This is a genomic window from Ideonella sp., from assembly GCF_041287625.1.
In the GTDB taxonomy this organism is placed as follows: Bacteria; Pseudomonadota; Gammaproteobacteria; order Burkholderiales; family Burkholderiaceae_C; genus Ideonella.
Window position 1 is genome coordinate 57,449 of sequence record NZ_JBGGNH010000073.1, and the last position, 227,859, is coordinate 285,307.

190 protein-coding genes, 3 tRNA genes, 3 pseudogenes and 1 riboswitch (2 of these 197 only partly in view) are annotated in these 227,859 nt (G+C 67.2%); of the genes and pseudogenes, 91 read left to right on the forward strand and 105 right to left on the reverse strand.

Annotation, left to right across the window (positions count from 1 at the left end; all coding sequences use genetic code 11):
* The 5 genes from ACAH41_RS27280 to ACAH41_RS27300 form a co-directional block, all read right to left on the reverse strand.
* A protein-coding gene (locus ACAH41_RS27280) for an aspartate aminotransferase family protein (protein ID WP_325655321.1) crosses the window boundary here: on the reverse strand, positions 1-663 show its 5' portion. The gene continues 750 nt to the left of window position 1, outside the view; only the first 663 of its 1,413 coding nucleotides appear in the window; it begins with the start codon at positions 661-663; its stop codon lies off the left edge, out of view.
* Positions 664-727: 64 nt separating this feature from the next.
* Complete coding sequence (locus tag ACAH41_RS27285) at positions 728-2,095, reverse strand: glutamine synthetase family protein (protein ID WP_141285500.1); 1,368 nt, start codon at positions 2,093-2,095, stop codon at positions 728-730.
* 97 nt (positions 2,096-2,192) lie between these two features.
* On the reverse strand, positions 2,193-3,023 hold the full coding sequence (locus tag ACAH41_RS27290) for a gamma-glutamyl-gamma-aminobutyrate hydrolase family protein (RefSeq protein ID WP_370538734.1): 831 nt from the start codon (positions 3,021-3,023) through the stop codon (positions 2,193-2,195).
* Positions 3,024-3,069: 46 nt separating this feature from the next.
* The gene (locus ACAH41_RS27295; RefSeq protein WP_325655320.1) at positions 3,070-4,374 is read right to left on the reverse strand and encodes an FAD-binding oxidoreductase; all 1,305 of its coding nucleotides are present in this window, start codon (positions 4,372-4,374) and stop codon (positions 3,070-3,072) included.
* A 70-nt stretch (positions 4,375-4,444) separates the two neighbouring features.
* Positions 4,445-5,752, reverse strand: a complete 1,308-nt coding sequence (locus ACAH41_RS27300) for an aspartate aminotransferase family protein (protein WP_325655319.1) — start codon at positions 5,750-5,752, stop codon at positions 4,445-4,447.
* A gap of 238 nt (positions 5,753-5,990) precedes the next feature.
* Here ACAH41_RS27300 and ACAH41_RS27305 point away from each other — a divergent pair, with 238 nt between their 5' ends.
* Positions 5,991-6,449, forward strand: a complete 459-nt coding sequence (locus ACAH41_RS27305) for an Lrp/AsnC family transcriptional regulator (RefSeq protein ID WP_325655364.1) — start codon at positions 5,991-5,993, stop codon at positions 6,447-6,449.
* Positions 6,450-6,453: 4 nt separating this feature from the next.
* Here the strand turns inward: ACAH41_RS27305 and speB are convergent, their stop codons facing one another.
* A complete protein-coding gene (speB, locus tag ACAH41_RS27310) occupies positions 6,454-7,380 on the reverse strand; it encodes an agmatinase (protein ID WP_325655318.1) in 927 nt (308 codons plus the stop codon).
* A 414-nt stretch (positions 7,381-7,794) separates the two neighbouring features.
* On the opposite strand from speB, the gene aceA reads away from it, so the two are divergent.
* Positions 7,795-9,111 (forward strand): isocitrate lyase, encoded by a 1,317-nt coding sequence (gene aceA / locus ACAH41_RS27315; RefSeq protein ID WP_325655317.1) that lies wholly within the window; start codon positions 7,795-7,797, stop codon positions 9,109-9,111.
* Positions 9,112-9,287: 176 nt separating this feature from the next.
* Here aceA and ACAH41_RS27320 read toward each other — a convergent pair whose 3' ends face one another.
* The 3 genes from ACAH41_RS27320 to ACAH41_RS27330 form a co-directional block, all read right to left on the reverse strand.
* Positions 9,288-9,629: a hypothetical protein gene (locus ACAH41_RS27320; protein ID WP_325655316.1), complete on the reverse strand. Its 342-nt coding sequence runs from the start codon at positions 9,627-9,629 to the stop codon at positions 9,288-9,290.
* Between the two features lie 73 nt (positions 9,630-9,702).
* Complete coding sequence (locus ACAH41_RS27325; RefSeq protein WP_370538691.1) at positions 9,703-11,139, reverse strand: ammonium transporter; 1,437 nt, start codon at positions 11,137-11,139, stop codon at positions 9,703-9,705.
* A 79-nt stretch (positions 11,140-11,218) separates the two neighbouring features.
* Positions 11,219-12,367, reverse strand: a complete 1,149-nt coding sequence (locus ACAH41_RS27330; protein ID WP_370538692.1) for an iron-containing alcohol dehydrogenase — start codon at positions 12,365-12,367, stop codon at positions 11,219-11,221.
* 92 nt (positions 12,368-12,459) lie between these two features.
* Here ACAH41_RS27330 and ACAH41_RS27335 point away from each other — a divergent pair, with 92 nt between their 5' ends.
* Both ACAH41_RS27335 and ACAH41_RS27340 read left to right on the forward strand, forming a co-directional pair.
* Positions 12,460-13,410: an alpha/beta hydrolase gene (locus ACAH41_RS27335; protein WP_325655314.1), complete on the forward strand. Its 951-nt coding sequence runs from the start codon at positions 12,460-12,462 to the stop codon at positions 13,408-13,410.
* Entirely contained in the window at positions 13,407-14,282 is an 876-nt protein-coding gene (locus ACAH41_RS27340) for a YbgC/FadM family acyl-CoA thioesterase (protein ID WP_325655313.1), read from the forward strand. Before ACAH41_RS27335 ends, ACAH41_RS27340 begins: the two co-directional genes overlap by 4 nt.
* Here ACAH41_RS27340 and ACAH41_RS27345 read toward each other — a convergent pair whose 3' ends face one another.
* Genes ACAH41_RS27345 through ACAH41_RS27355 form a run of 3 tightly spaced genes read right to left on the reverse strand, consistent with a single transcriptional unit; the run spans position 14,283 to position 16,445 of the window.
* Positions 14,283-15,128 (reverse strand): NRDE family protein, encoded by an 846-nt coding sequence (locus ACAH41_RS27345; protein ID WP_325655312.1) that lies wholly within the window; start codon positions 15,126-15,128, stop codon positions 14,283-14,285.
* The gene (locus ACAH41_RS27350) at positions 15,119-15,448 is read right to left on the reverse strand and encodes a DUF4936 family protein (protein WP_325655311.1); all 330 of its coding nucleotides are present in this window, start codon (positions 15,446-15,448) and stop codon (positions 15,119-15,121) included. Before ACAH41_RS27350 ends, ACAH41_RS27345 begins: the two co-directional genes overlap by 10 nt.
* The gene (locus ACAH41_RS27355) at positions 15,438-16,445 is read right to left on the reverse strand and encodes a folate-binding protein (protein ID WP_325655310.1); all 1,008 of its coding nucleotides are present in this window, start codon (positions 16,443-16,445) and stop codon (positions 15,438-15,440) included. Before ACAH41_RS27355 ends, ACAH41_RS27350 begins: the two co-directional genes overlap by 11 nt.
* A 58-nt stretch (positions 16,446-16,503) precedes the next feature.
* Here ACAH41_RS27355 and mltG point away from each other — a divergent pair, with 58 nt between their 5' ends.
* The 7 genes from mltG to ACAH41_RS27390 all read left to right on the forward strand — a co-directional run bounded on the left by mltG (position 16,504) and on the right by ACAH41_RS27390 (position 21,564).
* Positions 16,504-17,505 carry an endolytic transglycosylase MltG gene (mltG, locus tag ACAH41_RS27360; protein ID WP_325655309.1) on the forward strand — a complete coding sequence of 334 codons (1,002 nt, stop codon included), beginning with the start codon at positions 16,504-16,506 and terminating at the stop codon, positions 17,503-17,505.
* The gene (gene tmk / locus ACAH41_RS27365; protein WP_325655308.1) at positions 17,502-18,122 is read left to right on the forward strand and encodes a dTMP kinase; all 621 of its coding nucleotides are present in this window, start codon (positions 17,502-17,504) and stop codon (positions 18,120-18,122) included. The genes mltG and tmk overlap by 4 nt, the downstream gene beginning before the upstream one ends.
* A gap of 3 nt (positions 18,123-18,125) precedes the next feature.
* A complete protein-coding gene (locus tag ACAH41_RS27370) occupies positions 18,126-19,145 on the forward strand; it encodes a DNA polymerase III subunit delta' (RefSeq protein ID WP_325655307.1) in 1,020 nt (339 codons plus the stop codon).
* Positions 19,146-19,220: 75 nt separating this feature from the next.
* A complete protein-coding gene (locus tag ACAH41_RS27375) occupies positions 19,221-19,652 on the forward strand; it encodes a PilZ domain-containing protein (protein WP_325655306.1) in 432 nt (143 codons plus the stop codon).
* A gap of 20 nt (positions 19,653-19,672) precedes the next feature.
* Positions 19,673-20,497, forward strand: coding sequence for a TatD family hydrolase (locus ACAH41_RS27380; RefSeq protein ID WP_325655305.1), 825 nt, complete (start codon positions 19,673-19,675; stop codon positions 20,495-20,497).
* Positions 20,494-21,156 (forward strand): ankyrin repeat domain-containing protein, encoded by a 663-nt coding sequence (locus ACAH41_RS27385; RefSeq protein WP_325655304.1) that lies wholly within the window; start codon positions 20,494-20,496, stop codon positions 21,154-21,156. The genes ACAH41_RS27380 and ACAH41_RS27385 overlap by 4 nt, the downstream gene beginning before the upstream one ends.
* Positions 21,157-21,339: 183 nt before the next feature.
* Positions 21,340-21,564 carry a hypothetical protein gene (locus ACAH41_RS27390; RefSeq protein ID WP_325655303.1) on the forward strand — a complete coding sequence of 75 codons (225 nt, stop codon included), beginning with the start codon at positions 21,340-21,342 and terminating at the stop codon, positions 21,562-21,564.
* Between the two features lie 476 nt (positions 21,565-22,040).
* Here the strand turns inward: ACAH41_RS27390 and ACAH41_RS27395 are convergent, their stop codons facing one another.
* Complete coding sequence (locus ACAH41_RS27395) at positions 22,041-22,784, reverse strand: SDR family oxidoreductase (RefSeq protein WP_325655302.1); 744 nt, start codon at positions 22,782-22,784, stop codon at positions 22,041-22,043.
* A gap of 97 nt (positions 22,785-22,881) precedes the next feature.
* Between ACAH41_RS27395 and ACAH41_RS27400 the strand changes: the two genes are divergently transcribed.
* Entirely contained in the window at positions 22,882-23,778 is an 897-nt protein-coding gene (locus ACAH41_RS27400) for an AraC family transcriptional regulator (RefSeq protein WP_325655301.1), read from the forward strand.
* 37 nt (positions 23,779-23,815) lie between these two features.
* On the opposite strand, the gene ACAH41_RS27405 is transcribed toward ACAH41_RS27400, so the two are convergent.
* Positions 23,816-24,583, reverse strand: a complete 768-nt coding sequence (locus ACAH41_RS27405) for an arylamine N-acetyltransferase (protein WP_325655300.1) — start codon at positions 24,581-24,583, stop codon at positions 23,816-23,818.
* A 146-nt stretch (positions 24,584-24,729) separates the two neighbouring features.
* Positions 24,730-25,479 (reverse strand): SDR family oxidoreductase, encoded by a 750-nt coding sequence (locus ACAH41_RS27410; protein ID WP_325655299.1) that lies wholly within the window; start codon positions 25,477-25,479, stop codon positions 24,730-24,732.
* A gap of 112 nt (positions 25,480-25,591) precedes the next feature.
* Between ACAH41_RS27410 and ACAH41_RS27415 the strand changes: the two genes are divergently transcribed.
* The 4 genes from ACAH41_RS27415 (at position 25,592) to ACAH41_RS27430 (ending at position 29,110) form a co-directional block, all read left to right on the forward strand.
* Positions 25,592-26,512 carry a LysR family transcriptional regulator gene (locus ACAH41_RS27415; protein ID WP_325655298.1) on the forward strand — a complete coding sequence of 307 codons (921 nt, stop codon included), beginning with the start codon at positions 25,592-25,594 and terminating at the stop codon, positions 26,510-26,512.
* A gap of 61 nt (positions 26,513-26,573) precedes the next feature.
* Positions 26,574-27,542, forward strand: coding sequence for a DedA family protein/thiosulfate sulfurtransferase GlpE (locus tag ACAH41_RS27420; protein ID WP_325655297.1), 969 nt, complete (start codon positions 26,574-26,576; stop codon positions 27,540-27,542).
* 72 nt (positions 27,543-27,614) lie between these two features.
* On the forward strand, positions 27,615-28,121 hold the full coding sequence (locus ACAH41_RS27425; RefSeq protein ID WP_325655296.1) for an LEA type 2 family protein: 507 nt from the start codon (positions 27,615-27,617) through the stop codon (positions 28,119-28,121).
* 71 nt (positions 28,122-28,192) lie between these two features.
* Positions 28,193-29,110: a pirin family protein gene (locus ACAH41_RS27430; RefSeq protein WP_325655295.1), complete on the forward strand. Its 918-nt coding sequence runs from the start codon at positions 28,193-28,195 to the stop codon at positions 29,108-29,110.
* Between the two features lie 28 nt (positions 29,111-29,138).
* Here the strand turns inward: ACAH41_RS27430 and acnA are convergent, their stop codons facing one another.
* Positions 29,139-31,877, reverse strand: coding sequence for an aconitate hydratase AcnA (acnA, locus tag ACAH41_RS27435; RefSeq protein WP_325655294.1), 2,739 nt, complete (start codon positions 31,875-31,877; stop codon positions 29,139-29,141).
* A gap of 486 nt (positions 31,878-32,363) precedes the next feature.
* Between acnA and ACAH41_RS27440 the strand changes: the two genes are divergently transcribed.
* Positions 32,364-34,832: a membrane-bound PQQ-dependent dehydrogenase, glucose/quinate/shikimate family gene (locus ACAH41_RS27440; RefSeq protein WP_325655293.1), complete on the forward strand. Its 2,469-nt coding sequence runs from the start codon at positions 32,364-32,366 to the stop codon at positions 34,830-34,832.
* Positions 34,833-34,866: 34 nt separating this feature from the next.
* On the opposite strand, the gene glgX is transcribed toward ACAH41_RS27440, so the two are convergent.
* On the reverse strand, positions 34,867-37,062 hold the full coding sequence (glgX, locus tag ACAH41_RS27445) for a glycogen debranching protein GlgX (RefSeq protein ID WP_325655292.1): 2,196 nt from the start codon (positions 37,060-37,062) through the stop codon (positions 34,867-34,869).
* Positions 37,063-37,352: 290 nt separating this feature from the next.
* On the opposite strand from glgX, the gene ACAH41_RS27450 reads away from it, so the two are divergent.
* Entirely contained in the window at positions 37,353-37,583 is a 231-nt protein-coding gene (locus ACAH41_RS27450; RefSeq protein ID WP_325655291.1) for a DUF3606 domain-containing protein, read from the forward strand.
* A gap of 43 nt (positions 37,584-37,626) precedes the next feature.
* On the opposite strand, the gene ACAH41_RS27455 is transcribed toward ACAH41_RS27450, so the two are convergent.
* From ACAH41_RS27455 to cysS, 8 genes are all read right to left on the reverse strand, one after another.
* Positions 37,627-38,289 carry a dienelactone hydrolase family protein gene (locus ACAH41_RS27455; protein ID WP_325655290.1) on the reverse strand — a complete coding sequence of 221 codons (663 nt, stop codon included), beginning with the start codon at positions 38,287-38,289 and terminating at the stop codon, positions 37,627-37,629.
* A 39-nt stretch (positions 38,290-38,328) separates the two neighbouring features.
* Positions 38,329-38,880: a glutathione peroxidase gene (locus ACAH41_RS27460; RefSeq protein WP_325655289.1), complete on the reverse strand. Its 552-nt coding sequence runs from the start codon at positions 38,878-38,880 to the stop codon at positions 38,329-38,331.
* A 202-nt stretch (positions 38,881-39,082) separates the two neighbouring features.
* Positions 39,083-39,175 (reverse strand) — tRNA-Ser (locus ACAH41_RS27465).
* Between the two features lie 39 nt (positions 39,176-39,214).
* Positions 39,215-40,504: an aspartate kinase gene (locus ACAH41_RS27470; protein WP_370538693.1), complete on the reverse strand. Its 1,290-nt coding sequence runs from the start codon at positions 40,502-40,504 to the stop codon at positions 39,215-39,217.
* 166 nt (positions 40,505-40,670) lie between these two features.
* The gene (gene tilS / locus ACAH41_RS27475) at positions 40,671-41,972 is read right to left on the reverse strand and encodes a tRNA lysidine(34) synthetase TilS (protein ID WP_325655287.1); all 1,302 of its coding nucleotides are present in this window, start codon (positions 41,970-41,972) and stop codon (positions 40,671-40,673) included.
* Between the two features lie 61 nt (positions 41,973-42,033).
* Positions 42,034-43,005 carry an acetyl-CoA carboxylase carboxyltransferase subunit alpha gene (locus ACAH41_RS27480; RefSeq protein ID WP_325655286.1) on the reverse strand — a complete coding sequence of 324 codons (972 nt, stop codon included), beginning with the start codon at positions 43,003-43,005 and terminating at the stop codon, positions 42,034-42,036.
* Between the two features lie 60 nt (positions 43,006-43,065).
* A complete protein-coding gene (locus ACAH41_RS27485) occupies positions 43,066-43,638 on the reverse strand; it encodes a DNA-3-methyladenine glycosylase (protein WP_370538694.1) in 573 nt (190 codons plus the stop codon).
* Between the two features lie 82 nt (positions 43,639-43,720).
* Complete coding sequence (cysS, locus tag ACAH41_RS27490; RefSeq protein ID WP_325655362.1) at positions 43,721-45,097, reverse strand: cysteine--tRNA ligase; 1,377 nt, start codon at positions 45,095-45,097, stop codon at positions 43,721-43,723.
* A gap of 248 nt (positions 45,098-45,345) precedes the next feature.
* On the opposite strand from cysS, the gene ACAH41_RS27495 reads away from it, so the two are divergent.
* Genes ACAH41_RS27495 through ACAH41_RS27510 form a run of 4 tightly spaced genes read left to right on the forward strand, consistent with a single transcriptional unit; the run spans position 45,346 to position 47,958 of the window.
* Positions 45,346-45,867 carry a peptidylprolyl isomerase gene (locus tag ACAH41_RS27495; protein ID WP_370538735.1) on the forward strand — a complete coding sequence of 174 codons (522 nt, stop codon included), beginning with the start codon at positions 45,346-45,348 and terminating at the stop codon, positions 45,865-45,867.
* Between the two features lie 4 nt (positions 45,868-45,871).
* Positions 45,872-46,375, forward strand: a complete 504-nt coding sequence (locus ACAH41_RS27500; RefSeq protein WP_141284471.1) for a peptidylprolyl isomerase — start codon at positions 45,872-45,874, stop codon at positions 46,373-46,375.
* Complete coding sequence (locus tag ACAH41_RS27505; protein ID WP_325655284.1) at positions 46,368-47,159, forward strand: UDP-2,3-diacylglucosamine diphosphatase; 792 nt, start codon at positions 46,368-46,370, stop codon at positions 47,157-47,159. The genes ACAH41_RS27500 and ACAH41_RS27505 overlap by 8 nt, the downstream gene beginning before the upstream one ends.
* A 16-nt stretch (positions 47,160-47,175) precedes the next feature.
* Positions 47,176-47,958, forward strand: a complete 783-nt coding sequence (locus ACAH41_RS27510; protein WP_325655283.1) for a M90 family metallopeptidase — start codon at positions 47,176-47,178, stop codon at positions 47,956-47,958.
* Positions 47,959-48,043: 85 nt separating this feature from the next.
* Here the strand turns inward: ACAH41_RS27510 and clpA are convergent, their stop codons facing one another.
* On the reverse strand, positions 48,044-50,356 hold the full coding sequence (clpA, locus tag ACAH41_RS27515; RefSeq protein WP_325655282.1) for an ATP-dependent Clp protease ATP-binding subunit ClpA: 2,313 nt from the start codon (positions 50,354-50,356) through the stop codon (positions 48,044-48,046).
* Positions 50,353-50,712, reverse strand: coding sequence for an ATP-dependent Clp protease adapter ClpS (gene clpS / locus ACAH41_RS27520; protein WP_141284479.1), 360 nt, complete (start codon positions 50,710-50,712; stop codon positions 50,353-50,355). Before clpS ends, clpA begins: the two co-directional genes overlap by 4 nt.
* Positions 50,713-50,945: 233 nt before the next feature.
* On the opposite strand from clpS, the gene ACAH41_RS27525 reads away from it, so the two are divergent.
* Complete coding sequence (locus ACAH41_RS27525; RefSeq protein ID WP_325655281.1) at positions 50,946-51,185, forward strand: cold shock domain-containing protein; 240 nt, start codon at positions 50,946-50,948, stop codon at positions 51,183-51,185.
* Between the two features lie 523 nt (positions 51,186-51,708).
* Positions 51,709-52,890 (forward strand): sigma-54 dependent transcriptional regulator, encoded by a 1,182-nt coding sequence (locus ACAH41_RS27530; protein WP_325655280.1) that lies wholly within the window; start codon positions 51,709-51,711, stop codon positions 52,888-52,890.
* A gap of 97 nt (positions 52,891-52,987) precedes the next feature.
* Here ACAH41_RS27530 and icd read toward each other — a convergent pair whose 3' ends face one another.
* Complete coding sequence (gene icd / locus ACAH41_RS27535; protein WP_325655279.1) at positions 52,988-54,241, reverse strand: NADP-dependent isocitrate dehydrogenase; 1,254 nt, start codon at positions 54,239-54,241, stop codon at positions 52,988-52,990.
* Positions 54,242-54,507: 266 nt separating this feature from the next.
* Between icd and ACAH41_RS27540 the strand changes: the two genes are divergently transcribed.
* Positions 54,508-54,987, forward strand: coding sequence for a DUF192 domain-containing protein (locus ACAH41_RS27540; protein ID WP_370538695.1), 480 nt, complete (start codon positions 54,508-54,510; stop codon positions 54,985-54,987).
* A 114-nt stretch (positions 54,988-55,101) separates the two neighbouring features.
* Here ACAH41_RS27540 and ACAH41_RS27545 read toward each other — a convergent pair whose 3' ends face one another.
* Entirely contained in the window at positions 55,102-55,686 is a 585-nt protein-coding gene (locus tag ACAH41_RS27545; RefSeq protein ID WP_325655278.1) for a Fe-Mn family superoxide dismutase, read from the reverse strand.
* A gap of 148 nt (positions 55,687-55,834) precedes the next feature.
* Positions 55,835-57,298, reverse strand: a complete 1,464-nt coding sequence (xseA, locus tag ACAH41_RS27550) for an exodeoxyribonuclease VII large subunit (protein WP_370538696.1) — start codon at positions 57,296-57,298, stop codon at positions 55,835-55,837.
* Between the two features lie 379 nt (positions 57,299-57,677).
* Here xseA and ACAH41_RS27555 point away from each other — a divergent pair, with 379 nt between their 5' ends.
* The 7 genes from ACAH41_RS27555 (at position 57,678) to ACAH41_RS27585 (ending at position 62,631) form a co-directional block, all read left to right on the forward strand.
* Positions 57,678-58,310: a MotA/TolQ/ExbB proton channel family protein gene (locus ACAH41_RS27555; protein ID WP_325655275.1), complete on the forward strand. Its 633-nt coding sequence runs from the start codon at positions 57,678-57,680 to the stop codon at positions 58,308-58,310.
* Positions 58,311-58,322: 12 nt separating this feature from the next.
* Positions 58,323-58,763: a biopolymer transporter ExbD gene (locus ACAH41_RS27560; RefSeq protein WP_325655273.1), complete on the forward strand. Its 441-nt coding sequence runs from the start codon at positions 58,323-58,325 to the stop codon at positions 58,761-58,763.
* Between the two features lie 67 nt (positions 58,764-58,830).
* Positions 58,831-59,889: a tetraacyldisaccharide 4'-kinase gene (lpxK, locus tag ACAH41_RS27565; RefSeq protein ID WP_325655271.1), complete on the forward strand. Its 1,059-nt coding sequence runs from the start codon at positions 58,831-58,833 to the stop codon at positions 59,887-59,889.
* On the forward strand, positions 59,879-60,070 hold the full coding sequence (locus ACAH41_RS27570) for a Trm112 family protein (protein ID WP_141288659.1): 192 nt from the start codon (positions 59,879-59,881) through the stop codon (positions 60,068-60,070). Before lpxK ends, ACAH41_RS27570 begins: the two co-directional genes overlap by 11 nt.
* The gene (kdsB, locus tag ACAH41_RS27575) at positions 60,067-60,840 is read left to right on the forward strand and encodes a 3-deoxy-manno-octulosonate cytidylyltransferase (RefSeq protein ID WP_325655269.1); all 774 of its coding nucleotides are present in this window, start codon (positions 60,067-60,069) and stop codon (positions 60,838-60,840) included. The genes ACAH41_RS27570 and kdsB overlap by 4 nt, the downstream gene beginning before the upstream one ends.
* 158 nt (positions 60,841-60,998) lie before the next feature.
* A complete protein-coding gene (gene adk, locus ACAH41_RS27580) occupies positions 60,999-61,652 on the forward strand; it encodes an adenylate kinase (RefSeq protein WP_325655359.1) in 654 nt (217 codons plus the stop codon).
* 217 nt (positions 61,653-61,869) lie between these two features.
* Complete coding sequence (locus ACAH41_RS27585) at positions 61,870-62,631, forward strand: 3-hydroxyacyl-CoA dehydrogenase (RefSeq protein WP_325655268.1); 762 nt, start codon at positions 61,870-61,872, stop codon at positions 62,629-62,631.
* Positions 62,632-62,735: 104 nt separating this feature from the next.
* Here ACAH41_RS27585 and ACAH41_RS27590 read toward each other — a convergent pair whose 3' ends face one another.
* From ACAH41_RS27590 to guaB, 12 genes are all read right to left on the reverse strand, one after another.
* Complete coding sequence (locus tag ACAH41_RS27590; RefSeq protein WP_325655266.1) at positions 62,736-65,897, reverse strand: TonB-dependent receptor; 3,162 nt, start codon at positions 65,895-65,897, stop codon at positions 62,736-62,738.
* A gap of 120 nt (positions 65,898-66,017) precedes the next feature.
* Positions 66,018-67,898, reverse strand: coding sequence for an ABC transporter ATP-binding protein (locus ACAH41_RS27595; RefSeq protein ID WP_325655265.1), 1,881 nt, complete (start codon positions 67,896-67,898; stop codon positions 66,018-66,020).
* An 11-nt stretch (positions 67,899-67,909) separates the two neighbouring features.
* Positions 67,910-69,364: an ABC transporter permease gene (locus ACAH41_RS27600; protein WP_325655263.1), complete on the reverse strand. Its 1,455-nt coding sequence runs from the start codon at positions 69,362-69,364 to the stop codon at positions 67,910-67,912.
* Positions 69,365-69,386: 22 nt separating this feature from the next.
* On the reverse strand, positions 69,387-70,370 hold the full coding sequence (locus ACAH41_RS27605; RefSeq protein WP_325655262.1) for an ABC transporter permease: 984 nt from the start codon (positions 70,368-70,370) through the stop codon (positions 69,387-69,389).
* Positions 70,371-70,377: 7 nt separating this feature from the next.
* Positions 70,378-72,669: an ABC transporter substrate-binding protein gene (locus tag ACAH41_RS27610; protein ID WP_325655260.1), complete on the reverse strand. Its 2,292-nt coding sequence runs from the start codon at positions 72,667-72,669 to the stop codon at positions 70,378-70,380.
* Between the two features lie 189 nt (positions 72,670-72,858).
* Positions 72,859-73,848 (reverse strand): LD-carboxypeptidase, encoded by a 990-nt coding sequence (locus ACAH41_RS27615; protein WP_325655258.1) that lies wholly within the window; start codon positions 73,846-73,848, stop codon positions 72,859-72,861.
* Positions 73,845-74,543, reverse strand: a complete 699-nt coding sequence (gene tadA / locus ACAH41_RS27620; protein WP_325655256.1) for a tRNA adenosine(34) deaminase TadA — start codon at positions 74,541-74,543, stop codon at positions 73,845-73,847. The genes ACAH41_RS27615 and tadA overlap by 4 nt, the downstream gene beginning before the upstream one ends.
* Before the next feature lie 37 nt (positions 74,544-74,580).
* Entirely contained in the window at positions 74,581-75,189 is a 609-nt protein-coding gene (locus ACAH41_RS27625; RefSeq protein WP_325655254.1) for a 2'-5' RNA ligase family protein, read from the reverse strand.
* A 70-nt stretch (positions 75,190-75,259) separates the two neighbouring features.
* Entirely contained in the window at positions 75,260-75,472 is a 213-nt protein-coding gene (locus ACAH41_RS27630; protein ID WP_370538697.1) for a hypothetical protein, read from the reverse strand.
* Between the two features lie 28 nt (positions 75,473-75,500).
* Positions 75,501-77,105, reverse strand: a complete 1,605-nt coding sequence (guaA, locus tag ACAH41_RS27635; protein ID WP_325655250.1) for a glutamine-hydrolyzing GMP synthase — start codon at positions 77,103-77,105, stop codon at positions 75,501-75,503.
* A 42-nt stretch (positions 77,106-77,147) separates the two neighbouring features.
* Complete coding sequence (locus ACAH41_RS27640; protein ID WP_370538698.1) at positions 77,148-78,443, reverse strand: MFS transporter; 1,296 nt, start codon at positions 78,441-78,443, stop codon at positions 77,148-77,150.
* A 67-nt stretch (positions 78,444-78,510) separates the two neighbouring features.
* A complete protein-coding gene (gene guaB, locus ACAH41_RS27645; RefSeq protein WP_325655246.1) occupies positions 78,511-79,983 on the reverse strand; it encodes an IMP dehydrogenase in 1,473 nt (490 codons plus the stop codon).
* Positions 79,984-80,276: 293 nt separating this feature from the next.
* Here guaB and ACAH41_RS27650 point away from each other — a divergent pair, with 293 nt between their 5' ends.
* Positions 80,277-80,765 carry a DUF4124 domain-containing protein gene (locus tag ACAH41_RS27650; protein ID WP_325655244.1) on the forward strand — a complete coding sequence of 163 codons (489 nt, stop codon included), beginning with the start codon at positions 80,277-80,279 and terminating at the stop codon, positions 80,763-80,765.
* A gap of 40 nt (positions 80,766-80,805) precedes the next feature.
* Here the strand turns inward: ACAH41_RS27650 and ACAH41_RS27655 are convergent, their stop codons facing one another.
* Together ACAH41_RS27655 and ACAH41_RS27660 are read right to left on the reverse strand one after the other, a co-directional pair.
* Positions 80,806-81,135, reverse strand: coding sequence for an RnfH family protein (locus tag ACAH41_RS27655; protein WP_325655243.1), 330 nt, complete (start codon positions 81,133-81,135; stop codon positions 80,806-80,808).
* Entirely contained in the window at positions 81,122-81,574 is a 453-nt protein-coding gene (locus ACAH41_RS27660) for a type II toxin-antitoxin system RatA family toxin (protein WP_325655241.1), read from the reverse strand. The genes ACAH41_RS27655 and ACAH41_RS27660 overlap by 14 nt, the downstream gene beginning before the upstream one ends.
* A 65-nt stretch (positions 81,575-81,639) precedes the next feature.
* Between ACAH41_RS27660 and smpB the strand changes: the two genes are divergently transcribed.
* Entirely contained in the window at positions 81,640-82,119 is a 480-nt protein-coding gene (gene smpB, locus ACAH41_RS27665; RefSeq protein WP_141287387.1) for an SsrA-binding protein SmpB, read from the forward strand.
* A gap of 123 nt (positions 82,120-82,242) precedes the next feature.
* On the opposite strand, the gene ACAH41_RS27670 is transcribed toward smpB, so the two are convergent.
* Positions 82,243-83,508 carry a choice-of-anchor tandem repeat GloVer-containing protein gene (locus ACAH41_RS27670; RefSeq protein WP_325655239.1) on the reverse strand — a complete coding sequence of 422 codons (1,266 nt, stop codon included), beginning with the start codon at positions 83,506-83,508 and terminating at the stop codon, positions 82,243-82,245.
* A 247-nt stretch (positions 83,509-83,755) separates the two neighbouring features.
* On the opposite strand from ACAH41_RS27670, the gene pip reads away from it, so the two are divergent.
* A complete protein-coding gene (gene pip, locus ACAH41_RS27675) occupies positions 83,756-84,742 on the forward strand; it encodes a prolyl aminopeptidase (RefSeq protein WP_325655237.1) in 987 nt (328 codons plus the stop codon).
* Here the strand turns inward: pip and ACAH41_RS27680 are convergent.
* Both ACAH41_RS27680 and rimO read right to left on the reverse strand, forming a co-directional pair.
* Positions 84,739-86,010 (reverse strand): PLP-dependent transferase, encoded by a 1,272-nt coding sequence (locus tag ACAH41_RS27680; protein ID WP_325655235.1) that lies wholly within the window; start codon positions 86,008-86,010, stop codon positions 84,739-84,741. The genes pip and ACAH41_RS27680 overlap by 4 nt on opposite strands.
* A gap of 17 nt (positions 86,011-86,027) precedes the next feature.
* A complete protein-coding gene (gene rimO, locus ACAH41_RS27685) occupies positions 86,028-87,440 on the reverse strand; it encodes a 30S ribosomal protein S12 methylthiotransferase RimO (protein ID WP_325655234.1) in 1,413 nt (470 codons plus the stop codon).
* A gap of 409 nt (positions 87,441-87,849) precedes the next feature.
* On the opposite strand from rimO, the gene ACAH41_RS27690 reads away from it, so the two are divergent.
* A complete protein-coding gene (locus tag ACAH41_RS27690; RefSeq protein ID WP_325655232.1) occupies positions 87,850-88,908 on the forward strand; it encodes an AAA family ATPase in 1,059 nt (352 codons plus the stop codon).
* Between the two features lie 129 nt (positions 88,909-89,037).
* On the opposite strand, the gene phaR is transcribed toward ACAH41_RS27690, so the two are convergent.
* The 3 genes from phaR to ACAH41_RS27705 form a co-directional block, all read right to left on the reverse strand.
* Positions 89,038-89,637, reverse strand: coding sequence for a polyhydroxyalkanoate synthesis repressor PhaR (gene phaR, locus ACAH41_RS27695; RefSeq protein WP_325655231.1), 600 nt, complete (start codon positions 89,635-89,637; stop codon positions 89,038-89,040).
* A gap of 276 nt (positions 89,638-89,913) precedes the next feature.
* Positions 89,914-90,429, reverse strand: coding sequence for a MerR family DNA-binding transcriptional regulator (locus ACAH41_RS27700; RefSeq protein ID WP_231011139.1), 516 nt, complete (start codon positions 90,427-90,429; stop codon positions 89,914-89,916).
* On the reverse strand, positions 90,429-90,725 hold the full coding sequence (locus ACAH41_RS27705) for an SCP2 sterol-binding domain-containing protein (protein ID WP_325655228.1): 297 nt from the start codon (positions 90,723-90,725) through the stop codon (positions 90,429-90,431). The genes ACAH41_RS27700 and ACAH41_RS27705 overlap by 1 nt, the downstream gene beginning before the upstream one ends.
* A 248-nt stretch (positions 90,726-90,973) precedes the next feature.
* Between ACAH41_RS27705 and ACAH41_RS27710 the strand changes: the two genes are divergently transcribed.
* From ACAH41_RS27710 to ACAH41_RS27745, 8 genes are all read left to right on the forward strand, one after another.
* Positions 90,974-91,891: an SDR family oxidoreductase gene (locus ACAH41_RS27710; RefSeq protein ID WP_325655226.1), complete on the forward strand. Its 918-nt coding sequence runs from the start codon at positions 90,974-90,976 to the stop codon at positions 91,889-91,891.
* Positions 91,891-93,501: a carboxyl transferase domain-containing protein gene (locus ACAH41_RS27715; protein ID WP_325655225.1), complete on the forward strand. Its 1,611-nt coding sequence runs from the start codon at positions 91,891-91,893 to the stop codon at positions 93,499-93,501. Before ACAH41_RS27710 ends, ACAH41_RS27715 begins: the two co-directional genes overlap by 1 nt.
* A 39-nt stretch (positions 93,502-93,540) precedes the next feature.
* The gene (locus tag ACAH41_RS27720) at positions 93,541-94,710 is read left to right on the forward strand and encodes an acyl-CoA dehydrogenase family protein (RefSeq protein ID WP_325655223.1); all 1,170 of its coding nucleotides are present in this window, start codon (positions 93,541-93,543) and stop codon (positions 94,708-94,710) included.
* Positions 94,707-95,537 carry an enoyl-CoA hydratase-related protein gene (locus tag ACAH41_RS27725; RefSeq protein WP_325655221.1) on the forward strand — a complete coding sequence of 277 codons (831 nt, stop codon included), beginning with the start codon at positions 94,707-94,709 and terminating at the stop codon, positions 95,535-95,537. The genes ACAH41_RS27720 and ACAH41_RS27725 overlap by 4 nt, the downstream gene beginning before the upstream one ends.
* Positions 95,534-97,609 carry a biotin carboxylase N-terminal domain-containing protein gene (locus tag ACAH41_RS27730; protein ID WP_325655219.1) on the forward strand — a complete coding sequence of 692 codons (2,076 nt, stop codon included), beginning with the start codon at positions 95,534-95,536 and terminating at the stop codon, positions 97,607-97,609. Before ACAH41_RS27725 ends, ACAH41_RS27730 begins: the two co-directional genes overlap by 4 nt.
* Position 97,610: 1 nt before the next feature.
* Complete coding sequence (locus ACAH41_RS27735; protein WP_325655217.1) at positions 97,611-98,486, forward strand: 3-keto-5-aminohexanoate cleavage protein; 876 nt, start codon at positions 97,611-97,613, stop codon at positions 98,484-98,486.
* A gap of 79 nt (positions 98,487-98,565) precedes the next feature.
* Positions 98,566-99,366 (forward strand): hypothetical protein, encoded by an 801-nt coding sequence (locus tag ACAH41_RS27740; RefSeq protein WP_325655216.1) that lies wholly within the window; start codon positions 98,566-98,568, stop codon positions 99,364-99,366.
* 14 nt (positions 99,367-99,380) lie between these two features.
* Entirely contained in the window at positions 99,381-100,196 is an 816-nt protein-coding gene (locus ACAH41_RS27745; protein ID WP_325655215.1) for a hypothetical protein, read from the forward strand.
* Between the two features lie 47 nt (positions 100,197-100,243).
* Here ACAH41_RS27745 and ACAH41_RS27750 read toward each other — a convergent pair whose 3' ends face one another.
* The gene (locus ACAH41_RS27750) at positions 100,244-100,543 is read right to left on the reverse strand and encodes a hypothetical protein (protein ID WP_325655213.1); all 300 of its coding nucleotides are present in this window, start codon (positions 100,541-100,543) and stop codon (positions 100,244-100,246) included.
* 87 nt (positions 100,544-100,630) lie between these two features.
* On the opposite strand from ACAH41_RS27750, the gene ACAH41_RS27755 reads away from it, so the two are divergent.
* On the forward strand, positions 100,631-102,907 hold the full coding sequence (locus tag ACAH41_RS27755) for a molybdopterin-dependent oxidoreductase (protein ID WP_325655211.1): 2,277 nt from the start codon (positions 100,631-100,633) through the stop codon (positions 102,905-102,907).
* A gap of 542 nt (positions 102,908-103,449) precedes the next feature.
* On the opposite strand, the gene ACAH41_RS27760 is transcribed toward ACAH41_RS27755, so the two are convergent.
* Genes ACAH41_RS27760 through ACAH41_RS27775 form a run of 4 tightly spaced genes read right to left on the reverse strand, consistent with a single transcriptional unit; the run spans position 103,450 to position 107,235 of the window.
* On the reverse strand, positions 103,450-104,460 hold the full coding sequence (locus tag ACAH41_RS27760; protein WP_325655209.1) for an ABC transporter substrate-binding protein: 1,011 nt from the start codon (positions 104,458-104,460) through the stop codon (positions 103,450-103,452).
* A 56-nt stretch (positions 104,461-104,516) separates the two neighbouring features.
* The gene (locus ACAH41_RS27765; protein WP_325655207.1) at positions 104,517-105,479 is read right to left on the reverse strand and encodes an ABC transporter permease; all 963 of its coding nucleotides are present in this window, start codon (positions 105,477-105,479) and stop codon (positions 104,517-104,519) included.
* The gene (locus ACAH41_RS27770; RefSeq protein ID WP_325655205.1) at positions 105,476-106,312 is read right to left on the reverse strand and encodes an ABC transporter ATP-binding protein; all 837 of its coding nucleotides are present in this window, start codon (positions 106,310-106,312) and stop codon (positions 105,476-105,478) included. Before ACAH41_RS27770 ends, ACAH41_RS27765 begins: the two co-directional genes overlap by 4 nt.
* Before the next feature lie 11 nt (positions 106,313-106,323).
* A complete protein-coding gene (locus tag ACAH41_RS27775) occupies positions 106,324-107,235 on the reverse strand; it encodes a TauD/TfdA family dioxygenase (protein ID WP_325655203.1) in 912 nt (303 codons plus the stop codon).
* 198 nt (positions 107,236-107,433) lie between these two features.
* Here ACAH41_RS27775 and ACAH41_RS27780 point away from each other — a divergent pair, with 198 nt between their 5' ends.
* Both ACAH41_RS27780 and ACAH41_RS27785 read left to right on the forward strand, forming a co-directional pair.
* Positions 107,434-107,823 carry a BlaI/MecI/CopY family transcriptional regulator gene (locus ACAH41_RS27780; RefSeq protein WP_325655201.1) on the forward strand — a complete coding sequence of 130 codons (390 nt, stop codon included), beginning with the start codon at positions 107,434-107,436 and terminating at the stop codon, positions 107,821-107,823.
* Complete coding sequence (locus tag ACAH41_RS27785; protein WP_325655197.1) at positions 107,820-109,076, forward strand: M56 family metallopeptidase; 1,257 nt, start codon at positions 107,820-107,822, stop codon at positions 109,074-109,076. Before ACAH41_RS27780 ends, ACAH41_RS27785 begins: the two co-directional genes overlap by 4 nt.
* 175 nt (positions 109,077-109,251) lie before the next feature.
* On the opposite strand, the gene ACAH41_RS27790 is transcribed toward ACAH41_RS27785, so the two are convergent.
* The 3 genes from ACAH41_RS27790 to ACAH41_RS27800 form a co-directional block, all read right to left on the reverse strand.
* The gene (locus ACAH41_RS27790) at positions 109,252-109,554 is read right to left on the reverse strand and encodes a hypothetical protein (RefSeq protein WP_325655196.1); all 303 of its coding nucleotides are present in this window, start codon (positions 109,552-109,554) and stop codon (positions 109,252-109,254) included.
* Positions 109,555-109,880: 326 nt separating this feature from the next.
* A complete protein-coding gene (locus tag ACAH41_RS27795; RefSeq protein ID WP_370538699.1) occupies positions 109,881-111,914 on the reverse strand; it encodes an alkaline phosphatase in 2,034 nt (677 codons plus the stop codon).
* Between the two features lie 31 nt (positions 111,915-111,945).
* Positions 111,946-112,398, reverse strand: coding sequence for a hypothetical protein (locus ACAH41_RS27800; RefSeq protein WP_325655192.1), 453 nt, complete (start codon positions 112,396-112,398; stop codon positions 111,946-111,948).
* A 176-nt stretch (positions 112,399-112,574) separates the two neighbouring features.
* Between ACAH41_RS27800 and ACAH41_RS27805 the strand changes: the two genes are divergently transcribed.
* The 4 genes from ACAH41_RS27805 to ACAH41_RS27820 all read left to right on the forward strand — a co-directional run bounded on the left by ACAH41_RS27805 (position 112,575) and on the right by ACAH41_RS27820 (position 121,650).
* Complete coding sequence (locus ACAH41_RS27805) at positions 112,575-115,808, forward strand: hypothetical protein (protein WP_325655190.1); 3,234 nt, start codon at positions 112,575-112,577, stop codon at positions 115,806-115,808.
* Complete coding sequence (locus tag ACAH41_RS27810; RefSeq protein WP_325655188.1) at positions 115,805-117,514, forward strand: SWIM zinc finger family protein; 1,710 nt, start codon at positions 115,805-115,807, stop codon at positions 117,512-117,514. The genes ACAH41_RS27805 and ACAH41_RS27810 overlap by 4 nt, the downstream gene beginning before the upstream one ends.
* 277 nt (positions 117,515-117,791) lie before the next feature.
* Positions 117,792-119,717 carry a reverse transcriptase family protein gene (locus tag ACAH41_RS27815; protein WP_325655187.1) on the forward strand — a complete coding sequence of 642 codons (1,926 nt, stop codon included), beginning with the start codon at positions 117,792-117,794 and terminating at the stop codon, positions 119,715-119,717.
* A 97-nt stretch (positions 119,718-119,814) separates the two neighbouring features.
* Entirely contained in the window at positions 119,815-121,650 is a 1,836-nt protein-coding gene (locus ACAH41_RS27820) for an ATP-binding protein (RefSeq protein ID WP_325655186.1), read from the forward strand.
* A 10-nt stretch (positions 121,651-121,660) separates the two neighbouring features.
* Here ACAH41_RS27820 and ACAH41_RS27825 read toward each other — a convergent pair whose 3' ends face one another.
* The 5 genes and pseudogenes from ACAH41_RS27825 to ACAH41_RS27845 form a co-directional block, all read right to left on the reverse strand.
* The gene (locus tag ACAH41_RS27825; RefSeq protein ID WP_325655184.1) at positions 121,661-122,500 is read right to left on the reverse strand and encodes a metal-dependent hydrolase; all 840 of its coding nucleotides are present in this window, start codon (positions 122,498-122,500) and stop codon (positions 121,661-121,663) included.
* Positions 122,501-122,526: 26 nt separating this feature from the next.
* Positions 122,527-122,751: a SlyX family protein gene (locus ACAH41_RS27830; RefSeq protein ID WP_325655182.1), complete on the reverse strand. Its 225-nt coding sequence runs from the start codon at positions 122,749-122,751 to the stop codon at positions 122,527-122,529.
* Between the two features lie 208 nt (positions 122,752-122,959).
* On the reverse strand, positions 122,960-123,178 hold the full coding sequence (locus tag ACAH41_RS27835; protein ID WP_325655180.1) for a glycine zipper 2TM domain-containing protein: 219 nt from the start codon (positions 123,176-123,178) through the stop codon (positions 122,960-122,962).
* Positions 123,179-123,479: 301 nt separating this feature from the next.
* Positions 123,480-124,292, reverse strand: a complete 813-nt coding sequence (locus tag ACAH41_RS27840; protein ID WP_325655178.1) for a PIG-L family deacetylase — start codon at positions 124,290-124,292, stop codon at positions 123,480-123,482.
* 38 nt (positions 124,293-124,330) lie between these two features.
* Positions 124,331-124,450 (reverse strand): annotated as a pseudogene (locus tag ACAH41_RS27845) (acyl-CoA dehydrogenase); the annotation flags it as partial.
* A 482-nt stretch (positions 124,451-124,932) separates the two neighbouring features.
* On the opposite strand from ACAH41_RS27845, the gene ACAH41_RS27850 reads away from it, so the two are divergent.
* A complete protein-coding gene (locus ACAH41_RS27850) occupies positions 124,933-126,117 on the forward strand; it encodes an AI-2E family transporter (protein WP_325655176.1) in 1,185 nt (394 codons plus the stop codon).
* A 200-nt stretch (positions 126,118-126,317) separates the two neighbouring features.
* Here ACAH41_RS27850 and purL read toward each other — a convergent pair whose 3' ends face one another.
* On the reverse strand, positions 126,318-130,355 hold the full coding sequence (gene purL, locus ACAH41_RS27855; RefSeq protein WP_370538700.1) for a phosphoribosylformylglycinamidine synthase: 4,038 nt from the start codon (positions 130,353-130,355) through the stop codon (positions 126,318-126,320).
* A gap of 156 nt (positions 130,356-130,511) precedes the next feature.
* Between purL and map the strand changes: the two genes are divergently transcribed.
* Together map and ACAH41_RS27865 are read left to right on the forward strand one after the other, a co-directional pair.
* On the forward strand, positions 130,512-131,315 hold the full coding sequence (gene map, locus ACAH41_RS27860; RefSeq protein WP_325655663.1) for a type I methionyl aminopeptidase: 804 nt from the start codon (positions 130,512-130,514) through the stop codon (positions 131,313-131,315).
* 8 nt (positions 131,316-131,323) lie between these two features.
* A complete protein-coding gene (locus tag ACAH41_RS27865) occupies positions 131,324-133,960 on the forward strand; it encodes a [protein-PII] uridylyltransferase (RefSeq protein ID WP_325655664.1) in 2,637 nt (878 codons plus the stop codon).
* Positions 133,961-133,999: 39 nt separating this feature from the next.
* Here the strand turns inward: ACAH41_RS27865 and ACAH41_RS27870 are convergent, their stop codons facing one another.
* Positions 134,000-135,442 carry a PPC domain-containing protein gene (locus ACAH41_RS27870; protein ID WP_325655665.1) on the reverse strand — a complete coding sequence of 481 codons (1,443 nt, stop codon included), beginning with the start codon at positions 135,440-135,442 and terminating at the stop codon, positions 134,000-134,002.
* 247 nt (positions 135,443-135,689) lie between these two features.
* Between ACAH41_RS27870 and mnmH the strand changes: the two genes are divergently transcribed.
* Positions 135,690-136,736, forward strand: a complete 1,047-nt coding sequence (gene mnmH / locus ACAH41_RS27875; RefSeq protein ID WP_325655666.1) for a tRNA 2-selenouridine(34) synthase MnmH — start codon at positions 135,690-135,692, stop codon at positions 136,734-136,736.
* On the opposite strand, the gene ACAH41_RS27880 is transcribed toward mnmH, so the two are convergent.
* From ACAH41_RS27880 to phaC, 5 genes are all read right to left on the reverse strand, one after another.
* The gene (locus tag ACAH41_RS27880) at positions 136,737-137,144 is read right to left on the reverse strand and encodes a response regulator (protein WP_325655667.1); all 408 of its coding nucleotides are present in this window, start codon (positions 137,142-137,144) and stop codon (positions 136,737-136,739) included. It abuts the gene before it with no gap.
* Positions 137,141-140,260 (reverse strand): PAS domain S-box protein, encoded by a 3,120-nt coding sequence (locus ACAH41_RS27885; RefSeq protein WP_325655668.1) that lies wholly within the window; start codon positions 140,258-140,260, stop codon positions 137,141-137,143. The genes ACAH41_RS27880 and ACAH41_RS27885 overlap by 4 nt, the downstream gene beginning before the upstream one ends.
* A 252-nt stretch (positions 140,261-140,512) precedes the next feature.
* Positions 140,513-141,250, reverse strand: a complete 738-nt coding sequence (gene phbB / locus ACAH41_RS27890; RefSeq protein WP_325655669.1) for an acetoacetyl-CoA reductase — start codon at positions 141,248-141,250, stop codon at positions 140,513-140,515.
* A gap of 113 nt (positions 141,251-141,363) precedes the next feature.
* Positions 141,364-142,545: an acetyl-CoA C-acetyltransferase gene (locus tag ACAH41_RS27895; RefSeq protein ID WP_325655670.1), complete on the reverse strand. Its 1,182-nt coding sequence runs from the start codon at positions 142,543-142,545 to the stop codon at positions 141,364-141,366.
* 111 nt (positions 142,546-142,656) lie between these two features.
* Positions 142,657-144,348, reverse strand: coding sequence for a class I poly(R)-hydroxyalkanoic acid synthase (gene phaC / locus ACAH41_RS27900; RefSeq protein WP_325655683.1), 1,692 nt, complete (start codon positions 144,346-144,348; stop codon positions 142,657-142,659).
* Between the two features lie 164 nt (positions 144,349-144,512).
* Here phaC and ACAH41_RS27905 point away from each other — a divergent pair, with 164 nt between their 5' ends.
* The gene (locus tag ACAH41_RS27905) at positions 144,513-144,800 is read left to right on the forward strand and encodes a hypothetical protein (RefSeq protein WP_325655671.1); all 288 of its coding nucleotides are present in this window, start codon (positions 144,513-144,515) and stop codon (positions 144,798-144,800) included.
* An 11-nt stretch (positions 144,801-144,811) separates the two neighbouring features.
* Here the strand turns inward: ACAH41_RS27905 and pgeF are convergent, their stop codons facing one another.
* The 3 genes from pgeF to ACAH41_RS27920 are packed head-to-tail and all read right to left on the reverse strand — an operon-like array spanning position 144,812 to position 146,970.
* Positions 144,812-145,627 carry a peptidoglycan editing factor PgeF gene (gene pgeF / locus ACAH41_RS27910; protein ID WP_370538701.1) on the reverse strand — a complete coding sequence of 272 codons (816 nt, stop codon included), beginning with the start codon at positions 145,625-145,627 and terminating at the stop codon, positions 144,812-144,814.
* On the reverse strand, positions 145,617-146,249 hold the full coding sequence (maiA, locus tag ACAH41_RS27915) for a maleylacetoacetate isomerase (RefSeq protein WP_325655672.1): 633 nt from the start codon (positions 146,247-146,249) through the stop codon (positions 145,617-145,619). Before maiA ends, pgeF begins: the two co-directional genes overlap by 11 nt.
* Before the next feature lie 13 nt (positions 146,250-146,262).
* The gene (locus ACAH41_RS27920) at positions 146,263-146,970 is read right to left on the reverse strand and encodes a fumarylacetoacetate hydrolase family protein (RefSeq protein ID WP_325655673.1); all 708 of its coding nucleotides are present in this window, start codon (positions 146,968-146,970) and stop codon (positions 146,263-146,265) included.
* Positions 146,971-147,094: 124 nt separating this feature from the next.
* Between ACAH41_RS27920 and ACAH41_RS27925 the strand changes: the two genes are divergently transcribed.
* Positions 147,095-147,640, forward strand: coding sequence for an NUDIX hydrolase (locus ACAH41_RS27925; protein ID WP_325655674.1), 546 nt, complete (start codon positions 147,095-147,097; stop codon positions 147,638-147,640).
* A gap of 16 nt (positions 147,641-147,656) precedes the next feature.
* On the opposite strand, the gene ACAH41_RS27930 is transcribed toward ACAH41_RS27925, so the two are convergent.
* Positions 147,657-147,851 carry an oxidoreductase-like domain-containing protein gene (locus ACAH41_RS27930; RefSeq protein ID WP_325655675.1) on the reverse strand — a complete coding sequence of 65 codons (195 nt, stop codon included), beginning with the start codon at positions 147,849-147,851 and terminating at the stop codon, positions 147,657-147,659.
* Positions 147,852-149,783: an EAL domain-containing protein gene (locus ACAH41_RS27935; RefSeq protein ID WP_325655676.1), complete on the reverse strand. Its 1,932-nt coding sequence runs from the start codon at positions 149,781-149,783 to the stop codon at positions 147,852-147,854.
* 230 nt (positions 149,784-150,013) lie between these two features.
* On the opposite strand from ACAH41_RS27935, the gene ACAH41_RS27940 reads away from it, so the two are divergent.
* From ACAH41_RS27940 to ACAH41_RS27950, 3 genes are all read left to right on the forward strand, one after another.
* Entirely contained in the window at positions 150,014-151,171 is a 1,158-nt protein-coding gene (locus ACAH41_RS27940) for a tetratricopeptide repeat protein (protein ID WP_325655677.1), read from the forward strand.
* Positions 151,172-151,242: 71 nt separating this feature from the next.
* Complete coding sequence (locus ACAH41_RS27945) at positions 151,243-152,565, forward strand: L,D-transpeptidase (protein WP_325655678.1); 1,323 nt, start codon at positions 151,243-151,245, stop codon at positions 152,563-152,565.
* A 61-nt stretch (positions 152,566-152,626) separates the two neighbouring features.
* The gene (locus ACAH41_RS27950; RefSeq protein ID WP_325655679.1) at positions 152,627-153,130 is read left to right on the forward strand and encodes a DUF6265 family protein; all 504 of its coding nucleotides are present in this window, start codon (positions 152,627-152,629) and stop codon (positions 153,128-153,130) included.
* A gap of 66 nt (positions 153,131-153,196) precedes the next feature.
* On the opposite strand, the gene lpdA is transcribed toward ACAH41_RS27950, so the two are convergent.
* The 3 genes from lpdA to aceE are packed head-to-tail and all read right to left on the reverse strand — an operon-like array spanning position 153,197 to position 159,517.
* Positions 153,197-155,059, reverse strand: a complete 1,863-nt coding sequence (gene lpdA, locus ACAH41_RS27955; RefSeq protein WP_325655680.1) for a dihydrolipoyl dehydrogenase — start codon at positions 155,057-155,059, stop codon at positions 153,197-153,199.
* A gap of 13 nt (positions 155,060-155,072) precedes the next feature.
* Entirely contained in the window at positions 155,073-156,770 is a 1,698-nt protein-coding gene (gene aceF / locus ACAH41_RS27960; protein WP_325655681.1) for a dihydrolipoyllysine-residue acetyltransferase, read from the reverse strand.
* Positions 156,771-156,808: 38 nt separating this feature from the next.
* Positions 156,809-159,517, reverse strand: coding sequence for a pyruvate dehydrogenase (acetyl-transferring), homodimeric type (gene aceE, locus ACAH41_RS27965; protein ID WP_370538702.1), 2,709 nt, complete (start codon positions 159,515-159,517; stop codon positions 156,809-156,811).
* 224 nt (positions 159,518-159,741) lie between these two features.
* Between aceE and ACAH41_RS27970 the strand changes: the two genes are divergently transcribed.
* The 5 genes from ACAH41_RS27970 to ACAH41_RS27990 all read left to right on the forward strand — a co-directional run bounded on the left by ACAH41_RS27970 (position 159,742) and on the right by ACAH41_RS27990 (position 166,809).
* On the forward strand, positions 159,742-162,318 hold the full coding sequence (locus tag ACAH41_RS27970) for a PAS domain S-box protein (RefSeq protein ID WP_325654758.1): 2,577 nt from the start codon (positions 159,742-159,744) through the stop codon (positions 162,316-162,318).
* On the forward strand, positions 162,315-162,938 hold the full coding sequence (locus ACAH41_RS27975; RefSeq protein ID WP_141287582.1) for a response regulator transcription factor: 624 nt from the start codon (positions 162,315-162,317) through the stop codon (positions 162,936-162,938). Before ACAH41_RS27970 ends, ACAH41_RS27975 begins: the two co-directional genes overlap by 4 nt.
* A 116-nt stretch (positions 162,939-163,054) precedes the next feature.
* Positions 163,055-163,918, forward strand: a complete 864-nt coding sequence (gene folD, locus ACAH41_RS27980) for a bifunctional methylenetetrahydrofolate dehydrogenase/methenyltetrahydrofolate cyclohydrolase FolD (RefSeq protein ID WP_325654755.1) — start codon at positions 163,055-163,057, stop codon at positions 163,916-163,918.
* Positions 163,919-163,964: 46 nt separating this feature from the next.
* On the forward strand, positions 163,965-165,989 hold the full coding sequence (locus ACAH41_RS27985) for a M3 family metallopeptidase (protein WP_325654753.1): 2,025 nt from the start codon (positions 163,965-163,967) through the stop codon (positions 165,987-165,989).
* 199 nt (positions 165,990-166,188) lie between these two features.
* The gene (locus tag ACAH41_RS27990; RefSeq protein WP_325654751.1) at positions 166,189-166,809 is read left to right on the forward strand and encodes a glutaredoxin family protein; all 621 of its coding nucleotides are present in this window, start codon (positions 166,189-166,191) and stop codon (positions 166,807-166,809) included.
* Between the two features lie 11 nt (positions 166,810-166,820).
* On the opposite strand, the gene ACAH41_RS27995 is transcribed toward ACAH41_RS27990, so the two are convergent.
* The 5 genes from ACAH41_RS27995 to ACAH41_RS28015 are packed head-to-tail and all read right to left on the reverse strand — an operon-like array spanning position 166,821 to position 171,897.
* A complete protein-coding gene (locus ACAH41_RS27995) occupies positions 166,821-168,017 on the reverse strand; it encodes an MFS transporter (RefSeq protein ID WP_325654749.1) in 1,197 nt (398 codons plus the stop codon).
* A complete protein-coding gene (gene rmuC / locus ACAH41_RS28000; RefSeq protein WP_325654747.1) occupies positions 168,014-169,387 on the reverse strand; it encodes a DNA recombination protein RmuC in 1,374 nt (457 codons plus the stop codon). Before rmuC ends, ACAH41_RS27995 begins: the two co-directional genes overlap by 4 nt.
* Positions 169,388-169,433: 46 nt before the next feature.
* Positions 169,434-170,432 carry a D-glycerate dehydrogenase gene (locus tag ACAH41_RS28005; protein WP_325654745.1) on the reverse strand — a complete coding sequence of 333 codons (999 nt, stop codon included), beginning with the start codon at positions 170,430-170,432 and terminating at the stop codon, positions 169,434-169,436.
* 8 nt (positions 170,433-170,440) lie between these two features.
* A complete protein-coding gene (locus ACAH41_RS28010) occupies positions 170,441-170,911 on the reverse strand; it encodes a thioesterase family protein (protein ID WP_325654743.1) in 471 nt (156 codons plus the stop codon).
* Complete coding sequence (locus tag ACAH41_RS28015; RefSeq protein WP_325654742.1) at positions 170,908-171,897, reverse strand: histone deacetylase; 990 nt, start codon at positions 171,895-171,897, stop codon at positions 170,908-170,910. Before ACAH41_RS28015 ends, ACAH41_RS28010 begins: the two co-directional genes overlap by 4 nt.
* A 243-nt stretch (positions 171,898-172,140) precedes the next feature.
* Here ACAH41_RS28015 and ACAH41_RS28020 point away from each other — a divergent pair, with 243 nt between their 5' ends.
* Positions 172,141-172,704, forward strand: coding sequence for a phasin family protein (locus ACAH41_RS28020; RefSeq protein WP_325654769.1), 564 nt, complete (start codon positions 172,141-172,143; stop codon positions 172,702-172,704).
* A gap of 251 nt (positions 172,705-172,955) precedes the next feature.
* Here ACAH41_RS28020 and ACAH41_RS28025 read toward each other — a convergent pair whose 3' ends face one another.
* Positions 172,956-173,882 carry a patatin-like phospholipase family protein gene (locus ACAH41_RS28025; protein WP_325654741.1) on the reverse strand — a complete coding sequence of 309 codons (927 nt, stop codon included), beginning with the start codon at positions 173,880-173,882 and terminating at the stop codon, positions 172,956-172,958.
* 174 nt (positions 173,883-174,056) lie between these two features.
* Between ACAH41_RS28025 and ACAH41_RS28030 the strand changes: the two genes are divergently transcribed.
* From ACAH41_RS28030 to ACAH41_RS28065, 8 genes are all read left to right on the forward strand, one after another.
* The gene (locus ACAH41_RS28030) at positions 174,057-175,787 is read left to right on the forward strand and encodes a nitrite/sulfite reductase (RefSeq protein WP_325654740.1); all 1,731 of its coding nucleotides are present in this window, start codon (positions 174,057-174,059) and stop codon (positions 175,785-175,787) included.
* A gap of 21 nt (positions 175,788-175,808) precedes the next feature.
* Positions 175,809-176,288 (forward strand): DUF934 domain-containing protein, encoded by a 480-nt coding sequence (locus ACAH41_RS28035; protein WP_325654739.1) that lies wholly within the window; start codon positions 175,809-175,811, stop codon positions 176,286-176,288.
* A complete protein-coding gene (locus ACAH41_RS28040; protein WP_325654737.1) occupies positions 176,285-177,097 on the forward strand; it encodes a phosphoadenylyl-sulfate reductase in 813 nt (270 codons plus the stop codon). Before ACAH41_RS28035 ends, ACAH41_RS28040 begins: the two co-directional genes overlap by 4 nt.
* 8 nt (positions 177,098-177,105) lie before the next feature.
* Positions 177,106-177,897 carry a uroporphyrinogen-III C-methyltransferase gene (gene cobA / locus ACAH41_RS28045; protein WP_325654736.1) on the forward strand — a complete coding sequence of 264 codons (792 nt, stop codon included), beginning with the start codon at positions 177,106-177,108 and terminating at the stop codon, positions 177,895-177,897.
* A gap of 120 nt (positions 177,898-178,017) precedes the next feature.
* On the forward strand, positions 178,018-178,341 hold the full coding sequence (gene fdxA / locus ACAH41_RS28050) for a ferredoxin FdxA (protein WP_141288510.1): 324 nt from the start codon (positions 178,018-178,020) through the stop codon (positions 178,339-178,341).
* A gap of 142 nt (positions 178,342-178,483) precedes the next feature.
* Positions 178,484-178,590: riboswitch (TPP riboswitch) on the forward strand.
* A 61-nt stretch (positions 178,591-178,651) separates the two neighbouring features.
* A complete protein-coding gene (locus tag ACAH41_RS28055; RefSeq protein WP_325654732.1) occupies positions 178,652-180,805 on the forward strand; it encodes a TonB-dependent siderophore receptor in 2,154 nt (717 codons plus the stop codon).
* 113 nt (positions 180,806-180,918) lie between these two features.
* Positions 180,919-180,994 (forward strand) — tRNA-Asn (locus ACAH41_RS28060).
* 125 nt (positions 180,995-181,119) lie between these two features.
* Positions 181,120-181,195: transfer RNA gene (locus ACAH41_RS28065), tRNA-Asn, on the forward strand.
* Positions 181,196-181,367: 172 nt separating this feature from the next.
* Here ACAH41_RS28065 and ACAH41_RS28070 read toward each other — a convergent pair.
* The 3 genes and pseudogenes from ACAH41_RS28070 to msrA all read right to left on the reverse strand — a co-directional run bounded on the left by ACAH41_RS28070 (position 181,368) and on the right by msrA (position 182,972).
* Positions 181,368-181,556: a hypothetical protein gene (locus ACAH41_RS28070; protein WP_325654731.1), complete on the reverse strand. Its 189-nt coding sequence runs from the start codon at positions 181,554-181,556 to the stop codon at positions 181,368-181,370.
* Between the two features lie 121 nt (positions 181,557-181,677).
* Positions 181,678-182,133: pseudogene (locus tag ACAH41_RS28075) on the reverse strand (thioredoxin family protein); the annotation flags it as partial.
* An 86-nt stretch (positions 182,134-182,219) separates the two neighbouring features.
* Positions 182,220-182,972, reverse strand: coding sequence for a peptide-methionine (S)-S-oxide reductase MsrA (gene msrA / locus ACAH41_RS28080; RefSeq protein ID WP_325654730.1), 753 nt, complete (start codon positions 182,970-182,972; stop codon positions 182,220-182,222).
* 277 nt (positions 182,973-183,249) lie between these two features.
* Between msrA and ACAH41_RS28085 the strand changes: the two genes are divergently transcribed.
* Positions 183,250-184,140 carry an SRPBCC family protein gene (locus tag ACAH41_RS28085; protein ID WP_325654728.1) on the forward strand — a complete coding sequence of 297 codons (891 nt, stop codon included), beginning with the start codon at positions 183,250-183,252 and terminating at the stop codon, positions 184,138-184,140.
* 30 nt (positions 184,141-184,170) lie between these two features.
* Here ACAH41_RS28085 and ybaL read toward each other — a convergent pair whose 3' ends face one another.
* Both ybaL and ACAH41_RS28095 read right to left on the reverse strand, forming a co-directional pair.
* A complete protein-coding gene (gene ybaL / locus ACAH41_RS28090; protein ID WP_325654726.1) occupies positions 184,171-185,886 on the reverse strand; it encodes a YbaL family putative K(+) efflux transporter in 1,716 nt (571 codons plus the stop codon).
* Positions 185,887-185,954: 68 nt separating this feature from the next.
* Entirely contained in the window at positions 185,955-186,746 is a 792-nt protein-coding gene (locus ACAH41_RS28095; protein WP_325654724.1) for an IclR family transcriptional regulator, read from the reverse strand.
* 101 nt (positions 186,747-186,847) lie between these two features.
* Between ACAH41_RS28095 and ACAH41_RS28100 the strand changes: the two genes are divergently transcribed.
* Genes ACAH41_RS28100 through fahA form a run of 6 tightly spaced genes read left to right on the forward strand, consistent with a single transcriptional unit; the run spans position 186,848 to position 193,386 of the window.
* Entirely contained in the window at positions 186,848-187,813 is a 966-nt protein-coding gene (locus ACAH41_RS28100; RefSeq protein WP_325654722.1) for an MBL fold metallo-hydrolase, read from the forward strand.
* A 3-nt stretch (positions 187,814-187,816) separates the two neighbouring features.
* On the forward strand, positions 187,817-189,475 hold the full coding sequence (locus ACAH41_RS28105; RefSeq protein WP_325654720.1) for an FAD-dependent oxidoreductase: 1,659 nt from the start codon (positions 187,817-187,819) through the stop codon (positions 189,473-189,475).
* A gap of 14 nt (positions 189,476-189,489) precedes the next feature.
* Complete coding sequence (locus tag ACAH41_RS28110; RefSeq protein ID WP_325654719.1) at positions 189,490-189,729, forward strand: DUF2783 domain-containing protein; 240 nt, start codon at positions 189,490-189,492, stop codon at positions 189,727-189,729.
* On the forward strand, positions 189,726-190,697 hold the full coding sequence (locus ACAH41_RS28115; RefSeq protein ID WP_325654718.1) for a tripartite tricarboxylate transporter substrate binding protein: 972 nt from the start codon (positions 189,726-189,728) through the stop codon (positions 190,695-190,697). The genes ACAH41_RS28110 and ACAH41_RS28115 overlap by 4 nt, the downstream gene beginning before the upstream one ends.
* 21 nt (positions 190,698-190,718) lie before the next feature.
* Entirely contained in the window at positions 190,719-192,035 is a 1,317-nt protein-coding gene (hmgA, locus tag ACAH41_RS28120; RefSeq protein WP_325654716.1) for a homogentisate 1,2-dioxygenase, read from the forward strand.
* A 25-nt stretch (positions 192,036-192,060) separates the two neighbouring features.
* Positions 192,061-193,386 carry a fumarylacetoacetase gene (gene fahA / locus ACAH41_RS28125; RefSeq protein ID WP_325654714.1) on the forward strand — a complete coding sequence of 442 codons (1,326 nt, stop codon included), beginning with the start codon at positions 192,061-192,063 and terminating at the stop codon, positions 193,384-193,386.
* Here the strand turns inward: fahA and yjjJ are convergent, their stop codons facing one another.
* Entirely contained in the window at positions 193,387-194,793 is a 1,407-nt protein-coding gene (yjjJ, locus tag ACAH41_RS28130) for a type II toxin-antitoxin system HipA family toxin YjjJ (protein WP_325654712.1), read from the reverse strand.
* Positions 194,794-195,520: 727 nt separating this feature from the next.
* On the opposite strand from yjjJ, the gene ACAH41_RS28135 reads away from it, so the two are divergent.
* The 3 genes from ACAH41_RS28135 to ACAH41_RS28145 all read left to right on the forward strand — a co-directional run bounded on the left by ACAH41_RS28135 (position 195,521) and on the right by ACAH41_RS28145 (position 197,982).
* Complete coding sequence (locus tag ACAH41_RS28135; protein ID WP_325654710.1) at positions 195,521-196,006, forward strand: H-NS histone family protein; 486 nt, start codon at positions 195,521-195,523, stop codon at positions 196,004-196,006.
* Between the two features lie 138 nt (positions 196,007-196,144).
* Positions 196,145-197,707, forward strand: coding sequence for a C25 family cysteine peptidase (locus ACAH41_RS28140; RefSeq protein WP_325654709.1), 1,563 nt, complete (start codon positions 196,145-196,147; stop codon positions 197,705-197,707).
* 11 nt (positions 197,708-197,718) lie between these two features.
* Positions 197,719-197,982, forward strand: coding sequence for a hypothetical protein (locus ACAH41_RS28145; RefSeq protein ID WP_325654708.1), 264 nt, complete (start codon positions 197,719-197,721; stop codon positions 197,980-197,982).
* Positions 197,983-198,060: 78 nt separating this feature from the next.
* On the opposite strand, the gene ACAH41_RS28150 is transcribed toward ACAH41_RS28145, so the two are convergent.
* The 7 genes from ACAH41_RS28150 to ACAH41_RS28180 form a co-directional block, all read right to left on the reverse strand.
* Positions 198,061-198,942, reverse strand: coding sequence for a WcbI family polysaccharide biosynthesis putative acetyltransferase (locus tag ACAH41_RS28150; protein WP_325654706.1), 882 nt, complete (start codon positions 198,940-198,942; stop codon positions 198,061-198,063).
* Between the two features lie 60 nt (positions 198,943-199,002).
* Positions 199,003-201,030, reverse strand: coding sequence for an exodeoxyribonuclease V subunit alpha (gene recD / locus ACAH41_RS28155; protein ID WP_325654704.1), 2,028 nt, complete (start codon positions 201,028-201,030; stop codon positions 199,003-199,005).
* Positions 201,024-204,737 (reverse strand): exodeoxyribonuclease V subunit beta, encoded by a 3,714-nt coding sequence (gene recB, locus ACAH41_RS28160; protein ID WP_325654703.1) that lies wholly within the window; start codon positions 204,735-204,737, stop codon positions 201,024-201,026. Before recB ends, recD begins: the two co-directional genes overlap by 7 nt.
* A complete protein-coding gene (gene recC, locus ACAH41_RS28165; RefSeq protein ID WP_325654702.1) occupies positions 204,734-208,339 on the reverse strand; it encodes an exodeoxyribonuclease V subunit gamma in 3,606 nt (1,201 codons plus the stop codon). Before recC ends, recB begins: the two co-directional genes overlap by 4 nt.
* A 141-nt stretch (positions 208,340-208,480) precedes the next feature.
* Positions 208,481-208,819: a PilZ domain-containing protein gene (locus tag ACAH41_RS28170; protein WP_325654701.1), complete on the reverse strand. Its 339-nt coding sequence runs from the start codon at positions 208,817-208,819 to the stop codon at positions 208,481-208,483.
* A 151-nt stretch (positions 208,820-208,970) separates the two neighbouring features.
* Entirely contained in the window at positions 208,971-210,053 is a 1,083-nt protein-coding gene (locus ACAH41_RS28175; RefSeq protein ID WP_325654700.1) for an alpha/beta fold hydrolase, read from the reverse strand.
* A gap of 56 nt (positions 210,054-210,109) precedes the next feature.
* Positions 210,110-210,385 (reverse strand): metal/formaldehyde-sensitive transcriptional repressor, encoded by a 276-nt coding sequence (locus tag ACAH41_RS28180; protein WP_325654699.1) that lies wholly within the window; start codon positions 210,383-210,385, stop codon positions 210,110-210,112.
* 115 nt (positions 210,386-210,500) lie between these two features.
* Between ACAH41_RS28180 and dmeF the strand changes: the two genes are divergently transcribed.
* Positions 210,501-211,565, forward strand: a complete 1,065-nt coding sequence (dmeF, locus tag ACAH41_RS28185) for a CDF family Co(II)/Ni(II) efflux transporter DmeF (protein ID WP_325654698.1) — start codon at positions 210,501-210,503, stop codon at positions 211,563-211,565.
* Here the strand turns inward: dmeF and ACAH41_RS28190 are convergent.
* Positions 211,535-212,590 carry a hypothetical protein gene (locus ACAH41_RS28190; protein ID WP_325654697.1) on the reverse strand — a complete coding sequence of 352 codons (1,056 nt, stop codon included), beginning with the start codon at positions 212,588-212,590 and terminating at the stop codon, positions 211,535-211,537. The two genes, dmeF and ACAH41_RS28190, sit on opposite strands and share 31 nt — an antisense overlap.
* 205 nt (positions 212,591-212,795) lie before the next feature.
* Here ACAH41_RS28190 and ACAH41_RS28195 point away from each other — a divergent pair, with 205 nt between their 5' ends.
* The 3 genes from ACAH41_RS28195 to ACAH41_RS28205 all read left to right on the forward strand — a co-directional run bounded on the left by ACAH41_RS28195 (position 212,796) and on the right by ACAH41_RS28205 (position 217,243).
* Complete coding sequence (locus tag ACAH41_RS28195) at positions 212,796-214,550, forward strand: ABC transporter transmembrane domain-containing protein (protein WP_325654695.1); 1,755 nt, start codon at positions 212,796-212,798, stop codon at positions 214,548-214,550.
* Positions 214,534-216,345 (forward strand): ABC transporter transmembrane domain-containing protein, encoded by a 1,812-nt coding sequence (locus ACAH41_RS28200; RefSeq protein WP_325654694.1) that lies wholly within the window; start codon positions 214,534-214,536, stop codon positions 216,343-216,345. The genes ACAH41_RS28195 and ACAH41_RS28200 overlap by 17 nt, the downstream gene beginning before the upstream one ends.
* Before the next feature lie 232 nt (positions 216,346-216,577).
* Entirely contained in the window at positions 216,578-217,243 is a 666-nt protein-coding gene (locus tag ACAH41_RS28205) for a hypothetical protein (RefSeq protein ID WP_325654693.1), read from the forward strand.
* Positions 217,244-217,308: 65 nt separating this feature from the next.
* Here ACAH41_RS28205 and ACAH41_RS28210 read toward each other — a convergent pair whose 3' ends face one another.
* From ACAH41_RS28210 to ACAH41_RS28220, 3 genes are all read right to left on the reverse strand, one after another.
* Positions 217,309-219,054, reverse strand: a complete 1,746-nt coding sequence (locus ACAH41_RS28210; protein WP_325654692.1) for a diguanylate cyclase domain-containing protein — start codon at positions 219,052-219,054, stop codon at positions 217,309-217,311.
* A 107-nt stretch (positions 219,055-219,161) separates the two neighbouring features.
* Entirely contained in the window at positions 219,162-220,709 is a 1,548-nt protein-coding gene (locus tag ACAH41_RS28215; protein ID WP_325654691.1) for a peptidase S10, read from the reverse strand.
* 58 nt (positions 220,710-220,767) lie between these two features.
* On the reverse strand, positions 220,768-221,508 hold the full coding sequence (locus ACAH41_RS28220) for a 2OG-Fe dioxygenase family protein (protein WP_325654689.1): 741 nt from the start codon (positions 221,506-221,508) through the stop codon (positions 220,768-220,770).
* Positions 221,509-221,971: 463 nt separating this feature from the next.
* On the opposite strand from ACAH41_RS28220, the gene ACAH41_RS28225 reads away from it, so the two are divergent.
* Positions 221,972-222,832, forward strand: coding sequence for a hypothetical protein (locus ACAH41_RS28225; protein ID WP_325654687.1), 861 nt, complete (start codon positions 221,972-221,974; stop codon positions 222,830-222,832).
* Here ACAH41_RS28225 and ACAH41_RS28230 read toward each other — a convergent pair.
* Positions 222,829-223,821, reverse strand: a complete 993-nt coding sequence (locus ACAH41_RS28230; protein WP_325654685.1) for a quinone oxidoreductase — start codon at positions 223,819-223,821, stop codon at positions 222,829-222,831. The genes ACAH41_RS28225 and ACAH41_RS28230 overlap by 4 nt on opposite strands.
* 85 nt (positions 223,822-223,906) lie before the next feature.
* On the opposite strand from ACAH41_RS28230, the gene ACAH41_RS28235 reads away from it, so the two are divergent.
* Together ACAH41_RS28235 and ACAH41_RS28240 are read left to right on the forward strand one after the other, a co-directional pair.
* Complete coding sequence (locus ACAH41_RS28235; RefSeq protein ID WP_325654683.1) at positions 223,907-224,821, forward strand: DMT family transporter; 915 nt, start codon at positions 223,907-223,909, stop codon at positions 224,819-224,821.
* 40 nt (positions 224,822-224,861) lie between these two features.
* Positions 224,862-224,933 (forward strand): annotated as a pseudogene (locus ACAH41_RS28240) (hypothetical protein); the annotation flags it as partial.
* Positions 224,934-224,954: 21 nt separating this feature from the next.
* Here ACAH41_RS28240 and ACAH41_RS28245 read toward each other — a convergent pair.
* From ACAH41_RS28245 to ACAH41_RS28255, 3 genes are all read right to left on the reverse strand, one after another.
* A complete protein-coding gene (locus ACAH41_RS28245) occupies positions 224,955-226,226 on the reverse strand; it encodes a hypothetical protein (RefSeq protein ID WP_325654682.1) in 1,272 nt (423 codons plus the stop codon).
* 259 nt (positions 226,227-226,485) lie between these two features.
* Positions 226,486-227,274 carry an SDR family oxidoreductase gene (locus ACAH41_RS28250; protein ID WP_325654681.1) on the reverse strand — a complete coding sequence of 263 codons (789 nt, stop codon included), beginning with the start codon at positions 227,272-227,274 and terminating at the stop codon, positions 226,486-226,488.
* 31 nt (positions 227,275-227,305) lie between these two features.
* Positions 227,306-227,859 carry the 3' portion of a DMT family transporter gene (locus tag ACAH41_RS28255; protein ID WP_325654680.1) on the reverse strand. 430 nt of this gene lie beyond the right edge of the window, so the window shows 554 of its 984 coding nt (coding positions 431-984); its start codon lies off the right edge, out of view; the stop codon is at positions 227,306-227,308.

Below are 227,859 nucleotides of genomic sequence, written 5' to 3' on the forward strand. Positions count from 1 at the left end.
GTCTTCCAGCCAGCTTGCGGCCTTCAGGCCGAAGGCGTCACGGTCCATGCCGCGGCCGTGTTCGAACTGGTAGGGCTGGTCGATGTGCACGATGTTGGGGATCGGCAACCCACCTTGTGCATGCATGCCGCTCATGCCCCCCAATGAGGCGCCGGCCATCGTCGAGCCGTGGTAACCGTTGACGCGGCCGATGATGACCTGGCGTTCCGGCTGGCCCAGGATGTCCCAGTAGCGGCGCACCATGCGCACCACGGTGTCGTTGCCTTCGGAGCCCGAACCGGTGAAGAACACATGCTCGAAACCGGGCGGCGTGACCGAAGAGATCAGCTCGGCAGCTTCGATCGAAGGCGGCGTGGCGGTCTGGAAAAACGCGTTGTAGAACGGCAGCTCTTTCAGCTGCCGCGTGGCTGCGTCCACCAGCGCCTGCTGGCCATAGCCAACGTTGACGCACCACAGGCCGCTCATGGCGTCCAGCAGCTTGTGGCCTTCGCTGTCCCAAAGGTAGATGTTCTCTGCCTTGGTGATGATGCGCGAGCCCTTGCGGGAAAGGCCGCCATGGTCGGTGAACGGGTGCAGGAAGTGCGCCGAATCGGCTTGCTGCCATTCGCGCGTCGTGCGCTTGGTGGCCACGGCCGGGGCCTGGATGACGATGTTGTTTTGCATGGGGAGGCTCCTTGAAAAACGGCCACCCTTGTGAGGTGACCGCGCAATGGTTTTGGGCAGCTTCTTAGACGTGGAGCAGCAGATGCTCACGTTCCCACGGCGAGATCACCTTCATGAACTCGGCGTGCTCGATCTCTTTCACCTCGGTGTAGACCGTGATGAAGTCCTTGCCCAGCACTTCGGCCAGGTCGGTGTCCTGGCGCAGCAGTTCCAGCGCTTCGCCCAGGCTGCGTGGCAGCTGGTACTCGCCGAGGTAGGCGTCGCCCTTGCATTCCGCGGCCGGTGCGATCTTGTTCTTGATGCCCAGGTAGCCGCAGGCCAGCGTGGCGGCGAGTGCCACGTAGGGGTTGGCATCGGCACCGATCACGCGGTTCTCGATCCGGCGTGCCGAGGGCGAGGCCACCGGCGAACGGATGCCGACGGTGCGGTTGTCGCTGCCCCACTGGATGTTGATCGGCGCAGCGGTGTTGCGCGAGAGGCGGCGGTAGCTGTTGACGTACGGGGCAAACAGCGCCATCGCTGCCGGGATGTACTTCTGCAGGCCGCCGATGTACCAGTAGAACTCGTCGCTGGCGGTGCCGTCTTCGTTGCTGAAGATGTTCTTGCCGGTCATCTTGCTGACCAGGCTCTGGTGCACGTGCATCGCGCTGCCCGGCTCGCCGGCAATCGGCTTGGCCATGAAGGTAGCGAACATGTCGTGGCGCAGCGCGGCCTCGCGCACGGTGCGCTTGAAGAAGAAGACTTCGTCGGCCAGGCCCAGCGGGTGGGCGTGGAAGAAGTTGATCTCCATCTGGCCGGCGCCGACTTCGTGGATCAGCGTGTCCACGTTCAGCTCCATCTTCTCGCAGTAGTCGTAGACGTCTTCGAACAGCGGGTCGAACTCGTTGACCGCGTCGATCGAATAGGCTTGGCGCGAGGTTTCGCTGCGGCCGCTGCGGCCGACCGGCGGCTTCAGCGGCATGTCGGGGTCGGTGTTGCGGGCGACCAGGTAGAACTCCAGCTCCGGCGCCACGACGGGTTCCCAGCCTTCGGCGGCGAACAGGTCGCAGACGCGGCGCAGCACCGAGCGCGGCGCAAAAGGCACCAGGTTGCCGTCGCGGTCGTAGCAGTCGTGGATGACTTGCGCGGTCGGGTCGGTGGCCCAGGGCACGATGCGCACGGTGGCCGGGTCGGGCCGCAGGTGCATGTCTCGGTCCGTCGGGTGGATCACGTCGTAGTACGGGCCTTCTTCCGGGAATTCTCCCGTCACGCCCATCGCCACAATGGCCTCGGGCAGCCGCATGCCGCGGTCCTCGGTGAACTTCTGGCGCGGCAGGATCTTGCCGCGCGCCACACCGGTGAGGTCGGGCACGAGGCACTCGATCTCGGTGACACGGTGTTGGTTGAGCCAGTTCTCCAGCTCGCTGAAATTGAATTGTTCTCTGCTGGCCATGGTGGCACCTGCTTTGACTTTGCATTGCGCGCGGAATGTCGCCTGGCAGACTGCTGCGCCTGGCGCCGGGCCGCGCGGGCCCCGGGGTTCTGTTGGGTCAGGCCTTGTTTGCGCCCGGTTGAACTGCTGCTGGATGGTGTGCAGCCTGATGCCGCCGGCAGGCTTCGCCAAAGGCCTTCAGCATCGCGACCGATTGCGGGTTCTGCGCAGCCTGCCATTCCGGATGCCATTGCACGCACAGGCTGAAGCCCGCGCCGCCTTCGACTGAAAACGCTTCGACCAGCCCGTCCGGCGCGCGGGCTTCGACCCGCAGGCCGTCCGCCAGCCGGTTCACCGCCTGGCCGTGCACCGAGTTGACCGGAAAGTCGCCGCTGCCGAACAGGCTGGCCAGCACGCCGCCGGCCTGCACCTGCACCGCATGCGCCGGGCCGTACTGCACGGCAGCCGGTTCGCCGTCGGGCGCGCGGTGGTCATGGTGGCCGGCCACGTCATGCACGGCCTGGTGCAGCGAGCCGCCCAGCGCCACGTTGGTCTCCTGTGCACCGCGGCAGATCGCGAACAGCGGGATGCCGCGTGCCAGCGTGCGGCGGATCAAGGGCAGCGTCCAGCTGTCGCGCAGCGGGTCCAGCGGCAGGGCCGGGTTCAGCACCTCTTCGCCGAAGTGGCTGGGATGCACATTGGACGGCGAGCCGGTGAGGAACACGCCATCGGCCAGGTCCAGCAGCGCGTCAATCTCGTCCGCCTCGGCAGACGGCACGATCAGCGGCTGGCCGCCAGACAGGCGCACCGCATCGAGGTACTTCTTGCCGGCGACGTGGAACGGGTGTTCGCCCAGCATGCGGTTGCAGGCGGGCACCAGCACCACCGGCTTGCGCATCGGTGCGGCCGCGCCGTCATGCGTTGCGGCAATCGAGGAGGGCAGGGTCATGTCGTTCATGGCAATCGTCCTGGAACGGTCCTGGAAATGTTTCGGTTCAACCCAGCAAGTCCCGCAGCTGGTACCAGGCCATGCCCAGCACCAGTGCTGGAGTGCGCAGCAAGCGCCCGCCCGGGAAGGCATGGTGCTTGATGCGTGCGAAGACGTCAAAGCGGCTCGCGTCGCCGGTCATGGCCTCGGTCACCAGCCGGCCAGCCAGGCCGGTCAGCGCCAGGCCGTGGCCGGAGAAGCCTTGCAGGTAATACACGTTCTGGTGCCCGTCCGGCAGGCGGCCAAAGTCGGGCGCGCGGTTCATCGTGATGTCGACGAAGCCGCCCCAGGCGAACTCGGCCCTGGCGTTTTTCAGCTGCGGGAAGGTGCCGACCATGCGCTTCCTCATCGTCTCGGCCAGGTTCGGCGGCGTGACGGTGCTGTAGCTGACGCGGCCGCCGTACAGCATGCGGTGGTCGGCGGTCGGGCGGAAGTAGTCCAGCACGAAGTTGGTGTCGCAGACGGCCGAGCCCGAAGGCACCAGCGAGGAGGCGAGGCCGGGATCGAGTGCCTCGGAGCAGACGATGTAGGTGCCGACCGGCATGATGCGCGGCTCCAGCGCCTGGGCCACGCCCTGCAGGTAGACGTTGCCGGCCAGCAGCACCTGCGGCGCGCGCACCTTGCCGCCAGAGGTGTGCAGGGTGACCGTGGCGCCGGGCGTCATCGCCGTGACGGGTGAGTTCTCGAAGATCTGCACGCCGGCTTCGGCGGCGGCGCGCGCGATGCCCAGCGCGTATTTGAGCGGGTGCAGGTGACCGGAGTGCGGGTCGTGCAGGCCGGAGTGGTAGCGCGGGCTGGCGATCCAGTCGCCAATGCGCTCGTGCGGCACCGGCGTGAACTTGGTGTTGTAGACCCGCGCCATGCGCTCGGCCCATTCGGCCAGCGCCGCGCCTTTGCGCGCACTGGTGGCCACGCCCAGGTAACCGTCGCGCCAGTCGCACTCGATGTTGTGCTGGCGAATGCGCTGGCGCAGCAGGTCCAGCGCTTCCAGCGTCATGCCCCAGACCTTGCGGGCGTCGTCCAGACCCAGTTGGGCTTCGATCTCGGTCTGGTCGCAGGCCAGGCCGTGGATGGCCTGCCCGCCGTTGCGCCCACTGGCGCCCCAGCCCACCTGCCTGGCCTCCAGCAGCACGACCTTGCGGCCCAGCTTGGCCAGGTCCAGCGCGGCCGTCAGGCCGGCCAGGCCGCCGCCGACGATGGCCACGTCGGCTTCGAGGTCGCCGGAAAGCGCAGCGTGACCCTGCGTGCGCGGGGCCGTGGCGGCGTAGTACGAATGGCGGGCGAGATCGCGGTCGACGCTGAGGAAGGTCATAAGGTAGGCGCTAGGCAAGCCCTCTGGAAGTCAGATACAGCAGGGTGGAAAGAGAAGAACGGGAAGGGTCTCAGGCCACGCGGCCGATGGCGATGCGCAAGGTGCCGACGATCTGGTCGATCTGCTCGCGGCTGATGATCAGCGGCGGCGACAGCGCAACCGTGTCGCCCGTGGTGCGCACCATCACGCCAGCGGCGTAGCAGTCCAGGAACACGTCGAAGGCCCGCGCGGTCGGTGCGCCGGGGCGCGGCGTCAGCTCGATGCCGCCGACCAGGCCGATGTTGCGCACGTCGATCACGTGCGGCGCGTCCTTCAGCGAATGCAGCGATTCGGCCAAATACGACTGCAGCTCGCCAGCGCGGGTCAGCAGGCCTTCTTCCTCGTAGGTGTCCAGCGTGGCCAGGCCGGCGGCGCAAGCCAGTGGGTGGGCCGAATAGGTGTAGCCATGGGCGAACTCGATTGCCTGCTCCGGGCCCTGCATGAAAGCGTCGTAGACATGCTGGCGGGCGATCACCGCACCCATCGGCACGGCGCCGTTGGTGAGGCCCTTGGCGCAGCTCATCAGGTCCGGCGTGACGCCGAAAGTCTGCGCGGCAAACGGGTTGCCGGTGCGGCCGAAGCCCGTGATGACCTCGTCGAAGATCAGCAGGATGCCGTGGCGGTCGCAGATCTCGCGAAGGCGCTGCAGGTAACCTTGCGGCGGGATCAGCACGCCGGTGGAGCCAGCGACGGGCTCGACGATCACCGCGGCGATGGTCGAAGGGTCGTGCAGTGCGCACAGTCGCTCCAGGTCGTCCGCCAGTTCCGCACCGTTGGCCGGCTGGCCGACGCTGAAGGCGTTGCGGGCCAGGTCGTGGGTGTGGCGGATGTGATCCACGCCGCCCAGCATGCTGCCGAACATCTTGCGGTTGCCCACGATGCCGCCGACCGACATGCCGCCGAAGTTGACGCCGTGGTAGCCACGCTCGCGGCCGATCAGCCGGGTGCGCTGGCCTTCGCCGCGCACGCGGTGGTAGGCCAGGGCCATCTTCAGCGCCGTCTCCACGGCTTCGGAGCCGGAGTTGGTGAAGAAGACCTTGTTCATGTCGCCGGGCGCCAGGTCCGCCACGCGGCGGGCCAGCTCGAAGGCCTTGGGGTGGCCCATCTGGAACGGCGGCGCGTAGTCCATCTCGGCGGCCTGCTCGGCGATCGCCTGCACGATGCGCGGACGGGCATGGCCCGCGTTGACGCACCACAGGCCTGCAACGCCGTCGAGGATCTGCCGGCCTTCGTCGTTCCAGAAATGCATGCCGGAAGCCCTGGTCAGAAGGCGTGGCGCCTTTTTGAACTGGCGATTGGCCGTGTACGGCATCCAGTAGGCGTCAAGGTCGGCGGTCATGGCGGTTCCTCAAGGACTTGGCGGCGGCGGTGTGATCCACATCACGCTTCGGCGCTGCTTCAAGTGGCATTTGGCAACGAAGAGCAGTCTAGCCAAGCCGGCGCGCAATGTGCTTGCGCGTTGGCAGGGGCGCTAGCCCCGCGGCGCAATTTCATGCGAACCGGACGTAGAATCTTGAAACAATATGCGAAGCATCTCCAAATCGCCGCAATTTTCATCACAGGCCGGTATGCAACTGATGCATCTGGACGCGATTGACCGGGCCATCCTGTCGGAGCTGCAACTCGACGGCAAGCTCACCAACGTGGAGCTGGCGCAGCGGGTGCATTTGTCGCCCTCGGCCTGCCTCCGGCGCGTCAAGCAGCTGGAAGACGAAGGCGTGATCGCGCAGTACGTGGCGCTGCTGAACCCCAAGGCCGTGGGCCAGACGGGCACCAGCTTCACCATCATCAACCTCGAAACCATGAGCAACAGCCTGCTCGAAGCCTTCGAGCAGGCTGTGCGGGCCGAGCCGCAGGTGCTGGACTGCTACTACGTGGCCGGCTCGAACGACTACCTGATCCGCTTCGCCTACCGCGACGCCGAGGACCTGGAGCGTTTCCACACCCAGGTGCTGATGCACCTGCCAGGCGTGGAACGGTCGAACTCGATGCTGGTGCTGCGAACGGTCAAAAAAACCACCGCGTTGCCGCTTTAGGTTTTCAGATCCCCAACCGCTTGCGCTGGCCGCACAGGTAGGTCCAGACGATCTGCGAGGCGGCCAGGCTGGTCAGCTCGCTCTGGTCGAACGGCGGGGACACTTCCACGCAGTCCATGCCGATGAAGGGCCGGTCGGCCAGTTCCTCGACGATGCTGAAAAGCTGGTTGGTCGTCATGCCGGCGGGCTCGGGCGTGCCGGTGCCGGGCGCAAAGGCCGGGTCCAGGCAGTCGATGTCCAGGCTCAGGTACAGCGGAGGGTGGCCATGCGCGGCCAGCCGCTCGCGGATGGCGCTGAGCACCGGGACCAGCTGCGCGGGGCTCTCCAGGCCGCGCAGGTCACGCGCGGTGAAGATCTGGCCGCCCTGGTCGCGCACGTATTCCCTCGCTTCCCGCACGCCTGCCGAGCGAATGCCCAGTTGCGTGAAGCACTCCGGCATCACCAGGCCTTCCTGGATCGCTTCGTAGACCCAGGTGCCGTGGCCGCTGGGTTCGCCAAAATGGTCCTCCCAGGTGTCGCAGTGGGCGTCGAAATGGATGACAGCCAGCGGCTGGCCGACCTGGGCGCGGTAGGCGCGCAGCAGCGGCAGCGTGATCGAGTGGTCGCCGCCCAGCCAGGCCATGTGGTGGCTAGCGATCAGCGGGCGGATCAGCGGCATCATCGCCTCGCGCATGCCTTCCAGGCTGGTGTTGGGCAAGCGCAGGTCGCCGGCGTCGCCCAGGCAGCCGGCCAAGTCCACGTCGAACAGCGGATGCGTGCCGTCGCAGAGCATGTGGCTGGCCTGGCGGATGCTGCGCGGGCCAAAGCGCGCCCCAGGTCGGTTGGTCACGCAGCCGTCCCAAGCGACGCCGGCCAGGCCGAAGGTCTGGCTGCTGGCAAGCGGTGGCACCTGCAGGAAGGTGGTCTGGGACAGGAACGGGAAGCCGGACATCGGGCAGCGCTTTCTCAGGAACTGGAACGGGGATCACCGAAGGGGTCTCGACCCGGCCGAGCAACTCGGCGGCGGCCATCATAAGGAGCCGAAGGCGCCTTGGCGCGTTCGTCCTGCCTGGGTTGCCGCGGCGCCGCGCCGGATTTCCCATGACGGAAAGGCGCTTTCACGATGCGGAATGTAGCCGACGAAAACGTCGACTCCATTTTTCATAGTGAAATTCCAACTCTCACATTGCGATATTTTTAAGTTAAGTCATTGATTTCATTGAAAACAAACTTCACTCTTATATAAGACATAAGTCTTCCCTCCAGCTGGCTCGGCGCGCACACTTGGGTCCAGGTTGTCACTCAGTTGACCTCACTTTTCGACACCCGATCGACTCCCGATCCGACCTACCTGATGGAGCTCCCGATGACGAAGCTGACCCGCGAACAACAGATTGCCGCCCTGCAAAAAGACTGGGCTGAGAACCCCCGCTGGAAGGGTGTCAAGCGTGGCTATTCCGGTGCTGACGTGGTGCGCCTGCGCGGCAGCCTGCAGCCCGAATACACGCTGGCCCAGCGCGGTGCCGAGACGCTGTGGAACAAGATCAACGGTGGCGCCAAGAAGGGCTACGTGAACGCTTTCGGGGCGATCACCGCCGGCCAGGCGATGCAGCAGGCCAAGGCCGGCCTGGAAGCGGTGTACCTGTCGGGCTGGCAGGTGGCCGCCGACGGCAACAGCTCCGAGACCATGTACCCGGACCAGTCGCTGTACGCCTACGACTCGGTGCCCACCATGGTCCGCCGCATCAACAACACCTTCAAGCGGGCCGACGAGATCCAGTGGTCGCGCGGCATCAACCCGGGCGACGAGCAGTTCATCGATTACTTCCTGCCCATCGTGGCCGATGCGGAAGCCGGCTTCGGCGGCGTGCTGAACGCCTTCGAGCTGATGAAGAACATGATTGCCGCGGGCGCTGCCGGCGTGCACTTCGAAGACCAGCTGGCCGCCGTCAAGAAGTGCGGCCACATGGGTGGCAAGGTGCTGGTGCCGACGCAGGAAGCCATCGAGAAGTTGCTGGCCGCGCGTTTCGCCGCGGACGTGATGGGTGTGCCGACCATCGTGCTGGCCCGCACCGACGCGGAAGCCGCCAACCTGATCACCAGCGACCACGACGCGAACGACAAGCCCTTCCTGACCGGCGAGCGCACACAGGAAGGCTTCTACCGCGTCAAGAACGGCCTGGAGCAGGCCATCAGCCGCGGCGTGGCCTACGCACCCTACGCGGACTTGGTGTGGTGCGAAACCGGCACGCCGGACCTGGGCTTCGCCCGTGAGTTCGCGCAGGCCGTGCATGCCAAGAGCCCGGGCAAGCTGCTGAGCTACAACTGCTCGCCGTCCTTCAACTGGAAGAAGAACCTGGACGACCGCACGATCGCGCGCTTCCAGGATGAACTGTCGGCACTGGGCTACAAGTACCAGTTCATCACGCTGGCCGGCATCCACATCAACTGGTTCAACACCTTCAAGTTTGCCAACGCCTATGCCAACGGCGAAGGCATGAAGCACTACGTGGACATGGTGCAGGAGCCCGAGTTCAAGGCCCGCGAACAAGGCTACACCTTTGTTTCGCACCAGCAGGAAGTGGGAGCCGGCTACTTCGACGACGTGACCACCGTGATCCAGGGCGGCAGCTCCAGCGTCAAGGCGCTGACCGGCTCGACCGAAGAAGAACAGTTCCATTAAAACGGGGCACCCGGTTCGCCGGGTACGGCAAACCACCCGCCGGGCGGGTTGGCGCGGCCGCCTTGAGGCGGCTCGGCGCCGGCCGCGCTGCGGTGACGATGGTCGAGGTCGTCAAGCCAGACAAAAAGGCCCGGTTGCCAACCCGCAACCGGGCCTTTTTCGTCAACGCAAGCCTGTCAGCGCAGCCTGCCCACGTAACGTGCGGGCGGCGGGGCGGTGGGGGCATTGGTGCTGCGGCCGAAACGGCTCTCGCCGAAGCCCGAAGGCGTGTGGCGCTCTGCCATGGCACGGGCTGGCACGGCCCGCGCTTCGGCTGGCGGCGGGAACATGGCGGCCAGGAAACGCTGGCCCCACTCGACCAGTTCCGGGTGCGCCACTTCGGCCAGCGCCACGCGAATGATCTCGCGGGCATATTCAGGGCTGCGTACCAGCCATTCCACATCGGTGACACGGCCCATCTTGCGCCGCATCACCACGTGCAGGTGGGCGGCAATGGCCAGCTTCTCGCTCTCCAGCATCTTCACACCTCCGGCTAAGTTGTCGTCAAAAGAAGAGAACTGCCTTGTTGCGCCATCGTGAGCCACGCTGTGGTCACTCGACGCGCTCGCCGTGCTGGCTCAGGTCCAGCCCGTCGGATTCCTGCTTGTCGGTGATGCGCAGGCCGATCACCCAGTCCACCAGCCTCAGGATCACGGCACTCGCCACGCCGCTGTAGACCAGCGTGGCCAGTACCGCCAGGCCCTGGGTCAGCACGCTGCCTTCGACACCGCCGATTTCCGGATCGGCCAGCCAGCCGGTCATCAGCGCACCGATGATGCCGCCCACGCCGTGCACGCCGAACACGTCCAGCGAGTCGTCCGCCCCCAGCAGGCGCTTCAGCCCGGTGGCGCCCCAGTAGCAGCCCACGCCGGCCGCCACGCCGATCAGCACCGCGCTGGTCGGGCTGACGAAGCCCGAAGCCGGCGTGATGGCGACCAGGCCGGCCACCGCGCCGCTGCACAGGCCCAGCAGCGTCGGCGTGCGCCGCACGATCCATTCGGCCAGCATCCAGGCCAATGCCGCAGCCGCCGCGCCCAGTTGCGTGACCAGCATCGCCATGCCGGCGCGCCCGTCTGCCGCACCTGCAGAGCCGCCGTTGAAGCCCATCCAGCCCACCCACAGCAGCGAGGCGCCGATGGCCGTGTAGGCGAGGTTCGAAGGCATCAGCGCGACTTGGCCGTAGCCCTTGCGCTTGCCCAGCATGAAGGCTGCCACCAGCCCGGCAATGCCGGCATTGATGTGCACCACCGTGCCGCCAGCGAAGTCCAGCGCACCACGCTGGGCCAGCCAGCCATCACTTGCCCAGACCCAGTGCGCCACCGGCGAATACACCAGGATGGACCACAGGCCCATGAACCACAGCAACGCTGCGAAACGCATGCGCTCGGCGAAGGCGCCGACGATCAGCGCCGGCGTGATGATCGCGAAGCTCAGCTGGAACATCACGTACACCGACTCGGGTATGGTCGGCGCGAGAGGATGGGTGCTGACCAGCCCTGCCGCCTTGTGGAACTGCACCGTGGACAAGAAGGTCGCGATGCCGCTGCCCAGCCATGGCGAGCCCGGCATGAAGGCCAGGCTGTAGCCCCAGCCAAACCACAGCAGCGAGACCAGCGCGCAGACGGCCAGCACCTGGGCCATCGTGCCCAGCACGTTCTTCTTGCGCACCATGCCGGCGTAGAACAGCGCCAGGCCAGGAATCGTCATCAGCAGCACCAGCGCGGTGGCGCTGATCATCCAGGCGGTGTCGCCGGCACTGATCTGGGCGACCGGCGTCAGCAGCGGCACGCCGGTGGCGACCGCGGTGGCTGTCGCGCTGGTGGCCGCAGCGGTCGCGCCCTCGGGCACCGAAGCAGCGCCAGCTGCCACGCCGGAGGCTGCCGTTGCGACCGCGTCCGAAGCAGCCTGCGCCCACGCACTTGCGGTTGCCCAGCAGGCAACGCCCACCCCGGCGGCACTCAGCCGCCGCACCGTTACTGCGCACTGCATCAACAACGTCCTGTAGGTTTAGTGATACCTGTTTTCCAAGCAAGTATCAGACCTGTATCCGGACGTTTCGGCCGCAGCTTCACATCGAGTCGTGCAGCAGTCGCAGGTAGTCTTCGCGGGTGGCGAGTCGAGGGTTCGTTGCGTGGCAATGGTCGACCATCGCGCCATCGATCACCGCCTCGAAGATCTCGGGCGACACGCCCATCTGTGCCAAGCCGGTCGGCAGGCCCAGCCGGAGGTTCAACTCGCGCACGGCCTCGGCCAGTTCGGTGCCCTGGCTGTCGCAGCCGGGCAGGCCGACGGCATGCGCCATGCGCGCCAGCCGGTTCTCGCGCCGCATCGATTCCGCCGCGGCGTTGAAGCGGATCACGGCCGGCAGGAAGACCGCGTTCAAGGTGCCGTGGTGCAGGCGCGGGTTCTTGCCGCCCAGGCTGTGGCTGAGCGAATGCACGCAGCCCAGGCCCTTCTGGAAGGCCAGCGCGCCTTGCATGCTCGCGCTCATCATGGCCCAGCGGGCTTCGCGGTCGGCGCCGTCGCGCGTGGCCCGCTCGATGTGGGCCCAGCCGCGCGCCAGGCCGTCCAGCGCAATGCCGTCCGCCGGTGGATTGACCGCGCCGGACATGAAGGTCTCCAGGCAATGGGCGATCGCGTCCATGCCGGTGGCGGCCGTCAGCGAAGGGGGCAGCGTCAGCGTCAGCGCAGGGTCCAGCAGCGCGGACTTTGGCATCAGGTTCCAGTTGTGGAAGCCCAGCTTGCGGCCGTCGTCGACGATCAGGATCGCACCACGCGCGACCTCGCTGCCGGTGCCCGCGGTGGTCGGCACCGCGATGAGCGGCGCCGCGGCCGCGCTGATGCGCCCGGCACCGCCTTCGATGGTGGCGTACTGGCTCAGCGGGCCAGGGTGCGTGGCGGCAATCGCCACGCCCTTGGCCAGGTCGATGCTGGAGCCGCCGCCCACGGCCACCAGCCCGTCGCAGCCGTGCTGTTTGTAGACCGCCACGGCGGCGCGCACCGCGGCTTCGGTGGGGTTCGGCGGCGTGGCGTCGAACACCGCGTGCGGAAGCGTGCCCAGCGCGGCCAGCGCCTGGTCCAGCACGCCGGCGGCGCGCACGCCGGGGTCGGTCACGACCATCGGCTTGGCGATTCCCAGCCGCTCGCATTCGGACTGCAACAGCGAGAGCACGCCGAAGTCGATGTCGATCTGGGTCAGGTAGAGGATGCGCGCCATGGCCTGCAGTCAGGGAAGCTTGGGATGCAGCCAGTATGCTGTCGGGCGCGCGCCCCATGCCACAAGACAAACCTTGAGTTCCTGTCCCCGAGATGACACAGCCTTCCCCGCCGCACCTCACGGCGCAGATGAGCGCCTTGCTGGCGCGCATCCGCCGAGCCAACCGGCCGGCCTTCCACACGCTCTCGCCCGAGCACGCACGCCTGGCCTACGGCATCGGCTCCGAGATCCTGGACCTGCCGCGTGCACCGCTGCCGAGGGTGCAGGACATTCAGGTCCCTGTATCACCTGGCGTGCAGTGCGCGGCGCGGCTGTACTCACCCAGCGCCGAAAGGCTGCCGGTGCTGCTGTACCTGCACGGCGGTGGCTTCACCATCGGCGGCATCGAGACGCACGACAGCCTGTGCCGCCAGCTCGCGCTGCGCAGCGGCGCGGCGGTGCTGTCGCTGGACTACCGGCTCGCACCGGAGCACCGCTTCCCGGTCGCGGTCGACGACAGCTTCGCCGCGCTGCGCTGGCTGATCGACCAAGGCGCGGCAGCACTCGGGCTGGACGCTTCGCGCATTGCGATTGGCGGCGACAGCGCTGGCGGCACGCTCTCAGCGGTCTGCGCGCTGATGGCACGCGACCAGGGCTTGAAGCTCGCGCTGCAGCTGCTCATCACGCCCGGCACGGGCGCCTACGCCAACACCGATTCGCACCGTCGTTTTGCTGAAGGCTACCTGCTGGATGCGGCCAGCATCGAGTGGTTCTTCAACCAGTACATTGCCCACGCGCAGCGCGAGGACTGGCGCTTCGCGCCGCTGCTGGCGCCCGAGCTGGAGGGCGTGGCGCCCGCCTGCATGATCCTGGCCGAGTGCGATCCGCTGGTCGACGAAGGCCTGGCCTATGCCGACCGGCTGCGGCTGGCGGGCGTGCCGGTTGCGCTGGAGCTGTACCGCGGCGTGACCCACGACTTCATCAAGCTCGGCCGCCAGATCCGCGAAGCCGATGCTGCCCAGGCCGCTGCCGGCCTTGCCCTGAAAGAGGCATTTTCATCATGAACACACCCCGCCTGCAACGCACCGACTTCCGCTGCTTCGAGCGTCTGCGCGTGCGCTGGTCCGAAGTGGACATGCAGCAGATCGTCTTCAATGGCCACTACCTGAACTACGTGGACACCGCCGTCGGCGCCTACTGGCGCGCGCTGGCCTTGCCGTACCAGGCAGCCATGCAGTTGCTGGGCGGCGACCTGTTCGTCAAGAAGGCCACGGTGGAGTATCACGCCGCGGCGACCTTCGATGACCTGCTGGAAGTTGGCGTGCGCCACGAGCGCACCGGCAACAGCTCGCTGGGCTTCACCGCCGCGGTGTTCCGTGCCGACCAGTTGCTGGTCACGACCGAGCTGGTGTATGTGTTTGCCGACGCTCAGGCCCGCACGCCACTGCCGGTGCCCGCCACGCTGCGCGAAATCCTGCGCGGCTTCGAAGCCGGCGAGGCGATGGTCAACGTACAGGTCGGCGACTGGGCCACGCTGGGCCAGGCTGCCAGCGAGATCCGCCAAGAAGTGTTTGTGCAGGAACAGAACATCCCGGCGGCGATGGAATGGGACGATGGCGACGCGCACTGCGTGCACGCCGTCGCCTACAACCGCCTGGGCATGGCGCTGGGCACGGGCCGGCTGCTGGCGCACGTGCCCGGCGTGGCCAAGATCGGCCGCATGGCGGTGCGCCGCCCGGTGCGCGGCGGCGCAGTCGGCCGCGCCGTGCTGGACGCGCTGATGCAGGCCGCCCGTCAGCAAGGCGACCACGAGGTCATGCTGCACGCCCAGACCAGCGCCGCGGCGTTCTACAGCCGGGCCGGCTTCACGCCGCGCGGGCCGGTCTTCGAGGAAGCCGGCATCCAGCACGTGGAAATGGTGCGGGCGCTGCGCTGATCAGCGCTGGATCGGCACCAGCAGCGGGGCGGTGCTGCTGTGCACCGGCGGCCAGTCGAGCAGTTGCCGTTGCACTGGCGGGGTGCTGGCCAGGCCGGTGTCGTGGGTCTGTTCGTAGACCTGGGTGATCAGCCGGGTGCCGATGCGTTCGGTGATCAGCACGGTGGAGCAGCGCGTGCCGTAGCGGCCATCGGCGCTGCGGATGAAGGCAGGGGAGAGCATGCGCTCGACGGTGAGCGGCACGCCGGTCTGCGGCAGCGCCGCGTCGGGGGCCATCTTGCCGTCAGCCAGCGCGGCGAACAGCTGGTCGCGCAACTGCTCGGCCGGGCCCGTCTGCAACAGGGCTTGCGTGAGCCGGGCCTTCAGCGCCTGGACCTTGGGCCAGGGGGTGTCCAGCGCGGCATTGCTGAGGCCGAAAACGCCGCGGTCCAACCGGCGCGGGTGGCCGTCTTCGTTGCTGGCCCAAAAACATTCACCGCGCTGGAAATCCGCGGCGATCAGGTTGAAGGGCGCGTAGCCGGCCATGGCGATCGACGGCCAGAAGCGGTCGGCCCGTGCTGCGCTGCCCAGCCAGCGCAGCACGATCTCGCCACGCGAGGGCGCGCTGGGCTCGGTCAGCATGGGCCGGCGCACATTCGTCACCAAACCGAATCGGCCGGCGGCCGTCACGCCCAGCCAGGTGCCGCCGGCCTTCAGGTCGCGGCCGGCCAGCACGGCCGGGCTGTCACCAGGCGGCATCCACCAATCCAACATGCTGGCAGGGCGGTCCAGGTACTCGTCGCGGTTGGCGGCAATCACCAGCGGGAAGCGCGGGTGCTGGTCAAGTGCGATGGCGGCTAGGCACATGGCACGAAACACTCGGTGTGGCGCGGACCGGCCAGGTGCGGTGCCAGCACGCTGGCTGCCGCTTCGATGGCCTGCGGCAGGCCGGCAGCGTCCGCTGCCGAGGCTTGGGCCGGCAGGCGGTACACCTCCATCAGCGTGACGCAGCCGTCGCTCGCTTCGGGCCGCCGCATGACTTCGGTCGACAAGCCGGGCCAGTCGCTGCGCAAGCGTTGCTGGAAGGCATGCACCAGCGCGCTGGCAGTGGCCAGCCCGGTTTCCAGGACGCGGTAATAGATGAACCAGGCCGGTGGCGCGCCGGCGGCCCCCGGTTCAGCTTTCATCCTGCAGCAGCAGGTACGGCAAGGCTTGCGGCCGCAGCAGCGGGCCGTCGGCGGCGCCCAGGTGCAGCGCGCCTTCGGCCGTCAGCGCGGCCAGCTTGAGTTCGACGAATGCCAGGCTTTGTTCGCCCAGCGAGGCGCTGAGCGCGACCAGCCCGGCGGGCTGGCCGGGGTCGGCGTCATGGAAAACTTCCTGGCCCGGCTGCATCTCTGCACTGCCAGCCAGCAATGCGCCACGGCGCTTGAGCGTGCCGCGGTACTGGCTGCGCGCCACGACTTCCTGGCCGGGGTAGCAGCCCTTCTTGAAATTCACACCGCCGACGATCTCGAAATTCACCATCTGCGGCACAAAGGCCTCGGCCGTTGCCGCGACGATGCGCACCACGCCGCTCTGCACTTCCAGCCAGCGCCACGCGTCCGGTGACAGCGGCGCGAGTCCGGTGGGCGCCGAAGCCGCAGGGCCGGTCCACAGGCAACGCGGTACGCCATCCACGTCAGGCAAGCGCACGGCCTGGCCGTCTGCGGCAGGCGCGACACCCCAGGCCTGGGCAGGCATCGCGCTGCCCAGCCAGGCGCTGGCTGCGTCGCCAGCCAGGCCCCACAGCGGCAACTCGGCCGAGGCATTGCTGAGCTGGCATTTGGCGCGCAGCACGAACATGGACAGCCGCTTCAGCGTGGGCAACAGCAGGTCCGCGCTGCAGGCCAGCAGCCATTCGTCGGGCGCCGCGCGCCAGGCCACGAAGCTGGCCATCAGGCGGCCCTTGGCGGAGCAGTAGCCGGCAAGGCGGGCCTGGTCGGCACCCGCAAGGGCCAGGTCGTTGGTCAGCTGGCCTTGCAGAAAGCTCAGGGCATCCGCGCCACGGGCCCGGATCAAGCCCCAGTCGGCCAGTGGCAGTGCCCCGCCACTGTGCAGCGAGGCCGGCAAGGCGTTGGATGGCAAGGCGTTGGATGGCAAGGCGGGCGCGCTGGTTTCAGCGGAGGGCGAGGCGGCAACTGTCATGCGGACGATTATCATGCGCGCCCATGCCAGAGCAAGCGCCAGGGTTTGCGCCTCACCCATGAAACTGATGAAGAAGTTGCTGGCGCTGCTGCTGTTGGCAGGCTTGGCCGCCGCAGGAGCCGCCTGGTGGTGGACCGAGCAGCCGCTGCCCCTGCGCAGCGCGCGGGTGGAGCTGTCGATCGAGCCCGGCACCTCGCCGCGCGAGGTGGCCGAGCAATGGGTGCAGGCCGGCGTGGACGTGCCGGCTGAGCTCCTGTACCAATGGTTTCGCTGGTCCGGCCAGTCCCGCAAGATCCGGGCGGGCAGCTACGAGATCGAGGCAGGCGTGAGCCCGAAGGCGTTGCTGGACAAGATGGTGCGCGGCGAGCAGGTGCTGGAGTTGCTGCGCATCATCGATGGCTGGAACCTGCGCCAGGTGCGCGAGGCCGTTGCCAAGGCGCCCGGGCTGCGCAACACGCTGGCCAGCATGAGCGACGCCCAGGCCGCCGCCGCGCTGGGCCTGGCCGACAGCAGCACGCCCGAGGGCTGGCTGTTCCCCGATTCGTATGCCTACAGCAAAGGCGTGAGCGACATCACGGTGCTCAAGCGCGCCCGCGCAGCGATGCAGCAGCGCCTGGCCCAGGCCTGGGAGCAGCGGGCGCCAGATTCGCCTTTGAAGTCGCCAGCCGAGTTGCTGGTGCTGGCCTCGGTGGTGGAAAAGGAAACCGGCCAGGCGAGTGACCGCGGGCTCGTCGCTGGCGTGTTCAACAACCGGCTGCGCATCGGCATGCCGTTGCAATCCGACCCGACAGTGATCTACGGCCTGGGCGCCAGCTTCGACGGCAACCTGCGCAAGGCCGACCTGCTGGCCGACACGCCGTGGAACACCTACACCCGCCGCGGCCTGCCGCCCACGCCCATCGCCATGCCCGGCGCCCGCGCGCTGCTCACCGCAGCCAAGCCGGACAAGACCGACGCGCTGTACTTCGTCGCCCGAGGCGATGGCAGCAGCACCTTCAGCAGCAGCCTGGCCGACCATAATCGGGCCGTGAACCAGTTTCAGCGAGGCGGCAGCCGGTGACTTCTCCAGGCGTGTTTTTCATCAGCTTCGAAGGCATTGACGGCGCCGGCAAGTCTTCCCACATCGAGGCCGTGCAAGAGGCCTTGCAGCAGCGCGGCCATCGTGTGCTGCTGACCCGCGAGCCCGGCGGCACCGAGCTGGCCGAGCAATTGCGCGCCTTGTTCCTGCACCAGTCCATGGACGCGCTGACCGAGGCGCTGCTGGTGTTTGCCGCCCGGCGCGACCATTTGTGCCAACGCATCCTGCCGGCATTGGCGCGCGGCGAAACCGTGCTGTGCGACCGCTTCACCGATGCGACTTTCGCCTACCAGGGCGCCGGCCGAGGCTTTGACCTGGCGGTGCTGCGCCAGCTGGAAACCTGGGTGCAGGAAGGCCGGCAACCGGACCTGACGCTGTGGTTCGACCTGCCGGCCGAAGTGGCCGCCGCGCGTCGAGCCGCGGCCCGCGCGCCGGACCGGCTGGAGCGCGAGGACCTGGCATTTTTCGAGCGTGTGCGCGAGGGCTATGCGCAGCGTTTCGCCGAACAGCCGGCCCGGTTTGCGCGCATTGATTCCGCAGCGTCCATGGACGCGGTGCGCAGCCAGGTGCTGCGGGCCGTGGTCGAGAAAGTGGGCTGAGCCGTGCGCACCGAAAAAGACCTGCCCTGGCTGGCCGAACCGCTGCGCCAACTGCGCGACGGCCAGCGCGGCCATGCGCTGATCCTGCAGGGCGGCATTGGCGCCGGCCTGCTGGAACTGGCGCTGCGCCTGGCCCAGGCCTGGCTGTGCGAACAGCCGCCAGGCCCCTGCGACCAGTGTGCCGGCTGCCACCTGGTGCTGGCCCACACCCACCCGGACCTGAAGGTGCTGATGCCCGAGTCCTGGCAGCAGCGCCTGCAATGGTCGGGCGAAGACGAAGGCGGGGCGGCGGAAGACGGCAGCAAGAGCAAGAAGAAGCCCAGCCGAGAGATCAAGGTCGAGGCAGTGCGCCAGGCCATCGACTGGAGCCACACCAGCAACGCGCGCGGCCAGGCCAAGGTGCTGGTGCTGTTCCCGGCCGATGCGATGAACGCGGTGTCGGCGAATGCCTTGCTGAAGACCTTGGAAGAACCTGCGCCCGGCATGAAGGTGCTGCTGGCGGTCGAAGACCCGGAGCACCTGTTGCCCACGCTGCGCAGCCGCTGCCAACGCTCACGGCTGGCGCCGCCCGACGAAACCAGCGCGCTGGCCTGGCTGGGCCAGCAAGGCCTGGCACAGCCGCACGCCTTGCTGCGCGCCGCAGGAGGCCAGCCGCTGGGCGCGCTGGAACTGGCCTCGCAAGGCCTGTCCGGTGAAGCCTGGGCAGGCCTGCCGCGGCAGCTCGCGCAAGGTGACTGGGCGATGCTGGCCAGCTGGCCGCTGCCGCAGGCGCTGCACACCTTGCAGTGCCTGTGCCATGACCTGATGGCGCGCAGCTGCGGCGGCACGCCACGCTACTTCCCCGTCGAAGCCCTGCCGGCAGTGGCCGACTGGGCGGCGCTGTCCGAATGGAGCCGAGAGCTGCAGCGCGTGCGTCGCCATGAAGATCACCCCTGGCAGGCTGGCCTGGTGCTGGAATCGCTTGCGCAACAGCTTCTGCCGCTGTTGCGCAAGCGCGCGAGCCGGGCCGGGGCTGCTGCGTGACGCAAGCCCGCGGGCGCCTGCGCGCGTGCCGGCATCCCGGCCCTGGCCCGTCTCAAACCTGCCTACACTAGCCGCATGAGTGACCTCGACAGCCGCAGCCCGCCCGTTCCGCCAGGATCTGCCTCGCTGCCCGCCGTGCCTGCTGCAATCCCTGGCAGCAGCGGAGGCGGGCGCCCCAGCGTCATCCAGCTGGTGTTTCGCGAAAAAGGCGCGCTGTATGCAGCCTACGTACCGCTGTTTTCCGACGGGGGCCTGTTCGTGCCCACGACGCGCGACTACCAGCTCGGCGACGACATCTACCTGCTGCTTTCGCTGCCGGGCGACCCGCAGCGCTACCCGGTCGCCGGCAAGGTCGGCTGGATCACGCCGCCGAATACCTCGGGTGGCCGCACCCAGGGCGTGGGCGTGCGTTTCCCGAGCGACGAGAAGACCCGCATGCTGAAGGTGCGCATCGAGGAAATCCTCGGCACCTCCATCTCGTCTTCCAAGCCCACCCAAACCATCTGACCTGACTGCTGCTTCGCTGGATGTTCGTCGACTCTCACTGCCACCTCGTTTTTCCGGAACTGCGCGAGCGCCTGCCCGAGATCCGCGCCGCGATGGCGCAGGCCCAGGTCAGCGCGGCCTTGTGCATCAGCACCCGTGTCGAGGAGATCGAGCAGGTCGTGGCGCTGGCCGAGACCGATCCGCAGTGGTGGGCCAGCGCCGGTGTGCACCCCGACACCGAAGGCGAGACCGAGCCAGACGAGGCCCTGCTGCTGCGCTGGGCCGCGCACCCGAAGGTCATCGCCATCGGCGAAACCGGGCTGGACTATTACCGCCTGAACGGCCGCAGCATTGCCGACATGGCCTGGCAGCGCGAGCGTTTCCGGGTGCACATCCGCGCCGGCCAGGCCACCGATCTGCCGCTGGTCATCCACACCCGCCAGGCCAGCGAGGACACGCTGGCGCTGCTGCGCGAAGCCGCCAGCGCCGGCCAGCCCGCGCCGCGTGGCGTGTTCCATTGCTTCACTGAAACGATGGACGTGGCCCGTGCCGCGCTGGACCTGGGTTTCCTGATCTCGTTCTCCGGCATCCTGACCTTCCGCAATGCCGAAGACCTGCGCGACGTCGCACGTTACGTGCCGCTGGACCGCTGCCTGATCGAGACCGACAGCCCCTACCTGGCACCGGTGCCGTTCCGTGGCAAGACCAACACGCCAGCGCTGGTGCCGCATGTCGCGGCCGAACTGGCCAGGCAGAAGCAATGCAGCGTCGAGCAGGTTGCCGACGCGACCCGGGTCAACTTCGAGCGCCTGTTCGGCGTCTCGGTGGCACCCGTGAGCAACGAAGACCAAGGCACCCCGGCATGAAGCGACGCGAATGGTTGAAGCGCGGCGGGCTTGCCGCGATGGCCGCCACCGGGTTGATGGCCGGGCAGGGCGCCCGGGCCGACAGCTACAGCGACTTTTTCCTCTACATCGAACTCGACAGGCCGGAGGGCCTGCAAAAGCTGTTGCGTACCGGCTTCGACGTCAATGCCCGCAACCCCAAAGGCCAGCACGGCCTGTACATGGCTTTCCGCAACGATTCGGAAAAGGCAGCCGAGCTGCTGCTGGGCTGGCCTGGCCTGGACCCTGAAGGCACCAACGCCCAGGGCGAAACCCTGTTGATGATGGCGGCGATGAAGGGCCAGATCGACGCGATGAAAAAGCTCATCGCACTGGGCGCGGCGGTGAACCGCAAGGGCTGGACGCCATTGCACTACGCCGCCTCGGGCGGGCAACAGGCCGCCATCATCCTGCTCCTCAGCCAGGGCGCCGAACTGGAGGCCCGCGGGCCGAATGGCAACACGCCGTTGATGATGGCAGCCGGCTACGGCACGATAGACAGCGCCAGGCTGCTGCTGAGCCGCGGTGCCGACCCGAAACTGGTCGACGGTGGTGACCGCCATGCCAGCGATTACGCACGCAAGGCCGGTCACGAAGGCCTGGCCAAGGACCTCGAAGCCCTGGCTGCGAAGCCAAGTTGAGCGGGGGAAAACAGGCGCCACCCGGGTGAGTTTCCCAAGACCGCCGGCCCGGTGCACTGACATCCTTGTCAGACGAATACCGACAAAGGCTTTGTCAGCGCTCCGACTTATGCCCTGACAAGCGTCGCCCTACAGTGCGTTCCATGGGTTCCACACCGGAACCCGCCTAGAGAGCCCACCACCATGCGCGACATCCAGAGCCTGAGCAACCCGTTCATGATGATGACGGACCCGGAAGTCATCCTCCAGGCCGTCGAACGTTCGGACCGCCTGAACCGGCTGCAACGTCGCGTGTGCCGCCCGCTGGACCGCCCGCTGATCCCGAAAATCGACGGCGTGGCCGATTTCGACGCCGAAATCGACCACGAGCCTGACCTGGAACTGAGCGACGAATTCCTGGCTGGTTGAAAGCCAACGGCTGCCAGCCTCGGCTGCAGCGCGAATGGAACGGGCGTTCTGGTGGCGTCCGCAGGCCCGGACCGATTCAACTCGGCGGCCTGATCCGGTAGGCAAGCAAGCGCTGCCAACCATCACCAGCTGAATCTCACAGCCAACCCCACAGCAGGTAGGCCAACCGCGTCAGGCGGATGGAACGTGCGGGGCGGTAGTTCTGGCGGTAGTGCGTGTGCATGCGAATCTCTCGACACTGTATGTTCATACAGTATCTTCATCGCAGCGCCCAACGTCAAGCCTTTGCGGTGTTGCCCAACCGGCATGTTCGGGCGCTTCAAAGCAAAAGGAACGGGCCAGCTCGGCCTAGAAATGCGCGACAATGTATATTATGTAAAATAACATGCATGGTGCGACCCGATGCCGCGGGCCATTTGAGGCTTGTCGAATTGGCCGCGCTCCTGAAGTCAGTTGGCCAGCATGCGCGGTTGTTTTCATGCGGCCCCGGCCAACGCCACCGCGTCAGGCCCCGCCGGAAAGCGGAGTTGGTCCGAGGCATCGTTGGCAGCCTGCCAAACGGCCTCCGCCACGTCGACTGGACTGGTCACCGCTGAAAGCTGTGCGAACCCGGCAAACACACTCTGCGCATAGGCGACGTACTGTTCGGGAAGCAGGCCTTGCATGCGAGGGCCGCCATTCGCTGCAAAGCGCGTGGTCGGGCCGTAGCCGGGTTCGACCAACTTGACTCTCACGTTGAACGCCTGGAGCTCCAAGGCCAGCGACTCGGTGAACCCTTCTATGGCGGTCTTGCTTGCCGTATAGACAGCCACCAGCGGGAACGGCGCCAGCGTGGCGCTCGAGGTCACGTTCACGACGGTCCCTGCCTTGCGGCTGCGAAAGCCCGGAATGACGGCCTGGGTCATCGCCATGGAACCGAACGTATTGGTTTCAAAGACCTCGCGTGTCGTTGCCATCGGCGTGGCCTCGAAGGCACCGAACAACCCGATGCCTGCGTTGTTGACCAGAACGTCGATGGGGCCGGCCGCATCGAGGACCGACGCGATGCTCTCCGGATGCGTGACGTCCAGGGCCAGCACGCGCAAGCGGTCGGACGGAGGCAGGATGTCCTCGCGAGGGCTGCGCATGGTCGCGATGACTTTCCAGCCACGCTCCAGAAAGTAGCGCGCGGTTTCAAGGCCATAGCCCGACGAGCAGCCGGTGATCAGAACGGTTTTCATGGCGATCTTTGGTTGGTTTGCAGAGTCGCAACGATAGGCTGCAACCGCAGGACCATCTACAATCGTCAGTCCAAAATTAGTTTGCAGGAGTCCTGCATTGGCAGACCCACTCTCGGAGGTCATCACACTGCTGCAGCCTGGCACTGTGTTTTCCAAAGGCATCAGCGGCGCAGGTCGATGGGCCGTTCGCTACGAGCAGTTCGGCCACCCCAGTTTTTGCGCGGTGCTGGAGGGTGCGTGTCGCCTGATGGTCGACGGGCATGAGCCGCTGACGCTGGAAGCAGGTGACTTTGTCCTGATGCCGGCGACGCCCGGCTTCACGATGTCGGGATTCGAGCCGGTGAAGCCGAAGAAGATGGACCCATCCGTCTCCGCCTCGATGACGGAAGAACTTCGGCACGGCACACAAAGCGGTCCGCCCGACGTACGGCTGCTGGGAGGTTACTTCGTCTTTGGCTCGCCGGACGCCGCGCTGATTGTTTCGCTGCTGCCGCAACTGGTGCATGTCCGGGGGGAGCCACGGCTGACGGTCGTGGTGCAGTTGGTCGGTGACGAAACGCGTGAACATCGCTCAGGGCGCAACCTCGTCCTGGCGCGCCTCGCGGAGGTGCTTCTCGTTGAAGCGCTTCGTTCGGCGACGGGAGCGACGGCCTCGCCCGGGCTTCTGCGCGGTCTTGCTGATACCCGCCTGTCGGCAGCGATACGCCAGATGCACGAGAACCCTGCACGCTCTTGGACTGTCGAGCAGCTGGGGAAGGAGGCGGCGCTGTCGCGCTCGGCGTTCTTCGAGCGCTTCAGCCGCGCGGTGGGCGTTCCTCCGATGGAATATCTTCAGGTGTGGCGAATGGCACTTGCCAAGGACTTGCTGCGCAGAAACGACCTCAGCCTGGCCGAGGTCGCAGAACGCGTGGGCTACAGTTCGGCCAGCACTTTCAGCACGGCGTTCAGTCGTCATGTCGGCCAACCACCGGCCCGGTACGCGCGTAGTCACTGAGGCTGCGTGTGGCGCCCACTCAACCGGGCGCGGCAGTTCAGCGCACCACGCCGAAATGCTGCTTCAGCGCCCGCGCCTGATCGGCCTCGGTGGCGAGGCGCTGGGTGCGGCGGCGCGAACCTTCGGTGGTGATCAGGATGTGGTCGCTCAGGCTGATGCGTCCGCCCGGAATGGCCTTGGAGCAGATGATCTTGCGGCTGAAGTGCGACGTGGGTGAGCTTTGGTGGAAGCGGCACATGGCCTCGAAGGCCGCCAGTGGCCGTGGTTGCAGCGACAGCAGGAAAACCGGCCTGGCCTTGGACGCCGCAACCTCGCTCGAATCGCTGGCGCGCAGCAGCAGCACGCCCTCACCTTCAGGCCGCAGCTGATAGACGTCCTTGCCCTGCCGGTGGGCCTCGGTGCTGCCAATGCGCAGCGGCTGCATGTACGAGTCGCCAAAACCGACGTCGACCAGGTAGCCCTCGCCATCCATCGTGACCTGCAGCGCCATGTGGTCGAACGGTGGTCCTGGTTTGCCGTCGGCTCCATGCACCTGGGCGGACAGGAACACCACCTCGAAGCCCAGCGCCTGCAGCAGCCAGCCGAACAGGCCGTTCAGCTCGTAGCAGATGCCACCGCGGTTGCGCTCGACGATTTTGTCGTACTGGCCTTCCGGATCCAGGTGCAGCGGCGGGCCGCCATGGATGTCCAGGTTCTCGAAAGGCACGGCGAACAGGTGCGCCTGCTGCAGGCCGGCCAGCGTGTCCAGGTTCACTTCAAGCGGGCCGGTGTAGCCGATCCGCGCCAGGTACTTCTCTTTGTTCATTCACCCTGATTCCCTTGACGGGGCCAGCGTGCGGCTCAGCCCCCCGGAAAAATCATAAGGCGAGGCCCGCCTGCTCTGGTCGAATCTCCAGGCCGGTGCAGGCTGGCCGCAACAGTCGTTCTAGGGTGTTGAAAACCGTAGAGCGCTCAAAGCTGGCTCATGCCGCCGTCGACGATGATTTCAGTGCCGACGATGAAGGCCGACTCCTTGGCCGCCAGATGCAGCACGGTGGAGGCAATTTCGGCTGGCTGGCCGAAGCGGCCCAGCGGCACCTGGCTCTGGATCTGCGCGGCGACCGTGTCCAGCGTCGCGGCGTCCATGCCCAGCTTGCCGTACAGCGGCGTGCTCACCGGGCCGGGGCTGACGACGTTGACCCGCACGCCGCGCGGCAGCAGTTCGGCCGACAGTGTCTTGGCCAGCGAGATCAGCGCGGCCTTGCTGGCGGCGTAGATCGACGAGTTCGGCATGCCGATGTGGGCGTTGATCGAGCCGTTCAGCACGATGGACGCACCCGGGTTCAGCAGCGGCACCAAGGCCTGGATCTGGAAGAAAGCGCCCTTCACGTTGGCGTTGAAGATGCGGTCCCACAGGCCTTCGTCGGCGTCTGCCAGGCTGGCGAACTGGGCGGTGCCGGCATTGATGAAGATGGCATCCAGTCGAACATGTTGATCGGCCAAGGTGCGTGCCAGCGCCTTCGCGTCCGCCAGGCTTGCAGCATCACTGCGCAGGCCTTGGGCGGTAGCGCCGAGTTGCGCCAGGGCCTGGTCGATCAGCGCCTGGTCGCGGCCGGTGACGATGACGCGGGCGCCTTCGTTGGCAAATGCCTGGGCGGCGGCCAGGCCGATGCCGCTGGTGCCGCCGGTGATGAGGACGGTGTTGTTGGTGAAACGGGTCATGGTGATGCTCCTGTCTGGGGTTTGCTCGGCGGGATGCCGTGCCGTCATGGTCTGTCTTTCAGGGGCCGCTGCCGTACCATCGCTTCGACGCAGACGTTCGAAGGAGTCGCACATGTTGTCGGAGGACGAACTGGCGCTGCTGGAAGCCATCAAGGCCACCGGCAGCCTGACGCGCGCGGCCGCCAAGCTGGGCAAGGCGCCATCCACCATCTCGCACGCAGCGCGGCAGCTGGAAAACCGCTTCGATGCGCTGCTGTTCGACCGGCGCCGCTACAGGCTGCAGCTCACGCCTGCCGGACAGTTGCTGGTGCAGGAGGCCGGGCGCATCCGTGAGGACGTGTCCCGGCTCACGCGGCGCGTCAAGCAGGTGGCTGGCGGCTGGGAGGACCGGCTGTGGATCGTCACCGACGAGTTGCTGGAATTCGAGACGCTGCTGCCGGTGATCCGCGATTTCGACGCGCTGGCCTCCGGCGTGTCGTTGCGCATCACGCACGAGGTGCTGGGCGGGACCTGGGAGGCGCTGCGCGAGGGCCGGGCGGACCTGGTGATTGGCGCGACGAACGAGCCGCCGGCCATTGCCGGCCTGCAATGGGCCGAGCTGGGCAGCCTGGCCTGGGTGTTCGCGATGTCGCCGCGCCACGCGCTGGCGCAGGAGGCGGAACCGCTGGACGGCGCGGCGGTGACGGCGCATCGCTCGGTGGTGGTCGGCGACAGCTCGCGCCAATCGGCCGGCCGCAGCTACGGCGTGCTGGGCGGCCAGCCCACGCTGGCCGTGCCGTCGATGCGGGCCAAGATCCGGGCCCAGTGCGAAGGCCTGGGCGTGGGATGGCTGCCGCGGCAGCGCGTGGCTTCGCTGCTGGCGCGGGGCTTGCTCATTGAGAAGCAGGTGACGCAGCCGCGTGACCCGAATCTGCTGTACCTGGGCTGGCGCGGCGAGACACAGGGCCGGGCGCTGAGCTGGTGGCTGGAAAAGCTGCGCGAACCGCGGCTGGCGCAGCGCCTGGTCGATGGCCTTGATGCCGCTGCGGCTTGAGGCTTGCTGTTCCAATCGAGGCCGTCGCTTCCCTTCCCCGCTGTTCCTGCATGAGTCCCCTGTGAAAGACCTGATCGCCCTGCTGTTGCAACACGGCGTGTTGCTGGTGTTCCTGGTCACGCTGGCCGCGCGTGCCGGTGCGCCGTTTCCGGCGGCGCCGCTGCTGGTGGTGGCCGGTGGCCTGTCGGCGGGCGGGCTCCTGTCCAGCAGCGGCACCGTGCTGGCTTCGCTGCTGGCCAACCTGGCGGGCGATGCGCTGTGGTTCTGGGGCGGCCAACGTTTTGGCCACCGGGTGATGCGGCTGCTGTGCCGCATCTCGCTGTCGCCGGACTCCTGTGTGCGGCAGAGCGAAACGCTGATCACACGCTGGGGCGGCGCGTCGCTGGTGGCAGCGAAGTTCGTACCGGGCATCTCGGTGGTGGCCGCGCCGATGGCCGGCGCGCTGCACATGTCCTGGCGCCGCTTCCTGGCTTACGACGCGCTGGCCGCACTGCTCTGGACCGGCCTGTTCTTCGGCGTGGGCCGGGTCTTCGGCAGCCAGATCGAGCAGATCCTGGGCGTGCTGGCCAGCACCGGCATCTACGCGCTGGGCCTGCTGGCGGTGCTGGTGGCTGCTGCGGTGGCGCTGCGCTACTGGCGCCGCCGCCGTTTCCTGCTGGACCTTGACATGCCGCGCATCAGCGTCGAGGAGCTGCTGGACCTGATGGCGCAGGAGCAGCCGCCGCTGATCGTGGACGTGCGCTCGGCCGGCAGCCTGGCAGCGGACCGCCGGCGCATCCCGGGTGCGATGCGCATCGCGCTGCCGGACCTGGCCGAACACGCGCCGCGCCTGCCGCGGGACCGCGACATCGTGCTGTACTGCAATTGCCCGAACGACGTGTCTGCCGCGCTAGGCGCACGCACGCTGAGCAGCCACGGCCACACCCGCGTCCGGCCGCTGACCGGCGGCATCAACGCCTGGGAAGCCGCCGGTGCAGGCCTGGCCGCGCATGACGACGGCGATCAGGCAATGGTGATGGCGCCGTCCTGAAGACACCAGGGTCAGGTGAACGCCGGCGAGCCTGCGCGCGTTAGCATCGTCTGTTCCGCACCAAGGCCCGCCATGCAGTCGATGCTTCCCGTCTCGTCGCCCTCCTCCCGCCGCAGTCTCCTCGCCGGTTTCGCCGCCTCGGCACTGGCCGCGGCAACACTGCTGAGCAGCTGCGCCGGCATGGGCAAGCTGGAGAAGATCAAGGTCACGGTGGCCAGTGTGGAAAGCTTGGGCGTGCATGGGCTGGAAGCGCGCTTCGTGGTGAAGCTGCGGGTGCAGAACCCGAACGACATTTCGCTGGACTACGACGGCCTGGCCGTCGACATGGAGCTCAACGGCAAGCCACTGGCCAGCGGCGTCAGCAGCGACAAGGGCACGCTGCCGCGCTTTGGCGAAGCTGTCGTCACGCTGCCGCTGACCGTCTCCACCGTGGCGCTGCTGCGTCAGGCCAGCGAGCTGGTGCGCGACAAGGGCGGCCAGAAGGAAGTGCCGTACCTGGTCAAGGGCAAGATCGGCGGCGGCCTGTTCGGCACGGTGGAGTTCCACCAGGCCGGCGTGCTGGCCATCCCGCGCATGTGAGCCAGGCCGCAAGGCTGTCCTGACCCTTCCGGGAGATGGCGTTCCAGGCCGCGACGCAGCAGAATCGCGCGATGCAAAGCCCCGCCACGCCCCAAGACACCCCACTGCTGCTCACCGGCCACACCAAGGACCTGGGCGGCGGTTTCACCGTCAGCCGCCTGCTGCCATCGGCCAAGCGCCAGGCTGTCGGCCCGTTCCTGTTTTTCGACCACTTCGGCCCGGTGCAGGTGGTGCCGGAAAGCCGGCATGACGTGGGGCCGCATCCGCACATCGGCCTGGCGACGGTGACCTACCTGTTCGAGGGCGCGATGATGCATCGCGACAGCATTGGCTCGGTGCAGCGCATCGAACCCGGCGCGATCAACTGGATGAGCGCCGGCCGCGGCATCGTGCATTCCGAGCGCCGGCCCGAAGACCTCGCGCAGGCGACCTACGTGAACCACGGCCTGCAGCTCTGGGCCGCGCTGCCGGCGGCGCACGAAGAAGGCGAGCCTGCGTTTTCGCACACCGCCGCTGCCGAACTGCCCGAGCACACGCTGCCCGGCGGGCACACGCTGCGCGTGCTGATCGGCAAGGCGCTGGGCTTCGAGTCGCCAGTGCAGACCTTGAGCGAAACGCTGTACCTTGACCTGCAATTGGCGCCAGGAGAGTCGTTCACGCTCCCGGCGCTGGCCGAGGAAATGGCGGTCTACCCGGTTTCCGAGCCGCTGTTGTTGGACGGCCAAGCGGTCCAACCGCGCACGCTGGCGGTGTTGCCCACTGGCCAGTCGGTGACGCTGGCCGGCACAACCGGACAAGCGCAGCGCGTCATGGTGATCGGCGGTGCGCCGCTGGACGGCCACCGGCTGATCTGGTGGAACTTCGTTTCCACGCAGCGCGAGCGCATCATCCAGGCCGGCGAGGTGTGGGCCGCCGGTGGCATCGGCCATGTGCCCGGAGATGATGAAGGCCGGCTGGCACTGCCGACGAATCGACCGCTGCCAGCCTGAGCCTCGCCCGCTTCCTTTCAGTGTTACGTCAGGCCTTGATCAGCTGGCGCAGCACGTAGGGCAGGATGCCGCCGTGGCGGTAGTAGTCGACCTCGATCGGGGTGTCGATGCGCAGCGTCACCAGCAGGTCCTCGACGCTGCCGTCGGCCTTGGTGATGCGCAGGATCACGTCGCGTTGCGGCGAGAGTTCGCCGTCGATGACGATGTCGATGGTCTCGTCGCCGACCAGGCCCAGGTTGCTCCAGCTGTCGGTGCCCTTGAACTGCAGCGGCAGCACGCCCATGCCGACCAGGTTGGAGCGGTGGATGCGCTCGAAGCTGCGCGCGATCACCGCCTTGATGCCCAGCAGCTGCGTGCCCTTGGCCGCCCAGTCGCGGCTGGAGCCGGTGCCGTATTCCTCGCCGGCGAAGATCACGGTGGGGACCTTCGCGGCGATGTACTGCATCGCCGCGTCGTAGATGAACACCTTCGAGCCTTGTGCCGCGCCTGGCAGCTGCAGCAGCGTCCAGCCGCCCTCTTCCCGGCTGCCGTCCGGCTTGGCCGGGATCATCAGGTTCTTGATGCGCACGTTGGCAAAGGTGCCGCGCATCATCACCTCGTGGTGGCCGCGGCGCGAGCCGTAGCTGTTGAAGTCCACCGGCTGAATGCCGCGGCCCTGCAGGTACTGGCCTGCCGGTGAAGATGGCTTGATCGAGCCGGCCGGCGAAATGTGGTCGGTGGTGATGGAGTCGCCGAACAAGGCCATGATCTTCGCGCCCTGCACGCCGGCCGCGGTGAACTCGGGCTTGGGCTCGAAGTGCTCGAAGAATGGCGGCTGCGCGATGTAGCTGCTTTCCGGCCACGCATAGACCTGGCCCGAAACGCCCTGGATGCGCTCCCACAGCTTGCCCGGCTTGTCGGCAATCTGCGCGTAGTTGTCGCGGAAGGCGGAAGGGTCCATCGCAAAGTTCATCAGCGACTGCACTTCGGCGCTGCTGGGCCACACGTCGCCCAGGTAGACCGGCTTGCCCTTCTTGCCCATGCCCAGCGGCTGGGTCATCAGGTCCACCGTGACATTGCCGGCAATCGCGTAGGCGACGACCAGCGGTGGCGAGGCCAGGAAGTTGGCCTTGATGTTGGGGTGGATGCGGGCTTCGAAATTGCGGTTGCCCGAGAGCACCGCCGCGCACACCAGCTCGTTGGTCATGATGACCTCGTTGAGCTGCGGCGTCAGGTCGCCGGCATTGCCGATGCAGGTGGTGCAGCCGTAGGCGGCCAGGTTGAAGCCCAGCTTTTCAAGGTAAGGCAGCAGGCCGGCGCGCGTGAGGTATTCGGTGACGATGCGCGAGCCGGGCGCCAGCGAGGTCTTGATGTGCGGCGCCACCTTCAGCCCGGCCTCCACCGCCTTCTTGGCCAGCAGGCCGGCGGCCAGCATCACGCTGGGGTTGGAGGTGTTGGTGCACGAGGTGATGGCGGCGATCAGCACGTCGCCGTTATGGATCTCCAGCCCGTCTGACGTGGGGAAAGCCTTCGCCAGCTTCTTGGCGGGCTGGTTGAAGCCCACGGCAGGGTTCGGGTCGCTGAACAGCTCGGTGAACTTGGCTGACAGGTGCGTGATCTCGATGCGGTCCTGTGGCCGCTTCGGCCCTGCCAGCGACGGCACCACGCTGCCGAGATCCAGCTTCACGACGGCCGAGTAGTCGATGTCTCCCGCCTGGGACACACCGAACAGCTCCTGCGCCTTGAAGTAGGCCTCCAGCGCCTCGATCTCGCTCTTCTTGCGGCCGGTGCCGCGGAAGTAGTCCAGCGTGCGTTCGTCCACCGGGAAGAAGCCCATGGTGGCGCCGTACTCGGGCGCCATGTTGCCGATGGTGGCGCGGTCCGGCACGCTGAGGCTGGCCGTGCCTTCGCCGAAGAACTCGACGAACTTGCCGACCACCTTCTGCTTGCGCAGCACTTCGGTGATGGTCAGCACCAGGTCGGTTGCCGTCACGCCTTCGCGCAGCTCGCCGCTCAGCTCGAAGCCCACAACATCCGGCGTCAGGAAATAGACCGGCTGGCCCAGCATGCCGGCCTCGGCCTCGATGCCGCCGACACCCCAGCCCACTACGCCAATGCCATTGATCATCGTGGTGTGGCTGTCCGTACCCACCAAGGTGTCCGGGTAATAGACCTGCGCGCCCTTCTTGCCGGCCTTGTGCACGCCACGCGCGAGGTATTCCAGGTTCACCTGGTGCACGATGCCGAAGCCCGGCGGCACGACACCAAACGTGTCGAAGGCCTGCATGCCCCATTTCATGAACTCGTAGCGTTCACGGTTGCGCTGGAATTCCAGCTGCATGTTCAGGTCCAGGGCTTTCTTGTTGCCGAAGTAGTCGATCATCACCGAGTGGTCGACCACCAGGTCCACCGGCACCAGCGGCTCGATCAACTTCGGGTCGCGGCCGAGCTTGGCGGCGGCGTTGCGCATGGCCCCCAGGTCGGCCAGCAGCGGCACGCCGGTGAAGTCCTGCAGCACCACGCGGGCGACGACAAACGGGATCTCTTCATTGCGCGGCGCATGCGGCTGCCAGGTGGCCAACTCCTTCACATGCTCAGGCGAAACACGCTTGTTGTCGCAGTGGCGCAGCACCGCCTCGAGCACGACGCGCAGCGACACCGGCAGGCGCTTCACACCGGGAAACTTCTCGGCCAGCTTCGGCAGCGAATAGAACAGGCCTTTGCGGCCCGACGCGGTTTCAAACTCGTCCAGGGTCTCGGCAAACGGGTGCACGGTCTCAACAGGCATGGGGCTCTCCGGGATGCGGACAGCGGCGGCCGTCCGTTCAACGGTCTAGCTTACCCAGAAATGCGGCACCGCGTCATGCCCCGTCCAGTACCACCCCGAAAGAGGCGGGACGGGCCGCGCCCAATGGCCGATGACGCTTGTCGCGCCACAAAAGCAAAGGGCCACCCAAAGGTGACCCCAGACTTCCGTTCACACCAACTTCGGTGGTGCAACGGGTACTTCGACGCCGGTAACGGGTTCCGGACTCTGCCCAGTGCTGCAGTCGGTTTGTCGTCTCAGTGGTGCCCATTGTGCGGTGAACTCGATGACCGGATCGTGACATCAAGCAAGGAAAGACAAGCCAGTTCCGCCAGGCCGCGGACCCGCAAAGACAGTCAGAGGACAGGTTTTGGGCACAGCGATTGCCAACCGATTGCCAACCCACGGGCATTCTCCATCCCTCTGTCCCGGGGGTGGCCCTCTGCCGACAAGCGCCCTGCCACGTCCATGCCCTCCGCCCTGCCCCGTCCCCCGTATCTCACCGCGCTGCTGCTGTTGCTGGGCGGCCTCGCGTTGGCCGTTGGCGGTGCCTGGTTGCTGGCCCTTGGTGGCACCGTCTACTACTTGGCCGCCGGGCTCACGCTGGGGGTATGCGGCATGCTGCTGTGGCGCCGGCGGGTCACGGCCCTGCACCTGTACGCGCTGCTGGTGCTGGTCACGTTGGCATGGTCCTTGTGGGAGGCCGGGCTGGACTGGTGGCCGCTGGCGGCGCGAGGCGATCTGTTGTTCGTGATGGGCCTGTGGCTGCTGACGCCGTGGGTGGTGCGCCGCTTGTCGCCCGATGAGCGCGCGACCCTTGCCGTCCAGCCGCAGCGGGCGTCGCCGCGCTGGTCGCAGGCGGCTGCGCCGCTGGCGGTGGTGCTGGCCTTGTTCCTGGCCGTCAGCATGGCTTCTTGGACGGTGGATGCGCATCGGATCGAGGCGAACGGCACGGCGGCCGCGGCGCTGCCCCCACCCGGTGCCGCGTCCGACACCATGCCCGCGGGCGACTGGCAGGCCTACGGCCGTGGTGCCGGCGGGCAGCGCCATTCGCCCTTGACCGAGTTGACGCCGGACAACGTCGGTCAGTTGCAGGTGGCCTGGCAGATGCAGACCGGTGACGTGCGTGGCCAGGCCGGCGACCCCGTCGAGACGACCTTCGAGGTGACCCCGCTGAAGGTTGGCGAGCGGCTTTTCCTCTGCACGCCGCACCAATCGGTGTTGGCGCTCGACGCCACCACCGGCCGCACGCTGTGGCGCCATGAAGCCCTGCGCAAGCCGGCGGAAGGCCTGGCGCTGCAGCATCTGACCTGCCGTGGCCTGTCGTATTCGGCTGCCCCTGGAGACGCTGCGGTGCCGGCCGCGGTGCCGGCGTCGGGGCCTGCCGGCAACACCACGGCCTGCCAGGCGAAGCTGTTCATGCCGACCGCGGACGGCCGGCTGCTGGCGCTGGACCCGGCCACCGGCACGCCGTGCGCCGGCTTCGGCACCGAAGGTGCGATCGACCTGTGGGCCGGCATGCCGAACGTGAAGCCTGGTTCGTATTACTCGACTTCGCCAGTGGTGGTGACGAAGAAGCTGGTGATCGTCGGCGGCACGGTGCTGGACAACGTCTCCACGCATGAAACCTCCGGCGTGATCCGGGCTTTCGACCTGCAGACCGGCGCGCTGGTGTGGAACTTCGATTCGGGCCGGCCCGAGCAGACCGAGCCCTTGCCCGCTGGCCAGACCTATTCGGTCAACTCGCCCAACAGCTGGTCCATCGCCAGCGTGGACGAGGCGCTGGGCCTGGTCTACCTGCCCATGGGCAACCAGCCGCCGGACCAGTGGGGCGGCAAGCGCACGCCGGCCGTCGAGCGCTATTCGTCCTCTGTCACCGCGCTGGACCTGGCAACCGGCCAGCCGCGCTGGGTCTTCCAGACGGTGCACCACGACCTGTGGGACTACGACGTGCCGGCGCAGCCGTCCCTGATCGACCTGCCCACGGCCAATGGCGTGGTGCCCGCGCTGGTGCAGCCCACCAAGCAGGGCGAGCTGTTCGTGCTGGACCGGCGCACCGGGCAGGCGGTGTTGCCGATCAACGAACAGCCGGCGCCGCAGGGCGCGGCCGAGGGCGACCACAGCGCGCTGACGCAGCCGGTCTCGGCGCTGTCGTTCAACCCGCCACCGCTGCGCGAAAGCGACATGTGGGGCGCCACGATGTTCGACCAGCTGATGTGCCGCATCGCCTTCAAGCAACTGCGCTATGAAGGCCGCTTCACGCCACCGTCGGAAGGCGGCACGTTGGTCTACCCCGGCAACTTCGGCGTCTTCAACTGGGGCGGCGTGGCGGTGGACCCCGACCGGCACACGGTGTTCGCCACGCCGACCTACCTGGCCTTTGTCTCGAAGCTGGTGCGACGGGCCGATGACACGACGATGTACGTGCAGGGCGGCGAACGGCCCAGGGACAGCCTGCCAGCACTGAACGAAAACTTCGGCGCCCCGTTCGCCGTCAAGCTGAGCGCGTTCACCTCCCCGCTGGGCGTGCCCTGCCAGGCGCCTCCATGGGGCCATGTGGCAACGGCCGACCTGACGACCGGCAAGGTGCTCTGGCAGCACAAGAACGGCACGGTGCGCGACAGCTCGCCACTGCCGCTGCCCTTCCGCATGGGCGTGCCGAACCTGGGCGGCCCCATCACCACCGCCGGAGGCGTGGCCTTCTTGTCCGGCACGCTGGACGACTACGTGCGCGGCTACGACGTGCGCGACGGCCGCGAGATCTGGCGCCACCGATTGCCGGCGGGGGGGCAGGCCACGCCGATGACCTACCGAGGCGCGGATGGTCGCCAGTACCTGCTGGTGATCGCCGGTGGCCACGGCTCCCTCGGCACCAAGGCAGGCGACCATGTGATCGCGTTTGCCTTGCCTGCCAAGGCGCGCAGCGCCGCCGAATAATCGGCCGGCCGCGGACGCGGCCGCGCAGCGTGTCTCAATTGCGGCCGCGGGCGGGCGACCGTTGCGGGTGGCACAGCAGCACCAGCGAGCGGCCCTGTAGCGGGTAACTGCTGCCGCCGTCCTTCGGACCGGGCTCAGCCGGCATGCCGTCAGCCTCGAAGGTGTCCACCAGCACGTGCCAACCGGGTGGGTCGCATGGCGGCAACTGGAAGTCGATGCGTTCGTGGTGGGCGTTCAGCAGCAGCACCAGGTCGTCGTCGTCGATCGGCCGGCCTTGCTCGTCGGACTCGGCCAGCCCGCGCCCCGATAGGCGCACGCCAAGGCAGCGCGCATGCGATTCGGCCCACTGCTCGTGCGTCATCTCCAGCCCGTCCGGCCGCAGCCACTGCATGTCCTTGGCGCCGTCTTCCGCCAGTTCGATGCCGCGGAAAAAGGTGCGCCGACGGAACAGCGGGTGCGCGCTGCGCAGCGCCGCGAGGCGCTGCGTGAAGGCCAGCAGCGCCTCGCCGGGGCCGTCCAGCGCCCAATCGACCCAGGACAGTTCGTTGTCCTGGCAGTAGGCGTTGTTGTTGCCGTGCTGGGTGCGGCCCATCTCGTCGCCAGCGCACAGCATGGGCACGCCTTGCGAGAAGAACAGCGTGGCCAGCAGGTTGCGCTTTTGCTGCTCGCGCAGTTGCAGCACGGCCGGGTCGTCGGTCGGACCTTCGGCACCGCAGTTCCAGCTGTGATTGTTCGAGTCGCCGTCCCGGTTGTCTTCGCCGTTGGCTTCGTTGTGCTTGTCGTTGTAGCTCACGAGGTCGTGCAGCGTGAAGCCGTCGTGCGCTGTGACGAAGTTGACGCTGGCGCTGGGGCCGCGGCCGCCGGCCGCGTACAGGTCGCTGGAGCCGCTGAGGCGGTAGGCCAGCTCGCCGATCACGCCGCCCTCGCCTTTCCAGTATGAGCGGATCACGTCGCGGTATTTGCCGTTCCACTCGGTCCAGCCGGTCGGGAAGCCGCCGACCTGGTAGCCCCCGTCGCCCACATCCCAGGGCTCGGCAATGAGCTTCACCTGCGAGATCACCGGGTCCTGGCGGATCACCGCGAAGAAGCTGCTGCGGGTGTCGAAGCCATGCGGTTCCCGGCCCAGCGCGCTGGCCAGGTCGAAGCGGAAGCCGTCCACGTGCATCTCGGTGATCCAGTAGCGCAGGCTGTCCATGATGAGCCGCAGCGCGGCGGGGCTGCCACTGTCCAGCGTATTGCCGCAACCGGTGGTGTCCATGTAGTGGCGCTCGTCGCCGGGCATCAGCCGGTAGTAGCTGGCGTTGGCTATGCCCTTGAAGCTGAACATCGGGCCCTGGTGATTGCCTTCGGCGGTGTGGTTGAAGACCACGTCGAGGATGACCTCGATGCCGGCGTCGTGCAGCGTGCGCACCATGGACTTGAACTCGCCGATTTCGCCGCTGGCGCTGTAGCGCGAGTCCGGCGCGAAGAAGCCGATCGAGTTGTAGCCCCAATAGTTGCGCAAGCCGCGCTCGACCAGGTGCCGGTCGTCGATGAAGGTGTGCACCGGCATCAGCTCCAACGTGGTCACACCCAGGGCCTTCAGGTGCTCGACCACCGCCGGAGAGGCCAGGCCGGCATAGGTGCCGCGCAACTGTTCGGGCACGCCGGGATGGCGCTTGGTGAGGCCCTTGACGTGGGCCTCGTAGATCACCGTGTCGCTCCAGGGCACCCGCGGGGGTTGGTCATGGCCCCAGGTAAAGGCATCGTCGATGACCATGCTTTTGGGCATGCCACCAGCGCTGTCGCGGGTGTCCATCGCCATGTCTTCGCGCCGGCTGCCCAGGCGGTAACCGAACTGCGCGTCTGACCACGCCAGCTCGCCGGCAATGCGCTTGGCATAGGGGTCCAGCAACAGCTTGTTCGGATTGAAGCGGTGGCCCTTGGCGGGCGCGTATGGGCCGTGCACGCGGTAGCCATAGAGCAGGCCAGGTCGCGCGGCCGGCAGGTAGCCGTGCCACACGTGGTCAGTGCGCTCGGAGAGTTCCACCCGGCCAATTTCGCGCCGGCCCTTGGGGTCGAACAGGCAGAGCTCCACCCGCGAGGCGTGCTGTGAATACAGCGCGAAATTGACGCCCGCGCCGTCCCAGGTGGCGCCCAGCGGCGAGGGCCGGCCGCGCCAGACGACGAGCGAGCCGCCCAGCAAACGAGGGGCCGCGCGCTGTTGCGCGCTGCGTGTTTCGAGACCCATGAACGCTTCCTCCCTTGAGCCAGTCTGGAATGCTGTGTTGCAGCATCGACGCTAAGGGCGAAGGTGACGCGTGCCCGCCGGGCGAGCGCGCAAAGTGGTGTCGGTCTTCGCCTACTTACACCGGAGCCACTCAGCGGCTACGCTACATGTGGCAAAACGTGAAGCGCGCGACGCGCACAGGCGGGCGCCCACAGGCACGCCGATTGCCGACGTGTGATGAGTTGAAACTTCGGACGCCAGCAGTTTCGGCGCCTCACAAAGCCAGCCCTTCGTTGGGACAGGAGACTGCCATGCCCATTGCCTTCTACGAGCAAGACTTGAAGAACCCCGTGCACCTGAGCACACGGGATCCGGTGCAGGCCGACTACTGGGCCGCGCGCTTGGGTGTTTCGGTTCCGGAACTGCGCCAGGCTGTGGACACCGTGGGCACGGCATTGCATGCCGTGCAGCAATATCTGGGATGCTCGGACGGCCTGTCCCTCGGCTGGACGCCCATCGCACCCGCTGAAGCCCCACGCTGATTTCCCGGGCGCGGCAGCCGTCGCCTGCACGGTGCCGCGCCTGTCAGGCCAGCACCCGCAACAGCCACCGGTTCAAGTCTTCGATCTCCGGGCCGCAGACCGAATGTTCCATCGGATAGGTGTGCCATTCGAGCGGGTAGCCCAGCGTCTGCAACGTGTCACGCGCAGCCTGCCCGCGGGCGAGGGGCACGACGGGGTCGTATTGGCCGTGGGCCAGGAACAGTGGCACGTCGGCGTTGGCTTCGCTGCGCTCGGCTGCGGTGGTCTCCGACAGGGGCAGATAGCCCGACAGGCCGACAATGCCGGCGAGCCGCTGCGGCGCGCGCAGGCCCGTCAGCAGGCTCATCGCGCAGCCTTGCGAAAAACCCATCAGGACGATGCGGTTCGCCGGAATGCCGCGCTGAACTTCACGGTCTACCAGGGCCTGCACCGCCAGCAAGGAACTGCGCAGCCCGCCTTCGTCTTCTCGCCGCACGAGGTCGCTGCCGTGGATGTCGTACCAGGCGCGCATGCGCATGCCGTTGTTCCACGTGACCGGGATCACTGGCGCATGCGGGAACACGAAGCGGACCGGGCCGACTGCGGACAGGTTGAGTTCCTGTGCGATCGGCACGAAGTCATTGCCGTCGGCACCAAGGCCGTGCAGCACGATGATGCTGGCGACGGGGGCGTCGCCAGATTGCATTTCAAGGGTTTCAAGCGCCATGGCGCCAGCATAGCGCGCAAGCGGCCTGGAACCCGGGTTTCAGGCCGCCAGCGCGGCGTCGATGGCGGCGATCAGCGCCGGATGGTCCGGCGCCACGTCGGGCGCGAAGCGGGCCACGACCCGACCGTCGCGGTCGATCAGGAACTTCTCGAAGTTCCACAACACGTCGGTCGGCACCTTGGGCAGCATGTTGTACTTGGTCAGCGCGGTGGTCAGCTTGTCGTCGCCAGAAGGTTGTGCCGTCGGCTGGGCTTCGATCAGTGCGGCATACAGCGGGTGGCGCGGCGCGCTGTTGACCTGCAGCTTGCTGAACAGCGGAAAGCTCACGCCATAGTTCAGGTCGCAGAATGAGGCAATCTCGGCTTCAGTGCCCGGCTCCTGGGCGCCGAAATCATTGGACGGGAAACCCAGCACCTGCAGGCCCTGCGCCTTGCGTTGCTCGAACAGCGCTTCCAGGCCTTTGTATTGCGGCGTGAGCCCGCATTGGGAGGCCACGTTGACGACCAGCAGCACCTGGCCGGCATATTCGCCCAGCGTGGTGGGCGTGCCGTCAATGCGTTGCAGGGGAATGCTTTGAAGCGTGGTGCTCATGAGGCTCGTCCTGTCCTTGAAATGGGGAGGCGCAGGTTAGCCTGAAGCGGCATGCGGCGTTGCGGGAGGGCTGAGCGTCCCTGCCGGCAGCCAGTGCAAACAGTGTGAGGTACTCGAAAAGGTACTTCAATCCAGCGACCGATGAAACTCGGCACGGAAATGAAAAACGGGTCCCGAAGGACCCGTTTTTACTCTCGTAGATTGGCGGAGACGAAGGGATTCGAACCCTTGATGGAGTTTTAAGCCCCATACTCCCTTAGCAGGGGAGCACCTTCGGCCACTCGGTCACGTCTCCAACCTAAGCTCGCATTCTAACCACAAAACTCAGTGGTTTTCAGGACATGTTCTCGGCGACCGGAGAATTGTCTGCGTCGAGGTCAAACGCCTTGTGCAGCGCACGCACGGCCAGCTCCATGTACTTCTCGTCGATCACGACGGAGGTCTTGATTTCGCTGGTCGTGATCATCTGGATGTTGATGCCCTCTTCGCTCAGCGTGCGGAACATCTTGCTGGCCACGCCCACGTGGCTGCGCATGCCGATGCCGACGATGGACACCTTGCAGATCTTCGGGTCGCCCAGCACGGTGGCAGCACCGGTTGCCGGCGCAACCTTGGTCTTCAGCAGTTCCATCGTGCGCTGGAAATCATTGCGGTGCACGGTGAACGAGAAGTCAGTCTTGCCGTCGTGCGAGACGTTTTGGATGATCACGTCCACGTCGATGTTCGCTTCGGCGACGTCGCCGAGGATCTGGTACGCGATGCCAGGCTTGTCGGGCACGCCCATCACGGTGACCTTGGCTTCATCGCGATTGAAGGCGATGCCCGAGACAACGGCTTGTTCCATCTTTTCGTCTTCCTCGAAGGTGATCAGGGTGCCCGACTTGGCTTCTTCGTCAATGTTGATGTCCCAGGGCGTGAAGCTGGACAGCACGCGCAGCGGCACCCGGTACTTGCCGGCGAATTCCACCGAGCGGATCTGCAGCACCTTGGAGCCGAGGCTGGCCATTTCGAGCATTTCCTCGAAGCTCACAGTGTGCAGCCGGCGAGCCTCTGGCACCACGCGCGGGTCGGTGGTGTAGACGCCGTCCACGTCGGTGTAGATCAGGCACTCGGCAGCCTTCATCGCGGCGGCGATGGCCACGGCCGAGGTGTCCGAGCCGCCGCGGCCCAGCGTCGTGACGTTCTTGTCTTCGTCGATGCCCTGCAAGCCGGTGATGACGACCACCTTGCCTGCCGCCAGGTCGGCGCGCACACGGGCATCGTCGATGCTCTGGATGCGGGCCTTGGTGTAGGAGGAGTCGGTGATGACCGGCACCTGCCAGCCGTTGTAGCTGACCGCGTCCATGCCTTCGGACTGCAGCGCCAACGACAGCAGGCCGACCGAAACCTGTTCGCCGGTGCAGGCGATCATGTCCAGTTCGCGCAGCATCGCAGGGGTCTGCTGCACAGGCGACAAGTCCTTGGCCAGCCCCAGCAGGCGATTCGTCTCACCGCTCATGGCCGAAGGCACGACCACCATCTGGTGCCCGGCGCGCGCCCATTTGGCGACCCGTTTGGCGACGTTGCGAATGCGCTCCGTCGAGCCCATCGATGTGCCACCGTACTTGTGAACGATCAAAGCCATGTGAGGATGCAGAGGTAGCTGAAGGCGTGCGTCTGCGCAGGCGCTGCGGCAGAGGTGGACGCGTGACCGGCATGGCCACGCGAAACCCTACATTCTAGCGGTTGCGTCCGGGCCAATTCCCGGGCAGAGGCTCGCTTGGCAAATGGCGAAGCCTGGACCGGAACCGCTACGCTGGTGCCGTCGGGTGCGGCAGCCACTCGGGCTTCAGCTGCGGTTCGCCCGGCGCCGCCATTGCGCGCGCGTCAATGCCCAGGCCCGGCACGAACAGCAACTGGCCGTTCGAAGCTCGCAGCAGTGGCGCCTGGCGTGCCCAGGCAGGCATGGCGGCGGCCTGGAATTGTTTCTTCAGCGAACGCGGCGTGCTGCGCGGCGCCCGCTGGAATTGCTCGCCACCGCTGCGTGCCGCGAGGCAAGCGCCCGCGAGCAATGCGAGCGGAATGCCGGCTTCGCTCGTGGCACGAAGCGCGAAGCGGCCCTGCCATGCAAGCGCAGGCCATTCGCCCGGCCCGGCGGCCTGCGGCAATTGCACTGAAGCGGCGTTGGCCGGGTTGCTGCGCGCCAGCGCGTGCGGCTGCAACACACCCCGGTGAAGCCGAAGTTCTTCGCCGGGAGCCAGCGGCCAGCTGCCCTGCTTCGCCCCCGGCAACTGCGCCAGCAAACGCGCCACCAAGCTGTCCGGCGCATCGGCTTGATGCTGCTGCAGCCAGGCCTGCAGCGAGAAACGCCGCCTGGCAGGCGACAGCGCCAGCCAGGCCGACAGTGGCAAGCCGCCGCCTTTGGACAGTCCCATCGCTGCCAGGTCCTGCGTGGCCACTTCGGCCATCAGCGCTGCGGCGGCCTGGGCCTGCTCGGCCATGCGCACGAGCTGCTGCTCGGCCTGGGGAAATGCTTGGCTCAGCGCTGGCAGTACCTGGTGCCGCAGACGGTTGCGGTCGAAGCGGGCGTCGTGATTGCTGTCGTCCTCGATGTGACGAAGCCGGTGGCGCCGCACATAGGTCTCGATGGCCTGCACCGGCTGTTGCAGCCAGGGGCGCGCCCAGATGATGCCTTCGCGTTCGATCAGGCCAGGCATCGCCGACAGTCCCGCCGGGCCCGCGCCGCGCAAGGCCTGGAGCAACACGGTTTCGGCCTGGTCGCGCCGGTGATGGGCCAGCAGCACGATGCCTGCACCATGCGCCTTGGCCATGCGCGCCAGCGCCGCGTAACGCTCGCGCCGGGCCCAGGCTTCGATGCTTTGCCCGGGCGAAGGTGCACCGCTCAACCGCGTCGATTCAAAACAAAGATGGGAGTGGCGGCTGCGCCAGCGCTGGCACTGCGCTTCGAGGTGGGCGAGCCAGGCATCCGCCTGCGGCATCAGCCCGTGGTGCACATGCAAGGCCAGCACCTGCAGGCCACTGCCGAACGTCTGCCTCAGCGTGGCATGCAGCAAGGCGGTGGAGTCACGCCCACCGCTGGTGGCGACCGCCACGATGGGCGGTGCCGAAATTGAAGCCGGCCCCGGCGGCCGCGCCGCCATGCCAGTCAGCGCCTCAGCGCGCGGTGGTGTCGGTGAAACGACCGTAGGACTTCAGGCGCTGGTAGCGGCGCTCCAGCAGCGCTTCGGTCGACAGGTCGGCCACCTGGCGCAACGAATCGACCAGGCCGCGCTTGAGCTGCGAGGCCATCTGCTTCGGATCGCGGTGTGCGCCGCCGACCGGCTCGCTGATGATCTTGTCGACCAGGCCCAGGGCCTTCAGGCGATGCGCGGTGATGCCCAGCGCTTCGGCGGCGTCGGACGCGCGCTCGGAGGTCTTCCACAGGATGGATGCGCAGCCTTCCGGCGAGATCACCGAGTAGACCGAGAACTGCAGCATCATGACCTGGTCGCCCACGCTGATCGCCAGCGCGCCGCCGGAGCCGCCTTCGCCGATGATGGTGGTGATGATGGGCACTTCCAACTGCGCCATCTCGAAGATGTTGCGCCCGATGGCTTCGGACTGGCCGCGCTCTTCGGCGCCGATGCCGGGGTAGGCGCCGGGGGTGTCGACAAAGGTGAAGACCGGGAGACCGAACTTCTCGGCCAGCTTCATCAGGCGCAGCGCCTTGCGGTAGCCCTCGGGACGCGGCATGCCGAAATTGCGCGCGGCACGCTCCTTGGTGTCGCGGCCCTTCTGCTGGCCGACGACCATGCAGGCCTGGCCATTGAAGCGGGCCAGCCCGCCGACGATGGACAGGTCATCGGCAAACGCACGGTCGCCGTGCATTTCCTGGAAGTCGGTGAAGATTTCGTTGACGTAGTCCAGCGTGTACGGGCGCTGTGGGTGACGCGCGATCTGCGTGACCTGCCAGGGCGACAACTGGGTGTAGATGTCCTTGGTCAGCTGCAGGCTCTTCTTGTCCAGCCGCTCGATCTCCTCGGAGATGTCCACCGCGGATTCGTTCTGAACGTAGCGCAGCTCTTCGATCTTGGCGTCGAGTTCGGCGATGGGTTGCTCGAACTCCAGAAAGTGTCGCTTGCTCATGTTCGGGTTCCTTCTAAGCGGGGAAAAAGAGATCGGGGGAACGATGCGTGACAGTGACTGTCAGTAGTCGACCGGCAGCGGATCGAGGCTGCGCCATAGGTACCAGGTCGCCACCGACCGGTACGGGGCCCAGCCTTCGCCCAGTTCGCGGGCTTCGGCCCGCGACACCGGTTCACCGCTGAAATAGCAGGAACTGATGCCCTTCATCAGGCCCTCGTCGTCCAGCGGCAGCACGTTGGGTCGCATCAGGTAAAAGATCAGGAACATTTCGGCCGTCCAGCGGCCGATGCCACGAATGGCGATCAATTCTTCGATGATGGCCTCGTCGTCCATCTGCCGCCAAAGCGGCACATGCACGCTGCCCTCTTCGAAATGGCTCGCCAAATCCCTCAGGTATTCTGCCTTGCGCGCCGACAAACCGACAGCCCGCAGTTCCGGGACTGCCAGCAACAGCACCTGCGCCGGAACCAAAGCATGAGACGGGCCACCCACGGCGCCGGCGAACTTTTCCCAGACGGATTGCGCAGCTTTGACGGAGATCTGCTGGCCGACGATGGAGCGCGCCAGCGTGGTGAAGGCATCGCCCCGGCTCTCGAGGCGTGCTTCGCCGAACTTCGGGATCAGCTTCTTCATCACGCGGTCACGCTTGGCCAGGTGGCGGCAGGCCTCGTCCCAGTACTCGGGCGTTACGCCCGGGTTCGATGCACGCGGCACGTCAGGCCTTCACCCAAGTGGTGCCTTGCGGCGAATCCTTCAGCAGGATGCCGGCAGCCTCCAGTTCCTTGCGGATCTGATCGGCTCGGGCAAAGTCCCTGGCCTGCTTGGCCGTCTGGCGTTCTTCGAGCCGCAACTGGATCGTTGCATCGTCCAGCAGGCTGCCGGCTTGCAGAAAGGCCGCGGGCGACTGCTGAAGGATGCCCAGCGTGGCGGCAAGCGCCTTCAGCTGGCCTGCCACTGCAGGTGACTTGTTGCGGTTCAGCTCGGCTGCGAGATCAAACAGCACGGCCAGGGCGCCAGGCGTGTTGAAGTCGTCGTCCATCGCCGCATGGAAGGCCTGCTCCGCCGGGTTGGCGAGATCCATCGCCACCTCGGGCACGTCGGCCACGCTGGCCAGCGCGGTGTAGAGCCGGCGCAGTGCGCTGCGGGCGTCGTCCAGGTGGGCGTCGCTGTAGTTGAACGGGCTGCGATAGTGGGTGCGCAGCATGAAAAAGCGCAGGGTCTCTCCGTCGTAGTGCTTGAGCACATCGCGGATGGTGAAGAAGTTGCCTAGCGACTTCGACATCTTGACGTTGTCGACGTTCAGGAAGCCGTTGTGCATCCAGACGTTGACAAACGGATGGCCCAGCGCACCTTCGCTCTGCGCGATCTCGTTTTCATGGTGCGGGAACTGCAGGTCCATGCCACCGCCGTGGATGTCGAAGCGCTCACCCAGCAGCGCGCAGCTCATGGCGGAGCACTCGATGTGCCAGCCAGGCCGGCCGGGCCCGAAGGGCGAGTCGTATTTGGCGTCTGCGGGCTCTTCTGGCTTGGCGGACTTCCACAGCACGAAGTCCAGCGGGTCCTGCTTGCCGTCGTCCACTGCCACACGCTCACCGGCGCGCAGGTCGTCCAGCGACTTGCCGCTGAGCTTGCCGTAGCTGGGGAACTTGCGCACGGAATAGTTCACGTCGCCGGTGCTGGCGCGGTAGGCCAGGCCCTTCTGCTCCAGCGTGCCGATCATGTCGACCATGCCTTGCACGTGGTCGGTGGCGCGCGGCTCATGCGTGGGCGTGGCAACGCCAATCGCGCCGATGTCGGCCCGCATCGCAGCGATCATCTCGTTGGTCAGCTGGCGGATGCTGATGTTGCGTTCCACCGCGCGCTTGATGATCTTGTCTTCGATGTCGGTGATGTTGCGAACGTAGGTGACGCGGTAGCCGCGGGCGACCAGCCAGCGGTACACCACGTCGAAGGCCATCATCATCCGCGCATGGCCAACGTGGCACAGGTCGTAGATCGTCATGCCGCACACGTACATGCGCACGTGGCCTGGCTCGATGGGGGAGAAGTCTTCGACCCGGCGGGTCAGGGTGTTATAGATGCGCAGCGTCATCGACGAAGAAAAAGGCAAGGCTTCGTGAGCGGGTTCGGCCGCGAGGCCCGGGCAAGGTCATCGCCGCGGGCGGACCACGCCGGCCGCGAGGACAAACGGCACTCCACGAACGGCGCTTCAAAAAGGGGGTCGGTACAATCGAGTCAGTATAGCGAAGGAGCTTTTACGTGACCTTAACAAGCACCCGGCCCGGCCTCGCAGCGTGCCGGCCAGCCGCCTGGACCCGCTCGCTGACGCTGGCCGCCGCGCTGGCCGTGGCAAGCATTGCCCCAGCCCTGGCGGAGACTGTCCGCCTCAGCACGTCGGCAGGCGACATCGTCGTCGAACTCAACAAGGAAAAGGCGCCCAAGAGCGTGGACAATTTCGTCCAGTACGTGAAGGCGGGCCACTACAACGGCACGATCTTTCACCGCGTGATCGAAAGCTTCATGATCCAGGGCGGCGGCATGACGCCCGACATGAAGGAAAAGCCGACGCGTGCGCCCATCGTGCTGGAAAGCCAGAACGGCCTTTCCAATGTGCGCGGCACGATCGCGATGGCGCGCACCAATGTGCCGAACTCGGCCACCTCGCAATTTTTCATCAACGTCGTCGACAACCAGCGCCTGGACTACCAGCCTGGGCGCGACGGCTACGCGGTGTTCGGCAAGGTTGTCAGCGGCATGGACGTGGTCGACAAGATCAGGGCCGTGCCGGTGGGCGACAAGGGCGGCCATGAGAACGTCCCGACCGAACCCATCCTGATCAAAAAAGCCACGTTGGAGAACTGAGACCATGACCAAGACTGTTGAACTGACCACTTCCGCTGGCGTGCTGCGCATCGAGCTGGACGACGCCAAGGCGCCCGCCACCGTCGCGAACTTCCTGGCCTATGTGAACAAGGGCCACTACGACGGCACCGTGTTCCACCGCGTGATCAAGAGCTTCATGATCCAGGGCGGCGGCATGCTGGCCGACATGAGCCAGAAGCCAACCGATGCGACGATCCAGAACGAGGCCAACAACGGCCTGAAGAACCTGAAGTACACGCTGGCCATGGCGCGCACCAACGCGCCACACTCGGCCTCGGCGCAGTTCTTCATCAACACCAAGGACAACGACTTCCTCAACTTCAGCAGCGAGTCGCCCAGCGGCTGGGGCTATGCGGTGTTCGGCAAAGTGGTCGCCGGCACCGAGGTGGTGGACGCCATCGAGAAGGTGCGCACCGGCCGCAAGGGCATGCACGACGACGTGCCGCTGGAAGCGGTGACGATCGAAAAGGCCGTCGAGATTGTCTGACGCAGCCCTGGCGGCCGGCGCCATGGCGGCGCCGGGCGCCCTGTGCCAGTTGCCGCCCGCCTGCCAGCGGGCGGTTTTCATCTCGGACCTGCACCTGAGCGAGTCGCTGCCACGCACCACCGCGACCTTCCTGCGCCTGCTGGCGCAGCCGCAGGGAGACGCCTTGTTCATCCTCGGTGACCTGTTCGAGGCGTGGGTGGGCGACGACATGCTGGACCAGCCTTACGAAGCCAGCGTGGCCGCGGCCATCACCGCCCTCGCCCGCCAGCAACCGGTTTACGTGATGCGCGGCAACCGGGACTTCCTGCTGGGCGAGCGCTTCTTCCGCGACACCGGCTGCGTCGAGCTGCCAGACCCGGTTGCGGTGCACGGCTTCGGCCAGACGGTTTTGCTGAGCCATGGCGACGCACTGTGCCTGGATGACAAGGCCTACCAGCAGTTCCGCGCCCAGGTGCGGCAGCCCGCTTGGCAGGCCGCCCTGCTCGCCCGGCCGTTTGCCGAACGCATGGCCATTGCGCAGCAGATGCGCGGTGCCAGCCGCGCGCAGGCGCGCGAACCCGAAACCTATGCGGATGTGGACCCGGCCATGGCGCAAGGCTGGCTGGCCGAAGCTGGCACCACGTTGCTGGTGCATGGCCACACCCACCGCCCCGGCAGCGACCAATTCGCTGGCTGGCAGCGCCATGTCTTGTGCGACTGGGAACTCGATCATGGCAGCGCCAACCGAGGCGAGCTGATGCTCTGGGATGCGCAAGGCTGGCATCGGCTGGCCCTGCCCACCTGAGTTCACGTCGATTCGCATGGCATTTCTCCAGAAGCTGCGCAATTGGCGCGAGCAGCGCGCGCTGCAGCGCTATGCAATCCCCGATGCGCTTTGGCAGGCGGTGCTGGCGCACTACCCGTTCCTCGGCCAACGCTCGGTGGAAGACTTGGTAGAACTGCGCCGGCTCGCCAGCCTGTTCCTGTCGCAAAAGGAATTCACCGGTGCGCAGGGACTGGTGGTGGACGACGGGATGGCGGTCGCCATTGCCGCACAAGCCTGCCTGCCGGTGCTGAAGCTGGGTTTGGCGATGTACGACGGCTTTGTCGGCATCGTCGTGCACCCGGACGAGGTAATGGCGCAGCGTGAAGTCATGGACGAGGATGGGGTGGTCCACGAGTACGACGAATGGCTGAGCGGGGAGGCCATGTCCGGCGGGCCGTTGATGCTGTCCTGGCCAGACGTGGAAGCGGCCGGGGAGTCAGCCGAAGACGCTTACAACGTCGTCATCCACGAATTCGCCCATGTGCTGGACATGCGCGAGGGCGAGCCCGACGGCGTGCCTTTGCCGGCCGCTGCCGAAGTTGCTCGCGACCGCTGGCTGGCCGTGTTCGATCCGGAGATGACGCGCTTCGTCGAACGCGTGGACGCCGGCGAAGCCACGCTGCTGGACCCCTATGGTGCGGAGGCGCCGGAAGAGTTTTTCGCAGTGGCGGCCGAGGCGTTTTTCGTCTGCCCGCAAGCCTTCCGCGACGAGCATCCTGCACTGCACGAATTGTTCGTCGCCTATTTCAGGCAGGATCCTTCAGCTGCCGTGCGTTGAGCAAGCAGCCCCATCTGCGACAAAGGCGCCCGAGGGCGCCTTTGCTTTTTCGGCCGGTCAAGCAACCAGCCGCTGTTCGAGACGGTCAGACCGCAGCGGCTTCTGCACGCGGCTTGTCGCCGCTCTTGCCGAGCGGCTGGATGTCCAGTTGGACCTCGCCCGCCTCGTCCACGTCCACTGCCAGGCGGCCACCATCGACCAGGCGGCCGAACAGCAGCTCGTCGGCCAGCGCGCGGCGGATCGTGTCCTGGATCAGTCGCTGCATCGGGCGCGCGCCCATCAGCGGATCGAAGCCCTTCTTGGCCAAGTGCTTGCGCAAGCCATCGGAGAAAGTCACTTCGACCTTCTTCTCGGCCAGCTGTTGCTCCAGTTGCAGCAGGAACTTGTCGACCACGCGCATCACGATCTCTTCATCCAGCGAGCGGAAGTTGACGATCGAATCCAGGCGGTTGCGAAACTCCGGCGTGAACAGACGCTTGATGTCGCCCATCTCGTCACCCTGCTGGCGCTGGGTCGTGAAGCCGATGGTCGCCTTGTTCATGGTCTCAGCGCCTGCGTTCGTGGTCATGATGATGATCACGTTGCGGAAGTCGGCCTTGCGCCCATTGTTGTCGGTCAAGGTGCCATGGTCCATGACCTGCAGCAGCACGTTGAAGACGTCCGGGTGAGCCTTCTCGATTTCGTCGAGCAACAGCACGGAATGCGGCTTCTTGGTGATGGCTTCGGTCAGCAGGCCACCCTGGTCGAAACCGACATAGCCCGGAGGCGCGCCGATCAGGCGGCTCACTGCATGGCGTTCCATGTACTCCGACATGTCGAAACGGATCAGCTCGATGCCCAGGATGTAGGCCAGTTGCTTCGCCACTTCGGTCTTGCCAACGCCGGTCGGGCCGCTGAACAAGAAGGAGCCGATCGGCTTGTCGGACTTGCCGAGGCCGGAGCGGGCCATCTTGATGGCGGCGGCCAGCACGTCAACGGCCGGGTCCTGGCCGAACACCACGCTCTTCAGGTCACGTTCCAGGCTCTTGAGCTTGCCGCGGTCATCGCTCGACACGCTCGCCGGCGGAATGCGCGCGATCTTCGCGACGATTTCCTCGACCTCGTTGCGGGTGATGGTCTTCTTCTGCTTGCTCTTGGGCAGGATGCGCTGCGCTGCACCGGCCTCGTCGATCACGTCGATCGCCTTGTCCGGCAGGTGGCGGTCATTGATGAACTTGGCAGACAGTTCAGCTGCGGCTTGCAATGCGCCCACCGCGTATTTCACGCTGTGGTGTTCTTCGAAACGCGACTTCAGGCCCTTCAGGATCTCGACCGTCTGTTCCACCGTCGGCTCAACCACGTCGACCTTCTGGAAACGCCGGCTCAGCGCCGCGTCCTTTTCGAAGATGCCGCGGTATTCCTGGAAAGTGGTCGCGCCGATGCACTTCATCGCACCGCTGGAAAGCGCAGGCTTGAGCAGGTTGCTGGCATCGAGTGTGCCGCCGGAGGCCGCACCTGCACCGATCAACGTGTGGATCTCGTCGATGAACAGGATGGACTTGGGACTGTCCTTGAGCTGCTTGAGCACGCCCTTCAAGCGCTGCTCGAAGTCGCCACGGTACTTGGTGCCGGCCAGCAGCGCACCCATGTCCAGCGAGTAGACGATGGCGTCACCGAGTACTTCCGGCACGTCGCCCTGCGTGATGCGCCAGGCCAGGCCTTCGGCAATGGCGGTCTTGCCAACGCCAGCTTCGCCAACCAGCAGCGGGTTGTTCTTGCGTCGGCGGCACAGCACCTGGATGACGCGCTCGACCTCATGCTCGCGGCCGATCAGCGGATCGATCTTGCCGTCCTTGGCATGCTGGTTCAGGTTGGTGGTGAACTGGTCCAGCGGCGAGCCCTTGCCTTCGCCGCTGTCTTCCTTTTCGGCTTCACCGCCACTGCTGCCTTCGTTGCTGCCCTTGGCGGGCTCTGGCGGATCGGACTTCTTGATGCCGTGGGCAATGAAGTTCACAACGTCCAGACGCGTCACGCCCTGCTGATGCAGGTAGTAGACCGCATGCGAATCCTTCTCGCCGAAGATCGCCACCAGCACATTCGCGCCGGTGACTTCCTTCTTGCCACCGCCCGTGGACTGCACGTGCATGATGGCGCGCTGGATCACACGCTGGAAACCCAGCGTGGGTTGCGTGTCCACTTCGTCTGTGCCGCCCACGGTAGGGGTGTTTTCGCGGATGAAAGCGACCAGGCTCTTGCGCAGGTCTTCGATGTTGGCTGCACAGGCGCGCAGCACTTCAGCAGCAGACGGGTTGTCCAGCAAGGCCAGCAACAAGTGCTCTACCGTGATGAACTCGTGTCGCTGCTGGCGTGCCTCGACAAACGCCATGTGCAGGCTGACTTCCAGTTCTTGGGCAATCATGCGGCCTCCATAATGCATTGAAGCGGGTGTCCAGAGCGTCGTGCCGCAGCGAGCACCAGCTCGACCTTGGTTGCGGCGACGTCCTTGCTGAACACCCCGCACACTGCACGCCCTTCATGATGAATCTTCAACATGATGAGGGTGGCAGCCTCAAGATCAAGCCTGAAATATTCCTGCAGCACCATCACCACGAACTCCATTGGTGTGAAATCGTCGTTGAGCAAGACCACTTGGTACATGCGCGGCGGCTTGGTGCGGGCGGCCTTTCGTTCGGCCACCACGGCCCCCTGCCCGTCTTCGGGCTTGATCACCGAAGGCGTGGATGGCAGAGGGGCAACGGGTCGTTTCGCAGGCATGAATTGAGTATAGCGAGATGACCAACCCCGCACAGCCGTTGGGCAATGGTCGCCGCACCAAGACGCTGACCAATCGGTGAAAAAGCGCCAGGTCGTGCCGCATTTCGCGGCATTGGCCGTCCGTCAAGGCCCCGGCGAAGCTGGACTCATCACTCGGCCCATTTGACATCGGCAAAGCCATGCCTCAAGAATAGCGACCACAAGCCTGCAAAAGGCGTCAGGAGGAATTGCAAATGGAAGCGGTTGGAACCGTGAAATGGTTCAACGATGCCAAGGGTTTTGGCTTCATAGAACCAGAGTTGGGTGGCGGTGATGTGTTCGCGCATTTTTCGGCCATTCAGATGGAAGGCTTTCGCACCCTGAAGCAAGGCGGACGTGTCCGTTTTGAATTGGTGCAAGGGCCCAAAGGCCAGTTGGCACAAAACATACGACCGGTGGACGAGGTTCCCGTGCCGCAAACTGTGACCAGCTGACCCCAAAAAAGCTGAGCGGCGGGCCGTCCGGCTCGCCAGCTTCTTCAACAGGCGTTCCGGTCACGGGCGTTTGCCTCGTCCCACGCCGGCTCGCTGGCGCTGGGCTTGGCGGAGCTTTTGCCCATGGCAGCCAGCGCCGATGTACAGCCGGCATTGCATATCCTGGTTTGACTTTGGGTATTGACAACAGTGCGGCCGGTATCTATCACGATGTGTCAACGCCAGGACACATTCCAAAGTCCACCGGTCATGGCTGCCTTCTGCGACGGGCACACCCATTGCCACCACGAGTCCGTCATCGCCAAGACTCAATGCTCGGCAATGCGCATTCACAAGGCCGGTGTCACCGTAACAGCACATTGCCCGGCTAACTTATGCCTGCTCGGTATGGACCCTGCAAAGCTTCGCGTTACACACTTTGCTGCATTGCACATTCACGCGTATGCAAATTCGATTTCATGTCTTGACGCACTCGTTTTGCGCGCCTAAGGTGGAGTTCATCTGACTTTTTTTGCACTGCAACATGCCCGGACCCACTGAACGGCTGTCCCCGCGGCGGCTGGCCCTCGCAGAGCAAGGGCCAGACACCAGCCCCGTGCGCGCCAAAGCGCTGCTTTTCCATGACCCTGCGTCCTGCGCGCTGCTTGAGCAGATCGAGCGCATCGGGCGCAGCGATGCATCGGTGTTGCTGATCGGCGAAACCGGCACTGGCAAGGAACTGGTGGCTCGTCACCTGCATGCCATGAGCGCACGCAGCGGCCCCTTCCTGGCAGTAAACTGCGGCGCCTTCAGCGAATCGCTGATCGATGCCGAGTTGTTTGGCCATGAAACCGGCGCTTTCACTGGCGCATCCCAGGCGCGCGCCGGCTGGTTCGAGGCAGCGCATGGCGGCACCTTGTTCCTTGACGAGATCGGCGACCTGCCGTTGTCGCTGCAGGTGAAACTGCTGCGCGTGCTGCAGGAACGCCAGGTTGTGCGACTGGGCTCGCGCAAGACGCTCGCGGTCGATGTGCGGCTGGTCGCCGCAACCAACATCGACTTGCGTGGTGCGGTGGCCGCCCAGCGCTTCCGTGCCGATCTTTATTACCGGCTCAGCGTCGCCACAGTGCAACTGCCGCCGTTGAGGGACCGCCCGGGCGATCTGTTGCCGCTTGCGCGGCATTTCGTCACCCAGTACGGCCCTCGCCTGAAGTTGGCGGACGCAGTCCTGAGTGCGGAGGCCGAAGCGGCGCTGCTGGACTACAGTTGGCCCGGCAACATCCGGGAGCTGGAAAATGTCATCCACTTTGCGCTGATCGTCTGCCGGCACGGGGTCATCGAGGTCAGTGACCTGAAACTGGTCGCGGCCGTCACTGCGCCGCTGGAAGAGTCTGCAATGCCCGCCTTGGCGCCAGCGGACCGCCTGGTGCAGGATGTATCGGTGGCACCCGCACAACCCCAGGCAACGCTGGCCGACATGCGCCAGCAGCAACTGGAAGCCGCACTGGAAGCCTTGCTGAATGCCGGGCTCTCGGATGTGTTCCAGCGTGTCGAGGCCACGCTGGTGAAGACGGCGTTCGCGCGAACCGAGGCCAATCAGGTGCGCACCGCGCGCGCGCTGGGCATCACCCGCAACACCTTGCGCACCTTGCTGCGTCGGCATGGTCTGCTGGCACCCGCCAAACCCGGTGAAGACTCGCAGTTCTCCCAGTTGGAAGACGACTGAGTCACCCGGTCTGCACTTGAAAAAAAGCCCCCGGCTGATCGGCCGTGGGGCTTTTTGCTTGAAGGCCGGCACCGACACCAGGTGCCGGCCATGCAACTCACATATTGTCGATCATCACTTGACCGAAACCGGAGCAGGACACCTGTGTCGCGCCGTCCATCAGGCGCGCGAAGTCATAAGTTACCTTCTTGCTGAGGATCGACTTTTCCAGCGACTGGATGAGCAGGTTTGCCGCTTTCGTCCAACCCATGTGACGCAGCATCATCTCGGCGGACAGGATTTCGGAGCCAGGGTTCACGTAGTCCTTGCCAGCGTACTTCGGCGCCGTGCCGTGCGTGGCTTCGAAGCAGGCCACAGAGTCCGACATGTTGGCGCCCGGCGCAATGCCGATGCCACCCACTTGCGCCGCCAGCGCATCGGAGATGTAGTCGCCATTCAGGTTCAACGTGGCCACCACGGAATACTCGGCCGGGCGCAGGAGGATCTGCTGCAGGAAGGCATCGGCGATCGAGTCCTTGACGACGATCTCCTTGCCGTTCTTCGGGTTCTTCAGCCGGCACCACGGGCCGCCATCGATGAGCTCTGCGCCGAATTCCTTTTGTGCCAGCGCATAGGCCCAGTCACGGAAGCCACCTTCGGTGTACTTCATGATGTTGCCCTTGTGAACAATGGTCACGCTGGGCTTGTCGTTGTCGATCGCGTACTGGATCGCCTTGCGCACCAGGCGCTCGGTGCCTTCGATGGACACCGGCTTCACGCCGATGCCCGAGGTGTCGGGGAAGCGGATCTTCTTGACGCCCAGTTCGTCCTGCAGGAACTTGATCAGCTTGACGGCCTTGTCACTCTTGGCCTCGTACTCGATGCCAGCGTAGATGTCTTCCGAGTTCTCGCGGAAGATCACCATGTTGGTCTTTTCCGGCTCTTTCAGCGGCGAGGGCACACCCTTGAAATACTGCACCGGCCGCAGGCAGACATAGAGGTCCAGCTCCTGCCGCAGTGCCACGTTCAGCGAGCGGATGCCGCCGCCCACAGGCGTGGTCAACGGGCCTTTGATCGACACCACATACTCGCGAAGGATGTTCAGCGTCTCTGCCGGCAGCCACACGTCCGGGCCGTAGATCCTGGTTGACTTTTCGCCAGCGTAGATCTCCATCCAGTGGATCTTCTTCTCGCCGCCATAGGCCTTCTCGACCGCGGCATCGACCACCTTGATCATCACCGGCGTGATGTCCAGACCGGTGCCGTCGCCCTCGATGTAGGGAATGATCGGATTGTTCGGGACGTTGAGCGAAAAGTCGGCGTTGACGCTGATCTTCTGCCCGTCCTCGGGCACCTTGACGTGCTGGTACATGCGCTTGCTCCGCGAGTCGTGATGGGTCATCCCTGGCCGGAAAACGAGGGGCATGCCCTTTGTCTTCGTCGAGGATTTGATATCCGAAATTCTATGCGAGCCCTCTTCCCTGCCGGGTGGCAGGGCCGGCCGCACCTGAACAGCTGGCTTGAGCTGGCGCGGCGTGGCGAGGCGATGAAGCGCCCGTGCCCCGAGGTCGATTCCGCGTCGGCCGCTGGCGGCGCTCCGGCGTTCGATAATCCAGACTTACCCCCCGGCTGGAAAACATGACCCCGATCCACTCAACCTTGCGCACCTGGTGCCTGGCCATCTCTTCCATGGCAGCGCTTGTCTCCATCAGTCCGTCGGCCTTTGCGCAGTCGTCCGGTCAGGCGCAGCACCTGTCGACCGTCACGCTGGGGGCGGGCATGTACAACATCGTCGCGCAGGTCGCGCGCACGCCGCAGGAGCGCCAGATCGGGCTGATGTTCCGCGAGAACATGCCAGTGCACGAAGGCATGCTGTTCATCTTCGAGGAAGCCGCCACGCAATGCTTCTGGATGAAGAACACGCTGTTGCCCCTGTCGGCAGCCTTCGTGGCCGAAGACGGCCGCATCGTCAACATCGAAGACATGGCACCGCAGACCGAGAACTCGCACTGCTCCAAGCAGCCTGTGCGCATGGTGCTGGAGATGAACCAGGGCTGGTTTGCCAAGCGCGGCTTGAAGGCCGGCAGCAAGTTGACCGGCGCGCCGTTCTCGGGCTGATCACGCCCGCCGCCTGCCGCCTGCTGTGGCGTCAGCAGGTGTCAAAAAGCCGTCGCAGGGACGGCTTTCGTGTGTCCATCAGGCGGCTGCGGCGTGGCAGCAGCCGCCGCGCGCTCAGCTCGCGAAGTTGCTCTCGGCGAAGTCCCAGTTGGCCAGCGACGTGAGGAAGGTCTCGACGAACTTCGGGCGCAGGTTGCGGTAGTCGATGTAGTACGCGTGTTCCCACACGTCGATCGTCAGCAGTGCCTTGTCGCCCGTCGTCAGCGGGGTGCCGGCGGCACCCATGTTGACGATGTCGACCGAGCCGTCAGCCTTTTTCACCAGCCAGGTCCAGCCCGAGCCGAAGTTGCCCACCGCGCTCTTCGTGAAGGCTTCCTTGAAGGCCGCGAACGAGCCCCACTTGGCGTTGATGGCGTCCGCCAGCGCGCCCTTGGGCTCGCCGCCGCCGGCCGGCTTCAGGCAGTTCCAGAAGAAGGTGTGGTTCCAGATCTGGGCCGAGTTGTTGTAGATCGGGCCAGAGGACTTCTTGATCACGTCTTCCAGCGGCACGCCGGCGAACTCGGTGCCGGCCACCAGGTTGTTCAGGTTCACGACGTAGGCGTTGTGGTGCTTGCCGTGGTGGTATTCGAGCGTCTCGCGGCTCATCGCGGGGGCCAGGTCGTCCAGACCGAACGGCAGCGGCGGCAGGGTATGTTCCATGCAAGTTCCTTTCGAGGTATGCCGGCGCGGCGGTGCGCACCGGGTGTTGTGCAGAAGTTGGCAGTACCTGGTCGATTGTAGGCAAGGGATGCGACAACCGTGGGGGGGCTTGCATGGGCTTGCCGCCGGGGCGGGTTTGCCTGGGGCGTCACACCACCGGGTCATCGGGCGGCGAGGCTGAAGCGCCGCTGGCGCTGCGCTTGGGCGCAGCCGCCCGGCGCTTCTGCTTCTTTTTGACCGGCAACGCCGCGGGCATGCCGGTGGGCAGTACGGGCTGAACCGAGGTGATCAAGGCTTCGGCCTGCCCGTCGGCCCAGACCGCGCTGACGGCCTGGCCGGCCACCAGTGCGCCGGCGGAAGTGACGGGCTTGCCGTCCGGGGTCTGCACCCACGCATAGCCGCGGGTCAGGACCAGCCGTGGATCCAGCGCCTGCAGCCTGGCGGCCCTGGCCTCCAGGGCCTGGTGCTGGCGCGACCACTGGGCCGGCAGTGCCCGCTGCAGCCTGGCGGCCAACTGATCGGTGCGCGCCTGCGCCTGTCGCAGCGCCTGCCGCAAGACCTGCGCCTGCCGCTGCGCCAAATGCTGCAGCCGGTTGGCCTGCACCGCCAACAATCGTGCGGGCTGCTGCAGGCGCAGCGCAAGCTGGTCCAGCCGCTGCGCATGGTTGTCCAGGCGCTGATGCACCCGCCTGGCCATGCGCTGCTGCCGCGTCTGCAGCGCGGAGAGCAAGTCGTCCCGGGCGGGAGAGACCAGTTCGGCCGCAGCCGTTGGCGTGGGCGCGCGCAGGTCGGCAGCCAGGTCGGCGAGCGTGACGTCGGTCTCGTGGCCCACGCCGCAGACCACGGGCAGAGCCGAGTCTGCTACCGCACGCACGACACGTTCGTCGTTGAAGGCCCACAGGTCTTCGAGCGAACCGCCGCCGCGGCACAGCAGCAGCACTTGCACCTCTGCACGGCGGTTGGCCAGCGCCAGGGCAGCAGCCACCGCAGCGGGAGCTTCGGCGCCCTGCACCAGGGTCGGGTAGACGATGACCTCGATGTGCGCTGCACGGCGGTGCAGCGTGGTCAGCACGTCATGCAAGGCCGCGCCAGCGAGTGAGGTGACAACGCCCAACCGGTTCGGATGGCCGGGCAGGACGCGCTTGCGTTCGGCGGCAAACAGCCCAGCCGCTTCCAACCTGGCCTTCAGCCGCAGGAATTCTTCGTAGAGCGCGCCCGCACCAACGCGGCGCATGCTCTCGACCACCATTTGCAGTTCGCCCCGGGCCTCATAGACCGCCAGGCGGCCGCGAAGCTCGACTTGCTGGCCGTCCTGTGGATTGAAATCCAGCATGCCAGCACTGCGGCGAAACATTGCACAGCGAATGCCGGCAGCGGCGCCATTGGCGTCCTTCAGCGTGAAGTAGCAGTGGCCGCTGCTGGCCCGCGTGTAGCCGGACAACTCGCCTTGCACAGCCACCGCGCCGAAGCGTGCTGCCAAGGCGTCGCCAACGGCCAGCAACAGGCTGCCAACCGTCCACACCGGGCCGCCTACGCCGCGGTTGCGCGAGTCCGTGGCCACAGCCGGGGCACTTTGCCGGAAGCCTCCGTCAATCGCCACGGCACGTCCCATGCTGGTGCATTCGGGAGCAGATATCCACGTCACCGCGCTTCCGCGCCCTTGTGGCCGCCGGGCCGTCATCAAACAGAATTACCGTCGCAAGCATATGATTTGACTGAATAAAACGCTGCCGTATTTTTCAGCACCGCAAGCCTCGCCCCGGAAAATGAGGCCTCCCGGACCATTGCGACCCTGGTTACCCACAAAGTTGTCCACAGAAAATGTGGACGACTTTCGGCACGGAAGATGCCTGCCAACGGCCTGCAGTCACAGCTTGAAACGTCTTGCGCTGCCACCCCGCAACAGGCTGCGAAGGTCGGCCTGTCAGGCGATGGCTTCAGTTCATAATGCCGCCAACTTTTTCCCGCAGGCCATTGCGCCAGAGGACCTCTTGCTGTCGATCATACAAGCCGCTGGCTGGCCGATTTGGCCGCTGATCCTGTGTTCCGTTGCGGCCTTGGCGCTGGTGCTGGAGCGCCTCAGTTCCTTGCGACGCGCCCGCGTCGCGCCCGACGGCCTGATTGACGAAGTCATCACCGTGGCGCGCCAGGGCACGCCTTCGACCGACATGCTGCAGAAGCTGGCCGACAACTCGCTGCTGGGCGCCGTGCTGGCTGCGGGCCTGAAGACCGCTGCGCTGGAGCCGCGCATCAGCGAGCCGCCGCTGCGCCAGGCGTTGGAGACGGCCGGCAGCACCGCGGCGCACCGCATGGAGCGCTACCTGAATGCCTTGTCGACCATCGCCTCGGTCGCTCCGCTGCTGGGCCTGCTGGGCACCGTCATCGGCATGATCGAGATCTTCGGCGCACAGGCCCCAGGCTCGGGCACCAACCCGGCCCAGTTGGCGCATGGCATCTCGGTGGCGCTGTACAACACCGCCTTCGGCCTGATCGTTGCCATTCCGTCGCTGATGGCGCACCGCTACTTCCGCACCCGGATTGCCGACTACCTGCACGACATGGAGCAAGCCTCTGAGCGGCTGCTGCAGCACCTGCTGCGCATGCCGTTGCGGGCGGCGCACTGAGGCCGAGCCGCGATGAAGTTCCGCCGTCCGCCTTCCGACGAGCCGGAGATCAACCTGATCCCGTTCATCGACGTCCTGCTGGTGGTGCTGATCTTTGTGATGCTGTCCACCACCTACTCGAAATTCACCGAGCTGCAGATCAACCTGCCGACGGCGAACGCCGATGCGGTGCGCGACCGTCCGGCCGAAATCCTGGTTGCCGTGTCGGCTGACGGGCGCTACAGCGTCGACGGTCAGGCGGTTGAGGGCCGGAGCATCGAGCTGCTGGCCGCTGCGCTGCGCGCCAGCGCGAACGAGCGCAAGGATCCGTTCGTGATCATCTCGGCCGATGCCGCAACCGCGCATCAGTCGGTGATCAATGTGCTCGACGCCGCCCGTCGTGTTGGCTTGGTGCGCGTGACGTTTGCTGCGCAACTGCCTGCAGGCAGCACCGCGCCGGCGGCGGCGCAGTGACCACGCCGGCCGGGGACCTGCCCGGTCGTGCGGCTGGATTGACTTCAACCCAGCCGGACCTGCGGAAGTGAACAGTTTTTTCCACCGGGCGGCTGCCACGCTGCAGCAGCACTGGTGGCGCCCGCGGCCCAGCTGGCTGGCCCTGGCCCTGCTGCCGCTGGCCGGCTTGTACCTGTTGTTGGCGGGGTTGAACCGGTTGAGTTGGCAGTTGCGCAAGCGCCCTGCACTGCCGGTGCCGGTGGTTGTCGTGGGCAACCTCATCGTCGGCGGCGCGGGCAAGACGCCGACCACCATCGCTCTGGTTCAATGGCTGCAGTCGCAGGGCTGGCAGCCCGGCATCGTGTCGCGTGGCTACGGCCGTGCAGACCCGTCTTTGCTGCTGGTCACAGCGCAAACCCCGGCCAGGCTCGCGGGCGACGAGCCGCTGCTGATGCACCTGCGCACCGGGGCCCCAGTGGCGGTGGGGCGCGACCGCGTGGCTGCCGCACAAGCCCTGCTCGCGGCACATCCCTCGGTGGATCTGATCGTTTCCGACGATGGGTTGCAGCACTGGCGCCTGCAGCATGACCTGAGCCTGATCGTGTTCGATGGCCGCGGTGCCGGCAATCGCCTGCCGCTGCCTGCCGGCCCATTGCGCCAGCGTTTGCCGCGCCACCTGCCACCCGGCAGCTGGGTGGTCTACAACGCGGACGCGCCGACCACGCCACTGCCCGGTGGCTGTGCGCGCCGCGGCCCTGGCGGTGCGGTGGCCTTGTCGGACTGGTGGCAGGGCGCTGCGGGCTCGATGGCGACCTTGGCGCACCTGCGCGCAAAGTCAGAGGAGAACCCTCTCCTGGCTGCGGCCGGCATTGCCTCGCCGTCCCGCTTCTTCGACATGCTGCGTGCAGCCGGCCTGCGACTGCGCGAGTTGCCGCTGCCCGACCACGCGGACCTCGCCGCCCTGCCCTGGCCCGCCAACGAGCCTGATGTGCTGTTGACGGAAAAGGATGCCGTGAAACTGCCTCCGGGCAGCACCGGCAGCACGCGTGTCTGGGTCGTCACGCTAGACTTTGAACTTCCCGCCATGCTGACCGGTGCGTTGCGCCCGGCGCTGGCCTCTTTGATTGCTGCTGAACATGACCGCTGATCATCGCCTGCTCGACATGCTGGTTTGCCCTGTGTGCAAAGGACCGTTGACGCTGAACCGCGACGCGCAATTCCGTCCTCACGAATTGGTGTGTGCCGCCGACAGGTTGGCGTTTCCAGTGCGCGATGGCATCCCGGTCATGCTGGAGAACGAAGCGCGCGCCTTGCCCGCCGAGGAGTGAACCAGGTGGCTGCGTTTTCAGTGCTGATCCCGGCTCGGTTGGCTTCGACTCGCCTGCCCAACAAGCCGCTGGCTGACATCGGCGGCAAGCCCATGGTCGTGCGGGTGGCCGAACGCGCGGCCCAGTCGGGCGCCAGCCAGGTGGTCGTTGCCGCAGACGATGCCTGCATCGTGCAGGCCTGCGAAGCCCATGGCGTGCGCGCATTGCTGACGCGGGCCGACCACGCCAGCGGCAGCGACCGCCTTGCCGAGGCTTGCGAACTGCTTGGGCTGGACGGTGATGCACTCGTGGTCAACGTCCAGGGGGACGAGCCTTTGATCGACCCGGCGCTGGTCGCCGCTTGCGCCCGGCTGCTGGAGCAGCGCACCGAATGCAGCGTTGCCACCGCGGCGCATGCGCTGGTGTCAGAAGACGAGTTTCGCAATCCCAACGTGGTGAAGGTCGTGCTTGACAAGGCGGGACACGCGCTGTACTTCAGCCGCGCCTGCCTGCCCTGGTGGCGCGATGGCGGCCACGCAGGCTTGGCGCGACTGCCGCCGGCCGCAACACCCGCCTTGCGTCACATCGGGTTGTACGCCTACCGTGCCGGCTACCTGCGGCGCTTTCCAAAGCTCGCTGCCTCGCCCTTGGAGCAGCTCGAGTCGCTTGAGCAATTGCGCGTGCTGTGGCACGGGGACCGCATCGCAGTCTTCGAGGCGGCATCTGCACCTGCACCGGGTGTCGACACCCCCGAGGACCTCGCGCGCGTCAGGGCTCTTTTCGCCGGGTGAATTCGGGGTAGCCCCCTAGGCTTTCGCCGGCCTCCTGTCAGGCTGGCGCAGGAATGCCCATGCTATCCTGCGGCCAACCACGCCCCGTGCCCGCGGTCTCGCTGCGCATGGGAGGCTGCCTGCGGCGGCCACCAAGAATCATGAAAAGAGGCAACTCAATGCGTATCATTCTTTTGGGGGCGCCGGGCGCCGGTAAAGGCACCCAGGCCACCTTCATTTGCCAGAAGTTTGGCATTCCGCAAATCTCGACCGGCGACATGCTGCGTGCCGCCGTGAAAGCCGGCAGCGAACTTGGTGTGGCAGCCAAGAAGGTCATGGATGCTGGTGGGCTGGTCAGTGACGAGATCATCATCGGCCTGGTCAAGGAACGCATCACGCAGCCCGACTGTGCCAACGGCTTCCTGTTCGACGGATTCCCCCGCACCATTCCACAGGCCGACGCCATGAAAGCGGCAGGCGTGAAGCTGGACCTTGTGCTGGAAATCGACGTGCCTGACGAAGCCATCATCGAGCGCATGAGCGGCCGCCGCGTACACGTGGCCTCGGGCCGCACGTACCACGTCCGCTTCAACCCGCCCAAAGTGGAAGGCAAGGACGACGTCACCGGTGAGGAGTTGGTGCAGCGCAAGGACGACGAAGAGGCCACCGTGCGCACTCGCCTGGAGGTCTACCAGGCTCAGACCCGTCCGCTGGTCGACTACTACAGCCAGTGGGCGCAAACCGGTGACGCCCAAGCCCCCCGCTACGCCAAGATCTCCGGCCTCGGCACCGTGGACGAGATCACCGCGCGAGCGCTGCAAGCGTTGAGCTGAATCACCCGCGGGCGCAAACACGGCGACAAGTCGCTGCCGTGTTTCGCTGCAGTCAAGCAGGCCGCCTCAGGGCGGCTTTTTGCTGTGCGCTCGATTCTTGTGTCGCTGGCCCCCATCGAACATTTCCTGGAAAGCCAGCAATGGCAAGGCTGCGGTGCCGACGCACAATTGACGTTTACGTCAACGTCAATCGACTCACAGCACAAGGAGACTTTTCATGGAGATTGCGGGCAAGGTATTCATCATCACCGGTGGCGCTTCCGGCCTCGGCGAAGGCACCGCACGGATGCTGACGCGCGAGGGCGCGAAAGTGGTCATCGCCGATTTGCAGGAGGACAAGGGCCAGGCGGTGGCCGCCGAATTGGGCGGCGTCTTCGTGCGCTGCGATGTCAGCCAGGAGGCAGATGGCCAGGCGGTTGTCATGGCGGCGCAGCAACTCGGCAAGTTGATGGGCTTGGTCAACTGCGCAGGCATCGCCCCTGCGGTGAAGACCGTCGGCAAGGACGGCGCTCACCCATTGGCGATCTTCAGCAAGACGGTCACCGTCAACCTCATCGGCAGCTTCAACATGATTCGCCTGGCCGCCGAAGCCATGGCGAAGAACGAACCGGAAACATCAACAGGCGAACGCGGTGTGCTGATCAGTACCGCCAGCGTGGCAGCTTACGACGGCCAAATGGGCCAGGCAGCCTACGCGGCCAGCAAAGGCGGCGTGGTTGGCATGACCTTGCCAATTGCCCGAGACTTGGCTCGCAATGGCATCCGCAACATGACCATTGCGCCAGGGATTTTCGGGACCCCAATGCTGTTTGGCATGCCAAAGGAAGTGCAGGATGCGCTGGCTGCTAATGTGCCGTTCCCCAGCCGTTTGGGAACGCCTGCGGACTACGCAAAGCTGGTTCAGCAAATCATCACGAATGAAATGCTGAATGGGGAGGTAATTCGGTTGGACGGGGCGATTCGACTGGCGCCGAAATGACAGATCAAGCTAAATCATGCCCATGCCAATAGGCCAAGCATAAAAAAACCGCAGCCTAGGCTGCGGTTTTTGCTGGATAGACTAACTGCTAAGCAGTTGCCAGATCAGAAGTCGTACTGAGCCGACAGACGAATTGTGCGCGGGTTGGAGTAGTTGATCACGCGGCCGTATTCGGGGTTCACACCGCCGTAGGATGCTGCGGAGTCGTGTGCTTCATCGATGACCGTGGCGGTCTGGCGATTGAACACGTTGAACACGTCGATGCGCAACCCCAAGCCCTTAACGAACTCAGGCTTGTAGACAGCGTTCACGTCAAACGTGTAGTTCCACGGCAGGCGGCCAGCAGTACCGCGTGGGGACAGTTTGCCATCGCAATAGAAGAAAACAGCGCCGTAGGCACCGCCGCCGATGTCTTCACCCGTGCCACCGTAGTCGCCGAAGCAATTCTTCGGACGACCGGACTCAGCCAGCATCGAACCACCCAAGCTGACCTCGGGCGTCAGTTGGTAGAAACCATAGGCCTTGAGCTGATGCTTGCGGTCGTTCGGCAGGTAGCCGTAAGCGCCTTCCATCAGTTCCGGAAAGTCCCAGGTGGAGGTCACAGCCACGTCGGTCTGAGCATTGTCAGACTTGGTTTGACCCTCGGTGTTGCCCTTGCTCTGTGCATAGGTGTAAGTCACCTTGCCATACCACCCGTCGCTGAACGGATGCTCCAGGAACAAATCCAAGGCGAAATAGGTACGCTTGGGCTTCGGGAGACCGATGTCCGATGCTTTCAGGTCAAACCGGGTCAGGGTGCCGCTGTCGTCGGTGTTGAGATACAGCGTGGCGCCGCTGCCTGGATTGATCGTCGCGCATCCGAACGGATAGAACTCGGCGAGACTGGTGTCAATGTTATGAGCCGCCGCGTAGGCCTCAATCGGACGATAGTCGCAGAAATCATCGATGGTCTGCTTCAGCTTCCGATAAGTCACCTTCGCGCCAGCCGTCAAGCTGTTGCTCAGAGACTTCTCGATGCCAATCGTCATTTCGTCCTGATAGGTCGGCTTCAGATTTGCGGCTGCGACGGAACCAGGATCCTTCTTCTGACCGTACTCATTGTTGGCTGAGTAGGCAGTCGTCAGCGGCGTCAGCCCAGTCGGGGTTGCATTGCCATCAACGCCCGTGTACAGGAAGTACTGCTGCGTGTTCGTCGAACGGCTTGCGCCGCGCACGGCCACGTGCGTCGGAATCTGCAAGCTGTAGCGGCCGGCGGACCCGAAGAGCTTCAGCGAAGCGTCACCCAGGACATCCCATGACGCCGCCAAACGAGGACTCTTGAAGTTTTTCACCTCCAAGAATTTTTCGCCGTCGCCATTTTTGTTTTCGAAACCCTCGTTGCGCAAGCCAAGCGTCAGCAACAGATCTTTGGTGACTTGCCAACGGTCTTCGATGTACTGTGCCGATTGGTTCGACTCTGCATTCGTGCGGCTGTCGAAGATGGTCTCGCGCGCGTAGTAGTAGTATCCATCCAATGGTGTGGCGCCAGCACCATTAAGAGAAACGGTTTGGCCACCCAACAGATTCAAGCGGTTGCCGTTGTCCGCACCCGTGGCCGATGTCACAGGCGTCCGGTAATATCGCCAGTAGGCGCCACTTCCTGCGATCACATCGCCCGCGTCCACAGACTTCAGCCGGTTCACGTCCAAACCAGCACGCAGCAGGTGATCACCCAGGGCGTATTCGACGTCAAAGCGGAAAGACTTTGTGGTTTCGTGAGCACCATCGGGCACGCCGTAGGTGACCGGAACCAAAGGGTTACCTGGAGCGGGCGGTGTAGCCGTCACGCGCGGGTCCACGGAGGCTGTCGTGTCGTTGTAAAGGATCTGAGGCGCAGTCGGGTCGAAGCTGAACGACTGCGAATGCTTGCTCTTGCTTTGGCCGTACAGCGCAGTGATCAGCAAATCTTGCGTCAGATTGCCGCTGTACTTCAGGATCTGCGCATCACCACCCACACCCGGCGTGGTGCCACCGACGTTCTTCGTGCTTTCACTGTACGAATAGCCGGTTTTACTGTGCGTTGCGTAATCGTAACCGTAGTAGTCGTCGGTGGTCTTGTAGTTATCACCGATCAAAGTCGCTTCTAGACGGTGGTCGTCAGTCAAGTTCCAGTCGAACTTACCGAGATAGCGGGTATTCGTGTTGTCCGAGTTTAGCCAGCCAGTAGTGGACAAGCCGGAAGACTGAGGCGTGGCGTTGATGGTGCCGGTCTTCAGCTTGGTCTGGTCAGCCGCAACAAAGAAGAACAGCTTGTCTTCGACCAGCGGGCCTCCAACATAGGCTCCATACTGGGTTTCGGTACGCGTATTCTTTTCGCGATAGTTGCGGATCGTGCCATCGGTCTCCTCAGCGCCTTCGAGGCCAGAGACCGGATAGTAGATGTTCTTGGGATTCGAGCGCAGCTTGTCCGGCTCAATGGAGAAGTTCACCCCACCGTGCCATTCGTTCGTGCCGCTCTTGGTGATGATGTTGACGACACCGCCCACCGAACGGCCAAATTCGGCACCATAGCCACCGGTCAACACCTGAGCTTGCTGGATCGCGCCAAACGGCAGTTCCATCGAGCCAAGTTGAGTCAGCGCGTTGGTAACGGGGAATCCGTTGATGTAGTAGGCGTTCTCGGAAGGACCACCGCCCGCAATGCTTACGCCACCTGCATATCGTGCGTCTGCTTTGACAGTATTCGCAGCCAAGCCAACGATGCCATTGACATCCTTGCTTGAAATAGGTATCGCATCCAATTGTTTAGCTGTGAACACGGTCGCATTCACGCTGCTGGACACGTCAATCTTGGCAACTTTTCCGACGACTTGAACAACCTGGGTTTCGCCAGCGGCCGCGAATGCAACTTCATTTGACTTGCCAACCACCACTTCGACATTGGTGACGGTACCAGCTGCGGTACCGTTCCGAAATTGGGTGACCTTGTATGTGCCCGGCGGCAACGAACTTGCAAAGAAGCGGCCGCTGGCGTCTGGCGTCAGCGTGCGCTTCAGACCGGTTGCAACGTTTTCAACCAGAACCGTTGCGCCTTGAGTCACGGAAACTTGGCCAACGATGTCGCCGGTGGTATTCGATTGTGCGTACGAAACGCCGGACATACAGCCAAGACTGACCGCCACAGCGACAGCCGATAGCCGCCACAGGTGGGAAGAATTTTTCATTTGAGCCACTGACTTCTCTCCAGAAAGGTTGATCGATAGACCCATTTCAGAAGCAAGGCACATGCCGGTCTTGTGAAGCCATGATGTCCTCGCTCCAGGAACGTGTAAATTGATTGTCACTGAAGCTCTTTTTGGACCGCACCCCCACAAACCCTCTTTGCACTTTTCGGTGGATTTTTGTTGCTATTTCGCTGCAACAACCGCCTTCGCAGCGGTGTTCAGCCGGGGCACGGCGTCGATCAGACGCCTTGTATAGACATGTTCAGGGTGCTGCAGAACGGCCTCGCATGCGCCCTGCTCAACGATGCGCCCGGACTGCATCACGGCGACCTCGTCGGCGATGTACTCGACCACGCCGATGTTGTGCGTGATGAAGAGGAAGGCGACGCCGGTGTCGCGCTGCAGTTCGCGCAGCAGGTTCAGGATTTGAGCCTGCACCGAGACGTCCAGCGCCGAGGTGGGCTCGTCGCAAACGATGAGGCGCGGCTGCACAGCCAGTGCGCGCGCGATGGCGATGCGCTGGCGTTGACCGCCCGAGAACTCGTGCGGATGACGGGCCAGTGCCTCAGCGCGCAGGCCCACTTGGTCCGCGAGTTGCAGCAGGCGGGCGCGGCGCTGCATGGCGTCCAGGTCGGGTTGAAGGGCCAGCAGGCCTTCTTCGAGGATGTCGAACACCCGCATGCGCGGGTTCAGCGATGCGTAGGGGTCCTGGAAGATGATCTGGACTTCACGGCGCGCGCGCTGCAGTGCCAGCGCGTCCATCGTGAACAGGTCCTGGCCGTCCAGCAGTGCGCGGCCCTGGGTGGTGGCAACACGCCGCAGCAGTTGCACGATTGCTTTGCCGGTGGTCGTCTTACCGCAGCCGCTCTCGCCGACCAGGGCCAGTGTCTGCCCTGCCCTGACCTGGAACGAGATGCCGCCGACGGCGTCGAAATGCCCGCGAACGCGCTGTAGCAGACCGCCGCGAATGGGATAGCGCACATGCAGCGACTGCACGTCAAGCACCACGTTGGCGGCTTCAGGGGCTTTTGGCGACGCCACGGCGGCTCCAACGGCCGCCACTGCAACCGCGACCTCCTTCGCGTTTTCAGGCGCGGTTTGCTCGCGCCCTGGCGCGTACAGGACGCAGCGCACCGAACGGGTGCCAGGCTGAGCCCAGAGATCGGGCCGTGTTTGTGCGCAAGCGGCTTCCGCGAGGGCACAGCGAGGCTCGAAGCGGCAACCGTGAAAGCTCTGCGTCAGCGCCGGCACCGTTCCGGGGATTGCGGCCAGGGCCTGACCTCGGCGTTGTGCGTCCGGCAGCGCCCGCAGCAGGGCTTGTGCATAAGGATGCCTGGGCGCGGAGAAGAAGCTTTGCGCGTCGGCGGTTTCAATGATCTGGCCGGCGTACATCAGCGCCACGCGGTGCGCCATGCCGGCGACCACCGCGAGGTCGTGCGTGATCAGCAGCATGCCCAGGCCGGTCTCGGCCTGCAGTTGGCGCAGCAGGTCCAGCACCTGGGCCTGGATGGTCACGTCGAGTGCCGTGGTGGGCTCGTCGGCGACGAGGAAATCCGGTTCGGCGGCCAGCGTCATCGCAATCATCACGCGCTGCTTCTGCCCGCCGCTCATGCGGAACGGGTAATCGTCGATGCGGCGTTCGGGCTCGGGAATGCCGACGCGGCGCAGCCAGTCCAGCGCCCGTGCGCGTGCCGCGGCACCGCGCAGCGAGGTGTGAGCCTCGATGGCCTCGACGATCTGGTCGCCCACGCGCATGACCGGGTTCAGGCTGGTGGACGGTTCCTGGAAGATCATGCCGATGCGGCCGCCGCGCACCGCGCGCATCTGTTGCTCCGGCAACGCCAGCGTGTCGGCGCCATCCAGCATCACGCTGCCGGCCACCAGGCGGCCGTTGTCCGGCAGCAGCCGCATCAGCGCCAATGCCGTCATGCTCTTGCCGCAACCGGATTCGCCGACCAGCGCCAGCGTTTCGCCACGCTCGATGCACAGCGTGAGTTGGTCGATGGCCTGTACCAGGCCGGCTTCCGCATCCAGCTGAACGTTCAGCTCGTCAATCTTCAGCATCGGTGCGCGCCTCAGGCAACGGCCGGTTTCTTGGGCAGCAGGCGCACCCGGAACGCACGGGCCCGCGGGTCGAACGCATCCCGCACGCCGTCGGCAAACAGGTTGGCCGCCAGCACCAGCATGACCATGAAGAAGAAGGCCGCGCTGAAGGACCACCACACCACAGGGTCGCGGCTCATTTCGTTGCGGGCCAGGTTAATCATGCCGCCGAAGCTGCTGGTGGACGGGTCCACGCCCACGCCAACATAGGTCAGCACTGCTTCGTAGAGGATCAGGTCCGAGAAGCTAAGCACGGTTGTGATCAGCACCAGGTGCATCACGTTGGGCACGATGTGGCGAGCCATGATGCGCCAGTGGCTGACGCCGAAGGCGGTGGCGGCCTGCACGAAGTCCAGCTCACGCAGCTTCAGCGTCTCGGCGCGCACCAGGCGGCACAGCGTGGCCCAACCGGTCAGGCCGAGGATCACGCAGAGCAGGAAGGTCTTCAGGTCAGCCCGCTCCAGGCCGGTCTCGAACAGGTCCGGGTTCTTGTCCAGGAAGACCTGCACCATCAGCACGCAGGCGGCGATCAGCAGCACGCTGGGCACCGAGCTGAGCGTCGTGTAGAGGTACTGGATCAGTTCGTCCACCCAGCCCTTGAAGTAGCCCGCCAGCACGCCCAGCACGATGGCCAGCGGCAGCGTGGCCAGGGTGGACAACGCACCGATCACGAAGGCCGTGCGCACACTCTTGAGCGCCAGCAGCAGCACGTCATTGCCGGTTCGGTCGGTGCCCATCACGTGGTAACCACCGGCCAGCGCGACGACCGGCCCGATCACCAAGCTCAGCCCCAGCAAGGTGGCCAGCAGAGGACGCAATGGCAGCTCCGTGTGGCCACGCCAGAGCGCCTGCCAGGCTGGGCCGAGCGCGCCATGCGCGCGACGCAAGCTTGCGGCAATCAAGAGGGCCAGACCGACGAAGACCGCCAAGCCCAGGGCCAGCCCGATCAGTATGCGGCGGGTGATGTCGCCAGCCCAGTCGCGCGCCGGATCGGCCAGGTGCGCCCCGCCGAACTGCAGCCGCGGATAGGTGCGCACGATCTCGCCGTTGATCGTCACCGCATCGCGGGTGTGCGCATGCGTGGCCAGCGGCGCGCTGTAAGTGGCCTCGCGGGTGGCGCGCAGGTGGCGCAAGGCCTCGTCCAGCAGCGAACTGGTGGTGGCGTCGTAGTAGACCGCCTGTCCCGTGCTCGCCGTGGCCGGATTGGGCGGCAACGCACGGCGAAAATGCACGCTGTCCAGCAAGGTGACGACGACAAACAGCAGCAGCACGAAGCCGGCCGACAGCGCCGCCGGGTCGTGCAACACACGCAGCCACTTGCTGCGGCTTTGCGGCAGGCCGCGCAGGCGCACGACATAGACCAGCACCGACAGCGCCATCAACCACAGCGCGATGTCGGTCCAGAGGATGACCAGCTTGAAACCCATGTCGTTCACTTCCTGCGGGCTTTCAAGCCAGACGCACCCGAGGGTCGACCCAGGTGTAGATCACGTCGATCAGCGCGTTCGACAGCACATAGAGCAGCGCGCCCAGGAAGACCATCACCCGAACGATGGCGAAGTCCTGCCCGGCAATGCCGTCGATCACGAAGGCACCGAGTCCCGGGATGCCGAAGAAGCTTTCGAATACCAGGCTGCCGAGGAACACATACGGCAGGTACGAGCCGGCGCTGGTGATGATGGGAATGAGCGCGTTGCGCAGCACATGGCGCCACAGCACCACGGCTTCCGAAAGGCCCTTCGCGCGCGCGGTGCGCACGTAGTCGCGGCCCATTTCTTCGAGGAACATCACACGGTACAGCCGCGCCTCAGTGCCCAGGCGCGACAGCAGCGACAGCAGCACCGGCAGCACCAGGAACTTGACCATGTCCAGACCACCCGCGTAGCCCGACAGTGGCACCAGCCGCAGCACTCGCGAAAACAGGAACTGGCCGACGATGATGTAGAACAGGCTGGAGATGGACAGCATCAACACGCAGACCACCGTGCCCCAGAAGTCGATGCGCGAATGCCGGAAGAACACCAGCAGCAACGCGAAGCCGGTGCTGGCAATGACCTGCAGCAGGAAGATCGGCACCGCCAGCGTCAGGCTCACGCCCATGCGGGTCTTGATTTCGTAGCCGATGTCCATGCTGCGCGCCGAATCGGAGCGGCCGAAGTCCAGCAGCATCAGCGAGATCGAGCGCTCCCACAGCACCGTGTGCGTGAACTGCCCGGCGCCCTGCTCGGCTGCATTCCAGTACAGCGGCTTGTCGTAGCCGCGCTCGCCCTTCCACTTGTCGATCTGCACTTGCGTCACGCGCTTGCCGCCAATGTTCAGCCGGGCCATGTCGTCCGGCGTGTTGACGGTGAAAAACAGGAAGAAGGTCAGCAGGTTCACACCCACCAGGATCAACACGCCGTAACTCAGCCGGCGCACCAGGTAGTTCCACATGCTGCGCTCAGCCTGGGTTGGAGGAAGTTGCCGGCGCGAGCGCAGGGTCCTCGCCTGCCGTGCCACGGGCAGTGGCCAGTTCGCGCGCCTTGAAACTGCGCCGCGCCACCCACGCCAGCGCCATCGCCAGCAAAGCCAGCAGGCCCAGTGGCCAGTAGATCGGGTGGTTCCACTCGGCCTGCTTCTTCGCGCGCAGCGCCGCGTCCACACGGTAGTAGCGCACCATGTCACGCACCAGGATGCTGGGCTTGCCGTTGTGCACCCAGGGCTGGAAGGCCAGCCCACCCCAGGGGATGTAGCCGAAAGTCCAGGGCGCGTCGTTCTGCACGATCTTGTAGATCTCGTCGATCACCTGTTGCTTGCGCGGTCCGTCATCCAGTGATTGCATTTCATGGAACAGCTTGTCGAAAGCCGGGTTCTCGTAGTTCGCGGTGTTCTCGCCCTGGGTCTTGGACTTGGCGTTCGGCCCGTAGAGCATGAACAGGAAGTTCTCGGCGTCCGGGTAGTCGGCCAGCCAGCCCGCCCAGAACAGCTGGTGCTTGCCCTTCAGCGTCTTGTCCTGGAACTGGTTGAAGTCGGTCGCGCGGATCTCCAGCTGAATGCCCAGCTTGGCGAACTGCCGCACCATCCAGTCGTTCTCGGCCTTGAATTCCGGCGTGACCACGCGCTGGAAGTCGTAGTTCAGCACCAGCGGCTTGCCGCTCACGGCGTCGCGGCCGCCGGGGTAGCCAGCCTCGGCCAGCAACTGCTTGGCATCGTCGATTGAGCGCCTCACCGGCTTGCCATCGACCAGCGTGTGCGTCACCGGGTTGTAGAAGCCAGCCTGGCCTTCGTGGGAGCCGAACACGCCGGGCGGGATCGGCCCCATCGCCGCCACGCCGCCCTTCTGCTTGAAGATGCGGCCGTAGCCTTCTTCCCAGTCGATGGCGATCGACACTGCCTGGCGCAGCTTGCGATGCTTCACGACCTCCTCCGGCGTGGCGCCGGTGCCCACCACCGGGTCCAGCATGTTGAAGCCGAGGTACCAGTTGGTGATGTCGGTGCTGAGCGGGAACTGGAAGCCGCGTGCTTCGTATTCCTGCTTCACCGCATCGGACTCTTCCATGTCATTGCGGAAGTCCACGCCCCACTCCGGCCGCTCGATTTCGGGCATGTCCAGGTAGCCCTGGCGGAACTTGCCCTTGCGCCCTTCCTTCTCCTTTTCCATCTGCACATACAGCGTGTCGATGAACGGCATTCGCTTGCCGCAGTCGTCCAGCAGGCCGGCCGCCTTGTCCTCAGGCTGGCCTTCGCAGGGGTAGAAGTCGTCGGTCCGGTAGTTCGGGTTGCGCTTCATCACGTGCAGGCGGTCGCGCTCGAACGTGGTCATCATGAACGGCCCGGAGCCGACAGGCCACTGGTTCAACGAGAGGCCGTTTTCGGTCATGCCGGGTTGGGCGTAGAAGGCGTCAGCCTCCCAGGGCAGTGGCGCGACAAAAGGCATCGTCATCCAGTAGTTCCACTGCGGATACTTGCCCTTCAGGCGGATGCGCAGCGTGTACTTGTCCAGCGCCTGTGCCCCCGCCAGCGGCCATTTGCGGAAGTCCAGGAAGGGCTTGTCCTGCAGGTCTTCCGGCAGGCCGGCCAGCAGCTTGGCGTCTTCCTTCTTGATCAGCTCGGCATAGTCCTTCAGGCCCAGCACGTACTCCGCGAAGACCGCGAAGACAGGCGCCTCGATGCGGGTCGTTGCATGGCGCTTCAAGGTGTAGACGAAGTCTTCGGCTTCCACCTCGCGAGTGTCCAGGTGCTCGAATTCCCAGGGCGAATGCTTGTCGCCGACCTGGGCACGCGTCATGTGGTGGTAGAGGTACTGCCCTTGTGCGTCCTTGGCAAAGGCCGGGTGCGGCGCGTAGCGCATGCCGTGGCGGATCGGAATGTCGTAGACGCTCTCGGCGATCTGCTCCGCTGCCGCGTCTGCCGGCAAGTCGTGACCGGCGGCGTCCAGGTAACGAGGCTTCACGACCTTGGCCGCGGCCTTGCCTTCCAGCTCGTACGGCCGCTTCAGGTAGTGATACCCGTACAGCGGCTCGTAGATGGCCATCGTGAAGGCCGACTCGGGGTTGGAGTACGAGGCCACCGGGTCCAGGTAGCGCGGCGAACGTTCCTCGAAGGCATAGAACAGCGTGTTCTCTTTTTCCGCGCCCAGCGGAAAGGGGCTGTTGCCACAAGCGGCCAAACTGGCCAAAGCAGCGGCGGCCATCGTCGCCTGCACGCCCAGCACCACCCAGCGCCAAACCGCGGCGCCCCACACACCGCGCATGCGGTCACTCCTTCAAGCACGCACGGCAGCATCGGTGACCACGCACGCACAAAACACAAACCTCGCGTGGAGCGCACTTTTGGTGCATCCAAACGCGAGGCGAAGCGAAAATTCTAGGCACCGCCGCAGTGCCGGCCGCTCAGGGTTTACCGAGGGGCAGTGTGGCGGACCGGCTGGCGCAACGAGGCGTCAGTTCCAACCGATGAGCACGTCCCGTGCCTGCACCAACAGCTGGACCTTGCGGCCCATCGGCATCGTCACCTTGGTCGGCACGTGCCCGAAAGGCAGGCCGGTGAGGATGGGCGTCTTGCTGACCTCGCGCAGGTAGGCGACGACGGTCTTCAGGTTGTAGCCGCGGTCCATGGGCGATTTGCGCCAGTCGCTGAATGCCCCCAGCACCACCGCCTTCTGCGCCGCCAGCACGCCCGCCTGGTGCAGTTGCAGCAGCATGCGCTCGACGCGGTATGGGTGTTCGGCGACGTCTTCCAGGAACAGGATGCCACCTTTGACCTTGGGCCAGTGCTGCGTGCCCAGCAGCGAGCACAGCACCGTCAAGTTGCCCCCCCACAGCACGCCCTTCTCGGCCAGGCCGTCGAAGCCCGCCTCGGTGCGAAAGCCGACGGCTTCCAACTCGCCGCTCATGGCTTCGTTGAAACAGTCGGGCGTGACCTCGTCCAGTTCGTCGCGGCCAAAATCGTCGGTGGCCATCGGGCCACACCAACTGGCGGTGCCGGTGTGGGCCAGCAAGCCCATCTGCAGCGCGGTCAGGTCGCTGTAGCCGACCCAGCGCGTGCCCTGCTCGGCCGCCTTGGCCAGCAGCGCCCAGTCCAGCCGGTCCAGCAGGCGCGTCATGCCGTAGCCGCCGCGCGTGGCCAATGCCACCGAGGGCGCTTGCTCGGCAATGCGGTGCAGCGTGGCGAGACGGAACTCGTCGTCGCCAGCAAAGCGCTGGTGCTTGGCCAGCGCGCTGGTGTCCACCGTCACCGCGTAGCCCATGCCCTTGAGCCGCTTGGCCGCCAGCTTCACCGCGGCGCTCTTCAACACCACGCCGGCCGGCGAGTAGATCGTCAGCGTCGAAGGCGGCGTGTGTTCGTGGTGATGCGCGTGGTCATGGTCGTGCCCGTGGGCATGGTCCGCACCGTGATCGGCATGCTGGGTCTTCTTCTTCGCTGCGCTCATGGGCGGTTCCTGTCGGGTTCGGTGAATTCGGGTGCGTCATCGGCACCGGGTGGCGTCAACACCCATTCGGTGGCCTCGCCCGTCGGGATGACAGGCTCGGGTTCTTGCGCTGGTTCGGAGAGCGGCGGGCTGAACAATGCGGCGAGCTGCGCGGCGGCTGGCGCTTGTTGAACATCGGCTTCGGCCGCCGCGCGCAGGGCCTTCTGCTGGGCTCGGCGTTCGGCAAAAAACTCGCGCAGCACCTGGCCGCAGGCTTCGCCCAAGACGCCGCCCTGCAGGGCTGTGTGGTGGTTCAGCTGCGGCTGGGCGAACAGGTCGACCACCGAGCCGGCGGCACCGGTCTTCGGGTCCCAGGCGCCGAACACCACGCGCTTGAAGCGGGCGTGCATCAGCGCCATCGCGCACATCGCGCAAGGCTCCAGCGTCACGTAGATCTCGCACTCCGGCAGCCGGTAGTTCTCCAGCAGCTGCGCTGCGTGACGCAGTGCCACCAGTTCGGCATGTGCGGTCGGGTCGTGGGTGGTGATCGGCCGGTTGTAGCCGGTGGCAATCACCTGGCCATCGCGCAGGATGACGGCGCCCACCGGTACCTCGCCCACCAGCCAGGCGTTCTGCGCCTGGTCCAGCGCCAGCCGCATCGCGCTCTCATCGGCAGGCGTGGCTGCAGAACCTGGAGATGCGGAAAACTCGCTCATGAAATTTCTCGGGGACAGAGCAGCAGGCTTGCCCGGTTCAAGCTGCGGGTCCGAGGGGCCAGCGTCCCAGCACGAAGTACACGCTCTGGCCAATCAGGCTGTGCACCAGCACCAGCTCCCTTGCCTGCCAGCTCACGGGCTCGATCGCCTGCACCGGCACGGTCTTCAGGTCATAGGCCAGCGTCATGTGCGGCGTGAAGCGCTTTTCCACCTCGCGCGCCAGGCCGGCATGCGCCATGCGCACGCCAACCTCACGCTGCAGCGAGATCACGCCGGAAAGGTTCTCTTCGCTGCCCACCAGCACAAACGGCGGGTTGCTGCTGTGCTTGCCAAAGCTCATCACGCCGCTGAAGCTCAGCGTGAAACACGGGTGGGCCAGCGTTTCGCCGGCCTGGCTGGCGCGGTTCACCATCAGTTCCGGCACTTCGGGAAAGTCACCCAGGTGATGCAGCGTAATGTGCAGCCGGTTCTCGCCGACGGGGCGGCCGCGCACGCCATGGGCCACACGCAAATCAGCGCCAAGCTTGAACAGCCGCGCGGCGTCCTGCTCATCCGGCATGAGTGCGAAAAACAGCCGGTTTAGCGCCGGCCTGGCCACCGGCGCGTCGCCCAGCAAGGACATCTGCTCGAAACCATCGTTGCCCATTTCCGTGCCTCCCCTGCGCGCATGGCCGCTCGACCCGCACGCATGCAAACTTCAGACCGAGAGGGTTCCCTCAGGGCTTCTCGCCGGCATCGGCCCTTTCCAGGGCTTGCTGGTGCTGCAGCGTTGCGGCGTCGATTTGCTTGGCCACCTCGTTGGCCACCTGGCTGGGTGGAACCTGCCGCACGCTCTGGCCGTCAGCGGTCGGCACCGCAACCGGCACCGCAACCGGCGTCTTCAGCCGCTCACGCGCCAACCATCCCACACCCAGCAGCGCAATCAACACCACGATGAGGCCAGTCCCGCGCATCAGCTCATTCCCACTCGATGGTTGCCGGCGGCTTGCTCGACACGTCGTAGGTCACACGGTTGATGCCACGCACCTCGTTGATGATGCGGCCGGAGACCTTCTTCAGCAGGCTGTAGGGCAGCTCGGCCCAGTCTGCCGTCATGAAGTCGCTGGTCTGCACGGCGCGCAGCGCAACCACGTAGTCGTAGGTGCGGCCATCGCCCATCACGCCCACGCTCTTGACCGGCAGGAACACGGTGAAAGCCTGGCTCGTCAGCTCGTACCAGTTCTTGCCGCTGGCCGGGTCCACCGCCGCGCGCAATTCCTCGATGAAGATCGCATCGGCGCGTTGCAGCAGCGTGACGTACTCGGGCTTCACCTCGCCGAGCACACGCACGCCCAGGCCCGGGCCGGGGAACGGGTGGCGGTAGACCATGTCGTGCGGCAGCCCCAGCGCCACGCCCAACTCGCGCACCTCGTCCTTGAACAACTCGCGCAGCGGCTCCAGCAGCTTCAGGCCCAACTGCTCCGGCAGGCCGCCCACGTTGTGGTGGCTCTTGATCGTCACGGCCTTCTTGGTCTTGGTGCCGCCGCTCTCGACCACGTCCGGGTAGATCGTGCCTTGGGCCAGCCATTTGGCACCTTTGGCCGATGCATCCGCGGCTTTCAGCTTGGCCGCTTCGGCCTTGAAGACTTCGACAAACTCGCGGCCGATGATCTTGCGCTTCTGCTCGGGGTCGGACACGCCCGCCAGGTGGCCGAGGAACTGTGCGCTGGCGTCCACGTGCACGACCTTGGCATGCAGCCGGCCAGCGAACATCTCCATCACCATGCGGCCTTCGTTCAGGCGCAGCAGGCCATGGTCGACGAACACGCAGGTGAGCTGGTCGCCAATGGCGCGGTGGATCAGCGCTGCGGCCACCGATGAATCGACGCCGCCCGACAGGCCGAGGATGACCTCTTCGTCGCCCACCTGTTCGCGAATGCGCGCCACGGCTTCGTCGACATAGCTGTCCATCACCCAGTCGGCCTTGGCCTCGGCGATCTCCAGCACGAAGCGGTTCAGCAGTTCCCGGCCCTGCACGGTGTGCGTCACTTCCGGGTGGAACTGCACACCGTAATAGCCGCGGCTCTCATCGGCCATGCCGGCAATCGGGCAGCTGGGCGTGCTGGCCATCAGCTTGAAGCCGGGCGGCAATGCGGTGACCTTGTCGCCGTGGCTCATCCAGACCTTCAGCATGCCGTGGCCCTCAGTCGTGCTGAAGTCTTCGATGCCTTGCAGCAGCCGGGTGTGGCCATGCGCGCGCACCTCGGCATAACCGAACTCGCGATGATCGGCCGGCTCCACTTCTCCGCCCTGCTGCACCGCCATCGCGAACATGCCGTAGCAGATGCCGAGCACCGGCACGCCCAGGTCCCAGACCGCCTGCGGCGCCCGCAGTTCGTGGTCTTCGTAGGTGCTGGCGTGGCTGCCCGACAGGATGATGCCCTTGGGTGCGAACTCGCGGATGAAATCGTCCGACACGTCGTTCGGATGGATCTCGCAGAACACCTTGGCTTCGCGCACGCGGCGTGCGATCAGCTGGGTGACCTGGGAGCCGAAATCGAGGATCAGGATCTTGTCGTGCATGGCGTTCAAAGGACGGAAAAGATTCGGGGAATGCGTGAAGTCTCAGGCCGAAGCTGGGGCTTCGCGGCTTGCGGCGCGGCGCACGCGCGAGAAGTGCACCACGGCCATCACCGTGGCCGCGGCCTGCAGCAGCGCGCAGAGGTAATAAGGCGCGCCAATGCGCCAGTCGCCGCGCGGCAGGTGGGCGACTTCCTTCAGCAGCAAGGGACCGATGACAGGCGCAAGCACCATCATCAAACTGGACAGGCCGGACACTGCGCCCATGGTCTGTCCCTGGGACTTGGGGTCGGCAGCGTTCGAGATCAGGCTTTGCAGCGTGGTGGCAGCGGCGAAGCCGAAGACGTTGGCGGCGATCACCGCATACATCATCCAGCCTTCGGTGGCCGCGCCCCAGCCGGCATAGCACAGCGAAGAAGAAATCAACCCGACGATGGCCAGCTTTTCCAGCGGCATCCACTTGGTGAAGCGGCCGATCAGCACACCCTGCACCAGCACCGACATCACGCCCACCGCAAACAGCGAAGCTCCGATCTGCTCCGGGTCCCACCCGAACTTCAGCTCGGTGTAGAGCGCCCAGGTGGTGTGCAGGATGAACTGGGCCAGCGAAGCAAAGGCAATCACGATCAGCAGCGCGCCAACACCCTTCAGCGCCATCAGGTGCTTCAGCGAGCCCACCGGGTTGACCTTCTTCCAGCTGAAGGGCTGGCGCCGCTCCGGTGGCAGCGATTCGGGCAACACAAAGAAACCGTACAGCCAGTTGCACAGCGCCAGCGTGCCGGCCACGAAAAACGGCAGCCGCAGGTTGATGCCGCCCAGCAGCCCGCCGATCACCGGCCCGAGGATGAAGCCCAGGCCGAACATCGCGCCCAGCATGCCGTAGCGCTTGGCGCGATCTTCGGGGGGCGTGATGTCGGCCACGTAGGCGTTGGCGACGGCCGCGTTGGCCTGCATCGCGCCGCTGAACAGGCGCACCGCCACCAGCATCCAGTATTCGGTGGCCAGCGCCGTGCCGAAGAAGCTGACTGCCAGGCCGCTGAAGCCCATCAGCAGCACCGGCCTGCGGCCGAAGCGGTCCGAGAGCGCGCCCAGGATGGGCGAGCCAATGAAGTTGGCGAAGGCGAAGGCCATTGCCACGGTCGCATAAGCACCCACCTGTTCGGTCGGCGTGCGTGCAAAGGTGCCCACAAGCTTGGGCAGTACCGGGATGATCAGCCCGATCGAGATCATGTCGATCAGCACCGTCAGCATGATGAACGGCATCGCGGCCGCTCGCCGCTTGCTGCCGTCCCGCGGAGCTGCTGGTGGTGTGGACTGGCCGGAGGGCTCGCTTGGGGGCATGTCGAAGCAGTGTCAGAAACACGGCGCCCGGCCAAGGCCGGGCGCTGCAGCGATCGTCACAGGGCGATCATTCAGCGCGGTAGTTCGGCGCTTCCTTGGTGATCTGCACGTCGTGCACATGACTCTCGCGGATGCCGGCCGAGGTGATCTCGACGAACTCGGCACGCTCGCGCATGTCGTCTATCGTCGCGCAACCGCAGTAGCCCATCGAGGCGCGCAGGCCGCCAGCCATCTGGAAGATGATCGAGACCATCGAGCCCTTGTAGGGCACGCGGCCTTCGATGCCTTCGGGCACCAGCTTGTCGGCATTCGGGTTGCTGGTCTCGTCGGCTTCCTGGAAGTAGCGGTCCGCCGAGCCGGCCTTCATCGCACCGATCGAGCCCATGCCACGGTAGCTCTTGTAGCTGCGGCCTTGGTACAGGATGACTTCGCCGGGTGCTTCTTCGGTGCCGGCGAACATGCCGCCCATCATCACCGTGCTGGCGCCGGCCGCAATGGCCTTGGAGATGTCGCCCGAGTAGCGCACGCCGCCGTCCGCGATCAGCGGCACGCCAGTGCCACGCAGCGCGGTGGCCACGTTGTCGATCGCAGTGATCTGCGGCACGCCAACACCTGCGACGATGCGCGTGGTGCAGATCGAGCCCGGGCCGATGCCGACCTTCACGCCGTCCGCACCGGCTTCGGCCAATGCCAAAGCCGCGGAGCCGGTGGCAATGTTGCCGCCGATCACGTCGATGTGCGGATAGTTTTTCTTGACCCAGCGCACGCGCTCGATCACGCCGGCCGAATGGCCGTGCGCGGTATCGACCACCAGCGCGTCCACGCCGGCTTTCACCAGCAGTTCAACGCGCTCTTCGGTGCCGTCACCCACGCCGACTGCGGCGCCAACGCGCAGCTTGCCCTGTGCATCGCGCGCAGCGTTCGGGAAGCTGGTCTGCTTGGTGATGTCTTTCACCGTGAACAGGCCGCGCAGTTCGGATGCGTCGTTCAGCACCAGCACGCGTTCGAGCTTGTGCTGGTGCATCAGCGCCTTGGCTTCCGCCAGCGTGGCACCTTCGCGCACGGTGATCAGCCGCTCGCGCGTCGTCATGATCTCGCTCACCGGGGCATCGAGCCGCGTTTCGAAACGCAGGTCGCGGCCGGTGATGATGCCCACCACGCGACCGTTTTCGACCACCGGGAAACCGGAGATGCCGTGGGCACGCGAGAGTTCGATCACGTCGCGCACACGGGCGCCGGGGGCGATGGTGATCGGGTCCTTCAGCAGGCCTGATTCATAGCGCTTGACACGCGCCACCTCGGCGGCCTGCTGCTTGGGCGGCAGGTTCTTGTGCACGATGCCGATGCCACCTTCCTGCGCAATGGCGATCGCGAGGCGGGCTTCGGTCACGGTGTCCATCGCCGCTGAGACCAGCGGCAGATTGAGCACGATGTTGCGGGAAAAGTGGGTGGCCAGCGATGTGTCTCGCGGCAGCACCTGGGAGAAGGCCGGGACCAACAACACATCGTCGAAGGTCAGCGCTTTGCCTAGAAGGCGCATAAGGAAAGCTCCAGACGCAAAAGCGGATTATACGGAAAGACCGAACAGGCGTCACGGCGCGAGCTTGCGTGGCCGCACAAGCCGCGGCCGGCCATGCCCCGCCTTTCAGCCGCGGGTGGCGACCGCCCGGCTGCAGTGCCCTGCCAAAGCGGCAAGAAACCGAGGTAACAAGGCGCTCGCGTCACGGGACGCCCACTACACTAAGCCTTGGTTTGGACGTCCGCTTGCGCATCGACATGAAGCTTTCCCGCCCTGGTTTTTCTGCTCCGTTGTCAGCGGTCTTGTTGGCGCTCATGGCGCTGTCCGCTTCGAATGCTTCCGCGCAGGCCATCTGGAAATGGCGTGACCGCGATGGCCACCTGCAGGTCAGCGACCGTGCACCGCCGGTCGACGTGCCGGACAAGGACATCCTGCAGCGCCCGGGCACTGCGCGCGGTGTGACCGTTGGCGCCAGCGCCCCGCTGGACGCCGGCACCGACGCATTGATCCCGGCACCCGGCGCCTCCGCCCCTTCGACCGACCGCGAACTAGAAGCCCGCAAGCGCAAGCTGATGGCCGACCAGGCGGCCCAGAAGCAGGCCAAGGAAGCGGCGGACAAGGAGCGCACCGCAGGGATCAAGGCCGAAAACTGCCGCCGCGCGCGCAACCAGCTGAAAACACTGGAAAGCGGCGTGCGCATTTCGCGGCCCAACGAACAGGGCGAGCGCGAAGTGCTGGACGACCAGGGCCGCGAGCAGGAAACCCAGCGCGCCCGCGACCTGGTCAGCACCAACTGCAACTGAGCGAACCGCGAAGGCCTGCCGGCCGCTGCGCGCCAGCCCCTCAAGCCCGGCCCGGCTTGCTTCCCGTTTGCCGACGGTAGCGCTGGCGGCGCGCTTCTTTCGGATCGACCTGCAATGGCCGGTAGACCTCCACCCGATCAGCCTCGCGCAACAGCGCGTTCAGCGGCTGCGGCCTGGCCCAGATGCCCACGCTGAACTGCTCGTCCAGGTGCAGCCCGTGGCGGGCCACGATGCCGCTGGCATGCAGCGCGTCGGCCACCGTCGCGCCCTGCGGCAAGGTCAGCCGGACGTGGTCCACGCTGCGCGGACCGCTGCCATACACCACCTCGACGTGCAGCAGCGCCGCGGGCGCAGCCTCAGCGCTTGCCATACACCTGCTCGGCGCGGGTAACGAAGGCGTCGACGAAGGTGTTGGCCACGCGGTCGAACACGGGGCTCAGCACCATTTCCAGCGGCCGGCTGGAAAACGCATAGCGCAAGTCGAACTCGATCTTGCAGGCCTGCTCAGGCGCGCCTGGCTTGCCCAGCGGCAGGAACTGCCACAGGCCGTCCAGCGTCGAGAACGGGCCGTCCACCAGTTCCATGCGGACCTCGCGGTCCGGCACATTGGTGTTGCGGGTGGTGAAGGCATGGCGCAACCCGGCGTAAGCCAGGTGCAGCTTGCCGGTCATGCTGTGCGCGTCCTGCGAGAGGATTTCAGCGCGCTCGCACCACGGCAGGAACTGCGGATAGGCAGCCACATCGGTGACCAGCCGGAACATCTCGGCTGGCGAGTACCAGAGCAGGACGGACTTCTTGACGTGCTTCATACAATGCAGGGCATTCTAGGCGGCCGTGCCTTTCCTTTGGCCTCGCCGCCCTCACCTTCCACCTCATGTCCACCACCTCTGCCTACATTGCCGAAAACCGCCGCGCGCGCTTCGAATACCACATCGACGAACAGTTCGAAGCCGGCGTGGTGCTCGAGGGCTGGGAGGTCAAGGCCATCCGCGCGGGCCAGGTGCAGCTGACCGATGGCTACGTGCTGATCCGCGGCGGCGAGCTGTTCATGATCGGCTGCCGCATCAATGCCCTGGGCAGCGCCTCCACCCACGTCAACCCCGAGGCCGACCGGACCAAGAAGCTGCTGCTGCACAAGGAGCAGATCAAGCGCCTGGTCGGCAAGGTCGAGCAGCGCGGCTTCACGCTGGTGCCGCTGAACCTGCACTACAAGGGCGGCCGCGTAAAGGCCGAGATCGCACTGGCCAAGGGCAAGGCCCAGCACGACAAGCGTGAGACCGAAAAGAAGCGGGATTGGGAGCGGGAAAAGGGCCAGTTGATGAGACACAAAGTCTCATCCAATCCGAAGGATTGAGCGCGAAGCGCTGGCTGGGCCTTTCGCTAAAAGGGGCAACTGATGCGCCACAAGGTCTCGTCCCCCAGCAAGGACTGACCGGCCTGGCGCTCAAGCGCGGGCCGGCCCTGCTCACGTTGGCCCTCAGGGCGTGAGCGTCACCTTGTACAGCGTGCCATTGCTGTACTTGCTGCCACCGCCGGCCGTCATGCCGTAGAGGTTGCCATCGGCAGCGAGCGTGGTGCCGCCCCAGGGGAAACGGCCGTCCTGCTTGCCGCCTTCACCGAAGTTGTGAAGGATCTGGAAGGTGTTGTTCTTCGGCTTGATGGCGTACAGCACGCCGCGCTTGTTGTGGCCGCCCCAGCGGGTCGTGCCGAACAACACACCATCTGCACTGCGCGCCAGCTTGGTGGTCGGGCCATACGGGTGCACGCCGTGGTGGATGAACGAGGACAGCGTGGTGATCGTGCCATCCGTGCCGCGCTTGAAGACCGCGCCGTCGCCGAATTCACCACCGTATTCCGAAACACCGTAGAGGTTGCCGTCGTCATCCTCGATCAGCGAGGCAGACGACAGCGCCGGGTCCTGTTCGCCGCCGGAGTGCATCTGGTTGACGATCTGGAACGTGCCGTCGGCCGGGTTCAGGCGGAAGATCACGCCGACGTTGCTGTCGCCGCCGCTGCGCGTCGTGCCGTAGAGCCAGCCGTCCTGGCTCAGCATCATGGCAGCCAGCGGATGCGCGCCGTCGTCGCCGCCGCCGCTGAAATCGTGCAGCACCTGGTAACCGCTGCCGTCGGTGCGCAGCTTGAAGATCATGCCGTTGTCGCTGCTGCCGTCATTGGCGGACGTGCCATACAGCCAGCCATCCGGACCGGCCGTGAGGAAGGTGTAGCTGACGATGGCAAAAGGCTGCAGCGGCGAGAACGCGTGCAGTGTCTTGACCTCGTGGGTCTTCTTGTCGAAGCGGTAGACCGTGCCGTAGTTGTTCGCGCCACCGAGCTGGGTCGTGCCGTACAGCGCGCCGTCTGCGCCTTCCACCGGCGTCGAGCCCGGCTGGCCGCCCATGGTCTCGTTGCCCGGGAAGCCGGCCAGCATCTTCACGATGCCTTTGTCGTTGAGCCGGAACATCGCGCCATGCAGGTAGTCGCCTGTACCGCCAATCGTCACGCCATACCAGGCGCCGTCGCTGCCGCGAACCAGTTCGGTGCGGCCGTCCTGGCCATCGTCCAGCTTGAAGGCGTACAGCTGGCTCATCGTGGCCGGGATCGGCGTGGTGGCGATGGCCACCTTCGCTGCGCTACCAGCAGCTTGCGCCGCCTGCATCGGCAGGCCCAGCAGCAAGGAAGTGGACAGTGCCAGCGCGGAGAACTGCCAGCCGTGGGTGCGTGAAGAGAGGAAACGAGATGCCATGGTGAAGATTCGGCCTCCTGTGCCGGAAATCGCTGAGGTCTGGAACTGCGCGCCGGGGTTCGGCGCTTCGGAAGGCGTGCCTTTTGGGTTGCCCCCGCTCGTGCCTGCCATTTCGCAATATTGGGACCCGTTGTACGACAACCTTCACTTCATTCGTGGGGGTATCTTCAAAATAACGCGGAGGTGCAAACACCCATGGCGCGCCTAGCCGCCGCGAAGGTCACGGCGCTTGCCGGACAATGTGCCGATGCGCACCGCCCCCACCTCGCTGGACCAAGTCCTCTACCCGCCCATCGAGCCCAACCGCACGGGCCGGCTCGCCGTGGACGACCTGCACACGCTGCACTGGGAGAGCTGTGGCAACCCGGCCGGCATCCCGGTCATCTTCATCCATGGCGGGCCCGGTGCCGGCACGTCGCCCAAGAGCCGCCGCTTCTTCGACCCGGCGAAGTACCACATCGTGCTGCTGGACCAGCGCGGCGCCGGCTTGTCCACGCCGCTGGGCGAATGCGGAGAGAACACCACGCCGCTGCTGATCGCCGACCTCGAACGGCTGCGCGAACTGCTCGGCATCGAGCGCTGGCTGGTGTTTGGCGGCTCCTGGGGCTCGACCCTCTCGCTGGCCTATGCGCAAGCCCATCCCGAGCGCTGCCTGGGCCTGGTGCTGCGCGGCATCTGGCTGGTCAGCGACGAAGAGATCGACTGGTGGCTCTACGGCATGCGCCAGTTTTTCCCCAAGGAATGGGAAGCCTTTGCACAGCAGGTGCCGGAGGACGAGCGAGGCGACCTGCTGGCCGCCTACCACCGCCGGCTTGCCAATGACGACCCTGCGGTGCACACGCCCGCCGCGCGCGCCTGGAGCCGCTACGAAGGCTCGTGCCTGCAGCTGATTCCTGACCCAGTGACCGTGGATTCGTTCGGCGAAGACGCCATCGCGCTCGGCGTCGGCCGGCTCGAAGCGCACTACTTCCACCACCGCGCCTTCCTGCAGCCCGGCCAGTTGCTGGCCGGCGTGCCGAAGATCGCCCACCTGCCCTGCGTCATCGTGCACGGCCGCTACGACGTGATCTGTCCGGTGCGCTATGCGTTTGGGCTAGCAGACGCCTGGCCCAGCGCGAAGCTCGTCGTGGTGCCGGACGCCGGGCACTCCTCCTACGAGCCCGGCATTGCCGCCGAGCTGGTCAAGGCGACCGACGCCTTCACGCTGGAAGACGGCGGCGGCTTCGTCGCCTAGTCTGCGGCCTGGGTGACGGCTGGGACCGCTGCTGGCGTCGCGGTTTCCGCCAGCTTCGCCAGGCCTTGCGCGAGGTCGGCAATCAGGTCATCGGTCGCTTCGAGGCCAATGCACAGGCGCACAAGCGTGCCTTGGTACGGCGTGGCCAGCTTGCGCATGCCCTTGGCCTGGTAAGGCACTGCCAGGCTGACCGGGCCGCCCCAACTCCAGCCAATGTGGAAGTAGCGCAGCCCGTCCACAAAGGCATCGACCTGGGCAGGGGTGTACTGCGCGTTGATCTCCAGCGTCAGCAAGCCGGCAGCAGCCTTGCAGTGCGAGGCCCAGTGCGCATGGCCAGGCGAGCCGGGCAGCGCCGGGTGCAGCACCCGCGCCACCTGCGGCTGGGCCTGCGCCCATTCGGCAATGCGGCGGGCCGACGCGTCCTGCGCGGCGTAGCGCAGCGGCAGGTTGGGCAAGGCGCGCAGCACCAGCTCCACGTCGTTCATGCCCACGCCAATGCCCAGGCGGCTGTGGGTCCACGTCAGCTTGTCGTTGAGCGCATCGTCGCGGCAGGCGATCGAACCCATCAGCACGTCGCCGCCCCCGGACGGGTACTTGGTCAGCGCATGGATGGTCACGTCCACGCCCAGCCCCTCGCCGAGATCGAAGGCATTGAACGCAATGCCGGCGCCCCAGGTGTTGTCCAGCGCAATGACGGCCTGCGGCGCCTTCTCGCGCACCGTGCGCACCAGCGCGCGCAGGTCCGGGAACTCCAGCGTCACCGAGCCGGCGGCTTCCAGCCACACCAGCTTGACCTCGCGGTCCAGCTGCGCGGCGAGCGAACCCGGCTGCATCGGGTCATACAGCCGCTGGCTGATGCCCCAGCGCGCCAGCTCGTTGCGTGCGAAGTCCTTGCTGGGGTTGTACGCGTTGTCCGGCAGCAGCATCGCGTCGCCCTGCTGCAGCAGCGCCATGTCGACAATGGTCAGCGCCGACAGACCGCTGGGCGCCAGGATCACATGCCTGGCGCCCTCCAGGCTGGCCAGCCGCGCTTCCAGCGTGAAGCTGGTCGGCGTGCCGTGCAGCCCGTAGGTGTAGCCGCTCTTGTCGGCCCAGGTGCGCTCGCGCAGCGCGGCCACGGTCGGGAAATAGACCGTGGAGCCTTTGAACACCGGCACCGCGGGGGATTCGAAATCCGCCGGTGGCCGGTATGGATGGTGGATCAGCTCGGTGGCCAGCGTTTCATCGCGCTGGGGCGTGGGGATACCGCCTTCGGAGGTGTCGCTCATGCTGTCGTGGGCGGCATTCAGATCGGTTCGCCGACCAGGTCGTGGCCTTCGGCGGCCACGATGCGGGCACGGGCGAATTCGCCCACGCGCAGCTGGGTCGAGGCCTTGGCCGGCGGCAGCAGCCGCACCGTGCCGTCGATCTCGGGCGCGTCCGCATAGGTGCGCGCCACGCCGCCGCGGCGGCCCATCGCCGGTGCGCTGTCGACCAGCACCTGCATCGTGGAGCCAATGCGCCGCCGCAGCCGGTTGATCGACACCTCTTCGGCCACCGCCATGAAGCGCGCACGGCGCTCCTCGCGCAGTTCGTCGGGCAAGGCGCCCGGCAGCTCGTTCGCGGCAGCGCCGGTCACCGGGCTGTAGGCGAAACAGCCGGCACGGTCGATCTGCGCCTCGCGCACGAAGTCCAGCAGGTACTGGAACTCTTCTTCGGTCTCGCCAGGGAAGCCGGCGATGAAGGTCGAGCGCACGACGATCTCCGGGCACAGTTCGCGCCAGCGCTGGATGCGCTCCAGGTTGCGCTCGCCGCTGGCCGGGCGCTTCATGCGCTTGAGCACGTCCGGGTGGGCGTGCTGCAGCGGCACGTCCAGGTAAGGCAGCACCAGGCCTTCGGCCATCAGCGGCACCACGTCGTCCACGTGCGGATACGGGTAGACATAGTGCAGCCGCACCCAGGCGCCGTGCTGCTTGGCAATCTCGCCCAGCTTGGCCACCAGGTCCAGCATGCGGGTCTTGACCGGCTGGCCGTCCCAGAAGCCGGTGCGGTACTTCACGTCCACGCCGTAGGCCGAAGTGTCCTGGCTGACAACCAGCAGTTCCTTCACGCCGCCTTCGAACAGCGCCTTGGCTTCCTTCAGCACATCGCCCACCGGCCGCGAGACCAGGTCGCCGCGCATGCTGGGGATGATGCAGAAGGTGCAGCGGTGGTTGCAGCCTTCGCTGATCTTCAGGTAGGCGTAGTGCCGCGGCGTCAGCTTGATGCCGGCGCCCGGGATGCCACCAGGAATCAGGTCAAGGAACGGGTCGTGCGGCTTGGGCACGTGCGTGTGCACCGCATCCATCACTTCTTGTGTGGCGTGCGGCCCGGTCACGGCCAGCACCTTGGGGTGGATCTCCCGCACCAGATTGCCGCCGCCGTCGCCCTGCTTGGCGCCCAGGCAGCCGGTGACGATCACCTTGCCGTTGGCAGTCAGCGCCTCGCCAATTGCGTCCAGGCTTTCCTTCACCGCGTCATCGATGAAGCCGCAGGTGTTGACGATCACCAGGTCAGCACCCTGGTAGGTCTTGCTGGTGCGGTAGCCCTCGGCAGAGAGCTGCGTCAGGATCAGTTCGGAATCGGTCAAGGCCTTGGGACATCCAAGGCTGACAAACGCAACGGTAGGCGGCTGCTGGCTGGTGACGGGCACCGGCGGGCTGGCGAGGTCTTGGCTCATGGAGCCGATTGTCGCAAACCCCGTCGCCCAGCGCCCGGCCGCCGGCCCAAGCCCGGCGCCGTTTCAGCTCATTTGTGCTCCAGGTGCCTGCTGGCTAGCCGCATTTCTGATCCCGGTAGACATCGAAAAGGGCTCTTTGCGGAAAAGGCCCTCACGAAAGCGATGCAAGACAACCGCTCAGAATCGGTCATTGAGTTGACTGCGTTCCCATCGTTCCCATGCTCCCAAACGCGTGCCGAGGGTCTTGCACCGATCCGACCACAGGCCCCGAGCAGTCCATGCCCCCAAGAGCCAAGCAGCGCCCCCATCCACCGATTCCCGCGCCAGCGGGCCGCATCCGGCCGTGCTCTTACCAGTAAACGAGCATGCTCGGATACGATGTGCGCAGCAACAACGGAGAAGCCCCGATATGGCCGTTTACTCTTTCTGGAACAACAAGGGCGGCGTCGGCAAGAGCTACTTGACTTTTCAAGTCGCAGCCGAATATGCCCGCACACATCCAGAGCAAAAGGTCCTAGTGATTGATCTGTGTCCTCAGGCGAACTCATCGTCGATGCTGTTGGGAGGCATCCTTGCCGGTGAAGCGAATCTGAACGCTATCCACCAAGGAGCCAATCGGCAAACGATCTCTGGCTATATCGACGAGCGAATCTTCAGCCCTTACGCGAATCCGCAATCGGGTGGCCGGTTTGCCACCCAAGTCAGTCGGATCAACGCGGCCGTTCCGGCCAATCTCTACCTCGTCGTAGGCGATGAGCAGTTGGAGATCCAGGCTTCGCGAGTAACCGCGGCGACACTCGCCGGACCTGCCGACGCTTGGCGCATTGTCCACACTTGGATCAGCGACCTTATCGCTGATATCCGCCGCTCATGGAACGAGCAGCCCATGACGGTATTCATCGACTGCAACCCCAGCTTTTCGATCTACACAGAACTGGCGCTCTCTGCCTCAGATCGTCTGATCGTCCCATTCTCTGCTGATGGCTCGTCGAAACGTGCTGTCCGGGCGGTGCTTTCGCTGGTATTCGGTGTTCAGCGCTATCAGGGCCAGACACAATCCGAGTACCACATCAACACGCAACGCTATCGAATGGCGCTGCCTCAGCTCTATATGTACGTTGGCAACCGCTTGACTCAAATGAGCGGTACCTCAGCTGCAGCGTTCAAGAGCGTCGTCAACGAGATCGGAGAGGAAATCTACGCGGTCTGGAGAGCCAACGCGAACCTCTTCTGCATCCACCCCACCGGAGCTCCCGTGCCGTCAACGCAGCGCACTTTCAAGAGCATGTTTCAGTACGAGGTCAACGACGCAAACACTGCCTCTGTGGTGTCCGGCGCGCTTGGCGTACCTATCGCAGGGCTTACGTCGGGTACGCGAAACGTTCTAGGAAAGAACGTGATGGTTAACCAGTCGCAACTCGACAAGCAGGTTCCAAACATTCGGGACCTAACAGCGGCTATCGAGTAAGCACCGACCTGCGTGGGCTTCGTCAAGTAAGAAATTGGCCCTTGAAGGCTGCGCGAAACGTAGCCGCTTTGTCTGCGCGCAGCCAAATTTCGGCAGTCTTTCAACTCACTTCGACGCAACCAGAGGAGCTTATTTCGCAGTCTTGTTGCCCACCGGCGGCACCGGAAACACCGGAAAAAGTCCTCCGGCCTGTTTTTGCATCTGCTCTTGCATCTGCACGAAGAGGTTCTTGGACTGCTCCAGGTAGTTGCCCATCAGGCCCTGCATCATCGGGGCCTGGCCGCTCATGAACTGGGTCCACATCTCGGGCGTGAAGGCTGCGGGATCGTAGAGGCCGCGGGCCTGGTCGCCCAGGCGGCTCTGCATGTCGACGAAGGTCTGCAGGTTCTTTTCGAGGTACGAGCCCATCATGCCCTGCATGGCGTGGCCGTAGAAGCGGATGATCTGGGCCAGCATGCGGGCGCTGAACATCGGCATGCCGCCGGCTTCTTCTTCCAGGATGATCTGCAGCAGGATGCTGCGGGTCAGGTCTTCGCCGGTCTTGGCGTCGCGCACCTCGAATTCCGCCCCCTCCAGCACCATCAGCTTCACGTCGGCCAGCGTGATGTAGCTGCTGGTGCGCGTGTCGTAGAGACGGCGATTCGGGTACTTCTTGAGGATGCGGGGCGCACTGGCCGTTTCAGCGGCAGGCTCGGCACTGCCGGGTGCATCCGGGCGGGGTTCGGTCATCAGCAAAAGCTCCCTTCACGGCCCTGGCGGGCCTGCACGGAAAACACGGACTGTAAAAAAACCGGGGAGCTCGCACACGCCGGCGCGGGCTGCGCCGACGCTTGAGACTTCACGGCATGTTGTTCGACAAGGCAACGCAAGCAAGCTGCATGCGCGGCTGCTGCGGTCGATTCTAGGGTGCGCGCCCTGACGTGCCGCCGGGATTTGCCCTTGCACTGACGTGCCAGATTCTGGGCCGCCGGAGCCACGCGGCTGCCGGCGACCACCGTGCCTTGCTCAATCGAGTGCGTTGAGGCCGTTGCGGACTGCGTCGTTGATGACGTGCAGTTCGGCCAGCGTCGCGTCGATGTGGGCGCGCTTCTGCGACAGGTCGGCAATCGCCTGGCTGGTGCGATCGAACACGTACTGCATCTGCTGGCGCCGGCCCTCGCCTTGTGTGCCATACAGGTCCAGGTAATGCTTGATTTCGGCGAGCGAGGAGCCGATGGCCTTGGCGCGCAGGATGAGTGCGAGCCGCGCCCGGTCGCGCCGGGTGTAGACCCGCGTGCCGTTGACGCGGCGCGGACTCAGCAGGCCCTTGTCCTCGTAGAAGCGGATGGCCCGCAGCGAGATGCCGAAGGCCTTGCACAGTTCGGTGATGCCGAACAACTCTGCCGTGTCGTCGTCATGGTGGGCGGCCACCGCGTCTTCGGCCGACAGGCCTTGCATCGCGGCGTCCGAGGGCACGAGGTTGAGGACAGGGGAGGCGGACAGGCTGTTGGCCACGCTGGTGGCGAAGTCGGTCGCTGCCATCACAGCACCCGCTGCAGCTTGAGGGCCACGCTCATGTCGCCCGAGACCTTGAAGCGCCCGGTCATGAAGCCGGTGGTCGGCTCCAGGCGGCCCGCAATCAGGTCGCCCAGTGTCGACAGCTTGAGTGCCACGGTGCAGGCGGCATCGCGGTTGTGGTTGTCCACCGTGTTGGGTTCGGCGCTGCCATCGATCAGCACGACGCCGTCGTCGCCGCAGTCGAATTTCAGCGTGGTGTTCAAGCCGCTTTGCGTGCCAACCTTCTCGCGCAAAGATGCGGTCGCGGAAGCCAGATCCATGGTTGTCTCCTGTGCTGTTGTATCGCGGGTGTGTTCGCTTTGTTGTGTCGTTGACAAGCACCCGGGCCGCATCGTAGGCCTGCGCAACTCGCGCAACATCAGCGTATTTCCCTATCAGAAATACAGTTGACGTTAACGTCACCCTGTCGCCAAATCTGGCGCAGAAGCAGTGCTGTGTTCGCCACAGCCGCCGCTCACGCCAGAGCAACCGGCCACGACCGGAGGCCTGCGCCAACAGGAGACAAGACATGACGGCTCACACCGCGCCGCGGCCTTCGGGCGGCGATCCTGCGCACGCCTACGACAGCGTGTTCCACCCCGGCCTGTTCGCAGGCCAGCGCATCTGGGTCACGGGTGGCGGCTCCGGCATTGGCCGCTGCGTTGCCCATGAGTTGGCCTCGCTGGGCGCCGAGCTCATCCTCAGCGGCCGCAGCGAAGACAAGCTGCGCCGCGTGGCCGGCGAGATCGCCGAGGACGGCGGCCAGTGCAGCTGGCGCGCCTTCGACATCCGCGACGAGGCTGCCGTCAAGGCGCAGGTCGCCGAACAGTGCACCAGCGCCCCGGTGCATGGCCTGGTCAACAACGCCGGTGGCCAGTTCCCGGCGCCGATGATGGCCATCAGCCAGCGCGGCTTCGACGCCGTCGTGGCCAACAACCTCACCGGCGGCTTCCTGATGATGCGCGAGCTGTACCTGCAGAGCATGCAGGCCCACGGCGGCGCCATCGTCAACATGACGGCCGACTTCCGCAACGGCATGCCCGGCATGGCGCACTCCGGCGCCGCGCGCGCCGGCATGAGCAACCTGACGATGAGCGCCGCCTACGAATGGGCCCCCGCCGGCGTGCGGGTCAACGCGGTGGCGCCGGGGTGGGTCGCATCCAGCGGCATGGACACCTATGGCGGCGCGATGAAAGCCATCATCCCGAAGCTGAAGCAGCATGTGCCGATGGGCCGGCTGGCCTGGGAGGCCGAAGTGGCTGCGGCCATCGTCTTCCTGCTGTCGCCCGCCGCCGGCTTCATCACCGGCGTCACGCTGCAGATCGACGGCGGCGCCTCGCTGGGCAGCGCCATCTTCCCGCTGCAGGACCCGCAGCGCTCCACCGCCTGGAACGGCTTCCACCGCGCCAGCGTGCCGCAGGTGCTGCAAGACGGGGAGACAAGCTGATGCCGGCGCTTGTCTCGCAGCTGGACCTGCAAAGTCCAGCCTTCCAGGCCAATGCGCAGCGCATGGCCGAGCGCCTGGCCGAGGTGCGGCAGCTGGAAGCGCAAGTGGTGGCCGAGTCGGCGGGCAAAGCCGCGCAGTTCGAGAAACGCGGCCAGTTGCTGCCGCGCGAACGCGTGGCCCGGCTGCTGGACCGTGGCAGCGGCTTCCTCGAACTGTCTGCGCTGGCCGGGCTGGGCATGCACGACGACGACGGCAAGCGCGCCGTGCTCGGTGGCGGCAGCATCGTCGGCATTGGCCAGGTGGCCGGCAAGCGCGTGATGATTTCCGCCAGCGACTCGGCGCTCAAAGGCGGCACCGTCTCGCCAATGGGCCTGAAGAAGGCCTTGCGCGCGCAGGAAATCGCCGCCGAAAACAAGCTGCCGCTGATCTACCTGGTCGAGTCCGGCGGCGCCAACCTGATGTACCAGAGCGAGATGTTCGTCGAAGGCGGGCGCAGCTTCGCGAACCAAGCGCGGCTCTCGGCCGCCGGCATTCCGCAGGTCGCGGTGGTGCACGGATCGTCCACCGCTGGCGGCGCCTACCTGCCTGGCCTGTCGGACTACGTGGTGCTGGTGCGCGGCAAGAGCCGCATCTTCCTGGCCGGCCCGCCGCTGGTGAAAGCGGCCATCGGCGAGGACGTGACCGATGAAGACCTCGGCGGCAGCGACACGCACGCCAGCGTCACCGGCCTGGGCGAATACGTCGCCGAGAACGACGGTGACGCCATCGCCCTCACCCGCGAACTGCTGGACAAGCTGGCCTGGGATGAAGCCCTCGCCCGGCCCGCCGCGCCAGCGCCGCTGTACGACCCTGAGGAGCTGATGGGCCTGGTGCCGGCCGACGACAAGACGCCGTACGACGTGCGCGAAGTCATTGCCCGGCTGGTCGACGGTTCGGACTTCCTCGAATTCAAGGCCGCCTACGCCAGCGAAACCCTGTGCGGCCATGCCCGCATCGACGGCCACCGCGTCGGCATCCTCGGCAACAACGGCCCGATCCAGCCGGCCGGCTCGACCAAGGCCGCGCAGTTCATCCAGCTCTGCGACCAGAGCGGCACGCCGCTGGTCTTCCTGCAGAACACCACCGGCTACATGGTGGGCCGCGAGGCGGAGCATGCGGGTGCCATCAAGCACGGCAGCAAGATGATCCAGGCGGTGGCGAATGCGCGCGTGCCCAAGTTCACCATCGTGCTGGGCGGCTCGTTTGGCGCTGGCAACTACGGCATGTGCGGCCGCGGCTTCGACCCGCGCTTCATCTTCAGCTGGCCCAGCGCCCGCACCGCCGTGATGGGCGGCGCGCAGGCGGCGCAGGTGATGGAGATCGTCAGCGCCGCCAAGCTCGCGCGCGCCGGCCAGCCGGTCGTGCCCGAAGCCTTGCAGGCGATGAGCGGCCAGCTGCGACAGCGCATCGACCGCGAATCGCATGTGCTGTTCGGCACCGCGCGGCTGTGGGACGACGGCGTGATCGCCCCGCCCGACACGCGCCGCGTACTCGCGCTGTGCCTGGCGCTGGCCGCCGAGGCCGACACCCGCACGTTGCGGCCCAACGCCTTCGGCGTGGCCCGGCTCTGAACAGTTTTCCGGTTCCGACAAGAAGAGGAGACAAGCACCATGCAATTCACGCCCGAACATCGCGCGCTGGCCGACACCGTGACCCGCTTCGTGAAGCAGGAGATCAACCCCTTCGTGGCCGAATGGGAGGCTGCCGAGCAGTTCCCCAGCCACGCGCTGTTCAAGAAGCTGGGCAACCTGGGACTCTTGGGCCTGAAATACCCCGAGCAATTCGGCGGCGCCGGGCTGGACTTCGGCTATTCGATGGTGATGGCCGAAGCGCTGGGCGAGGCCAACTGCGGCGGCGTGCCGATGGCCATTGGCGTGCAGACCGACATGTGCACACCCGCGCTGGCCCGCTTCGGCTCCGACGAACTGCGCCATGAATTCCTCGCGCCGACGATTGCCGGTGACTACGTGGGCTGCCTGGGCGTGAGCGAAGCCGGTGGCGGCTCGGACGTGGCTGCGGCGAAGACGACGGCCCGCGTCGAAGGCGGCGACTACGTCATCAACGGCAGCAAGATGTGGATCACCAACGGCCTGAAGGCCGACTGGTGCTGCCTGCTGGCCAACACCAGCGACGTGGCCGCGGCCGGCGGCCCGCACAAGAACAAGAGCCTGATCGTGGTGCCGATGGACGCGCCCGGCATCACGCGCCAGAAGATCCACAAGATCGGCATGGACAGCTCCGACACCGCGCAGCTCTTCTTCGACAACGTGCGCGTGCCGCGCCGCAACCTGATCGGCCAGGAAGGCATGGGCTTCATGCTCCAGATGCTCCAGTTCCAGGAAGAGCGGCTGTGGGGCGCGGCCTCGTCGCTGCGCAGCCTGGATCGGCTGATCGACCAGACGATTGACTACACCCGCCAGCGCCAGGCCTTCGGCAAGAGCATCCTGGACAACCAGGTCGTGCACTTCCGCCTGGCCGAGCTGCGCACCGAGGTCGAGGCACTGCGCGCCCTGACCTACCAGGCCGTGGACCTCTACCTGTCCGGCAAGGACGTGACCCGCCTGGCCTCAATGGCCAAGCTCAAGTGCGGCCGACTCTCGCGCGAAGTGGCCGACAGCTGCCTGCAGTACTGGGGAGGCATGGGCTTCACGCGCGACAACCCGATCTCACAAGCCTTCCGCGACAGCCGCCTGATCTCCATCGGCGGCGGTGCCGACGAGGTGATGCTCAGCATCATCTGCAAGCTCGAAGGCACGTTGCCGAAGGCATTGAAAGCATGAGCGATCCGTTGTTGCTCGTGCGCCGGCAGGCGCTGCAACCTGCAACGGCCGGCGTGGTGCTGCACCTCACGCTGAACCGGCCCGAGGCGCGCAATGCGATGTCGCTCGCGCTGGTGGACGCGCTGATCGCCGCGCTGGCCGAGGCCGAGGCTGCGGGCGACGTGCGCGCCATCGTGCTGCGCGGCGCCGGCGGCCATTTCTGCGCCGGCGGCGACCTGAAAGACATGGCCGCGGCGCGGGCGCAGTCGCTGAACGGCGAACACACCGGCGAAGACCCGTTCGAGCGCATCAGCGCCCGCTTCGGCGAGCTGTGCGTGGCCTTTGCCAACACCGGCATCGCGACCGTCGCGCTGTTGCAGGGTACGGTGATGGGCGGCGGCTTTGGCCTGGCTTGCGTGGTGGACGTGGCACTGGCCAGCGCCGACGCGCGCTTCCGGCTGCCCGAGACCTCGCTGGGCGTGCTGCCGGCGCAGATCGCGCCGTTCCTGGTCGATCGCCTCGGCCCGGCCGAAGCGCGCCGCCTGGCCGTCACCGGCGCCACGCTGGATGGCGCACAAGCGCTGGCGAAGGGCCTGGTGCATGAACTGATGCCAGATGCGCAATCGCTTGAAGCCGCAGTGGAGCGAACGCTGGCCGGCATCCTGCGCTGCGCACCGCAGGCGCTGGCCGCCACCAAGCGGCTGATCGCCCAAGCCCGCTGGCAACCGGCGCCCACGCTGGTGCCCGCTGCGGCGCACGCTTTTGCCAGTGCGCTGCAGGGTGATGAAGGCGTGGAAGGCACGCTGGCCTTCCTGCAGAAACGACCTGCGTACTGGGTGCCGCAATGAGCACGCCATTCAGCAAGATCCTCATCGCCAACCGCGGCGAAATCGCCTGCCGCGTGATGCGCACCGCGCGCGCCATGGGCTACCGCACCGTCGCCGTCTACAGCGAGGCGGACGCGCAGGCGCCGCATGTCGCGCAGGCCGACGAAGCGGTCTGCATCGGCCCGGCCGCCGCGGACCAGAGCTACCTGAACATCGCCGCACTGCTGGACGCTGCCCGCCGCACCGGTGCGGACGCGGTGCACCCGGGCTACGGCTTCCTGTCCGAGCGGGCCGACTTCGCGCAAGCCTGCACCGAAGCTGGCCTGGTCTTCATCGGACCGCCACCTTCGGCCATCGCGGCGATGGGCGACAAGGCCGGCGCCAAGCGCCGCATGCTGGCCGCGGGTGTGCCCTGTGCGCCGGGCTACCTGCCGGCCAAAGGCGAGCCGCAGGACAGCGATGAACAGCTGGTGCGCGAGGCCCGCCGCCTTGGCGCACCGCTGCTGGTCAAGGCCGTGGCGGGTGGCGGTGGCCGTGGCATGCGGCTGCTGCGCGACGGCGCGGACCTGGCCGATGCGCCGCTCGCTCAAGCGCTGAGCGGCGCCCGCCGCGAAGCCGAAAACGCCTTTGGCAACGGCAGGCTGATGCTGGAGCGGCTCATCGAAGGTGGCCGCCACATCGAGGTCCAGGTGTTTGCCGACGCGCACGGCCACGCCGTGCACCTGGGCGAGCGGGACTGCACGGCCCAGCGCCGCCGCCAGAAGGTGATCGAAGAAGCGCCGTCGCCCAGCGTGTCGCCCGAGATGCGCGCGGCGATGGGCGCGGACGCGGTGGCCGCGGCGCTGGCCGTGGGCTACGTCGGCGCCGGCACGGTGGAGTTCATCGTGGACGCAGAAGGCCGCCACTTCTTCCTGGAGATGAACACCCGGCTGCAGGTCGAACACCCGGTCACCGAGGCCGTCACCGGTTTCGATCTGGTGCAGTGGCAGCTGCGCGTGGCCGCGGGCGAGCCGCTGCGGCACTGGCTGCCGCGCGGGCAGGAGGACGTGCGCTTCGAGCCGGCGCGCATGGGCCACGCCATCGAGGTCCGGCTCTACGCCGAAGACCCGTACCAGGGCTTCCAGCCACAGACAGGCACGGTGCTGCACTGGCAGCCGCAGCATGCGGTGGCCGCTGGCCAGCTCACCGGCTGCGGCCAGCTGCAAGCCTCGGCTTCGGTGCGCATTGACGCCGGCATTGCGGAAGGCGGCCAGGTCACGCCCTGGTACGACGCGATGGTCGCCAAGTTCATCGCCCATGGCACCACCCGCGAAGACGCGCGCCGCCGGCTGATCGCCGCGCTGCAGGACAGCCCGCTGCTGGGCCTGGCCACCAACCGCGGCTTCCTGATTGCGCTGCTGCAGCACCCGCAGTTCATCGCCAGTGAACTGACCACGACGCGGCTGGACGAATGGGCCGCCGAAGCTGCGCCGCTGCTGCAGCGCCCATTGCCCAGCGACGACGACTGGCGCGTCGCCGCCGCGCTGCGCTGGTGGTCCGCTTCGCCACCGCGCGGCCTAGCCGATGGCTGGCGTGGCGCCGGCATGGCCAGCCAAAGTGTCACGCTGCGCTGGCGCGAAACCCAGCGCAAGCTGCGCCTCACGCTGGGTGGCTGCGGGGATGTGCTGACCGTGGCCGACGACAGCGGCGAGCAGACGCTGAAGCTGCTGTCCCGCGACGGTGCACGCTGGCGAATCTCCGCTGATGGCGTGGCGCAAAGCTGCGTCGCACTAAGCGACGCACAAGGCGCCCTGCACCTGGCTACCGCGAGCGCGGATTTCGTCTTCACCGAACCCGCCGCCGCACCTCGCGCCAGCGACACGCCAGATGCCAGCCGCCTGTGCTCGCCCGTTGCCGGCACCGTCGCCAGCGTTGCGGTTCAACCGGGCGAACGCGTAGCGCTCGGCCAGCCGCTGGTCTGCGTCGAGGCGATGAAGATGGAAATGTGGCAACACGCCCGCGCCGCCGGCACGGTGCGCGCGGTGCACGTGGCGCCCAAGGCCTCGGTGCGCAGCGGCGCGCTGCTGGTCGAACTGATCCTGGAGGAGTCCTGAGATGAACGACAACGTGATCCTGACCTGCGCACTGACCGGCGTGCTGACCGACCCCAAGCAGCACCCGGTGCCGGTGACGCCTGCGCAAATGGCAGCCGAGGCACGCGACGCCTTCAACGCCGGGGCCTCCGTCATGCATGTGCACCTGCGCCAGCAGCAGGACGGCATGGGCCACTGGCCCAGTTGGGACCCGGACGTGGCGGAAGACGTGGTCGCCGCGATCCGCGCCGCCTGCCCCGGCGTCGTCATCAACCTGACCACCGGCGTGATCGGCCCGGACATCAGCGGCCCTGCCGCCTGCATCCGCCGCGTGAAGCCCGAGATCGCCGCCTGCAATGCCGGCAGCCTGAACTACCTGAAGCTCAAGGACAACGGCCAGTGGGCCTGGCCGCCCATGGTCTTCGACAACCCGGTCGCCAAGGTCCAGCAGTTCCTGGACGTGATGGCCGAATCCGGCACGCACCCGGAGTTCGAATGCTTCGACGTGGGCATCGTGCGCTCGGTCGGCATGTTCGTGAAAAGCGGCATGGCCCCCGCCGGCCACCCGGTGGACGTGAACTTCGTGATGGGCGTGGCTTCGGGCATGCCGTGCGACGCGGACCTGCTCGCACTGCTGCCGCGCTGGCTGCCCGAGGGCGCGCTGTGGCAGAGCACGCTGATCGGCCGCGCCGAGATCTGGCCGGTGCACCAGAAGACCGCCGAGCTCGGCGGCATGCTGCGCACCGGCCTGGAAGACACCTTCTACCTGCCGGACGGCAGCCGCGCTGCGGGCAACGGCGCGCTGGTCCAGCAACTCGCCGCCTGCGCCGAACGCGCCGGCCGCAAGGTTGCCTCGCCGGCCATCGCGCGCCAGCTGCTGGGGCTGGCCGAAGCCTGATACGGGCACAGCATTCCCCGCAGCTTGCCTCGCTGGGTAGACTGCGCCCCGCAGCGAGACAACCAACTGGAGGGACCCAATGAAACGTGCATGGAAGAGCGCGGCCTTGGCCGTGGCTGCTGGATTGGCCTGCGGCCACGTTGCAGCGCTGGAAAGCATGGCCACTTACGACAACTTCGGCGCGTCGCCCATCGACGCCAGCAAGTGGTCCAGCTACGAGCGCACGCGCCGCATCAAGAACGGCGCGTTGCAACTGGCCCAGCGCGACTGGGGCTTGGCCACCTCGGACGCTGGCACGCAGGCCAACTCGTATTCCGAGCAACTGAGCAACCCGGCCAAGGTCACGCAGTTCAAGGCCGTGGTGACGCTGAACGCGATCGAGCTCACCGGCTGCAGCGCCAACCCCGGCGTCGGCGCGGTCCGCGCCCGTGTCGCCGGCAGCTTCTTCAACACCGGCAACCCGACCAGCGGCGACTACACCGGCGACGTGCTGGCCCAGGTGCGGGTGATCCGCTACAGCGACTCGGTGGACGCGGCCGGCCTCGCGCATGTCGAGGCCGTGGCTTCCGTCTGCCGCGACAGCGACTGCTCGTCCACCACCACCATTGGCGGCGTGCAGCAGCTGGGCACGCTGGCCGTGGGCGAAAGCGCCACGCTGGCGGTCGAATGGGACAAGGCCACCAAGACCTTCAACTTCTGGCGCGATATCACCGTGTCCAGCGTCAGCTACACCCTGAACGACAGCATCGCCCCCGCGGTCAACCAGAAGTACGTGGGCCTGCGCACCGAGGTGCCCAACTGCCTCAGCGGCGCGCGCGCCTCAGGATTCGTCGACGCCTCGTTCGACAACGTGCAGATCAACAAGTCGGCCAAGCCGTGACCGGAAGCAGCACCATGGACCGCCTCGCCTTCAAGACCGGCCTTTCCGCCCTGGCACTGGCTGCCAGCTGCGCCGCAGCCCTGCCCGCCCGCGCCGCCGAGGCCTATGTCAACTACGACGGCTTCTCCGGCACCAACATCGACGACACCCGATGGCTGGGCAGCGAGCGCCTGCGCATGGTCAAGTCCGGCGTGCTGTACCACTCGCAGCGCGACTTGGGCGACCAGACCAGCAACGTCGGCAGCACGCCCACCAACCATGGCACCGACTTCGACGAGCCCGCCCGCGTGCTGCAAATGAGCGCGGTGGTCACCGTCACCGCCTGGGATGCGTCCACCTGCGCCGCCAACGTCGGCAGCGTCGCCTCTGCAAGGGCGCGCCTGATCGGCAGCTTCTTCAACGCAGGCCCGCAAACGCCCGGCAGCAGGGTCAACGACGTGGTGGCCCAGGCCCGCATCTACCGCGACACCGCCTCCACCGATGCCGCCGGTGTGCTGCGCGTGCTCGGCATGGTCAGCCTGTGCACCAGCGCGGACTGCGAGCAGACCTTGGCCATTGGCACGGCCGGCCTGGGCACCGCCACGCTGGCTCAGGCCGTGAAGCTGCGGCTGGACTGGGACAAGGCCAACAAGCGCTTCGTCTTCACGCGCGACTCGCAACCCGCCCTGAGCGTGCCCTACGCCCAGGCCGACAGCCTCGCGCCCAGCCAGCCCATCAAGTCGCTGCAGACCCGCACCGACCTGCCGAACTGCTTCGGCGGCCCGCGCACCTGGGCGAGCATTGACGCGAACTTCGACAACGTCTCCGTCAACGTCAGCGCAACACCGTGAGGGCGATCCGGGTCGCCACCGGCACCGCGGCCTACATGATCAGCTGATCACCGGCTGCGCCACAAGGCCCAGGCCAGCAGGTCGGCCAGCAGCAGCGTGGTCACCGCCTGCAAGGCCAGGAAGCCCTGGCCCAGCCCCAGAACACCCCCGCGCCCTGCAGCAGCGCGACAGGCAGGCCCGTCACGCTGGCAAGCCAGCCGGCTGCGGCCAGCATCGGCACCACCAAGGTTTTCGGCACGCCGGTGGACGTCACGTTGTCCGAGCTGGCAATCGAGGCCTTTTTCCCGACAGACGCGCAGACCACGCAGGCCCTGCAGGCGCAGATCGCCGCCGAAAACCCCGTCCACCCCCGGGACAACCACGAGGTGACAAGGTCGCGTGGGTGACGGACAACCGGGCTGGTGCAGGCGATAACGCTTGCCAGGAGACGAGACATGAGCCACACAACCGTTCCCGCCGTTGACGGCACCACGACCCACTACCGCATCTGCCCGCTGTGCGAGGCCTGCTGCGGGCTGGACGTGCAGGTGCAGGATGGCAAGGTCATCCGCATCCGCGGGGCCGAGCATGACGTCTTCAGCGCCGGCTTCATCTGCCCCAAGGGCTACGCGCTGAAAGACCTGCACGAGGACCCGGACCGGCTGCGCCAGCCGATGATCAAGCGCAACGGCCAACACGTGCCGGTCAGCTGGGACGAGGCCTTTGCCGAGGCCGAGCGGCTGCTGAAACCGGTGATCGCGCGGCACGGGCGGGACGCGGTGGCGCTGTCGGTCGGCAACCCTTCGGCCCACAAGATCGGCCTGCTGCTGTACTTCGCCAAGTTCGCCCGCGTACTGGGCAGCCGCAACATCTTCTCGGCCTCCACGCTGGACCAGATGCCCAAGCAACTGCAGTCCGGCCTGATGTTCGGCCACTGGCTCAGCGTGGCGGTGCCCGACATCGAACGCTGCGACTACCTGCTGGTGCTGGGCGCCAACCCCATGGCCAGCAACGGCAGCATGTGGACCGTGCCCGACTTCCGCGGCAAGGCCAAGGCGCTGCGGGCGCGCGGCGGCAAGCTGGTGGTGATCGACCCGCGCCGCAGCGAAACCGCCGCGGTGGCCGACGCGCACCACTTCATCCGCCCCGGCGGCGATGCCTTCCTGCTGGCCGGCATGCTGCACACGGTGCTTGCCGAAGGCCTGGAAAAGCCCGGGCGGCTGGCGCCCATGCTCAACGGGCTGGAGGAAGTTCGCGGCGCCGTGGCGGCGTTTTCACCCGAGGCGGCGGCCCCGCGCTGCGGCGTGCCGGCCGAGACCATCCGCCAGCTGGCGCGAGAGTTCGCCAACACCCCGCGTGCCTGCATCTACGGCCGCATCGGCACCTGCACCCAGCGCTTCGGCACCGTGGCCAGCTGGCTGATCGACACGCTGAACGCCGTCACCGGCCATCTGGACAGCGAAGGCGGCGCGATGTTCCCGCAGGCCGCCGCGTTCGCGGCCAACACGCAAGGCAAGCCCGGCCAGGGCCGCGGCGTGACGCGCGGCCGGCACGCCAGCCGCGTCAGCGGCGCGCCCGAGGTCTTTGGCGAGCTGCCGATGACGCTGCTGGCCGAGGAGATCGAAACCCCTGGCGATGGCCAGGTGCGCGCGCTGATCAGCGTGGCCAGCAACCCGGTGCTCTCCAGCCCCGGCGGCCCGCGGCTGGCCCAGGCGCTGCAGAAGCTGGACTGCATGATCAGCCTGGACATCTACCTCAACGAGACCACGCAACACGCGCACGTGATCCTGCCCGGCCTGTCGCCGCTGGAAGAAGCGCACTACGACGTGGCCTTCCCGCAGCTCTCCTTCCGCAACCACGCCCGCCACAGCGCGCCGGTCTTCGCGCCACCGGCCGGCCACTCGCCGGAATGGCAGACGCTGCTGCGTCTGGCCGCGATGGTCGCACCCGAAGGCAAGCTGCCGGCCGACCCATTGTTGGCCGACGACGCCTTGCTGATGGACGACCTGAACCGCACCGCCGGCCCGCAGGCCGAAGCGCTGATGGCTGCCCTCTCGGCCGACGGCCTTCGCGGCCCGGAGCGGCAGCTGCAACTGGCGCTGCGCAGCGGCCCGTATGGCGACCAGTTCGGCCGCAAGCTCGAGGGCCTGACGCTGGCCAAGGTCAAAGCCGCGAACGGCGGCATCGACCTCGGCCCGCTTCAGCCCCGCCTGCCCGAACTGCTGCGCACGCCCAGCGGCAAGGTGGAGCTGGCGCCCGCACTGTGCCTGGCCGACCTGGCCGAAGCCGCGAAGGAACTCGTCCCGGCGGACAAGCACGTGACGCAAGACGAACTGCTGCTGATCGGCCGCCGCGAACTGCGCTCGAACAACAGCTGGATGCACAACCTGCCCACGTTGGCCAAGGGCCCGATGCGCTGCACCGCACTGGTTCACCCGCACGACGCCGCGCGTCTCGGCTTGTCAGACGGCGGCCGCGCCGAACTCTCGCGCGGCGGACATTCCATTGAGGTGCCTGTGGTGCTGAGCGACGAGATGATGCCTGGCGTGATCAGCCTGCCCCACGGCTGGGGCCACGACCAGCCGGGCACGAAACTTGGTCTCGCCGCCCAGCGCCCCGGCGCGAACCTGAACGCCGTGCTGGACGACACCTTGCGCGACCCGCTCTCGGGCAATGCTGTGCTGTCCGGGGTGGCGGTGAAGGTGCGGGCGCTGCAAGTGGCGGAGGCTTGACAGCGAGGCCGCCCAGTCCACGGCGCTCGCTGCTTCCCACCGTTCGAGCCTGTCGAAGCGCATTCCCCCGTTCGGGCCGAGCCTGGCGAAGCCGCCTTCGAGCGAACTCCAGCCTTGTGCCGCATGGGCCCTTCGACAGGCTCAGGGCGAACGGGTTCGGTGGGGTTTCGGGCTACCCCCCCACCGTTCGGGCTGAGCTTGTCGAAGCCGCCTTCGAGCCGCCTCCGACCTTGTGCCACGCGGGCCCTTCGACAAGCTCAGGACGAACGAACGGGTTCAGTGGGGTTTCGGGCTACCCCCACCGTTCGGGCTGAGCTTGTCGAAGCCACCTTCGCGCGGACTCCAGCCTTGCGCCGCATGGGCCCTTCGACAAGCTCAGGACGAACGGATTGGAGGATCCTTCGACAAGCTCAGGACGAACGGATTCGGGGAGGCTTCGGGCGACCCCAACCGTTCGGGCCACCGCCACCCACCGTTCGGGCTGAGCTTGTCGAAGCCTGCAGTTCGCGGTGCCCGCCCTGATGTTGCCGCTCGGATCGAACTCAGCTGCCCTGCGCAAACGCCTCGTCAAAGAAATAGTCCTTCCACGAAGCGGCCTTGTTCTTCAGCACGCCGAGCTTGAAGAGTTCGTCGGCGTAGACGGCCGTGCGGAACGGGACGACGGTGAAGTCGTTTTCCGGGTCTTCGATGATCTTGCGCACGAAGTCCAGCGGGAGCTTGGACTTCTGCGCGCGGATGAAGAGCTGCGCGGCACGGGCCTTGTCGGCCTTCACGTACTGCTCGGCTTCCTTCAACGCGGCGTAGAAGGCCTTGTAGGTCTTCGGGTTCTCGTCGTGGAACTTCTGAGTGGTGTAGAGCACGTTGAAGGTCGCCGGGCCGCCGAGGATGTCGTAGCTGCTCAGCACCTTGTGAACGGCCTTGTTGGCATCCATGGCCTGGTAGTAGAACGGCGCGCTGGAGAAGTGGGAGTTGATCTCGGAGCCGCCAGCGATCAGCGCGGCGGTGGCATCCGGGTGCGGCAGGCTGACCGAGATCGTGTCGAAGCGCTTGAAGTCGTCCTTGCCGAACTGCTTGGCGGTTTCGATCTGCAGCGTGCGCGACTGGAAGCCGGTGCCTGCCGCCGGCACGGCAATGCGGTCCTTGTCGCTGAAGTCCTTCAGCGTCTTGACCTTGGGGTTGTTGGTGATGAGGTAGTTCGGCAGCGAGCCCAGCGCCGAGATGGCCTTGACGTTCTGCCTGCCCTTGGTGCGGTCCCACAGCGTGAGCATGGGCGGGACGCCGGCCGAAACCACGTCCAGCGAACCCGAGAGCAACGCCTCGTTCATCGCGGTGGCGCCGGAGATCTGGTTCCACTCCACCTCCACCTCGCCCAGGCCCTGCGCCTTGGCGTGTTTCTCGATCAGCTTCTGGTCCTGCACCACGTCCAGCAGCAGGTAGGCGATGCCGAACTGCTGGGCAATGCGGATCGTGCCTTCGGCCTGCGCGGCCAGCGGGCTGGCCAGCATGGCAACGGCGGCAACCAAGGACGGCAAGCTGAAATTCAGGTACTTCATGGCGGTACTTTTGAAAAGGGAACGGAGCGAGTTGGGGACAGGAGATTCGGAGGCGATCACTGGTTCGTGCGCTGCATGCCCCAGCGTTGGACCGTCAGCCTTTCCAGCGTACGGAAGACCAAGGCCTCAACCACCAAGCCGATCACCACGACCATCGCCAGGCCGGCGAACACGCGGTCGGTGTAGAGCTCGTTGCGGTTCTGGAAGATGTACCAGCCCAGCCCGCCCTTGCCGGACGAGGCACCGAACACCAGCTCGGCCGCGATCAAGGTGCGCCAGGCAAAGGCCCAGCTGATTTTCAGTCCCGAGAGGATGGCCGGCAGCGCGGCAGGCACGAGGATCTGCAGCACGTAGCGCAACCCGCCCAGGCCATAGTTGCGGCCCGCCATGCGCAGGGTTTCGGGCACGGCCTGGAAGCCTGCATGCGTGGCCAGAGAGAGCGGCCACAGGACAGAGTGCACCAGCACGAACATCAGGCTGCCCTGCCCCAGGCCGAACCACAGCAGCGCCACCGGCAGCAGCGCAATGGCAGGCAGCGGGTTGAACATCGCCGTCAGCGTGGACAGCAGGTCGCGCCCCACCCGCGTGGCTGCCGCGAGGCTGGTCAGCACAAAGGCCGCGGCAATGCCGATCACGTAGCTCTTCAGCAGCACCGAGAGCGAAATGCCGGTCTTCACCAGCAGCTCACCCGAAGCCACGCCTTCGACAAACGCGCGCAGCGTCTGCGCGAAGGTCGGCAGCAGCAGGTCATTGGCCTGCCAGCGCGCCAGCGCTTCCCACACGGCCGCCAACACGACCAGCACGATGCCGCGGCGCACGCCATCGTGCCGCAGCACACGGCGCCAGGCCGGCAGCGCGCGAGGCTTCAGCGCGGGCGGTGCTGCGTTCAGCACGTATTCCACGTCGGGCCTCGTGAGATCGACAGCCCCTCGTCCGACGGGTACGTCGGCCGATCCCCCGAGGGGATGGCGGGCCGGCTTGGGAGCGGCCCAGCGCTCGTCCCGCAAGCGCTCCGTCATGCCGGCTCTCCTGCTGCCGCACGCGGCGTTTCGAACAGCAGGCCGTGGATGCGCTGCGTGGTGGCCTGGAAGTCCGCGCCGCCGGCGTTGTTGAAGCCGAAGCGTTCGCTGTCAATCTCGGCGCGCAGCCGGCCCGGGTGCGGCGACAGGATGGCGATGCGGTTGCCCACCACCAGCGCTTCTTCGATCGCATGCGTGACGAACACCAGCGTGAAGCGGAACTCGTCCCACAGCGCGAGCAGTTCGTCCTGCATGCGGCGGCGGGTCAGCGCGTCCAGCGCGGCGAAAGGTTCGTCCATCAGCAGCAGCTCGGGCTGCATGGCCAGCGCACGGGCAATCGCCACGCGCTGCTTCATGCCACCGGAAAGCTGGTGCGGGTAGGCATCTGCAAACTTGGCCAGGCCCACCTTGGCGAGGTACAGCTCGGCCCGTTCGGCCGCCTCCTTGCGGCCGCAGCGACGCGCCGCCAGCAGCGGGAACAGCACGTTCTCACGTACCGTTTTCCACGGCGGCAACTGGTCGAATTCCTGGAACACCACGGCCCGGTCAGGCCCAGGCTGCGTGATGCGCCGGCCGGCCAGCGTGATCGTGCCTTCGCTGGGCGTGACGAAGCCGCCAATCGCCTTCAGCAGCGTGGACTTGCCGCAGCCGGAGGCGCCCAGCAGCACGAAGCGGTCGCCCTGCATCACGCTGAGGCTGACCTGGTGCGTGGCGCGCACCCAGTGCTCGCCTTGCGGGTAATCGATGCTGACCTGCGCCAGCTGCAACAGCGGCGTGGCGAACAGGGCCTGGGGCGGCGCGTCGGCGCCGGGTTGGGTCAAGGGCAACTGCATGGTCAAAACCTTCAAAACGGCGCGTCGCCTTCGACGGTCGTGCGATTCAGGCGGCGGCGCAGATGTTCCGGCGTGCCTGCCGCCAGATGCATCACCGAGCGGTTGTCCCAGAACACCATGTCGTGCGGCTGCCAGACGTGGCGATAGACGAACTGCGGCAACACGCTGAAGGCGAACAGCTCGGCCAGCAGCGCGGCGCTTTCCTCATCCGGCAGGCCGACGATGCGGGTCGTGAAATGCTCCGAGACGAACAGCCCCTTGCGCCCGGTTTCCGGATGCGTGCGCACCACGGGCTGCACCGCGGGCGGCACCTCGGCCAGCTGCGCGGCGGTCAGCTTGGGCCGCCACGGGCTCTTGGCACGCAGCTCCTCGTACTTGGCCAGGTAGCTGTGCTCGGCCTTCAGGCCGGCAATGCGCGCCTTCAGGTCTTCGGGCAGTGCGTCGTAGGCCGCATGCTGGTTGGCGAACAAGGTGTCGCCACCTTCGCTGGGCAGTTCCTGCGCGTGCAGCAGCGAGCCCAGGCTGGGCGTTTCCTTGTACGACAGGTCCGAATGCCAATACTGGCCCGCGTCCCCCAGGCCAATCGGTTGGCCCTGCTCGTCCTTGATGTTCGAGACGACCAGGATCTCCGGATGCCCCGCCAGCTGGAAGTTCTTCAGCACATGGATCTGCAGCGGCCCAAAGCGCCGGCTGAAGTCCACATGCTGCTGCGGCGTGATGCGCTGGTCGCGGAACACCAGCACATGGTGGTCCAGGTGCGCCTGGTGGATGCGCCGGAAATCCGCCTCGCCCAGCGGCAGGTTCAGGTCCAGCCCGATGACCTCGGCGCCGACGCCGCTGGGGCTGTCGGACAGGCTGCGGATCTGGATCTCTTGCGGTGCGGCCGCGGGCTCACGCTCGATTGCAGTCAGTACAGCAGACATGGGGGCCATGAGTTTTGTGTCGTCGAAGCGGTCACTCTAGAAGCGCAGCGCGTATCGGCGAACAAAGCTTTCCGGCATAGGCCATGCGGGATTCGAGTAAGTCGTCAGACAACCCTCGTGCTTCGCTTCTGCGGGACTTGACTAGATCGATTACATACGTAATCATTGGCCTATGTTTACATCCGTAATCGAAACACCATGACACCACCCGCCTCACCCGTCAGCGACGCCGAAGCCCAGGTCATGGAAGTGCTGTGGCAATCCAGCCCGCGCAGCACCGACGAGATTGCCGCCGCGCTGCAAGGCCAGCGCGAATGGCAGATCGCGACCATCAAGACGCTGCTGAACCGGCTGCTGAAGAAAGGCGCCGTGGCGGCCGCGAAGGACGGCAGGCGCTACCTCTACAGCGCCGTGCTGCCCCGCGAGGCTTGGCTCAGCCACCAAAGCCTGGGCATGGTGGACCGGCTGTTCAACGGCAGGCTCGCGCCGCTGGTGGCGCACTTTGGCGCAGAACGCGGGCTGTCGCAGGCCGACGTGGACGCATTGAAGGCGCTGGTGCGCGCATACGAGAAAGCGCCCAAGCCATGAGCGCGGCACATTTCATGGACGCGCTTGCGAGGCAAAGCCTTTGGCTGAGCGCGCTGGTGATCTTGACAGGCCTGATGCAGCGTGTGCTGCTGCGCCGCTTCGGTGCCGGGCCGGTGCTGGCAGGGTGGTGGCTGGTGCCACTCGGTTTGCTTGCCACCTGGTTGCCGGTGGCGCGGTGGGCGCCGGAGTTGCCGCTGGTGCGGTGGCTGCAGTCGCCCATCGTCGTGGCAACGCAGGTTGCGGGGCCACACCCTGCCCCGCCACCCTCCTCCTGGCCGGCCGTGGCAGCCGCCGTGGCCGTTCTGTGGGCCCTAGGGGCCATGAGCTCCCTGGCCTTGGCCTGGCGTGCCCAGCAGCAGTACCTGCACTCCCTGAGGCGGGACCATGACGGCACATGGCGCTCGCCCGCTGGCAGCAGCCCCGCAGAGGCCGGCGTGTGGCGCAGCCTGCTGGTATTGCCCCAGGACTTCGAGCAGCGCTTCAGCGCTGCGGAGCAAACGCTGGTGCTGGCACACGAAGTCGTGCATCACCGCCGGCACGACAACGGCTGGCGCCTGCTGGCGCTGCTGCTCTGCACGCTGCACTGGTTCAATCCGCTGGCCTGGCGCGCTGCCCGACGGCTGCGGCAGCACCAGGAGCTGGCCTGCGACGCCGCAGTGCTGCGCCAACAGCCGCAAGCGCTGGCGGCCTATGCCAACGCACTGCTGAAGTCACACACCGCGGTTTCCGAAGTTCCTATCGCCAGCAGCGCCTGGCAATCCAACCACCCTTTGCTCGAAAGAGTCCGCATGCTCGAACTGCACACCACCCACGCTTCCCGCCGCACCACCGGCCGATGGCTGGCCTCCGCCTTGGCCGTGCTCGGGGCCGGCGCTGTCTACGCCACGCATGTCCAGCCTCCCGAAGCTGCCGCCCAGGCCACCGCTTCCGTGATGCTCACGCTGAACCTCGCCAACGACGGCCTGCCCGGCGGCTCCCCGCAGGTGCTGACCAAGCTGGGCCAGCTCGCCACCGTGAAGATCTCGCCGAAGAACGGCGAACCCGGCGCGACCTGGGAGATCGATCTGCGAACCACGCAGTTAGCCGATGGCCGGCTGCAGGTGGAGAGCCACTACCGCACCGGCGAGCCGGCACGCGAAGTCGCGCCACACACGCAGGTCGTGGCACAGGACGAAACCTTCGAGTTCATCGTCAGCAATGCAGGGCACGTGCTGAGCGGCAACCTGACGCCGCACCTGCTCGCGGCTCGCTGAGCGCAAGCCTCGGCGCTTGCCCTTCGCCTTCACCGTCATGTCCGCCGGCGCCACCGGCCCTTTCACCGCCGCCTGAGCCAGCTTGAAGAACACATCCGTGTTGTCGATCACACCGAAGAAGCTGAAGGCGCCGGGGCCCGAAGGCGGACAGGGGAACCTCGGTGCCCTATCGAAATCAGCTGAGATCGGAGCGGGCTGCGCGGTCTTTGAGCATGCGCGCGAATTCCGAGTCCCGACCAACAAGGGCGTCTGCCAAGGGCCAACCAGGCGCGGTTTCGATGAGGTGCAGCAGCGACCACGCCAGTCCGAAGCAGCTGTCGTCACCGAGGAGTGCCACCAATGCACGGGCCTCCTCGTTGGCCAGCGGCGGTGGGATCTGCTCGACGAGCGCCTGAATCCGTTTCAGCGCTTCAACGGTTGCAGTTTGCTCATCAGGCAGCCGGCCCATTTCAACGAGTTCTTCGACGACGGTGCGCATGGAAATCTCCCCGATTCGGCGCTTGCCCTTTGCACCAGCATGTCACCTGCGCATCCGGCCAGCTCACAGCGGCCTGGGCCATCGTCGAGAGTACATCGCGCAGCGCCCTCACCGACGAAACTGAAAACGCCAGACGGTCGGACAGGCCCTCAGCTGTGCGTTGCACCGCCACATCAAGGCGGCTCAGCACAGAACCCTTTGGAATGCCGATATTTCCGAGCCGTTCGAGATGGAGATCGTCGAGCGAGCTCGCCGATTCGGCCGGAGCGCGAAAGAAAGAACTGGCTTCGAGCAGTTCAGCCCGAACAGGGAAGCCGCACCAGCGCTCAGCGCTTGCCCTTCGCCTTCACCGTCATGTCCGCCGGCGCCACCGGGCCCTTCACCGCGGCCTGGGCCAGCTTGAAGAACACGTCGGTGTTGTCGATCACGCCGACGAAGCTGAAGGCGCCGGGGCCGAAGGCGGAGAGCGGGACGTCGGTGGCGGTGTGCACTGCCGATTCGCCGGGGACCTGGCCGGGGATCAGGAAGTTGCCCAGGCCGTCGCGTTCGGCCGGGTTTTCCGGGTACCACTTCAGCGGCTCGGCCTTCACCAGGGGCTGCTGGCTGTCCTTGACCGGCTGCGGGTTGCTGCGCCAGTCTTCGTAGCGGTCGGCATTGGCGCCGTAGGCGACCAGCAGGCGGAAGTCGATGTCGGTGGTTTCGGGATAGCCGTCGGCGGCGATGCGGTACTTCGGGAAACCGGCTTGCTCGTAGACGCCCACCACCTTGTCGCGCAGGTTGGCCGAGCCGCCGGCCTTGCCGAGCTGCTGCAGCACCGCGTCGGTGACGCGGCTGGCGCCGATCAGCGCAGCGCCGGAGCATTCATGGTCGGCGGTGACGATGACCAGCGTGTCGCCGCGGTCGCGGGCGAAGTCCTGCGCCACCTGCACCGTGCGGTCGAACTCGATGGTGTCCAGCATCCAACGCTCGGTGTCCATGTTGTGCGCCTGCTTGTCAATGGACGCGCCTTCGATCATCAGCACGAAGCCTTGCGTCTGGCGGGCCAGCGTGGCCAGCGCCTTCTCGGCCATTTCGTCGAGCATGGGCTGGTCGGGGAAGCCGTAGTCGTCCACCACGCTACCGGTCAGGCCCTGCTTTTTGCCGCGTCGGCCGTCTATCTTGTCCAGCGCCACGTTCATGTTGGACAGCGAGAACAGGCCCAGCAGCTTGCCGCCCTTGGCCGCGTCCAGCTCGGTCTTGCTGGATGCGTACTGGAAGCCGGCACCCTGGAAGTCCTTGATCAGGTCGCGGTCCTTGTCCAGCGCGCCGGGCGAGATGCCCCAGCGCTTGGCGATCTCGGCGCGGTGCGGGTCGGCGGCGTCGAACACGTAGTCGGTCTTGTCGCCGCGGGCCGAGCCGGGCGTGGCAGACGGCAGGAACCACTTGCGGCCGCCGCCCATCAGCACGGTCAGCCCCGTGGCGCCGCGGTCGTCGAAGAACTGGTCGACGATGCCGGTGCCCGCGCCGCGGTTGCTGGTGTGCACCGCGTTGCCGGCCGGCGTGGCGTCGAACACATCGGCCGTGGTGACGATGCCCAGCGCCTTGCCCTGCGTGCGGTGCAGGTACTCCGAGAGGTACTCGATGCGCGGGTTGTCGAAGGCGTCCGTCGTGTCGTCCGGGAACACGCCCTCTTCATTGTTGTTGTTCTTGTTGCCCAGCACGTAGGAGGTCATGCCCGGCGAGGAGTCGGTCACCACCGAGTTCAGCGACGAGGTCTTGACCAGCGCGGTCGCCGGGAAGGTGTCCATCGCCAGCGGCGCGATGGCCTTGCCCTGCGCATAGCCGTTCTTCACGATGCGCGCCGCCGTGCGCTGCGCCGCGCCCATGCCGTCACCCAGCAGGATGATCACGTTCTTCACGGGCTTGCCCTGCGGCGTGCTGAACGGGATCACATCGAAATTGCCCCGCGCGCTGAGCTTCTGCCCATCGTCCTGCTCGGCCTCGATGCTGAACTCATGCCGCCCGGTGGCCGCCACGCTGAAGGCGCGCAGCGAGGCAATCACCGCATTCGCCGGCACGCCGGTCGTGCAACCGCTGGCGCAGTCACGCAAGGTCACGTTCCCCGCCGCTGGCTTGCCATCCAGCAGGAAGCGCGCACCACTCAGGCTGCGGCCGGCGTCCGGCCGCAAGGTGGCTTGCAGGTCGAAGCGCTGGCCCGGCAGGAAGCGCGCAATGACCGGCTCCGGCCGGCCCGAGCTGAACAGCTCACTCGGCGGCGTGAGCCGGCTCACGCTGGGCGCTGCGATGGCGCCGAGCGGCGCCAGTGCCAGCAAGGCGATCAACTGGAGGCGGTGAATGCGGTCAGCGTTCATGGTGGGCATGGGTTGGATTGGATGAATGTCTCGCGCGAATTCAGGGTTGGGCCAGCTGCAGTTCCAGCCAGGCCACACGCCCGTCCGGCGCCACCGTGCGCCCGTAATGCAACCTGCCCTGCAGATCGATCAACCCAGGCTGATGCGGCAGCACCCGCGACGCGTCCAGCAGCCGCACCAGCACCGTGGCCGGCGGCAAGTCGTCCGCATCCCCATCCGCGTGCTCGCTCATCTGCACCGGCCGTGCCGTCAGCAGGAAGGCACCCGGCACTGCGTCTTCCTGCGCGACCATCCAGCCGACCAGGCGCACCTGCTGGTCCTGCGCCGCGAGCAGGCGATCGGTGGGCTGCAGGCCAGCGGCGCCGACGGGGGTCTGGAAGAAGTCGGCGAAGCGGAGGGTTTGGGCGGCGGTGTCCGCGGCTTGGGCGGCGGAAAGGCCGCAGACCAGCAGCAGGCTGCCAACGATGGAACTGAGGCGTCGGTTGTCGCGCATGGTGTGGGCGTAGGTCAACCGGTCATGATCGGGTGCGAGCATGACAAGCCCGTGACGGCGAAAAACCCGGTTCGCATGGTCGTCCGGGCCGGGATTCCGCAAGGCTCAGCGGGGCTCACCAACGAAGGCCTCGGAGGCCGGTAACATCGCCCGGCCCGAGGGGAGGAGCCGGTGCCATGAGAAGAATTGCATTTGCCACGCTGTACCGTGCGCAACCGCGTGAGCGGCAGTGCGTGATCGAGGTCGTCGAGTTGGACCTGCCGGCGCAGTCTGCAAGCCGATACGTGGTGACGCTGCGCCAGGGCTTGCTCAAGGGCGGCGTGGTGCTGGACCCTCAGGAGTCTTCGCTGACCGCGAGGCCCTGCACGCTGGACGAGGCCCAGCGTCGCGCGATTGACTTCATTCAACGCCGGCTCGCCGCAGCCGAACGGCTGCAACAGCACGAGGGCCTGCCCGGCCTCGCCACTGCCGAACCGCCTGCGCCATCGAACGCCGCTGCCGTAAAGGCGCCGGCCAGTGACGCCGTGCCGCCCAGCATCGCTGCGCTGGTGGCCCGCTTCGCTCCCGAGCGCTGGCAACTGCTGCCGGCATCGCAGTGGTCCCGCGCCGTGTGGCGCGTCGCCGAATGCAGCGATGCTGCCGGTGGTGCGGGCCAGCGTGCGCTGGTGGCGCTGGTGCCGCGCCTGGTCGAACTGCTGGAGAGCGGCGACGACCTGCTGGACCTGTGCATTGCCGTGGCCGTCGCCCGGCTGGGCGACGGCGGTGCCGCGGTGGCGATGCAGGCGCTGGCAGGCCGAGGCCGCAGCCCGGCCACGCGGCGCACGGCGCACCAGGCCTGGCTGATGCTGCAAACGCCCGAGGCCCTGCGCGCGCATGCCGAGGGCCTGCTGCCCGAGTGGCAGGCCGAGGTCGAAAGCAGCGAGCGCAGCGTGGCGCAAGTCGCTGCGCTGCAGGACCGCGTGACGGCCCGCGGGCCGGGTTGGGTGCCGCTGCTGGGCGACTGGTATGACCTGGCGCTGGTGCGCCCGGCGGCGCGGGCCAGCCTGCTCGCATTGCTGGCCGAGTTGCCGCTGCAGCCCGGCCCGTTCCAGGCACTGCGCTACCTGTACAAGGCAGCCGAGATTCGCCGCGATGCGCCGGTGCTGGGCCTGCTGCATGCACGCTTCGAGAACACTCGCGCCTATTTCAACCGCCCGGCCTACAGCGGCAACGGCTTCACCGATCCGGCCACAAAGCGCTGGGTCAAGACCCCCATTGCCAAAGAACTGAGCCGGCCCCAGCCGCGCCTGGCCTACAGCGACGCAACACGCGATTACCTGCGCCTGCGCGGCTGGCGCACGCTGCGGCGGCTGGCGGCCATCGGTCACTCGCACGCACCCGAGTTGGCGGTGCAACTGCTGCTTGGGTTGGCGGACGATGCGTTGCCAGCGGCGCGCGTGGAAGCCCGCTGGGATCGCGTCGAAGGCCGGTACCAGCGGCATGACCGGCAGTACCACCCTGCCGCCTACTGGCTGCTGGTGCCCAAGCTGCTGCTGGCGCAAGCGCCGGGGGTGCATGTGAGCGCCCGCGGCAAGCGCTGGTGGACCGACCAGCCGCTGGACACCAGCGCCGCGCTGCCCCAACGCAGCGAGGGCCTGCAGGACATGTGGAACGCCCACCCTGAAGCGCTGCTCGCATTGGCGCTGCAAAGCCGCAGCGCGCTGGTGCATGCGGTGGTGGCGAGGGCGCTGCAGGACCACGCCGGGTTCGTTGCGCAGCAACCGGTGGCCGTGCTGAAGGAGCTGCTGCAAAGCGCGCATGCGCCGACTGCCCGCGTCGGCTTCGAAGCCGTGCGTGCCCGCGTGTTGGCCAGCAGTGCGCTACAGGACCAGGTGCCGTGGCTGCTGCTGCTCGTGCAGAGCAGCGACGGCGCGGCCCGCGAGTTCGCCTTCGTGCACATCGCCTCGGACCCGGCCGGCTTTGCGGCGCATGCCGAACTGGTGGTGGCACTGCTGCTGTCGGCCCACGAACGCACACGGCGCCAGGGCCAGGGCCTGGCCTTGATCGCCTCGGCGCCGGCCCTGGTCAACGAACTGCAAGGCGCGCTGCTGGCCGCCGATGCCGATGCCCCGGGCCTGCGCGACGGCCTGGTGCTGGTGGAACAGTTGCTGCGCGGCCCGCTGGCCGAGGCTGCGGCGCAAGCGCCGACCGAAGCACTGCTGTGCCTGCTCGACCATGCCGACGCCGGCGTGCTGCACCTGGCCGTCGTGTGGCTGCTGCTGCATGCCCATGGCGCCGCGTTGGTGGCGCCGGCCACGCTGGCGCGGCTGCTGGTGGACGAGGACCCTTACCGCCGCGCCTCGGGTGTGCGGCTGCTCGCGGCACTGCCTGACGAGGTGCTGCGCACGCAGGCCGAGCTGCTGAGCGACCTGGCCGTGAGCCCGCATGCGGGCATTCGCGAAGCCTTGGCGCCGGCCTTGCTGCGGCTGGCGGACGACCCGGCTTTCGCCTCGGCCCTGGCCGCTCGACTGCATGCCTCGCTGTTCACCAGCGAGACCGGCGACGGCCAACACGAGGACGCGCTGCGCTGGCTCACCACCACGCTGCAGACCCATGCGCCTGCGCGCGACGCCTCGGGCGCCTGGCGCGCATTGCATGCGCAAAGCGCGGGCGCGCAGCTTTACGGCGCCTGGGCATTGGCATCTCTGCCCAGCACCGAGTTCAGCCTCAAGCAACAGGCCACGCTGGCCCGCCATGCGGACGCGGCTGTGCGCGCCTGGGCGATGGCCGCAATCGACCGCACGCTGCCGGCGGTGCCCAGCCCGGAACAGTCTGCCCAGCTCCTGCCGCTGGCCGACACGCTGTTCGACGACGCCCGCGCCTATGCCCACCAGTTGTTCGCCGAGCGCCTGCCGGATGCAGCGCTGACGCCCGAGCTGCTGATCGCCTGGGTCGACCACCCGCAGCCCTGGGTGCAGGCGCTGGGCCGCAGCCGCCTCGTGCGCCGCATGGCCGCCGGCGAGGCCAGCCTGTGCCTCACCCGGCTGAGCCAGCACCCGAGCGCCAGCGTGCAGCTCTTTGTCACGCAATGGCTGCTGGAACTGCCGCGGGACGACGACGCCCAGCTCGCGGCGCGCCTGCGCGAATTGACGCCCTACTTCCTCACCGTGCTGAGCCAGGTGAACCGCAGCCGCGTCGCCAAGTCCCGCATCACCGCCTTCCTGCGTAAGGCGAGCGACGCGCCGCAAGCCGCTGCAGTGGTGGCCGAGATCTTTGCGCGCCAGGTGGTGACCTGCAGCCTGACCGACAAGCCGCAATACATCGCCGGGCTGCGCGACATTGCCGCGCACCATCCGCAGATCGCCCTGCCCTTCATCGCCTGGGCGCCGCCACCGGTGCGCAGCGCGGCCAACGCCACGGAGGGCGCATGAAGTTCCAGTACCGCTACTACGGCAGCACCTCGGTCGATGCCAGCGACACCACGCAGGCCTTCAGCCTCGCGCCGGACACGCTGCGCCCGCCCACCAGCTTCCAGGGCGAGCTGCGCCGCAGCGGCGGCGTGCACCTGGCGTTCCGCGAAGCTCTGTCGGCGCTGCATTCGGTGGTGGTGAGCGACCAGCGCTACCGCGGCCGCGACCCCTCGGCCTACAAGACCTGGCTGGAGGCCAACGAGAACACGCTGCTCACGCAGTACATGCAGCAAGCGCAAACGCTACGTGCCGAGGCGAGTGCCGTCACCAGCGAGCTGAAGACCCTGCGCAACCAGAAGGACACGCTGCTGCGCCCCTTCTACATAGCCAGGCAGAAATACTTCAACTGGCTCTACCTGGCCAACCGCGACGCCTGGTACGTGTTGGACCCGGTGATCACCGTACACCCCGAGCGCCTGCTGTTCGAGGCCTTCAGCCAGGACGAGTCCAGCTACTGCGCGGTGAGCGTCAGCCACAACGTGTTCAGTCGCACTGCCGAGATGGCCTGCGGCACGACCAACATCGACTACTCCATCGGCCTGTTCGACGAGTTCCAGAAGATTCGCGACTACAAGGCCACGAGCTTCCAGGTGGACCCGGCCGGCTTCAGCGTGGCCACCGGCAGCGACCCGGCCTTCCGCGAAGAAAAGATCGACCTGCCCGACAGCTGGGTGCGCGGCTTCCTGCAGGTCTCCAGCGCGATGACGCTGCCGGCCACCGTGCTGGAGCTGCACCCGATGGACCTGCACAACCTGTGCGCCACCTTGCGCCAGCACAAGGAACGCGCCGGCCCCCGCTCGCTGCGCTTCGAGCTGTCGCCGGGCCAGCCGGCCCGCCTGGTGTTCGAGCCCTGGGGCATCGAACTCACGGCGCGGCGCAGCGCCATCGTCGGCACGCCGCTCAGCGAGCCACGCAGCATCCGCCTGTGGGGCCGGCGCCGGCTGCTCACGCTGGAGCGGCTGATCGCGCTCGCCACCCGCGTGCGGGTGCACCTGCTGGGCACCGGCATGCCGAGCTTCTGGGTCATCGAGATGGGCGAGATCAGCGTCACGCTGGGGCTTTCGGGCTGGACGGCCAACGACTGGTCCGCCGCCGGCCGCTTCAACCTGCTGGCACCGCGCCACACCGTGAGCGCGGCCACCAAGCAGGCCGTGGCCGCGGCGCTGCAGCGCGACTGGGTGGCCACGCCAGCCGAACTCGCCGCCCGCACTGCGCTGCCCGAAGCGGACGTGAGCGCCGCGCTTGCGCTGTGGGTGCAGGCCGGCCGCGCGGTGTACGACCTGCCGGGCCAGCGCTACGCCTGGCGCGAACTGTCGCGCGAACCTTTGCCGCTGGAAACGCTGCGCTTTGCCAGCCCCGAGGAAGACGCGGCGCTGAAGCTGGTGCAGGCGCGTGGCGGTGTCACGCTGAAGGACATCGGCGCCAGTGGCGACGGGCAGCTGCGCATCACGGGCACGGTGAAGGACGGCAAACGCGAGTTCTCGCCATCGCTGCTGCTGAATGCCGACGAACAGCTGCGCGACGCGCAATGCGGCTGCAACTTCTTCCAGCAGAACAAGCTGCGCCGCGGGCCGTGTGCGCACATGCTGGCGCTGCGTCAGGTGGCACAACCGAAGTTGAATGAAACCAGAACACAGCGCGCCGTGACGGCTGGAGAAGCGGCATGAGCACTGATAGACTTCTTGCGGGTGCAGCGCGTTGGCTCTTGCAATCCGGGCGATGTTTCGTCGCCCTTGCCAACCGCCTGTTCATGCGTCACGGGTGCCGTCTTCACTGTGCCGCGCTCGCGCCCTGTGCGCAATTGCGGTTGGGCTTGTCTCAAGCCAATTGGCGCACAGGGCGCGGCGCGGCGTCGAGTGGACAGCCCCCGTCCTCGGAGCCCCTCGGGCTCTTCGATGAGAAACGCGCTGCACCCACCCTTCCCGTTCCTGGAGCGATGGCAGCATGAGCGGCGAGCGTCAACCGACCCGCGCCGAGCTGATCGCGCGCATTGCCGCGTCCAGCAAGGACGCCGTGGTGCTGAAGGAAATGCAGCGCTCGGGCTTCTGGCCGAAAGATGCCGCCGCCCCGACCGTCGAAGCCGCGCTGATCCAGCGCGAAGCCGAGCTGGTGCAGGTGCTGAACAAGCTGCAGGCCGAACTGCGCGAGAAGGGCGACCCGCAGGCCGCGCTGAAGGCCATGCGCCAGCAACGCATGGCCGAGGCCAAGGAACGCCGCGAGGCCACCGCGCAGAAGCTCGAACGTGAACGCTACGAACGCGCGCTGCAGTGGCGCGAGCGCAGTCGGCATGAGATCGGCTACCTGGGCCAGGGCGTGTCGGCCGGCTTGCAGCCGCGCCCGGACAACGCAGGCTCGCACGAGAAGCTGCAGCGCCAGGGCCTGCCATTGCTGGACACGCCACAGGCACTGGCCGATGCGATGGGCGTGCCGGTGGCCGAGCTGCGTTTCCTGGCCTTCCACCGCGAGGTGGCGCGCACGCAGCACTACCGCCGCTTCTCGCTGCCGAAGAAAACGGGCGGCGTGCGCACGATCAGCGCGCCGATGCCGCGGCTCAAGCGCGCGCAGTACTGGGTGCTGGACAACGTGCTGGCCAAGGTGACTGTGCATGCGGCTGCGCACGGTTTCCTGCCGGGCAGGTCCATCGTCAGCAATGCCGCGCCGCATGCGGGCCAAGCGGTGGTCATCAACCTGGACCTGAAGGATTTTTTCCCCAGCGTCGCCTACCCGCGCATCAAGGGCGTGTTCCGCGCGCTGGGCTACAGCGAGGCCACGGCCACGCTGCTGGCCCTGCTGTGCAGCGAAAACGTGTGCGACGAACTGCAGGTCGACGGCGAGCGCTTCTTCGTGGGCCGCACCGCGCGCGAACGTGTGCTGCCGCAAGGCGCACCCACCAGCCCGATGCTGACCAACATCCTGTGCCGCAGGCTGGACAAGCGGCTGCAGGGCATTGCCACCAAGCTCGGCTTCACCTACACCCGCTATGCCGACGACCTGAGCTTCTCGGCCTCGGGCGAGGCCGCCAGCCTGACCGGGCGCCTGCTGCGCCAGGTGCACCACATCCTGAAGGCCGAAGGCTTCACGCCGCACCCTGACAAGCAGCATGTGATGCATGCTGGCCGCCGCCAGGAGGTGACAGGGGTTGTGGTCAACAAACAGCCCGCCGTCTCTCGCGAGCAGCGCCGTGCGTTGCGCGCCGCGCTGCACCGCGCAACGCACCAAGGCGTTGAGGCCGCCACCTGGCAAGGCGAACCCGCCGCCCGCAATGTGCTGCTCGGCTACGCCCAGTTCGTCACGATGGTGAATGCCAGGCACGGCGCGCCGCTGCTGGCGCAGGCCAAGGCGCTGCCTTCGGCGGCCTCCGCGCCTTCGGCGATGACGAAGGCCGTGCCGTCAGGCCAGTTCCGCCGGCACGCCGCTGAAGGCAAGGCCCCGCCGCGCGCCAATGGCGCTTGGTGGCAGCCGGCGCCAAAGCCCGAGCCGGTGCTGCTGAAGACGGCGGGGCAGATCAAGGCCGAACGGCAGGCCCGCCTGGCTGAGGTGCGCGCCGAGCGCCAGGCCGCGAAGGTCACGGCGACCCAGGCCGCAACCCCTCGCCGCTTGCCGCGCACTGCCACGCCGCCTTCCGCAGCCGCAGCCAGTGACCTGCAGCAGGAGACCCACGCCCCGCTGCTGCCTCGCATGCGCTGGGAGATCGCTGCAGCCCAGGTGGCGATGCTGATCTACCTGTCGGTGCGTCTCAAGAGCCCGGGCCTCTTCATGATCGGCTCGCTGTGGCTGGGCTGGCGCGTGATGCGGCGCAAGTTCGGCTGGACGGGCTACTTCGTGGCGATGCTGGTCATCGGGGTCGCGGCGCTCATGCTGCGGCTGTAACACGGCGACCGGGCTCGGCGGCGGGGCTGCGACAAAGCGTGCACAAGTTCGCCCCGACCCGGTCTTTTGCTCACTCGCTGCCCCGACAATGCGCGCCATGTTTGCGGAAGCCCCCCGTTCGCCGCCCTCCTCTTTCCTGCCTGACCTGGACCGCCTCGGCGATGAGGCGACCGACCTGGCGCTGCGCCGCGAGGCCATCCGTTTCACGATGGGGTTCGTCTGGCACAGCGTGCCGCTGATGGGACTGGTCGTGGCCATGCTGCTGTGGCTGGTGCGCCACCGGCCGGAGGCCTGGGCGCTGGCCGGGCTGGTGGCGCTGCTGGCACTGGTCAGCTGCAGCGGGCGGGTGCTGCTGCAGCGCGCGAGCCGCCAGGCGGAGCTGCAGGAGCCGGTCGAGCTGCGCCGTTTCGAGCGCCGCATGGCCTGGTACCACGGGCTCTGCTGCGCGGCGTGGATCATTGCCACGCCGGGCGTCTATCAGTTCCTTGATTCCGAGGGGCGCGCGGTCTACACCGTGCTGCTGATCGGCTCGGCTTCGCTGTCGGGCTTCTACATGGCCATGGCCGCGCGCTGGGGCGAAGCGGTGCTGCTCTCGGTGCTGGTGCCGCTGGTGATCCAGACGCTGCTGCCCGACACTCGTTCATGGCCGATGGCACTGGTCGCGCTGGCTTTCCTGGCCGGGCTGTGGCGAGTGCTGCATGCCGTGCGGCGAACCACGGTACTGGCCATCCGCCGGGGCTTCCAGGCCAATGTGCACAACCAGACGCTGCGCGAAGCAATGGCCCAGGCCGAGGAAGCGGCAGCCGCGAAGTCGCGCTTCCTGGCGACCATGAGCCATGAGATCCGCACGCCGATGAACGGCGTGCTGGGCGCGCTGAGCCTGCTGGGCGGCGCGCCGCTGGCGCCCGAAAACGCCAAGCTGCTGGAGGTGGCCCGGCAGTCCAGCGAAAGCCTGCTGGACGTGCTGAACGATGTGCTGGACTACTCCAAGATCGAAGCCGGCCACCTGGACCTGCACGACAACCCGGCCCAGCTGGCGCAGCTGGCCGGCGGCGTGCACACCTTGTTTGCCGCCAGTGCAGATGCGAAAGGCCTGCCGCTGAAGCTGGTGATGGCCCAGGGCCTGCCGGGCTGGATCAGCGTGGACGAACACCGGCTGCGCCAGGTGCTGATGAACCTGGTGGCCAATGCGCTGAAGTTCACGCCTGCGGGCGGCGTCACGCTGCGGTTGCGGCCGGCGGGCATGAGCGGCGGCCAGCCGCTGATCCGCTTCGAGGTGGAGGACACCGGCATCGGCATTCCGGCCGAGCGCATGTCGCAGCTGTTCCAGCCGTTCCAGCAGGTGGACCAGGGCCACCAGCGCGCGTTTGGCGGCAGCGGCCTGGGCCTGGCCATTTCGCAGCGGCTGGTGGAGCGCATGGGCAGCCGCATCGACGTGCGCAGCGTGCCCGGCCAGGGCAGCTGCTTCGGCTTCACGCTGCGCCTGCCGCTGGCCCATGCGCCAGCCGCGCTGCCGGTGGCGCCGGTGGCGGCGGCCGCTTCGTCGCTCAGCGGGCGTGTGCTGGTGGCGGAAGACAACGCGGTGAACCTGATGATCGCCGCGCAGCTGCTGCGCGACATGGGGCTCACGGTGCTCGAAGCGCGCGACGGCGAAGAGGCGTTGGAGACCCTGCGCAGCGCCGCGGTCGACTTGGTGCTGATGGATGGCCAGATGCCGGTGATGGACGGCTACGCCGCCACGCGGGCCTGGCGCGCCCACGAGCAGGCCAACCGCATGCCGCGCCGGCCCATCGTGGCACTCACGGCCAATGCGCTGCCGGAGGACGTGCGCATGGCGCTGGACGCCGGCATGGACGACCACCTCGCCAAGCCCTACGGCCCGGGCGAACTGAAGGCGCTGCTGGCGCAGTGGCTGCCGCCCACGCCGGCCTGAGTTCAGGTTTTCAAGCCGCCTCGCGATGTTGCGGCGGGTTGACCGGTACCGCCCAGTTGGCGTGTTGTGCCAGCCACTCGTGGGCCAGCTCGTCGTCCTGCTGCGAAGGGTGGAAGTCGGTGCGCAGGTAGCGACGCCACGGGCCGAACAGCTCGCGCACCATGCCACCCTGGCCAAACAGGAAACGCGCGCCGCTGGACCAGGTGGACCAGCGCCAGAGGCTGCGGTCGTGCCAGAGGTTGTTCACCGTCTGGCGCAGCAGGTCGGTGGTGAAGTGCCAGGTGACGATGTAGAACAGCCGGCGCCGCCAGCGCACGTCGCCGCCCAGCGCGTAGTACAGGTCGAAGGCCGTGCAGCGGTGTTCGGACTCTTCGCTGGCATGCCAGCGCCACAGCAGCTGCAGCCGCTCCTCGGTGCCGGCCAGCGGCGCGTCGAGGCTCAGCAGGTGCTCGGCCATGATGGCGGTGAAATGCTCGGTGGCGGCAGTCAGCCCCAGCCAGACCCGAGGCTCCATGCCTTCGAGCCGCTTCAGGCGGTGGCGGATGCGCCCTTCCCAGTGGTTCACCAGGCCTTGCTGCTGCAGGTGCTGGTTGAACAGCTGGTGGATGCGCCGGTGTGTGGCCTCCTGCCCAATGAAACCCCTGGCCTCGGCCTCGTGGCGCTCGCGTTGTTCGGGTGGCAGCGCCTGCAGCCCGAGCTTCACCGAGTCGATGAAAAACTGCTCGCCCAGCGGGAAACTCATTGACAGCGCATTGAAGAACGCCGTTCGGAAGGCGTCTCCCCCGTTCCAGTGCCGCGTCAGCGGCGTCTCGAGGTCGATCAGCAATCGACGGATGACGAGATCGGTCACGACGGCTCCTTTCGGCGGGCTTGGACTCAATAGTGCGGCGGCAAATCGTCCCTGAGACTGCGGAACTCCCCGTTGCCGCTTTGCGTGGGCACCTGCTGGCGCAGCTGGCGCAGTTCGTTGATCAGCAGGTCGAGCTGCTGCTGCTGGCGCACGATGACCTCGTTGAGCTGTTCAACCAGGTCTTCGGTGAAGCTGGCCTTGATTTCCAGCGCCACGAGGCGTTGTTCGACTTGTTCTGGATCTGCAGGCATGAAGGTAAAGGATAGGCCGGCACAACGGATCGGGACAATCCCCGCCGTTGAATGGGCATGCACTCTACCAATCCCGGGTTGCCCTGCTCGTAGGGTGCGGCCCGGCGCGATGCTTTGAGCCTTCCCGGAGATCCCGTTGGAAAGACGCATTGCACCGGCCGGGCCGCAGCGGGTTGCATCAAGTCAACCCGCGAACTCGAAGCAGGAATTACTTCTTGCTGTTTTCGTTGCCGATCACGCCGCCGATGACGCCACCGGCGACAGCGCCGCCGGTCGTGCCGCCGGTGATGACCGACCCTGCAATCGCGCCGAGACCGGCGCCGACTGCCGTGTCACGGGTCTGGTTGGACATGCCGGCGCAAGCCGTCAGCGAGATCAGGGAGGCGCTCAGGGCGGCCATGGCGGCCAGACGGAGGGATGAAGACATGGTGTGAACTCCTTTGGGGTTGGCGGCACTGCGATGCCTGGATCAGGCGCCGACCCATGTGCCGAGGTCAGTGAAGCTGAGTCTGGACCTGCTCAAGCGTCTCTCTCATCGGCCATGGCCTTCTCCGGGTGTCAGACCAGGACGACGCGCTGCCAGGCGGGTCTTCCGGACGTGGCTCGGCCTGGGCGGCACGGCACCTCGCTTGCTCAGGGTTCGACGACCGCGGGCGCGCAGGTCCGAGGTCTTGTTTCGGACCCGGCTGGCCAGCGAAGCCGTCGCGGGTCGGGGCCATGTCGCGCCTTCAGCAGAAGAAGAATTCGGCGTGCCGGCCGGCGCGCGCAATGACCTGTTCGCCCAGTACCGGCAACTCGTCGCCAGGCCGGGGCGTGAGCTGGCTGCTGTGCGCGGCCAGCGCCTGGAGCTTGGCGGCGCGCGGCGCGATGCCCAGCGGCAAGGCGTGCAGGCGCTGCCATGGCACCCGAGCATCGTCCGGCCTGGCCCAGTGCCACATCCACACCGGCGTCGCGGCGAAGCGGCAGCCGAGCTGGCGCGCCGCGGCCTCGGCAGCGCGACCGCAGGCTTCGTGGTCCGGATGCCCATCCTGCGACCAAGTGCTGAGCACCAGGTCCGGCACCGGCGACGCGCGCAGCAGCGCCGCGAGCCGCACCTGCAACGCGCCTTCGTGTCGCGCAATCTGCCCGTCCGGCAAACCCAGCCGAACGACCGCGGCTGGCGACAGGCCCAGCATCGCCAGGCCAGCGTCGCTCTCGGACCGGCGCACGGGGCCCAGCACTTCGGCCGGCCATGGGTCGCGGCCGCCGTGGCTGGCTTCGCCGTCGCTCACGGCAATCACGAGGCTGTCACCTCCCTGCTCGGCATGGCGCGCCAGCAGGCCGCCGCAGGCCAGCACTTCATCGTCCGGATGCGGTGCCACCACCACCAGCCGGCAGTTGGCGGGCAACCAGGTGGCCAGGTCCAGCGCCGGCAGCCTGGCCATGCCGGGCCAGTCCAGCCAAGTGGCTTCATCGGTGCCTTCGCCGCGGGCGGCGCGGTCGGGCAAGCGAGGATCGGAAACGACCGGGGGCGCAATGTCGGAGAAGGTTTGCAGGTCCATGTCACAGGCTCCAGGGTTCGGTGGCTGGCGTGAGCAGGTTTTTCGCCGAGCGCCGCCAGGTCGCGTTCGGCATGGCTTTGGCGGATGAAGACGGGCAGGTCGGCCGCCAGGCGGGCGAAGTGCGCGCCGTGGCAGAACGGGCCAGCGCCGAGCGCGCGGCCCAGGCGGCAATGCCAGCGGCGCCGTGCCAGAGGATGGCCGGCGCGTCGGTGTGATCCTCGTGGAGCTTGGCGGCCACATGGGCCCGCGCGCTGACGGCGAAGTGGGGGCCATTGGCCAGGGGCGGCGCGCTCAGGCGGGCGTCCAGGTGAGCCTCTTCGTTGTGCGCAGGCACGATGACGGCAAGCAAGAGCTTCTCCAGCAACTGACCGGCGGCCAGACCTCGCGAGTATCAAAGCCCGCCTGGCTCGCCTGCGTCGGCCGCGGGCGGGCCTCTGCGTAGGCTGGGCCCTACTACTGCTGCGGCGAAAGCACTGCGGCGGCCGTCATCGGACTGAACCTACAAGCGGGGCGCGGTCCGGCCGACTTGAAACCGAACCGCAGGGGCGTAGGCTCGTCAACGTCGCGTGGTCAGCCCACCGGCTGCATTGGCAGCGCCCTTTCCCGGCCGCTGCCAGCCTGTTGTTCGTCGGAGGATCACTTGCTACAACAACCTGCTGCGGAACTTGAACCGGCCGCCTTGTCAGTGCCGGCGCCCGCCCACGTCGATGTGCAGGTGGCACCGCCGCGCTGGCGCCCCACCGGTCCTTCCGCGGCGCTGACCATCATGGCCACGCTGTTGTGCATCTACACGCTGCACTGGGCGGCGGCGGTCTGCATCCCGGTGCTGTTCAGCGTGATCTTCAACTACGCGCTTTCGCCGGTGGTGACGCGGCTGGCAAAGTGGCGGCTGCCGCGCTGGCTGGGTGCCGCGCTGGTCGTTTCGTCCATCATCAGCGGGCTGGGCTGGACCGGCTACGCGCTGGCTGACGATGCTTCGCAATTGATGGAGTCGCTGCCCGAAGCTGCGCAGAAGCTGCGCCAGACGCTGAAGGCCCGCCACAGCAACCAGCCAGGCGCGCTGGAGCGGGTGCAGAAGGCCGCGGCGCAACTGGAGCAGGCCGCCGACGAAAACGCCCTCACCGCCAGCGCCACCAACACCAAGGGCGTGCTGATGGTGCAGGCGGTCAAGCCCAAGTTCAACATCAAGGACTATGTGTGGACCGGCACGCTGGGCCTGCTCGGCCTGGGCGGCCAGGCCGCGGCCGTCTGCCTGCTGACCTATTTCCTGCTTGCCTCGGGCACCAACTTCCGCCGCAAGATGGTCCGCCTCGCCGGGCCGACGCTGACGCACAAGAAGGTCACCGTGCAGGCGCTGGACGAGGTGGTGCGACAGGTGCGGCGCTACCTGATGGTGCAACTCGTGCTGAGCGCCATCGTCGGTCTCACCACCGGCCTGGCGTTCTGGGCCACAGGGCTGCAGCACGCAGCGGTGTGGGGCCTGGTCGCCGCCGTCTGCAACCTGGTGCCTTACGTGGGCACCGTGGTGGTCACCGGCGGCGCGGCGCTGGTCGCGCTGATGCAGTTGGGCACGCTGGAATCCGCGCTGCTGATCGCCGGCCTGTCACTCGGCATCCGCTTCATCACCGGCCAGTTGCTCACCCCCTGGCTCACCAGCCGCACCAGCCGACTGAACCCCGTGGCCGTCTTCATCGGCATCCTGTTCTGGGGCTGGCTCTGGGGCGTGTGGGGCATGCTGCTCGGCGTGCCCATCCTGATGATCGTGAAGGTCTTCTGCGACTCGGTGAAGGCGCTGCAGCCGGCGGGGGAATTGCTGGGGAATTGAGGCTGGGTGCCCCTGGGCCCTTCGACAGGCTCAGGGAGAACGGATATAGAGGCACCCCTCACCGTTCAGCCACCACTCACCCATCGGCCCCCCATCCCCGTTCGGGCTGAGCTTGTCGAAGCCAGCGCCCTCGGCCAAGCTCAAAGCGAGCTGGCGAAGAGTCCTTCGACAGGCTCAGGACGAACGGGAAAAGAGATTTCTCAGCCGACCCACTTCCGCGCATTGCGGAACATTCGCGTCCACGGGCTGAGTTCGTCCACTGACCCGCTGGTCCAGCTCATCAGCACATTGCGGAACACGCGCTCGGGGTGCGGCATCAGCACGGTGAAGCGGCCATCGGCCGTGGTGACGGAGGTCAAACCGTCGGGGCTGCCGTTGGGGTTCAGCGGGTAGACCTCAGTCGGCTGGCCGTTGCCATCCACCCAGCGCATCGCGCGCTTCACGTTGGCTGCATTGCCACGCTGTGAGAAGTCGGCAAAGCCTTCGCCATGGGCAACGGCGATGGGCATGCGGCTGCCGGCCATGCCCTGGAAGAAGATGGACGGGCTTTCCAGCACCTCGACCATCGCCAGCCGGCCTTCGAACTGTTCGCTCTTGTTGCGGGTGAACTTCGGCCAGTCCTGTGCGCCAGGAATGATGGGCGACAGCGCGGCCATCATCTGGCAGCCGTTGCAGATGCCTAAAGCAAAGGTGTCCTGCCGACCGAAGAAGGCCTCGAAGTCTTCGGCCAGCTTGGGATTGAACATGACCGAGCGGGCCCAGCCTTCGCCGGCGCCCAGCGTGTCGCCGTAGCTGAAGCCACCGCAGGCGACAAAGCCCTTGAAGTCGGCCAGCTTGGCGCGGCCGCTTTGCAGGTCGCTCATGTGCACGTCGTGCGCGTCGAAGCCGGCCAGGTTGAAGACGTAGCTGGTCTCGACGTGGCTGTTGACGCCCTGCTCGCGCAGGATGGCGATCTTCGGACGGGTGCCGCTCTTCAGGATGTACGGCGCCGCCACGTCTTCCTTGGCATCGAAGGTCAACGCGAGATGCAGGCCCGCGTCGCCGCTGCCGGCCAGCGCATGTTCGCTGTCGGCGCAGACGGGGTTGTCGCGCTGGCGGGCAATGCGCCAGCTGACGTCGTCCCACTGCTGCTGCAGCTCGGCCAGCGGCGCGCTGAACTGGCTCTTGGCATCGCGCCAGACTTCGATCACGCCCTTGTCGTTGGTCTTGCCGACGACGTGGCTGAGCTTCGAGAGGCCATGCGCGCGCAGCGTGCCCAGCACCGCGTCACGGTCGATGGTCTTCACCTGGATCAGCGCGCCCAGCTCCTCGTTGAACAGCGCCTTCAGCGTCAGTTCCTCGCGGCGGCCGCTGACCTGGCTGGCCCAGTTCTTGGAGTCGCCCATTTCGGCGCGGCTGTCGGAAATGCCGTCGCCTTCGGTGACCAGCATGTCCACGTTCAGGCTCACGCCGCGGCGGCCGGCAAAGGCCATTTCGCAAGCCGCTGCCCACAGGCCGCCGTCGGAGCGGTCGTGGTAAGCCAGCAGCTTGGCGTCGCTGCGCAGCGCGTTGATGGCGGCGACCAGGTTCTTCAGCAGTTCGGGGTCGTCCAGGTCCGGCACGCTGTCGCCGAAGCGCTGCAGCGTCTGCGCCAGGATTGAGCCGGCCATGCGGGCCTTGCCCTGGCCGAGGTCGACCAGGATCAGCGTGGTGTCGCCGTCCTGCAGCTGCGGGGTCAGCGTGCCGCGCACGTCTTCCAGCGAGGCGAAGGCAGTGACGATCAGCGAGACGGGCGCGACGACCTGCCTGGTCTGGTCATCGTCCTGCCAGCGGGTGCGCATCGACAGGCTGTCCTTGCCGACGGGCACGCTGATGCCCAGCGCCGGGCACAGTTCCATGCCGACGGCCTTGACGGTTTCGTACAGCGCGGCGTCTTCACCCGGCTCGCCGCAAGCGGCCATCCAGTTGCAGCTGAGCTTGACGCGACTCAGCTCGAACGGCGCAGCAAGCAGGTTGGTGATGGCTTCGGCCACGGCCATGCGGCCGGAGGCCGGTGCGTCCAGCGCAGCCAGCGGCGTGCGCTCGCCCATGCTCATGGCTTCGCCGCGGAAGCCCTTGTAGTCGGCCAGCGTCACGGCGCAGTCTGCCACCGGCACTTGCCACGGGCCGACCATCTGGTCGCGGTGGTTCATGCCGCCCACGGTGCGGTCCCCAATGGTGACCAGGAAACGCTTGCTGGCGACTGTCGGGTGGCGCAGCACGTCGCGTGCGGCCTTGTCCAGCGGCACGCCGGTCAGGTCCAGTGCAGGCAGCTGGCGGACCACGCTTTTCACGTCGCGTTGCATCTTCGGCGGTTTGCCCAGCAGCACGTCCATCGGCATGTCGATCACGCGCTCGCCGCCGGGGCCGTCTTCGAGGATCAGCTCGGGCTCGTCAGTCGCCACGCCGACGATGGCGTACGGGCAGCGCTCGCGCTCGCACATCTGCTCGAACAAGCCCAGCTTGGCCGGGTCGATGGCCAGCGTGTAGCGCTCCTGGCTCTCGTTGCACCAGATTTCCTTGGGCGCCAGGCCGGACTCTTCCAGCGGCACCTTGCGCATGTCGAAGCGAGCGCCCTTGCCGGCACCGTCCACCAGCTCGGGGAAGGCGTTGGAGATGCCACCGGCGCCCACGTCGTGGATCGCGACGACGGGGTTGTCGGCGCCCAGGCTCCAGCAGTGGTTGATGACCTCCTGCGCGCGGCGCTGGATCTCGGGGTTGCCACGCTGCACCGAGTCGAAGTCCAGCGACGCGGTGTTGGTGCCGGCCGCCATCGAACTGGCAGCGCCGCCGCCCATGCCGATGCGCATGCCCGGGCCGCCCAGCTGCACCAGCAGCGTGCCGGCGGCAAACGGCAGCTTCTTGGTCTGGCCGTCCGAGATCATGCCCAGGCCGCCGGCGATCATGATGGGCTTGTGGTAACCGCGGCGGATGGCTTTTTCCGTACCGTCTGCACCCTCGCCCACGGTTTGCTCGTAGACGCGGAAATAGCCGCCCAGCGCTGGCCGGCCGAACTCGTTGTTGAACGCCGCGCCGCCCAGCGGGCCTTCGGTCATGATCTGCAGCGGGCTGGCGATGTGTTCCGGCTTGCCGTAGGGCGTTTGCTCCCACGGTTCGCTGGTGCCGGGCAGGTTCAGGTTGGAGACGGAAAAGCCGGTGAGGCCGGCCTTGGGGCGGGCGCCGCGGCCGGTGGCACCTTCGTCGCGGATCTCGCCGCCGGCGCCGGTGGAGGCGCCAGGGAACGGCGAGATGGCGGTCGGATGGTTGTGCGTCTCGACCTTCATCAGCACATGCGCGGTTTCCTCGCGTGCACCGTACTTCGGCGCATCGGTGAAACCCGCAGTTGAGGATTCAGGCAGCCAGCGCTCGACCGGGCCGCCTTCCATCACCGCGGCGTTGTCGTTGTACGCAATGATGGTGTGCTGCGAGTTCAGCTTTTCGGTGTTGCGGATCATGCCGAACATCGACAGCGGCTGCTGCTCACCGTCGATGATGAACTCGGCGTTGAAGATCTTGTGGCGGCAGTGCTCGCTGTTGGCCTGCGCGAACATCATCAGCTCGACGTCGCTGGGGTTGCGCTTGAGCGCGGTGAAGGCCTTGACCAGGTAGTCGATCTCGTCGTCCGACAGCGCCAGGCCGAACTCGCTGTTGGCCTTGATCAGCGCCGTGCGGCCCTGGCCGATCACGTCCACATGGGCCAGCGGCTCGGCGGCCTTGTCGTCGAACAGGTGCTGCGAGGCTTCCCGCTCGAAGACCACGCTTTCGGTCATGCGGTCGTGCAGCAGCAGTGCGCAGGCGGCGCGCTCTTCGGCGGTCAGCGGCTTGTTGCCTCCGGTCAGCGTGCTCATCAGCCCGCTTTTCAGCACCAGCCGGAATTCGGTCACGCGCTCGACGCGGTGGATCGGCAGGCCACAGTTGTGGGCGATGTCGGTCGCCTTGGAGGCCCAGGGCGACACGGTGCCCAGGCGCGGCATCACGACGATCAGCTCGCCCTCGGCCGGCGCTTCATAGGCGTCGCCGTAGCTCAGCAGCTCGGCCAGCTTCTGGCGCACTTCAGCCGCCAGTGGCGCGTCGCTCCAGGCCCAGTGCACATGGCGGGCTGACACCCCAGCGATGCGGGGGCATGCGGCCTGCAGGGCCGGCAGCAGGGCGGCGGCGCGAAACGCGGAAAGGGCGTTGCCGCCCTCGAAGTGCATCAGGTGCTTGGAAGCTGTGGACATGGGGTTCCGTCGGTTGGCGGCGGTGCGGGCACGCGTTGGGAGCGTGGAAACCTGGTGACAAAGTCCGCGGCAGGAATGCCCACCGTCGGCTTACTTGGTTCCCCGGTCGCGCCCGTGGAAACCCGGCATTTTACGATGCGATGGGATAATCAGTGGATGACGATCACCCTGAAATCCGCAGCCGACATCGAAGGCATGCGCGTCGCAGGCCGCCTGGCCTCGGAAGTGCTGGACATGCTGACCCCGCACGTCAAGCCCGGGATCACGACCGAAGCGCTGGACAAGCTGGCCCACGACCACATCGTGAACGTGCAGGGTGGCATTCCCGCGCCGCTGAACTACCAGCCGCCGGGCTACACGCCCTACCCGAAGTCGGTCTGCACCTCGATCAACCACCAGGTCTGCCACGGCATTCCCAACGACAGGCCACTGAAGAACGGCGACATCGTCAACATCGACGTCACCGTCATCAAGGACGGCTGGCATGGCGACACCAGCCGCATGTTCGTCGTCGGTGAAGGCTCCATCGCCGCAAAGCGCCTGTGCGCGCTGACCTACGAAGCCATGTGGAAAGGCATCGTCAAGGTCAAGCCAGGCGCTCGCCTGGGCGACATCGGCCATTCGATCCAGACCTTCACCGAGAACCAGGGCTTTTCCATCGTTCGCGAGTTCTGCGGCCACGGCATCGGCCTGAAGTTCCACGAGGAGCCACAGGTGCTGCACTACGGCCGCCCGGGCACGCTGGAAGAGCTGGTGCCGGGCATGGTGTTCACCATCGAGCCGATGGTCAACGCCGGCCGGCGCGAGATCAAGGAAGCCGGCGACGGTTGGACCATCGTCACCAAGGACCGCTCGCTGTCGGCGCAGTGGGAACACACCATCGTCGTCACCGACACCGGCTATGAAGTGCTGACGGTTTCTGCTGGCAGCCCGCCGCCGCCGGCCTTCGTCAACGGCTGAACAAGCGGATGTCTGCAGTCCTAGAGTCCGTCATCCAGCCTCCGATCCCGCCGCAGGCCGCCGTGCCGGTGGCCGAGTTGCGCCGCCGCTTCAAGGACGGCAAGGCTGCCTTGCTGAACCACTTCCGCGAGGCCAGGCCCACGGTCACCAGCGCGGCGCGACTGGCGCGGGCACTGGCCCGGCATGTGGACGCGACGCTGGCCCAGCTGTGGTTCCAGTCCTGCCTGCCGCAGGGCGCGGTGCTGGTGGCGGTGGGCGGCTACGGGCGCGGTGAGCTGTGTCCGTATTCCGACATTGACGTGCTGGTGCTGCTGCCTGCCGGTGCCGAGGCCGACCCGGTCTGCCAGGCCGGCGTGTCGGATTTGATCACCGGCTGCTGGGACATCGGGCTGGAGATCGGCTCTTCGGTGCGCACGGTGGACGAATGCGTGGCCGAGGCCCGCAACGATGTGACGGTGCAGACGGCGCTGCTGGAAAGCCGCTTCCTGTGCGGCCCGCGGCGCCTGTTCACCCGCTTTCGCCGCGCGACCGACGAGACGATGGACCCGGTGGCCTTCCTGCGCGCCAAGGCGCTGGAAATGCGCCAGCGCCATGTCAAGTACGAGGACACGCCCTACTCGCTGGAGCCCAACTGCAAGGAAAGCCCGGGCGGCCTGCGCGACCTGCAGGTGGTGATGTGGGTGGCACGTGCCGCCGGCCTGGGCAAGACCTGGGGCGAGCTGGCGGCCAAGGGGCTGATGACGCAGTTCGAGGTCAAGCAGCTGCAGCGCCAGGAAGGCACGCTGAAGCTGATCCGCGCCCGGCTGCATCTCGTGGCGGGCCGCCGCGAGGACAGGTTGGTCTTCGACTTGCAGACCGCCGTGGCCGAGAGCTTCGGCTACCACGGCACCGGCAACGAGCGCGCCTCCGAAGTGCTGATGCGGCGCTACTACTGGGCTGCCAAGGCGGTGACCCAGCTGAACCAGATCCTGATGCTGAACATCGAGGAACGCATCATGGGCTCGGAGACGGCGCCGATGCGGCCGATCAACGCCCGCTTCCTCGACCGCGCCGGCTCGCTGGAAGTCGCCCGGGACGACCTCTACCTGGACAACCCGCACGCCATCCTCGAAACCTTCCTGATCTACCAGCAGACGCCCGGCATCAAGGGTCTGTCTGCCCGCACGCTGCGCGCGCTCTACAACGCCCGCAAGGTGATGAACGGCGGCTTCCGGCGCGACCCGGTGAACCGCGCGCTGTTCATGGAGATCCTGCAGCAGCCCGAAGGGCAGACACACGCCTTCCGGCTGATGAACCAGACCTCGGTGCTGGGCCGCTACCTGTGGGTGTTCCGCGCCATCGTCGGCCGCATGCAGCATGACCTGTTCCATGTGTACACGGTGGACCAGCACATCCTGATGGTGCTGCGCAATGTGCGCCGCTTCTTCATTCCCGAACACGCCCACGAGTACCCGTTCTGCGCCCAGCTGGCGGCGAACTGGGACAAGCCCTGGCTGCTGTACATCGCGGCCTTGTTCCACGACGTGGCCAAGGGCCGCGGCGGCGACCATTCCGAGCTGGGCGGCACGGAAGTGCGGCGCTTCTGCCGCGACCACGGCATCGACAAGGCGGACGCCGCGCTGGTCGAATTCCTGGTGCGCGAGCACCTGACGATGAGCCGCGTGGCGCAGAAGGAAGACCTGTCCGACCCGGACGTGATTGCCGCCTTTGCGCGCCACGTGGGCGACGCCCGCCACCTGATCGCGCTCTACCTGCTGACGGTGGCCGACATCCGCGGCACCAGCCCCAAGGTGTGGAACGCCTGGAAGGCCAAGCTGCTGGAAGACCTGTTCCGCCTGACGCTGCGCGCGCTGGGCGGGGCCACGCCGAATGCAGACGCCGAGATCGAGGCCCGCAAGCAGGAGGCTCGCCACCTGCTTGCCCTGCACTCGGCGCTGCCGGGCACCGAGGAGCCGCTGTGGGGCACGCTGGAGGTGAGCTACTTCGCGCGCCACGACGGCTCCGAAGTGGCCTGGCATGCCCGCTCGCTGTGGCGCCACCTGGCGGCGGACAAGCCCATCGTGCGGGCCAGGCCGTCGCCCATCGGCGAAGGCCTGCAGGTGCTGGTGTATGCCCAGGACCGGCCGGACCTGTTCGCCCGCATCTGCGGCTATTTCGACAGCACCGGCTTCTCGATCCAGGACGCCAAGGTGCACACCACGCGCACCGGCTATGCACTGGACACCTTCCAGGTCGTCAACCCGCTGGCCGACGACCAGGGCGCCACCGCCTACCGCGACATGATCTCGCTGGTCGAGACCCAGGCCGCGCTGGCGCTGGCCAGCAGCGGCCCGTTGCCCGAACCCAGCCGTGGGCGGGTCTCTCGCCGGGTGCGCTCGTTCCCGGTCAAGCCGCGCGTGCAGCTGCGGCCGGATGAGCGCGGCCAGCGCTGGCTGCTGTCGGTCAGCGCCAGCGACCGCTCCGGCCTGCTGTACGCGATTGCCCGTGTGCTGGGCGCACACCAGATCAGCCTGCAGCTCGCCAAGGTGTCGACCCTGGGCGAGCGGGTGGAAGACACCTTCCTGATCAGCGGCATGACGCTGGCGCAGCCCAAGGTGCAGCTGCAGATGGAAAGCGAGCTGCTGGACGCCATTGCGCCGGCGTGAGCCGGCAAGCCGTGGCGCGCGAGGCGCCCGGCCCTCGGGTCACTCGCCAGCGGTGCACAGGCGGAAGTCGCCCGAGCCGTCCAGCGCGGTCACGGTCCAGCGAAGCATGCCGGCCGGCGCGGTCTTTGTCGTCACCGTGCCATCGGTCGTCACGCTGGTCGACGAGCCGATCACTTTCCACTGGCCGTCGGCAACCTTCTGCTCCAGGTAGAGGTCGAAGTCCAGCGGGTAGATCTCGTCGTGCACAAAATCGGTCTGCACCGTCATCTTCGCGCCGACCTTGCCGCCGGCCGAGTCGAACTTGAAGCGGGCCGCCTGGCCGCGGTACAGCGTGCCCACATGCTGCGTGGTGCCAGCCGGGCAGGCCGCGCCGGTGTAGCCGCCACCGCCCAGTTCATAGGTGGCAGTGAGGGCGACATCGCTGTAGCTGTCGAAGCTCCTCAGGCCGATGTAGTAGGTGCCGGCCTTGGGCGTGGGGAACACGCAGGTTTCGTTGGCGCCATTGCCAAACACGTCCGAGCTGCAGTCGTATTGCCACCAGCTTGGCACCTCGCCACGGCTGACGTACATCAGCAGGTCGGCCGAGGTGCTGCCGGTGGTCGCCACCGTCAGCTTGCCGGCACCTTCGGGCACGTCGATCTTGTAGTAGTGCATGTCGCTGTCGCCCCAGCTGCCGCTGAGGCCGGTCAGCGGCACGCCGTTGCCCAAGTCGGTCAAGGGCGACGGGGTCGACAGCTGGGCCGTCAGCGCGACGTTCTGGAAATCGGTGTTGCCTGTCACCTTCACGTACCAGGTGCCGACCTTGGGGAAGCCCTGGTCGCAGCTGACGCCACAGCCATTGCTGTCCGGGCTGGGTTCCTGCTGGTACTTCATGGACAGGCTCACGTCGCCGCTGCCGCCTGCATTGCTGACCACCAGGTGCGAGATGCCCTTGGGCACGCTGACCTTGTAGAGCACCGAGCTGCCGGCCGCGCCGGACACCTGCGTGGGCACGCCGGAAGCCAGCTTGATGGCCTTCGGCCCCTGCTGGGTGCCCAGGGTGTAGCTGGCGAGCAACTGCGCATCGGTGTAGCCGCCGATGTAGATGCTGCTCAGCATGGCCGTGTAGCGGCCCGGCTTGGGGTTGTAGAAGGTGCAGACGTCGTTGTTGCCTTCGGCGCCGGTGTAGCAGTCGTAGTGCATCTTGCTGACTGGCTTGCCGGCGGCGGCCATCCACATGTCGGCATCGCCGCTGCCACCGGTCACGCTGACGGTCAGCGAGCCGACGCCTTCGGGCACGTCAATGGTGTAGAAGCGCTTGGTGTCGCCACCGTCGCTGACCGCCATCACCGTGTCGTTGGCAAGCGCGATGGCACCGACCGACGAAGCGGGCGTCTTGTACGGGTCCGACGCTGCGCTGGCGGCAGCGGTGGCCAACAGGCCCCAGGCCAGCCAGGCGGGCCGGGAGAACATGGTGAGGGACGAGGTCCGGGACTGGGACATGGGGATGGGCTCCGAAGGCGGATGAAAGCAAAAACCGACATGCAGGCACGCCGGCAACCAATGCGGCGAAGCATGCCGAGCAGCCAGGCAACGGAGTCCTCGCCGGTCTTGGTTTTTTCTGGTTTTTGCCGGTTTCCCGGGCCAGCGTGGCAAGGATTTGGCAACGGAGGCCTTTTCGAGGGCTTGCCGTGGCCGCGGGCCGGCCTTGGTTCCAGCGGACAATCGCCGCAATGCCCGCCTTCCTCCCATGAGTTTCTCTCCCATCCAGGTGCCGGACTGGCTGGCCCAGCCGGCGCAGTTCGATACCGTGATCGATGTGCGCTCGCCGGCCGAGTTCGCCGAGGACCACCTGCCCGGCGCCGTCAACTGGCCGGTGCTGGACGATGCCGAGCGGGCCCATGTCGGCACGGTCTACACGCAGGTCTCCACCTTCGAGGCGCGCAAGCAGGGCGCGGCGCTGGTCTCGCGCCGCATTGCCGACACGCTGGAGCGCCACGTGGCCGACAAGCCCAAGGACTGGCGGCCGCTGGTCTATTGCTGGCGCGGCGGCCAGCGCTCGGGCAGCCTGTCGCTGGTGCTGGCGCAGATCGGCTTTCGCACCCGGCAGCTGCAGGGCGGCTACAAGGCCTTCCGGGCCCAGGTGCGCGACGACCTCGCCACCCTGCCCGGCCGCTTCCAGTGGCAGGTGCTGCGTGGGCGCACCGGCAGCGGCAAGACCCGGCTGCTGGCCGCGCTGGCGCAAGAGGGCGCCCAGGTGCTGGACCTGGAGGCGTTGGCCGCCCATCGGGGCTCGGTGCTGGGCGGCCTGCCCGGCGTGGCCCAGCCAGGGCAGAAGCAGTTCGAAGGGCAGATCTGGCAGCGGCTGCAGGGTTTCGACCCACTGCGGCCGGTGTTCGTGGAAGCCGAGAGCCGTCGCATCGGCGCTCGCCAGTTGCCCGACGGCGTGCTGGCCGCGCTCCAGGCACCAGCGGGCTGGGTGGAACTGCAGATGGACATTCCGGCGCGCACCGAACTGCTGCTGGACGAATACCGATTCTTCACGGCGGAGCCCGAAGCACTGTGCGAGCGCCTGGCTGAGCTGAACAGCCTGCGTGGCAACGCCACCGTGGCCCGTTGGCAGTCGCTGGCCCGGGCCGGCGACTGGTCGCAGTTGCTGCCCGAACTGCTGGACCAGCACTACGACCCGCTTTATGACAGGCAACAGCGCCGCAGCAGCGCACCTGTGCGCGAGATGCTGCTGGCCAGCGGCCAGCCGGACGCGCTGCAGGCCGCGGCACGCAGCCTGCTGGCCTGATCAGTCCTTCGCCGCGCCGATCCCGGGCGGCAGCATTTCGCGCACCTGGGCCGCCAGCTTGGTCACGTCAATCGGCTTGGACAGGTAGCCATCGCAGCCGGCAGCGCGCATGCGGGCGTCGTCGCCCTTCATCGCATAGGCGGTGAAGGCCACCAGCACGATGTGGCGCGTGGCCGGGTCGGACTTCAGCCGGTGCGCCAGCGTCAGCCCGTCCAGGCCCGGCATCTGGATGTCCAGCAGGATCAGGTCCGGCGGGTTGGCCTGCACCCGGTCCAGCGCGGCCAGGCCGTCCTCTGCGGAGTCGACCTCCAGGCCGTCGGCACTCAGCACGTAGCTGGTGAGCTCGACGTTCATCGCGTTGTCGTCGACGATCAGGATGCGCGCGGCGCGGTGGGTGTCAGCGGTCACAGCAGGTCTCCTTCGGTCAAGGCCACCACCGGCGGCCGCCAGCGCCGCAGCGCGCCCAGCGTGTCGGCCAGTGCGCCGCCACCCTTGCCGAGCACGGCGCGGGCCGAGCTGGCCAGTTGGCGGTACTCATCGTCAGTCAGCACCATGCTGGTCCACACCAGCACCGGCAGTTCGCGCCAGGCAGGCAGGCGCTGCAAGGCGTCCAGCACCTCGAAGCCATCGAAGCCCGGCATCATCAGGTCCAGGATCAAGGCATCGGGCCGGTGCTGCGACAGGCTTTCCAGCGCCTCGCGCCCGTCCGCCAGGCAGATCGCGTCAATGCCCAGCTGGGCCAGCGACGAGCGCATCAGCGCCAACGCCAGCGGGTCGTCGTCCACCACCATCAGGCGCGGCCGGCGGCTGACCGGCAGCGCCAGCCGGCCCAGCGCCTGTGACAGCTCGCCGTTCTGCAGCGGCTTGGCCAGCAGGTCGGCGACGGCAAAGCTGGCGGTCTCGCCGGTGTCTTCCGCCGGCATGCTCAGCGCCAGCACCGGCGTGCTGCGGCTGGGCCCGGACTCGCGGATGCTGGCCAGCACGCTCAGGCCGCCGCGCCCGGACAGGCTCAGCGCCAGCAAGATGGCGTCATAGGCCTGCTGGCGCGCCTGGGCCACCGCCTCGGCCGCATCCGCCGCCGCGTCGACCAGGAAACCGGTGTCGGCCAGGCTGCGCACCAGCCGCACATCGCTTTCGATGGCCAGCAGCCTGTGGCTGGCAGGCGGCAGCATCGGTCCGTCGGCATGCGCCGGCTTCATGCGCGGCAGCACCAGGTGGAACACGCTGCCCAAGCCCGGCGTGCTGCGCACGCCGACTCGGCCCCCCTGGGCCTGCACCAGCCGGCGTGTCAGCGCCAGGCCCAGGCCGGTGCCGGCGTGCTGCTTGTTGTAGCCGGTGTCCAGCTGCTGGAACTCGGTGAACAGCCGCGGCAGGTCGGCCTCGGCAATGCCGATGCCGCTGTCCTCGACCTCCAGCCGGAAGTGCGCCGGGCCTTCGGGCCGGCCGCGCACCGTGACCTTGCCACCTTCGGGCGTGAACTTGATGGCGTTGGACAGGTAGTTGTAGAGCACCTGCTTGAGGCGGCCCGGGTCCAGCTCCAATGCCCCGATGGCCGGGTCCAGGTCCACGTCCAGCCGCAGCTGCTTGCGCTGCATGCCGGGCTGCAGCACGTCGCAGACCTCGCGGACCAGCGGTGCCAGCGCCACCTGCTGCGGGAAGAATTCGAACTTGCCGGACTCAACCTTGGACAGGTCCAGCACGTCGTTGATCAGTTGCAGCAGGTGCCGGCCGCTGGCCGCGATGTGGCCGAGGAACTCGCGGTTCTTTGGCGACTGCGGCGGCACCGCACCGCTGTGCAGCAGGTCGGCAAAGCCGATCACCGCGTTCAGCGGCGTTCGCAGTTCGTGCGACATGTTGGCCAGGAACTGGCTCTTGAGCCGGCTGGCGGTCTGGATCTGCTGGTTCTCGGCCTCCAGCCGCAGCGCCTTCTGCCGCGCTTCCTGCGCCAGCTTGTGCTGGGTGGTGTCGGTCACGATGCCCAGCATCCGGCCGGCCGTGCCGCTGTCGTGCAGCAGCCCGGCCTGCAGGCTGATCCAGTGCACGCTGCCATCGGGCCAGCGCACGCGGCATTCGGCCTGCCAGTCGCTTTGCTGCTCGACGGCGGCGCTGAAACTCGCCTGCAGCTCGGGCCGGTCTTCCGGATGCACATGGGCCAGCAGTGTGTTGAAGGACCACGAGGGCTGCAGGTGGCTGTAGCCGAAGCAGCGGTCATGGCGGATGGAACGGTGCGTGGCGCCGGTCGCCAGGTCCATGTCCCATTCGCCGATCTGGGCCGAGTCGAGCGCCAGCCGCAGCCTGGCGTCACTCTCGCGCAGCGCGGCCTCTGCGCGCCGCTGCGGGCTGAGGTCACGCACGATCTTGGCGCTGCCAACGACCCGGCCTGAAGGGTCGCGCAGCGGCGACACGCTGACCGAGACCTCGAAGTGCCGGCCTCCCTTGGCGCGGGCGACGGTGTCGAACGGCGGCACGCTGTGGCCCGAGGCAATGTCGGCCAGCATGTGCGGCTCGGCCATGGCGTGCTCCGGGTCGGCAATGACCTGCACCGGCTGCCCCATGACCTCGCGTGCGCTGTAGCCGAACAGGGTTTCGGCGGCATGGTTCCAACTGGTGATCCGGCCATCCAGCGACTTGCTGACGATGGCGTCGATGGACGAATCGACGATGGCGGCCAGCCGCAGCCGCTCAGCCTCGATCTCCTCGATCTGCGTCAGGTCGCGGAACACCAGCGTCATGCCGCGCTGCTGGCCGCCCTCCCCGACTTTTGGGGCCAGCGTGGCGCGTACTTCGAGTGGCGTCAGGCTGCCACTGCGCGAGCGGATCAGGCCATGCCACGTCACCGCGCCGGCAGTGGTCAGCAGGCTGCGCACGACATCCACCGGATTTTCGCGGGTGACGGTCTCATCCCGGCCTTCGCGCACCAGCACGTCCCATAGCACGCGGCCACGCGCTTGCGCATCTGGCCAGCCGGTGACCCGCTCGGCAACCTCGTTCATGCGGGTCACCATGCCGTGGGCATCGGTGACGATGAAGCCGGCGCCAATGCTGTCCAGCGTCAAGGCCACGCTTTGCTCGATGCCTGCCAGGTGCTGCTCGGCACTGCGGCGCTTGCTGACTTCGGCTTCCAGCGAGGTCACGGCGCTGCGCAGCTGTGCCGCGGAAGGAATGCGCAAGGCGCGTGGCAGCAGCACCCAGAGGGCAACGGCGGTGACAACCGAAATCGCGGCGGTGAAGACCTTGGCCACCACCTGCAGCCCGTAGTCGGCCTGCCAGATGGTCCACACGTCCATCACGTGGGTGATGCCGCAGGCGAAGATGAAGGCGCTGAAGAGCCAGGCCACCGGGCGGTAGCCCACATCGGGCCGCCTGCGGTAGAAGCTGACGATGGCCAGCGGAATGGAGAAATACGCCGCCGCGATCAGCCCGTCGGCCAGCACCATCGGCCACAGCAGCGCCGGGGCCCAGGTGAAGCAGTAGCCATGCGGCAGGAAGCCGTTTCGCCCAAGCAAAGACAGCAGGAAATCCATGACAGCCCTTCTGTTCACCCCTGACCCGCCGCAGTGCGCCGGATCTCCCCAGAGGTCATTTGCCCTGGGACGGCTGTACGGCCGTCCACCGGACATGGTCTGCCGCGGCAAGGCTGCGGTCAATCGTTGCGGCGCCCGGGATGCGGTGGGCTGCCAAAAAATCGCCGAAAAGCGACTGTGCCAGGGCACCCGAGCGGGTATCCCGGCACCAGGCCTCTCGCAGCGTCAGGCTGCCGCGAAAGACCGCAGGCTTCAGCCCATGTGCAGGCCGCCATTGCAGGAGAAGTCGGCGCCGGTGGTGAAGCCGGAGTCTTCGCCGGCCAGCCAGGCCACGATCGCACCGATTTCCTCGGGCGCACCCAGGCGCTTGACGGGAATGGTCGCAACGATGCGTTCGAGCACCTCGGGCTTGATGGCGCGGACCATGTCGGTGCCGATGTAGCCAGGGCTCACCGTGTTGACCGTCACGCCCTTGGCGGCAACTTCCTGCGCCAGCGCCATCGTGAAGCCGTGCATGCCGGCCTTCGCGGCAGAGTAGTTGGTCTGGCCGGCCTGGCCTTTTTCGCCGTTGACCGACGAGATCTGGATGACCCGGCCCCAGCCGCGCTCGACCATGTCGGGCACCACCTGCTTGGTGACATTGAACATCGAGTTCAGGTTGGTGTCGATGACTGCATGCCAGTCCTCGGGCGTCATCTTCAGGAACATGCGGTCGCGGGTGATGCCGGCGTTGTTGACCAGGATGTCGATGGGGCCATGCTCTGACTTGGCGGTCTTGAAGGCCTGCACGGTGGATTCCCAGTCCGCAACATTGCCCACCGAGGCGTGGAACGTGAAGCCGAGCGCACGCTGTTCGTCCAGCCACTTGTTGAAGTCTCGGCTGGGGCCGCAGCCGGCAATGACCGTCAGGCCGCTCTTGGCCAGGCGCTGGCAGATCGCGGTCCCGATGCCACCCATGCCGCCGGTCACATACGCCACTTTTTGAGTCATGTCTTTTATCTCCTGAGCTTGCATATCGAAGGGAAAGCAGCGATTTCAAACCACTATGGCGCGTCGGCTCCGCCGCACACGTCCGTACATTCCCTGCGTCTTGTTGCTGCGGTTCAACGCTCGACCGTCAGTGCAACACCCATGCCACCGCCGATGCAAAGCGAGGCAATGCCTTTCTTGGCATCCCGGCGCTGCATCTCGTGCAGCAGCGTGACCAGAATGCGGGCGCCGGATGCACCGATCGGGTGGCCGATGGCGATGGCGCCGCCGTTGACATTGACCTTGCTGGTGTCCCAGCCCATTTCCTGATGCACCGCGCAGGCCTGCGCGGCGAAAGCTTCGTTGATTTCCAGCAGGTCCAGGTCGGCCGCCTTCCAGCCGGCGCGGGCCAGTGCCTTGCGCGCAGCCGGCACCGGGCCCATGCCCATGATGGAAGGGTCCAGCCCGGCGCAGGCGTAGCTGGCAATGCGGGCCAGCGGCGTCAGGCCCAGCGCGGCTGCCTTGGCAGCCGTCATCACGACCACGCCGGCCGCGCCGTCGTTCAGGCCGGAGGCATTGCCGGCAGTCACCGAGCCGCTCTTGTCGAAGGCTGGGCGCAAGCCGGCGAGCGCATCGGCGTTGGTCTTGCGGTTGATGAATTCGTCAGCGTCGAAGACGATGGGATCGCCCTTCTTCTGCGCCAGACTGACGCCGACGATCTCGTCCTTGAACCTGCCCGCGTCCTGCGCGGCGGCGGCCTTCTGCTGCGAGGCCAGGGCCAGTGCGTCCTGCGCTTCGCGGCTGATGCTGTACTGCCTGGCCACGTTCTCGGCGGTGATGCCCATGTGGTACTGGTTGTACACATCCCACAGGCCATCGCTGATCATGGTGTCGACCAGCTTCCAGTCGCCCATGCGCTGACCTTCACGCGAGCCCGGCAGCACGTGTGGCGCCAGGCTCATGTTTTCCTGGCCACCGGCAATGATGATCTCGCTGTCGCCATCGCGAATGGCCTGCAGGGCCAGCATCACCGCCTTCAGGCCCGAGCCGCAGACCTTGTTGATGGTCATGGCCGGCACGCCGTTCGGCAGGCCGGACTTGATGACGGCCTGGCGGGCCGCGTTCTGGCCGGAGCCAGCGGTCAGCACCTGGCCGAGGATGACTTCATTGATCTGTTCGCCGGCCAGGCCGGTGCGGCGCAGCAGCTCCTTGATGACGGTGGCGCCCAGCTCGGGCGCCGGTGTCTTGGCCAGGCTGCCGCCAAACTTGCCGACGGCAGTGCGGGTGGCGGCGACGATGACGATGTCGGTGGTCATGGGATGAGACTCCTTGCTGTGGATTCGGGCCGCGCGGCAAACGGCGGCGCGCGGCGTTGAAAGAGGTGCCGGTATTGAGGATGCGCGTTGGCGAGGCCTGCGGCCATCGGGTCAAGCGCGCTGTTTGACGTAGCGGCCGGGTGCGGGTTCGATGGCCTTGTGCTGCTTGCCGCCCGGCGCCTTCGGCGCTGGCACCTGCTTGCCGGCATGGCTGGCGAGCCACTGGCTCCAGTCGGGCCACCAGCTGCCGCGATGTTCCTTGGCACCAGCCAGCCATTCGTCGGCCGTGGGCGGCAGGCCTTCGTTGATCCAGTGGGACCGCTTGCCGCTGGACGGCGGATTGATCACGCCGGCAATGTGGCCGGAGGCGCCGAGCACGAAGCGCTTGGGGCCCTTGAACACCTTGGTCGAACCATAGGCGCTCTTCCACGGCACGATGTGGTCCTCCTTCGAGCCGTAGAGGTAGACGGGCGCCTTGATCAGGCCCAGGTTCAGCGGCACACCGCAGACGGTCAGCTTGCCTGGCTGTTTCAACTCGTCCTGCAGGTAGGTGTGGCGCAGGTACCAGCAGTACATCGGGCCCGGCAGGTTGGTCGAGTCGCTGTTCCAGTACAGCAGGTCGAACGGCGGCGGCGTCTCGCCCTTCAGGTAGTTGCCGACGACGTAGTTCCACACCAAGTCGTTGGGCCGCAGGAAGCTGAAGGTGGTGGCCAGTTCCTGGCCCTTCAGCAGGCCCGGGCCGCCCGGCGCTTCGGCCCCCAGCGTCATCTCGCGCAGCTGCACCGAGGCCTCGTCGACGAACAGGTCCAGGATGCCGGTGTCCGAGAAATCGACGAAGGTGGTCAGCAGCGTGACCGAGGCGGCCAGCTGCTCGCCGCGCGCCGCCAGCACGCCCAATGCAGTCGCCAGCAAGGTGCCGCCAACGCAGAAGCCCAGCGTGTCGAAGGTCTTGGCGCCGGTGATTTCGTGCACCGTGCGCAGCGCCTGGATGGCGCCTTGCTCGACGTAGTCGTCCCAGGTGTTGGCGCGCATGCTGTCGTCCGGATTGCGCCAGCTGACGACAAACACGCGGTGGCCTTGCGATACCGTGTAGCGGATCAGCGAGTTCTCCGGCTGCAGGTCCAGGATGTAGTACTTGTTGATGCATGGCGGCACGAACAGCATCGGCCGCTCGAAGACCGTGGCCGTCAGCGGCTTGTATTCGATCAGCTGGAAAAACGCGTTCTCGAACACCACCGAACCTTCGGTGGTCGCCACGTTGCGGCCGACCTCGAACAGGCTCTCGTCGGTCTGCGAGACATGGCCTTGCTGCAGGTCATGGAACAGCTGGCGCAGCCCTTGCGCAATGCTCTCGCCGCGGGTCTCCAGCGCCTTGCGCTGCACCTCTGGGTTCAGCGCGATGAAGTTGCTCGGGCTGGCCGCGTCCACCCACTGCTGGACGGCAAAGCGCACGCGGGCCCGGGTCTTGTCGTCACCCTGCAGCGCATCGGCCAGCTTGAGCAGCATGCGGCTGTTCAGCAGGTACATCTGCGCGGTGAAGGCATTGCCGGGATGGCTGCCCCAGTCCTTGGCGGCGAAGCGCCGATCGGTGATGGCCAGCGGCTTGGTCTCGACAGTTGCTTCGCCGGCACCCGTCGCACTGTTGGCCAGCACGCCGTTCCAGATCGCGGTCGCCTGTTGCAGATAATCGTCACGCAACTGTGTGAGCGCAGGCGCTGGCAGGCTGATGCCGGACCACGATTTCAGCAGGTTGCCGACGGCATGGCCAAAGGCATCGGCGTGGGCCTGCGCCTGGCCACCCATGTCTTCGAACGACGACGGGGTAAAACGCTTGTTCAAAGGCTTGTCTCCTCTTGATCAGCCCGGCGGTGGCTTGCCGCATGCGACAAGGCCCGAGGCCCTGATGCAGCTTACCGCAGCAAGGCCTCGATTTCCGTTAAGCGACATTGCGAACCACATCCCGAAAAATGCACATCGTCGCCGCCGCCTGGATCTTCGTCGCGCTGATGATGGCGCTGGCCGAGGCCACCGCCACCGAGGGCAGCGTGCTGGGCGCGCTGTTCACGTTCTTGTTATACGGCGTGATGCCCCTGGCCATCTTGCTCTATGTCATGGGCGCACCCATGCGACGGCGCGCCCGCCGGCTGGCCGAACAACAGCAATGGGAGGCCGAGCACGCCGCGCAGCCCGGCCCGGCTGGCAACCCGACTGTCAACCCGTCGTTAAACGACAGCGCGGCCCCGGCGCCCGATTGAAACCTGGCGGCTCAGCGTCGCCAGATGGCCGCAGCGTGCCGGCCGGTCACACCCGCGTCACGCCGGTAGGAGTAGAAGCGCACGGCATCGCTCGCCGTGCACCACTGGCCGCCGCTGAGCTGCTGCACGCCGGCCGCGCGCAGCCGGCGGCGCGCCAGGCCCGGCAGGTCGGCCCACCATTTCGGCGACGAGCCTTCTGGCGTCGCGGCCGGTCGGAAACAGGGGTCACCCGGTTCGGCACCAAATGCAATGCGCACCTCGTCTCCCACCTCGAAGCGCTGCGGCCCGATGCAGGCGCCCAGCCAGGCCGAGACCTCGCGAGGCTGGCAGTCCGCCGCCTCGCACAGCGCCGCCAGCGTGGCCTGCAGCACGCCGCCGGCCAGCCCGCGCCAACCCGCATGCGCTGCGCCCACCGCCCGGCCCTGCGGCGCCGAAAACAGCACCGGCAGGCAGTCGGCCACCAGCACCGTGCAGGCCAGGCCGCGCTCGGTGGTGATGCTGGCGTCCGCCTGCCAAAAATCAGCCGGCTGGCCTTGCGCGTCCACCGGCGTTTCGCCGGCCCGCAGCTGCACCACGCGCGTGCCGTGCACCTGGTCCAGGTAGACCGGCTTGGCGCCACCCAGCGCGGCGGCAAAGCGCAGCTGGTTGCGCCAGATCGACTCGGGCGCGTCGAGGTTGTCACCGCGCAGGCCCGGTGGCCGCAGGTTCAGGCTGGCCCAGGGGCCGAGGCTGACACCGCCGGCACGCGTGCTCATCAGTCCGCCCACCTCGGCTGGCAGCCCGCTGGCATGCAGCCAGATCGAATCCGTCACCGACTCATTCGGCATCGGGACAGCGCGCTGGATGCGTCTCGCTGAACGCTGGCAAGGCCATGCAGGCGTCGAACACCTTCATGACCTGCGGCACATGGTCCAGCCGGCACTGGAAGCGCTGGGCGTTGAAGATCTGCGGCACCAGCACGCAGTCGACCAAGCCCGGCGTGTCACCGATGCTGTAGCGGCCGGCCTGCGCTTCGAGCTGGCGCTCGACGGTGGCCAGGCCGGTCTCGGTCCAGTGGCGGTACCAGCGGGTCTTGTCTTCTTCGGACAGGCCCAGGTCCTTGACCAGGTAGCGCAGCACGCGCAGGTTGTTCAGCGGGTGGATCTCGCAGGCCATGTCCAGCGCCAGCGCGCGGGCCCGGGCCCGGCCCAGCGGGTCGGCCGGCAGCAGCGGCGGCTCGGGATGCGTCTCGTCCAGGTACTCGATGATGGCCAGCGACTGGTGCACCGAGGCATCACCGTCGCGCAGCAGCGGCACCAGCCGGGTGGCCGACACGGCGGCGTACGACTCGCCCATCTGCTCGCTGCGCGCCAGGTGCACCGGCTTGTAGTCGTAGGCCAGGCCCTTGAGCGCCAGCGCGATGCGCACCCGGTACGAGGCGGCAGAGCGGAAGTAGTTGTAGAGCTCCATGGCGGGTTTCGTGTCACGCTCCGGCGACGATCTCGACCACCAGGCTGCCCAGGCCGGTGATCTCGCAGCGCAGGGTGTCGCCCACCTTGACCGCGCCAACGCCGGCCGGCGTGCCGGTGTAGATCAGGTCGCCCGGGGCCAGCTCCCAGCCCTGGCTCAGTACCGCAATGGTTTCGCGCACGTTCCAGATCAAGTCCGAGAGATCGCCCCGCTGGCGCAGTTCGCCGTTGACCTCCAGCGTGATCGCACCGCTGCCGAGCTCGCCGGTGCTGGCCGCCGGATGCAGCGGGCCGATGGGCGCCGACTGCTCGAAGGCCTTGCCGATCTCCCAGGAGCGGCCCTGCTTCTTCATGTCGTTCTGCAGGTCGCGGCGCGTCATGTCCAGGCCGATGGCATAGCCCCAGATGTGCTCGCCCGCGGCTTCGGCGCTGATGTCCTTGCCGCCCTTGCCGATGGCCACCACCAGCTCCACTTCGTGGTGCAGGCTCTTGGTCAGCGTCGGGTAGGCCATCTGGCCGGCCTCGCCCTGGGGCACCACCAGGATGGCGTCGGCCGGCTTCATGAAGAAGAACGGCGGCTCGCGGCCTGTGGCACCCATCTCGATCGCATGTTCGGCGTAGTTGCGGCCGACGCAGTAGATGCGGCGCACCGGGAATTGATCGCTGCTGGTGCCTGCGACTGGCACGGTGACGGCGGCGGGGGCAGGAAAGACAAGGCTCATGGCGGCACGGGGGCCGGCGCCGTGGCGGCAACCGGCGGCAAATGAGGGAGGAAACGAGGGTTGGACAAAGATGATGCCACGCGGCCGGCAAAGCCCTGCGGCCTGCCCGCTACACTGCCAGGCCATGCTGCCTGAGCGCTCCATTCGTCACTGCCGCGCCTGCGGTTCACCCGCCGCCTACATCGTGCCGGCCGACGACAGCCGTCCGCGCGCGGTGTGCAGCCAGTGCCACACGGTGCACTACGAAAACCCGCTCAACGTGGTGGGCACGGTGCCCTTCTGGCAGGACCAGGTGTTGCTGTGCCGCCGCGCCATCGAGCCGCGCTACGGCCTGTGGACGCTGCCGGCCGGGTTCATGGAGCTGGGTGAAACCACTGCCCAGGGCGCAGAACGCGAAACCGACGAAGAAGCCGGCGCGCAGATCGAGATGCAGGGCCTGTTCACCGTGCTCAGCGTGCCGCGCGTCGGCCAGGTGCACCTGTTCTACCTGGCCCGCATGCGGGACACCTCGCTGAACCCCGGCCCGGAAACCCTGGAAGCCAAGCTGTTCCGCGAAGATGAAATCCCGTGGGACGAAATCGCCTTCCGCACCGTGCGCGACACCCTGTTGCACTTCTTCGAAGACCGCAAGACCGGCCGCTTCGAGGTGCACACGGGCGACATCCTCTAGCCGCCCGCTTTTCGCGTCAGGCGCTGCCCATCGCCGAATCGGGATGCCGTGCCCGCCAGGCGCGCATGGCCTGGCGGTGGGCATCCATCGCGAGGTCGTACAGGTCGAAGATGCAGGGGTCGCAGCCGTTGCCGCAGCAGGCGTCCAGGTCGGGCTGGAACGGGGGCTGGGGCATCGGGTCCGGGTCGGGAATTTCCGGTGCGGACGACATTCAGGCGGCCAGTGCATCCGCCGGGACCGCGGCGGGGCCGGTGATGCCGTCGATGTTGCATTGCCACAGCGCGTCGGCGTCGGCCGCGTCGGCCACGCCTTCGGCGTAGACCTTCAGATCCAGGCCATGCAGCATGCGCACGCTGCTGGCCACGTGCTGGATGCGGGCGTCGTCGTGGGCCAGGCCTTCGGTGACGCTGGCGTCGAGCTTGATGAAGTCCAGGCCGGCTTCGAGCAGCACCCCGGGTTCTGCAATGTGGGCACCGGCATGTTCCAGGCCGACACGGGCGCCATGGGCGTGCGCCATGCTGACCAGTTCGCGCAGCAATCGCAATTCGTTGAACGCGCCGGCTTCATCCACTTCCAGCCACAGCCCGGGCGAGGCGGCGCGGTGCAGGTCCAGCAAGCCGCGCAGCTGCGGCATCAGCGCGCTGTCTTTCAGCGAGTGCGGGCTGAGGTTGACTGAGCGCGGGATGCCGTCGCGGGCAATCGCGCGCAAGGCCAGCTCGGCAGCGACCAGGTCGATGCGGGCGGTCAGCTGGGTACGGCGCGCCATCGGCAACCACTTGGCACCGGACAGCGGCTCGGCAGCTTCGTCGAGCTGCAGGCGCAGCGGGCATTCGCGCAGCAGCACGGCGCGGGAGGCGTCGATCAGCGGGAATTCGACCAGGTGCGCGCGCTCTGCCGTCAACGCGGCTTCGATGCGCGAGCGCCAGCTGTCTTCGCCCAGCATCACGCCGTCGCCGGTGTCGTCCAGCTCAACCGCAAACGCGCCCTTGGCTTCGGCCCGTGCCAGCGCCTGGTCAGCCGCGGCCAGCAGCGATGAAATGGGCGCACCGTGCCACCAACGCACCGCACCGACCACGGCCGAGACACCGCCCAGCCGCTCGCGGCCAGACTCGCGCAGCAGGCTGCGCAGCCTGGCCGACACGTCTACCGCGGGTTCACGCAGCGACGCCGCTTCAGGCAGCAGCATCGCGAAGTCGGAGCCGTTCAGCCGGCCGACCTCGAAGGAGCCGACACGCGTGGCGGAGTCGATGATCGCGTGGCCGGCCTCGCGCAGCATCGCGTCGGTCGCCACGCGACCCAGGCGGCGGTTCAGGCCCTGCAGGTCGCTGATGCGCACCAGCAGCAGCGCGCCACCGGCCACACCATCTTCCGAACTCAGCAGGCCCTTGAGCCGGCTCATGAAATGCGGCCGGTTCGAGACGCCGGTCAACGGGTCGCAATTGGCCTGCCGGCGCAGCATCTCGACCTGGCCGGCCTGCTCGTCGAACATGGCCTTGAGGCGGTCGACCATCAGGTTCATCGCCCGGGTCACATTGCGCAGCTCGGGCACCGAAGGTTCACTGACGGTGATGAAGCGGCGCTCGGTCAGGGCCTGGGCCTGGCGCACTGTGGCCTCTAGCGGCACGCGGATGCGGCGCAGCAGCAGGTGGGCCAGCGCGCCGAGTGCAATCGCCAGCAGTGCAAACGCGGACAAAGTGCGCAGCATGCCGCGCCACAGCTCACGGTAGGCAAAGCGGGTGTGGCCCAACACTTCCAGCGAACCGACGCTGACGCCATCGGCCACCACCGGCGCCAGGCCTTGCGTGGGGTGCAGCGACAACAGGTCGACGAACCAGTCCGGTACGCCATCGGCCATGGGGGGCGCTTCGCGCGACAGCAGCGTGGCGCCTTGCGGCGTGCGCAGCCGCAGGTGCTCGTAGAAACCAATCTCGAACTGGCGGTCCAGCGTGGCGGCCATGCTGGGCAGGTCGCCATGCTGGCCGGCCAAAGTCTGGGCCAGCGATTGCGCGCTGTCGTGGTTCTTCATGGCCAGTTGCGTGGCCAGGTATTGCCGGGCCGACAACATGGACAGGCCAAACGCGCCGGCAAAAGCCAGCGCCAGCGTCAGCAGCAGCAACAACCAGACTTGGCGAATCAAACTCATGGGCAGGTTTCCGTTTTCTCTGTCGCCCTTATACCTTCTCCCGGCCGGCATCAAAGCTGCAAAATCGACGCAGAAACGGGGCATAACCCGCGGGCTTTGCGCATGCGCAGCGCGGTTCGGCCCAGTGAAACACCTGAATTTGGATAGACTCGGCGGGCTTTGGGCAGCCCAGTCGCCGCCCGGCCCATTTTGTTGCTTGCCTGCCAACTTGCCATCTGACCGCCCTGCCCATGCTGTTTGCCCGTGCCCCTCTTGCGTCCCAGGCGATTCTTCACGCTGACCGGGCCGCCAGGCCGGTGCGAAGCCTGTCCTGTGGCTGGCTGCTGGCCCTGGGCGCGTTGGTCAGCCTGCCCGCAGCCGCACAGACCGCCCCCGCGGCCGCCGCAAAGCCGGCCGCGGTGTCGGCTGAAGCCACCGAAGTGCAACGCCTGATCCGCGATGGCCAACACACCCAGGCGCTCAAGCTGATCGACGAAACCCTGGCGCGCAACCCCAAGGATGCGCAAATGCGCTTTCGCCGCGGGGTGGCGCTGTCCATGCTGGACCGCAAGCAGGAAGCGCTGACGGTGTTCCAGAAGCTGGTCGAGGACCACCCGGACATGCCGGCGCCGTACAACAACATGGCGGTCATCTACGGCTCCATGGGCGACTACGACAAGGCCCGCGAAGCGCTGGACAAGGCGATCCGCACCAACCCGACCTACGCCACCGCTTACCAGAACCTCGGCGACGTGTACGCCCAGCTCGCCAGCCAGGCCTACAACAAGGCGCTGCAGCTGGACAAGAACGATGCCACCAGCGCGCCCAAGCTGGCGCTGTTGCGTGAACTGACGGCCGCGCCCAACGTGGCCCCGCCGCCGATGCCGAGCAAGAAGCCGCCAGTCATTGCCGCGGCACCTGCCGTGGCCCCGTCGGCACCGGCACCAACACCAGCGATCGCGCCTTCCGCTGCCGCCGCGCCGGCCAGCACGGCTGTAGCCGTTGCCAAGCCGAAACCGGAACCCGCCAAGCCTGAACCGGCCAAGCCGACGCCGGCCGCCGCACCGGAAGGCCAGGCCGAGGTCGAAGCCGCCGTCAGGGCCTGGGCCGCCGCCTGGAGCAGCCGCGACATGAGCGGCTATTTCGCGGCCTACGCACCGGACTTCAAGGGCAGCGCCGCCTCGCGCAAGGCTTGGGAGCAGGACCGCGAGGCCCGCATCGCACCGCGCAAGAAGATCCGTGTTGAACTGGCGGACCTGAGCGTGCAGGTCAAGGGCAATCAGGCCACGGTGCGCTTCCGCCAGGCCTACAGCTCGGACACCTTGAGCACGACCGGTCGCAAAACGCTGGAACTGCAGCGCTCGGATCACGGAAAATGGCAGATCAAGCAAGAGTCCGTCGGCGGCTGAGCCTGCCTGCCACCGGCCTTGCCCTGGTGGCGGCCTGACATGTCCTGGCCCGTTGCCCCTGACCTGATTCGATGACGAGTGAACAACGCCCCCTGACGACCCGGCGCCGCGGCGCATGGCTGCTGAGCCTGGTGGCCGGTGCCCTGCTGCTCGGCTGGGCCGCACAAGGGCGCCACGCCTGGGACGCCCGCGCCGCCGTGGCACCTGATGCCATGCGCGGCGGCAGCAAGCTGAAGCTGGCCGACGAACTGCCGACCTGGCGCGACAGCGAGGTCGCCGAACCCGAGGCCTTGAGCGGCAGCGCCGAAAGCCGCCTGCTGGCCGCCTACCGCCTGGTGGGTGAGCGCCGGCTGGACGCCGCGCTGCAGGTCACCACTGCCCTCTCCCACGACTACCCGCAGTTCCGCCTCGGCCAACTGTTGCACGCCGACCTGCTGGCCGCCCATGTGCAGCCGCTGGCGGGCTTCGGCAGGCCGGCTGCGGCACCTCAAGCCTCCGGCACAGTCGACGCACTGAGCGGCCTGCAGCAGGAAGCCATGGCCCGCCTGCGCGCGCTGCAGCAGCGCCCGCCCGCCGGCCTGGTGCCGGCCGAACTCGTGCGGCTGCCGGCCTCGGTGCCGCATGCCGTCGTGGTGGACGCCTCGCGTTCGCGCCTGTACCTGTTCCGCCATGACGCGCAAGGCCTGCAGCTGGTGCGGGACTTCTATGTCTCGGTGGGCAAGCAAGGCGTGGACAAGCATGCCGAGGGCGACCAGAAGACGCCGCTGGGCGTGTACTACACGCTGAACGCGGTGGCGCATGCCCAGCTGGACATCCGCTTCGGTGCCGGCGCGCTGCCGCTGAACTACCCGAACGCACTGGACCGCAACGACGGCCGCACCGGCAGCGGCATCCTGCTGCACGGCGTGCCGACCAGCACCTACTCACGTCCGCCGCTGGACAGCGACGGCTGCGTGGCGATGGCCAACGACGACCTGCTGCAGTTGATGGCAACGCTGCCTGAGCGCGATACCCCCGTGGTCATCACCCGCGAGATCCAATGGGTGGCGCCTGCCCAGGCTGGCGCGTTGCCAGCCAGCTTCGAGCAGACCTGGGCGGCCTGGCAGCGGGCCAGGCTGCAAGGCACGCCCGCGCTGTTGGACCCGCTGTACGCGCCCAACGCCACGCTGGCGGTCACCGGCGAACAGGCCGAGCGGTTCCGCAGCCGGCTGAATGTGCCACCGGCCGCGGTCGACGAAGTGAGTGTGCTGACCTGGCGCGACCACACGCCGATGCTGGTCGTGACTTTCCGCGAACGCGCCGGTGCCACCGTCAAGCGCGACCGGGTGGTACGCCAGTACTGGGGCCAGCAGGGTGCGGACTGGCGCATCGTCGCCGAAGGCCCGGTGCGCTGAGCGGCTGATCGCGCAAGCGCGGCCGGGCCAAAATCTCCGGCATTCACTGCCGGAGCCACCCATGTTTCCTGCTTCACGCCAGTTGTTGGCCGCGCTGGCCAGCACCGCCTTTCTGGCCGCCAGTCCGCCCCTGCACGCACAGGCCGCCGCCGATCCGTTCACCCCGGTGGCCTGGCTCGCAGGCTGCTGGCAGATCGAAGGCGGCGAAGCCGGCACCGTGGAGCAATGGATGGCGCCAGCCGGCGGTGCGATGCTGGGCATGAGCCGCACCATCCAGCGCGGCCAGCTGCGCGAATTCGAGTTCATGCAGTTCCAGCTGGACCCGACCGGCAAGCTCAGCTTCGTGGCGCAGCCGCAAGGCCGGCCGCCGACCGCCTTTGCGCTGGCCGCCGCCGGTGACCGCCAGGCGCGCTTCAGCAACCCGCAGCACGACTTTCCGCAGACGGTGATCTACCAGGCGGTGGGCAACGACAGGCTGCTGGCGCGCATCGAAGGGCCGCGCAATGGCCAGCTGCGTGGCATCGACTTCCCGATGAAGCGCATCGCCTGCGACGGGCCGCGCTGAGCCGGAAATGAAAAGGAGCCGGCCCTTGCGGGTGCGGCTCCCTGGCGTTGGCCATGAACGGCCGGCTCAGCGCTTCTGCGGCGGCAGGTCCGTGCAGGAGCCATGCGCCACTTCCGCCGCCATGCCCAGGCTTTCGCCCAGCGTCGGGTGCGGGTGGATGGTCTTGCCGATGTCCACTGCGTCGGCGCCCATCTCGATGGCCAGCGCGATCTCGCCAATCATGTCGCCGGCATGTGTGCCGACGATGCCGCCGCCGAGGATGCGGCCATGGCCGTGGGCCTCGGGCGAATCGTCGAACAGCAGCTTGGTGAAGCCCTCGTCGCGGCCGTTGGCAATCGCCCGGCCCGAAGCCGTCCACGGGAACAGGCCCTTCTTGACCTTGATGCCTTGCGCCTTGGCCTGGTCCTCGGAGAGGCCGACCCACGCGACCTCGGGATCGGTGTAGGCGACGCTGGGGATCACGCGGGCGTCGAACTGGCTCTTGGCCAGCGCGTCATCGCCCTTGATTTCGCCAGCGATGACTTCGGCGGCGACGTGCCCTTCGTGAACCGCCTTGTGCGCCAGCATCGGTTGGCCGACCAGGTCGCCGATCGCGAAGATGTGGCGCACGTTGGTGCGCATCTGCACGTCGACCGGAATGAAGCCGCGGTCGCCCACGGCCACGCCGGCGTTTTCGGCGCCAACCTTCTTGCCATTGGGCGTGCGGCCCACGGCCTGCAGCACCAGGTCGTAGGTCTGTTCGCTCTTGGTGCCGTCGGCCGCCTCGAACTGCACCTTGATGCCTTCGGGCGTGGCCGTGGCGCCCACGGTCTTGGTCTTCAACATGATGTTGTCGAAGCGCGGGGCATTGAGCTTTTGCCAGACCTTGACCAAGTCGCGGTCTGCGCCCTGCATCAGGCCGTCCAGCATTTCGACCACATCCAGGCGCGCGCCCAGCGTGGAATAGACCGTGCCCATTTCCAGCCCGATGATGCCGCCGCCGACGATCAGCATCTTCTTCGGCACGGCCTTCAGGCTCAGCGCGCCTGTGGAGTCGACGATGCGCTCGTCCTGCGGGAAGAACGGCAGGCGCACGGCTTGCGAGCCAGCGGCAATGATGGCGTTCTTGAAGCGCAAGACCTTCTTCGCGCCGGTCCTGGCTTGCCCTTCGGCGCCTTCAGTCTCTTCGACCTGCAGGTGGTACGGGTCGATGAACTGGCCGACGCCGCGCACAGTCGTGACCTTGCGCATCTTGGCCATCGCCGTGAGGCCACCGGTCAGCTTGCCGACGACCTTGTCCTTGTGGCCGCGCAGCTTGTCGATGTCGAGCTTGGGCGCGCCGAACTCGACGCCGAGGGCGGCCATGTGGCTGACCTCGTCCATCACCGCGGCCACGTGCAGCAGCGCCTTGGACGGGATGCAGCCAACGTTCAGGCAGACGCCGCCCAACACGGCGTAACGCTCGACGATGACCACCTTCAAGCCAAGGTCGGCGGCGCGGAAAGCAGCCGAGTAGCCGCCGGGGCCGGCGCCGAGCACAACCACGTCGCACTCGAGATCGACCGTGCCGCTGTAGGACCCTGCGGGCGCTGGTGCGAATGGCGCCGCCACCGCCCCCTCCGTTCGTCCTGACCCTTCGACCGGGCTCAGGACTGAAGGCTTTGTCGAAGGGCCTGGGGCTTCGACAGGCTCAGCCCGAACGGCAGAGGTTTCAGCCGCCTCCAGCGTCAGCATCACCGAGCCCTGGTTGACGACGTCGCCCACCTTCAGCTTCAGCTCTTTGACCACGCCGGCGTGCGACGACGGGATCTCCATCGAGGCCTTGTCGCTCTCCACCGTGATCAGGCTCTGGTCGGCTTTCACCGTGTCGCCAGGCTTGACCAGCAACTCGATGACGCCCACGTCCTTGAAGTCGCCGATGTCCGGGACTTTCACTTCGATCAGTGCCATGTCGTGCTCCTGATCAAAGTGCGATGCGGCGGAAGTCCGCCAGCAACGAAGCGAAATAGACGTTGAAGCGAGCGGCGGCAGCGCCGTCGATCACGCGGTGGTCCCAGCTCAGCGACAGCGGCAGGATCAGCCGCGGCTGGAAGGCCTTGCCGTCCCATACCGGCTCGATGCTGCTCTTGCAGACGCCCATGATGGCGACCTCAGGCGCATTGATGATGGGCGTGAAGTACTTGCCGCCAATGCCGCCCAAGCTGGAGATGCTGAAGCAACCGCCTGTCATGTCGGCCGGGCCCAGCTTGCCGTCGCGCGCCTTCTTGGCCAGGTCGCTCATTTCCTGGCTGATCTGGAAGATGCCTTTCTTGTCGGCGTCCTTGATCACCGGGACCACCAGGCCGTTGGGCGTGTCCGCCGCGAAGCCGATGTGGAAGTACTGCTTCATCACCAGCTTCTGCGCGTCGCCCTCGCCTTCCAGGCTGGCGTTGAACTCGGGGAACTTCTTCAGCGCGGCCACGGTGGCCTTGATCATGAAGGCCAGCATCGTGACCTTGATGCCGCTCTTCTCGTTTTCCTTGTTGAGCTGCACGCGGAAGGCTTCGAGCTCGGTGATGTCCGCGTCGTCGTGGTTGGTGACGTGCGGGATCACGACCCAGTTGCGATGCAGGTTGGCACCGGAGATCTTCTTGATCCGGCTCATGTCCTTGCGCTCGATGGGTCCGAACTTCTCGAAGTCCACCTTGGGCCACGGCAACAGGCCAGGGAAGGCGCCGCCGCCAGTGGCCGCCGCAGGCGCCTTGGCTTTTTGCGCGGCAGTCTGGACTGCGCCGGCCATCACGTTCTTGACGAAGCCTTCGAGGTCGCCCTGGGTGATGCGGCCCTTGGGGCCTGAGCCCTTGACCTCGGCCAGCGGCACGCCGAGTTCGCGTGCGAACTTGCGGATGCTGGGCGAGGCGTGCGGCAGTTGGCCGTTGGGCGTGCCGGGTTCATGTGCGGGCAGCGCCGCAGTCGGCTCGGTGCGCTCCACCGGCGCGCTGGTCAGCGTGCCCGGTGCGCGGCTTTCGGCGGTGACGGTTTGCGCGGGTACGGCAGCGGGCGTTGCGGCCGGCGCGGGCGCAGGCGCAGCAGCGCCCTCGCCTTCCAGCACGGCAATCAGCTGGCCCTGGTTGATCTTGTCACCCAGCGCAACCTTCAGCTCCTTGACCACGCCGGCATGCGACGACGGAATCTCCATCGAGGCCTTGTCGCTCTCGACGGTGAGCAGGCTTTGTTCGGCCTTGACCGTGTCGCCGACCTTAACCAGCAGCTCGATGATGGCCACGTCCTTGAAGTCGCCAATGTCGGGCACGACAACTTCGATTCGCGACGGGCCGGCCGGCGCTGCAGCTGGCGCGGGCGCCGGTGCGGCAGCCTGCGCGGGTGCAGGTGCCGGAGCGGCAGCCGCGGGCGCCGGCGCCGGCGTTGCGGGCGCAGCGGCGCCTTCTGCTTCGACGACCAGCAGCACCGAGCCTTCGCTGATGGTGTCGCCCAGCTTGACCTTCAGTTCCTTGACCACGCCACCCACGGTGGCCGGGATCTCCATCGAGGCCTTGTCGCTCTCGACGGTCACCAGGCTCTGGTCCGGCTGGATGGTGTCGCCGACCTTCACCAGCAACTCGATGATGGCCACGTCCTTGAAGTCCCCGATGTCGGGCACTTTCACTTCTACCAATGCCATGTCTTGTCTCTTTGTCAGGGGTTGGTGGAAGCCGCGCGTCAGGCGTACAGCGGGTTGATCTTGTCGGCCTTGATGGCGTACTTGGCGATCGCCTCTGCCACCTTCGCGACTGGCACCGTGCCTTCATCGGCCAGCGCCTTCAGCGCTGCGACAACGATGTAGTGCCGGTTGATCTCGAAATGCTCGCGCAGCTTGCTGCGGAAGTCGCTGCGGCCGAAGCCGTCGGTGCCCAGCACCTTGTAGGTCTTGCCCTTGGGGATGAAGGCGCGGATCTGCTCGGCGTAGTTCTTCATGTAGTCGGTCGAGGCGATGACCGGGCCGGAATGTGCACCCAGTTGCTGCGTCACGAAGGGCACGTGTGCGGTCTCGGTCGGGTGCAGCAGGTTCCAGCGCTCGCAGGCCTGGCCGTCGCGGGCCAGCTCATTGAAGCTCGGGCAGCTCCACACGTTGGCCGCAACGCCCCAGTCCTTCTCCAGCAGTTCCTTGGCAGCCTGCGATTCACGCAGGATGGTGCCCGAGCCCAGCAGGTTGACGGTGGCGCTCTTGCCCTTGGCGGCCTCGTCCAGCAGGTACATGCCCTTGATGATCTCTGCCTCGGTGCCAGCCTTCAGGCCAGGCATCGGGTAGTTCTCGTTCAGCAGGGTCAGGTAGTAGAAGACGTTTTCCTGGTTCTCGACCATGCGCTTCAGGCCGTGCTGCATGATCACGCCGACTTCGTGCGCGAAGGTCGGGTCGTAGCTGACGCAGTTCGGGATGGTGCCGGCCAGGATGTGGCTGTGGCCGTCTTCGTGCTGCAGGCCTTCGCCATTGAGCGTAGTGCGGCCCGAGGTGCCGCCCAGCAGGAAGCCGCGCGCCTGCATGTCGCCCGCGGCCCAGGCCATGTCGCCAATGCGCTGGAAGCCGAACATCGAGTAGTAGACATAGAACGGGATCATCACGCGGTTGTTCGTCGAATACGACGTGGCCGCGGCGATCCAGGAGCCCATGCCGCCCGCTTCGTTGATGCCCTCCTGCAGGATCTGGCCGGCCTTGTCTTCCTTGTAGTAGGAGACCTGGTCGCGGTCCTGCGGCGTGTACTTCTGGCCTTCCGGGTTGTAGATGCCGATCTGGCGGAACAGGCCTTCCATGCCGAAGGTGCGTGCTTCGTCCACCAGGATGGGCACGACACGCGGGCCGAGCTGCTTGTCGCGCAGCAACGCGCCGAGCACGCGCACATAGGCCTGGGTGGTCGAGATCTCGCGGCCTTCGGCCGTCGGGTCCAGGACCGACTGGAAGAACGGCAGGTCCGGCACCGGCAGCGACTCTTCGGCCTTCACGCGGCGCTTGGGCAGGTAGCCGCCCAGGGCTTGGCGGCGCTCGTGCAGGTAGCGCATTTCCGGCGTGTCTTCGGCCGGCTTGTAGAACGGCAGCGAAGCCAGCTCGCTGTCGGGGATGGGGATGTTGAAGCGGTCACGGAAGGCCTTGATGTCCTCGTCGGTCAGCTTCTTGGCCTGGTGGGCGGTGTTCTTGCCTTCGCCGGCCTTGCCCATGCCAAAGCCCTTGACGGTCTTGACCAGCATGACCGTGGGCTGGCCTTTGGTGTTGACCGCCTGGTGGTAGGCGGCGTAGACCTTCTGCGGGTCATGGCCGCCGCGCTGCAGGCGCCAGATGTCGTCGTCGCTCATCTTGGCGACCATTTCCAGCAGCTTCGGATGGCGGCCGAAGAAGTTCTTGCGCACGAAGGCACCGTCATTGGCCTTCATGGCCTGGTAGTCGCCGTCCAGCGTGTCCATCATGACCTTCTTCAGCAGGCCGTCCTTGTCGCGCGCCAGCAGCGGGTCCCAGTAGCTGCCCCACAGCAGCTTGATGACGTTCCAGCCGGCACCGCGGAATTCGCCTTCCAGCTCCTGCACGATCTTGCCGTTACCGCGCACCGGGCCGTCCAGGCGCTGCAGGTTGCAGTTGACGATGAAGATCAGGTTGTCGAGTTTTTCGCGCGCGGCCAGGCCGATGGCGCCCAGGCTTTCGGGCTCGTCCATCTCGCCGTCGCCGCAGAAGACCCAGACCTTGCGCTTGCTGGTGTCGGCAATGCCACGGGCATGCAGGTACTTCAGGAAACGGGCCTGGTAGATCGCCATCAGTGGGCCCAGGCCCATCGAGACGGTGGGGAACTGCCAGAACTCCGGCATCAGCTTCGGATGCGGGTAGCTGGACAGGCCCTTGCCGTCGACTTCCTGGCGGAAGTTCAGGAGTTGCTCCTCGCTGATGCGGCCTTCCATGAAGGCGCGGGCATAGATGCCGGGCGAAGAATGGCCCTGGATGTAGAGCAGGTCGCCACCGTGCACACCGTCGTCGCCGTGCCAGAAGTGGTTGAAGCCAGCACCGAACATCGTGGCGACCGAGGCAAAGGACGAGATGTGGCCACCGAGGTCGCCACCATCGGCCGGGTGCAGGCGATTGGCCTTGACGACCATCGCCATCGCGTTCCAGCGCATGTAGGCGCGCAGGCGCTCCTCGATCTCCAGGTTGCCCAGGCAATGGGCTTCATCTTCCGGCGCAATCGTGTTCACGTAGCCGGTGGTGGCCGAGAACGGGCGGTCCACGCCGTGCTGGCGTGCGTGCTCGAGCAATTGTTCGAGCAGGAAATGGCCGCGATCACGCCCCTCTGAATCGATGACGGCGGACAAGGCGTCCAGCCACTCACGGGTTTCTTGCGCATCGGCATCAAAGGCCGACGCGCCCAAGAACGATTCAGGCACGGCTGACATGGTGTCTCCTCAAACGGGTTCTAAAAGGTCGGCGCGCAGTTTGGCACAGGGTTCGTGAATTTTCAAATTGCGATTGTGCTTTTCACATTGTGAATTTGCCCTGCCTCTTCCGACCGAGCTTTTGCTGCCACGATGGTTGAGCAAACCCGCCGCTTGGGCCCGCGCGAAAACCCGCGCCCGGGCCGCCGCCGCAAGCCTGGCCCGGCATCGATAATCGGCCGGCCATGCCCGTTGCCCGAGACATCCCTTCCGCCAGTCATTCCAACAGCCTGCTGCATCGCCTGTTCCGGCGTTGGTGGCGGCAGCAATCCCCCTCGCGCCAGGACCGCTTTGCGACCATCGCACCGCTGATTTCGGTGCTGATGTTTCTTGCAACCATCACCACGACCTTCTGGTACCTGCGCAACGAGGAAATCGAACGCACCAGTGAGGCGCTGCGGCGCGACACCGAAATCTCCCAGCAGCAGATCCGGCTGCACCTGATCGAGAACCAGGAGCAGCTGGTGCGCATGGCCCGCGAGCTGGTGACGCGGGACATCGCGCCCGACGAATTCCTGCCGCATGCCGCTGCCTTCCAGCGCGAGCGGCCCGAGGTGCGCCACCTGACCTGGGTCACCGCGCAGCGCCAGGTCCGCGCTTCACAGGCGGTACTGTCCTATGAGCCGCTGACGCCGGAGCGCCCGTCGCGCCACAACCCCTCGTTTCCGGGTGAAGGCCTGACGCTGGCGTCGGAAGCCGCGTTCGTCGCGGCGCGCGACACCCGCCAGCCGGTCTACTCCCGTCCGTTCACCGATGCCGACGGCATGGCGGTGTTCCAGGTCCAGGTGCCGCTGATCGACCGAGGCAACTTCGCCGGCACGCTGATCGTCGAATACTCGATCGAGTCGCTGGTGCGCTACTACGTGCCCAGCGAGGTGTCGCGCCGGCACATCATCAGCGTCGTCGGACCGGAGCTTCAGCCGCTGGCCAGCACCGTGACCGTGATGCCGGGCCAGCCCGTCGTGCCCCCTTCGCTGCAGCACGAAGTCCCGCTGGCGCCGATGGCCAACGGCTTGATGCTGCGCGGGCAGGGCTACCGCACCTCCATCGGGCTGATCGGCAACACGCTGTTCTGGATGGTGGTGGCCTTGTCGGTGCTGACGGTATGGATGCTGCTGGGCACCTGGAAGCACATGCGGCGAAGGGCGCAGATCCAGAACGCGCTGGCGCAGGAAACCAACTTCCGCCGGGCGATGGAAAATTCCATGCTGACCGGCATGCGGGCCATGGACATGGAAGGCCGCGTGACCTACGTGAACCCAGCCTTCTGTGCAATGACCGGCTATGCCGAGGCCGACCTGCTGGACGGCAAGCCGCCGTTCCCGTATTGGCCTCCCGACCGCGTCGAGGAAAACTCGCGCCTGCTGCAGCAGGAGCTGCAAGGCCGCAGCCCGGCCGGCGGCATCGAGGTCAAGGTCATGCGCAAGGACGGCTCGATATTCGACGCCCGCATGTACGTGTCGCCGCTGATCGACCCGCGCGGCCTGCAGACCGGCTGGATGACCTCGATGACGAACATCACCGAGGCCAAGCGCATCCGCGACCAGCTGTCGGCCTCGCACGAGCGCTTCACCACGGTGCTGGAAGGGCTGGACGCCGCGGTGTCGGTGCTGTCGGTCCAGCAAGGCGAGCTGTTGTTTGCCAACCGCTCGTACCGGCTGTGGTTCGGCGTGGAGGCCCGTGGCCATGGGCAACTCGCCCACAGCACGCCAGCGCAGAGCTACCAGGCCGAGCTGGACGAAGAGGTCGACGGCCTGTCCGGCCTGCCGACGCAGGAACTGACCGATGCGGGCGCGCACCCGCACGAGATCTACGTCGAGCCGCTGGCGATGTGGTTCGACGTGCGCACGCGCTACCTGCAATGGACCGACGGCCGGCTGGCGCAGATGCTGATCGCCACCGACATCACCAGCCGCCGCCGGGTCGAGGAACAGGCCCAGCAGCAGGCCGAAAAGGCCCAGGTCACGAGCCGGCTGATCACGATGGGCGAGATGGCCTCGTCGGTCGCGCATGAGCTGAACCAGCCGCTGACGGCGATCAACAACTACTGCAACGGCATGGTCAGCCGGGTGCGCAACGAGTCGATCAACACCGAAGACCTGATCGCCGCACTGCAGAAGACGGGCCGCCAGGCCGAGCGCGCCGGGCAGATCATCCACCGCATCCGCGCCTTCGTGAAGAAGAGCGAGCCTCAGCGCCAACCTTCGCAGGCCAGCGAGATCGTCGACGACGCGGTCGAGCTGGCCGGCATCGAGCTGCGCCGGCGCAAGGTGGCCATCCATACCTATGTCGCGCAGCGCCTGCCCACGCTGATGTGCGACCCGATCCTGATCGAGCAGGTGCTGATGAACCTGCTGAAAAACGCTGCCGAGGCGATCGACAGCGCCGGGCTGCCGAGCGCGCGCCGCAACATCGAACTGCGCGTCGTGCCGCGGCACACCGCCGAGGAAGGTGGCGTGATCGAGTTCAGCGTCAGCGACATGGGGCCGGGCATGAAGGAAGAGGTGCTGTCGCGCCTCTACGAAGCCTTCTTCTCGACCAAGGCCGAAGGCCTGGGCATAGGGCTATCCCTGTGTCGGTCCATCATCGAGTCGCACCGCGGCCGGATGCGCGCGCAGAACCTCTACAATGGCACAGCCGTGACAGGGTGTCGCTTCGCTTTCACCCTGCCTGTTGATCTGACCCAGCGCGTGGACGCCCAGCCGGTGCCAGAGGTACCTGATGTGGCAGCCGCGGCCAACCCGAACGCCACAGCTTCATGAGCCTGATCCCCAAAAAAGGTACCGTCTACGTGGTCGACGACGATGAGGCTGTGCGCGACTCGCTGCAGTGGCTTCTGGAAGGCAAGGACTATCGGGTCAAGTGCTTCGACTCCGCAGAATCCTTCCTGTCCCGCTTCGACCCCCGCGAAGTAGCCTGCCTGATCGCAGACATCCGCATGGACGGCATGAGCGGCCTGGAACTGCAGGACCGCCTGCTGGAGCGCAAGAGCCCGTTGCCCGTCGTCTTCATCACCGGCCACGGCGACGTGCCGATGGCGGTGACCACGATGAAAAAGGGCGCGATGGATTTCATCGAGAAGCCGTTCAAGGAAGAAGAGCTGGTCTCGCTGGTCGAGCGCATGCTCGACCAGGCCCGCTCAGCCTTCTCGCAACACCAGGAACAGGCCAGCCGTGATGCCTTGCTGTCGCGCCTGACCACCCGCGAAGCCCAGGTGCTGGAGCGCATCGTCGCCGGCCGCCTGAACAAGCAGATCGCCGATGACCTGGGCATCAGCATCAAGACGGTGGAGGCGCACCGCGCCAACATCATGGAAAAGCTCAACGCCAACACCGTGGCCGATCTGCTGAAGATCGCCCTCGGTGCCTCCCACAAGGGGTGAACTTGAGTTTGGCGCCTGGCGCCTGCAGATAACGGGGCCTTCGGGCCCCGTTGTGCCTTCTGAAGCGCATCGCTTCCCCCAACCCTTTCCGCCTCCTCTCCTCGAAAGCAGCCCGCATGACCGCCAAAGTGATCGACGGCAACGCCCTGTCCAAGCAACTCCGCGCCGAAGTCACCACCCGCGCCGCCGCTCTCACCGCCCGCGGCCATCAGCCCGGCCTGGCAGTGATCCTGGTCGGCGAAGACCCGGCCTCGGCCGTCTACGTGCGCAACAAGGTCAAGGCCTGCGAGGACAGCGGGCTGCTGTCCGTCTTCGATAAGTACGAAGCCACGCTCAGCGAGGCCGACCTGCTGGCCCGCATTGCTGCGCTGAATGCCGACCCGGCGATCCACGGCATCCTGGTGCAGATGCCGCTGCCCAAGCACATCGATTCGGGCAAGGTCATCGAGGCAATTGCCACCCACAAGGACGTGGACGGCTATTCGGTGCTGTCAGCCGGCGAGCTGATGGCCGGACTGCCGGGTTTCCGGCCCTGCACGCCCTATGGCTGCATGAAGCTGATCGAATCCACCGGCGTTTCGCTGAAGGGCAAGCACGCGGTGGTGATCGGCCGCAGCAACACTGTCGGCAAGCCGATGGCGCTGCTGCTGCTGCAAGCCAATGCGACCGTCACCGTCTGCCACAGCGGCACGCCGGACCTGGCTTATCACACGCGCCAGGCCGACGTGGTGGTGGCCGCGGTCGGCAGGCGCAACACCCTGACCGGCGACATGGTCAAGCCGGGCGCCATCGTCATCGACGTCGGCATCAACCGCAATGATGAGGGCAAGTTGTGCGGCGACGTGGACTTCGCCTCGGTCAGCGAGGTAGCCTCGCACCTGACACCGGTGCCCGGTGGCGTCGGGCCGATGACCATCACGATGCTGCTGGTCAACACCGTGGAAGCCGCCGAGCGAACGGCTGCACAAGCCGGCGCCTGATGCCCTCCCCCGTTCGCATGGCCTCCTCATTTCAGGGAACGACAAGATGACCAACCCGCTGCTGCAGTTCGACACGCTGACCGACTTCCAGGCCATCCGGCCCGAGCACGTGACACCGGCGATGGACCAGCTGCTGGCCGAAGCCAGCACCGCGCTGGAACACGCCGTCAGCGCCGATGTGCCCGCCGACTACGACGCGCTGTCCGCCACGCTGGGTGTGGCCACCGAACGCCTGGGCCGGGCCTGGGGCGCCGTGGGCCACCTGAACCAGGTGGCAGACTCGCCCGAACTGCGCGCCGCGCATGCCGAAAACCTGCCCAAGGTCACCGAGTTCTTCACCCGCCAGGGCAGCGACGAGCGGCTCTACGCCAAGTACAAGGCCGTCGCTGCCAGCCCGGCCGCGGCACAGCTGAACCCGGCTCGCCGCCAGGCGCTGAGCCACTGGCTGCGCGACTTCAAGCTCGGCGGCGCCGACCTGCAAGGCGACGCCAAGCTGCGCTACGCCGCGATCCAGGACCGCATGGCCGAGCTGTCGCAGGCTTTCTCCAACCACGTGCTCGACGCGACCGATGCCTTCGCCTACTACGCCAGCGCCGAAGAGCTGGCTGGCGTGCCGGAAGACACGGTGGCGGCTGCACGCAGCGCCGCCGAAGCCGAAGGCAAGGACGGCCACAAGATCACGCTGCACTTCCCGAGCTATTTCCCGGTGATGCAATACGGCAGCAACCGCGCGCTGCGCGAGACGATCTACCGCGCTTATGCGACCCGCGCCAGCGAGTTCGGCCCGGCCGAGCGCGACAACAGCGCGGTGATGAGCGAGCTGCTGACGCTGCGCGCCGAAGAGGCCGCGCTGCTGGGCTACGCCAACTACGCCGAGGTGTCTCTTGCCAGCAAGATGGCCCGCAGCCCGGCCGAGGTGATGAGCTTCCTGCGCGACCTGGCGCAGCGCGCCCGGCCCAGCGCCGATCAGGACCTGAGCGACCTGCGCGCGTTCGCCAAGGCCGAACTGGGCCTGGCCGACCTGCAGGCCTGGGACGTGGCCTACGCCAGCGAGAAGCTGAAGGAAGCCCGCTACGCCTTCAGCGACCAGGAGGTGAAGGCCTACCTGCCGCTGCCCAAGGTGCTGCAAGGCCTGTTCGGCATCATCGAGACGCTGTTTGAGGTGGCCATCCGCCCGGCGGACGCACCGGTGTGGCACGAGAGCGTCAAGTTCTACCGCATCGAAAGAGGCACGGAACTGGTCGGCGAGTTCTACCTGGATCCGCATGCCCGCCCAGGCAAGCGCCCCGGCGCCTGGATGGACAACGCGCGTGACCGCTGGAAGCGTGCCGACACCGGCAGCCTGCAGACACCGGTGGCCTTCCTGGTCTGCAACTTCGCCGCCCCGGTGGGCGACAAGCCGGCGTTGCTGAACCATGACGACGTCATCACGCTGTTCCACGAGTTCGGCCACGGCCTGCACCACCTGCTGACCCGGGTCGAGGACCTGGGCGTGTCCGGCATTGGCGGCGTCGAATGGGACGCGGTCGAGTTGCCCAGCCAGTTCATGGAAAACTTCTGCTGGGAATGGGAAGTCATCAAGCACCTCAGCGCCCATGTGGACACCGGCGAACCACTGCCGCGTGCGCTCTACGACAAGATGCTGGCCGCGAAGAACTTCCAGAGCGGCCTGCAGACGCTGCGCCAGGTCGAATTCGGCCTGTACGACATGCGGCTGCACACCGAGGCCGACGCGGCCCGGCGGGTGCTGCCCATCGTGCAGGAAGTGCGCGCCGAGGTCGCGGTCATGCAAGCGCCCGAGTTCAGCCGCACACCGAACACTTTCTCGCACATCTTTGCAGGTGGTTACTCTGCCGGCTACTACAGCTACAAATGGGCCGAAGTGCTGTCGGCCGACGCCTGGAGCGCCTTCGAGGAGCAAGGCGTGTTGAACGCCGACACCGGCCGCCGCTACCGCCGCGAGATCCTGGAAATGGGCGGCAGCCGCCCGGCACTCGACAGCTTCAAGGCCTTCCGCGGCCGCGAGCCGTCGATCGACGCACTGCTGCGCCACCAGGGCATGGCGAACTGACGCCCTGGGGCCTTGCATGTCCGCAGACCCCGCCCAACCGGGGTCGTGCGGAGTGACGGTTGCGTGCTTGTGCGGCTGGCGTCACGGCCAGTGTTGGTTCCACGCGGCACGCCCGCCTGGCGTTTTTGCTACCCTCGAACTCCGTCGTTGGGCGCAGCCGCGCAGGGTTGTGCCGTCATTAGATTTGGAATCCGCAGTCATGATGATCAAGGTTTCGCTTCGCCATCTGTTGCCGCTGGCCATCCTGCTCTGCCTGGCGCCGCTGGCCCAGGCGCAGTACAAGGTCGTCGGTCCGGACGGCAAGGTGACCTACACCGACCAGCCGCCGGCCGATCCCAAGGCCAAGGTACAGGCCGTCGCCACGCCTGGGGGTGGCGCAGTGCCCACTGCCAGCCTGCCCGTGGCCCTGCGCGGCCCGGCCTCGCGTTACCCGGTGGTGCTGTATGCCGCGCGCGGCTGCCAGCCCTGCGACGCCGGCCGCGGCCTGCTGGTCCAGCGTGGCATTCCGTTCAGCGAGAAGCGGGTTGAAACCCCGGCCGACATCGAAGCCCTGCAGCGCATGAGCGGCAGCCGGGCGCTGCCCTTGCTGACCATCGGCACGCAGCAGGTGCGCAGCCTGTCCACCGCCGAATGGAATGGCTACCTGGACGCCGCAGGCTATCCGCACGAGTCGCAGCTGCCAGCGAACTACCAGCGCCCGCCGTCCACGCCGCTGACCATGCCGCAGGCCGCTGCCGCACCTGCACCGGCCAGCACGCCCGACACCGCCGCGCCGCCACCGGCCCCCGCGCCCACCAACGGGCCGAACATCCGCTTCTGATCCGCGCCTGATCAGTGCCCCGCGCCCGGCACCACGCGCCGGGCCGGCCACTGCGCCAGCAGCACGATGCTGCCCATCAACCACATCGGCGCGGCCGGCAGCGTGGCGGCGGCCAGCAGGCCGAACAGCGTGGGCATGAAAACCGTCGCGCCATTGGTCACCAGCATGCGCAAGCCCAGCGCCTGGCCGTGGCGATCGGACGGCGTGACCTGGTGCAGCATCGCCAGCACCATCGGCTGTACCGACCCCAGCGCCAGACCCAGCAGCGCCGAACCCACCAGCATGCCCGGCGTGCCGGGCAGCCAGACGTAGACGGCGCACACCGCCGTGGCCAGGCCCATCGCCGAGCGCAGCGCCAGCCGTTCGTCCAGCTTGTCGGCCCAGCGGGAGATCAGGAAGCGCACCACCGTGGCCGCAGCGGCAAAAGCGCCCAGCACCAAACCGATGCTGGAAGCGCTCATCGCCCGCACATGGCCCAGCACAGGAATGGCGAAGCTGTGTGCGTCCCAGCAGGAGGACAGCGCCAGGTTGACCAGCAGCAAGGCGCGCAGCTGCGGGCTTTTCAGCAGATGCCATGCAGGCGCCTGCTCGGCACCGGCCCCTGCCGGCGGCGCAGGCTGGCGCGGCACCCAGCCGGCAAAGGCCCAGGATGCGAGCGGCAGCAAGGCGGCGAACACAAAGCCGCTGCGGTAGCCCACATGGTCGATCAGCAGGCCGACGACCACCGGCGCCAGCGCATTCGACAGCGCCGGCCCCAGCGACACCCAGCTGAACACGCGCTTCAGGTCCAGCGCGTTGTGCGCCAGGCGGCCGGCCTCGCGCTGGATGCCGACGGCCGCAACCGCGACCGCGCCCCCCGTTGTCAAGGCCGCCATCGCGAGCGCCACGGGATGCTGCGAGATGGCGGCCAACAAGGCCCCGCCCGCACCCATCACCACGCCAATGCCCAACGTGCGGTGCATGCCGTGGCGGTCCGCCTGCCGTCCGGCCCACAGCGACAAGGGCAGCGGGGCCAGCGCGAACAGCGACAGCAGCGTGCCCACCATCCATTCGGGGTAGCCCAGGTGGAGCAGCAACAGGCTGGCGGTCACGCGGGTGGCCGCCATCGACGCATGCACGCCAACCAGCGCGCCGATCACCGCGGGCAGCGCCCGGCGCATCGCCAGCTTGTCGTGCTGCGCGTCCTGGGCAGAAGCCGCGGCCGTCATTCGCCAATCTCCCGCAGTTCATCCAGCGGTGCGGCGGCGGCACCCAGCAGCTGCGCCGCCTGAGGCTCGCTCATCTGCTCCACGCCCTTGAGCTTGCGCGCCATCACGCGGGTGCGCACCTCGGCTGCGTCAATGCTGGAGCTGGCCTCTTCGAGCTTCTTCTTGGTCTTGGCCAGCACCTCGCCAAACTTGCCGAACTCGGTCTTCACCGCGCCCAGCACCTCCCAGACCTCGGCGCTGCGCTTTTCCAGCGCCAGCGTGCGGAAACCCATCTGCAGGCTGCTCAGCGTGGCCAAGAGCGTGGTCGGGCCGACCAGCGTGATGCGGTGGTCCCGCTGCAAACCTTCCACCAGCCCTGGCCGGCGCAGCGCTTCGGCGTACAGCCCTTCGGTCGGCAGGAACAGCAACGCGAAGTCTGTCGTGTGCGGCGCGGCCACGTATTTCTCGCGGATGCTGCGCGCCTCCTGCCGCAGCCTGGCCTCCAGCGCGCGCGCTGCTGCTTCGGCGGCCACCGGGTCGGCCTGCTCCTGGGCCAGCAGCAGGCGCTCGTAGTCTTCGCGCGGGAATTTCGCATCGATCGGCAACCAAAGCGCCTGGCCGTCGTCGCGCCGGCCAGGCAGCCGGATCGCGAACTCGACCCGTGCGCCGCTGCCGGGCACGGTCTCGACGTTGGCAGCGTACTGGTCCGGCGCGAGCACCTGTTCCAGCAGCGCCGCCAACTGCAGCTCGCCGAACACACCGCGCGTCTTCACATTGTTCAGCACCCGCTGCAGCGAGCCCACGTCGCGCGCCAGCCCCTGCATCTCGCCCAGGCCCTTGTGCACCTGCTCCAGCCGCTCGGCCACCTGGCGGAAGCTTTCCCCCAGGCGTTGTTCCAGCGTGGCATGCAGCTTCTCGTCGACGGTGGCGCGCATCTGCTCGAGCTTCTGCTCGTTGCCCTGCTGCAGCTGGGCCAGCCGCTGCTCCACCGCCACGCGCAGCTCGGCCTGCTTGCGTTCGTTGGCTTCGGAGAGGCTTTGCAGCTGCCGCGTCAGCGCCTCGGCGAGCCTGCGCAGCGCGAGTTCCTGCGCTTCGCGGGCCTGGGCCAGCGTGCGGGCCGCGTCGCCGGCCTGGGTCAACAGGCCTTGCTGCAAGTGCGCCAGCCCTTGAGCCAGCTCGGTGCGGGTGGCGCGGGCGCTGCCCTGCACCTCGCCGCGCAGCTCGCGCTCCAGCCGCTCGACCGCGGCGGCGCTGCCATCACCGCGCCGCAGCCAGAGCGCCAGCACCGCGATCAGGTTCAGCGCCAGAAGGGCCAGCAAGGCCGCTTCGACGCTGTTGACGGAGAAACTGGAAACGGAAACGCTTGAAGCAGCAGCAGGCAACACGGTCATCGCCGCCATTGTCGCGCCCGCCGGGCCTGCGAGCCCGGCCCCGCACTCAAGCCCGGGCCAGCACCTCGGGGTTCAGCGCCGTCGGCGGCGTGCCGCCGGTCAGCGACGCGATCAGGTTGTCAGCCGCCAGGTTGCACATGGCCATGCGGGTGGGAATGCTGGCGCTGGCGATGTGCGGCGTCAGCACCACGTTGGGCAAGTCCAACAGCGCGGGCAGCACCTTGGGTTCGCCCTCGAACACGTCCAGCCCGGCCGCGGCAATGCGCCGCTCGGCCAGCGCGCGGGCCAGTGCCGCGTCGTCCACCACGCCGCCGCGGGCGATGTTGGTCAGCGTTGCGGTCGGCTTCATCTGCGCCAGCTCGGCTTCGCCGATCAGGTGGTGCGAGGCCGGGCTGTAGGGCACGACGATGACCAGGTGGTCCGCCTCGCGCAACAGCGTGGCCTTGTCGACCCAGCGGGCGTTGACGGCCTGCTCTTCAGCCTCCGGCAGCCGGCTGCGGTTGTGATAGATCACCGGCATGCCAAAGCCCAGCGCGCCGCGCCTGGCGATGGCCTGGCCGATGCGGCCCATGCCCAGCACGCCCAGCGTGGCGCCATGCACATCGGCGCCGGCCATCAGGTCGAAGCTCCAGTGCGTCCACTCGCCACGGCGCAGGAAGCGCTCCGACTCGGCAATGCGCCGCGCGGTGGCCATCATCAGCGCAAAGCCGAAGTCGGCCGTGGTCTCGGTCAGCACGTCGGGCGCGTTGCTGACCAGCACACCGCGCGCGGTGCAGGCCGGCAGGTCGATGTTGTTGTAACCGACCGCCATGCTGCAGACCGCCTTCAGCTGAGGGCAGGCCGCCAGCAGCTCGGCATTGATCGGCTCGCTGGCCGCGACGAACACGCCGTCACAACCTTGCAGCCTGGCGTGCAGTTCGGCCGGCGCCAAGGCCTGCTCGCTGTCGTGCGTGATGACGTCCAGGTGCTCACGCAACCGGTCAATCACTTCAGGGAAGATCGGCCGCGCGACGAGCACGCGAGGACGGCTGGGACTGGTGGACATGGTGTGCTTCAGTTGACGAGCAATGGCTGCAGCGCCCGCACCAATGCCGCCGGCAGCGGCACCGGCCGGCGCGTCGCGCGGTCGACATAGACGTGGATGAAATGGCCAGCCGCGGCGCTCATCTCGTCGCCCGCGCCAAACAGGCCGACTTCGTAGCGCACGCTGGAACGGCCGACATGCGCGACACGCAGGCCGGCTTCGACGGCTTGCGGAAATGCCAATGGAGCGAAGTAGTTGCAACGGGTCTCGATGACCAGGCCGATGGTCTCGCCGGCGTGGATGTCCAGCGCACCGGCTTCGATCAGGTAGCCGTTCACGGCAGTGTCGAAGAAGCTGTAGTAGACGACGTTGTTGACGTGGCCATAGACGTCGTTGTCCATCCAGCGGGTGCCGATGCTGCGGAACAACCGGTAGGCGCTGCGTGGCAACGCGGCGGGCCGCGCGGCGGCTTCGGTGGCTGCGGAGGTGTCTGCGCTCATGCGGCGATTGTTCCATCGGCACCGGCGATTGGCTGTCGCGTGGCGGACGCAGCGCGCCGCTGTTGCCATGCCACCCAACTTTCGCTGGCCAGCGCCAGCGTGTGCCGTTGCAGCGCCACGGTCACGGCAATGTCGTGGCCATACCCGCCAGCCATCGACAAGGCCACCGGCAGCCCGCGCTCTCGCAGCGCATCCAGCACGAAGCGGTCGCGCTGTGCCAAGCCTCCGGCCGTCACCTTGAGCCGGCCCAGCCGGTCGCCCTCGTGCGGGTCGGCGCCAGCCAGGTAGAAAACCAGGCCGGGCGGCGTGCGCTGCAACCGCTGCCACACGGTGTCGAGGCCTTGCGCCAGCGCGGCCAGGTAAGCCGTGTCGTCGCAGCCGTCCGGCAGGTCCACGTCCAGGTCGCTGGGCACCTTGCGGAACGGGAAGTTGCGCGCGCCGTGCATCGAGAAGGTGAAGACGGTCGGGTCGTCGGCAAAGATCTCGGCGGTGCCGTTGCCCTGGTGCACGTCCAGGTCGATCACCAGCACGCGCAGCAGGCTGCGATGGTGGCGATGCCATTCGGCTTGCATCAAGCGCGCAGCCACAGCCACGTCATTGAACACGCAATAGCCCGTGCCCTTGGCAGCGCTGGCGTGGTGCGTGCCGCCGGCCAAGTTGGCCGCCACGCCCTCGCTCAAGGCCACCCGCGCTGCGGCAATGCTGGCACCGACCGAACGGCAGGCCCGCTCGGCCATGCGAGGTGACCACGGAAAGCCGATCTCGCGCTGCTGCGCCGGGCTGAGCCAGCCTTGCAGCACGGCATCGATGTAGCCAGGTTCGTGCGCCAGCGCGAGTTCGCCCTCGGTGGCTGGCGGCGCCTCGCACAGGCGGATCTGCGGCAGCAACTGGGCCACCGCGTCGCGCAGCAACGCATATTTGCCCATCGGGAAACGGTGCCCCGGCGGCAGTGGCAGCACGAAATGGTCGGACGTGAAGGCCTGCATCGAGCCGCATTGTGCGGCCCCGGCGCGACAGGCGTGCAAAGCCGGCTGACCAACCCGCGGAATCACCCTTCCGCATGCGGAATCACTGCCGCCAGCCAAATTGCTGCAGCGCAACAAAAATGCTTGCAATCCGTTGGCAGACCTCTATACTTGAAGTCATGTTGCAGCGCACAAAACAGTCCGCGCTGTCCTGAAGGATCGAAAGATTCACCCGCCGCTGTTTTTCTTCACCGAATGGAGACTCTGATGCTGACTGCTGAACAACTGGTTGCGAACCAAAAGGCCACTGTGGAAACCCTGTTTGAACTGACCAACAAGGCCTTTGCTGGCGTTGAAAAGCTGGTTGAACTGAACCTGCAAGTGGCCAAGGCTTCGATGAGCGAAGTCGCCGAAACCGCCAAGGCTGCCATGTCCGTCAAGGATGCGCAGGAACTGCTGTCGCTGCAAGCCAGCCTGCTGCAGCCGGCCGCTGAAAAGGCGGCCGCTTACGGCCGCCACCTGTATGACATCGCCGCCGCGACCAATGCCGAGTTGACCCGCGCTGCCGAAGCCCAGATCGCCGACGCGCAAGGCAAGTTCATGGCCACGGTGGACACCGCAGTCAAGAGCGCCCCCGCAGGTTCGGAAAACGCCGTGGCGCTGGTCAAGTCGGCCATGGCCGCTGCCAACAACGCCTACGAGAGCGTGAACAAGGCTGCCAAGCAGGCTGCCGATGTCGCGGAAGCCAACTTCCAGGCGATGACCAACACGGCAGTCAAGGCTGCCCAATCGGCCCCGAAGCCGCGCCGCGCCGCCACTGCGGCCTGAGCTTTGAGACACAGGGTGAGCAGATTCACCCTGTAACGCGGACGGCCGGGAACTTCCCCGCCGTCCGTTGCTCCATCTGACGGGGCACCGCAGACAGCCACCTGCTGGTGCCTGCTCCATGGAAGGTTGTCTCCTCGGTGCCTTCTTCTCCAGTTAGGCACCTTCAAACCCGACCCCGGTCACGCCGACCCGGTCGGGTTTTCTTTTGGCGGAACCCGGCGCAGCACCGGGTTCGCTGTCTCGGGCGCTGGTCAGCGCGTCAAGGCCGTGATGCGGGCCTTCAGCGCCGCCACCTGCGCGAGCGCCGCTTCCCGTCCGGACTGCACTGCCTTGGCACGCGAGGCAAAGTCGGCGCTGGAGACGCCAACCAAACCGGGGCGCAGCACGATGTCGGCGTCTTTCAGCTCGAAGCGGTTGATGCTGCGGCCCATGATGGCGAAGGTCTGCAGCAGCAGGTGGAAGGCATCGCCAGTGGCGGCACCGTCAGGCGGGGACGAAATGTCGACCGCGATGACCAGGTCGGCTCCCATCTGACGGGCGAAGCGCACCGGCACCGGGGACACCAGGCCCCCGTCCACATATTCGCGCGTGCCGATCTTGACTGGCTGGAACACCGCCGGCACCGCGCTGGACGCGCGCACCGCCGCACCCGTGTCGCCGCGCTGGAACAACACGGCCGTGCCGTCGTCCAGGTCGGTGGCGACGATGCCCAGCGGCACCTTCATCTGTTCGATGTTCAGGTTGCGGGTTTGCGTGCGCACGTAGCGCGCCAGTGCGTCACCGCGAATCAGCCCGCGTCCGGGGAATGCCCAGTCCGTCAGCGCCGACTCGTCCATGCCCTGCGCCAGCGCGGCCAGTTCCGTACCTGATTTGCCGGACGCATAAAGCGCCGCGACCAAGCTGCCGGCCGAGGTGCCGACGATCAGGTCCGGCTTGATGCCCTGCTCTTCCAGCACCTGGATCACGCCAATGTGGGCAAAGCCACGCGCCGCGCCGCCACCCAGCGCCAGGCCAATGCGGGGTGGCTTCGGCGCGGCGCTGGGGATCAGCGGTGGCGGTGGCAACTCGACATGCACCGGAGGCGGCGCAGGCGGGGTCGATTGGCAACCGACCAGCAGGCCAGTCAAACCGCCGGCAGCCCAACCCAGGCAGCGGCGACGGGAACAACGCGAATTCATGGACGAGCAGATCTCCAGGGACTTCCAGTGGCAACGGATTCTAGGCGGCGCACGCGCTTGGAAGATTTCTTCATATCCATTGGAAATAAACAATCAACTTTTATGTTCTTTTCAAGAATAAGAACGCTTCCTACAGTGCGGGACATCGGGTGTTCCCTGCCCCAAGCCATCGCCATGTACAACTACACCGACTTCGACCGCCAGTTCGTCCGCCAACGCGCGGCCCAGTTCCGTGACCAGCTGACACGCAACCTGGCCGGCGAGCTGGGCAGCGAGGAATTCAAGCCGCTGCGGCTGCAGAACGGCTGGTACGTGCAGCGCCATGCGCCGATGCTGCGTGTGGCCGTGCCGTATGGTGAACTGAGCAGCCGCCAGCTGAGGCAGCTGGCCGTGATCGCCCGCGAGCACGACCGCGGCTTCGGCCACTTCACCACGCGCCAGAACCTCCAGTACAACTGGATTCCGCTGCCCCAGGCGGCCGATGTGATGGACAAGCTGGCCGAAGTCGACATGCATGGCATCCAGACCTCGGGCAACTGCATCCGCAACATCACCAGTGACGTGTTCGCCGGCATCGCGCCAGACGAAGTGGTCGACCCACGGCCGTACTGCGAAATCCTGCGCCAGTGGAGCACGCTGCATCCGGAATTCGCCCACTTGCCGCGCAAGTTCAAGATCGCCGTCTCCGGCGCAACCGAAGACCGCGCGGCCATCGCCTGGCATGACGTGGGCCTGCAGTTGCTGAAGAACGAGGCCGGCGAAGTCGGCTTCAAGGTGCTGGTCGGTGGCGGCATGGGCCGCACGCCGGTGATCGGCAGCGTGATCCGCGAATTCCTGCCCTGGCAGCAGATTCTCGTCTACCTCGAAGCCATCGTGCGGATCTACAACCGCTTCGGCCGCCGCGACAACGCCTACAAGGCCCGCATCAAGATCCTTGTCAAGGCCGAAGGCCAGAAGTATTTCGACGCGGTCAACGCCGAGTTCGACAAGCTGATGACCAGCGACCCGGCCGGCCGTGAACACATCATTCCCGAGTCCGAACTGGCCCGCGTTGCCGCGAGCTTCCAGGACCCGGTGGGCGTGCACCCCGCCGTGGGCGGTTTCGACCCGCACCGCACCGGCCCGGCACCGACCGCCTTCCTGCGCTGGCTGGAGCGCAATGTGCACGGCCACCGCATCTCCGGTTATCGCGCCGCCACCCTGTCGCTGAAGCGCCCGGGCCAGGCGCCCGGCGACGTGACCGCCGAACAGATGGAACTGGCCGCCACCATGGCCGACCGCTACTCCTTGAGCGAGCTGCGCGTGAGCCATGACCAGAACCTGGTGCTGCCGTGGGTGCGCGAAGCCGACCTGTTCGCCGTCTGGCATGCCGCCCGCGACGCCAGCTTCGCAACGCCCAACATCGGCCTCTTGACCGACATGATCGCCTGCCCCGGCGGCGACTTCTGCGCGCTGGCCAACGCCCGCTCCATCCCGGTGGCCGCCAGCATCACCGAGCGTTTCGACGACCTGGACGCGCTCTACGACCTGGGCGACATCGACCTGCACATCAGCGGCTGCATGAACTCCTGCGGCCACCACCACACCGGCCACATCGGCATCCTCGGCATCGACAAGGACGGTGACGAGTGGTACCAGATCTCGGTCGGCGGCTCTGACGGCTCGACGCTGAGCGGCGCCTCGGTGCCGGGCAAAGTCATCGGCCCATCTTTCGCGGCCGAGGAAGTGCCGGACGTGATTGAGGCGCTGATCGACACTTACCGCGCCGAGCGCGAAGCCGGCGAACGTTTCATCGACACCGTGCGCCGCATTGGCGTGCCGCCGCTGCGCGCCGCCGCCGATGCCGTGCGCCACGCCACCGCCCGGCCCCAGCAAGATCAAGAGCTGGCCACCGAAGCGGCCTGAGCCGGTCACAGGACATCCACCATGAAGTTCGTTTCCCTCCAAGACACCGGCTGGCAGGCAGTTGACGCCGCCGAAACCGCACCGGCCGCCGCGCCCCGGCGCCTGCTGACGCTGGCCCAGTGGCAGGCCGTGCGCGCCAACTGGCCGGCTGACCTGCCGGTCGCCGTGACCCTGCCCAACACCTTCGACGTCGAAGAACTGGCCGCCGACCTGCCGCGCATCGCACTGGTCGCGCTGCAGTTCCCCAAGTGGACCGACGGCCGCGCCTACAGCCAGGCCCGCACGCTGCGCGCCCGCCTGGGCTACCAGGGCGAAGTGCGCGCCACCGGCGAGGTGCTGGTCGACATGCTGCCGCTGCTGCAACGCACCGGTGTGGACGCCGTGCAGCTGCGTGCCGATCAGCGCGAAGAGAGCGCCCGCCGTGCCCTGACGCTGGTCACCGAAAACTACCAGGGCGATGTCTCGCAGACCCGCCCGCTGTTTGCGAGGCTTGCTGCATGAGCGCCGACAACATCTCCGTCCTGCCCGAGCCTGACGCCAGCGAAACCTCGGCGCTGCCGTGGGCCAGTGCTGCGTCCAACGCGATTGCGCTGTATGCACAGCACACGGCCGGCTTCGAAGCGCGCGTGGCGGCCACCGTCGCCTGGCTGCGCGAAGCCGCCGAGCAGCACCCCGGCAGCGTCGTGCTGGCCAACAGCCTGGGCGCCGAAGACATGGTGCTGACCGACCTGATCGCCCGCCACAAGCTGCCGATTGCCATCGGCACGCTACAGACCGGCGCGCTGCATGCCGAGACGCTGGCACTGATCCCGCAGATCGAGAAGCGCTACCAGCTGCCAGTCGAACTCTACGAGCCGCGCAACGAAGCGGTGGTGCAGTTCGTGCGCAAGAACGGCGAAAAGGCCATGTACCAGAGCCTGGAACTGCGCAAAGGCTGCTGCCACGTGCGCAAGCTGGAGCCGCTGGGCCGCATGCTGGAAGGCCGCAGCGCCTGGGTCACAGGCCTGCGCCGCGAGCAGTCGCAAAACCGCGGGGAGATGCCGGCCAGCGAAGTCGAAGCCAACGGCCGCACCAAGTACAACCCGCTGGTCGACTGGACCTGGGCCGACATCTGGCACTACATCGAGCAGAACAACGTGCCGTACAACGCACTGCACGACCAGTTCATGCCCAGCATCGGCTGCGCGCCTTGCACCCGTGCGATTGCCGTGGGCGAAGAATTCCGCGCCGGCCGCTGGTGGTGGGAAGACGAGAAAGCCAAGGAATGCGGCCTGCATGTTCGACCTGAAACCGAGACGGCCGAAGCCTGAACCCGCGCATGTCCTTGCCTGCAGACCCCGCCACGCCCGGCCGCGTCATCTTCATCGGCGCCGGCCCCGGCTCAGCCGACCTGATCACGCTGCGCGGCGCCAGGGCGCTGGGCCAGGCGCAGATCGTGTTGTTCGACGCGCTGACCGACCCTGCGCTGCGTGACTTCGCGCCGCAAGCCCTGTGGCTGGACGTGGGCAAGCGCGGCTTCACCGCCGCCACCGCCCAGGCGCGCATCAATGCGCTGCTGGTGCAGCACGCGGCCAGCGGTGCGGTGGTTGCGCGGCTCAAGGGCGGCGACCCGTCCATCTTCGGCCGGCTGGAGGAAGAACTGCAGGCGCTGGCCGAGGCCGGCATCGCCAGCGAAGTCATCCCCGGCGTGACCGCGGCGTTGGCCGCTGCCGCCGCCACGCAACGCCCACTGACCCGCCGCGGCCGGGGCCGCAGTCTGGCGTTGAGCACTGCAATGACCGCCGAGCTGGAACTGCGCGCCAGCCAGCGCGCCGACACCGAAGTTTTCTACATGGCCGGCCGCCAGCTGGCCGACCTGTCCCGTCGGCTGCAAGATGCCGGATGGCCAGGCGACACGCCGGTCAACGTGGTCTCGCGTGCAGGCTGGCCTGACCAGTTGATGTCCGACCACCGTGTTGACACCCTGCCCGCGGCCTGCGTGATGCATGCCGGCCGGCCCGCAGTGGTCACGGTTGGCGTGGGCGCGGCGGCGGTCAGCGAGATGCCGCGGCCGGCGCAGGCCACCGCAACAGTTGAAGGCCATCCGGCAATCCCGGCCTTCGCACCGTAAAATTCGCTTTTCGCCAGCCGCCGCCGGCGCAGTCGACTAGTTCGAAAGCTGCCGGGGCAAGCCACGCGTGCGTTCCAACAGACGGGGCGCCCCTTTTTCTCATACCAACGATTCCGCCCCATGACCCACGTCGTCACCGAAGCCTGCATCCGCTGCAAGTACACCGACTGCGTCGACGTCTGCCCCGTCGACTGCTTCCGCGAAGGCCCGAACTTCCTGACCATTGATCCGGACGAGTGCATCGACTGCGCGGTCTGCATTCCCGAATGCCCGGTCAACGCCATCCTGCCCGAGGAAGACGTGCCCGGCGACCAGCAGCAGTACATCGCGCTGAACGCTGAACTCGCCAAGCTTTGGCCCAGCATCACCAAGCGCAAGCCCGCGCTGCCGGATGCTGACGAATGGAAGGACAAGACCGGCAAGCTGGGTGAGCTCAAGCGCTGAGCCGCTCTCGCCTTGCCAGGCAGCCCGCCGCGTGCGGGCTTTTTTGCGCCTGCCGCCAGTCAAACATCGCAGCCTGCCACCGCGTTGCACGTGGGTTAAGGGCGATAATCCTCACGCGCTGCGGCCTCTCTCACGACTGCAGCGCATCCGCTAGGGGTGTTGGCCCGTCCACAGGACAGGGCCGACTGAGACAGTCCCTTTGAACCTGATTGAGGTAATCCTCGCGCAGGGAAGCCATGTTGAGAGCGCGTGCCGGTCCTCGGCCGCTTTTTCACTGCATTGCCCTTGCGCCATCGACTGGAAGTCACCGATGGCCCGCCGCCTTTCTCCTTTTGCATTCCTTCGCCAGCCGCTCGCGGCTGCCGCACTGCTGGCATTGACCGCCGGCGCCCAGGCACAAACCACGCCGACCGAGACCGTCACCGTGACGGGCCGCAGCAGCGCCCTGCCCGCCACCATCGCCGGCTTTGGCGACACGCCGCTGGCCCGCTCGCCGTTCCAGGCCAGCGTGCTGAACACCGGCCTGCTGCTGGACAGCGGCATCGACTCGCTGAGCGAGATCACCAGGCTGGACGCCAGCATTGGCGACGCCTACAACGCGCCCGGCTACTGGGCCTCGATGCGGGTGCGCGGCTACGAGCTGGACAACCGCCATAACTACCGGCGCGACGGTCTGCCCATCAATGCCGAGACCGCGCTGCTGATGGACAACAAGGAAAGCATCGAGGTGCTCAAGGGCACCAGCGGTGCCCAGGCCGGCATCAGCTCGCCGGCGGGCCTGGTCAACTTCGTCGTCAAGCGCCCACGCGGGGACCAGAAGAGCGTGCTGCTGGGCTGGACCGAGTCCGGCAGCCTGAAGGCTGCGGCCGACATCGACCAGCAACTGCTGGACGGCAAGGCCGGCCTGCGCATCAACGCCTCGGTCGAGAAACTGGACCCGCTGCAGCACGACACCGAAGGCCACCGCCACCTGCTGGCTGCGGCCGGCATGCTGCGTCTGGGCAACAGCGGCAAGCTGGAAGCCGAAGTCGAGTTCAGCCACCAGTCCCAGCCGAGCATTCCGGGCTACAGCATGCTGGGCGACACGCTGCCCAAGGCTTCGACCGTCGACCCGCGGCTGAACCTGAACAACCAGCCCTGGTCGCTGCCTGTTGTGTTCGACGGCCAGACCGCCAGCCTGCGCTGGACCCAGGCCTTGAGCGCGCAATGGCAACTCAGCGCCCAGGCCATGCAGCAGCGCCTGCAGACCGACGACCGCGCCGCCTTCCCTGTCGGCCTGTTCGATCCCGTCACCTATGACTGCGCCCCCTGCGACCGCTACAGCGCCGACGGCCACGTCTCGCTCTGGGACTTCCGCAGCGAAAACGAACACCGCGACACGCGCGCCGCCGCGCTGACGCTGGAGGGCAAGCTCGCCACGGGCCCGCTCACCCACCAGGTCTCCACAGGCCTGACCTGGAGCAAACTCACAGCCCGCTTCGGCCCGCAGACCTACAACCTTGCCGGCACCGGCACCGTGGACGGCAAGACGGAGGTGCCTGCCAGCCCGGATGCGCTGTACACCAACACCAACCGCGACGAACGCAACGTCGAGCTGCACCTGCGCGACGTGATCGACCTGAGCCAGGCCACCCGCCTCTGGCTGGGCCTGCGGCACACCCGGCTGTCGCGCGGCAGCGTGGCCACCGATGGCAGCGAGCCGGTCAGCTACGACCAGAGCTTCACGACGCCATGGCTGGCGCTGACCCAGCAGTTCACGCCCACGCTGATGGGCTACGCGAGCTGGGGCCAGGGCATCGAAAGCGATGTGGCGCCGAACCGGCCGGTCTACAGCAATGCAGGCCAGCCACTGCCTGCGCTGAAGAGCCGCCAGACCGAAGTCGGCGTCAAGTTCCAGGACCGCGAACTGGACGCTACCTTGACCGCATTCGACATCCACCGCCCGGTCAGCAGCGACCTGGGCGCCTGCTCGGACGACGGCAGCTGCACGCGAGTGAGCGATGGCGACGCGCGCCACCGCGGCCTGGAGGCCAGCGCCGATTGGCACAACGGCCCGCTGACCTTGCGTGGCAGCGTGATGGCGTTGCGCGCTCGGCGCGAGGGCGCAGCCGATGATTCGCAGAACGGCTTGGTGCCCGCGAACGTGGCGCAACGCACGCTGCGCGCCTCGGCCATCTATGCGCTGCCGCAGGTGCCCGGCCTTTCGCTGGTCGCCACCGCTTCGCATGAAGGCTCGCGCTACGTGCTGCCGGACAACTCGGTCGCCATTCCGGGCTGGACCACCTGGTCGCTCGCCAGCCGTTACCAGACCCGCATTGCCGGGCATGACACGGTGCTGCGCGTGGGCGTGGACAACCTGTTCGACCAGCGCGCCTGGCAGGAAAGCCCGTACCAATATGGCCATGTCTATCTGTACCCGGTCGCGCCCCGAACTTTCCGCGCATCTTTTCAGGCCTTTCTGTGAGCCCCCAGATCTGCCGCTTCGCGTCAGGCCCCCCAGGGGAGAAGAAAACTTGGGGCGGCCCGGCGTTTTCTTGTGAAACCCTTGAATTTCTGCCTATAATCTGAGGCTTCACTTCCCCGATAGCTCAGTTGGTAGAGCGCCGGACTGTTAATCCGTAGGTCCCTGGTTCGAGCCCAGGTCGGGGAGCCAAAGTGAAATTTCTCGCAGCGCGCGGAAGGCAACTTCAGATGCAAAGCGAGTGCAGCGCAGGACAACCGAACCTGTAGCGAAGCCAAGAAATTGAAGCGTGTTGGCTTTTCGAAGCCAGCCCCTTTTCCTCGATAGCTCAGTTGGTAGAGCGCCGGACTGTTAATCCGTAGGTCCCTGGTTCGAGCCCAGGTCGAGGAGCCAAAATATCGAAGCCAGCAGGTTTGCGCCTGCTGGCTTTTTGCTTGGTGCGTTTGCCTTGCATCAACGCCAGACTCAACCGGGCAGGTCTGGCGGATTTGGTTGGCCGCACAATGCAAAACGGGCCCTTTCGGGGCCCGTCTTCAGCCCGGCGCCCATCAAGGGCGCCACTGGCTCACTTGCTGGCAGCCGGGGCGGCAGCGGGTGCAGCCGTCGCAGCGTCAGTCTTCTTCTTCGAGTGCTTCTTGTGCGCCTTGGCAGGAGCCGAGGCCGCCGCAGCCGCTTCCGGCTTGGCCGGCGTTTCGGTAGCGAAGGCACCGGCAGCGAACACGGTGGCGATCAAGGCAGCAGCAAGCTTGTTCATGGCAGTCTGACAATGTCAGTCAAGTGGTTGGTGCTGGTTCAACGCGGCCTGTCTTGGCAGCGTTGACACTGAAATGCGGTGAATTTTTGCGTGCAGTGAAGCCCGCCCTGCCTCAGCCAGCAGCCTCCAGGAGCAGTTGCTGGATCACCCGCTCGGAGTGCTCGTACTCGCCCTCACCGTAGTGATGAAAGCGGATTCGGCCCTGCGCATCAACAAAGTAGTGTGCAGGCCAGTAGCGATTGTTGAATGCGCGCCAGATCACGTAGTCGTTGTCCATCGCCACCGGGAACGTGACGCCCAAGTCCGCCAACGCCTTCTTCACGCTGGCCACGTTCTTCTCGTAGCCGAACTCCGGCGTGTGCACACCGACGACCACCAGGCCCTTGTCGCGGTACTTCTCGTGCCAACTGCGCACGTGCGGCAGCGCGTGCAGGCAGTTGATGCAGGAGTAGGTCCAGAAATCCACCAGCACGACCTTGCCGCGCAGGTCTTCCGGACTCAGCGGTGCCGAATTCAGCCAATTCACCGCACCAGTCAGCGGCGGCATGCTGCCTTCAACCGGCAGGCCGCTGGCTGCCTTCGCCGGCAAAGCCACGACAGTTGCCAGCGAAGCCCCAAAGTTCAGAACATCACGTCGATTGGGCACTGAAATCTCTCCCAGTTTCAGCGCCTGGCTTGAGAAACCAGCGCGGGTTCGGTCTGATAGACCGCGGGAAACAGGCGCTTGAGCGCCCCCACCTTCGGCATGTCGTTGACGACGATGTACGGGTAGCGCGGGTTGAGGGTCAGGAAGTCCTGGTGGTAGTCCTCGGCAGGGAAAAAGGACTGGCTGGGCTCCAGCCGGGTCACGATGGGCGCTTCGAACACATGCGCCTGGTCCAACTGCGCGATGTAGGCCTTGGCCACCTTGGCTTGCGCGTCGTTCGCCGGGAAGATGGCCGAGCGGTATTGCGTGCCCTGGTCCGGCCCCTGGCGGTTCAGTTGGGTCGGATCGTGTGCCACCGAGAAAAAGATCTGCAGCAGGCGCGCGTAGCTGATCTGCCGCGGGTCGAAAGTGAGCTGTACCGATTCGGCATGGCCGGTGCCGCCGCCGCTCACCGTCTGATAGGCAGCCGTGCGCTTCTCGCCGCCGGCATAACCCGACACCGCGTTGCTCACGCCCTTCACGTGCTGGAACACACCCTGCACGCCCCAGAAACAACCTCCCGCAAGCACTGCGACCTCGGTGTTGCCTGTTGCAGCAACAGGCTCGGCAGACTTGAAGGCCGGCACTTCGCGGGTCTCGCCGGCCGACACCGGCATGCAGCCTGTGGCGCCGACAGCGGCCAGCGTGGTGATGCCAGCCGCAGCAGACAGCCAGCGGCGGCGTGTGGCTGCGGAAGGGCCGTTCGAGTCATCGTGGAAAGACTTGCGCATGTGTTCAAACCCCAGCTTGCTCATCCAACGGTTCACAAAGGTTCAGGCCGTCAGTCGGCCCACCACGCCGAAACCTTACAGCGCATGGCGGCATGGCACCGGCCAGGATCGGAACAGCCATTGACTGCGGCATGGCGATGGTCAAATGCACGCGCCGCCAGCCGTGCATGGCGGCAGTCACCGATGGAGGGACACACCCGTGCGGCTTTGGAGGATTTTTTTCGTCGGCGCAGCTTATGGGCTGCTGATGCGGCTCGCCTTCGGCCTGTTGCCGTTCATGACGTCCAGCCACCCCCGCACGGCCAGCGGGCCGATGCTGTGGTCCTTTGTGCTGCTGGTGCCCTGCCTGATCGGCGTTTACACCATCGCGTCAATGGCAGCCGAGAGACGCTCACTGGGCCTGTCCATCACCGCACCTTGGGTGCCAACGCTGTGCTTTGTTGGCGGCACGGCACTGCTGCTGATCGAGGGCAGCATCTGCATCGCGATGGCGCTGCCGGTCTTCCTGGCGCTGGCCAGCCTCGGCGGACTGTTGGCACACGCATACACCCGGGTGGCCTCACCCAAGCAAGGCACGCTGAACGCGCTGCTCGCACTGCCGCTGCTCGCCGGCCCGGTAGAGGCCCAACTGCCCCTGCAAGACGAACTCGCCCGCAGCGCCGCCAGCATCCACATTGCCGCCACGCCGGAAGTGGTCTGGGGCTACATCAACCACGCGGTGCAGATCCAGCCCGCAGAGATGAGGGGCGGCCTGGCCTACCTTATCGGCCTGCCCTATCCGCAGGAAGCCATCACTCAGGCCACGGCCAGTGGTGGCCACGTGCGCAAGCTGCGCTGGGACAAACACGTGGCGTTTGATGAGCCCATCACCGACTGGGAGCCGCAGCGCTACATCCGCTGGACCTACGACTTCAAGCCGGACGCCTTCCCGCCCGGCGCACTGGACGAGCATGTCCTCATCGGCGGCCGCTATTTCGACCTGCAGGACACCTCGTACCGGTTGACCCCTGAAGCCGGTGGAATGCGGCTGGACATCGAGGTCCACTACCGTGTCAGCACCCATTTCAACTGGTACGCCACCAGGGTCGGCCAGCTGCTGGTGGACGACGCCGCACAGGCCATCCTGCGCTTCTACAAGCACCGCAGCGAAACGACCGGCAGCAGTTGATCCGGTGCTGACGGTGGCGGATGCCCGCAGTCAGTGCATCGCCGGTGCCGGCGTGTCGCGGTCGAAGCGGTCGAGCACGTGGGTCAGCATGCCGCGGGCAAGTTCTTCCTCGCCGTAGAATACCGCGCCGATCTTGTCGTGGCGCAACAGCTCGGACTCCTCTTCGCTGTGCGTGCGCAGCACCACCTCGATCTGCGGATTCAGCGTCCGGGCAGTGTCGGCCATCTGGCGCACATTGAGCGCGTCCGGTGTGGCGATCACCAGCATCGCGGCGTTTGCAATGTGAGCCTGGATCAGCACTGCCGGATCGGCCGCGTTGCCCGAAACGGCGGCCACACCGCGTCTGCGCAGGTCTTCGACGCGCTCGCGGTTCTGCTCCGCGACCACATACGGAATGCCGCGCGCATCCAGCCCCTGGGCGATGCGCTTGCCCACGCGGCCGTAGCCGACGATGACCACCTGCCCTTCCAGGTAGCGGCGCTCGGTGCTGGTGGGCAGTTCGGCGAACGGGTCTTCTCGCTGCTCCAGCCGCTGCGCCAGCGTCGAGCGCGCCAGCACCCAGCGGCGGAACGGCTCCATCGCAGCAAACAGCAGCGGATTCAGCGCGATGGAGATCAGCGCGCCGGCCAGCACCAGGCTCATGCCAGCCTGCGGCAGCAAGCCCAGCGCCACGCCCAGTCCCGCCAGGATGAACGAGAACTCGCCGATCTGCGCCAGGCTGGCGGCCACCGTCAGCGCAGTGTTCAGCGGGTAGCGGAACAGGATCACCAGCGCCGCCGCGGCCAGGGCCTTGCCCAGGATGATGACGGCGACCACCGCGAGCACGTGGCCCGGCTGCTCGACCAGGATGGCCGGCTCGAACAGCATGCCGACCGACACGAAGAACAGCACCGAAAACGCATCGCGCAGCGGCAGGGACTCCTCGGCCGCCCGGTGACTGAACTCCGATTCGCGCATCACCATGCCGGCGAAAAAAGCGCCCAGCGCAAACGAGACCTTGAACAGCACCGCCGCTCCGTAGGCGATGCCAATGGCCACCGCCACCACCGCCAGCGTGAACAGCTCGCGCGAGCCGGTGCGGGAGACCTGCCACAGCAGCCAGGGCAGCACCCGCCGGCCCACCACCAGCATCAGCACGATGAAGGCCGTGACCAGCAGCAGCGTCTGCCCGATGGCCCACCACAGCGGCTGACCAGCTTCGGCTTCGGGCACGGTGCCGCCCAGCACCCCCGCGAGTGGCGGCAGCAGCACCAGCACCAACACGGTGGCCAGGTCTTCCACCACCAGCCAGCCGACCGCGATGCGGCCGTTCATGGACTCAAGCGTGTTGCGTGCCTCCAGCGCCTTCAGCAGCACCACCGTGCTGGCGCAGGACAGCGACAGGCCGAACACCAGCCCCTGCCCCCAAGTCCAGCCCCACCAGTGCGCCAGCACCGCGCCCAGCAGCGTGGCAAACGTCATCTGCACCACCGCGCCCGGCACGGCCACGCGCTTCACCGCCAGCAGGTCCTGCAACGAGAAATGCAGGCCCACGCCGAACATCAGCAGCATCACGCCGATCTCCGACAGCTGCGAAGCAATGTGCACATCCGCCACGAAACCGGGGGTGGCCGGCCCGATCAGGATGCCGGCCATCAGGTAGCCGACGAGTGCGGGCAACTTCAGCCGCTCCGCAATGAAACCCAGGACCAGCGCGACACCAAAGCCGGCTGCAATTGTGGTGATCAGTGAGGTGCTGTGTTCCATGTCTGGCTGACCTTACCAGAGGCTCCCACCTCGCCGGCCGATGGCCGGACGCCGCGGCAGGAATAGCCTCAGCCGCGCGCGCCCAGGCGCCGGGACAAGGCCGCTGCGCTGGCCCGCAACAGCTGCGCCGCAGCCCCTTCTGGCGACGGATCCAGCGAGGCGCGCGGACCGATCGCAGTCAGCGCCAGCACCATCGCGCCGAAGCCGTCGAACACCGGCGCGGCCAGCGCCGAGATGCCCTCCACCGTACCGCCGTCGACGCTGGCGAAGCGCTGCGCGCGAACCTGCGCCAGCTCGGCCTCGAAGCTCGCGTCGATGCCTTTCGGTGGCTTCGCGCCGGCCGGCGCGTGCGCCGCCTCGTCCTTCAAGGCCTGCAGCACCTGCTCGCGCGGCGCAAAGGCGGCAAACAGCCGGCCCGAGGCCGTGCCGCGCACCGACACCACCGTGCCATGCCGCATGTTCACGTGCACCGCCGTCGGCCCTTCTTCCAGCCGCACGAAGGTCGGCCCACGGTTGCCCCAGATCGCAATGCCCACCGTCTGGCCGATCTGCCGCGCCAACGCCGGCAGCTCTGCCGAGGCCAGGCGGATCGGGTCCACCTGCTGCAGGCTGATCAAGCCCATCTGCAGCGCCAGCGGCCCCAGACCGTACTGCCCGGTGGCCGGGTCCTGCGCGATCAGGCCCAGCTTGCCGAAGCTGACCAGGTACGGATGCGCCTTGGCCGGCGCCATGTCGGCCTCGCCGGCCAGTTCCTTCAGCGGCGCCGGCCGACCCAGGTGCACCAGCGCCCGCAGCAGCCTTCCGCCGACTTCGATGCTCTGGATTCCCCGCGAGCCGCCGCCCTCGTCTTCAACGCTCATCGTCACCACGCATTGGTAGTTATACCTAAACGAATTGTTTTGACATTATCAAACGGATTGACCAAGATCAACATACTTTCACATTGCCTAATCGATTCGTCATGAGCAAAGAACCCAACAAGGCGTTTGCCTCGCAAGCCGATCTGGAGGAGAAGAAAGTCTCGTTCACGCGGCTGTCGGCCAACGCCTATGCCTACACCGCCGAAGGCGACCCGAACACCGGCATCATCATTGGCGACGACGCGGTGATGGTGATCGACACCCAGGCCACGCCGGTGATGGCGCAGGACGTGATCCGCCGCATCCGCGAGGTGACCGACAAGCCGATCAAGTACGTGGTGCTGAGCCATTACCACGCGGTGCGCGTGCTGGGTGCCAGCGCCTACCAGCCGCAGCACATCATTGCCAGCCGTGACACCTACGACCTGATCGTCGAACGCGGCGAGGCCGACAAGGCCAGCGAGATCGGCCGCTTCCCGCGGCTGTTCCAGGCGGTGGAGTCGGTGCCCGAAGGCATGACCTGGCCGACCATGACCTTCACCGGCCGAATGTCCGTCTGGCTGGGCAAGCTGGAGGTGCAGCTGATCCAGCTCGGCCGCGGCCACACCAAGGGTGACACGGTGGCCTGGCTACCCGAGCAGAAGATCCTGTTCAGTGGCGACCTGGTCGAATTCGACGCCACGCCCTACGCCGGCGACGCGTACTTCAAGGACTGGCCGCAGACGCTGGACAACATCGCCGCGCTGCAACCCGTCGCGCTGGTGCCCGGCCGCGGCGCCGCGTTGACCACGCCCGAGCAGGTCGCCGCCGGCCTGGCCGGCACACGCAGCTTTGTGTCGGACGTGTACGCCGCGGTGCAGGCTGGCGTGGCCGCCGGGCAGGACCTGAACGCGGTCTACAAGTCGGTCTACGCCCAGCTCAAGCCCAAGTATGGCCACTGGGTCATCTTCGACCACTGCATGCCGTTCGACGTGACGCGCTGCTACGACGAAGTCACGCAATACGCAGACCCGCGCGTGTGGACCGCCGAGCGCGACCGCCAGATGTGGGAAACGCTGGAAGGCTGAGCCATGGCCCAGGCGGAAACCAATTTCCAGCAGTTGCGCTTCGGCTACCGGCGCAGCGCCGACCAGGACGCTGCCACGCCGGTGCGCCGGCCGGTCGTCGTCGTCGGCGCAGGGCCGGTGGGCCTGAGCCTGGCCATCGACCTGGCGCAGCGCGGCGTGCCCGTCGTGCTGCTGGACGAAGACGGCCAGCTCTCGGCCGGCTCGCGCGCCATCTGCTTTGCCAAGCGCACGCTGGAGATCTTCGACCGGCTGGGCGTGGGCGAGCGCGTGGTCGCCAAAGGCGTGAAGTGGCACGTCGGCAAAGTGTTTTTCGGCCGCGAGGAAATCTACCGTTTCGACCTGCTGCCCGAGCCTGGGCACGAGCGCCCGGCCTTCGTGAACCTGCCTCAGCATGCGGTCGAGGGCTACCTGGTCGAACGCGCGGCCGAGCTGCCAGGGCTGGACCTGCGATGGCATCAGCGTGTCACCGGCATTTGCCAGGAGACGGACCACGCGCGGCTGACCATCAGCACACCCGAAGGCGACTACACGCTGGAAGCCGCGTACGTGGCCGCCTGCGACGGCGCGCGCTCGCCGCTGCGCCAGATGCTGGGCCAGGAAAGCAGCGGCCGGGTCTTCCGCGACCGTTTCCTGATCGCCGACGTGCGCATGAAACACGCGCAGCCCGCCGAGCGCTGGTTCTGGTTCGACCCGCCCTTCCATCCCGGGCAAAGCGTGTTGCTGCACATGCAGCCGGACGGCATCTGGCGCATCGACTTCCAGCTCGGCTGGGACGCGGACCCCGAAGTGGAAAAGCGGCCCGAGAACGTGCTGCCGCGCGTGCGCGCACTGCTCGGCGAGGACCAGGACTTCACGCTCGAATGGGCCAGCGTCTACACCTTCGCCTGCCGCCGCATGCCGCGCTTCCGCCACGGCCGGGTCCTTTTCGCCGGCGACTCAGCCCACGGCGTCTCGCCCTTCGGCGCGCGGGGTGCGAACTCCGGCGTGCAGGATGCCGACAACCTGGCCTGGAAACTCGCCGCCTGCCTGAAAGGCTGGGGCAGCGACGCCTTACTGGACAGCTACGCCGACGAACGCGAAGCCGCGGCCGACGAGAACATCCTGAACTCGACCCGGTCCACCGACTTCATCACGCCCAAGAGCGAGATCAGCCGCGTCTTCCGGGACGCCGTGCTGCAGCTCGCCAAGCACCATCCGTTCGCCCGCAGCCTGGTGAACAGCGGCCGGCTTTCATTGCCCAGCACGCTGACCGGCTCGCCGCTGAACACTGCCAGCGAAACACCCGAAGGCTGCCGCATGGTGCCCGGCGCACCGGCCAGCGACGCGCCGCTGCAGGCTGCAGGTGACCAACCACGCTGGCTGCTGCGCGAACTGGGCGGCAGCGCGCAAGGCTTCACACTGCTGGTCTTTGGCGAGGCCGTGGACTGGCCCGAGCTTGCGCTGCGCCATGCCGCTGAGGGCCTGGCGCCGCTGCAACTGCTGCACCTGAGCCCGCAGGACGACGCCCAAGGCCTGCTCGCGCAACGCTACGCGCTGTCTCCCGGCAGCGCGCTGCTGCTGCGCCCCGACCAGCACCTGGCCGCACGCTGGGAACGCCTGTTGCCCGACGCAGCAGGCCTGGCCGAACTCCGCGCCGCGCTGCAACGCGCACTGGCGCGCTGAACACCGGAGCCACCATGGCCCTGATCCTCACGCCCAACCTCGCCGCACCGGACGATTTCTACGAAGCCCTGATCACCGCGCACCAAGGCCTGGACACGGCCGCCAGCCACGCGCTGAACGCTCGCCTGGTGCTGCTGCTGGCCAATCACATCGGCGACCTGGCCGTGCTGCGCGAAGCACTGCAGGCCGCGCGCGACAGCGGCCCCGTCCCCCTCCCCGCATCATCGAACAACGACCACAGAGACAACGCATGACCCTCCACATTTCCCGCCGTGCCGCCTTGCTGGCAAGCTTGGCATCGGCCGCATCACCGCTGCTTGCGCAGGCCCAGGACCGGCCGCTGGAATGGGTGTTGGGCTACGCGCCTGGTGGCGGTTCCGACGTCGTGGCCCGCACCGTGGCCGACGCGATGAGCAAGACGCTGAACCGGCCCATCATCGTCAACAACAAGCCCGGCGCCGCGACCAACATCGCTGCCGACTACGTCGCCAAGTCCAAGGAATACGGCAACGTGATGCTGACGGCCGACTTCGCCACGCTGGCCGCCAATCCGTCACTGTTCAGCAAGCTCAGCTACAACGCCGAGAAGGACTTCACCCCAGTCGGCCTGCTGGCGCGTTTCCCGCTGGTGTTGGTGGTCGCGCCCAACGTGCCGGTCAAGAACTGGAAGGAATTCCTGGCCTGGGCCAGCAGCCATGCGGACGGCACCAGCTATGCGTCGGCCGGCGCCGGCAGCCCGCATCACCTGGCGACCGAGCTGCTGCGCGAGCGCACCGGGCTCAAGCTGATCCATGTGCCCTACCGAGGCGCCGGTCCGGCCGTCACCGACCTGCTGGGCGGCCAGGTGCCGTTCGGCCTGATGGACACCGCCAGCGTGCAGCAGTACCTGGGCAGCGGCAAGCTGAAGGCCATTGCGGTGGCGAGCCCCCAGCGCCTCAAAACCCTGCCCGAGATCCCCACCTTCGCCGAGCAAGGGCTGCCGAATTTCGAAGCCTACGCCTGGCAGGGTCTAGTGGTGCCGGCCGGCACGCCGCCCGAAGTCGTCGGCAAGCTCAACAAGGCCTTGCAGGCCGCGCTGGACAGCACCTTCGTCAAGGCCCGCTTCCAGACGCTCGCGCTCGAAGCCCTGCCCGGCACGCCCCAGCAGATGACCGACTACGTGCGCGCCGAGCGCGAGCGCTGGGGCCAACTGATCCGTGCCAACCACATCACCTTGGACTAACGCTTCACTCGCCTTCCCCCCATGTCTGACACTCCCCTCCGCTACCAGAGCGGCTTCGGCAACGAGTTCGCCACCGAAGCCGTGGCCGGCGCCTTGCCGCAGGGCCGCAACAGCCCGCAACGCGCACCATTCGAGCTGTATGCCGAACTGGTTTCCGGCACCGCTTTCACCGCGCCACGGCATGAAAACCGCCGCAGCTGGCTGTACCGCCGCCAGCCCTCGGTGGTCGCCGGCCGCTACCAGCCTTATGCGCAACCGCTGTGGCTGAGCGGCAAGCCCGAGGGCGCCGTGTTGCCGCCGGAGCCGCTGCGCTGGGGTCCGTTCCCGATGGCGGGCGCGGCCGAGTGGGACTTCATCGACGGCTTGCGCACCGTGGCCGCTTGCGGCGATGTCGAAGCCCAGCAAGGCCTGGCCGCGCTGGTCTACGTCTGCAGCCGTTCAATGGACCAACGCGCGCTGGTGAATGCCGATGGCGAGATGTTGCTGGTGCCGCAGCAAGGCCGGCTGCGCATCACCACCGAAATGGGCTTGCTGGACGTGGCGCCCGGCGAGATCGCGCTGCTGCCGCGTGGCCTGGCCTTCAGCATCGCGCTGCCGGACGGCCCATCACGCGGCTACGTCTGCGAGAACCATGGGGCCCAGTTCCGCCTGCCCGAACTCGGCCCCATCGGCTCCAACGGCCTGGCCAATGCACGCGACTTCCAGGCCCCGGTCGCCGCGTTCGACGACACGCCCATCGGCCCGGCCGGCAGCTACCAGCTCATCAAGCGCTTCGGCGGCCGGCTGTGGGTGGCAGACGCTCACCGCTCCCCGTTCAACGTCGTCGCCTGGCATGGCAACCTCACGCCGGTGAAGTACGACACGAAGCACTTCATGACCATCGGCTCGATCAGCTTCGACCACCCGGATCCTTCGATCTTCACGGTGCTGACCTCGCCTTCGGACACGCCCGGCACCGCCAACTGCGACTTCGTGATCTTCCCGCCGCGCTGGCTGGTCGCCGAGGACACCTTCCGCCCGCCCTGGTACCACCGCAACCTGATGAGCGAGTTCATGGGCCTGGTCTACGGCCAGTACGACGCCAAGCCCGAAGGCTTCCGCCCGGGCGGTGCCTCGCTGCACAACTGCATGGTGCCGCACGGCCCGGACCAGGATGCCTTCGAGAAAGCCAGCGGCGCCGAGCTGAAGCCGCACAAGCTGGACCACACGCTGGCCTTCATGTTCGAAAGCCGCTACCGCTTCATTCCCACCGACTACGCCATGCAGGCCAGCGGCGTGCTGGACGCCGGCTACCCCGCCTGCTGGGCCGGCCTGCAAGACCGCTTCGCGCCCGCGTGAAATACCGCTGAACCAGAATCCCCCGATGACCGCATCCTCCGACATGACCCTGAACCCGGCATTGAGCAGCTGGGTGGCTTCCGCCAACACTGCCGAAGCCGACTTCCCGATCCAGAACCTGCCCTACGGCCGCTTCCGCCGCGCCGGCAGTGGCGAGGCCTGGCGCATCGGCGTGGCCATTGGCGACCAGATCCTGGACCTGAAGCTGGCGGCCGAGGTACCCGGCTGGGCCGATGGCCTGAAAGACCTGCTGCTGCCACTGGCCGCGGGCGAGCTGAACGACCTGATGGGCCAGCCCACCGCCGCGCGCCATCAGTTGCGCGCCGCGCTGTCGGCCGCGCTGCTGTCGCAGAGCGTCTACGAAGCCGCGCTCGCGCCATGCCTGCTGCCGCAGGCCCAAGCCGAGATGAGCGTGCCCTGCCGCATTGGCGACTACACCGACTTCTACACCGGCATCCACCACGCCACTGCCGTCGGCAAGCTGTTCCGCCCGGACGCGCCGCTGCTGCCCAACTACAAGTGGGTGCCCATCGGCTACCACGGCCGCGCCTCGTCCATCATCCCCAGCGGCCAGCCCTTCCATCGCCCGCAAGGCCAGCTCAAGCCGCCGGAGGCCGAGCTGCCTTTCCTGGGCGCCACCAAGCGGCTGGACTACGAACTGGAGCTCGCCATCTACGTCGGCCCGGGCAATGCGCTGGGCGAGCCGGTGAGCCTGGCGCAGGCCGAGTCGCATGTCTTCGGCCTGGGCCTGCTGAACGACTGGAGCGCGCGCGACGTGCAGGCCTGGGAATACCAGCCGCTGGGCCCGTTCGGCGCCAAGAACTTCGCCAGCACCGTTTCGCCGTGGATCGTCACGCTGGAGGCGCTGGCACCGTTCCGCGCCGCCTTCGAGCGCCCGGCCGGCGACCCCGCGCCGCTGCCCTACCTGGCCAGCGATGACAACCAGGCCAACGGCGCGCTGGACATCCAGCTCGAAGTGCTGCTGCAGACCACCCGCATGCGCGAAGCCGGCGAGCCCGCCACGCGGCTCAGCCAGTCCAACTACCGCGATGCGTATTGGACCGCAGCGCAGCTCATCACCCACCACACCATCACCGGCTGCAACCTGCAGCCTGGCGACATGCTGGGCAGCGGCACCCTCTCCGGCCCGCAGCCCGAACAAGCCGGCTCGCTGCTGGAGCTGACGAACGGCGGCAAGCAGCCGATCACCCTGCCCAACGGCGAAACCCGCCGCTTCCTCGAAGACGGCGACACCATCACGCTGCGCGCCTTCTGCCAGCGCGAAGGCGCCCGCCGCATCGGCCTGGGCAGTTGCTCGGGCACGGTGCTGCCGGTGCGCGTTGCAGCCTGATCAGGCCAGCGCGGCCACCGCCTCGAGCCGCTGCCGATTCTGCTTGCAGGTGGCGCGGAAAGCCGGGCTGATGCGGCTGTCTTCGGCGGCCATCTGCCAGAAGGCCAGCGCTGCGGTACAGGCGGTCTGCCAGACGGTGCGCTGCGGCGGCAGCGGCAAGGCGGGCTCGAACTGGCGCGGCGGCAACTCTCCTCCTGCCAGCGGCGCGTACAGCATCGGCAGCATGTCGTAGGCCGGCGCCAGCTGCAGCCCGGCCTTGGCTGCTGCATTCGAGGTCGGGGCCGGCCGGAAACTCAGGTTGCCGGTGTGCATGTCGGTGTTGGCGATCAGCCGGCCGAACCACCACAGCACCTCGACGCGCGGCAGGGCTTCCGCGGCCAGCCATTGTTCGGCCGCCAGCCGCGCGGCAAGGCGGGTCCAGTCGCTGCTGCCGTCGCCCAGCAGCGCCGCGTCCAGCGTGCCCAGGCTGACCAGCCCGCTGCGGCCCCAGCGGCCGTGGCGGTCGAAACGCTCGACTTCGAGGAAGGTGCGCCCGGCATGGCCCAGCACGCGGCTGCGTGTGGGCTCGGCGCCGGGCAAGGTGCCGGCGCAGGCCAGCGCCAGGTGCTCGCAGACCAGCAGGTCGGCCCAGCGCTGGACAGTGGACGAGCCGGCGTCAGCGCCCGAGAACTTCACCAGCACGTGCGGCGTGGCGCTGCCGTCCAGTTCGCGCAGCGCGGCGAACTTCGGGAACTCGCCGGCCGCGCTGGAGCCCGGCACGCCGCTGGCCACGGCTTCGTCGGCCAACGCCGCATAGGCCGCGCCCTGGACAGCGGGCCGCAGGGGCGTGGCGGGCGCCAGCCGCTCGGCCTGCCACAGCGCCATCGCCGGCTCGCCGAGGATCCACTGGCCGCTGGCGTCCCAGCCGCGCTGGCTGAGCACATGCACCACGTCGTCGTCGCTCCAGGTCTCCGGGTCTGCCGGCACGGCCAGCGCCTGATGTTGCCGGCGCGCAAACTGGCGGCCCATGTAGCCTTCCGGCCGCATGTCCAGCAGCGGGTACGGCAGGCCGTCCCACCAGCCGTCGCGCGAAGCTTCGGGCACGGGCCAGCTGCCGTCGGGCAACTGCAGCCAGGCGCCTTGTGGCCTCAGCAGTGCCAGCTGGCCGACCTGTTCGGCGCGGCCTTCGACATCGACCTGGTAGAGCGGCGAGTCGCCGACGACGCCGCGCAGCCCGCGACGCAAGGCATGGCGCGCCCGCCTGGCCTTGCCAGCGCTGAGCACCTGGCCAGCCTGCTCCTGCAACAGCCGGTGCAGCGTCGGCACACTGACGTCCAGCGCCTGCGCCAGCGCTGCAGCGCTGCTGGGCCCGAGCCGGCCCAGCAAAGGCAGCAAACGGTCTCGGGCGGGCTGGTTGCGCGGTCTCATGATCCCATTATGAAATGATTCATGAGAAGATCAATCCATTAATACCGGCCTTTTCTCATAGGCACATGCAGCCGATATTCAACCTATTCTGCAAAGAAAATCGAGTTGTTTTGATAAGATTCCGGTGACCCCGATACAGCGGCTCGCGCTTGCAACAGCCGTTCACGCTGCGCCGAGGTTTCCAATCGAAACAGCTGCCGGTGCAATGCTGCAGGCCGCTGGTCGGAAAGAGAAATCTTGCGGGTAAACCACGAGATTGGCGTCAAAAGTAGTGCGCGCCAGCGAAAAAGACGGCGGCTTCTCGGCAGAACCCCCAATCCCGAGAGAGACACAGGGCTGGCCCGAATCCTGCAGATGAACGATAATGAGGGGCTGGCCGGAGCGCTTCAGTCGTCTCATTCGTCTTACAGGGGAGGTGATCCAGGGTGCAAACCTTGGGCGTTCATGATTTCGGGGGTCAACCCCGGAGGATCCGGCAGCCGTTGTTGAACCATTTTGTATTTTGAGGAGCGCATTCTGGCCAAGGACGATCCCAAGACCTCCATCGACGCTGGTGGTCTTCGTTACCGCTCGAAAGTAGCGGGTTCTCCCTTCTCTGCGACGGGTGCGTTTGGCGCCGCCACCATGTCGTGTTTCCTGTGTGGCAAACATCGCCCACGTGCCCAGCTGAAGTCCCGTAAGCTGCTGGGCAAGGCACAGGCGGTCTGCGCACCGTCTTGCCGCGAACTTGACCAGGCTGCTCAAGCCTGATCCGCTGCGCACCGCGCTGGCGCGGTGCGCAGCCTCTTCTTCCTTCGGGTTCCCCATTCCGATGCACGAGCCAGCCGATGATGCGCGTCTGGACGCGAACGCTGACGCCGAACCCGGTGCCGAACGCCCGTTGAACCGACGCGAGCGAGGCGTGGTACTCGCTCGTATCCAGGCCCTGATGGAGTTTTGGGGCATCACGGTCGACGACTTGCTGCAGGACACACCGGCTCCCGAACCGGTTCTTGTTCCCGACCTGCCGCCCAAATACCGCCATCCCACGACAGGTGAAAGCTGGGACGGCCAAGGCCCGCAGCCCGACTGGCTGCGCCGCGCGTTGCTGAAAGAAGGCATGCGCGTCGAAGAACTGCGCCAGGCTGCCCTCGCGCCGCCGCCGCCACTCGTCGAGCCTGCTGCCGACGATGCTTCGCCCGCCGCAGACGACACGCCGCCCCCCGGCCACTGAAGCGCGCTGCCGTGCTTTACCGCGCCTGCATTGCGCAGCGCGGCAGGGCAAGCCCACAATCCCCTCGCTGCCCATCGCCACCATGCCAAGCCGGCATGGCTGGCAATCGCACACAGCCAATACCCAGGGAGATCGTCAATGGCAGAGGACAAACTGATCCTCACGCACCGGACGGCGCTGCAGCGCAAGTACGGTGAAAAGGGACTGGCCAAGGTGGACTCCGCACTCAAGCGCCTGGTCAAGGCCGACGCTCGCCGCGGTTTCGACAGCCGGGTGATTCACCTGGACGACGCGGCCACGATGAAGACCTGGGGCGGCGCGGTCTCGGCCGAACCCACGCCCAAGGAAATCAAGCGGGCCATCGACCGGCTCTACGCTGCCCTGTCGCCGCACTACCTGCTGCTGCTGGGCGGCCCCGACGTGCTGCCACTGGTGCCGCTGCGCAACCCCGCCTTCAGCACCGCCAACGGCGACCCCGACACGCTGGTGCCCAGTGACCTGCCCTACGCCTGCGACGCGGCCTACAGCACCGACCCCGGCCGCTTCCAGGGCCCCACCCGCGTCGTCGGCCGGCTGCCGGACGTGCCCGGGGCGCGGGAGCCCAGCGCACTGACGCTGTTGATTGACGCTTCAGCGCGCAGCGTGTCACGCCCGCGCAGCGACTATGCACGCGCATTCGGCATCAGCGCCCAGGCCTGGGAAGCCTCGTCCAAGCTGAGCATGGAGAACCTGTTCGGCAACGCCAGCGCGCTGCACCTGGTGCCGCCACAGGCCTTGCCGTGGAAACCGGTGGATCTGGCTGCGCGGCTGCACTTCATCAACTGCCACGGTGCCAAGGACATGCCGGAGTTCTACGGTCAGCCGCCTGGCGTCAGCGAGTTCCCGGTGGCGCACCGCGCGCGCCGGCTCAAGGGCCGCATCAGCGCCGGCACGGTGGTGGCCGCCGAGTGCTGCTACGGCGCCCAGCTCTATGACCCGGCGCTTGCCGTGCCCTCCGGCGGCAGCGTGGACGAACCCGGCATTGCGCTGGCCTACCTGCTGGACGGCGCCAGTGCGGTGTTCGGCAGCACCACGATTGCCTACGGCCCCAGCGAAGGCAACGGCATGGCCGACCTGATCTGCCAGTATTTCCTGCAGCAGGTGATGGCCGGTTCGTCGACCGGCCGGGCGATGCTCGAAGCCCGCCAGCGCTTCGCCGGCGCGCGCACCCACCTGGACCCCTGCGACCTGAAGACGCTGGCCCAGTTCTGCCTGCTGGGCGACCCTTCGTTGCACCCGGTCGCCTTCGAAGGCCATGCGCTGAATCGCACCAAGGCCTTCAAGAAGGCCTTTGCCGGCACGCAGGACCGCACCGTGCGCGGCCTGCGGCGCGAGAAGCTGGCGCGGGACGGCCAGTTGCTGGGCAAGGCCTTGCCCAAGCTGGTGAACAGCGAAACGGCACCCGGCGAAGCCGCCACCACCACCTTGCGCGCGATGCTGCGCGAGTCCGGCCTGGACCCCAGCCTCAGCCCCGTCAGCTACGAAGTGCGAGGCGGCTTGCAGACCAGCGCCAGCCGCCGCCTGGTGCACCTTGTGAATGGCCGGCGGGCGCTGAATTCGACCGAGCATCCGATGAATTCGCCCGCCGCCGGCCTGGTGGCCCTGGTGCTGACCGAGCAGGACGGCGAATTGCTGCACGTGCGTCGCCTGCACGGCCGCTGAGCCGAAACACCATGTCCACGAACGACCTGAACGCCTGCACCGCCAGCCTCTGCGGCCGCCTCGAATCAGCTGAGCGCGCCCGCGGCAGCAAGAGCGAACACCAGGCCACGCTGCTGCGCGACGATGCGGGCGATCTGCACCCGCTGCGCCGTGCCGGTGGCTCGCCGTTCACCGACCCCGCACTGCAGGCACTGGAAGGCCAGCGCGTGAACCTGCACGGCCAGCCGCGCGACGGCTATTTCCTGGTCATCCGCATCGAGGTGCTTGCCGGCTGAACCCGTGAGACAGCTGCTGCGACAGGCGCGCCTGGGCGAGTCCATCTGCCGCTTTGCCCTGCGGGCAAGCGCCTCGCGTCACAAGGGCTCGGTTGCGGTGGTGGTGGGCGTGGTCCAGGCAGCCTTCAGCGCGTCGCCGAGCTGGGCGTACAGCGTGTAGCTGCGCTTGATGAAGTCCGGCAGGCCGAAGAAGCAGCCGCCACGAGAGTCGGCCTGGCGGAAGACCATCGGCGTGCCGTATTTCAGCCCGTTCGACAGCGCCAGTTCCTTGTAGACCGGCCACAGCACAGAGCCGGCCAGCGGATTCTTGACGTAAGGCGCGGGGAACTGCGGCAGCTTCAGGCCGAGCTCCTTGGCCAGGCGCGCGCCATAGGACTGGAACACCACCGAGGTCGGGTGGTTGAAGGTCATCAGCGTGGGGAACTCCCGCACCATGTCGAGGAACTCCTTGGCAAACGGCACGTCCACGTCCTTGTCCCGCGCCAGCAGTTCCTTGGCCGATTTATCGTAGGCCTGGAAATAGCCACGGCGCCCGTATTCGCCACCATTGAACATGGCTCGGCACTCGGCCTCGGAACGGCCTTCGCAAAAGGCGTCGAGGATGATCTTGCTGTGGTAGTCGCCCAGCGGCGATTGCAGACGCGCACTCATCGGGCCGACATAGGTCACGTCCGGATGCAGACCATCGAAGAACAGGTTGGTGATGGTCTTGACCTTGGCCGTGCGCTGGCGCAGCTCGTCGGTCGAATAGCCGCCATGCTCACCTTTGACCGGGAAGGTGAAGACATGGGTGTCAGCCCGGTCGAGCAGGGGCTGCAGTTCGGCGTCGATTTCAGCGAAGCGCTTGGAGCCTCGCTCATGCACCGCGATGCTGCGGGCGGTGGTGATGTCCGGCAATTGCTCCAGCGTGTGCGCCAGGGGCGAGGCCTGGCAATTGCCGATGACGATGACATTGGGCATGAATGAACTGCCTTCCCCGATCTTGAAAATTGAGTCCGTGCCCGCAATCGTTTGTGCAGGTCATGTGGTGCGCAGCCTTTCCAGCAGGCCACTGGCGCGGCGGGTCGGCAGCGACGCTGCCTGGGTCATCAGGCCGGGTCGCGGCGCGAACAGCGAGAACGCCTCACGGGCTCGGGTAATGCCGGTGTAGACCAGTTCGCGCGACAACAGCAGGCCTGCCTGTTCGGGCAGCACCAGCGCAGTATGCTCGAACTCGGAGCCCTGGCTCTTGTGCACCGTCATCGCAAATGCGGACTCCACTTGCGAAAGGCGTGTGACCGCCACCGAGCGCAGCGTGGGCCCGTCGAGGAACCAGGCCCGCAAGCTGCCCGCTTCCCCGGCCGACGGCAGCACGATGCCGATGTCGCCATTGAACACGCCAAGCGCCGCGTCGTTGCGCGTGACCATCACCGGCCGGCCAACAAACCACTCGCCGCGCACCTGCAGCCAGCCGGCCTCGGCCAGAGCCTGCTGCACCGCGCGGTTCAGCCCGGCGGCGCCCCAGGGGCCTTCGCGCACCGCGCACAGCAACCGGAAGCGCTCGAACTGCAGCAGCACGTCGCGCACCCAGGCGCCGTGCGCGTCCACATCGCCGCTGGCCGGCCGCAGGGCCAAGCGCGACAGGTAGGCCTGGTAGCTGGCCGGCGCGCCGGGCCGGCCGTGCAAGGCGAGCCGCAGCAGGTCGGCCTGCGTCGCGGTTTCCAGGCCCCACAGCGGCCCTGGTTCGCAGTGCAGCAACTGCTGGGCGCGTGCCCCGTCGCCGGCATGCACCGCCAGCGCCAGTTGGCCGATGGGCCCGCCGAAGCGGCGGCTCTCGCGCAGCATCACGGTGTGCTGGGCCAGCAAGGCCGGCGGGCTTCCCTGCGCGAGGTAATCGTCAGGCAGGCAGACCTGGGCAACCGCCTCGGCATAACGCGCGGTCTCCTCGCTGTAACCGCCCTGCTCCGCGCCTTCGCAGAGATCGGCCAGCACCGCGCCGGCTTCCACCGAAGCCAGCTGGTCCTTGTCGCCCAGCAGGATCAGCCGGGCGTGCGGCGGCAGCGCGTCCAGCAGCGAGGCCATCATCTCCAGGTGCACCATCGAGGCTTCGTCGACGATCAGCACGTCCACGTCCAGCGGCTGGCCGGCATGGTGGCGGAACTGCCGGCTGTCCGGCCGCGCACCGAGCAGCGAATGCAGCGTGCGTGCCGCGCCGATGCGGCCTGCCAGCAGCGTCAGGTCCAGCTTCGGCGCCAGGCGCTCGGCCAGGCCTTGCAGCGCGCTGTCCAGCGATTGCTTGAGCCGCGCTGCGGCCTTGCCGGTGGGCGCGGCCAGCGCAATGCGCAGGCGCTCCGGCGCCGGGTCCACCGCAAACAGCAGCGCCAGCAGCCGGGCCGCGGTGTAGGTCTTGCCGGTGCCCGGGCCGCCGGTGATGACGCTGAAGCCGCCGCGCAGCGCGACCGCACAGGCCAGTCGCTGCCAGTCGACCGTGCCAGGCTTGGCCGCATCGAACAGCGCGTCCAGCCATTCGCGTGCTGCGGCTTCGTCAATGGGCTGCGCACGCCGCGCCCGAGCCAGCACCTGGGCCGCCACGCGGCGCTCGTGGTCCCAATAGCGCCGCAGGTACAACCGCCCGGCCGCCAGCACCAGCGGCTGGCCGGCGTCGGCCTCGCCTGCGTCGACGCTGCGCAGCACCGTGCTGCCTTGCAAGGCTCGCTGCCAGCCGTCCAGCGCCTCGGGCATCGCCAGCCACAGCTCGGCCAGCGCCTGCGCGCCCGCCAGCGGCCAGCCCAGCAAGGCATTCGGGTCGCCGCACAGGTCCTGCAGCGGCAAACAGGTGTGGCCGCGACCTTCCATCTGCGACAGCAGCGCGGCGGCCAGCAGCAGTTCGGGTGACGCGGCGGCGTCCAGCTCGGCCAGGAAGGCCGGCAGCGCCGCGTCCAGCCGGCGCAGCCAGCCAGCGTCCGCCCAGGCCGGCAACAGCGCGAGCACCGCCTCGCGGCTGGTCGCAGCCACCTCGGGCGCGGGCTCGGCGTCGAACAGCGACAGCGTGGTGTCCGTCCTCAGCATGCGGCCTCCGGGGCTTGCAGCAGCGCGTCCAGCGCGTCCAGCCATGCGACATCTGCCGGCAGCAGGCAGACGCCGCCGGCCGGCCCGTCGATGCCGCGCAGGAACAGGTACAGCGCGCCACCGAGCTGCGCGGCCGGATCGTAGGCCTCGCCCAGGCGCGAACGCAGCAGGCGGTGCAAGGCCAGCAGGTACAGCGCGGCCTGCACGTCGTAGCGGTGCTCGCCCATCGCCGCCGCCAGCGCGGCTTCGGTGTAGGCGCTGCCGTCCGCACCCAGCTGATTGCTCTTGTAGTCCAGCACCCAGTAGCGGCCGTCGTGTTCGAAGACCAGGTCGGCAAAGCCCATCAACATGCCGTGCAGCTCGCGCGCCGGCAGCACCGGGCGGGCTTGGCCGGGCAGCAGGTGCTCGCGGCACAAGGCGTCTATCTCCGCTGCCGGCAAGCGCCCGGCGGGCAGCCAGAATTCCATCTCGGGCAGCACCCGGTCCAGCTCGGCCAACGCCACGCCAGGGCCAGGCAAGGGCAGGCGCACGATGGCACGCAGCCAGGCCAGCAGATCGTCCGCCTGGGCTGTGCGGCCGGCACGCTGGGCGCGGCGGCGCACGGCTTGCGCCAAGGACCCATCCGGCTCGTCGCCCAGCCCGAAGCGCTCACCGGCCAGCCATTCCAGTTGGTCGTGCAGGAAGTTGCCGGCAATGGCGCCGCGCTCGAAGCGGTGCCAGGGCGGCAGGTCGGTCTGCGGGCGAACGGGATTCGGCAAGAGTTCTGAGGCAGCCTCGTCATCGGCTGGACGCGGCAGCGCGTGCAGCACCGGTGCCGGCCCGTGCTGGATCGCCCGTACCAGTGACGAGAAGCTGGCAATGCCCCAGTGCTGGTCGAAGCGGCCAGGGTACGGTGGCGCGTCCTGCAGCGGCGGCAGTTGCTCGCGGGCGGCCAGCCGTGTGACCGGCACCACGGCGTCTTCGGCACACGGCGCGCGCTGCCAGGTCATCACGGCGGCATCGCCAATGTCTGCGGCCAGGTCTTCGATCGCCACCTGCAAGCCTTCCGGCGTGACGGGCTCCGGCCCGCCCAGCAGGTAGCCGATGGCGCTCAGGTGGCTCAGCGTGTCCGGCACGTCCTTGTTGCGCGAGCTGCCCACGGCGAGCGGCACCAGCCCCAGCCACAGCGCATGCCGCGCCCGGGTCAGCGCGACGTAGAACAGCCGCAAGTCCTCGCGCAGCCTTTCGCGCTCGGCCTGCGCCATCGCTTCGTCGCTCAGACTGAGGTCCAGCGTGCGCCGGCCGCTGTCATCCACCAATGCGACAAAACCGGTGTTGCGCCGCGTCTCCTGGCGCAGCGCGCCGGCAAACGGCAGGCAGACGACCGGGTATTCGAGGCCCTTGCTCTTGTGCACCGTGACCACCTGCACCAGGTCTGCATCGCTCTCCAGCCGCACGATCTGCTCGTCGCCGCCGGCCATGCCAACGGCTGCCTGGTTGATCTCGCCGGTCAGCCAGCGGATCAACGCCAGCTCGCCGTCCAACTGGCTGCTGGCGGCCTGCAGCAGCTCGGCCAGGTGCAGGTAGTTGGTGAGGCGGCGTTCGCCATCCGGCAGCGGCAACCAGCGGGCCGGCAGGTCGAGCTCATGCAGCGTGCGGCGAAGCAGCGTCAGCACGCCCTGGCTGAGCCAGACCTGGCGCAGCGCGCGCAGCTGCTCGGCGCGAGCGTCGAAGGCCTCGTCATCGCGCGCCAGCCAGGCCAGTTCGTCCAGCGACAGGCCCACGGTCGCGGTGGCCAGCGCAGCACGCACCAGGCGCACATCGGTCGGCTGGGCCACCGCGCGCAGCCAGCGCAACAAGTCCGCCGCTTCCGGGCTGGCGAAGACCGAGTCGCGGTCCGACAGGAAGACCGAAACCACGCCGCGGCGGCGCAACGCGCGGCGCACCGCACGCGCTTCGGTGCCGTTGCGCACCAGCACCGCAATGTCGGCCGGGCGCAGCCGGCGCAGCGCCTCGCCTTCGCGCGCGAAGCCCGCCTCTGCGTCGTTCAACCAGCCGACGATCTGCTCGGCGCACAAGGCCGCGTGCTGCTGCCGGTAGCCCTCGGCATTGCAGGCTTCGGCCTGCCATTGCAGCAGCAGCGCCGGCACGTCGCCCTGGGTGCTGACAAAGCGCTCACGCCGGCCGGCCGCGGCCACCGGCAGGAAGGGCAGCGGGTTGTCGCCGCCAACTTGGCGAAAGCCGAAAGCGCCCTCGCCTTCGCGCTGCTCGCTGCGCAGGAAGATCGCGTTGACCGCCTGCACCACCGCGTCGGTCGAGCGGTAGTTGGTGTCCAGCACGTAATGGCGGCCGGCGGTGGCGGCGCGGGCCTGCAGGTAGCTGTGAATGTCCGCCCCGCGGAAACGGTAGATGGACTGCTTGGGGTCGCCGATCAGCAGCAGCGCCGTGCCACGCGCATTCGCCGCCGTGTCGTAAAGCCGGTCGAACAGGCGGAACTGCAGCGCCGAGGTGTCCTGGAATTCGTCGATCAGCGCCACAGGCGTCTGCGCCAGGATGCGCTCGCGCAGGCGGTCGCCGTTGGGGCCTTGCAGCGCGGCGTCCAGCCGGCTCAGCAGATCGGCAAAGCCGAACTGGCCGGCCTGGCGCTTGAGCTGGTCCAGCCGGGCCGACACGCGCGCTGCCGCATGCAGGCGCAGCGCGGGCGCGGTCGAAGGCAAGTCGTCCAGCGCCTTGAGCAGGGATTCGAAGGCCTCGAACTCGGGCGGCAGATCAATGGCCGGCGCGTCGGCCTTGCGCATGCCCCGCACACCGGCCGGCGTGAGCCGCTGGCGCCCCGTCTTGAGGTCCGGCAATTCAGCTTCGCTGTCGCCCCGCGCCCAGGTGGCCAGCGTGTCCAGCCAGGGATTGAAGAACCGCGCCTGAAGACTGCGACCTTCCCAGCCCAGCTTGAGGTCGCACTGCGCCTGCAGCCAGTGGCGCATCTGCTCGGCTCGCTCGATCCAGCCGGCACGCAGCGCAACCAAGGCCTCGGCCCTCGCCTGCGTGGCGTGGCGCAGGCAGTCGGCCAGGCTGCCGTCGCCCGCACCAGCCGGAAGGTTTTGCGTGCCCAGGCTGCGCACATCGGCCACCAGTGCCGGCAGCCCGCGCCAGACGGACAGCACCGCGTTCAGCGACGCGCTGTCCAGCGGGTAGCACTGCTGGCGCCAGTAGTCCTGCGCAGCCTCCAGCCACAGCGCCTGCTCATCAGCCAGCAGCTCTTCATCGAACAGGCTGCCGCTGTCGAAGGCGTGCTCGCGCAGCATGCGCTGGCACCAGGCGTCTATCGTGTGCACCGCCGCGTCGTCCATGCCTTCGGCGGCGGTGGCCAGGCGCCAGGCGGCGGCTTCGCGCGCATCGCTATCTTCGTAGGCGGCCAGCAGGTCGCGCAGCAGCGGGTCGACTTGCGCGTCGCCCAATTCGCCACGGAAGGCCTTGGCCGCATCCAGCAAGCGGGCGCGGATGCGGTCCGACAGCTCGCGTGTCGCGGCCCGCGTGAAGGTCATCACCAGGATCTGGTCCGGCCGCAGCGGGCCGCCAAAGCGTGTGACCTCGTCACCATGGCCCAGCACCAGGCGCAGGTACAGCGCGGCAATCGTCCAGGTCTTGCCGGTGCCGGCGCTGGCCTCGATCAAGCGGCTGCCCCAGAGCGGGAACTCCAGTGGCCGCAGGGCCTGCGCAGCGGACGTCATGCGGCCTCCTCGGCGACGCCCTCTGCGCTCGGGTGCCAGGTCACGCTGACGTGGCGCTGCGCCCATTCGCGCAGCGGCGCATACAACGCCTGGGCCCAGTGGCCGAAGTTGGCACCGGCAGCATCGGCTTGCGTCAGCGTTTCGAAGTCAGGGAACAGCCGCGCCAGGCAGGGTTCGTCCACCTCGCCGCGGCGCTGGAAGTCGCCCTGGTAGGTGGCGAGCGCGGTGGCCGGCGCGTCCAGCCACGCCAGTGCGGTGCGCGGCGCGACCGGCAGCGGCTGCTGTTGCGCCACCTGCCAAGCGGCGAGCAAAGCCTGCGCTGCCACGTTGGCCGACTCGGGCGCGGGCGGCGTGAAATACAGCGTCGCATCGCGACCGATCAGCAGCAGGTCCACCGGCTGGCCGCTGGCGGCCGCGGCCATCGCGCGCAGCCACGGTCCGACCAGCTTGTCCAGCCGCGGCGTGGCCTTGCCGCTGGCGGGCTTCTTGCCGCACAGGCGGCTGGCCTGCACCTGCAACCAAACAGGGCGTTCTTCGCCAACCCGCAGACCGTCCAGCCAGTCGTCCAGCTGCAGTGGCAACAGCAGCGGCTGCCCGTCCAGCGGCAGCACGTCTTCCGCCTGCGCCAGATGCAACGGCAACCTTGGCGCGGCTTGTGGAAACTGCCGCTGCGCCTGCTGCCAGGCCTGCAGCATCGCAGCAAGGTCATGCGCCAGCAATGCCTCGGTGCGCTCGCCGAAGCCGGCCAGCGGCAGCCTGCCGGCACGCCGCAAGCGCGCCAGGCGCTGCGTGACCACCGGCGCCAGCTCGGCCTCCGGCGCGCTCTCCAGCGTGCGCTGCAGTTCGGCCAGCGAGTCGGCAAGCAGTTCGTCGACCAACTGGTGCTCATCCAGCCCGGCAATTTCGAAGGCTTCGTCGTCGGCGTCTTCCACTTCGTCCGCGTCGAACACCACCTGCAAGCGGTGGCGGAAAAAGGCTTTGACGGGGTTGCGGAGGAAGGTGGTGAGCAAGTCCAGCGTGAGCGCCACGGGTGCGCCTTGCTGCTCAGGCGCAGCCGCGTCGGGCAAGGCCGCGGGCTTCGCTTCGGCGTGGGCTTGCCGCCATTCGCGGGCCCAGGTGTGCGCCGGGCTGCCGGGCTCGAAGTAGCGGCGGCTGAAGGGCTGCAGCGGGTGTTCATGGCTGCGTGCGTCCACCGCAGCCTGGCCCCAGGCGGCGGCCAGGTAGTCGCGCAGCTGCGAGACCAGCACCGAAGGCGGCTGTTCGCTGTTGTCGCGTGCATTGCGGCCGGCCCAGCTGAGGTAGAGCATGCGGCGGGCAGACAGCAGGGCTTCGAGCATCAGCTGGCGGTCGTCGTCGCGGCGCGAGCGGTCGCCGGCGCGCGTCTGGCCCGGCGTGGCCATCAAATCAAAGTCGCTGCGCATCGCGCGGCGCGGGTAGTCGCCGTCGTTCATGCCCAGCAGGCACACCACCTCGAACGGGATGGCGCGCATCGGCATCAGCGTGCAGAAGGTGACGCCACCGGCGCGGAAGCGGCGGTTCAGCGCAGGTTCGTCCAGTGCGTCCAGCCAGGCTTCCCGCGTGACCGCCAACGGCACCTCGGCCTCGAATCCCGCCTGCGCGCAGGCGTCCAGCCAGGTGGCCAGCGCGTCGTCCAGCGCGGCCAAGGTCTGGCGCTCGTCGTCGCTGCCGGCGCGGAACAGGTCAGCCAGCAGTGCCCTGCCCCGCTCGGCCCACTGCGCCGGTGTGGCGGGCGTGCGCAGCAGGGCCCACCAATGCGCCAGCCGGCCCAGCAACTGGGCCAGGCCGCCGGCCAGCTCGGCGTCCAGTCCGCCGACTTCGGCATAGGGCTCGATGCCGTCGAACGCCGCCGGCGGCGCCGCCTGCCCCTCGAAGTCCTGCGTCACGTCCAGTGGCGCCGCACCGCTGGCATAGCCCAGCAACATGCGGCGCAAGGCCCACCAGCCGCTGTTCTGCGCACCGCAGGCGCCCAGTCCCAGCGACGCGCGCTGCGCCTCGTGCAGACCCCAGCGCAGGCCGGCGCCGGCCATCCAGTGCGTCAGCTGCGGCAGGCTTTCCGCGTCGAGACCAAACCGCGCGGCCAGCGCCGGCACGTCCAGCAGGTCGCGCAGTTCGCTGAAGCGGCAGCGCTGCTGCGGCAGGCGCAGCAGCCACTCCAGCGCGCCGACCAGCGGGCTGGCGTGGCGCGCGCCCAGGTCGGCAATGTCGAACGGAATGTGGCGCGCATCCTGCCGGGCGTACTGGCCAAACACCGCGCGCACGGCCGGGGCCACGGCGTCGATGTCCGGCACCATGACCACGATGTCGCGCGGCTGCAGCGCGGGTCGGTCAGCCGACGCCGGCTGGGCCAGCAGCGTCAGCAGCTGGTCGTGCAGCACTTCCAGCTCGCGCATCGCACTGTGGGCGCTGTGGAAGACGATGGACTGGTCGGCCGGGTCCAGCGGCGCTTCATCGTGTTCGGCCAGCGGCACCAGGTCGCGGATGCGGGCCTGCACGCGGGTGAGCAGCGGCGCGTGTTCGGCAGGGTCTTCATCGAACAGGTCCAGCCGCGGCAGCTCGGCCTGTTCGAGGCCACGCTGCTGTTCGTCGAAGGCATCCAGCTGGCGCACGAAGTCCCGGCCCTGGCGGCCCCAGGCGGCCAGCAGCGGGTGCGCGTGGGCATGCATCTGCGCGAGCGGCAGCGCGGCCAGGTCGCGGCCCTCGCGCAGCGGCTGGCGCCGGCGTTCGATCTGCAGCAGCTCCCGGCCGTCGAGGATGTCGGCCCAGTGGAAGCGGCAGGGGTTGGGCACGGCCAGCAGCACCTGGCTGTGCGGCGCCATCGCAGCCAGCGCCTGCAAGGTGGGCAGCGGCACATGCGTCATGCCGAACAGCACGATGCGGCGCGGCAACGGCAGCTCACCCTGCGCCGCCTCGGCCAGCCGCGCGAGCACACGCTCGTGCAGCCGCGGGCGGATCGCGTCGTGCTGCGTCTGCGCCAGCGGTGCCAGCAGCTCGCGCCACAGCATGGCCTGCCAGCGCTGGTCCGCCGGCAGCGGATGGTCCGGCCGGCCCGGGTTGCGCAGCACGTCGTGTCCCTGGGCCCAGCCCTCCAGCCAGTCCGCCCGGTAAACCTGGTACTGGTCGAACAGGTCGGCCAGGCGGCGGCTGAGTTGCAGCAGCCGGTCCTGTTCGTCGCCGAGCAGGAACCCGGCGACGGGCTCGAAGCCAGGCCGCTGCGCCAGCTCGGGCAACAGCTGCATCAGCCGCCAGGTCAGCGGCGTCTTGTCCAGCGCCGAATGCAGCGGGACCTGGTCCCGCCCCAGCACCTGCCGGTACAGCCGCCAAAGGAAGCGCGCGGGCAACTCCACACGCGCAGCAGCGCAAATGCCTGCCGCCCCGCCAGACTGCGCCAACGTCATCTTCAGCCACTCCGCCATGCCGTTGCTCTGCACCAGCATGACCTCCTCTTCCAGTGGCGCCAGCGGATGCGCCCTGAGCCAGGCGAACAGCGTTTCGGCCAGCAGTTCCGCGCGATTGCCGTGCATCACCATCAGCCCGGGGGCGATGGGCGAGGCAGGAGCCGAAGCGGAGGACGTGAGATTCATCGTGGACAAAAAGCGCACGAAGCGCCTCGTCACTTTACGCGATGGCCTGCGCCGCCCAATGCGCCAGCAAACCGCACCTGCACATCACCTGAGAACAGCCATCAACGCGGCATTCCGACGCCTGGATGGACAGGCCAGCGTCTACTGGCCCTTCAGAAATCGCGCAATGGCCTGCTCGCCAGCCACGGGGAGCCCATCGAACTGCAGTCCCACCATGAACGCGCCATGGCTGCTGCTCAGCACGCTGTGGGCAACCTGGACCTTGACTTCGACGGGCGTGCTGCCACCGGCAAGCAAAGGCACCAGGAAGCGGATCACGCAGCGCAGATTGGGTGGCGGATTGACCGAGGCGATGATGGCGATGCCGCCAGCACTGATGTCCCAGGTGCGCACTTCCAGCGGCGGTTGGCTGGGAAAGACCAACTGCGCCAGGCCGCGCAAGGGTTTGCGCTCATGTTGGCGGCGTTCAGCGCCTGTCATGCCGACCATCGCGGAAACAACCGGCGCGCCGCAAGCCGCGTTGGTGCAAGGAGGACAGGAGTTGCAGACAGGCGCCAGGGCATGGTGAAGAATCTACCATTCGCCCATGGCGGCCAGCCAGCCAGCCGATGCCCGCGAGCCCACCAGCGGCTCAGCGGATCAACGGCAGGACCCGCTCTTTCAGCAAGCTGAACTGCGCATCCCGCATCGCCGGGTTCGGGTCATGGCCGGTGCGCGGCAGCAGCACCCAGTCCTTCTGCGGTGCCTCGATGCTGTCGAAGTAGCGGCGGGCCACGTCGGGCGTGGTCACCAGGTCTTCTTCACCCTGCACGAAAAACACCGGCAGCCCGAACTTCAGGCCCAGGCCGGGCAGGTCGGTGGACGCAAGCATGCCGTCACCCTTCCGGCCGACGAACTGCAGGTAGGAGTAGTCCTCGCCGGCCTCGTAGTCGGCTTCGGCCTTGGCAGTGGTGTAGAGCGCCGCGGGCTGCCACCAGGCCTTGGGCGCCGGGTCCGTGCGGGCGGCTTCGTAGCGACGGGTCACGCGGCGCAGGATGCCGAAGTTGCGCGGGTCGCACCAAGGCGGCGGGCCCAGCGCCTCCAGCTTCGCGATGTTCTCCTGGTCGCTCAGCGCCTTGGCCCGCGCCAGCGTCGCGGCGTAGCTGGAAGCGAGGTTGGCCTGGCCGTTCACCAGTTGCGCGGTGGTGATGTAGGCGTGGAACAGGTCAGGCCTGGCCTTGGCGATCTGGATGCCGAGGACGGAACCCCAGGAGCCGCCCATCAGGATCAGCTTGCGCGCGCCGAGGTGCTGCGTCACGTAGCTGGCCACCGCAATGCCATCGTCCCGCAGCTGCGCGACGGTGAGCGGCTCGCCTTCGGCCGGCCGGTTGCGGCCATAGGTCATGCCCGAGCCACGCTGGTCCCAGTGCACGATGGTGAAGTCCTTCTGCCACGGGCCGTACAGCCCGTCAGAGAACATGCTGACCGGATTGCCCGGCCCGCCGTGCACCACCAGCACCACCGGGTTGCCACAGCGCTCGCCCTTGATCGTGACCCATTGCTCGATGCCATTGAGGGGCACGAAACCTTGTTCGTCCAGCTGCTGGGACGGCGAGCTGCAAACCGAGCCGGTGGTGGCCGGCGGCGCAGCTTCCGCGGCGCCAGCGGCTTGCGCGCACACGGTCAGCGCGCAAGCCAGCCAGCGGCAGAGTGAAGAGGGGCGCAACAGGTTCAAGAGGACTCCTACCAGGCAGGGTACGTGCCCGCCGACGGTGGGAGTATCCGCGAGCGCTACTTCAGGTAGGACCGGAGCGCGCCCACAACCTGGTCCACATCCTCGCCGCGCTGCTCGGCGCTCACGCCCTCGGCCCCGAGGTGCTCGCGGATGTGCCCTTCCAGCACCTCAGCCATCAGCCCGTTGACGGCACCGCGGATCGCCGCGATCTGCTGCAGGATTGCGCCGCACTCGGTCTCCTGGTCGAGCGCACGCTCCAGCGCATCGGCCTGGCCGCGGATGCGGCGAACGCGGGCGATGAGCTTCTTCTTGGACTGGATGGTGTGGGCCATGGGGCAAAGGCATCGCCTCACGGCGACAAGCCGTTTTGGCAAGAACAAAAGTACTGGGGGGTAGTATGCAGACTTTACGGCCCTCCGGCCACAGAACGTCTGCAGCCAGCCCGCCATGACCACGCCCGCCGCCTCACCCTCTTCCGCCAAAGTCTGGACCGATGCCGGTCGCCACAGCCATGCTTTCGGTGAAGCCAACCCGCTTGCCGAACGGCGTACACGCTGGGCGATGTGGATCACGCTGGCGATGATGGTCGCCGAGATCATCGGCGGCTGGTACTACAACTCAATGGCGCTGCTGGCCGACGGCTGGCACATGAGCTCGCATGCGCTGGCGCTCGGCCTCGCGGCCTTTGCCTACGTGGCCGCGCGCAAGCTGGCGCACGACCGCCGGTTCTCGTTCGGCACCTGGAAGATCGAGGTGCTGGCCAGCTACACCAGCGCGATCTGCCTGCTGGGCGTGGCGCTGCTGATGCTCATCCAGTCCGGCGAGCGGCTGCTGAACCCAGGTGCGATCCACTACGAAGAAGCGATTGCGCTGGCCGTGCTCGGGCTGGCGGTGAACCTGGTCTGCGCCTGGTTGCTGAAGGATGCTGACCATGGCCATTCACACGGGCACGATCACGGACATTCCCATGGTCACTCGCATGACCATTCACACGGCCACGGAAAGGGTCACGCGCAGGGCGACAACAACCACGCAGACGAACTCCACCACGACCTGAACCTGCGCGCCGCCTACGTCCACGTGCTGGCAGATGCCGCCACGTCCGTGCTGGCCATCCTCGCCCTCTTCGGCGGCAAGCTCTGGGGCGCCGACTGGCTGGACCCTGCCATGGGCATCGTCGGCGCCGGGCTGGTCGGCAAGTGGTCCCTGGGCCTGCTGCGCGACTCAGGCAAGGTGCTACTGGACGCCGAGATGGACGCGCCAGTCGTCGCCGAGATCGAGGAAGTCATCGCCGCCAGCCCCGTGCCGGCCCGCATCCGCGACCTGCACGTCTGGCGCGTCGGCCAGGGCAGCTATGCCTGCATCCTGTCGTTGGAGGTGGACCAGCCGGCTACGCCCGATTTTTTCCGGGCGCAACTGGCGATACACGAGGAACTGGTGCATGTGACGGTGGAGGTGATCACCACCGCCAGCGCCAGGGATCACTCCGCCGTCGGTTTGAGCAACGCGTAGTTGGCGAAATTCGTGTCGGCGTACCGGTTGTAGACCCCTGCGAGGATGACACCCGCACTGTTGATCGCAACAGACGCGGCCACATACCAGCCGGCAGCTTGCGACGCTGCGTCAAGGTGGTTGCTCAGTTGGACGAGTTTGTCACCCTTCCAGATCACGGCAGTCCCATTGCAGCGGCCGACAGCTATCTCGGCGTCGCTCACAGCGGTAACCTGGCAATCGTCACTCTTTCCGGCGGCCAGCCAAGTCAGCTTGCCAGCCCGCCAGAGAAAGGGCAAATAGCGGCCGCTCTCCTCTTGCCACGCTGTGCCGCCAGCAGTCCCGTTGGCATTGACAGAGGAGAGTCCAGCCCCCTCCAAGTCTTGCAAATCACCCAAGTCCTGCATCTTCGTTTTCTGCCAGACAACAGGTCGTCGGTTGAATTTTTCGTCCTGCCACCAACCGACTGCCCAACCGTTGTTCGCGCTGCTCACCACATCGGCTCCGACCACTCCCGACTTGGTTGGCAACAAGATTGGAGGCTGGGCCGGATCCTTCCATAGCGCAGCATGTTGGACACCAGCGACTGACACGTTGCCCAACACGTGTCCAGCATCGTCCACGTCCTTCGCCATGCATTCGCAAGGGCTTCCTTCCGGCGCCATGGAAACCAAATCCACAACGGACCCATCTGGGCGCCACAGAACGCTTCTCACTCTGGCGTAGTTTGAGGCCACCATATAGCCTTTGTTCGCACTGCGATACGCGTAGTCGAACTGGGTTCCCAGTTTCTTCTTCTGCGGATCATTCAGAACCTTGGGCTGAGCGTTTTTCCAGCGAGTTACCAGCGTCGATTCCGACGACCCCACGATATTGATCCCCGAAGCGACACTGTGCTCATCCAGCGAGAACAGTCGAAGATCATCGTAGTTGTGCAGCGGTTGCAAGATCTCCATCTGATAGGTCTGCGCCTGCGCGACCTGCGGCATCAAGACTGCAGAACCGAAGGCCAGGATCGCGGACACGGCATTGAAACGGAACGACATGGGAACAACTCCGGCGGAGAGACAACAAGCCGCGAGTTTCCGCCGCCAGCCGAATCGTTGCCATCGCCGTTCAGGGGATAAACGGTGGACGCATCCCCCTAGAATCGGCAGCCCGATCACCTGCACCGCCGCCTGAGCCACCGCACGGGCGCGCCGGCACCGCGTCGCCGCCACGCGCAGCGCCCGCGGTTCCCACCCATCACCGATGACCCTTGCCCGCCTGATCCTGAACTTCGTGCGCCGCCATGCCGCGGCCTACGGCTTGGCCGGTGTGATGCTGGCCGGCATTGCCTTGTTGACGGTCTGGCTGCCGCGGCAGATCGGCCACCTGGTGGACGCACTGGTGTCGCACCAGCTTTCCGGGCCGGCGCTGTGGCGCGAGCTGGGCTGGCTGCTGGCGGCCGGCGTGGCAATCTACTTCCTGCGCGTGGGCTGGCGAATGCGCTTGTATGCCGCCGCCTACCGCATGGGCGTGGAGCTGCGCGCGCAGCTGTACGGCAGGCTGGCCGACCAGGGCCCGCGCTTTTTCCAGACTCGCCGCACCGGCGACCTGATGGCGCTGGCGACCAACGACGTGGACGCCGTGGAAATGGCCTGCGGCGAAGCGCTGCTGGCCGGCTTCGACGGCACGCTGACCCTGGTGCTGGTCGTCAGCACCATGGCATTGGGGGTAGATTGGCGGCTGGCCGCGGTGGCATTGCTGCCCTTCCCGTTCATGGCCTGGGCTTTCTGGTGGATCTCGCGCGCGGTGCACGAGCGCTCGCGCCAGGCGCTGGAAGCCTTTGGCGGGCTGAACGACCATGTGCAGGAAACCATCTCCGGCGTGCGCACGCTGCGTGCGCTGGGGCTGGAGGCACGCAGCAGCGCGCGCTTTGCCGAACTGGCCAGCCATGCCGCAGAAACCGGCTTCCAGGCCCAGCGCTGGGAGGCGCGCTACGAGCCTGCGGTGGGCATGGCGCTGGCCTGCGCGAGCGCGTTTTCGCTGGGCCTGGGTGGCTGGCTGGTATGGCATGAAGAACTCAGCATCGGCCAGCTGACCAGCTTCGGGCTGTACCTCACGCAGCTGATCTGGCCGATGTTCGCAGCCGGTTGGGTGCTGTCGCTCTGGGAGCGCGGCAAGGCGGCCTGGGTGCGGCTTTCGAAGGTGCTGGACGAGCCGCTGGCCATCGACGATGACGGCAGCATCAGCCCGGTGCAGGCCGGCGAGATTGCCATCGAGCAGCTGCGTTTTGCTTACCCGGGCGCGCCGAGCCCGGCGCTGGACGCGCTGAACCTGCGCATCGCCCCCGGCAGCACGCTGGGCCTGGTCGGGCCGACCGGCTCGGGCAAGAGCACGCTGATCAAGCTGCTGCTGCGCCAGTGGATGCCGCAGGCCGGCAGCCTGCGCTGGGGCGGCGTGGCACTGGCCGACTACACGCTGGACGCGCTGCGCGCCGGCATTGCCTGGGTGCCGCAGGAGCCCATCCTGTTCTCCGCCAGCGTGGCCGAGAACATCGCGCTCTCGCGGCCCGAAGCCACGCGCGAAGCCATCGAGGCCGCAGCGAAACTGGCGGCCGTGCACGAGGACATCGAGCGCCTGCCGCAGGGCTACGACACGCCCGTGGGTGAACGCGGCGTGACGCTCTCCGGCGGACAGCGCCAGCGCGTGGCGATTGCCCGCGCACTGCTGGCCGACGCGCCACTGCTGCTGCTGGACGACGCGCTTTCGGCGGTCGACACCGAAACCGAACACCGCATCCTGCAGCACCTGCGCGAGCAGCGCCGCGGCCGCACGGTCATCGTCGTCAGCCACCGGCTCTCCGCGCTGGCTGACGCCGACCAGATCGCGGTGCTCAAACAAGGCCGGCTGACCGAACTCGGCAGCCACGAACAACTGCTGGCCCGCGGCGTGGACGCCAGCTGGTACGCGCACCAATGGCGCGTGCAGCAACTGGAGACTTCGTTTGAGCACGACGACTGAGGCGCCGTTGAACGAAGCGCACAAGACGCCCCAGGGCGCGCCTGTGAAACGCGCCGCCGCGCTGCTGTGGCGCGCCGTGCAGCCGGACATCGCCACCGTCCGGGTGGGCCTGTTCTGGCTGGTGCTGGCCGCCGGGCTGGACGCGCTCGGCCCGGTGATGGGCAAGGCCTTCATCGACCGCTACTTGCTGCCGCACAACCCGCAGGTCGGCGCAATGCTGGGCCTGCTGGGCGGTGCGCTGCTCGCCGGCTGCACCGCCAGCCTGCTGCGCTACCACCAGCTGTGCCGGCTGGCCGCTGTGGCCATGCAGTCGGTGCGGCGCATCCGCGAATCGGTTTACAGCCATGTGCTGCGGCTGCCGATGAGCTTCTTCGACAGCGCCATCACCGGCCAGCTCGTCAGCCGCGTGACCAACGACACCGAGGCCGTCAAGCAGCTCTATGTGCAGGTGCTGTTCGTGATGCTGGACTCGATCATCATGCTGACCACCTTGCTGGTCACGATGACCTTCCTGGACTGGCGGCTGATGCTGATCGTCGCCGCGCTGGTGCCGGCTGTGTTCGGCATCGTGTTCCTCTACCAGCGCCTTTCCGCACCGGCCGTGGGCCGCACGCGGGATTTGCGCAGCACGCTGAACGCGCAGACGGCAGAGTCCATCGCCGGCATGGCCGTGCTGCAGGCCACTGGCGCTGCGGCCACCTACGGCAAGCGCTACGCCAGCGTCAACGAAGCGCACTACGCTTCGCGCCAGGTCGAGCTGCGCGCCAATGCCTGGCTGCTGCGGCCAGCGCTGGACCTGCTGAACGTGGCCATGCTGGCCATCGTCATCGCGGTCTTCGGCATGCGCGAAAGCGGCGGCCAGCTCTCGGCCGTCGAGGTCGGCGTGCTGTATGCGTTCGTCAGCTACATCGGCCGCGTCGTCGAGCCGCTGATCCAGCTGACCATGCAGTTCTCTCAGCTGCAGCAGGCCGTCGTGGCAGCGGCGCGGGTCAACACGCTGCTGGAAGAAGCCGAGGCGCCGCGGCCGCAGGCCAGGGGCCGTGTCACCGCCGGTGCCGTCACGCTGCAACACCTGAACTTCGCCTACAAGAACGGCGTGCCGGTGCTGAAGGATGTGAGCCTTGACGTGAAGCCCGGCGAGTTCCTTGGCATCGTCGGCCCCACCGGCAGCGGTAAGACCAGCCTGCTGTCTCTCTTGCTGCGCTTCTACCCGATCGCCGAGAACAGCGGCCAGTTGCTGGTCGACGGGCAGCCGATTGCCGAACTGGACGAGGCCGCGTTCCGCGACGCCGTCGGCCTGGTGCCGCAGGAGCCTTTCCTGCTCGCCGCCAGCGTGCGCGAGAACATCGCGATGGGCCGGGACCTGAGCGAAGCGCAGATCCACACCGCCGCCGAATCCGCCGGCGCCGCAGGTTTCATCGCCCGGCTGGAGAACGGCTACGACACGCCGCTCGGCGAAGGCGGCGCCCGCCTGGCCGTCGGCGAAAAACAGCTGATCGCCATTGCCCGCGCGCTGGCCGGCGAGCCGAAGATCCTGCTGCTCGACGAAGCCACCTCGCACATCGACACCGGCACCGAACAGGTCGTGCAACAAGCCCTCGCCAAGCTGCACGGCAAGCTCACCATCATCTCCATCGCCCACCGCCTCTCCACCATCCGCGACGCCGACCGCATCCTGGTGCTGAGCCACGGCCATGTGGCCGAGCTGGGGCCGCACGAGGCGCTGATGCAGATCGAAGGCGGGTTGTATCGGCGGCTGGTGGAGTTGCAGCAGTTGGCGAACGAGACAGCGTAGGCCATTGCAGATATCAGCCATGCCCCGCATGACCTTGTGCCTTCTTGGGTAAACGGTTTGCGACGCCGTATTGCGAACGGATGACGCAGTTCATCGCGCAGCGCCGTCGACTCGAAGACCGTGTTGAAATGAATCTCACCTGATGTCTTGGCGAATCGCGACGCATCACCGAGCGCGTCACCCCCCCCGGGACACCCGGTTGAAAACTTCAATTCATTAGGAGGACTTCGTCATGAAAAGCACCATCGCCGCTTCCGGGCTTCTCGCCCTGTCGTTTGCCATTCAGCCATGCTTTGCCGCTTATGCGATAGCCTCAAATTTCCAGGCCAGTGGCCCCGCAATCAGGCAGGCCAGTGGAAGCTGTCCAGTTGAGCCGGAGGCCGCTGCACCAGCCCAGGCCAAAAGCCCCATCATTTACTCCACGTTCCACCACGACTCAGCGCAGTTGTACGCAGTGGGCATCAGTTGGGTCGTGTCCGGCAAAAAGTCCTTCGATCAGACGACCTACGGACTGGCAATGCCTTTTACGTCAAGCGTTGACAGCACCATTGCCAAAGTGAAACTCGGTTTGAACCTGCTTGAAGGCGAAAACGCAATGACCGTCAGCATTCACGCGGATGTGAATGGCATGCCTGGTGAGACGCTGAAGCAGTTCACGGTCACATCGCTGCCGGACGTGCCCATTTGTCCGATGGTCAAGACCATCGGCGGAGTGTCGGTTCATGCCGGAAGCCAGTACTGGCTGATGGTGATGCCGACCCACAAGAATTCCAGCACCTACGGCGGCTGGAACTTCAGCGAATACGAGGGCGCTAACACACCATTCGCACATTTCATCAACGGCGTCTGGCAACTGGACTCGGGGCCGGCTGCGGCCTTCGAGATTGTTGGCGATTGAGCCTCGCGCTCTGTCAGCAACGCCTTCCGCAGACGCACTGCTGATCAGAAGCTCGGCTTGGGGTCTCAGCGCCGCCGCGGCTTGCGGCGGTACATGTCCGCATCGGCCTGGGCCAGCAGCGTGGCGACGTCGTCGCCGTGCTCGGGGTAGAGGGCCACGCCGATGGCCACGTCCAGGCCCTCGTCTTCCGTCGCGGGCAGGCCGGCCAGGCTGTTCAGCGGCTTGGCGAAGGCGGCCTTCAGCTTGGCCAACACCGGGGCCAGCGCGGCTTCGGGGTCCGCGCCTTCGCCGGGTTCGTTGAGCTCCAGCAAGACCAGGAATTCGTCGCCGGCCAGGCGGGCGACGCTGTCTTCCTCGCGCAGCGCGCCGCGCATGCGTTCGCCGAGTTCGACCAGCACCTGGTCGCCCACGGCATGGCCGTGGTTGTCGTTGATGGCCTTGAAGCCGTTGACGTCGAGGAACAGCAGCGCGAAGGGCTGGTGGTCGCCGGAGCGGCGGTGGTGGGCCAGGCGGTCTTCGATTCGCCGCAGCATGGCCTCGCGGCTGGCCAGGCCGGTGAGCCGGTCAGTGGCCAGGCGCTGGGTCATCGCGCTGAAGCTGCGTGCGAGGTCACCGATCTCGTCCTGGCGCCGCACATCCAGCGTGGGGTCGAAGCGGCCTTCGCCGACCTGGCGGGCGGCGGTGGCGATCTGCTTCAGGTCGCGTGACAGCACTTCCAGGCTCAGCAGGCCGATGGCCACCACGGCCACCGCAGCCAGCAGGCCCAGCAACAGGCTTTGCATCGCGTTGTCGCTGACGCGCTGCAGGAAGTCGCCACGCGGCACCGCGACCACGATCAGCCAGTCCAGCCCCGCCGCGTCGCGGATGCGCGCATGTGCCAGCTGCACCGAGTCGCCATCCGGCCCGTCGATGCGCATCGCCCGCGTGGCGCCCGCGTCTTCAGGGCTTTGCAGCAGCGCCTGCACGGCGGCATGGCTGGCTTTCAGCAAGGCGTCGCTGCTGTCGGCCGCGTTCAGGCGGACGGGCTGGCCATCGGCGCCGTTGCGCAGGTAGTCGCCGCGCGAGGTGGCGATCAGGTTGCCGTTGGGCTCGGTCACGAACGCAATGCCGTGCGGGCTCAGTGGCAGCGAGTGCACGAAGGCGCTGAGGTGGCGCAGCGTCACGTCGGTGGCGACCACGCCTTGGGTGTGGCCGTCCTCGGCCAGCACGCGGCGGGCGCGGGTGGAGATCAGCTCGCGGGTGCGGAAGTCGATGTAGATCGAGGTCCAGGTCTCGGTGGCGGCGCTCTGGCCGGCCTGGTACCAGGGGCGCTGGCGCGGCTCGAAGATGCGCTCTTCCGGCGTGCCCGGGCCGAGCGCGCCGTGGATGCCCTTGAACTCGTACAGGCTGCGCGGGCCTTCGCCTTTGAGGCGCAGCCGCAGCTGGGCCTGCTCGCCGCCTTCGCGCAGCAAGCCGAAGAAGTGGCCTAGCTCGTCACCGTAGTAGACGTAGTTGTTCAGCTCCGGGTGCACCGAGGTGGCCAGCCAGAAGCGGGTGCGCAGTGCGTCCAGCCCGTCGGCCACGCGCGGCGGCGCGTTCATGCCACGCGGGAAAGCGGTTTCCAGCACCGCGCCTGAACCCAGCACGTGCAGCTCGATGGCCTGCGAGATGCGGCCGACGGTTTCGGTGAGCAACTGGTCCGACAGGCTGTCGACCGCGATGCGGCCGGCGCGGTAGGACAAGCTGCCGAGCACCAGCGTCAGCAGCAGCACCAACACCACGTAAGGCAGGGTCAACAGCTGGCGCAGGCTCAGCCAACGGAACACGGGCATGTTGTCTCTCTCCAGGGCCGCCGGGCCTGCGCTCAGGGCGCAGTGGCGGCCGTGAACCGGCGTCGTGGCGCCGGTTCTTGTTGTGCGGAATTTTTTTGGATCGGGAATCAGTTCGCAGCGGGCTGGCGCGTCGGCAGCGTGGCCAACCAGTCCACCAGGTCGCGCTGCAACTGCTGCAGCTCGGATTCGCGGGAGTACATCATGTGGCCACCGGCATAGCGCTTGTGCAGCAGGTTGGCGCGCACGGCGTCCGTCAGGTCCAACTGGTCCAGCGACCAGTCGGTCGCGCTGACGGGGGTTGCCAGGTCGTAGATGCCGCTGGCCACCAGCACGCGCAGGTGCGGCAGCCGGCGCATGACCCGCGCCAGCTCGACGGAGGTGCAGGCGTACTGGTTGCCCTTGGCGCTGCCGCGCAGGAAGTTCCACTGCTTGATGACTTCCGGGCCGAACAGGTGATAGCGCCGGCTGCTGTCCATGCCAAGCTGGCCGAAGTAGTGCTGCGCGGCCATCGCAAACGGGCCCCACAGCGGGTCCAGCCCGGGGTCGAACTCCATGCCTTTGGGCTGGGCCAGGCCCATTGGCCCGGTGACACGCGCGTCCATGCGGCCAACGGTGCGGCCTTGCGTGCGCAGCGCCTCGACGAAGAAGGTCGCATCGCTGATGCGCAGGTGGTGCTGCTCGACCAGCGCTGGCGCCAGCCCGGTCAGCTCGCCGATGCGGCGGGCCACGCGGCTGCGCGCCCGCGGCTCCAGCGTGCCGCCGCGATGCAGGGCGCTGAGGTATTCGCGGTGCACGAAGTCGTTGGCCGCCGCCAGCGCGGCTTCGGGCGACGCGCCGGCCTCGCCCTTGAGCGTGCCGTGGTACTGGGCGACGGCCGCGAAGGCCGGCAGGAACAGCGCGTAAGGCAGGTCGTTGCGCGGGCTGAACTCCAGCGCCTGGAAGTCCATCGCGGTCGAGACCAGGATCAGGCCGGCCAGCGGCACGCCGGCATCGGCCAGGGTTTCGGTCATCGCCGCGCAGCGGGTGGTGCCGTAGCTCTCGCCGCACAGCAGCACCGGCGAGCCCCAGCGGCGGTGCCGGGTGAGCCATTCGCAGACGGCGTCGGACAGCACCGCGATGTCGCCGTCGACCGAGAAGTGCTTCTTGCGCACCTCGTCACCGGCCGACAGCGAGCTGCCGGTATGCGGTGGGTCGACGAACACCAGGTCGAACTGAGCCAGCCAGCTCAGCGGGTTGTCCTGTACCACGTAGGGCGGCGGCGGCATCTGGCCGTTTTCCAGGATGGTGACCCGCTTCGGGCCCATCAGGCCGATGTGCAGGAAGGCCGACGACGCGCCGGGTCCGCCATTGAAGGCGAAGCAGACCGGCCGCTGCGCCGCATCCGGCGCAGGCTCGCCACCCTCGGGCTCAAGCTGATAGGCGGTGGTGAAGATGGCCGCTTCGGGCTCGGGCGATTGGCCCGGCAGGTGAGAGAACGCCGGCACGAAGCCGGCGTCGATGCGGTAGCGCAAGTGTCGGCCGGGCAGCTTCAGTTCGCCCTGGCTGCGCAGCGCGGCGCTGGCCAGGGCTTGCTGCACAGCCTCCCTCTGTCGGCGTTGGGCTTCGGTTTCGGCCGGCGTGGCGGCGGCCGGCTGCTGCGGGGTCAGGGTGCTCATGGCGGGCGGCGAGGCTTTGTTGTTGTGTGAAGGAACGAATGCGAGGCGGCGGCACCGCTCAGCCGGGCGGGCCCTGGAAGCCGCCGGACCGGAAGGTCAGCACCAGCGTGTCGCGGTGGCCGCTTGCACCGGGCGCCAATGGTTGGATGGGCGTGGATTCATGCACCACGCGCTCGTCGTCCAGCAGCAGGGTGCTCCAGCGCTGGTCCAGCGTGAAGCGCTGGCCCTCGCGGCCCTGGGCAGCGAAGACCCGCGTCTCTGCGCCCTTGATGCCTTCGCGAGAAACCAGCGTCACGCTGACCAGGTCCACGCCATCGCGGTGGGCGCCCTCGGGCGTCGGCCGGCCAATGCCGTCGGTGGTATCGATGCGGAACGGGTGCGCCTCGACGTACCAGGTGCGTGCACCCTTCAGCGCCGAGGCCCGGGCGGCCAGCGCGGCCAGCCAGCGTTGCCACAGCGGGTCCAGCGCGAGGCTGGGCTCGATGGGTTCGAAATGCCGCTCGATGCCGCCGTGCAGCGCGTTGTATTCAACAGGCTGCCAGTGCGGCCGCTGCGGCACCAGCGTGACCTCATCGCCCTCGACGACGAAGCAGGCATGGCGCCGGCGGCGGTAGCGGCCGCCATCGCGCAGGTAGGCGTCGGCCGGCAGCCGGTCCCAGTGGGACAGCCACGGTGCGAGGTCGTCGGCGGTGCAGTGCAGCAGGCTGAACAGGCCATCGGCGTCCAGCACGGCAAAGCCCTGGCGGGCCAGCGTGGCGTCGATCTCGGCCAGCGGAGTGACGGGAGGAGCGAGCATCATGATGGCCGGATTGTCACCGCTGCGCAGCGGCGCTTTGCTCGGGACCGGCCCGGCGGCTCGCCAAGCTGACCGAGCGCAAAACGCCCGTGACCTATTTCACGGCCGGGGCCACCGCCAGGCGGCCGCATTCGTCGGATGCCGCCGATGTCGGGCAGTCCGGCCAGTTTCTCGCGCGGTCCTCGGTCTTCATCGATTCGGTCAGCGGCATCGGGCACCGGTCCAGCGAAGCGCATCACCGGTTCCGAAGGCCCTGCTGGCGCGGCACGAGCTCAAGCATTGGTGCCGGCAATTCCTCTGACGGACATGCACTGAACCCGGCCGCTTGCAGCCGCGGCAAGCGCATGTCCAGAATGCAGCGCGGATTCCGTACAGCAAGAAGGCCCGTGTGCGCGTTCCAGCGGCGCGGGCCCGGCCGTTCGTCCGGCGGTTCGAACTGTTTTTTTGATTCACCAGGAGCTTGAAAATGCAGGCACGCCACTCTTCCGTCCACCCGGCCATCAGCGCGTTGCTTGCAGTCAGCCTGGTGGCTGACTTCGCGCTGTTTGCCAACTCCGCGGACTACGCGCCCGCCATCCGGCCAGTGCTCATTGGCGGCTTGTTGATCCTCAATTGCGTTCTTGCATGGTTCGGCGGTGCGCGCGGGCTGCGCAGCGCCGAACCCGTTCGGCAGTTGCTGGCAGTGGCCGGCTGCCTGCTCGTCGCACCGTTTGCGCTGTTTGCATTGCTGCTGGGCATCGGCCCGCCACATGAACAGCCGCCGTCGGAAAACGACTTGCGCTTCCTGCTGCTGGCCGTCAATTCGATCCTGGTCGGCGCTGGGCTGATCGTGCTGCGGGAAGCGCTTGCGCAGGCCGGCGAGCGGCTGTATTCAACGCTGGGCCTGGCCTGCGCGGTGTTTGCCACGCCGCTGTACTTCCTGTTCTGCGTGATCCAGCGCAACGATTACGTGGCCGAGCAACTGGGCTGGTCCTGGACAGCATCCGTCTCGGGCAACCTGCGCGAGCTGACGCCGCTGGACGCGCTGTCCATCACCGCGCTGTTCTTCGCCGGAGTTCTGACCTACCTCGCCACCGCGGCGTTTGCCCGCGCGCTGTGCAAGGCGGGCTGGCTGGGCCAGGGCGGCACATGGGCCTTCCTGCTGCTCAGCAGCCTCGGGTTGTTCTTCCTGGCCGCCCGAGGCCTGGCCTATCCCAGCATGCAAGCGGCAATGTCGCACTGGTACAGCGTGCCCGGCTTTGTCGCCGGCATCCCGGCGGTGCCGTGGTTGATGCCGGCGGCGATCGGCGTGCTGATGCTCAGGCGCGCGGGCCAGGCCGGGTCTTAGGGCAGCAGGACGCTGCAACCCGTGGTCTTTCGCGCTTCCAGGTCGCGGTGCGCCTGAGCCACGTCGGCCAGCGGGTAGCGCTGGTCGATGCGGATCTTCACCTTGCCGCTGGTGACCATGCCAAACAGGTCGTCGGCCATCGCCTGGGTGCGCTCGCGGGTGGCGATGTGGGTGAACAGCGTGGGGCGGCTCACGTACAGCGAGCCCTTGGCGGCCAGCAGGCCGAGGTCCAGCGGCGGCACCTTGCCGGAGGCATTGCCGAAGTTGGCCAGCAAGCCGAAGGGCTGCAGGCAGTCCAGCGACTTCATGAAGGTGTCCGCGCCGACCGAGTCGTAGACCACTTTCACGCCCTTGCCGCCGGTGATTTCCTTGACCCGGGCGACGAAGTCTTCCGTGCGGTAGTTGATGCTGTGCGCCGCGCCCAGTTCGCGGGCCAATGCGCATTTCTCGTCGCTGCCAGCCGTGCCGATGAGTTGCAGGCCCAGCGCCCTGGCCCACTGGCAGGCGATCAGGCCCACGCCACCGGCAGCGGCGTGGAACAGGATGAAGTCGCCGGCCTGCAGGCCGCCCTGCGGCAGCGTGCCGCGCAGCAGGTATTGCGCGGTCAGGCCCTTGAGCATCATCGCCGCGCCTTCGTCGAAGCTGATCGCGTCCGGCAGCTGGACCACGCACTTGGCCGGCAGCACGCGGCGCTCGCAGTAGGCGCCGGGCGGCTGGCTGGCATAGGCCGCGCGGTCACCCACGGCCAGGTGCGTGACGCCCTCGCCCACCGCTTCGACGAGGCCCGCGCCTTCCATGCCCAGCGCCAGCGGCAGCGGGTTGGCGTAAAGGCCGGTGCGCTGGTAGACGTCGATGTAGTTCAGGCCGATGGCGTGGTGGCGGATGCGGATCTCGCCGGGGCCGGGCTCGCCAACCGGGCGGTCGACGAGGCGAAGCTGTTCGGGGCCGCCGAAGGCGTCGATCACGATGGTGCGGCTGCTCAAGCTCATATGTCCGGGTCTCCTTGGGGGAATGCGGTGCAGGCCGGCTGCACCAAAGCTGGTGGGTTATCGTGCCAGCCTTTTGCGTTGTCCGATGCCCAACCAGCCACTGACCCTTCGCCTGGCTCTGCTGCTCACGCTGCCGCCGCTGCTGTGGGCCGGCAACGCGGTCGTCGGCCGGCTGGCGGTGGGCGCGGTACCGCCGGTGGCGCTGAACCTGGTGCGCTGGCTGTTGGCCTTTGCGCTGCTGTGGCCGTTGGGCAAGGCGGCTTTTCGCGACCTCGCCACCATCCGCGCCCGCTGGCGCTACCTGTCCTTGCTGGGCCTGCTGGGCATGGGCAGCTACAACGCGCTGCAGTACCTCGCGCTGCACAGTTCCACGCCGCTGAACGCAACGCTGATCACCGCCAGCTCGCCGGTGTGGATGCTGGCCATCGGTGCGCTGGTCTACCGCATCGCGCCACGGCGGCAGGACGTGGTCGGCGCGCTGCTGTCGCTGCTGGGCGTGGCGCTGGTGATCTGCCGCGGCGAGCCCGAGCGGCTGCTGGCGCTGCGCTTCGTGTCGGGCGACCTGCTGATGCTGCTGGCCATCATCAGCTGGGGCTTTTATTCCTGGCTGCTGGCCAGGCCACCGGCCAGCATGCAGGGCGAACAGCGGCCGGACTGGGACTGGGCCGGCTTCCTGCTGGTGCAGATTGCCTTCGGCCTGCTGTGGAGCGCCGCCGCCACCGGCGTCGAAACCCTGGTGGCCGACGCCCGCTGGCACTGGACCCCCTGGGTGCCGGTGATCCTGCTCTATGTGGCCGTCGGCCCCTCGCTGATCGCCTACCGCTGTTGGGGCCTGGGCGTGTCCACCGTCGGCCCGGCCATCGCGGCGTTTTTCGTCAACCTCACGCCGGTCTTCGCCGCGCTGCTGTCGGCTGCGATGCTGGGCGAATGGCCGCAGTGGTTTCACGGCGCGGCGTTCGCGCTGATCGTCGTCGGCATCCTGGTCTCGTCCCGGCGGTGAACCGTTGCGGCGCGACAAGTCTCATGCAACTCAAGCCGGCATGGGAAGCGCTTGCCGCACCTACGAGCAGTTCTTCCGTGAACGGCTGGAAGCGCGCTACGGCAGCCGGGTCGGCCGCTGCTGCCGAGGCTCGTCACGCCCCCAGCCCGAGACCCACGAAGGCGCTGGCATCACTGGGCATCTGCGGGTCGGGCGGCGGTGCATCCAGGGCCCAGGCCGGTGCGGCGGCCAAGCCAGCGGCCAGCGCCGGGTCGTGGTTCGCCAGGACGGCCTGTGTGGCCTCGCGCTGCCGCGCCAGCAGGTTCAGCATCGGCGCCAAGGACCAGCCGGACAAGGCTGACGGTCCGGCCAGCACCTGCCGCAACTCGTCCAGCATGTCCGGGTGGTGCTTGAACAGGTCCTGCGCGACGTCGCATTCCGGCTGTTCGAACTGCAGCGGGTGCGACCAGCGCTCGCGCACGCGTTGGCGCAGCATGGCCACCCGCGCCAGCGCAAAACCAACCTCGCGCAGCTGGCACACGGCCTGTCCCGGCTGCCCTGCTTGGGCCAGCATCTGAGCCGCGCCAAGCCGGGCTTCCAGTTCCCTCGGGTCATGCCAGTACGCATAGGCCCAGCGAAGGCTGGTGGACACGCCGGCCGGCCAGCGGGCATCGTCCGGCGTCATGCGCACGCAGTCGCGCAACAGCAGCATCTGCATGCGGCGCAGCGGCGTGGCCAGCCGCGAAGGGTCGTCGTCCAGCCCCAGTGCGCCGGTCCATTGGGCGGCCAACGGCATGCCCAGCAGCGCCTCCGCCACGGGCCAGTACAGAGGCGCCTGCGTGTCCGCCGCCGGGCACCAGCGGCCGCAACCATCCAGCAGCAGCGCCAGTGCGGCGGCGTGGGCCTTTTGCAGCCACAGCCGGGCCAAGCCCGGGAAAGCCTGGCTGGCGCAGGCCTGTTCCGCAGCAAAACGTGCGGCCTCGGCAAAGCTGGCGCAGCGTGCAGCGCGTGCAGCCGGCGCATGGGCAAAGTCGAGCGAGGCATCCAGTTGGCGCGCCAGCAGCGGCGGCGTGGGCGGCGTGTCCAGCAAGCGGGCGTGCACGATGCGGTGCGTCAACAAGTCCGCACAGGCCAGCCGGCCCGGCTCGGCCAGCCAGGCGGCAGGCAAACGCGTGAGCTGCAGGGACGGCAGGCGCCTGCCGTCCACCATGCCGGCTGGCCAGCAGCGCTGCTGCCGCAACTGCGCGCCGTGGTCCAGGACCAGCAGCGCCAGCGTGTCCGCCGCGGGTGCACCAGGTCCATCTGGATGCAACAGCATCAAGGCCTGTGCCGCGTCGCCGAGCTGGCCCATCAGCCAGTCGCAGGCCAGGCGGGCCGGTGAGTTCTCAGGGAAGCAGTACGGCTCGGACCGAACGTGTGCTTGCATGTGCGCGCCGAGTGCCCCGCAAGCCCCGCGCTCGGGCACGGGTGGGGGCCTGCTCGCTCCTTGCTGTGGCCGATTGACCCGGCCGGTGGCATGAACAAATCAACCATACGGCAAGCTGCTGCGGCGCACAACGCATAAGCATGGCGATTGAGCGAGGGGTTTCCCGTAGCCACGGCCTCCTTCCGTTTGGGGGTGGCCTGTGGAAATCGCATCTCGCCCCACCGCGACAAGAAACGCCATCTGCCGACCCCGCCGTGACTCAAAAAGTCCCCGAAAACGACCCGCCATCCTGCAGCACGTTCTGCCCCGTGATGTAACCCGCCTGCACGCTGCACAGGAAGGCACAGGCGGCGCCGAATTCTTCGGGTTGGCCGAAGCGCTGGGCGGGGATGGCGAGGCGGCGTTGGTCGCGCATGGATTCGACCGGGCGGCCGCTGGTGGCGGCGGCGCCGGCCATGGTCTTCTGCAGGCGCTCGGTGTCGAAAGCGCCGGGCAGCAGGTTGTTGATCGTCACGTTGCGAGCCGCCAGCTGCGGCTGCCGCGCCAGGCCGGCGACGAAGCCGGTCAGGCCGCTGCGGGCGCCGTTGGACAGGCCCAGCGTGGCGATGGGCGCCTTGACGGCGCCGGAGGTGATGTTCACCACGCGGCCGAAACCGCGTTCGGCCATGCCGTCCACCACGGCCTTGATCAGCTCGATGGGCGTGAGCATGTTGGCGTCCAGCGCGGCGATCCACGCGTCGCGGTCCCAGTCGCGGAAATCGCCGGGCGGCGGGCCGCCGGCGTTGTTGACCAGGATGTCGACCTGCGGGCAGGCGGCCAGCGCGTTGGCGCGGCCTTCGACGGTGGTGATGTCGCCCACCACGCCGCGCACCTGCACGGCCGGGTTCAGCGCGCGCAGTTCAGCCACGGTGGCGGCCAGTGCCTCGGCGCCGCGGGCAGTGATGACCACGTTCACGCCCTCGGCCACCAACGCCATCGCGCAACCCTTGCCCAGCCCCTTGCTGGCGGCGCAGACCAGCGCCCATTTGCCGTTCAGGCCCAGATCCATGATGCAACTCCGTAGGAAAAATGAATGAGGTTCAGCGCTCGACTGTGGGCTCGGCCGGTGCGCCCGGCGGCGCAACAGTGGCCGCTGCCGGCGTACGCGAACGGGTCACGATCCAGACGCCGCTGAGCACCAGCGCCGTGCCCAGCAGCAGCACCGGCGTGAAGCTCTCGCCCAGCAGCGCGATGCCCATGAAGATGGTGCTCATCGGGCCGATCATGCCGGCTTGCGCCGTCAGCGTGGGGCCCAGGCGCTCGATGGCCATCATCGTCATCAGGACAGGCGCGACGGTGCAGGCGGTCGCGTTCAGCACTGACAGCCACAGCACCGCAGGCTGCACTTCGGCCAGCCCGCCGATGGGCCGCGTCACCAGGAAATGCGCAATGCACAGGCCGCAGGCCACGGTGGAAGCCAGCCCCGTGAGCCGCAGCGAGCCGACCCGCTTGACGACTTCGCCGCTGGCGACCAGGTAGCACGCATAGCTGATGGCGCTGCCAAACACCAGCAAGCCGCCCAGCACAGTGTGCGCGCCTTGCAGGTTCATCTCGCCGCCGAAGACCAGCAGCGTGCCGGCGTAGCTGACCAGCA

Coding starts and splice junctions, on each gene's coding strand:
- adk (WP_325655359.1), top strand. CDS start 60,999: ATGCGTATCATTCTTTTGGGGGCGCCGGGCGCCGGTAAAGGCACCCAG.
- ACAH41_RS27975 (WP_141287582.1), top strand. CDS start 162,315: ATGAGCCTGATCCCCAAAAAAGGTACCGTCTACGTGGTCGACGACGAT.
- ACAH41_RS27470 (WP_370538693.1), bottom strand. CDS start 40,504: ATGGCTTTGATCGTTCACAAGTACGGTGGCACATCGATGGGCTCGACG.
- ACAH41_RS27500 (WP_141284471.1), top strand. CDS start 45,872: ATGACCAAGACTGTTGAACTGACCACTTCCGCTGGCGTGCTGCGCATC.
- ACAH41_RS27950 (WP_325655679.1), top strand. CDS start 152,627: ATGTTTCCTGCTTCACGCCAGTTGTTGGCCGCGCTGGCCAGCACCGCC.
- ACAH41_RS27740 (WP_325655216.1), top strand. CDS start 98,566: ATGAAACGTGCATGGAAGAGCGCGGCCTTGGCCGTGGCTGCTGGATTG.
- ACAH41_RS28025 (WP_325654741.1), bottom strand. CDS start 173,882: ATGAATTCGCGTTGTTCCCGTCGCCGCTGCCTGGGTTGGGCTGCCGGC.
- ACAH41_RS27660 (WP_325655241.1), bottom strand. CDS start 81,574: ATGAAGCACGTCAAGAAGTCCGTCCTGCTCTGGTACTCGCCAGCCGAG.
- ACAH41_RS27390 (WP_325655303.1), top strand. CDS start 21,340: ATGCGCGACATCCAGAGCCTGAGCAACCCGTTCATGATGATGACGGAC.
- ACAH41_RS27905 (WP_325655671.1), top strand. CDS start 144,513: ATGCACATCGTCGCCGCCGCCTGGATCTTCGTCGCGCTGATGATGGCG.
- ACAH41_RS27455 (WP_325655290.1), bottom strand. CDS start 38,289: ATGGCGCTTGAAACCCTTGAAATGCAATCTGGCGACGCCCCCGTCGCC.
- map (WP_325655663.1), top strand. CDS start 130,512: ATGACGATCACCCTGAAATCCGCAGCCGACATCGAAGGCATGCGCGTC.
- ACAH41_RS27745 (WP_325655215.1), top strand. CDS start 99,381: ATGGACCGCCTCGCCTTCAAGACCGGCCTTTCCGCCCTGGCACTGGCT.
- ACAH41_RS27930 (WP_325655675.1), bottom strand. CDS start 147,851: ATGTCGTCCGCACCGGAAATTCCCGACCCGGACCCGATGCCCCAGCCC.
- glgX (WP_325655292.1), bottom strand. CDS start 37,062: ATGGGTCTCGAAACACGCAGCGCGCAACAGCGCGCGGCCCCTCGTTTG.
- pgeF (WP_370538701.1), bottom strand. CDS start 145,627: ATGCCGAATGAGTCGGTGACGGATTCGATCTGGCTGCATGCCAGCGGG.
- ACAH41_RS27290 (WP_370538734.1), bottom strand. CDS start 3,023: ATGACCCTGCCCTCCTCGATTGCCGCAACGCATGACGGCGCGGCCGCA.
- ACAH41_RS27925 (WP_325655674.1), top strand. CDS start 147,095: ATGCTGCCTGAGCGCTCCATTCGTCACTGCCGCGCCTGCGGTTCACCC.
- ACAH41_RS28085 (WP_325654728.1), top strand. CDS start 183,250: ATGACGTCCAGCCACCCCCGCACGGCCAGCGGGCCGATGCTGTGGTCC.
- ACAH41_RS27450 (WP_325655291.1), top strand. CDS start 37,353: ATGCCCATTGCCTTCTACGAGCAAGACTTGAAGAACCCCGTGCACCTG.
- ACAH41_RS27985 (WP_325654753.1), top strand. CDS start 163,965: ATGACCAACCCGCTGCTGCAGTTCGACACGCTGACCGACTTCCAGGCC.
- ACAH41_RS27715 (WP_325655225.1), top strand. CDS start 91,891: ATGCCGGCGCTTGTCTCGCAGCTGGACCTGCAAAGTCCAGCCTTCCAG.
- ACAH41_RS27780 (WP_325655201.1), top strand. CDS start 107,434: ATGACACCACCCGCCTCACCCGTCAGCGACGCCGAAGCCCAGGTCATG.
- ACAH41_RS27995 (WP_325654749.1), bottom strand. CDS start 168,017: ATGACGGCCGCGGCTTCTGCCCAGGACGCGCAGCACGACAAGCTGGCG.
- ACAH41_RS27605 (WP_325655262.1), bottom strand. CDS start 70,370: ATGTGGAACTACCTGGTGCGCCGGCTGAGTTACGGCGTGTTGATCCTG.
- ACAH41_RS27840 (WP_325655178.1), bottom strand. CDS start 124,292: ATGGACCTGCAAACCTTCTCCGACATTGCGCCCCCGGTCGTTTCCGAT.
- rmuC (WP_325654747.1), bottom strand. CDS start 169,387: ATGACCGTGTTGCCTGCTGCTGCTTCAAGCGTTTCCGTTTCCAGTTTC.
- ACAH41_RS27380 (WP_325655305.1), top strand. CDS start 19,673: ATGTTCGTCGACTCTCACTGCCACCTCGTTTTTCCGGAACTGCGCGAG.
- ACAH41_RS28015 (WP_325654742.1), bottom strand. CDS start 171,897: ATGCAGGCCTTCACGTCCGACCATTTCGTGCTGCCACTGCCGCCGGGG.
- ACAH41_RS28180 (WP_325654699.1), bottom strand. CDS start 210,385: ATGGCCCACACCATCCAGTCCAAGAAGAAGCTCATCGCCCGCGTTCGC.
- ACAH41_RS28005 (WP_325654745.1), bottom strand. CDS start 170,432: ATGTCCACCAGTCCCAGCCGTCCTCGCGTGCTCGTCGCGCGGCCGATC.
- ACAH41_RS28230 (WP_325654685.1), bottom strand. CDS start 223,821: ATGAGCTTGAGCAGCCGCACCATCGTGATCGACGCCTTCGGCGGCCCC.
- ACAH41_RS27670 (WP_325655239.1), bottom strand. CDS start 83,508: ATGGCATCTCGTTTCCTCTCTTCACGCACCCACGGCTGGCAGTTCTCC.
- ACAH41_RS27570 (WP_141288659.1), top strand. CDS start 59,879: ATGACCGCTGATCATCGCCTGCTCGACATGCTGGTTTGCCCTGTGTGC.
- ACAH41_RS28145 (WP_325654708.1), top strand. CDS start 197,719: ATGTCCACGAACGACCTGAACGCCTGCACCGCCAGCCTCTGCGGCCGC.
- ACAH41_RS28040 (WP_325654737.1), top strand. CDS start 176,285: ATGAGCGCCGACAACATCTCCGTCCTGCCCGAGCCTGACGCCAGCGAA.
- mnmH (WP_325655666.1), top strand. CDS start 135,690: ATGAGTTTCTCTCCCATCCAGGTGCCGGACTGGCTGGCCCAGCCGGCG.
- ACAH41_RS27355 (WP_325655310.1), bottom strand. CDS start 16,445: ATGACAGTTGCCGCCTCGCCCTCCGCTGAAACCAGCGCGCCCGCCTTG.
- ACAH41_RS27785 (WP_325655197.1), top strand. CDS start 107,820: ATGAGCGCGGCACATTTCATGGACGCGCTTGCGAGGCAAAGCCTTTGG.
- ACAH41_RS27640 (WP_370538698.1), bottom strand. CDS start 78,443: ATGCCCCCAAGCGAGCCCTCCGGCCAGTCCACACCACCAGCAGCTCCG.
- msrA (WP_325654730.1), bottom strand. CDS start 182,972: ATGCGCAAGTCTTTCCACGATGACTCGAACGGCCCTTCCGCAGCCACA.
- ACAH41_RS27595 (WP_325655265.1), bottom strand. CDS start 67,898: ATGCTGAAGATTGACGAGCTGAACGTTCAGCTGGATGCGGAAGCCGGC.
- ybaL (WP_325654726.1), bottom strand. CDS start 185,886: ATGGAACACAGCACCTCACTGATCACCACAATTGCAGCCGGCTTTGGT.
- ACAH41_RS27830 (WP_325655182.1), bottom strand. CDS start 122,751: ATGCCTGCAGATCCAGAACAAGTCGAACAACGCCTCGTGGCGCTGGAA.
- hmgA (WP_325654716.1), top strand. CDS start 190,719: ATGTCTGACACTCCCCTCCGCTACCAGAGCGGCTTCGGCAACGAGTTC.
- ACAH41_RS27480 (WP_325655286.1), bottom strand. CDS start 43,005: ATGAGCAAGCGACACTTTCTGGAGTTCGAGCAACCCATCGCCGAACTC.
- ACAH41_RS27790 (WP_325655196.1), bottom strand. CDS start 109,554: ATGCGCACCGTCGTCGAAGAACTCGTTGAAATGGGCCGGCTGCCTGAT.
- ACAH41_RS27350 (WP_325655311.1), bottom strand. CDS start 15,448: ATGAAAGCTGAACCGGGGGCCGCCGGCGCGCCACCGGCCTGGTTCATC.
- ACAH41_RS28095 (WP_325654724.1), bottom strand. CDS start 186,746: ATGAGCGTTGAAGACGAGGGCGGCGGCTCGCGGGGAATCCAGAGCATC.
- ACAH41_RS27885 (WP_325655668.1), bottom strand. CDS start 140,260: ATGGATTTCCTGCTGTCTTTGCTTGGGCGAAACGGCTTCCTGCCGCAT.
- ACAH41_RS28190 (WP_325654697.1), bottom strand. CDS start 212,590: ATGTCGTTCCGTTTCAATGCCGTGTCCGCGATCCTGGCCTTCGGTTCT.
- ACAH41_RS27650 (WP_325655244.1), top strand. CDS start 80,277: ATGGCGCTGTCCGCTTCGAATGCTTCCGCGCAGGCCATCTGGAAATGG.
- ACAH41_RS28170 (WP_325654701.1), bottom strand. CDS start 208,819: ATGACAGGCGCTGAACGCCGCCAACATGAGCGCAAACCCTTGCGCGGC.
- ACAH41_RS27725 (WP_325655221.1), top strand. CDS start 94,707: ATGAGCGATCCGTTGTTGCTCGTGCGCCGGCAGGCGCTGCAACCTGCA.
- ACAH41_RS27525 (WP_325655281.1), top strand. CDS start 50,946: ATGGAAGCGGTTGGAACCGTGAAATGGTTCAACGATGCCAAGGGTTTT.
- lpdA (WP_325655680.1), bottom strand. CDS start 155,059: ATGGCACTGATCGAAGTGAAAGTCCCGGACATCGGCGACTTCAAGGAC.
- ACAH41_RS27510 (WP_325655283.1), top strand. CDS start 47,176: ATGGCATTTCTCCAGAAGCTGCGCAATTGGCGCGAGCAGCGCGCGCTG.
- speB (WP_325655318.1), bottom strand. CDS start 7,380: ATGTCCGGCTTCCCGTTCCTGTCCCAGACCACCTTCCTGCAGGTGCCA.
- ACAH41_RS27730 (WP_325655219.1), top strand. CDS start 95,534: ATGAGCACGCCATTCAGCAAGATCCTCATCGCCAACCGCGGCGAAATC.
- ACAH41_RS27460 (WP_325655289.1), bottom strand. CDS start 38,880: ATGAGCACCACGCTTCAAAGCATTCCCCTGCAACGCATTGACGGCACG.
- clpS (WP_141284479.1), bottom strand. CDS start 50,712: ATGCCTGCGAAACGACCCGTTGCCCCTCTGCCATCCACGCCTTCGGTG.
- ACAH41_RS27610 (WP_325655260.1), bottom strand. CDS start 72,669: ATGCGCGGTGTGTGGGGCGCCGCGGTTTGGCGCTGGGTGGTGCTGGGC.
- ACAH41_RS27625 (WP_325655254.1), bottom strand. CDS start 75,189: ATGGGCAACGATGGTTTCGAGCAGATGTCCTTGCTGGGCGACGCGCCG.
- clpA (WP_325655282.1), bottom strand. CDS start 50,356: ATGATTGCCCAAGAACTGGAAGTCAGCCTGCACATGGCGTTTGTCGAG.
- ACAH41_RS28070 (WP_325654731.1), bottom strand. CDS start 181,556: ATGAACAAGCTTGCTGCTGCCTTGATCGCCACCGTGTTCGCTGCCGGT.
- ACAH41_RS27405 (WP_325655300.1), bottom strand. CDS start 24,583: ATGAACAAAGAGAAGTACCTGGCGCGGATCGGCTACACCGGCCCGCTT.
- ACAH41_RS27545 (WP_325655278.1), bottom strand. CDS start 55,686: ATGGAACATACCCTGCCGCCGCTGCCGTTCGGTCTGGACGACCTGGCC.
- ACAH41_RS28205 (WP_325654693.1), top strand. CDS start 216,578: ATGAAAAGCACCATCGCCGCTTCCGGGCTTCTCGCCCTGTCGTTTGCC.
- smpB (WP_141287387.1), top strand. CDS start 81,640: ATGTCCACCACCTCTGCCTACATTGCCGAAAACCGCCGCGCGCGCTTC.
- acnA (WP_325655294.1), bottom strand. CDS start 31,877: ATGCCTGTTGAGACCGTGCACCCGTTTGCCGAGACCCTGGACGAGTTT.
- phbB (WP_325655669.1), bottom strand. CDS start 141,250: ATGACTCAAAAAGTGGCGTATGTGACCGGCGGCATGGGTGGCATCGGG.
- pip (WP_325655237.1), top strand. CDS start 83,756: ATGCGCACCGCCCCCACCTCGCTGGACCAAGTCCTCTACCCGCCCATC.
- ACAH41_RS28105 (WP_325654720.1), top strand. CDS start 187,817: ATGGCCCAGGCGGAAACCAATTTCCAGCAGTTGCGCTTCGGCTACCGG.
- ACAH41_RS27940 (WP_325655677.1), top strand. CDS start 150,014: ATGCTGTTTGCCCGTGCCCCTCTTGCGTCCCAGGCGATTCTTCACGCT.
- ACAH41_RS27680 (WP_325655235.1), bottom strand. CDS start 86,010: ATGAGCGACACCTCCGAAGGCGGTATCCCCACGCCCCAGCGCGATGAA.
- ACAH41_RS27800 (WP_325655192.1), bottom strand. CDS start 112,398: ATGCGCGACAACCGACGCCTCAGTTCCATCGTTGGCAGCCTGCTGCTG.
- ACAH41_RS27870 (WP_325655665.1), bottom strand. CDS start 135,442: ATGTCCCAGTCCCGGACCTCGTCCCTCACCATGTTCTCCCGGCCCGCC.
- phaR (WP_325655231.1), bottom strand. CDS start 89,637: ATGACCGAACCCCGCCCGGATGCACCCGGCAGTGCCGAGCCTGCCGCT.
- ACAH41_RS27375 (WP_325655306.1), top strand. CDS start 19,221: ATGAGTGACCTCGACAGCCGCAGCCCGCCCGTTCCGCCAGGATCTGCC.
- ACAH41_RS27430 (WP_325655295.1), top strand. CDS start 28,193: ATGCAAAGCCCCGCCACGCCCCAAGACACCCCACTGCTGCTCACCGGC.
- ACAH41_RS27810 (WP_325655188.1), top strand. CDS start 115,805: ATGAAGTTCCAGTACCGCTACTACGGCAGCACCTCGGTCGATGCCAGC.
- ACAH41_RS27345 (WP_325655312.1), bottom strand. CDS start 15,128: ATGTGCCTAGCCGCCATCGCACTTGACCAGCACCCGCGCTTCCCGCTG.
- ACAH41_RS28100 (WP_325654722.1), top strand. CDS start 186,848: ATGAGCAAAGAACCCAACAAGGCGTTTGCCTCGCAAGCCGATCTGGAG.
- ACAH41_RS27760 (WP_325655209.1), bottom strand. CDS start 104,460: ATGAAGTACCTGAATTTCAGCTTGCCGTCCTTGGTTGCCGCCGTTGCC.
- ACAH41_RS28115 (WP_325654718.1), top strand. CDS start 189,726: ATGACCCTCCACATTTCCCGCCGTGCCGCCTTGCTGGCAAGCTTGGCA.
- ACAH41_RS27970 (WP_325654758.1), top strand. CDS start 159,742: ATGCCCGTTGCCCGAGACATCCCTTCCGCCAGTCATTCCAACAGCCTG.
- ACAH41_RS27560 (WP_325655273.1), top strand. CDS start 58,323: ATGAAGTTCCGCCGTCCGCCTTCCGACGAGCCGGAGATCAACCTGATC.
- ACAH41_RS27945 (WP_325655678.1), top strand. CDS start 151,243: ATGACGAGTGAACAACGCCCCCTGACGACCCGGCGCCGCGGCGCATGG.
- ACAH41_RS27440 (WP_325655293.1), top strand. CDS start 32,364: ATGCCCTCCGCCCTGCCCCGTCCCCCGTATCTCACCGCGCTGCTGCTG.
- phaC (WP_325655683.1), bottom strand. CDS start 144,348: ATGGGTGGCCAGGCGCAGGCCCACGCCGATGCCTTTGGCCATGCCGTC.
- cysS (WP_325655362.1), bottom strand. CDS start 45,097: ATGACGCTGCGCATCTATAACACCCTGACCCGCCGGGTCGAAGACTTC.
- ACAH41_RS27710 (WP_325655226.1), top strand. CDS start 90,974: ATGACGGCTCACACCGCGCCGCGGCCTTCGGGCGGCGATCCTGCGCAC.
- ACAH41_RS27295 (WP_325655320.1), bottom strand. CDS start 4,374: ATGACCTTCCTCAGCGTCGACCGCGATCTCGCCCGCCATTCGTACTAC.
- recD (WP_325654704.1), bottom strand. CDS start 201,030: ATGCTGAGGACGGACACCACGCTGTCGCTGTTCGACGCCGAGCCCGCG.
- ACAH41_RS27895 (WP_325655670.1), bottom strand. CDS start 142,545: ATGACCACCGACATCGTCATCGTCGCCGCCACCCGCACTGCCGTCGGC.
- fdxA (WP_141288510.1), top strand. CDS start 178,018: ATGACCCACGTCGTCACCGAAGCCTGCATCCGCTGCAAGTACACCGAC.
- maiA (WP_325655672.1), bottom strand. CDS start 146,249: ATGGAGCTCTACAACTACTTCCGCTCTGCCGCCTCGTACCGGGTGCGC.
- ACAH41_RS28110 (WP_325654719.1), top strand. CDS start 189,490: ATGGCCCTGATCCTCACGCCCAACCTCGCCGCACCGGACGATTTCTAC.
- ACAH41_RS28235 (WP_325654683.1), top strand. CDS start 223,907: ATGCCCAACCAGCCACTGACCCTTCGCCTGGCTCTGCTGCTCACGCTG.
- ACAH41_RS28150 (WP_325654706.1), bottom strand. CDS start 198,942: ATGCCCAATGTCATCGTCATCGGCAATTGCCAGGCCTCGCCCCTGGCG.
- ACAH41_RS28195 (WP_325654695.1), top strand. CDS start 212,796: ATGACCCTTGCCCGCCTGATCCTGAACTTCGTGCGCCGCCATGCCGCG.
- xseA (WP_370538696.1), bottom strand. CDS start 57,298: ATGGGACGTGCCGTGGCGATTGACGGAGGCTTCCGGCAAAGTGCCCCG.
- ACAH41_RS28245 (WP_325654682.1), bottom strand. CDS start 226,226: ATGCAAGCACACGTTCGGTCCGAGCCGTACTGCTTCCCTGAGAACTCA.
- ACAH41_RS27755 (WP_325655211.1), top strand. CDS start 100,631: ATGAGCCACACAACCGTTCCCGCCGTTGACGGCACCACGACCCACTAC.
- ACAH41_RS27700 (WP_231011139.1), bottom strand. CDS start 90,429: ATGGCAGCGACCGACTTCGCCACCAGCGTGGCCAACAGCCTGTCCGCC.
- ACAH41_RS27340 (WP_325655313.1), top strand. CDS start 13,407: ATGAACACACCCCGCCTGCAACGCACCGACTTCCGCTGCTTCGAGCGT.
- ACAH41_RS27770 (WP_325655205.1), bottom strand. CDS start 106,312: ATGCAGTTGCCCTTGACCCAACCCGGCGCCGACGCGCCGCCCCAGGCC.
- ACAH41_RS27720 (WP_325655223.1), top strand. CDS start 93,541: ATGCAATTCACGCCCGAACATCGCGCGCTGGCCGACACCGTGACCCGC.
- mltG (WP_325655309.1), top strand. CDS start 16,504: ATGAAACTGATGAAGAAGTTGCTGGCGCTGCTGCTGTTGGCAGGCTTG.
- ACAH41_RS28225 (WP_325654687.1), top strand. CDS start 221,972: ATGCAGGCACGCCACTCTTCCGTCCACCCGGCCATCAGCGCGTTGCTT.
- ACAH41_RS28035 (WP_325654739.1), top strand. CDS start 175,809: ATGAAGTTCGTTTCCCTCCAAGACACCGGCTGGCAGGCAGTTGACGCC.
- ACAH41_RS27615 (WP_325655258.1), bottom strand. CDS start 73,848: ATGAGCGCAGCGAAGAAGAAGACCCAGCATGCCGATCACGGTGCGGAC.
- ACAH41_RS28210 (WP_325654692.1), bottom strand. CDS start 219,054: ATGCCCGTGTTCCGTTGGCTGAGCCTGCGCCAGCTGTTGACCCTGCCT.
- recB (WP_325654703.1), bottom strand. CDS start 204,737: ATGACGTCCGCTGCGCAGGCCCTGCGGCCACTGGAGTTCCCGCTCTGG.
- ACAH41_RS27935 (WP_325655676.1), bottom strand. CDS start 149,783: ATGAGTTTGATTCGCCAAGTCTGGTTGTTGCTGCTGCTGACGCTGGCG.
- ACAH41_RS27820 (WP_325655186.1), top strand. CDS start 119,815: ATGTTTGCGGAAGCCCCCCGTTCGCCGCCCTCCTCTTTCCTGCCTGAC.
- ACAH41_RS27655 (WP_325655243.1), bottom strand. CDS start 81,135: ATGGCAAGCGCTGAGGCTGCGCCCGCGGCGCTGCTGCACGTCGAGGTG.
- ACAH41_RS28215 (WP_325654691.1), bottom strand. CDS start 220,709: ATGAGCACCCTGACCCCGCAGCAGCCGGCCGCCGCCACGCCGGCCGAA.
- ACAH41_RS28055 (WP_325654732.1), top strand. CDS start 178,652: ATGGCCCGCCGCCTTTCTCCTTTTGCATTCCTTCGCCAGCCGCTCGCG.
- ACAH41_RS27410 (WP_325655299.1), bottom strand. CDS start 25,479: ATGACCCGTTTCACCAACAACACCGTCCTCATCACCGGCGGCACCAGC.
- ACAH41_RS27485 (WP_370538694.1), bottom strand. CDS start 43,638: ATGAAGAAGCTGATCCCGAAGTTCGGCGAAGCACGCCTCGAGAGCCGG.
- ACAH41_RS27990 (WP_325654751.1), top strand. CDS start 166,189: ATGATGATCAAGGTTTCGCTTCGCCATCTGTTGCCGCTGGCCATCCTG.
- purL (WP_370538700.1), bottom strand. CDS start 130,355: ATGTCCACAGCTTCCAAGCACCTGATGCACTTCGAGGGCGGCAACGCC.
- ACAH41_RS27865 (WP_325655664.1), top strand. CDS start 131,324: ATGTCTGCAGTCCTAGAGTCCGTCATCCAGCCTCCGATCCCGCCGCAG.
- ACAH41_RS27335 (WP_325655314.1), top strand. CDS start 12,460: ATGACACAGCCTTCCCCGCCGCACCTCACGGCGCAGATGAGCGCCTTG.
- ACAH41_RS28250 (WP_325654681.1), bottom strand. CDS start 227,274: ATGGATCTGGGCCTGAACGGCAAATGGGCGCTGGTCTGCGCCGCCAGC.
- ACAH41_RS27285 (WP_141285500.1), bottom strand. CDS start 2,095: ATGGCCAGCAGAGAACAATTCAATTTCAGCGAGCTGGAGAACTGGCTC.
- ACAH41_RS27835 (WP_325655180.1), bottom strand. CDS start 123,178: ATGTCTTCATCCCTCCGTCTGGCCGCCATGGCCGCCCTGAGCGCCTCC.
- guaA (WP_325655250.1), bottom strand. CDS start 77,105: ATGCACGACAAGATCCTGATCCTCGATTTCGGCTCCCAGGTCACCCAG.
- ACAH41_RS27815 (WP_325655187.1), top strand. CDS start 117,792: ATGAGCGGCGAGCGTCAACCGACCCGCGCCGAGCTGATCGCGCGCATT.
- ACAH41_RS27600 (WP_325655263.1), bottom strand. CDS start 69,364: ATGGGTTTCAAGCTGGTCATCCTCTGGACCGACATCGCGCTGTGGTTG.
- recC (WP_325654702.1), bottom strand. CDS start 208,339: ATGAATCTCACGTCCTCCGCTTCGGCTCCTGCCTCGCCCATCGCCCCC.
- ACAH41_RS27765 (WP_325655207.1), bottom strand. CDS start 105,479: ATGACGGAGCGCTTGCGGGACGAGCGCTGGGCCGCTCCCAAGCCGGCC.
- ACAH41_RS27735 (WP_325655217.1), top strand. CDS start 97,611: ATGAACGACAACGTGATCCTGACCTGCGCACTGACCGGCGTGCTGACC.
- rimO (WP_325655234.1), bottom strand. CDS start 87,440: ATGAGCCAAGACCTCGCCAGCCCGCCGGTGCCCGTCACCAGCCAGCAG.
- ACAH41_RS27325 (WP_370538691.1), bottom strand. CDS start 11,139: ATGCAGTGCGCAGTAACGGTGCGGCGGCTGAGTGCCGCCGGGGTGGGC.
- ACAH41_RS27795 (WP_370538699.1), bottom strand. CDS start 111,914: ATGCCCACCATGAACGCTGACCGCATTCACCGCCTCCAGTTGATCGCC.
- ACAH41_RS27690 (WP_325655232.1), top strand. CDS start 87,850: ATGGCCGTTTACTCTTTCTGGAACAACAAGGGCGGCGTCGGCAAGAGC.
- guaB (WP_325655246.1), bottom strand. CDS start 79,983: ATGCGCCTTCTAGGCAAAGCGCTGACCTTCGACGATGTGTTGTTGGTC.
- yjjJ (WP_325654712.1), bottom strand. CDS start 194,793: ATGAGACCGCGCAACCAGCCCGCCCGAGACCGTTTGCTGCCTTTGCTG.
- ACAH41_RS28140 (WP_325654709.1), top strand. CDS start 196,145: ATGGCAGAGGACAAACTGATCCTCACGCACCGGACGGCGCTGCAGCGC.
- ACAH41_RS27305 (WP_325655364.1), top strand. CDS start 5,991: ATGCATCTGGACGCGATTGACCGGGCCATCCTGTCGGAGCTGCAACTC.
- fahA (WP_325654714.1), top strand. CDS start 192,061: ATGACCGCATCCTCCGACATGACCCTGAACCCGGCATTGAGCAGCTGG.
- ACAH41_RS27590 (WP_325655266.1), bottom strand. CDS start 65,897: ATGTGCCTTGCTTCTGAAATGGGTCTATCGATCAACCTTTCTGGAGAG.
- ACAH41_RS28010 (WP_325654743.1), bottom strand. CDS start 170,911: ATGAGCGCAGACACCTCCGCAGCCACCGAAGCCGCCGCGCGGCCCGCC.
- ACAH41_RS27385 (WP_325655304.1), top strand. CDS start 20,494: ATGAAGCGACGCGAATGGTTGAAGCGCGGCGGGCTTGCCGCGATGGCC.
- folD (WP_325654755.1), top strand. CDS start 163,055: ATGACCGCCAAAGTGATCGACGGCAACGCCCTGTCCAAGCAACTCCGC.
- ACAH41_RS27530 (WP_325655280.1), top strand. CDS start 51,709: ATGCCCGGACCCACTGAACGGCTGTCCCCGCGGCGGCTGGCCCTCGCA.
- cobA (WP_325654736.1), top strand. CDS start 177,106: ATGTCCTTGCCTGCAGACCCCGCCACGCCCGGCCGCGTCATCTTCATC.
- ACAH41_RS27585 (WP_325655268.1), top strand. CDS start 61,870: ATGGAGATTGCGGGCAAGGTATTCATCATCACCGGTGGCGCTTCCGGC.
- icd (WP_325655279.1), bottom strand. CDS start 54,241: ATGTACCAGCACGTCAAGGTGCCCGAGGACGGGCAGAAGATCAGCGTC.
- ACAH41_RS28220 (WP_325654689.1), bottom strand. CDS start 221,508: ATGATGCTCGCTCCTCCCGTCACTCCGCTGGCCGAGATCGACGCCACG.
- ACAH41_RS27300 (WP_325655319.1), bottom strand. CDS start 5,752: ATGACCGCCGACCTTGACGCCTACTGGATGCCGTACACGGCCAATCGC.
- aceF (WP_325655681.1), bottom strand. CDS start 156,770: ATGGCATTGGTAGAAGTGAAAGTGCCCGACATCGGGGACTTCAAGGAC.
- ACAH41_RS27805 (WP_325655190.1), top strand. CDS start 112,575: ATGAGAAGAATTGCATTTGCCACGCTGTACCGTGCGCAACCGCGTGAG.
- ACAH41_RS27705 (WP_325655228.1), bottom strand. CDS start 90,725: ATGGATCTGGCTTCCGCGACCGCATCTTTGCGCGAGAAGGTTGGCACG.
- dmeF (WP_325654698.1), top strand. CDS start 210,501: ATGACCACGCCCGCCGCCTCACCCTCTTCCGCCAAAGTCTGGACCGAT.
- tadA (WP_325655256.1), bottom strand. CDS start 74,543: ATGAGCGAGTTTTCCGCATCTCCAGGTTCTGCAGCCACGCCTGCCGAT.
- ACAH41_RS27775 (WP_325655203.1), bottom strand. CDS start 107,235: ATGTCTGCTGTACTGACTGCAATCGAGCGTGAGCCCGCGGCCGCACCG.
- ACAH41_RS27920 (WP_325655673.1), bottom strand. CDS start 146,970: ATGAGCCTTGTCTTTCCTGCCCCCGCCGCCGTCACCGTGCCAGTCGCA.
- ACAH41_RS27395 (WP_325655302.1), bottom strand. CDS start 22,784: ATGAAAACCGTTCTGATCACCGGCTGCTCGTCGGGCTATGGCCTTGAA.
- ACAH41_RS27425 (WP_325655296.1), top strand. CDS start 27,615: ATGCAGTCGATGCTTCCCGTCTCGTCGCCCTCCTCCCGCCGCAGTCTC.
- ACAH41_RS27415 (WP_325655298.1), top strand. CDS start 25,592: ATGTTGTCGGAGGACGAACTGGCGCTGCTGGAAGCCATCAAGGCCACC.
- ACAH41_RS28030 (WP_325654740.1), top strand. CDS start 174,057: ATGTACAACTACACCGACTTCGACCGCCAGTTCGTCCGCCAACGCGCG.
- ACAH41_RS27540 (WP_370538695.1), top strand. CDS start 54,508: ATGACCCCGATCCACTCAACCTTGCGCACCTGGTGCCTGGCCATCTCT.
- aceE (WP_370538702.1), bottom strand. CDS start 159,517: ATGTCAGCCGTGCCTGAATCGTTCTTGGGCGCGTCGGCCTTTGATGCC.
- aceA (WP_325655317.1), top strand. CDS start 7,795: ATGACGAAGCTGACCCGCGAACAACAGATTGCCGCCCTGCAAAAAGAC.
- ACAH41_RS27330 (WP_370538692.1), bottom strand. CDS start 12,367: ATGGCGCGCATCCTCTACCTGACCCAGATCGACATCGACTTCGGCGTG.
- ACAH41_RS27320 (WP_325655316.1), bottom strand. CDS start 9,629: ATGCTGGAGAGCGAGAAGCTGGCCATTGCCGCCCACCTGCACGTGGTG.